This is a genomic window from Bosea vestrisii (assembly GCF_030144325.1).
GTDB lineage: Bacteria > Pseudomonadota > Alphaproteobacteria > Rhizobiales > Beijerinckiaceae > Allobosea > Allobosea vestrisii_A.
The window spans coordinates 4,151,115-4,377,208 of record NZ_CP126307.1 but is presented as its reverse complement, the minus strand read 5'-3'; the positions used below and the strand labels follow the sequence as shown (position 1 = coordinate 4,377,208).

General features: G+C 64.1%; 208 protein-coding genes and 18 pseudogenes (2 of these 226 cut by a window edge). 79 read left to right on the top strand and 147 right to left on the bottom strand.

Annotated elements, in window-relative coordinates:
• From QO058_RS21580 to QO058_RS21570, 3 genes are all read right to left on the bottom strand, one after another.
• Positions 1-2,334, bottom strand: the 5' portion of a protein-coding gene (locus QO058_RS21580; RefSeq protein WP_284172983.1) for an error-prone DNA polymerase. It extends 1,026 nt beyond the left edge of the window; 2,334 of the gene's 3,360 nt are visible here — the first part of the coding sequence; its start codon is at positions 2,332-2,334; its stop codon lies off the left edge, out of view.
• Positions 2,335-2,549: 215 nt separating this feature from the next.
• Entirely contained in the window at positions 2,550-4,085 is a 1,536-nt protein-coding gene (locus QO058_RS21575) for a Y-family DNA polymerase (protein WP_284168287.1), read from the bottom strand.
• 279 nt (positions 4,086-4,364) lie between these two features.
• Complete coding sequence (locus tag QO058_RS21570) at positions 4,365-4,820, bottom strand: hypothetical protein (protein ID WP_284168286.1); 456 nt, start codon at positions 4,818-4,820, stop codon at positions 4,365-4,367.
• A 174-nt stretch (positions 4,821-4,994) separates the two neighbouring features.
• Between QO058_RS21570 and QO058_RS21565 the strand changes: the two genes are divergently transcribed.
• Complete coding sequence (locus QO058_RS21565; protein ID WP_284168285.1) at positions 4,995-5,996, top strand: DUF808 domain-containing protein; 1,002 nt, start codon at positions 4,995-4,997, stop codon at positions 5,994-5,996.
• A gap of 144 nt (positions 5,997-6,140) precedes the next feature.
• Here the strand turns inward: QO058_RS21565 and QO058_RS21560 are convergent, their stop codons facing one another.
• From QO058_RS21560 to QO058_RS21525, 8 genes are all read right to left on the bottom strand, one after another.
• Entirely contained in the window at positions 6,141-6,449 is a 309-nt protein-coding gene (locus QO058_RS21560) for a DUF1330 domain-containing protein (RefSeq protein WP_284172982.1), read from the bottom strand.
• A gap of 2 nt (positions 6,450-6,451) precedes the next feature.
• A complete protein-coding gene (locus QO058_RS21555) occupies positions 6,452-6,739 on the bottom strand; it encodes a DUF1330 domain-containing protein (protein ID WP_284168284.1) in 288 nt (95 codons plus the stop codon).
• Between the two features lie 138 nt (positions 6,740-6,877).
• On the bottom strand, positions 6,878-7,585 hold the full coding sequence (gene pyrF / locus QO058_RS21550) for an orotidine-5'-phosphate decarboxylase (RefSeq protein WP_284168283.1): 708 nt from the start codon (positions 7,583-7,585) through the stop codon (positions 6,878-6,880).
• 120 nt (positions 7,586-7,705) lie between these two features.
• Positions 7,706-8,380: a DsbA family oxidoreductase gene (locus QO058_RS21545; RefSeq protein ID WP_284168282.1), complete on the bottom strand. Its 675-nt coding sequence runs from the start codon at positions 8,378-8,380 to the stop codon at positions 7,706-7,708.
• 38 nt (positions 8,381-8,418) lie between these two features.
• The gene (locus QO058_RS21540; RefSeq protein WP_284168281.1) at positions 8,419-9,483 is read right to left on the bottom strand and encodes a lysine-2,3-aminomutase-like protein; all 1,065 of its coding nucleotides are present in this window, start codon (positions 9,481-9,483) and stop codon (positions 8,419-8,421) included.
• Positions 9,480-10,544, bottom strand: a complete 1,065-nt coding sequence (epmA, locus tag QO058_RS21535) for an EF-P lysine aminoacylase EpmA (RefSeq protein ID WP_284172981.1) — start codon at positions 10,542-10,544, stop codon at positions 9,480-9,482. The genes QO058_RS21540 and epmA overlap by 4 nt, the downstream gene beginning before the upstream one ends.
• Before the next feature lie 11 nt (positions 10,545-10,555).
• Positions 10,556-10,873 carry a BrnA antitoxin family protein gene (locus QO058_RS21530; RefSeq protein ID WP_284168280.1) on the bottom strand — a complete coding sequence of 106 codons (318 nt, stop codon included), beginning with the start codon at positions 10,871-10,873 and terminating at the stop codon, positions 10,556-10,558.
• On the bottom strand, positions 10,854-11,126 hold the full coding sequence (locus QO058_RS21525) for a BrnT family toxin (RefSeq protein ID WP_284168279.1): 273 nt from the start codon (positions 11,124-11,126) through the stop codon (positions 10,854-10,856). The genes QO058_RS21530 and QO058_RS21525 overlap by 20 nt, the downstream gene beginning before the upstream one ends.
• Positions 11,127-11,267: 141 nt before the next feature.
• Here QO058_RS21525 and efp point away from each other — a divergent pair.
• Both efp and QO058_RS21515 read left to right on the top strand, forming a co-directional pair.
• Positions 11,268-11,838, top strand: a pseudogene (efp, locus tag QO058_RS21520) (elongation factor P).
• 92 nt (positions 11,839-11,930) lie between these two features.
• Complete coding sequence (locus QO058_RS21515; RefSeq protein ID WP_284168278.1) at positions 11,931-12,449, top strand: DUF1993 domain-containing protein; 519 nt, start codon at positions 11,931-11,933, stop codon at positions 12,447-12,449.
• Between the two features lie 190 nt (positions 12,450-12,639).
• Here QO058_RS21515 and QO058_RS21510 read toward each other — a convergent pair whose 3' ends face one another.
• The gene (locus QO058_RS21510) at positions 12,640-14,097 is read right to left on the bottom strand and encodes a phospholipase D-like domain-containing protein (protein WP_284168277.1); all 1,458 of its coding nucleotides are present in this window, start codon (positions 14,095-14,097) and stop codon (positions 12,640-12,642) included.
• Positions 14,098-14,461: 364 nt separating this feature from the next.
• On the bottom strand, positions 14,462-15,118 hold the full coding sequence (locus QO058_RS21505; protein WP_284168276.1) for an MBL fold metallo-hydrolase: 657 nt from the start codon (positions 15,116-15,118) through the stop codon (positions 14,462-14,464).
• Between the two features lie 248 nt (positions 15,119-15,366).
• Here QO058_RS21505 and QO058_RS21500 point away from each other — a divergent pair, with 248 nt between their 5' ends.
• On the top strand, positions 15,367-16,230 hold the full coding sequence (locus QO058_RS21500; RefSeq protein ID WP_284168275.1) for an AraC family transcriptional regulator: 864 nt from the start codon (positions 15,367-15,369) through the stop codon (positions 16,228-16,230).
• Complete coding sequence (locus QO058_RS21495) at positions 16,227-17,201, top strand: alpha/beta hydrolase family protein (protein WP_284168274.1); 975 nt, start codon at positions 16,227-16,229, stop codon at positions 17,199-17,201. Before QO058_RS21500 ends, QO058_RS21495 begins: the two co-directional genes overlap by 4 nt.
• Here the strand turns inward: QO058_RS21495 and QO058_RS21490 are convergent, their stop codons facing one another.
• From QO058_RS21490 to QO058_RS21450, 9 genes are all read right to left on the bottom strand, one after another.
• Positions 17,202-17,534, bottom strand: a complete 333-nt coding sequence (locus QO058_RS21490) for a hypothetical protein (protein ID WP_284168273.1) — start codon at positions 17,532-17,534, stop codon at positions 17,202-17,204. It abuts the gene before it with no gap.
• On the bottom strand, positions 17,531-19,147 hold the full coding sequence (locus QO058_RS21485) for a fumarate hydratase (RefSeq protein ID WP_284168272.1): 1,617 nt from the start codon (positions 19,145-19,147) through the stop codon (positions 17,531-17,533). Before QO058_RS21485 ends, QO058_RS21490 begins: the two co-directional genes overlap by 4 nt.
• A gap of 134 nt (positions 19,148-19,281) precedes the next feature.
• Positions 19,282-19,743, bottom strand: a complete 462-nt coding sequence (ptsN, locus tag QO058_RS21480; protein ID WP_284168271.1) for a PTS IIA-like nitrogen regulatory protein PtsN — start codon at positions 19,741-19,743, stop codon at positions 19,282-19,284.
• A gap of 84 nt (positions 19,744-19,827) precedes the next feature.
• The gene (hpf, locus tag QO058_RS21475; protein WP_284168270.1) at positions 19,828-20,415 is read right to left on the bottom strand and encodes a ribosome hibernation-promoting factor, HPF/YfiA family; all 588 of its coding nucleotides are present in this window, start codon (positions 20,413-20,415) and stop codon (positions 19,828-19,830) included.
• 188 nt (positions 20,416-20,603) lie between these two features.
• Positions 20,604-22,136, bottom strand: coding sequence for an RNA polymerase factor sigma-54 (gene rpoN, locus QO058_RS21470; protein ID WP_284168269.1), 1,533 nt, complete (start codon positions 22,134-22,136; stop codon positions 20,604-20,606).
• Positions 22,137-22,294: 158 nt separating this feature from the next.
• Positions 22,295-23,116 carry an LPS export ABC transporter ATP-binding protein gene (gene lptB, locus QO058_RS21465; RefSeq protein WP_284168268.1) on the bottom strand — a complete coding sequence of 274 codons (822 nt, stop codon included), beginning with the start codon at positions 23,114-23,116 and terminating at the stop codon, positions 22,295-22,297.
• 197 nt (positions 23,117-23,313) lie between these two features.
• Positions 23,314-24,024, bottom strand: coding sequence for an LptA/OstA family protein (locus QO058_RS21460; protein WP_284168267.1), 711 nt, complete (start codon positions 24,022-24,024; stop codon positions 23,314-23,316).
• A gap of 41 nt (positions 24,025-24,065) precedes the next feature.
• On the bottom strand, positions 24,066-24,794 hold the full coding sequence (gene lptC / locus QO058_RS21455; RefSeq protein WP_284168266.1) for an LPS export ABC transporter periplasmic protein LptC: 729 nt from the start codon (positions 24,792-24,794) through the stop codon (positions 24,066-24,068).
• 122 nt (positions 24,795-24,916) lie between these two features.
• Positions 24,917-25,531, bottom strand: a complete 615-nt coding sequence (locus tag QO058_RS21450; protein WP_284168265.1) for a ribonuclease D — start codon at positions 25,529-25,531, stop codon at positions 24,917-24,919.
• 232 nt (positions 25,532-25,763) lie between these two features.
• On the opposite strand from QO058_RS21450, the gene QO058_RS21445 reads away from it, so the two are divergent.
• From QO058_RS21445 to QO058_RS21435, 3 genes are all read left to right on the top strand, one after another.
• The gene (locus tag QO058_RS21445) at positions 25,764-26,192 is read left to right on the top strand and encodes a DUF805 domain-containing protein (RefSeq protein WP_284168264.1); all 429 of its coding nucleotides are present in this window, start codon (positions 25,764-25,766) and stop codon (positions 26,190-26,192) included.
• A complete protein-coding gene (gene dapE / locus QO058_RS21440; RefSeq protein ID WP_284168263.1) occupies positions 26,189-27,391 on the top strand; it encodes a succinyl-diaminopimelate desuccinylase in 1,203 nt (400 codons plus the stop codon). The genes QO058_RS21445 and dapE overlap by 4 nt, the downstream gene beginning before the upstream one ends.
• 67 nt (positions 27,392-27,458) lie before the next feature.
• Positions 27,459-28,046, top strand: coding sequence for a hypothetical protein (locus tag QO058_RS21435; protein WP_284168262.1), 588 nt, complete (start codon positions 27,459-27,461; stop codon positions 28,044-28,046).
• A gap of 7 nt (positions 28,047-28,053) precedes the next feature.
• On the opposite strand, the gene truA is transcribed toward QO058_RS21435, so the two are convergent.
• Genes truA through def form a run of 3 tightly spaced genes read right to left on the bottom strand, consistent with a single transcriptional unit; the run spans position 28,054 to position 30,291 of the window.
• Positions 28,054-28,791 carry a tRNA pseudouridine(38-40) synthase TruA gene (gene truA / locus QO058_RS21430; RefSeq protein WP_284168261.1) on the bottom strand — a complete coding sequence of 246 codons (738 nt, stop codon included), beginning with the start codon at positions 28,789-28,791 and terminating at the stop codon, positions 28,054-28,056.
• A 2-nt stretch (positions 28,792-28,793) separates the two neighbouring features.
• Positions 28,794-29,723: a methionyl-tRNA formyltransferase gene (gene fmt / locus QO058_RS21425; RefSeq protein WP_284168260.1), complete on the bottom strand. Its 930-nt coding sequence runs from the start codon at positions 29,721-29,723 to the stop codon at positions 28,794-28,796.
• A gap of 34 nt (positions 29,724-29,757) precedes the next feature.
• A complete protein-coding gene (gene def, locus QO058_RS21420) occupies positions 29,758-30,291 on the bottom strand; it encodes a peptide deformylase (RefSeq protein WP_284168259.1) in 534 nt (177 codons plus the stop codon).
• Positions 30,292-30,406: 115 nt separating this feature from the next.
• On the opposite strand from def, the pseudogene QO058_RS21415 reads away from it, so the two are divergent.
• Together QO058_RS21415 and QO058_RS21410 are read left to right on the top strand one after the other, a co-directional pair.
• Positions 30,407-31,591: pseudogene (locus QO058_RS21415) on the top strand (DNA recombination protein RmuC).
• Between the two features lie 694 nt (positions 31,592-32,285).
• The gene (locus tag QO058_RS21410; RefSeq protein WP_284168258.1) at positions 32,286-32,957 is read left to right on the top strand and encodes a hypothetical protein; all 672 of its coding nucleotides are present in this window, start codon (positions 32,286-32,288) and stop codon (positions 32,955-32,957) included.
• Positions 32,958-33,040: 83 nt separating this feature from the next.
• Here QO058_RS21410 and QO058_RS21405 read toward each other — a convergent pair whose 3' ends face one another.
• The 6 genes from QO058_RS21405 to QO058_RS21380 all read right to left on the bottom strand — a co-directional run bounded on the left by QO058_RS21405 (position 33,041) and on the right by QO058_RS21380 (position 37,663).
• Positions 33,041-33,550 carry an OsmC family protein gene (locus QO058_RS21405; RefSeq protein WP_284168257.1) on the bottom strand — a complete coding sequence of 170 codons (510 nt, stop codon included), beginning with the start codon at positions 33,548-33,550 and terminating at the stop codon, positions 33,041-33,043.
• On the bottom strand, positions 33,475-34,305 hold the full coding sequence (locus QO058_RS21400) for an ATP-binding cassette domain-containing protein (RefSeq protein ID WP_284168256.1): 831 nt from the start codon (positions 34,303-34,305) through the stop codon (positions 33,475-33,477). The genes QO058_RS21405 and QO058_RS21400 overlap by 76 nt, the downstream gene beginning before the upstream one ends.
• A gap of 151 nt (positions 34,306-34,456) precedes the next feature.
• On the bottom strand, positions 34,457-35,020 hold the full coding sequence (locus QO058_RS21395; protein ID WP_284168255.1) for a GNAT family N-acetyltransferase: 564 nt from the start codon (positions 35,018-35,020) through the stop codon (positions 34,457-34,459).
• Positions 35,021-35,050: 30 nt separating this feature from the next.
• A complete protein-coding gene (locus QO058_RS21390; protein WP_284168253.1) occupies positions 35,051-35,833 on the bottom strand; it encodes an ABC transporter ATP-binding protein in 783 nt (260 codons plus the stop codon).
• A 10-nt stretch (positions 35,834-35,843) separates the two neighbouring features.
• Positions 35,844-36,677, bottom strand: a complete 834-nt coding sequence (locus tag QO058_RS21385) for an ABC transporter permease (RefSeq protein ID WP_284168252.1) — start codon at positions 36,675-36,677, stop codon at positions 35,844-35,846.
• A 20-nt stretch (positions 36,678-36,697) separates the two neighbouring features.
• Positions 36,698-37,663, bottom strand: a complete 966-nt coding sequence (locus tag QO058_RS21380) for an aliphatic sulfonate ABC transporter substrate-binding protein (RefSeq protein ID WP_284172980.1) — start codon at positions 37,661-37,663, stop codon at positions 36,698-36,700.
• Between the two features lie 334 nt (positions 37,664-37,997).
• Here QO058_RS21380 and QO058_RS21375 point away from each other — a divergent pair, with 334 nt between their 5' ends.
• The 3 genes from QO058_RS21375 to QO058_RS21365 all read left to right on the top strand — a co-directional run bounded on the left by QO058_RS21375 (position 37,998) and on the right by QO058_RS21365 (position 42,118).
• Entirely contained in the window at positions 37,998-40,763 is a 2,766-nt protein-coding gene (locus QO058_RS21375; protein WP_432212075.1) for a [protein-PII] uridylyltransferase, read from the top strand.
• Positions 40,764-40,831: 68 nt separating this feature from the next.
• Positions 40,832-41,482 (top strand): nucleotide exchange factor GrpE, encoded by a 651-nt coding sequence (gene grpE, locus QO058_RS21370; RefSeq protein ID WP_432211964.1) that lies wholly within the window; start codon positions 40,832-40,834, stop codon positions 41,480-41,482.
• A gap of 3 nt (positions 41,483-41,485) precedes the next feature.
• Entirely contained in the window at positions 41,486-42,118 is a 633-nt protein-coding gene (locus QO058_RS21365) for a trimeric intracellular cation channel family protein (protein WP_284168250.1), read from the top strand.
• Here QO058_RS21365 and QO058_RS21360 read toward each other — a convergent pair.
• The 3 genes from QO058_RS21360 to QO058_RS21350 form a co-directional block, all read right to left on the bottom strand.
• Positions 42,110-42,733: an alpha-ketoglutarate-dependent dioxygenase AlkB family protein gene (locus QO058_RS21360; protein WP_284168249.1), complete on the bottom strand. Its 624-nt coding sequence runs from the start codon at positions 42,731-42,733 to the stop codon at positions 42,110-42,112. The two genes, QO058_RS21365 and QO058_RS21360, sit on opposite strands and share 9 nt — an antisense overlap.
• Positions 42,734-42,741: 8 nt before the next feature.
• A complete protein-coding gene (gene dapB, locus QO058_RS21355) occupies positions 42,742-43,548 on the bottom strand; it encodes a 4-hydroxy-tetrahydrodipicolinate reductase (RefSeq protein WP_284172978.1) in 807 nt (268 codons plus the stop codon).
• Positions 43,549-43,695: 147 nt separating this feature from the next.
• Complete coding sequence (locus tag QO058_RS21350) at positions 43,696-44,652, bottom strand: TIM44-like domain-containing protein (protein ID WP_284168248.1); 957 nt, start codon at positions 44,650-44,652, stop codon at positions 43,696-43,698.
• Positions 44,653-44,787: 135 nt separating this feature from the next.
• Here QO058_RS21350 and QO058_RS21345 point away from each other — a divergent pair, with 135 nt between their 5' ends.
• A complete protein-coding gene (locus tag QO058_RS21345; protein WP_284168247.1) occupies positions 44,788-45,141 on the top strand; it encodes a hypothetical protein in 354 nt (117 codons plus the stop codon).
• Positions 45,142-45,773: 632 nt separating this feature from the next.
• On the opposite strand, the gene QO058_RS21340 is transcribed toward QO058_RS21345, so the two are convergent.
• The 3 genes from QO058_RS21340 to QO058_RS21330 all read right to left on the bottom strand — a co-directional run bounded on the left by QO058_RS21340 (position 45,774) and on the right by QO058_RS21330 (position 48,619).
• Positions 45,774-47,018, bottom strand: a complete 1,245-nt coding sequence (locus tag QO058_RS21340; protein ID WP_284168246.1) for an amidase — start codon at positions 47,016-47,018, stop codon at positions 45,774-45,776.
• A gap of 123 nt (positions 47,019-47,141) precedes the next feature.
• A complete protein-coding gene (locus QO058_RS21335) occupies positions 47,142-47,921 on the bottom strand; it encodes an SDR family NAD(P)-dependent oxidoreductase (protein ID WP_284168245.1) in 780 nt (259 codons plus the stop codon).
• A complete protein-coding gene (locus QO058_RS21330; RefSeq protein ID WP_284168244.1) occupies positions 47,921-48,619 on the bottom strand; it encodes a hypothetical protein in 699 nt (232 codons plus the stop codon). Before QO058_RS21330 ends, QO058_RS21335 begins: the two co-directional genes overlap by 1 nt.
• Positions 48,620-48,739: 120 nt before the next feature.
• Between QO058_RS21330 and QO058_RS21325 the strand changes: the two genes are divergently transcribed.
• The 4 genes from QO058_RS21325 to QO058_RS21310 are packed head-to-tail and all read left to right on the top strand — an operon-like array spanning position 48,740 to position 52,238.
• Entirely contained in the window at positions 48,740-49,588 is an 849-nt protein-coding gene (locus tag QO058_RS21325) for an IclR family transcriptional regulator (protein ID WP_284168243.1), read from the top strand.
• On the top strand, positions 49,585-50,391 hold the full coding sequence (locus QO058_RS21320) for an ABC transporter permease (RefSeq protein WP_284168242.1): 807 nt from the start codon (positions 49,585-49,587) through the stop codon (positions 50,389-50,391). The genes QO058_RS21325 and QO058_RS21320 overlap by 4 nt, the downstream gene beginning before the upstream one ends.
• Positions 50,392-50,446: 55 nt before the next feature.
• Complete coding sequence (locus QO058_RS21315) at positions 50,447-51,439, top strand: ABC transporter substrate-binding protein (RefSeq protein WP_284168241.1); 993 nt, start codon at positions 50,447-50,449, stop codon at positions 51,437-51,439.
• A gap of 16 nt (positions 51,440-51,455) precedes the next feature.
• Positions 51,456-52,238, top strand: coding sequence for an ABC transporter ATP-binding protein (locus tag QO058_RS21310; RefSeq protein ID WP_284168240.1), 783 nt, complete (start codon positions 51,456-51,458; stop codon positions 52,236-52,238).
• A gap of 124 nt (positions 52,239-52,362) precedes the next feature.
• On the opposite strand, the gene QO058_RS21305 is transcribed toward QO058_RS21310, so the two are convergent.
• On the bottom strand, positions 52,363-53,070 hold the full coding sequence (locus QO058_RS21305) for a glutathione S-transferase N-terminal domain-containing protein (RefSeq protein ID WP_284168239.1): 708 nt from the start codon (positions 53,068-53,070) through the stop codon (positions 52,363-52,365).
• Between the two features lie 310 nt (positions 53,071-53,380).
• Here QO058_RS21305 and QO058_RS21300 point away from each other — a divergent pair, with 310 nt between their 5' ends.
• Entirely contained in the window at positions 53,381-54,526 is a 1,146-nt protein-coding gene (locus QO058_RS21300; protein WP_284168238.1) for an extensin-like domain-containing protein, read from the top strand.
• 56 nt (positions 54,527-54,582) lie between these two features.
• Here QO058_RS21300 and QO058_RS21295 read toward each other — a convergent pair whose 3' ends face one another.
• Entirely contained in the window at positions 54,583-55,281 is a 699-nt protein-coding gene (locus tag QO058_RS21295; RefSeq protein ID WP_284168237.1) for an alpha/beta hydrolase, read from the bottom strand.
• 104 nt (positions 55,282-55,385) lie between these two features.
• A complete protein-coding gene (gene mepA / locus QO058_RS21290) occupies positions 55,386-56,327 on the bottom strand; it encodes a penicillin-insensitive murein endopeptidase (protein WP_284168236.1) in 942 nt (313 codons plus the stop codon).
• A gap of 149 nt (positions 56,328-56,476) precedes the next feature.
• Here mepA and QO058_RS21285 point away from each other — a divergent pair, with 149 nt between their 5' ends.
• Positions 56,477-57,460, top strand: a complete 984-nt coding sequence (locus tag QO058_RS21285) for a Bug family tripartite tricarboxylate transporter substrate binding protein (RefSeq protein ID WP_284168235.1) — start codon at positions 56,477-56,479, stop codon at positions 57,458-57,460.
• Positions 57,461-57,549: 89 nt separating this feature from the next.
• Positions 57,550-57,723 carry a DUF3309 family protein gene (locus QO058_RS21280; RefSeq protein ID WP_284168234.1) on the top strand — a complete coding sequence of 58 codons (174 nt, stop codon included), beginning with the start codon at positions 57,550-57,552 and terminating at the stop codon, positions 57,721-57,723.
• 115 nt (positions 57,724-57,838) lie between these two features.
• Here the strand turns inward: QO058_RS21280 and lhpI are convergent, their stop codons facing one another.
• From lhpI to QO058_RS21255, 5 genes are read right to left on the bottom strand one after another with little or no spacing between them, the layout of a single operon-like run.
• Entirely contained in the window at positions 57,839-58,783 is a 945-nt protein-coding gene (gene lhpI, locus QO058_RS21275; protein WP_284168233.1) for a bifunctional Delta(1)-pyrroline-2-carboxylate/Delta(1)-piperideine-2-carboxylate reductase, read from the bottom strand.
• Between the two features lie 10 nt (positions 58,784-58,793).
• Positions 58,794-59,129 carry a LapA family protein gene (locus QO058_RS21270; protein ID WP_284168231.1) on the bottom strand — a complete coding sequence of 112 codons (336 nt, stop codon included), beginning with the start codon at positions 59,127-59,129 and terminating at the stop codon, positions 58,794-58,796.
• Between the two features lie 18 nt (positions 59,130-59,147).
• Positions 59,148-59,435, bottom strand: coding sequence for an integration host factor subunit beta (gene ihfB / locus QO058_RS21265; RefSeq protein ID WP_284168230.1), 288 nt, complete (start codon positions 59,433-59,435; stop codon positions 59,148-59,150).
• A gap of 28 nt (positions 59,436-59,463) precedes the next feature.
• Positions 59,464-60,075 (bottom strand): S49 family peptidase, encoded by a 612-nt coding sequence (locus QO058_RS21260; protein ID WP_284168229.1) that lies wholly within the window; start codon positions 60,073-60,075, stop codon positions 59,464-59,466.
• A 52-nt stretch (positions 60,076-60,127) separates the two neighbouring features.
• On the bottom strand, positions 60,128-60,433 hold the full coding sequence (locus QO058_RS21255; RefSeq protein ID WP_284168228.1) for a Clp protease/crotonase-like domain-containing protein: 306 nt from the start codon (positions 60,431-60,433) through the stop codon (positions 60,128-60,130).
• Between the two features lie 275 nt (positions 60,434-60,708).
• Here QO058_RS21255 and QO058_RS21250 point away from each other — a divergent pair, with 275 nt between their 5' ends.
• The gene (locus QO058_RS21250; protein WP_284168227.1) at positions 60,709-61,083 is read left to right on the top strand and encodes a cupin domain-containing protein; all 375 of its coding nucleotides are present in this window, start codon (positions 60,709-60,711) and stop codon (positions 61,081-61,083) included.
• A gap of 6 nt (positions 61,084-61,089) precedes the next feature.
• Here the strand turns inward: QO058_RS21250 and QO058_RS21245 are convergent, their stop codons facing one another.
• Both QO058_RS21245 and rpsA read right to left on the bottom strand, forming a co-directional pair.
• The gene (locus QO058_RS21245) at positions 61,090-62,379 is read right to left on the bottom strand and encodes an Hsp70 family protein (RefSeq protein WP_284168226.1); all 1,290 of its coding nucleotides are present in this window, start codon (positions 62,377-62,379) and stop codon (positions 61,090-61,092) included.
• 90 nt (positions 62,380-62,469) lie between these two features.
• Positions 62,470-64,176, bottom strand: a complete 1,707-nt coding sequence (rpsA, locus tag QO058_RS21240; RefSeq protein WP_284168225.1) for a 30S ribosomal protein S1 — start codon at positions 64,174-64,176, stop codon at positions 62,470-62,472.
• 396 nt (positions 64,177-64,572) lie between these two features.
• Between rpsA and QO058_RS21235 the strand changes: the two genes are divergently transcribed.
• Positions 64,573-65,580 (top strand): LLM class flavin-dependent oxidoreductase, encoded by a 1,008-nt coding sequence (locus QO058_RS21235; protein WP_284168224.1) that lies wholly within the window; start codon positions 64,573-64,575, stop codon positions 65,578-65,580.
• A gap of 13 nt (positions 65,581-65,593) precedes the next feature.
• Here QO058_RS21235 and QO058_RS21230 read toward each other — a convergent pair whose 3' ends face one another.
• A complete protein-coding gene (locus tag QO058_RS21230) occupies positions 65,594-66,082 on the bottom strand; it encodes a MarR family winged helix-turn-helix transcriptional regulator (RefSeq protein ID WP_284168223.1) in 489 nt (162 codons plus the stop codon).
• 132 nt (positions 66,083-66,214) lie between these two features.
• On the opposite strand from QO058_RS21230, the gene QO058_RS21225 reads away from it, so the two are divergent.
• Entirely contained in the window at positions 66,215-66,430 is a 216-nt protein-coding gene (locus QO058_RS21225) for a hypothetical protein (protein WP_284168222.1), read from the top strand.
• Positions 66,431-66,455: 25 nt separating this feature from the next.
• A complete protein-coding gene (locus QO058_RS21220; protein WP_284168221.1) occupies positions 66,456-68,168 on the top strand; it encodes a cytochrome c biogenesis protein DipZ in 1,713 nt (570 codons plus the stop codon).
• 9 nt (positions 68,169-68,177) lie between these two features.
• On the opposite strand, the gene QO058_RS21215 is transcribed toward QO058_RS21220, so the two are convergent.
• Complete coding sequence (locus tag QO058_RS21215) at positions 68,178-69,161, bottom strand: helix-turn-helix transcriptional regulator (protein ID WP_284168220.1); 984 nt, start codon at positions 69,159-69,161, stop codon at positions 68,178-68,180.
• 269 nt (positions 69,162-69,430) lie between these two features.
• On the opposite strand from QO058_RS21215, the gene QO058_RS21210 reads away from it, so the two are divergent.
• The 6 genes and pseudogenes from QO058_RS21210 to QO058_RS31180 form a co-directional block, all read left to right on the top strand.
• Positions 69,431-70,600, top strand: coding sequence for a TonB-dependent receptor plug domain-containing protein (locus QO058_RS21210; RefSeq protein ID WP_284168219.1), 1,170 nt, complete (start codon positions 69,431-69,433; stop codon positions 70,598-70,600).
• Positions 70,601-70,634: 34 nt separating this feature from the next.
• The gene (locus tag QO058_RS21205) at positions 70,635-71,663 is read left to right on the top strand and encodes a TonB-dependent receptor domain-containing protein (protein ID WP_284168218.1); all 1,029 of its coding nucleotides are present in this window, start codon (positions 70,635-70,637) and stop codon (positions 71,661-71,663) included.
• Positions 71,664-71,665: 2 nt separating this feature from the next.
• Positions 71,666-72,037 carry a hypothetical protein gene (locus QO058_RS21200; protein WP_284168217.1) on the top strand — a complete coding sequence of 124 codons (372 nt, stop codon included), beginning with the start codon at positions 71,666-71,668 and terminating at the stop codon, positions 72,035-72,037.
• Positions 72,034-73,275 (top strand): MFS transporter, encoded by a 1,242-nt coding sequence (locus tag QO058_RS21195; protein ID WP_284168216.1) that lies wholly within the window; start codon positions 72,034-72,036, stop codon positions 73,273-73,275. The genes QO058_RS21200 and QO058_RS21195 overlap by 4 nt, the downstream gene beginning before the upstream one ends.
• A gap of 113 nt (positions 73,276-73,388) precedes the next feature.
• The gene (locus tag QO058_RS21190; protein ID WP_284168215.1) at positions 73,389-73,946 is read left to right on the top strand and encodes a LemA family protein; all 558 of its coding nucleotides are present in this window, start codon (positions 73,389-73,391) and stop codon (positions 73,944-73,946) included.
• 34 nt (positions 73,947-73,980) lie between these two features.
• Positions 73,981-74,853: pseudogene (locus QO058_RS31180) on the top strand (M48 family metallopeptidase); the annotation flags it as partial.
• Positions 74,854-75,045: 192 nt separating this feature from the next.
• On the opposite strand, the gene QO058_RS21180 reads toward QO058_RS31180, so the two are convergent.
• Positions 75,046-75,654, bottom strand: coding sequence for a 2-hydroxychromene-2-carboxylate isomerase (locus QO058_RS21180; protein WP_284172977.1), 609 nt, complete (start codon positions 75,652-75,654; stop codon positions 75,046-75,048).
• 255 nt (positions 75,655-75,909) lie between these two features.
• Here QO058_RS21180 and QO058_RS21175 point away from each other — a divergent pair, with 255 nt between their 5' ends.
• Positions 75,910-77,142 carry an argininosuccinate synthase gene (locus QO058_RS21175; RefSeq protein WP_284168214.1) on the top strand — a complete coding sequence of 411 codons (1,233 nt, stop codon included), beginning with the start codon at positions 75,910-75,912 and terminating at the stop codon, positions 77,140-77,142.
• Between the two features lie 244 nt (positions 77,143-77,386).
• Here the strand turns inward: QO058_RS21175 and QO058_RS21170 are convergent, their stop codons facing one another.
• Together QO058_RS21170 and QO058_RS21165 are read right to left on the bottom strand one after the other, a co-directional pair.
• Positions 77,387-79,588: an esterase-like activity of phytase family protein gene (locus QO058_RS21170; RefSeq protein ID WP_284168213.1), complete on the bottom strand. Its 2,202-nt coding sequence runs from the start codon at positions 79,586-79,588 to the stop codon at positions 77,387-77,389.
• Positions 79,589-79,724: 136 nt separating this feature from the next.
• Positions 79,725-80,147: a hypothetical protein gene (locus QO058_RS21165; protein WP_284168212.1), complete on the bottom strand. Its 423-nt coding sequence runs from the start codon at positions 80,145-80,147 to the stop codon at positions 79,725-79,727.
• Between the two features lie 133 nt (positions 80,148-80,280).
• Between QO058_RS21165 and QO058_RS21160 the strand changes: the two genes are divergently transcribed.
• Together QO058_RS21160 and QO058_RS21155 are read left to right on the top strand one after the other, a co-directional pair.
• Positions 80,281-81,102, top strand: a complete 822-nt coding sequence (locus QO058_RS21160; RefSeq protein ID WP_284168211.1) for a helix-turn-helix domain-containing protein — start codon at positions 80,281-80,283, stop codon at positions 81,100-81,102.
• 89 nt (positions 81,103-81,191) lie between these two features.
• The gene (locus tag QO058_RS21155; RefSeq protein WP_129156176.1) at positions 81,192-81,383 is read left to right on the top strand and encodes a CsbD family protein; all 192 of its coding nucleotides are present in this window, start codon (positions 81,192-81,194) and stop codon (positions 81,381-81,383) included.
• A gap of 60 nt (positions 81,384-81,443) precedes the next feature.
• Here the strand turns inward: QO058_RS21155 and dnaJ are convergent, their stop codons facing one another.
• From dnaJ to dnaK, 3 genes are read right to left on the bottom strand one after another with little or no spacing between them, the layout of a single operon-like run.
• Positions 81,444-82,574 (bottom strand): molecular chaperone DnaJ, encoded by a 1,131-nt coding sequence (gene dnaJ, locus QO058_RS21150; protein ID WP_284168210.1) that lies wholly within the window; start codon positions 82,572-82,574, stop codon positions 81,444-81,446.
• Positions 82,574-83,101: a hypothetical protein gene (locus tag QO058_RS21145; protein WP_284168209.1), complete on the bottom strand. Its 528-nt coding sequence runs from the start codon at positions 83,099-83,101 to the stop codon at positions 82,574-82,576. The genes dnaJ and QO058_RS21145 overlap by 1 nt, the downstream gene beginning before the upstream one ends.
• A 52-nt stretch (positions 83,102-83,153) precedes the next feature.
• Positions 83,154-85,076, bottom strand: a complete 1,923-nt coding sequence (dnaK, locus tag QO058_RS21140) for a molecular chaperone DnaK (RefSeq protein WP_284168208.1) — start codon at positions 85,074-85,076, stop codon at positions 83,154-83,156.
• 457 nt (positions 85,077-85,533) lie between these two features.
• On the opposite strand from dnaK, the gene QO058_RS21135 reads away from it, so the two are divergent.
• Complete coding sequence (locus tag QO058_RS21135) at positions 85,534-86,436, top strand: hypothetical protein (protein ID WP_284168207.1); 903 nt, start codon at positions 85,534-85,536, stop codon at positions 86,434-86,436.
• A gap of 67 nt (positions 86,437-86,503) precedes the next feature.
• On the opposite strand, the gene QO058_RS21130 is transcribed toward QO058_RS21135, so the two are convergent.
• Positions 86,504-87,409 (bottom strand): methylated-DNA--[protein]-cysteine S-methyltransferase, encoded by a 906-nt coding sequence (locus QO058_RS21130; RefSeq protein WP_284172976.1) that lies wholly within the window; start codon positions 87,407-87,409, stop codon positions 86,504-86,506.
• 198 nt (positions 87,410-87,607) lie between these two features.
• On the opposite strand from QO058_RS21130, the gene QO058_RS21125 reads away from it, so the two are divergent.
• Complete coding sequence (locus tag QO058_RS21125; RefSeq protein WP_284168206.1) at positions 87,608-88,210, top strand: class I SAM-dependent DNA methyltransferase; 603 nt, start codon at positions 87,608-87,610, stop codon at positions 88,208-88,210.
• A gap of 7 nt (positions 88,211-88,217) precedes the next feature.
• Here QO058_RS21125 and QO058_RS21120 read toward each other — a convergent pair whose 3' ends face one another.
• Both QO058_RS21120 and QO058_RS21115 read right to left on the bottom strand, forming a co-directional pair.
• Complete coding sequence (locus tag QO058_RS21120) at positions 88,218-88,745, bottom strand: hypothetical protein (protein WP_284168205.1); 528 nt, start codon at positions 88,743-88,745, stop codon at positions 88,218-88,220.
• A gap of 2 nt (positions 88,746-88,747) precedes the next feature.
• A complete protein-coding gene (locus QO058_RS21115; RefSeq protein WP_284168204.1) occupies positions 88,748-89,275 on the bottom strand; it encodes a DUF2244 domain-containing protein in 528 nt (175 codons plus the stop codon).
• Positions 89,276-89,295: 20 nt separating this feature from the next.
• Here QO058_RS21115 and nth point away from each other — a divergent pair, with 20 nt between their 5' ends.
• Positions 89,296-89,997, top strand: a complete 702-nt coding sequence (nth, locus tag QO058_RS21110) for an endonuclease III (RefSeq protein ID WP_284168203.1) — start codon at positions 89,296-89,298, stop codon at positions 89,995-89,997.
• 4 nt (positions 89,998-90,001) lie between these two features.
• Here the strand turns inward: nth and QO058_RS21105 are convergent, their stop codons facing one another.
• Positions 90,002-90,988, bottom strand: a complete 987-nt coding sequence (locus QO058_RS21105; protein WP_284168202.1) for a Bug family tripartite tricarboxylate transporter substrate binding protein — start codon at positions 90,986-90,988, stop codon at positions 90,002-90,004.
• Entirely contained in the window at positions 90,921-92,123 is a 1,203-nt protein-coding gene (locus tag QO058_RS21100) for a 4-oxalomesaconate tautomerase (protein ID WP_284168201.1), read from the bottom strand. Before QO058_RS21100 ends, QO058_RS21105 begins: the two co-directional genes overlap by 68 nt.
• Positions 92,124-92,208: 85 nt before the next feature.
• On the opposite strand from QO058_RS21100, the gene QO058_RS21095 reads away from it, so the two are divergent.
• Entirely contained in the window at positions 92,209-93,123 is a 915-nt protein-coding gene (locus tag QO058_RS21095) for a LysR family transcriptional regulator (protein WP_284168200.1), read from the top strand.
• Positions 93,124-93,126: 3 nt separating this feature from the next.
• On the opposite strand, the gene QO058_RS21090 is transcribed toward QO058_RS21095, so the two are convergent.
• Positions 93,127-93,924, bottom strand: a complete 798-nt coding sequence (locus QO058_RS21090) for an undecaprenyl-diphosphate phosphatase (protein ID WP_284168199.1) — start codon at positions 93,922-93,924, stop codon at positions 93,127-93,129.
• 241 nt (positions 93,925-94,165) lie between these two features.
• Here QO058_RS21090 and QO058_RS21085 point away from each other — a divergent pair.
• The 3 genes and pseudogenes from QO058_RS21085 to QO058_RS21075 all read left to right on the top strand — a co-directional run bounded on the left by QO058_RS21085 (position 94,166) and on the right by QO058_RS21075 (position 96,858).
• A pseudogene (locus QO058_RS21085) lies at positions 94,166-94,859 on the top strand (glutathione S-transferase family protein).
• Complete coding sequence (gene queG, locus QO058_RS21080; RefSeq protein WP_432211963.1) at positions 94,757-95,995, top strand: tRNA epoxyqueuosine(34) reductase QueG; 1,239 nt, start codon at positions 94,757-94,759, stop codon at positions 95,993-95,995. The pseudogene QO058_RS21085 and the gene queG overlap by 103 nt, the downstream one beginning before the upstream one ends.
• Positions 95,992-96,858, top strand: coding sequence for an SDR family oxidoreductase (locus QO058_RS21075; RefSeq protein WP_284168198.1), 867 nt, complete (start codon positions 95,992-95,994; stop codon positions 96,856-96,858). The genes queG and QO058_RS21075 overlap by 4 nt, the downstream gene beginning before the upstream one ends.
• A 7-nt stretch (positions 96,859-96,865) precedes the next feature.
• On the opposite strand, the gene olsB is transcribed toward QO058_RS21075, so the two are convergent.
• From olsB to QO058_RS21060, 3 genes are all read right to left on the bottom strand, one after another.
• Positions 96,866-97,822, bottom strand: a complete 957-nt coding sequence (gene olsB, locus QO058_RS21070) for a l-ornithine N(alpha)-acyltransferase (protein WP_284168197.1) — start codon at positions 97,820-97,822, stop codon at positions 96,866-96,868.
• Between the two features lie 147 nt (positions 97,823-97,969).
• On the bottom strand, positions 97,970-100,066 hold the full coding sequence (locus tag QO058_RS21065; protein WP_284168196.1) for a response regulator: 2,097 nt from the start codon (positions 100,064-100,066) through the stop codon (positions 97,970-97,972).
• Positions 100,067-100,417: 351 nt separating this feature from the next.
• Positions 100,418-100,615 carry a hypothetical protein gene (locus tag QO058_RS21060; protein ID WP_284168195.1) on the bottom strand — a complete coding sequence of 66 codons (198 nt, stop codon included), beginning with the start codon at positions 100,613-100,615 and terminating at the stop codon, positions 100,418-100,420.
• A gap of 214 nt (positions 100,616-100,829) precedes the next feature.
• On the opposite strand from QO058_RS21060, the gene QO058_RS21055 reads away from it, so the two are divergent.
• Entirely contained in the window at positions 100,830-101,459 is a 630-nt protein-coding gene (locus QO058_RS21055; protein ID WP_284168194.1) for a hypothetical protein, read from the top strand.
• 91 nt (positions 101,460-101,550) lie between these two features.
• Here the strand turns inward: QO058_RS21055 and QO058_RS21050 are convergent.
• The 12 genes and pseudogenes from QO058_RS21050 to QO058_RS20995 all read right to left on the bottom strand — a co-directional run.
• A pseudogene (locus tag QO058_RS21050) lies at positions 101,551-101,766 on the bottom strand (IS3 family transposase); the annotation flags it as partial.
• Positions 101,767-102,215: 449 nt separating this feature from the next.
• On the bottom strand, positions 102,216-102,917 hold the full coding sequence (locus QO058_RS21045; RefSeq protein WP_284168193.1) for an HpcH/HpaI aldolase family protein: 702 nt from the start codon (positions 102,915-102,917) through the stop codon (positions 102,216-102,218).
• Between the two features lie 16 nt (positions 102,918-102,933).
• Entirely contained in the window at positions 102,934-103,737 is an 804-nt protein-coding gene (locus QO058_RS21040) for an SDR family oxidoreductase (protein ID WP_284168192.1), read from the bottom strand.
• Positions 103,738-103,747: 10 nt separating this feature from the next.
• Entirely contained in the window at positions 103,748-105,427 is a 1,680-nt protein-coding gene (locus QO058_RS21035; protein WP_284168191.1) for a hydantoinase B/oxoprolinase family protein, read from the bottom strand.
• An 11-nt stretch (positions 105,428-105,438) separates the two neighbouring features.
• Positions 105,439-107,501: pseudogene (locus QO058_RS21030) on the bottom strand (hydantoinase/oxoprolinase family protein).
• A gap of 150 nt (positions 107,502-107,651) precedes the next feature.
• Entirely contained in the window at positions 107,652-108,623 is a 972-nt protein-coding gene (gene nac, locus QO058_RS21025) for a nitrogen assimilation transcriptional regulator NAC (RefSeq protein WP_284168190.1), read from the bottom strand.
• A gap of 90 nt (positions 108,624-108,713) precedes the next feature.
• Positions 108,714-109,454 (bottom strand): branched-chain amino acid ABC transporter ATP-binding protein, encoded by a 741-nt coding sequence (locus tag QO058_RS21020; protein WP_432211962.1) that lies wholly within the window; start codon positions 109,452-109,454, stop codon positions 108,714-108,716.
• Positions 109,447-110,217: an ABC transporter ATP-binding protein gene (locus tag QO058_RS21015; RefSeq protein WP_284168188.1), complete on the bottom strand. Its 771-nt coding sequence runs from the start codon at positions 110,215-110,217 to the stop codon at positions 109,447-109,449. The genes QO058_RS21020 and QO058_RS21015 overlap by 8 nt, the downstream gene beginning before the upstream one ends.
• Entirely contained in the window at positions 110,214-111,200 is a 987-nt protein-coding gene (locus QO058_RS21010; protein ID WP_284168187.1) for a branched-chain amino acid ABC transporter permease, read from the bottom strand. Before QO058_RS21010 ends, QO058_RS21015 begins: the two co-directional genes overlap by 4 nt.
• A gap of 39 nt (positions 111,201-111,239) precedes the next feature.
• Positions 111,240-112,112 (bottom strand): branched-chain amino acid ABC transporter permease, encoded by an 873-nt coding sequence (locus QO058_RS21005; RefSeq protein WP_284168185.1) that lies wholly within the window; start codon positions 112,110-112,112, stop codon positions 111,240-111,242.
• A gap of 32 nt (positions 112,113-112,144) precedes the next feature.
• A complete protein-coding gene (locus QO058_RS21000; RefSeq protein WP_284168184.1) occupies positions 112,145-113,332 on the bottom strand; it encodes an ABC transporter substrate-binding protein in 1,188 nt (395 codons plus the stop codon).
• Between the two features lie 239 nt (positions 113,333-113,571).
• Positions 113,572-114,072 (bottom strand): annotated as a pseudogene (locus QO058_RS20995) (IS6 family transposase).
• A gap of 75 nt (positions 114,073-114,147) precedes the next feature.
• Between QO058_RS20995 and QO058_RS20990 the strand changes: the two are divergent.
• A pseudogene (locus tag QO058_RS20990) lies at positions 114,148-114,400 on the top strand (aspartate aminotransferase family protein); the annotation flags it as partial.
• A 102-nt stretch (positions 114,401-114,502) separates the two neighbouring features.
• On the opposite strand, the gene QO058_RS20985 reads toward QO058_RS20990, so the two are convergent.
• Entirely contained in the window at positions 114,503-115,093 is a 591-nt protein-coding gene (locus QO058_RS20985) for an amino acid synthesis family protein (RefSeq protein ID WP_284168183.1), read from the bottom strand.
• Positions 115,094-115,259: 166 nt separating this feature from the next.
• Here QO058_RS20985 and QO058_RS20980 point away from each other — a divergent pair, with 166 nt between their 5' ends.
• The 14 genes and pseudogenes from QO058_RS20980 (at position 115,260) to QO058_RS20910 (ending at position 129,597) form a co-directional block, all read left to right on the top strand.
• On the top strand, positions 115,260-116,672 hold the full coding sequence (locus QO058_RS20980) for a GAF domain-containing protein (protein WP_284172974.1): 1,413 nt from the start codon (positions 115,260-115,262) through the stop codon (positions 116,670-116,672).
• A complete protein-coding gene (locus tag QO058_RS20975; RefSeq protein ID WP_284168182.1) occupies positions 116,669-117,049 on the top strand; it encodes a helix-turn-helix domain-containing protein in 381 nt (126 codons plus the stop codon). Before QO058_RS20980 ends, QO058_RS20975 begins: the two co-directional genes overlap by 4 nt.
• A 124-nt stretch (positions 117,050-117,173) precedes the next feature.
• Complete coding sequence (locus tag QO058_RS20970; RefSeq protein ID WP_284168181.1) at positions 117,174-118,154, top strand: flavin reductase; 981 nt, start codon at positions 117,174-117,176, stop codon at positions 118,152-118,154.
• A gap of 15 nt (positions 118,155-118,169) precedes the next feature.
• Positions 118,170-119,680 (top strand): annotated as a pseudogene (locus QO058_RS31175) (aldehyde dehydrogenase).
• 35 nt (positions 119,681-119,715) lie between these two features.
• Positions 119,716-120,817: pseudogene (locus tag QO058_RS20955) on the top strand (LLM class flavin-dependent oxidoreductase).
• A 3-nt stretch (positions 120,818-120,820) separates the two neighbouring features.
• Complete coding sequence (locus QO058_RS20950; protein WP_432211961.1) at positions 120,821-121,672, top strand: alpha/beta fold hydrolase; 852 nt, start codon at positions 120,821-120,823, stop codon at positions 121,670-121,672.
• On the top strand, positions 121,669-121,983 hold the full coding sequence (locus tag QO058_RS20945; RefSeq protein ID WP_284168178.1) for an NIPSNAP family protein: 315 nt from the start codon (positions 121,669-121,671) through the stop codon (positions 121,981-121,983). The genes QO058_RS20950 and QO058_RS20945 overlap by 4 nt, the downstream gene beginning before the upstream one ends.
• A gap of 154 nt (positions 121,984-122,137) precedes the next feature.
• Positions 122,138-123,331 (top strand): quaternary amine ABC transporter ATP-binding protein, encoded by a 1,194-nt coding sequence (locus QO058_RS20940; RefSeq protein WP_284168177.1) that lies wholly within the window; start codon positions 122,138-122,140, stop codon positions 123,329-123,331.
• Positions 123,318-124,271: an ABC transporter permease gene (locus tag QO058_RS20935; RefSeq protein ID WP_284168176.1), complete on the top strand. Its 954-nt coding sequence runs from the start codon at positions 123,318-123,320 to the stop codon at positions 124,269-124,271. The genes QO058_RS20940 and QO058_RS20935 overlap by 14 nt, the downstream gene beginning before the upstream one ends.
• Before the next feature lie 200 nt (positions 124,272-124,471).
• Positions 124,472-125,449 (top strand): glycine betaine/L-proline ABC transporter substrate-binding protein ProX, encoded by a 978-nt coding sequence (proX, locus tag QO058_RS20930; RefSeq protein WP_284168175.1) that lies wholly within the window; start codon positions 124,472-124,474, stop codon positions 125,447-125,449.
• 623 nt (positions 125,450-126,072) lie between these two features.
• Complete coding sequence (locus tag QO058_RS20925) at positions 126,073-126,783, top strand: GntR family transcriptional regulator (RefSeq protein ID WP_284168174.1); 711 nt, start codon at positions 126,073-126,075, stop codon at positions 126,781-126,783.
• The gene (locus QO058_RS20920; RefSeq protein ID WP_284168173.1) at positions 126,780-127,679 is read left to right on the top strand and encodes a fumarylacetoacetate hydrolase family protein; all 900 of its coding nucleotides are present in this window, start codon (positions 126,780-126,782) and stop codon (positions 127,677-127,679) included. Before QO058_RS20925 ends, QO058_RS20920 begins: the two co-directional genes overlap by 4 nt.
• A 19-nt stretch (positions 127,680-127,698) precedes the next feature.
• Positions 127,699-128,586, top strand: coding sequence for a polysaccharide deacetylase family protein (locus QO058_RS20915; protein WP_284168172.1), 888 nt, complete (start codon positions 127,699-127,701; stop codon positions 128,584-128,586).
• 51 nt (positions 128,587-128,637) lie between these two features.
• A complete protein-coding gene (locus QO058_RS20910; RefSeq protein ID WP_284168171.1) occupies positions 128,638-129,597 on the top strand; it encodes a tripartite tricarboxylate transporter substrate-binding protein in 960 nt (319 codons plus the stop codon).
• 147 nt (positions 129,598-129,744) lie between these two features.
• On the opposite strand, the gene QO058_RS20905 is transcribed toward QO058_RS20910, so the two are convergent.
• Together QO058_RS20905 and QO058_RS20900 are read right to left on the bottom strand one after the other, a co-directional pair.
• The gene (locus QO058_RS20905; protein ID WP_284168170.1) at positions 129,745-129,957 is read right to left on the bottom strand and encodes a Rossmann-fold NAD(P)-binding domain-containing protein; all 213 of its coding nucleotides are present in this window, start codon (positions 129,955-129,957) and stop codon (positions 129,745-129,747) included.
• Between the two features lie 379 nt (positions 129,958-130,336).
• Positions 130,337-130,885, bottom strand: coding sequence for a cupin domain-containing protein (locus tag QO058_RS20900; RefSeq protein WP_284168169.1), 549 nt, complete (start codon positions 130,883-130,885; stop codon positions 130,337-130,339).
• 145 nt (positions 130,886-131,030) lie between these two features.
• On the opposite strand from QO058_RS20900, the gene aptA reads away from it, so the two are divergent.
• The gene (gene aptA / locus QO058_RS20895) at positions 131,031-132,365 is read left to right on the top strand and encodes an omega-aminotransferase AptA (protein WP_284168168.1); all 1,335 of its coding nucleotides are present in this window, start codon (positions 131,031-131,033) and stop codon (positions 132,363-132,365) included.
• Positions 132,366-132,491: 126 nt separating this feature from the next.
• On the opposite strand, the pseudogene QO058_RS20890 reads toward aptA, so the two are convergent.
• The 6 genes and pseudogenes from QO058_RS20890 to QO058_RS20860 all read right to left on the bottom strand — a co-directional run bounded on the left by QO058_RS20890 (position 132,492) and on the right by QO058_RS20860 (position 139,655).
• Positions 132,492-133,974, bottom strand: a pseudogene (locus QO058_RS20890) (gamma-glutamyltransferase family protein).
• A gap of 222 nt (positions 133,975-134,196) precedes the next feature.
• Complete coding sequence (locus QO058_RS20880; RefSeq protein ID WP_284168165.1) at positions 134,197-134,655, bottom strand: VOC family protein; 459 nt, start codon at positions 134,653-134,655, stop codon at positions 134,197-134,199.
• A gap of 79 nt (positions 134,656-134,734) precedes the next feature.
• Positions 134,735-136,663: an alpha/beta hydrolase domain-containing protein gene (locus tag QO058_RS20875; RefSeq protein WP_284168163.1), complete on the bottom strand. Its 1,929-nt coding sequence runs from the start codon at positions 136,661-136,663 to the stop codon at positions 134,735-134,737.
• 150 nt (positions 136,664-136,813) lie between these two features.
• A complete protein-coding gene (locus tag QO058_RS20870) occupies positions 136,814-137,674 on the bottom strand; it encodes an ABC transporter permease (RefSeq protein ID WP_284168162.1) in 861 nt (286 codons plus the stop codon).
• Positions 137,675-137,676: 2 nt separating this feature from the next.
• Positions 137,677-138,756 (bottom strand): ABC transporter ATP-binding protein, encoded by a 1,080-nt coding sequence (locus QO058_RS20865; RefSeq protein WP_284168161.1) that lies wholly within the window; start codon positions 138,754-138,756, stop codon positions 137,677-137,679.
• Positions 138,756-139,655: an ABC transporter permease gene (locus QO058_RS20860; protein WP_284168160.1), complete on the bottom strand. Its 900-nt coding sequence runs from the start codon at positions 139,653-139,655 to the stop codon at positions 138,756-138,758. Before QO058_RS20860 ends, QO058_RS20865 begins: the two co-directional genes overlap by 1 nt.
• Positions 139,656-139,936: 281 nt before the next feature.
• Here QO058_RS20860 and QO058_RS20855 point away from each other — a divergent pair.
• The 4 genes and pseudogenes from QO058_RS20855 to QO058_RS20840 all read left to right on the top strand — a co-directional run bounded on the left by QO058_RS20855 (position 139,937) and on the right by QO058_RS20840 (position 142,526).
• Positions 139,937-140,712: pseudogene (locus QO058_RS20855) on the top strand (SDR family NAD(P)-dependent oxidoreductase).
• A gap of 122 nt (positions 140,713-140,834) precedes the next feature.
• Positions 140,835-141,506, top strand: coding sequence for a 5-oxoprolinase subunit PxpB (gene pxpB / locus QO058_RS20850; RefSeq protein WP_284168159.1), 672 nt, complete (start codon positions 140,835-140,837; stop codon positions 141,504-141,506).
• The gene (locus QO058_RS20845; protein WP_284168158.1) at positions 141,503-141,946 is read left to right on the top strand and encodes a 5-oxoprolinase subunit C family protein; all 444 of its coding nucleotides are present in this window, start codon (positions 141,503-141,505) and stop codon (positions 141,944-141,946) included. Before pxpB ends, QO058_RS20845 begins: the two co-directional genes overlap by 4 nt.
• Positions 141,858-142,526 carry a 5-oxoprolinase subunit C family protein gene (locus QO058_RS20840; RefSeq protein ID WP_284168157.1) on the top strand — a complete coding sequence of 223 codons (669 nt, stop codon included), beginning with the start codon at positions 141,858-141,860 and terminating at the stop codon, positions 142,524-142,526. The genes QO058_RS20845 and QO058_RS20840 overlap by 89 nt, the downstream gene beginning before the upstream one ends.
• Here QO058_RS20840 and QO058_RS20835 read toward each other — a convergent pair.
• Genes QO058_RS20835 through QO058_RS20815 form a run of 5 tightly spaced genes read right to left on the bottom strand, consistent with a single transcriptional unit; the run spans position 142,511 to position 146,749 of the window.
• Positions 142,511-142,906 carry a hypothetical protein gene (locus QO058_RS20835; RefSeq protein WP_284168156.1) on the bottom strand — a complete coding sequence of 132 codons (396 nt, stop codon included), beginning with the start codon at positions 142,904-142,906 and terminating at the stop codon, positions 142,511-142,513. The genes QO058_RS20840 and QO058_RS20835 overlap by 16 nt on opposite strands.
• Positions 142,896-144,269 (bottom strand): acetyl-CoA carboxylase biotin carboxylase subunit, encoded by a 1,374-nt coding sequence (gene accC, locus QO058_RS20830; RefSeq protein ID WP_284168155.1) that lies wholly within the window; start codon positions 144,267-144,269, stop codon positions 142,896-142,898. Before accC ends, QO058_RS20835 begins: the two co-directional genes overlap by 11 nt.
• The gene (locus QO058_RS20825) at positions 144,262-144,696 is read right to left on the bottom strand and encodes an acetyl-CoA carboxylase biotin carboxyl carrier protein (protein WP_284168154.1); all 435 of its coding nucleotides are present in this window, start codon (positions 144,694-144,696) and stop codon (positions 144,262-144,264) included. Before QO058_RS20825 ends, accC begins: the two co-directional genes overlap by 8 nt.
• A gap of 33 nt (positions 144,697-144,729) precedes the next feature.
• Entirely contained in the window at positions 144,730-145,506 is a 777-nt protein-coding gene (locus tag QO058_RS20820) for a LamB/YcsF family protein (RefSeq protein WP_432211960.1), read from the bottom strand.
• A 10-nt stretch (positions 145,507-145,516) separates the two neighbouring features.
• Complete coding sequence (locus tag QO058_RS20815) at positions 145,517-146,749, bottom strand: metal-dependent hydrolase family protein (protein ID WP_284168152.1); 1,233 nt, start codon at positions 146,747-146,749, stop codon at positions 145,517-145,519.
• 779 nt (positions 146,750-147,528) lie between these two features.
• Between QO058_RS20815 and QO058_RS20810 the strand changes: the two genes are divergently transcribed.
• A complete protein-coding gene (locus tag QO058_RS20810; protein ID WP_284168151.1) occupies positions 147,529-148,239 on the top strand; it encodes a GntR family transcriptional regulator in 711 nt (236 codons plus the stop codon).
• A 511-nt stretch (positions 148,240-148,750) separates the two neighbouring features.
• Here the strand turns inward: QO058_RS20810 and QO058_RS20805 are convergent.
• The 8 genes from QO058_RS20805 to QO058_RS20770 all read right to left on the bottom strand — a co-directional run bounded on the left by QO058_RS20805 (position 148,751) and on the right by QO058_RS20770 (position 157,740).
• On the bottom strand, positions 148,751-149,365 hold the full coding sequence (locus QO058_RS20805) for an RraA family protein (protein WP_284168150.1): 615 nt from the start codon (positions 149,363-149,365) through the stop codon (positions 148,751-148,753).
• Between the two features lie 168 nt (positions 149,366-149,533).
• Positions 149,534-150,577 (bottom strand): ABC transporter substrate-binding protein, encoded by a 1,044-nt coding sequence (locus QO058_RS20800; protein WP_284168149.1) that lies wholly within the window; start codon positions 150,575-150,577, stop codon positions 149,534-149,536.
• 93 nt (positions 150,578-150,670) lie between these two features.
• Positions 150,671-151,867, bottom strand: coding sequence for an NAD(P)/FAD-dependent oxidoreductase (locus tag QO058_RS20795; protein WP_284168147.1), 1,197 nt, complete (start codon positions 151,865-151,867; stop codon positions 150,671-150,673).
• An 11-nt stretch (positions 151,868-151,878) separates the two neighbouring features.
• Positions 151,879-153,081, bottom strand: coding sequence for a pyridoxal phosphate-dependent aminotransferase (locus QO058_RS20790; RefSeq protein WP_284168146.1), 1,203 nt, complete (start codon positions 153,079-153,081; stop codon positions 151,879-151,881).
• Between the two features lie 96 nt (positions 153,082-153,177).
• Positions 153,178-153,906, bottom strand: coding sequence for an ABC transporter ATP-binding protein (locus tag QO058_RS20785; protein ID WP_284168145.1), 729 nt, complete (start codon positions 153,904-153,906; stop codon positions 153,178-153,180).
• Positions 153,903-154,664: an ABC transporter ATP-binding protein gene (locus tag QO058_RS20780; protein ID WP_284168144.1), complete on the bottom strand. Its 762-nt coding sequence runs from the start codon at positions 154,662-154,664 to the stop codon at positions 153,903-153,905. The genes QO058_RS20785 and QO058_RS20780 overlap by 4 nt, the downstream gene beginning before the upstream one ends.
• A 2-nt stretch (positions 154,665-154,666) precedes the next feature.
• Positions 154,667-156,544, bottom strand: coding sequence for an ABC transporter permease (locus QO058_RS20775; RefSeq protein ID WP_284168143.1), 1,878 nt, complete (start codon positions 156,542-156,544; stop codon positions 154,667-154,669).
• An 89-nt stretch (positions 156,545-156,633) separates the two neighbouring features.
• Positions 156,634-157,740 carry a branched-chain amino acid ABC transporter substrate-binding protein gene (locus tag QO058_RS20770; protein ID WP_284168142.1) on the bottom strand — a complete coding sequence of 369 codons (1,107 nt, stop codon included), beginning with the start codon at positions 157,738-157,740 and terminating at the stop codon, positions 156,634-156,636.
• 606 nt (positions 157,741-158,346) lie between these two features.
• Here QO058_RS20770 and QO058_RS20765 point away from each other — a divergent pair.
• Positions 158,347-159,381: an ABC transporter substrate-binding protein gene (locus tag QO058_RS20765; RefSeq protein WP_284168141.1), complete on the top strand. Its 1,035-nt coding sequence runs from the start codon at positions 158,347-158,349 to the stop codon at positions 159,379-159,381.
• A gap of 684 nt (positions 159,382-160,065) precedes the next feature.
• Here QO058_RS20765 and QO058_RS20760 read toward each other — a convergent pair.
• The 8 genes and pseudogenes from QO058_RS20760 to QO058_RS20725 form a co-directional block, all read right to left on the bottom strand.
• Positions 160,066-160,272: a 4-oxalocrotonate tautomerase gene (locus QO058_RS20760; RefSeq protein ID WP_284168140.1), complete on the bottom strand. Its 207-nt coding sequence runs from the start codon at positions 160,270-160,272 to the stop codon at positions 160,066-160,068.
• 443 nt (positions 160,273-160,715) lie between these two features.
• Positions 160,716-161,495: an ABC transporter permease gene (locus QO058_RS20755; protein WP_347975471.1), complete on the bottom strand. Its 780-nt coding sequence runs from the start codon at positions 161,493-161,495 to the stop codon at positions 160,716-160,718.
• A gap of 9 nt (positions 161,496-161,504) precedes the next feature.
• Positions 161,505-162,038, bottom strand: a pseudogene (locus QO058_RS20750) (extracellular solute-binding protein); the annotation flags it as partial.
• 44 nt (positions 162,039-162,082) lie between these two features.
• Entirely contained in the window at positions 162,083-162,532 is a 450-nt protein-coding gene (locus tag QO058_RS20745) for a type 2 periplasmic-binding domain-containing protein (protein WP_284168139.1), read from the bottom strand.
• A gap of 29 nt (positions 162,533-162,561) precedes the next feature.
• Positions 162,562-163,611 carry an ABC transporter ATP-binding protein gene (locus tag QO058_RS20740; RefSeq protein WP_284168138.1) on the bottom strand — a complete coding sequence of 350 codons (1,050 nt, stop codon included), beginning with the start codon at positions 163,609-163,611 and terminating at the stop codon, positions 162,562-162,564.
• A 23-nt stretch (positions 163,612-163,634) separates the two neighbouring features.
• A complete protein-coding gene (locus QO058_RS20735; RefSeq protein ID WP_284168137.1) occupies positions 163,635-164,435 on the bottom strand; it encodes an ABC transporter permease in 801 nt (266 codons plus the stop codon).
• Positions 164,432-164,962, bottom strand: a complete 531-nt coding sequence (locus QO058_RS20730) for a GAF domain-containing protein (RefSeq protein WP_284168136.1) — start codon at positions 164,960-164,962, stop codon at positions 164,432-164,434. Before QO058_RS20730 ends, QO058_RS20735 begins: the two co-directional genes overlap by 4 nt.
• Positions 164,959-166,803, bottom strand: a complete 1,845-nt coding sequence (locus QO058_RS20725) for a CocE/NonD family hydrolase (protein ID WP_284168135.1) — start codon at positions 166,801-166,803, stop codon at positions 164,959-164,961. Before QO058_RS20725 ends, QO058_RS20730 begins: the two co-directional genes overlap by 4 nt.
• A 124-nt stretch (positions 166,804-166,927) precedes the next feature.
• On the opposite strand from QO058_RS20725, the gene QO058_RS20720 reads away from it, so the two are divergent.
• The 3 genes from QO058_RS20720 (at position 166,928) to QO058_RS20710 (ending at position 170,273) form a co-directional block, all read left to right on the top strand.
• Positions 166,928-167,839: a LysR family transcriptional regulator gene (locus QO058_RS20720; protein ID WP_284168134.1), complete on the top strand. Its 912-nt coding sequence runs from the start codon at positions 166,928-166,930 to the stop codon at positions 167,837-167,839.
• 220 nt (positions 167,840-168,059) lie between these two features.
• Positions 168,060-168,803, top strand: a complete 744-nt coding sequence (locus QO058_RS20715) for a helix-turn-helix domain-containing protein (protein WP_284168133.1) — start codon at positions 168,060-168,062, stop codon at positions 168,801-168,803.
• Positions 168,804-169,316: 513 nt separating this feature from the next.
• Entirely contained in the window at positions 169,317-170,273 is a 957-nt protein-coding gene (locus tag QO058_RS20710) for an ornithine cyclodeaminase family protein (RefSeq protein ID WP_284168132.1), read from the top strand.
• Positions 170,274-170,677: 404 nt separating this feature from the next.
• Here QO058_RS20710 and QO058_RS20705 read toward each other — a convergent pair whose 3' ends face one another.
• The 16 genes and pseudogenes from QO058_RS20705 to QO058_RS20630 all read right to left on the bottom strand — a co-directional run bounded on the left by QO058_RS20705 (position 170,678) and on the right by QO058_RS20630 (position 186,707).
• Positions 170,678-171,373, bottom strand: coding sequence for an alpha/beta fold hydrolase (locus QO058_RS20705; RefSeq protein ID WP_284168131.1), 696 nt, complete (start codon positions 171,371-171,373; stop codon positions 170,678-170,680).
• 11 nt (positions 171,374-171,384) lie between these two features.
• Positions 171,385-174,844 (bottom strand): annotated as a pseudogene (gene pyc, locus QO058_RS20700) (pyruvate carboxylase).
• A gap of 108 nt (positions 174,845-174,952) precedes the next feature.
• Positions 174,953-175,909 carry an electron transfer flavoprotein subunit alpha/FixB family protein gene (locus QO058_RS20695; protein WP_284168130.1) on the bottom strand — a complete coding sequence of 319 codons (957 nt, stop codon included), beginning with the start codon at positions 175,907-175,909 and terminating at the stop codon, positions 174,953-174,955.
• Complete coding sequence (locus QO058_RS20690) at positions 175,909-176,658, bottom strand: electron transfer flavoprotein subunit beta/FixA family protein (protein ID WP_284168129.1); 750 nt, start codon at positions 176,656-176,658, stop codon at positions 175,909-175,911. Before QO058_RS20690 ends, QO058_RS20695 begins: the two co-directional genes overlap by 1 nt.
• A 7-nt stretch (positions 176,659-176,665) precedes the next feature.
• Entirely contained in the window at positions 176,666-177,478 is an 813-nt protein-coding gene (locus QO058_RS20685) for an HpcH/HpaI aldolase/citrate lyase family protein (protein WP_284168128.1), read from the bottom strand.
• Positions 177,426-178,559, bottom strand: coding sequence for a 5-oxoprolinase subunit C family protein (locus QO058_RS20680; RefSeq protein ID WP_347975467.1), 1,134 nt, complete (start codon positions 178,557-178,559; stop codon positions 177,426-177,428). The genes QO058_RS20685 and QO058_RS20680 overlap by 53 nt, the downstream gene beginning before the upstream one ends.
• Positions 178,556-179,254 carry a 5-oxoprolinase subunit B family protein gene (locus tag QO058_RS20675; protein WP_284168127.1) on the bottom strand — a complete coding sequence of 233 codons (699 nt, stop codon included), beginning with the start codon at positions 179,252-179,254 and terminating at the stop codon, positions 178,556-178,558. The genes QO058_RS20680 and QO058_RS20675 overlap by 4 nt, the downstream gene beginning before the upstream one ends.
• 10 nt (positions 179,255-179,264) lie before the next feature.
• Positions 179,265-179,555, bottom strand: a complete 291-nt coding sequence (locus QO058_RS20670) for a DUF1330 domain-containing protein (protein ID WP_284168126.1) — start codon at positions 179,553-179,555, stop codon at positions 179,265-179,267.
• A gap of 28 nt (positions 179,556-179,583) precedes the next feature.
• Positions 179,584-180,351, bottom strand: coding sequence for a LamB/YcsF family protein (locus QO058_RS20665; RefSeq protein ID WP_284168125.1), 768 nt, complete (start codon positions 180,349-180,351; stop codon positions 179,584-179,586).
• A 5-nt stretch (positions 180,352-180,356) separates the two neighbouring features.
• Positions 180,357-180,806, bottom strand: coding sequence for a VOC family protein (locus tag QO058_RS20660; protein ID WP_284168124.1), 450 nt, complete (start codon positions 180,804-180,806; stop codon positions 180,357-180,359).
• Complete coding sequence (locus QO058_RS20655; protein ID WP_284168123.1) at positions 180,803-181,585, bottom strand: SDR family NAD(P)-dependent oxidoreductase; 783 nt, start codon at positions 181,583-181,585, stop codon at positions 180,803-180,805. The genes QO058_RS20660 and QO058_RS20655 overlap by 4 nt, the downstream gene beginning before the upstream one ends.
• Before the next feature lie 14 nt (positions 181,586-181,599).
• Positions 181,600-182,775, bottom strand: coding sequence for an NAD(P)/FAD-dependent oxidoreductase (locus QO058_RS20650; protein WP_284168122.1), 1,176 nt, complete (start codon positions 182,773-182,775; stop codon positions 181,600-181,602).
• A gap of 4 nt (positions 182,776-182,779) precedes the next feature.
• A complete protein-coding gene (locus QO058_RS20645; protein WP_284168121.1) occupies positions 182,780-184,261 on the bottom strand; it encodes an aldehyde dehydrogenase in 1,482 nt (493 codons plus the stop codon).
• Between the two features lie 63 nt (positions 184,262-184,324).
• The gene (locus QO058_RS20640; protein ID WP_284168120.1) at positions 184,325-185,524 is read right to left on the bottom strand and encodes an ABC transporter substrate-binding protein; all 1,200 of its coding nucleotides are present in this window, start codon (positions 185,522-185,524) and stop codon (positions 184,325-184,327) included.
• Positions 185,525-185,604: 80 nt separating this feature from the next.
• Entirely contained in the window at positions 185,605-186,192 is a 588-nt protein-coding gene (locus QO058_RS20635; RefSeq protein ID WP_284168119.1) for a thiamine pyrophosphate-dependent enzyme, read from the bottom strand.
• A 5-nt stretch (positions 186,193-186,197) separates the two neighbouring features.
• Entirely contained in the window at positions 186,198-186,707 is a 510-nt protein-coding gene (locus QO058_RS20630) for a thiamine pyrophosphate-binding protein (protein ID WP_432212074.1), read from the bottom strand.
• A gap of 159 nt (positions 186,708-186,866) precedes the next feature.
• On the opposite strand from QO058_RS20630, the pseudogene QO058_RS20625 reads away from it, so the two are divergent.
• The 7 genes and pseudogenes from QO058_RS20625 to QO058_RS20590 all read left to right on the top strand — a co-directional run.
• A pseudogene (locus QO058_RS20625) lies at positions 186,867-187,834 on the top strand (LysR family transcriptional regulator).
• Positions 187,835-187,914: 80 nt separating this feature from the next.
• Positions 187,915-189,075: an acyl-CoA dehydrogenase family protein gene (locus QO058_RS20615; RefSeq protein WP_284168117.1), complete on the top strand. Its 1,161-nt coding sequence runs from the start codon at positions 187,915-187,917 to the stop codon at positions 189,073-189,075.
• 10 nt (positions 189,076-189,085) lie between these two features.
• The gene (locus tag QO058_RS20610; protein ID WP_284168116.1) at positions 189,086-190,000 is read left to right on the top strand and encodes an NAD(P)H-dependent oxidoreductase; all 915 of its coding nucleotides are present in this window, start codon (positions 189,086-189,088) and stop codon (positions 189,998-190,000) included.
• The gene (locus QO058_RS20605; RefSeq protein ID WP_284172970.1) at positions 189,912-190,982 is read left to right on the top strand and encodes a CaiB/BaiF CoA transferase family protein; all 1,071 of its coding nucleotides are present in this window, start codon (positions 189,912-189,914) and stop codon (positions 190,980-190,982) included. The genes QO058_RS20610 and QO058_RS20605 overlap by 89 nt, the downstream gene beginning before the upstream one ends.
• Positions 190,983-190,996: 14 nt before the next feature.
• Positions 190,997-191,854 (top strand): HTD2 family dehydratase, encoded by an 858-nt coding sequence (locus QO058_RS20600; protein WP_284168115.1) that lies wholly within the window; start codon positions 190,997-190,999, stop codon positions 191,852-191,854.
• 321 nt (positions 191,855-192,175) lie between these two features.
• Positions 192,176-193,102 carry an NAD(P)-dependent oxidoreductase gene (locus QO058_RS20595; RefSeq protein ID WP_284168114.1) on the top strand — a complete coding sequence of 309 codons (927 nt, stop codon included), beginning with the start codon at positions 192,176-192,178 and terminating at the stop codon, positions 193,100-193,102.
• Between the two features lie 139 nt (positions 193,103-193,241).
• Positions 193,242-193,816: pseudogene (locus QO058_RS20590) on the top strand (transposase); the annotation flags it as partial.
• 52 nt (positions 193,817-193,868) lie between these two features.
• On the opposite strand, the gene QO058_RS20585 reads toward QO058_RS20590, so the two are convergent.
• The 13 genes from QO058_RS20585 to QO058_RS20525 all read right to left on the bottom strand — a co-directional run bounded on the left by QO058_RS20585 (position 193,869) and on the right by QO058_RS20525 (position 206,143).
• Entirely contained in the window at positions 193,869-194,117 is a 249-nt protein-coding gene (locus QO058_RS20585) for a hypothetical protein (protein ID WP_284168113.1), read from the bottom strand.
• A 46-nt stretch (positions 194,118-194,163) separates the two neighbouring features.
• The gene (locus tag QO058_RS20580; RefSeq protein ID WP_284168112.1) at positions 194,164-195,333 is read right to left on the bottom strand and encodes a mandelate racemase/muconate lactonizing enzyme family protein; all 1,170 of its coding nucleotides are present in this window, start codon (positions 195,331-195,333) and stop codon (positions 194,164-194,166) included.
• A 76-nt stretch (positions 195,334-195,409) separates the two neighbouring features.
• Positions 195,410-197,455 (bottom strand): NADH:flavin oxidoreductase, encoded by a 2,046-nt coding sequence (locus tag QO058_RS20575; RefSeq protein WP_284168111.1) that lies wholly within the window; start codon positions 197,453-197,455, stop codon positions 195,410-195,412.
• 111 nt (positions 197,456-197,566) lie between these two features.
• Complete coding sequence (locus tag QO058_RS20570; protein WP_284168110.1) at positions 197,567-198,346, bottom strand: amino acid ABC transporter ATP-binding protein; 780 nt, start codon at positions 198,344-198,346, stop codon at positions 197,567-197,569.
• Complete coding sequence (locus QO058_RS20565) at positions 198,336-199,166, bottom strand: amino acid ABC transporter permease (RefSeq protein ID WP_284168109.1); 831 nt, start codon at positions 199,164-199,166, stop codon at positions 198,336-198,338. Before QO058_RS20565 ends, QO058_RS20570 begins: the two co-directional genes overlap by 11 nt.
• On the bottom strand, positions 199,163-199,909 hold the full coding sequence (locus QO058_RS20560) for an amino acid ABC transporter permease (RefSeq protein WP_284168108.1): 747 nt from the start codon (positions 199,907-199,909) through the stop codon (positions 199,163-199,165). The genes QO058_RS20565 and QO058_RS20560 overlap by 4 nt, the downstream gene beginning before the upstream one ends.
• A gap of 40 nt (positions 199,910-199,949) precedes the next feature.
• Entirely contained in the window at positions 199,950-200,813 is an 864-nt protein-coding gene (locus QO058_RS20555) for a transporter substrate-binding domain-containing protein (RefSeq protein ID WP_284168107.1), read from the bottom strand.
• A 44-nt stretch (positions 200,814-200,857) separates the two neighbouring features.
• Entirely contained in the window at positions 200,858-202,129 is a 1,272-nt protein-coding gene (locus QO058_RS20550) for an FAD-dependent oxidoreductase (protein WP_284168106.1), read from the bottom strand.
• Positions 202,130-202,140: 11 nt separating this feature from the next.
• Positions 202,141-202,380, bottom strand: a complete 240-nt coding sequence (locus QO058_RS20545; RefSeq protein ID WP_284168105.1) for an FAD-dependent oxidoreductase — start codon at positions 202,378-202,380, stop codon at positions 202,141-202,143.
• Between the two features lie 145 nt (positions 202,381-202,525).
• Positions 202,526-203,428, bottom strand: coding sequence for a LysR substrate-binding domain-containing protein (locus QO058_RS20540; RefSeq protein ID WP_284168104.1), 903 nt, complete (start codon positions 203,426-203,428; stop codon positions 202,526-202,528).
• 437 nt (positions 203,429-203,865) lie between these two features.
• The gene (locus QO058_RS20535) at positions 203,866-205,287 is read right to left on the bottom strand and encodes an exonuclease domain-containing protein (RefSeq protein WP_284168103.1); all 1,422 of its coding nucleotides are present in this window, start codon (positions 205,285-205,287) and stop codon (positions 203,866-203,868) included.
• 5 nt (positions 205,288-205,292) lie between these two features.
• Entirely contained in the window at positions 205,293-205,808 is a 516-nt protein-coding gene (locus QO058_RS20530; RefSeq protein WP_284168102.1) for an ImmA/IrrE family metallo-endopeptidase, read from the bottom strand.
• A complete protein-coding gene (locus tag QO058_RS20525) occupies positions 205,805-206,143 on the bottom strand; it encodes a helix-turn-helix transcriptional regulator (RefSeq protein WP_284168101.1) in 339 nt (112 codons plus the stop codon). Before QO058_RS20525 ends, QO058_RS20530 begins: the two co-directional genes overlap by 4 nt.
• A gap of 110 nt (positions 206,144-206,253) precedes the next feature.
• Between QO058_RS20525 and QO058_RS31505 the strand changes: the two genes are divergently transcribed.
• Genes QO058_RS31505 through QO058_RS20505 form a run of 4 tightly spaced genes read left to right on the top strand, consistent with a single transcriptional unit; the run spans position 206,254 to position 209,047 of the window.
• Positions 206,254-206,616, top strand: a complete 363-nt coding sequence (locus QO058_RS31505; protein WP_432211959.1) for a DUF2188 domain-containing protein — start codon at positions 206,254-206,256, stop codon at positions 206,614-206,616.
• 59 nt (positions 206,617-206,675) lie between these two features.
• A complete protein-coding gene (locus tag QO058_RS20515; RefSeq protein ID WP_284168100.1) occupies positions 206,676-207,392 on the top strand; it encodes a multiubiquitin domain-containing protein in 717 nt (238 codons plus the stop codon).
• Positions 207,367-208,575, top strand: coding sequence for a ThiF family adenylyltransferase (locus QO058_RS20510; RefSeq protein ID WP_284168099.1), 1,209 nt, complete (start codon positions 207,367-207,369; stop codon positions 208,573-208,575). The genes QO058_RS20515 and QO058_RS20510 overlap by 26 nt, the downstream gene beginning before the upstream one ends.
• On the top strand, positions 208,535-209,047 hold the full coding sequence (locus tag QO058_RS20505; protein ID WP_347975462.1) for a ubiquitination-like system serine protease family protein: 513 nt from the start codon (positions 208,535-208,537) through the stop codon (positions 209,045-209,047). The genes QO058_RS20510 and QO058_RS20505 overlap by 41 nt, the downstream gene beginning before the upstream one ends.
• Positions 209,048-209,735: 688 nt before the next feature.
• Here the strand turns inward: QO058_RS20505 and QO058_RS20500 are convergent.
• The 8 genes and pseudogenes from QO058_RS20500 to QO058_RS20465 all read right to left on the bottom strand — a co-directional run.
• Positions 209,736-210,581: a hypothetical protein gene (locus QO058_RS20500; protein ID WP_284168098.1), complete on the bottom strand. Its 846-nt coding sequence runs from the start codon at positions 210,579-210,581 to the stop codon at positions 209,736-209,738.
• Between the two features lie 78 nt (positions 210,582-210,659).
• Positions 210,660-212,147 carry a helix-turn-helix transcriptional regulator gene (locus tag QO058_RS20495; RefSeq protein ID WP_284168097.1) on the bottom strand — a complete coding sequence of 496 codons (1,488 nt, stop codon included), beginning with the start codon at positions 212,145-212,147 and terminating at the stop codon, positions 210,660-210,662.
• 70 nt (positions 212,148-212,217) lie between these two features.
• The gene (locus tag QO058_RS20490; protein WP_284168096.1) at positions 212,218-213,036 is read right to left on the bottom strand and encodes a hypothetical protein; all 819 of its coding nucleotides are present in this window, start codon (positions 213,034-213,036) and stop codon (positions 212,218-212,220) included.
• Positions 213,037-213,677: 641 nt separating this feature from the next.
• A complete protein-coding gene (gene qatD / locus QO058_RS20485) occupies positions 213,678-214,442 on the bottom strand; it encodes a Qat anti-phage system TatD family nuclease QatD (RefSeq protein WP_284168095.1) in 765 nt (254 codons plus the stop codon).
• Complete coding sequence (gene qatC / locus QO058_RS20480; protein WP_284168094.1) at positions 214,439-215,746, bottom strand: Qat anti-phage system QueC-like protein QatC; 1,308 nt, start codon at positions 215,744-215,746, stop codon at positions 214,439-214,441. Before qatC ends, qatD begins: the two co-directional genes overlap by 4 nt.
• Positions 215,743-216,087 (bottom strand): hypothetical protein, encoded by a 345-nt coding sequence (locus QO058_RS20475; RefSeq protein ID WP_284168093.1) that lies wholly within the window; start codon positions 216,085-216,087, stop codon positions 215,743-215,745. Before QO058_RS20475 ends, qatC begins: the two co-directional genes overlap by 4 nt.
• A gap of 424 nt (positions 216,088-216,511) precedes the next feature.
• Positions 216,512-218,287, bottom strand: coding sequence for a KAP family P-loop NTPase fold protein (locus QO058_RS20470; RefSeq protein WP_284168092.1), 1,776 nt, complete (start codon positions 218,285-218,287; stop codon positions 216,512-216,514).
• Between the two features lie 395 nt (positions 218,288-218,682).
• Positions 218,683-218,853 (bottom strand): annotated as a pseudogene (locus QO058_RS20465) (antitoxin Xre/MbcA/ParS toxin-binding domain-containing protein); the annotation flags it as partial.
• 895 nt (positions 218,854-219,748) lie between these two features.
• Between QO058_RS20465 and QO058_RS20460 the strand changes: the two are divergent.
• Positions 219,749-221,368, top strand: coding sequence for a carboxylesterase/lipase family protein (locus QO058_RS20460; protein WP_284168089.1), 1,620 nt, complete (start codon positions 219,749-219,751; stop codon positions 221,366-221,368).
• A 538-nt stretch (positions 221,369-221,906) separates the two neighbouring features.
• On the opposite strand, the gene QO058_RS20455 is transcribed toward QO058_RS20460, so the two are convergent.
• The 4 genes and pseudogenes from QO058_RS20455 to QO058_RS20440 all read right to left on the bottom strand — a co-directional run.
• A complete protein-coding gene (locus QO058_RS20455; RefSeq protein WP_284168088.1) occupies positions 221,907-222,302 on the bottom strand; it encodes a hypothetical protein in 396 nt (131 codons plus the stop codon).
• The gene (locus QO058_RS20450) at positions 222,299-222,733 is read right to left on the bottom strand and encodes a hypothetical protein (protein WP_284168087.1); all 435 of its coding nucleotides are present in this window, start codon (positions 222,731-222,733) and stop codon (positions 222,299-222,301) included. The genes QO058_RS20455 and QO058_RS20450 overlap by 4 nt, the downstream gene beginning before the upstream one ends.
• A 37-nt stretch (positions 222,734-222,770) precedes the next feature.
• Entirely contained in the window at positions 222,771-224,774 is a 2,004-nt protein-coding gene (locus QO058_RS20445) for a DNA/RNA non-specific endonuclease (protein ID WP_284168086.1), read from the bottom strand.
• A gap of 719 nt (positions 224,775-225,493) precedes the next feature.
• Positions 225,494-226,094 (bottom strand): annotated as a pseudogene (locus tag QO058_RS20440) (S1 family peptidase); its annotated part runs 323 nt beyond the window's last position; the annotation flags it as partial.

The window sequence follows — 226,094 nt, the reverse complement described above, 5'->3', positions numbered from 1 at the left end:
CTTGGCGAAGGAGGCGGCGTGGCTCTCGGGAAAGCCGTAGCTGCCGAAGCCCTTGATCTGCTCGAAGCAGCGCTGGGCGAAGTCGCGCTCATAGCCACGCGCCACCATGCGCTCGACCATCATCGCCTCGTAATTGCCGATCGTGCCGACATTGCGGAAGGTCGCCATGGCGCGGCGCAGGCCATTGGCCTCGGGGTCGCTGAACTCGGCCGCGACCATGGCGAGCGTCATCGCCTGCTCCTGGAAGAGCGGTACGCCTAGGGTCCGGTCAAGAACATGGCGAAGCTCGTCCGGATCATGCGGCGGCGCCGGTGAGGGATAGTCGATCTCCTCGATCCCTGCCCGCCGCTTCAGATAGGGATGGACCATATTGCCCTGGATCGGGCCGGGGCGGACGATCGCAACCTGGATGACGAGGTCGTAGAATTCCCTCGGCCTGAGGCGCGGCAGCATGTTGATCTGCGCCCGGCTCTCGACCTGGAAGACGCCGATGGACTTGCCCTCGCAGAGCATGTCGTAGGTCGCCTCGTCCCTCTGCGGAACGTCAGCGAGGCCATAATCCTCGCCCTCATGCTCACGCAGCAGGTCGAAGGCCTTGCGGATGCAGGTCAGCATGCCGAGTGCCAGCACATCGACCTTCATCAGCCGCATCGCGTCGATGTCGTCGCGGTCCCATTCGATGAAAGTGCGATCCGCCATCGCGGCGTTGCCGATCGGCACGGTCTCGTCGAGGCGACCGCGCATCAGGACGAAGCCGCCGACATGCTGCGAGAGATGGCGCGGAAAGCCGAGCAGGCGCACGGCGAAGCGCACGGCCTGCGCGATCACCGGATTGTCGGGATCGAGCCCGGCCTGGCGGATCTGATTGCGGGTGATGTCGGAGCCCCAGCTGCCCCACTGCGTCGAGGCGAGGCGAGCGGTGACGTCCTCGGTCAGTCCCAGCGCCTTGCCGGCCTCGCGCATGGCACTGCGCGGCCGGTAATGGATCACGGTCGCGGCGATGCCGGCGCGGTGGCGGCCGTATTTCCAATAGATCCACTGGATCACCTCCTCGCGCCGCTCATGCTCGAAATCGACGTCGATATCGGGCGGCTCGCGCCGCTCCTCCGAGATGAAACGGGCGAAGAGCAGCGTGTGCTCGTCCGGATCGACCGCAGTGATCCCAAGCGCATAGCAGACGGCCGAATTGGCGGCCGAGCCGCGCCCCTGGCAGAGGATGCCGCGGCTCTCGGCGAATTCGACGATCTGGCGGATGGTCAGGAAATAGCGGGCATAGTCGAGCTTGCCGATCAGGACGAGTTCGTCGTCGACCTGCTTTTGAACTTTCTCAGGGATGCCAGCGGGATAGCGCATCGGCAGGCGCCGGCGCACCAGCTCCTCCAGCCAGCCCTGCGGTGTCCAGCCGGGCGGCACCGGTTCGTCCGGATATTCGTATCTGAGCTCACCCAGATCGAACGCGATGCGGCCGAGCAGGTGCTGCGTCTCGGCGATCGCCTCCGGCGCCTCCTTGAAGAGCCGGGCCATCTCCTGCGGCGCCTTGAGATGGCGTTCGGCATTGGCTTCGAGCAGGCGGCCGGCCTTGTCGATCGTCGTGCCCTCGCGGATGCAGGTCAGCAGGTCCTGCAGGTCGCGCTGCTCGGGCGCGTCATAGAGCACGTCGTTGGTGGCGATCAGCGGGGTGCGGGTCGGCGCCGCGATGCCTTTCAGCCGGGCGAGGCGACGGCGATCGTCACCGCGGCGCGCCATAGTGGCGGCGAGCCAGACCGCACCGGGCGCGGCGACATCGAGCCGGACGAGGGTCGCGGGCAGGCCGTCGAGCCGGCGCTCCGGCATGACGATCAGCAGGAGGTCGCGGGCATCATTCAGGAGGTCGTCGAGGGTGAGGATGCACTCGCCCTTGGCCCCGCGCAGATTGCCTGTCGTCAGCAGGCGGCAGAGTCTGCCCCAGCCGGCGCGATTGGCCGGGTAGGCGACGATGTCGGGCGTGCCATCGGCGAAGACGAGGCGGCTGCCGGTTACGAGCTTGAAGGCCTGCGCCATCGCTCGCATCTGCTCCTCCGTGAAGGGCAGATCGGCGAAGGCCGGGTTCTCGACCCAGATATACTCGCCGGGGCTGCCACCCTCGCGCACTTTCTCCGGAGACGGCAGGCCAAGCTCACGCAGGTCGCGGAGCGCGATCCACGCCCGCACCACGCCGGCAACCGTGTTGCGGTCGGCAATGCCGAGACCGGTCTGGCCGAGCATCAGCGCGGTCATCACCAGATTCGGCCCGGGCGAGGCGCCGCGCAGGAAAGAGAAATTGGTCGCAGCGACGGGCTCGGCATAGGCGGTCATGGCTGCGTATCGCCAATATGCGAGAACCGCCACCTGTCCTCTCCCCCTTGTGGGGGAGAGCTAGAGAGGGGGGTAGGCAGCCATGCGGCTGTGAGAGTTGCAGACCCCGAGCGCCCGCAAGGGAAGCGTCACGGGTGGCATACCCCCCTCCCCAACCCTTCCCCACAAGGGGGAGGGAGCAGGTCTGTGTCCAACCCAAGAGGTCGGGTGCCAGTTCATGCGAACAGCCCGTGCAGATACCAGCGCGGCGCGGTCGTCTCGCGGCCGTAGAGGCCGGCGCGGAAGAGCCAGAAGCGGCGGCCGTGTGCATCCTCGACGCGGTAATAGTCGCGCGTGTGTTCATTGGGTCCGTCGCGCCACCAGTCCGGCGCTATCCGCTCCGGCCCCTCGGCTCGGGCGATCTCGTGCAGCACGCGCCGCCAGCGGAAGCGCAGGGGCGGGCCATCCGGCACCTCGGCCAGGGTCTCGACCGGCTGAGGCGGTTCGAAGAGCTGGAGCGGGCGGGCCGGCGGCTCGTCCGGCTGCGAGACGGGCCAGGGCGCCGCGTCCGACCTGCCGGACGCGGCCGGAATCAGCGCAGCTTCACGCTCGGGCTGATGGCTGTCCTGTGCGACGAAGCGCAGCACGCGCTCGCGGCCGAAGCGGGCGACCAGCCGGTCGACCAGATCGGCGACCGCCTCCTCCTCGACGGCGCGCCCGTCGAGGCTCGCCTGCGGCGTCCCGAGCGGCTCACAGACCAGCACCGCGAGCCTGATCGCGTCGAAGCCGAAGCCGGGATCGAGCGGATCGGCCAGGCTGTCGATGCGCTCGCGATAGAGCCGCAGGATCGCGGAGGCGTCGCGCGAAGGCCGGCCGGTCTCCAGCGCCAGCCGGCGCACGGCGCCGTCGCTGCGGAAGAAGCTGATCTCGAAGGCGCGCCCGCCCTCGCCGCGGGCTTCGAGCAGGCGCCCGGCCTCGCCGAGCAGGCGGGCGACGATCGCCTCGAGCCCGTCGGTATCCTGCAGCGGATCGGGGAAATGCCGCTCGACCACGCAATCGGGCGGCGGCCGCAAGGGCGTGATGCGGGCATCCTCATGGCCGAGGATGCGGCGTAAGCGCGTGACGAGCGCCTCGCCGAAGCGGGCGGCGAGCGTGTGCGAGGGCCGCCCAGTGAGATCGCCCAGCGTCTTCAGCCCGGCGCGCGACAGGGCGATCACCGTCTCAGGGAAAACCTCCAGCGCCGCGACCGGCAGCGGCAGCGTCCGCCGCTCGTCCTCGCCCGGAAGCGAAATGGCGCAGCGACCGAAGCGAGAGAGCGCGCGCGCCGCCTGCGGCGTGCCGGCGATGCTGGCGAAGAGAGTCAGGCCGAGCCGGCGCATGCCGAGGCCGAGCCGCTGGCGCAGGGCCGCCTCGCCGCCGAAGAGTTTGGCACAACCGGTGATGTCGAGCACGAGCCCATGCGGCGGATCGAGCGCGACCAGCGGAGTGAATCGGTCGCAGAGCGCGGCGAGCCATTCAAGCAGGCGCTGGTCGGCAACCGGATCGGCCTCGACCACCGTTAGCTCCGGGATACGGGCGCGGGCGTCGGCCAGGGTCAGACCGCGGGTCAGGCCGAGCTTGACCGCCTGTTTGTCGCAATCGGCGAGACGGAGCGCGCCGCGATCCTTCTCGACCAGGACGAGCGGGCGCTCATCCGGCCCGGCGGAAGTCCGCCGGCGCAGGCGCTCGCTCGCCAGATAGGGAAACCAGAGGGCGAGATAGCGGCGCTGCATCCCTTTTGCCTCCCTCGCTCCCGATCCTGTCCCGGAAACATCGTTCGTCACGGTTCCACTCCACACGCCACTCACGCTCACCAAGGCCGCCGCGATGACGCAGCAGCCGCAATCCGAAGGCGGGATCCCCCGGCGCCTCCGCCTCCCGCGCCCGCGACGGCAGGGCCCGCACCTGCCAGCGCGTGCTGGCGGCGCTGGGCTCCGGCTGCGTCGCCACCCGCAGCAGCAGGGTCAGGACGCCGGAGGCCTCCGCCGCCAGCGCCAGGCGTCGGCTGGCGGTCAGGTCGAACTGGCGCGGCGCCCCCAGGGCTCGATCAGGGTCGCCCCGAGCGCGGCACAGCGCGCCGCTTCCGCCCCTGCCCGCAGCGCCCCCTCTCCGTCCCTGACCCGGACCAGCAGGATCTGCGAGGGATCGAGCCCGAGCTCGGCCAGGCCCGGCGGGTGCAGGCGGCCGGCCTCGGCATCGAGAAAATCCTGCCGGACCCAGAGCACGGGCCGCGATCCGGCGGCGCGCAGAGCCAAGGCCGCGGCGAAGCCGGTGGCGGCGGGGAGATCGGCCGCGCCCGGAGCGTAGACTTCATGTAGTGCAGCACGCGCGATCCCGCCGCCCAGCGGCTCGTCCAGGGAGGGCGTCCCGAAGGCGATGCGCTCCACCGGCGAAAGCTCGCGCGCCAGCCCCGCCAGAGCGAGGCTCTGCCGCAGGGCTGTCAGGGATCGGGTGGATGCATCGGCCATCGATGTATATGTTCACTTTTTGTTCCAAGCATAAAGCGACTCCAAAACGCTTCGGAGTCAAGCCCGCATCCGCTCTCGCTTGCCTGCGGGCGCCTCGCTGCTGTCATATCAGGGCAAATCGGATCGCTTATCAGCTGCACGCCGCCCGACCCGCGGCCACGTCTGGAGACCGCCATGAGTTCGGGACTGTTCGCCCTTCTCGACGACGTCGCAGCCCTGGCCAAGGTCGCCGCGGCCGCGCTCGACGACGCCGCGGCACAGGCGACCAAGGCCGGCGCCAAGGCGGCCGGCATCGTCATCGACGACGCGGCGGTGACGCCGCGCTATGCCGTCGGCTTCGCGGCGGAACGCGAATTGCCGATCATCGGCAAGATCGCGCTCGGCTCGCTGAAGAACAAGCTGCTCTTCCTCTTGCCGGCGGCGCTGGTGCTCAGCCTCATCGCGCCCTGGGCGATCACGCCGCTCTTGATGGCGGGCGGGGCCTATCTCTGCTTCGAGGGTTTCGAGAAGGTCTACGAGCTCGTCGTGCCGCATGCGCATCACGACGAGGCCGCCGGCGAGGGTGGCACCGACATTCTCGACTCCCGGGAACTCGAAGACCAGAAGATCGCCGGCGCGATCAAGACCGATTTCATCCTCTCGGCCGAGATCATGGCGATCACGCTCGCCGGCGTCACCGCCTCCTCCTTCTGGATGCAGGCGCTGGTGCTGGCCGTGGTCGGGCTCGGCATGACCGTGCTGGTCTATGGCGTCGTCGCCCTGATCGTAAAGGCTGATGATGCCGGCGTCGCCCTGTCGCGCAGCGGCATCCTCCCGGTCCGGCTGCTGGGGCGCGGCCTCGTCACCGGCATGCCACCCTTTCTCAAGGTGCTGAGCGCGGTCGGCACGGCGGCAATGCTCTGGGTCGGCGGCGGCATCATCATCCACGGCCTCGCCGGCTATGGGCTCGCCGGGATCGAGCATACCATCCATGCGGTTGCCGTCGCGATCGGCCAGGCATGGCCCGCGCTATCGGGCCTGCTCGAATGGCTGACGACAGCTGCCGCCTCGGCCGTGTTCGGGCTCATCATCGGTGGGCTCTGCCTCGTCGGCATGCACTTCATCGTCGAGCCGATGCTGAAGGCCCGGCGCGGCAAGCAAGCGAAGGCCGCAGCCGCCGAGACGCAGGGGCACTAGGAGGCGGTCATTTCGGAGTCGCCCGTCAACGCGGCTCCAGCGTCATTGCGAGCGTAGGCGAAGCAATCCAGCCCTGCGCAGGCCTTGCTGGATTGCGTCGTCGGCTTCGCCTCATCGCAATGATGGCGAGCGTCGCGACAAACCTCAATCGCCCGGCTGCGCGCCCTCGTAACCCTCGATGATGACGAGATCGACCGGGCCGACCTTGGCGAGGTGCTGCACGGCCGCCTGATACTCCGGCGATTCGTAGCAGGCGCGCGCCGTCTCGATGTCCTTGAACTCGATGACGACGTTGTGCTTGCGGCCCTCACCGCGGGCAAGCTTGTACTCGCCGCCACGAACGATGAACTTGGCGCCGTATTTGGCGAAGGCGATGGCATTGAGCGAGCGATAGGTGGCGTATTCCGACTCGTTCTGCACGTCGAGGCGGGCGATCCAGTAGCCTTTCGCCATGGTCATGCCCCCTCGACCGCGATCAGATCGATCTCGCCGGCACCCTCGCGCAGCTTGCGCGCCTCGCCATATTCGGCCGAGAACAGATAGGCCTTGGCCGCCGCGTAATCGGGGAATTCGAGGACGACGTTGCGGGACCGTCCCTCGCCTTCGCCGACCGACATCTGGCCGCCGCGCACCAAAGGCGTGCCGCCATATTGCTTGATCACCTCGGAGGCCTTCGCGGCGTAGACCGCCCATTGCGTCGCATGTGTCACCTTGGCGCGACCGATCACATATCCCTTGGGCATTGCCGTATCCATATCCGGTGGAAAGGAGCGGCAGACTATCGCATCGGACCGAAAAGTGGACCCCACTTTTCGGAAGACTCCGATGCGATAACACTATGATAGATCATCGTGATCGCGTCCGTTCGGACGCGCGATGGTCTAGGCGGCGCCCGCGATCTCGTCCATGACCGCGGCGGCCGCTGCACGCGGGTCAGCCGCGCGGATGATGGGACGCCCGATGACGAGATGGTCGGCGCCGGCGCGGATCGCTTCGGCCGGGGTCAAGGTGCGCTTCTGGTCGCCGACGGCGCTTCCGGCCGGGCGGATGCCGGGTGTGACGATGACCATATCGGGGCCGATCACCCCGCGGACGATCTCGGTCTCGGCGGCGGAGCAGACGATGCCGTCGACGCCGGCGGTGCGGGCCTGCTGGGCACGCATGCGCACGAGATCGCGTACCGCGAGCCCGTAGCCGGCATCCTTCAGGTCGCCATCGTCATAGGAGGTCAGGGCGGTGACCGCGAGCAGCTTCAGGGCCGCCTCGCCGCGCCCCTCGACCGCGCCGCGCATGGTCTGCGGATAGGCATGCACGGTGAGGAAAGTGACGCCGAGCTTGGTCAGCGATTCCACGCCCTCGGTGACGGTGTTGCCGATATCGTGCAGCTTGAGATCGAGGAAGACCTTCTTGCCTTCGGTCACGAGCTGGCGGGCGAGGTCGAGTCCGCCGGCGAAGGCGAGCCGGTAGCCGATCTTGTAGAAACTCGCCCCGTCACCCAGCGTCGAAACGATGCGGTAGGCGTCCCAGACCGTCGGCACATCGAGCGCGACGATCATGCGGTCCCGGAGATCGTTGATCTTCTGCGTCATCGCCCTGCCCTCCGCCTGTTACCGGGTGAAAGGCACGATTCGAGCGGCAGCGCAAGGATTTCTCATTTTTGAGACAGATCTTTTTTTCGACCCAACGGCGAAGATGCACTGCGGAACGCGTCACTCATCCTCGTCATTAGGCTTCGCCGTCAGCACCTGCGCGAAAACCTGGGTCCAGACCTCCGGCGGCTGGGCGCCGGAAACTGCAAGCTTGCCGTCGACGATGAAGAAGGGCACGCCGGTCACGCCGACCTTCTGGGCATGCGCTTCGAGCCCGATCACGGTCTCGCGCAACTCGTCATTGGACAACTCGTCGCGTGCCGCCTGCTCGTCGAAGCCCTGCTCGCCGGCGATCGCGACCAGCGTCTCGAGGTCGCCGATATCGCGCCCGTCCTGCCAATAGGCCTTGAACAGCGCCGCAGTCATCTCGCCGCCACGCTGCACGGTCGCGGCGGCGGCGACGAGCATATGCGCCATGCGGGTGTTGACGCTCTTGGTCACCTTCGCCCAGTTGAAGGTGACGCCGCTCTCCAATGCCGCCTCGGAGAGGCGCAGCTCGATCTCGCGGCGCTTGCCGGGGCCGAACTTGGCGTCGAGATACGCGGTGCGGTCCATGCCGTCGGCCGGCATCTCCGGGTTGAGCTCATAGGGCAGCCAGGTGATGGCGACGCGCTCGGTGAGGTTATGATTGGCGAGCGCTGTCTCCAGCCGGGTCTTGCCGATGAAGCACCACGGGCAGGCGATATCGGAGACGATCGCGAGCGGCATCTTGTCGGGCGCAGCAGAGTTCAGCATGGCTCAGTCCTTCGCGGATCGCCGCGACAAGGGCATCTTCAGACCGGCGGATAGGCATGGAGGTCGCCATGGCGATCCTCCGCGAAGCCTTGCGCGCCGGGCATCTCGCAGCCCGAAAGGAAGGCGGGCCCGACCGGGATCTTGCCGGCCCCACCGGGGATGTCGAGGATATAGGTCGGCTGGCACAGTCCCGAAAGATTGCCGCGCAGGCTTTTGACGAGAGCCTGCCCTTCCGCCAGCGACATCCGGAAATGCGAGGTACCCGGCGCGAAATCGGGATGGTGCAGATAATACGGCTTGACCCGGCTCTCGACGAAAGCGCGCATCAGCGCCGACAGCGTCTCGACATCGGCATTGACGCCCTTGAGCAGCACGCTCTGGCTGACGAGGACGTGGCCGGCGTCGACGAGACGTGCCAGCGCAGCCTTCGCGTCCTCGGTGAACTCGCGCGGATGGTTGGCGTGGATGGCGATGTAGCTCGCCTTGCCCGGGATGCGCAGCGCGCGGGCGTAGTCCTCGGTGATGCGCTCGGGCTGGACCATCGGCACGCGCGTATGCCAGCGCGCCACCTTGATGTGCGGGATCGCGGCGAGGCGCCTGGCGATCTCGCGCATCCGCCGGGCGGAAAGGATCAGCGGGTCGCCGCCGGTCATGATCACCTCCCAGATTTCCGGACGGGAGGCGAGATAGGCCAGCGCAGCGTCGAGTTTCTCGCCGGTCAGCGCATCGCCACCCGGGCCGACCATCTCGCGGCGGAAGCAGAAGCGGCAATAGACCGGGCAGGCATGGACCAGCTTGAGCAAAGCCCGGTCCGGGTAGCGATGGACCACGCCCTCGACCGGCGAATGCGCCTCGTCGCCGATCGGGTCGGCCAGCTCCTCCGGCAACGTTTCGATCTCTGCCGGGGCAGGAATGAACTGGCGGGCAATGGGGTCGCTTTCGTCGGACGGATCGATCAGCGCGGCGATCGCCGGCGTCACCGAAACGGCATAGCGCTGGGTGACCTCGGCCAAAGCGTCGCGCCGGGCGGGCGCGACGAGGCCACGCTCGACGAGAGCGTCGACCGTCTTCAGCGGCTGGCTGGGCAGCTGGTGGATCGTCATTGCCCTCCCCTGCCCGGTTCCGCGACCGGCGTCCAGAGCACATCCTCGATCCGGCGCGCGCCGGTCGCGAGCATGACCAGCCGGTCGAAGCCGAGCGCGATGCCCGAAGCCTGCGGCATCAGCGCAAGCGCGGCGAGGAAATCCTCGTCGATCGGGTAGCGCTCGCCATAGATGCGCTGCTTCTCGTCCATGTCAGCCTCGAAACGGCGGCGCTGCTCGTCCGAATCGGTCAGCTCCCCGAAGGCATTGGCGAGCTCGACGCCGCAGGCATAGAGCTCGAAGCGCTCGGCGACGCGCGGATCGCCCGGCTTCGGCCGTGCCAGCGCCGCCTCGGAGATCGGGTATTCGCACAGGATGGTGGCGCGGCCGCGGCCGAGCTCAGGCTCGACCTTCTCGGAGAGGATGCGGCTGAAGATATCCGACCAGCTGTCGTCTTCGGCAACCCGGATGCCAGCTTCAGCGGCATCGGCCGCGAGCGCCGGGCGGTCGAGATAGAGGTCGGCCGCGATCGTGCGCTTGAGATCGATGCCAGCATGACGACGGAAGGCATCCTGCACGGTCAGCCGCTCCGGCGCCGCGAACGGATCGGCCTCGGCGCCGCGCCAGCGCAGCACGCTCGCCCCCGCCGCGCGCGCCGCCTCGGCCAGCAGGGCCGCGCAATCATCCATCAGCGCCTCGTAATCCTCCCCGGCGCGATACCATTCCAGCATGGTGAATTCGGGATGGTGCAGGGCGGTGCGTTCGCGATTGCGGAAGACGCGGGCGAAATCGAAGATGCGCTTCTCGCCCGCCGCCAGCAGCTTCTTGGCGGCGAACTCCGGCGAGGTGTGCAGGTAATAAGGATGCTGTGCGCCGCCATCGTCGATCAGCGTGGTGGGAAAGCCATGCAGATGCGTCTCGTTCCCCGGTGAAAGCTGCAGGATCGCGGCCTCGACCTCGATGAACTCGCGCGCCTCGAACCAGCGCCGCAGCGCCGCCTTGATCCGTCCGCGCGCCAGCAGCGCCGGACGCCGGTCAGCATGGATGTCCGGTCGCCAGAAAGGCGGGTTACCGTTACTCATAACGATCGCGGTCAACCCGCCTTCTTGAGCAGAGCTTCGCGCAGAATCTCGTTAATCCGGGTCTGCCAACCGGGACCATCGGCCTTGGCGCGCTCCAGAACGTCCTGATCGAGCCGGATGCTGACCAGCTTCTTCGTCGCCGCCTTTTGCGGGCCGCGCTCGCCCTGCCGTCGACGATGTTCACGCATCAGCGCAACCAGCTCGGGCGGGAGCACCTCATAAGCGGGCCGCATCTCCGCAAAGTCGGCCGCGGTCAACTCACGCACCTCCCCGTCCTCATCCGTCAGCGGCGCGAGGGCCGGATCGATATCAGTCGGCTTCCTGCTCATAGCGCTTCACCTCCCGCGCATTCGCATTGCGAAAGCTGATCACGCGAATACCGCCGGGTATAGGCGTGAAGCAGACAACAAAGAGGCGTTCTCCAATCAATCCCAGCGAAACGAAGCGCCGCTCAGGATACGGGAAACGACGATCCTCGTGCGTCTGGGCCGTCTCCCACGCGAACTCGTCCACCTGCATGAACGCCAGGCCGCGCTCGCGGATATTGCGTTCGTTCTTGCCGGGATCAAATTCGATCTTCACGACTTTAATTGTATCTACATCATCGCAATGTCAATGGATCGTGTCGCGATTTTGGACACCGCGCTTCCGTTTCGCCGCACGATGCGGTAGTTGCGCGGCAAGGAATTCGCGCCCCGCGTGGGCAGCATCAAGGACATTCACGTGGTCAAGGTCATCGCCTCCTCCGTCCGCAAGGGCAACGTCCTCGAGCTCGACGGGCATCTCTGCACGGTCATCTCGGCCGAGAGCTTCTTTCCGGGCAAGGGCACGCCGACGACGCAGATCGACATGCGCCGCATCGCCGACGGCGTGAAGATGACCCAGCGCTACAAGACGACCGAGCAGGTCGAGCGCGCCTATGTCGAGGATCGCGACTTCACCTATCTCTACCAGGACGGCGAACAGTACGTCTTCATGAACCCCGAGACCTTCGACCAGATCCCGGTCGACGGCGGCGTCGTCGGCGACATGGCGCCCTATCTTCAGGAAGGCATGAAGGTCTCGCTCTCGGTGTTCGAGGACCGCGCCGTCGCGATCGAGCTGCCGCAGCGCGTCACCTGCGAGGTCGCCGAAACCGAGCCGGTGACCAAGGGCCAGACGGCCTCCTCCTCCCTACAAGCCGGCGATCCTGACCAATGGCGTGCGCACCGCCGTGCCGCCGCATATCGGCCCCGGCACCCGCATCGTCGTGATGACCGAGACCGGGGCCTATGTCGAGCGCGCCAAGGACTGACGCCGGCGCCCGCTGACATCGGCGGGGAAAGGCTTATATCGGCAGACGCAGCGGGCCCTTTCCGGGCCCGTTTTCGTTGGTGAGGATTTCCGATGCCGCTTTCCGCTTATGCCGCCGTCTTCCCAGGTTTCATCCAGACCCTGAAGGCGCTCGACGCGATCCTCGACAAGGCAGGCGCTGAAGCGTCCGAGCGCAAGATCCAGCCGGAGGTGCTGCTGTCGAGCCGGCTCGCCCCGGACATGCTGTCCTTCACCCGTCAGATCCAGCTGATGTCGGACTTCGCCAAGAACGCGGCCGCCCGGGTGAGCGGAGCGGAAAATCCGCGCTTCCCCGACGAGGAGAAGAGCTTCGACGAGCTGAAGGCGCGGATCGCCAAGACGCTCGACTTCATCGCCTCGGTCGACAAGGCGGCGCTCGATGCCGGGCTCGACAAGGACGTGACCTTCCCGCGCGGCCCATCGGCAACGGTGACGATGAAGGGCGTCGACTACATCACCCGCTTTGCCGTACCGAACTTCTATTTCCACGCCACGACCGCCTACGACATCCTGCGCGAGAACGGCTTCCAGGTCGGCAAGCAGGACTTCCTCAAGGGCGTGTTCGACGCCTGAGGCCACCTCCATTCTGAAGCTGCCCCCTCCCAACCCTCCCCCGTTCCGGGAGAGGGCTCCCACGCCTTGATCGGAAGCGACGGGCGGCAGGCAAAGGCGCCTCTCTCCCGGAACGGGGGAGAGATGGAGAGGGGGCAGCGCCTAGGCTGATCGACCCCCGGACCACTAACAGCAACTCATCCAGCCAGCCTTACAAATAAGGCGACCAGAGCCAGAGCATCCGGTCGAGCAGGCGCAAGGGAAAAGGCCGTGAGCGCAGCCCCTTCAGCGTGACCGGCCGTGCCCTGGCGATCGCGGCATCGATGCGCTGCTCGATACCTCCAGCGAAATCGGCGTCGAGCACTTCGAGATCGATCTCGAAATTCAGCCTGAGCGAGCGCGCATCGAGGTTGGACGAGCCGACATAGGCCCAGGCACCGTCGATCGCGAGTAGCTTGGAGTGATCGAACGAGCCGGTGGCGCGCCAGATCTTGCAGCCATCCTTCAGCACCTGGTCGAACTGCGCCCGCATGGCGCGGTCGACCAGGACGAGGTTGTTGACGTCGGGCACGACGATGTCGATGGCGACGCCCCGGCGCGCAGCGGTAATTAGCGCACTGATCAGCTCGCGATCCGGCAGGAAATAGGGCGACATGATCCGGATCGAGGTCCGCGCCACCGAGAAGGCACCGATCAGCAGCTTGTGGTTGGTCTCCAGGCTGGCATCCGGCCCTGACGCCACCGCACGCATCAACACGGTCGGGCCTTGCGACGCCGCCGCCGGCGTGACCGTCCAGACATCGCCGGCGAGCTCCTCGCCCGAGGCGAAGCGCCAATCCTCGGCCGCGACACCGAACAGATCCTCGACGACCGGGCCCTCGATGCGGAAATGCGTATCGTGGGCCGCAGCCACGCCGGCGAATTCGGAGGTAAAGCCCTGGCGGATGTTCATGCCGCCGGCGAAGGCGATCCATCCGTCGACGATCAGCAGTTTGCGGTGGGTGCGCAGGTTCGCATAGGGCAGCCGCAGGCCGATAATGATATTGCCGTTGAAGACCTCGGTTGGCACGCCGCTCTTTTGCAGGTAGCCGACGATGCTCGGCACCGAATAGCGCGCGCCGACGGCATCGATCAGCACGCGCACGTCGACGCCGCGTCGGACGGCCGCGATCAGCGCATCGGCGATGCGCAGGCCAAGCGGATCGCGATCGAAGATATAGGTCTCCAGGATGATCGAGCGCTCGGCCGCCGCGATCGCCGCCATCATCGCGGCATAGGCCTCGTCGCCGGTCCTGAGCACCGCGATGGCGTTGCCGGTCTTGAGGTGGCGACGCGTCGCCTTGTCGCCCAGGGTCTTCAGCGCGGCGAATCTACGCCCGACATCGCCGGCGATCTCGGCATCCGAGACCTCGAATGTCTGCGCGAGCGGAGCGCTGCCAAGCTTGGGCTTGCGCTGCGAGACGATCGAGGCGCGGCGGATGCGGTTGATGCCGCCCACCGCATAGATCAGCGGCCCGATGATCGGCGAGAGGACGATGACGCCGACCCAGCCGATTGCGGCGCGCACCTCGTCCTTGGTCATCGCGGCATGGCTCGCCGCAACCACCGTCAGCGCCAGCGAGACGACGCCGAGGATATGCGGCCAATAGGCGGAGAGAATCTCCCACATGGCCGCAACTATCGCACGGGCCGCGAAACCGGCAACGCGGTCAAGCGCCTAAGCAAGCGGTCCGACTTTCATGGAACCGCCCCTTGCAATGACAGGATCATAATCCCATATCAGGGTCACGGTGATGTCGAGGGCGTTCCACTGCCCTCCGTGCCGTTGAAGACGGCCATGAACCCGAAGGTAGCGACGCCGGATGTACGCGCGCCCTTCCGGACATGGCCGTTAGCGTTTCTGGAACCCTTCAACCTCGTCATGCTCGGGCTTGACCCGAGCATCTCAGGCCGGAGATGACTCCTGTCCGCCCCTCCCGTCACGAGATTCTCGGGTCTGCGCTTCGCTTCGCCCGAGAATGACGGCCGACCCTTTACCCCTGCAGGAACGGATTTGTCTGGCGCTCTTCGCCGAGCGTGCTGGCCGGGCCATGGCCGGGCAGGAACTGGACGTCGTCGCCGAGCGGCAGAAGCTTGCCCTTGATGCCGCCGATCAGGTCCTTGTGGTTGCCATAGGGGAAATCGGTGCGGCCGACCGAGCCGGCGAAGATCGTGTCGCCGGCGAGCAGGAAACGCAGATCCTTCTCGAACAAGGTGACGTGGCCGGGCGTGTGCCCCGGCACATGCTGCACGGAGAAGCTGACATCGCCGACCGAGACGCTGTCGCCTTCAGCGAGCCAGCGCGTCGGCGTCACCGCCTGCACACCGCGCATCTCGAACATCAGGCCCTGCTGCGGCAGCGCATCGAGCAGGAACTTGTCGGCCTCGTGCGGGCCGATGATCGGCAGGTTGAGCACGCCGGCGAGCTCGGTCGCGCCACCGGCGTGGTCGATATGGCCATGGGTCAGCCAGATCGCGACCGGGGTTACGCCGAGCTCCTTCAGCGCGCCGCGGATGCGCTCGACATCGCCGCCGGGATCGACGATCGCAGCCTCCTTGGTGCGCGCGCACCAGACGATCGAGCAGTTCTGCTGGAAGGCCGTCACCGGTACGACGGCGATGCCGAGCGGAGAGGTCGTATCGCTAGTCATCCATCATCCCGTGGCTGCTCACATCAGAAACCCGGCGGTGCCATATCGCAGAGCGGCGGTGCGACAGCCATACCGCAAATGCCGCCTTGCCCAAACCCGTTCGCCACGCTGCGCTTCGAGGACAAGGGGATTGCTGCATTCACATCCATGAGGTGAATCGGGATGCATGATGCGGGACCAGTCCGTTCCCGGGCAGTTTAGCAAAAGCTGCTAAGTTTCCGGCTCACCGATGAGGCAGGCTGTTCTCGATGGCCAGCGATCGAACAGAACAGGATTACCGCGCCCGCGTGGCTCGCGCGGTCGCAGCCATCATTGCCAATCCGATGGCCGACCTGCATCTCGATGACCTGGCACGCCTCGCACATTTCTCACCGTTCCATTTTCACCGCGTCTACGCCGGCGTGGTGGGCGAGACCGTGGCCGCCACGCTCCGTCGCGTCCGGCTGGCTCTCGCGACACGCCTCCTGACCGGGTCCGATGAAAGCATCACGCAAATCGCACTGACTGTCGGCTATGACAGCCCGCAAGCCTTCACCCGCGCCTTTCATCAGTTCACCGGGCAGTCGCCGCGTGCATTCCGGCAGCAGATGAGGCGCACGATCCTCACTATCGACGGGGCGGTCGACAGTGATGGCGACGATGCAGCCACACCGACTGTCGAGATCGTCGAACGACCGGCACAGCGATTACATGCGCTGCGGCATACGGGATCGTTCGCGACCATTCCTCACACGCACCGGCAACTGCGCCTGCGCGCCGGCACGCGAGCCATCTCGGAGAAATGGGGCGCCTCCTTCGGCAATCCCCAATACACCGACCGCTTCAGATACTATGCCGCCGTCGCCTCGCCCGATGCTTGGCCAGAGGGTTCCGACGTCGAAACGCTCGAGATTCCTGGGGGCCGCTATGCCGTGCAGCGGCTGGTGGGTCCGTACACCCGTATCAACGCCGCCGCGCAGGCTCTTTACAGGAGATGGATGCCGGGCAGCGGCTACGAGCCGGATGATCGGCCCACGCTGGAGCACTATCTCGATACGTCGTCGCGCGGCATAGCGCCCGCCGCCCTGCGCACCGACCTGTTCATCCCGATCCGCAGTGCGAGCCCGCCATGAACCTTCGCCGTCTTGTCTGCTGCATCGCCTGTTGCCTTGCAGCCTCGCTGACGCAGGCCGCTGGGCTCAAGTCCGTCGACATTCCCGCCGAGGGGGCGCTCCAGCCGCTCAAGGGCGCGGTCTGGTACCCATGCAATCAGCCGCCGAGCGAGGCGCGGATCGGCCCCTTCGTCATGTCCGTCAGCATGAATTGCCCGCTCGCTGGCGAGAAACGCCCGCTCATCGTGGTCTCGCATGGCAGGACCGGCAGCTTCCTCGGACATCGCGACACGGCCGAGGTTCTGGCCGATGCCGGCTTCATCGTCGTCGCGATCAATCACCCCGGCGATACCAGCCTGGACCAGAGCCGTACGCGCGAGTTCTCGGTCTTCGTCGAGCGGCCGGCCGACATCAAGCGCGTGGTCGATTACATGCTCGGCTCATGGCCCGATGCAGCCAGGATCGATGCCGGGCGCGTCGGGTTCTTCGGCTTCTCACGCGGCGGCTACACCGGGCTCGTCGCCGTCGGGGCCAATCCATATTTCGGCAAGCGCCTCAGGCTCTGCGACGGCAAGAGCGACCCGCTCTGCGAGCAAGTCCGCATGGGCACGCTTCCAGAGCTCAGCCATGATCCGCGCATCAAGGCGGCGGTCATCGCCGATCCGCTCAGCGTTTTCTTTACGCAGGAGAGCTTCAAGAATGTGCGGGTGCCGGTTCAGCTCTGGGGTTCCGAGCGCGGCGGCGACGGAGTGACCCCGGCCAGTGTCGCGGACATAGCAGGTTGGCTGCCGACGAAACCGGATTTCCGCGTCGTGCCCGGCTCCCAGCATTTTTCATTTCTGCCGCCCTGCCCAGCTGAGCTGGCCCAGTCGGCAGGCGAGCTCTGCAGCGATCAGCCCGGCTTCGACCGGGCCGCTTTCCACGCCGATTTCAACGCCAGCGTGCTCGCCTTCTTCAAGGCGCAGCTCGGCCAGCCGCCAGAGATCAAGTAGTCAGCGGCCGCCGCAACGATTGGCGAGCAGCACGCGATAATCGGCCAGCGACTGGTCCATCTGGCCGACATTCTCCTCGCGCTGCCGTCCGCTCTGGCAAGTGGCGAAGACGGAGCGTGCCTTTTGCATGAAGGCGACATGGTCGCGCCAGGCCGCGCATTGCGTCGCCTGGTCGGCCGTGGCGACCTGTTGCATGCGATATTGCCGCTGGCGCATCGCCGCCTCGTTCTGGAACAGGTCGCGCGTGCAGGTCGCCGGAACGGGACGCGGCTGTGCCAGCGCCAGAGTCGGAACCAGCGTCAGCAGGGCGGCAGCGACAGCACGAGCAATCATCCGAGGTTCAGCTCCTTGAAGAAGTCGTTGCCCTTGTCGTCGATGACGATGAAGGCCGGGAAATCCTCGACCTCGATCCGCCAGACCGCTTCCATGCCGAGCTCGGGATATTCGAGCACCTCGACCTTGCGGATGCAGTCCTGGGCGAGGCGTGCCGCCGGGCCGCCGATCGAGCCGAGATAGAAGCCGCCATGGCGCGCGCAGGCTTCCCTGACCTGCGCCGAGCGGTTGCCCTTGGCCAGCATCACCATCGAGCCGCCGAAGGACTGGAACTGGTCGACGAAGGAATCCATCCGGCCGGCCGTGGTCGGGCCGAAGGAGCCGGAGGCAAAGCCCTCCGGGGTCTTGGCCGGGCCGGCATAATAGACCGGGTGGTTCTTCAGGTAGTCCGGCATGCCCTGGCCGTTCTCCAGCCGCTCGCGGATCTTGGCATGGGCCGAGTCGCGCGCGACGATGATCGTTCCGGTCAGCGAGAGCCGGGTCTTTACTGGATATTGCGTCAATGTGGCGAGAATCTCGCTCATCGGCCGGTTGAGGTCGACCTTGACGACATCGCCGCCGAGCTTGGCCTCGTCGATCTCGGGCAGGTATTTCGACGGATCGGTCTCGAGCGCCTCGAGGAAGATGCCGTCCTTGGTGATCTTGCCCTTGGCCTGACGGTCGGCCGAGCAGGAGACGCCGAGCCCGATCGGCAGCGAGGCGCCGTGCCGCGGCAGGCGGATGACGCGCACGTCATGGCAGAAATACTTGCCGCCGAACTGGGCGCCGACGCCGAGCGCCTGCGTCAGCTTGTGGACCTCCTCCTCCATCTCGAGGTCGCGGAAGGCGTGACCGCTGGCTGAACCCTTGGTCGGCAGCGCGTCGAGATACTTGGTCGAGGCGAGCTTGACGGTTTTGAGGTTCTGCTCGGCCGAGGTGCCGCCGATGACGATGGCGAGGTGATAGGGCGGACAGGCAGCGGTGCCGAGCGTCAGGATCTTCTCCTTCAGGAACGCCATCATCCGGTCTTTGGTCAGGAGCGAGGGCGTCGCCTGGAAGAGGAAGGTCTTGTTGGCCGAGCCGCCGCCCTTGGCCACGAAGAGGAATTTGTAGGCGTCCTCACCCTCGGCATAGATGTCGATCTGCGCCGGCAGGTTGGTCGCGGTGTTCTTCTCCTCAAACATGGAAAGCGGCGCGACCTGGGAATAGCGCAGATTGCGCTTGAGATAGGCGTCGTAGACGCCCTCGCCGAGCGCCGCCTCGTCGTCGCCCTCGGTCCAGACCGTGCGGCCCTTCTTGCCCATGATGATCGCCGTGCCGGTATCCTGGCACATCGGCAGCACGCCGCCGGCGGCGATCCCTGCGTTCTTGAGCAGGTCGTAGGCGACGAAGCGGTCGTTCGAGGTCGCCTCCGGGTCGTCGAGGATCTTGGCGAGTTGGGCGAGGTGACCGGGCCGCAGCAGATGGTTGATGTCGATGAAGGCCTGCTCGGAGAGCTTCCGGATCGCCTCGCGCGAGACGCTCAGGACCTCGCGCCCAGCGACCGTCTCGACCGTGACACCGTCGCTGCCGAGCGAGCGATAGGGCGTCTTGTCCTCGCCGAGCGGGAAGAGATCGACATGGGTATAGGCCATCGGCGGCGCTCCGGCGGTTCACTGGCGCCGTGGGCGGCGCACCAAAACTTCGGCCGCGTCATAGCCGCTCGGGGCGAGGCCTCCAAGCCTAGACTGTCATCGTTCAAAGGAAGTGCCGCCGAAGCGGCCCGTCTTCAGGCCGCCTTGGCAGCAGTCTCCGCCAGGATGGCGTAGATGGCGGCCGGATCGTGCGCATGGCGCACCTGCTCCAGGACTGCCTGGTTGCGCAGCACACGGGCGACGCGGGCCAGCGCCTTGAGGTGATCGGCCCCCGCCCCTTCCGGAGCGATCAGCACGAAGACGATATCGACCGGCTGACCGTCCAGCGCCTCGAAGTCGATCGGCTTATCGGCGCGGCCGAACAGGCCGACGAGCCGGTCGATGCCGGCCATCCGGCCATGCGGAATCGCGATGCCGTCGCCGATCCCGGTCGAGCCGAGGCGCTCGCGCTGGAGCAGGGCTTCGAAGAGCTCGCGCTCGGGCAGGCCGGTCAGCAGGGCAGCGTGCTGCGCCAGTTCCTGCAGAGCCTGTTTCTTGCTGTTGGCACGCAACGGTGAGATCACCGCGTCGGGTCGGAGAAGATCGGTCAGCGTCATAGGCCAATCCATGCATGTCCCGTGCCGGAAAGCAGGCGCCACCGGCATCCCGGCCGGCGCCCGAACTCCATCAGCGGCGGGACTTCAAGAAAGAGAAGCCGGCGGATCGATCCAGCCGATATTACCGTCACGGCGGCGGTATACGACGTTCATGCGGCCATTGCCAGCATGGCGGAAGATAACCACAGGCGCACCGGTCAGGTCGAGCTCGGCGACCGCGTCGCCAACCGTCATCTGGTGCAGGGATTTGGTCGATTCCGCCACGATCACCGGATTCTCGCCGGCATGATCAGCTTCGTGCTCCTCGATATCCTCATCGGGGGCAGCGATCACATAGCTGGGGATTTCCAGCCCGGGCTCGCGCCCGTTGGCAGCAGCAGCGCGATCTTTCAGTCTTCGCTTATAGCGACGCAGCCGCTTCTCGATGCGCTCGGCCATCTTGTCGAGGCTGGCATAGGGATCGTGCGCGGTGGCGGAGGCTTCGAGCGTGATACCGGAGGAGAGATGCAGGACACCATCGGTCTTGAAGGCGGTGCCGTCCTTGCCGACGGTGACGTGGCCCTGGTAGCCGCCCTCATAGTACTTGCCCAACGCCGCGGCGACCCTGGCTTCGGCCTGGCCACGCAGGGCCTCGCCGACATCGAGATTCTTGCCGGAGATTCGCAAGCTCATGGAGTGCTTCCCCTTCTTGTCGCCATGGTCAGTAGCCGACCATCCTAAGGAGGTAAGGACGGGCCCCCGAGGTTGTCAATGCATCGACAGGGGGAGCTGCACAGACGGCATGACCCGCGAGGCGTGTCTTGCGGCAGCTGCCGCAGCGTGATGCCAACCAGGCCGGGCGGCGGCGAGCGCCGGAGGGCTCAGCGTATGGCGAGCGCCATCGCCGCCTTTTCGCGACGCCGCTCCATCGAGGATGGAATGCGCAGCGATTCCCGATACTTCGCCACGGTGCGGCGGGCGATGTCGATGCCGTTGCCCTTCAACTTGACGACGATGGCGTCATCGGAGAGCACATCGCCCGGCGCCTCCTCGTCGATCATCTGCTTGATGCGGTGGCGCACGGCCTCGGCCGAATGTGCCTCGCCATAGCCGGTTGCGGCGATCGCGGCGGAAAAGAAGTACTTCATCTCGAAGACGCCGCGTGAGCAGGCGAGATATTTGTTCGAGGTGACGCGTGAGACGGTCGATTCATGCATGCCGATCGCATCGGCGACCGTCTTCAGGTTGAGCGGGCGCAAATGCTCGACGCCATGGGCGAAGAAGCCGTCCTGCTGACGCACGATCTCGCTGGCGACCTTCAGGATGGTGCGGGCGCGCTGCTCGAGCGAGCGGGTCAGCCAGTTCGCCGTCTGCAGGCATTCGGCGATGAACGCCTTCTCCACATCGCTCCGCACCGCCTTCGAGACGCGGGCGTGATAGGTCTGGTTGACCAGCACGCGCGGCAGCGTGTCGGGGTTGAGGTCGACCAGCCAGGAGCCGTCCGGCGCGGCGCGGATGAAGACGTCCGGCACCACCGTCTCCGCCGCCGAGCCGCCGAAGGCGCGCCCAGGCTTGGGATCCAGCCGCCTGATCTCGGCGACCATGTCGGCGATGTCCTCGTCGTCGACGCCGCAGATCCGCTTGAGGGCGGCGAAGTCACGCTTGGCGAGGAGTGGCAGGTTGGCAAGCAGGGCCTGCATCGCCGGGTCGTAGCGGTTGCGCTCACGCAGCTGGATCGCCAGGCACTCGCTGACATCGCGGGCGGCGACACCGCTCGGGTCGAAGCCCTGCACGACGGCGAGCACCGCCTCGACCCTGGAGAGGGCGACGCCGAGGCGCTGGGCGATATCGGCCAGAGGCTCGCTCAGATAGCCGGAATCGTCGACGCCATCGATGATGTGATGGCCGATCAATCGCTCCGCCGGCGCGGTCATGGCCAGGTCGAGCTGGGCGCTGAGATGATCGTGCAGCGAGAGCTCGCCGGTCAGGCTGCTCTCGAAACCGTCCGGCCCCTCGTCGAAGGAGCCGCCGGAGCCACCATAGGCCCCGCCGATGATCGGCAGGCTGTCGGCCCCTTGTGTCTCCAGCCGCGCCGCCTGCGGCTGCTCATTCTGGAAGACATTGTCGAGCCCGGTGCCGAGTCTGCCCTCCATGCCTTCCTGGGTGTTGAGGCTCTCGGCGCGAGCATAGGTTTCTGCGTCAACGGCGAGCGGGCTTTCACCCGCACCGTTCAGTGAACCCGGCTCCGGAGTCTCGTCACTGCGCTCGAGCAGTGGATTGCGCTCAAGCTCGCCCTCGACGAAGCTCTGCAGTTCGAGATGCGAGAGCTGGAGCAGCTTGATCGCCTGCAGCAATTGCGGCGTCATCACCAGGGACTGGCCCTGGCGCAGCTCCATGCGTGGCATCATCGCCATCGCGATCCCGACTCCTCAGTCTGCGGCAATTCGGCACGGTTCTTGCCTGTCCGTCAGACTAGCCGGCGGCCGCAGCGGCGTCAAAGCCCTTCGGGGGCTTTCGCCTCGGGAAGTTAATGCGCCGCAACATCGGCCGGCGGAGCGCCCGCCGATTCCGCTCAGAGGCGGAAGTCCTCGCCGAGATAGACGCGGCGGACATCGGCGTTGGCGATGATCTCGGCCGGCGAGCCTTCTGTCAGCACTCGGCCGGAATGAATGATGTAGGCGCGGTCGACCAGGCCCAGCGTCTCGCGGACATTGTGGTCGGTGATCAGCACGCCGATGCCGCGATCAGTCAACTGCCGAACCAGCTCCTGGATGTCGCCGACCGCGATCGGGTCGATGCCGGCGAAGGGCTCGTCGAGCAGGATGAAGGAGGGGCGGCCGGCGAGCGCGCGGGCGATCTCGCAGCGCCGCCGCTCGCCGCCCGAGAGTGCGATCGAAGGCGCCTTGCGCAGGCGGGCGATGTTGAACTCGTCGAGCAGCTTGTCGAGCTCGCGCTCGCGCTTCTTGCGATTCGGCTCGACCACTTCCAGCACGGCCCGGATATTGTCTTCGACCGAGAGGCCGCGGAAGATCGAGGCTTCCTGCGGCAGGTAGCCGATGCCAAGCCGGGCGCGCTGGTACATCGGCAGGTTGGTGATGTCGTTCCCTTCGAGGGAGATCACGCCCATGTCGGCGCTGACCAGGCCGGTGATCATGTAGAAGATCGTGGTCTTGCCGGCGCCGTTCGGTCCCAGCAGGCCGACCGCCTCGCCGTTGCGGACATAGAGCGAGGCCTCGCTCACGACATTGCGGGCGCCGTAGGTCTTGCGCAGACCGCTGACGGCCAGGATGCCGCTGCCGCCGACGGCGCTGGCGATGGGACCCTGCGCGTCGTCTTCAGCCGCGGGCTTGTCCTTGCCGTTTTTCTTGCCTTTGCCGAAGAGCCTGGCGAACACGCCAGCGCGCGCCTCCGGCGCCTTGGCCGGTCGCGTCGCACTGGGCTGCGCCGGCTGGGCAGCCTCGGGAGGAGGAGAAAGAGATACCGTCACAGGAGAAGGCGCGAGCTGCTGGCGTTCGACATGGGTCCGCTCTGGTATGTCAGGCGCGCCGAACTGGCAACGCCTTCCGGCGGCCGCCCCAGCCGCCGGAGAATTCAGTTGGTCGGTGCAGCGGCCGGCTTGGCCCCCGCCTTGTTGTCCTTGCCGTCCTTGCCGGCTTCGCCCGAATTCGGCACGAAGAAGCCCTGGACACGTCCCTTCGAGGTCACGTTGGCGACGCCGGTCTGCGTATCATAGACGAGCTGGTCGCCCCGGGTGATGTTCGGACCGTCGTTCAAAGCAACGTTGCCTGTCATGATCACTTTGTTGTTGGCACGGTCGAAGACGGCGTTGTCCGAGGTCGCGGCCTGGGTCTTCGAGACGACGGTGACCGGTCCGGTGCATTCGATGCGCTTGATTGCGCCGTCATTGCTCTGACCCTGACCTTGCGCGGCAGGTTGGGCCGGCTTCGGCGTGCCGCCCTGGCCACGACCCTCATAGAATACCGTCATCACCGAGCAGCGCACGGTGGTCTCGCCCTGCACGGCAACGACATTGCCGGAAAAGACCGCCTTGTTGTCCTTGTCGAGCACATCGAGCTTGTTGGCGTCGATCTTGATCGGCTCCTTGCTGTCGCCGCCCATGCCGCCGAAAGGCGAGCCCGGGGCGCCGCCACGCGGCTTGGCCGGCTTGGCCGGTGCAGCGCTCGCAGCGGCGGGCGCAGCAGCCGGCGCCGCGTTGGATCGCGCGGGCTGTTGCTGGGCCAGCGCGGCGACGGACAGGACCGGCGCAATCAGGGCAGCGAGAGCGAGAACGAAGGATTTCATCGGTGACCTGTGGTTGACCTGCATGGCTCGGTGCGATGATCTCACGGCTTGCCGGCGGAACGAAGGGCTTCGAGGTTGGGTGTGCTGCCTTCGCGCTCCGGTCCTGCGAGGCTGCGCGCCGGCGCGTTCTCGATCAGGACATGCACGCGCCCCTCGAAGGTGATCAGCGCGCCATTGTCCTTCACGTCGAGCGTGTCGGCGTCGACCGTGGTGGTGCCGAGATTGACCTTGACCGGCTCGCGCGAATTGACGGTTCCGCCCTTGAAGTCGACATCGGCCGTGCGCATGCGGATATCATAGCCCGACTCGGTGCGGATCTTCACATCGTCGACCAGCTTCAGCTTTTCCTTCTGCTGGTCGAAATGGCCGCTCTGGGCGTTGATGTTGATCCAGCCCTCGTTCTTCATCAGCACGCGGGCCGTCATCTTGACCAATTCGATCTGCGTCGGATTGCGCACATCCTGCAGGGCCGAATCGGCCGTGACCTCATAAGGACTGTTGTCCTTGCGATAGCCGGCGAGCTTCGGCGCCTCCATCACGACCTTGCCGCCCGACAGGCTGACCCCGCCCAGCGAGAAGTTACCGGCCTGACGCAGCGGGTTGAGGAAGGGGACGATAATCAGGCCCACCACAGCGAGCGCGGCTCCAACCGGAATCAGCCGCCGCAGCAGGCGCACGAGCACGGAATGCCGGCGCGCCGCCTGGAAGGCGCTCTGCCGCAGTTGCGCCCGAATCGCCGACGGGCTCCGTGTCTCAGAGGTGATCGCCAAGGTCATGCCCGCCCATTGCCAGCCGCCAGCGGCTTTTTCATGTCGAACCGGCGCACTCCAGTGGGGCGCACAGCCGGTTCGACAGCCGCTCGGCGAATAGCTTTAGTTCAAATAACTCAACTTTACGTATGTGCGAAGATGTCGACCTCGGGCCAGCCGGCAAGGTCGAGCTCGGCGCGCGTCGGCAGGAAGTCGAAGCAGGCCTTGGCGAGATGCGCGCGCCCCTCGCGCTCCAGCATCACGTCGAGCTTAGTCTTCAGCGCATGCAGGTGCAGCACGTCGGCCGCGGCATAGCCGAGCTGCGCTTCGGTCAACGTGTCGGCACCCCAATCGGAGGATTGCTGCTGCTTCGACAAATCGACGCCGAGCAGCTCCCGGACCAGATCCTTCAGCCCGTGACGATCAGTATAGGTGCGCACCAGCTTGGAGGCGATCTTGGTGCAATAGACCGGCGCCGTGACGACCCCGAACGCCTTTTCCAACGCGGCGATGTCGAAGCGGGCGAAGTGAAAGAGCTTCAGCACGCCGGGATCGGCGAGGACGCGGCAGAGATTGGCCGGCGCCGGCGCGTCCTTGGGAATCTGCACGACATCGGCGGTGCCGTCGCCGCGCGAGAGCTGCACCACGCAGAGCCGGTCGCGCTGCGGGTTGAGGCCCAGAGTCTCGGTGTCGATCGCCAGGATCGGCCCCGGCTGGAACCCATCAGGCAGATCGCCGCGATGCAGACGAATGGTCATTCTGGAAACCTCGCTCGGCGGCACAGCCTGCCGCCCGGACATTTTTTCGCCTGCCGGTCGACCGAACGGCCTTTCCGAAATCCAACTGGCCTTCCGCAGCTAGCGGCGCGCCCGGCCGCATTCAAGCATTTTCTCTGGCAATACAACCGGTTCGCGGGCGTTAACCTTTTATTAGGCATATGCTTCATTCCAGCACCTGCGCGTGCAAAGATGCGGAATCGGAGCCTGATGCATGTCCGCAATCCGCCTCTTCACCGATCTCAACGGCCGCATCGGCCTGCGCCAGTTCTGGCTCGGCAGCATTGCGCTCGCGCTCTGTCTGCTGGCGATCCAGTGGGCCGCGCCGCAACTGACGGACAAATTCACCGCGGCGAAGATCATTGCCTTCGCCAACGCCTTCGCCCTGTTTCCCTGGGCTGCGCTGGCCGCCAAACGCGCCACCGACCGAGGCGGCTCGGCGCTTTTCGGCATCCTGCTGATCTGCGCCATCGTCCTGCCGCGGGAATTGCAGCCATTGCTGGGCTACGCTTGGGCGCCCTCGCTGGTCGCGATCTCGACGATGGCCTGGCTGGTCGCGCTGGTCGATCTCGGCCTGATGCCAGGCGTCGATCCCGATGTGGCGCTTGCCGAGCAAGAAGGGGCTGCTAAACGGGCATCATGAGCCCGAATGCGCCCGCCCTCCTCGACTTCGATCCTGCCGACCCGATCGCCCTTACTCAGGCGTTGGTACGCTGCCCTTCGGTGACCCCGGCAGAGGGCGGCGCGGTCGCACTGCTCGGCGCCGTGCTAGGCGCCGAGGGCTTCAGCGTCGAGCGCCCGATCTTCTCCGAGCCCGGCATGCCGGACATCGAGAACCTCTATGCCCGCATCGGCAGCGAGGGACCGGTCCTCGTCATCGCCGGCCATACCGATGTCGTCCCGCCCGGCGATCTCGCTGCCTGGACGCGTGATCCTTTCGCAGCCAAAATCGTCGACGGCGTGCTCTACGGCCGCGGCGCCTGCGACATGAAGGGCGGGCTCGCAGCCATGGTTGCTGCCGCCGTTCGCTATCGCCGCGAGAACCCGGATGCGCCGGGCTCGATCGCCTTCCTCGTCACCGGCGACGAGGAAGGGCCGGCCGTCAACGGCACGGTCAAGCTGCTGGCCTGGGCCGATCAGCGCGGCGAACGCTTCGACCATTGCCTGCTCGGCGAGCCGACCAATCCGGCGACGATGAGCGACATGATCAAGATCGGTCGGCGCGGCTCGCTGACCGGCAAGCTCAGCGTCCAGGGCGTGCAGGGTCATGTCGGTTATCCGCATCTGGCCCAGAACCCGATCCGCGGCATGGTCAGGCTGCTGGCCGGGCTCGAGACGACGCCGCTCGATGCCGGCACCGAGCATTTCGACCCGAGCAATCTCGAGGTGACGACGCTCGACGTCGGCAATCCCGCGACGAACGTCATCCCGGCGCAGGCCAGGGCCGTGTTCAACATCCGCTTCAACGACCTCTGGACTCCGGAGACACTGGCCGCGGAGATCGAGCGCCGCCTGCGCGAGGCGGCGGGCAATGCCGTGCGCTACGAAATCGCCTTCGAGCCGACCAATGCCGTCGCCTTCCTGACCCAACCGGGGCCATTCGTCGCCATGGTCGCGGATGCAGTCGAAGCTGAAACCGGCAGGCGTCCTGCCCTGTCGACGACCGGCGGGACCTCCGACGCCCGCTTCATCAAGAACTACTGCTCGGTGGTCGAATATGGCGTCGTCGGCCAGACCATGCATCAGATCGACGAGCGGGTCGCCACGGCCGATCTCACGACGCTGGAGCGGATCACGCATCGTTTACTGACGGATTATTTTGCCGCGGCGTCGCACGCTTGACGGAACCAGCCCTGACGCCCACAGTTTAGACGAAAGTCTAATATCGTGACGTCCGGAGGGTTGGGCCATGAGGCTTGCTGCCGACGATGTGACGCGATCGCTCGCCGCCTCCTGGCGCCTGCTGCGGGCCGACGCGAAAGCTCTACCTGATCTCGATTTCAGCCGCGACGGCTTCTGGCGCTCCTATCTCGCGCTGGTGCTCGTCGTGCCCTCGATGATCCCGGCACTGGCGGCCGAGCGCACGCTCGCCGGCCTCTCGAACAGCGGCGGGCTTTTCGACGCTCCAGGCCTCGTCGCCACCATCGTCACCGCCGAGATTCTGGCGATCCTCACAGTGCCAGCGCTGCTGGTCGGGCTCGTGCCGAACCTCGCGCACAATCCGCGCTTCACCGGCTTCATCATCGCCTGGAACTGGGCCGGCATCCTCTCGGCCGCGCTGATGGCAGTGCCCGCGACGGTGTTCGCGCTGGGCTGGTCCAATCCCGGTATCGCCGGCTTCCAGAGCCTCGCCTTCGCGGCGATCGTGCTGCGGCTGCGCTATTGCGTCGCCAGGGCAGCCTTCGGCGCCGAAAGCCGCGTCGCAGGGGCGATCGCCTGCGCCAGCCTGGTCGCCGATTATGCGGTGCTGAAAACCTTCGGGCTGGCCGGATTCTGATCCGGTCTCAGTAGTCGACCCCAGCGAGATAGAGCCCGGTGGGCGGCGCCAGCGCCGCGCATTGCGAGCGGTCCCGTGCTGCCAGCACCTTGCCGACCTTGTTCTCAGGCCAGCGCCCCATGCCGACCATCTTCAGGCAGCCGACCATGGAGCGGACCTGATGGTGCAGGAAGGAACGGGCATGGACATAGGCCACGATCTCGGCCCCCTCGCGCCGGCAATCGAACCGGTCGAGCGTGCGCATCGGGCTGTTCGCCTGGCATTCGGCAGCGCGGAAGGTGGTGAAGTCGTGATGGCCGGTCAGCGCCTTGGCGGCACGGTCCATCGCCTCGTGGTCGAGCTTGACCGGGACATGCCAGACGCGATTCGCATCGAGCGCTGCTTGAGCCCGCCGATCGAGGATGCGGTAGATGTAATAGCGGCGCGTCGCCGAAATGCGGGCGTCGAACGTATCCGGCACCGCCTCGGCGCTCAGCACCGCCACCGGCAGGCGCTTCAGCCTGGCATTGCTGGCGTCGCGCACGACATCGGTGCGCCAGTCCTTGTCGAGATCGACATGGGCGACCTGGTGGGTGGCATGGACGCCGGCATCGGTGCGGCCAGCGCAATGCAGGCGCACGGCATGGCCGCAGAAGGCCTCGATCGCCTCCTCGACACTCTGTTGCACCGACGGCCCGTTGAGCTGGCGCTGCCAGCCTGAGAAGGGCGTGCCGTCATATTCGATGACGAGCTTGTAGCGCGGCATCGCTACAACTTGGCGCCGGCCGAGAGCCGCGCACCGCGCAGGAACTCCTGGGCGCTCATTGGCCCCTTGCCCGCCCGTTGGACCTGGATCAGCTTCACCGCCCCGACGGCGCAGGCGACCGTGCCCTCATCATCGAGCAGCGTGCCGGGCTCGGCCGCACCGCCGGCGCGGGCGGTGCGCAGGAGTTTCAGCCGCTCCGGTCCCTTGCCGAGATCGACCTCGACGAAGGCGCCCGGGAAGGGCGAAAGGCCGCGCACGACATCATGGACCTGCTGCGCCGGCCGGTTCCAGCTCAGCTTCGCCTCGTCATTGCCGATCTTGCTGGCATAGGTGACACCCTCTTCGGGCTGCGGCGTGAAGCGCAGGCCGCCGCGGCCAAGAGCCGGGAGCGCCCGGACCATCAGATCGGCGCCGAGACCGGCCAGCCGGTCGTGCATTTCGCCGGCCGTGGCGTTGCCGTCGATCGCCAGCGTCTCGACCATGGCGACGGGGCCGGTATCGAGCCCCTCCTCCATCTTCATCACGCAGACGCCGGTCTCGGCATCGCCGGCCATGATCGCGCGCTGGATCGGCGCCGCGCCGCGCCAGCGCGGTAGCAGCGAGGCATGCAGGTTGAGGCAGCCGAGCTCCGGCACTTCCAGGATCGCCTTCGGCAGGATCAGGCCATAGGCGACGACGACGGCGACATCGGCCTGGTGCGAGGCCATGATCTCGGCGGCTTCGGCGGTCTTCAGCGTCTTCGGCGAGAACACCGGGATGCCGAAGCGCTCGGCCGTGACCTGGACCGGCGAGGGCCGCAGCTCCATGCCGCGCCCGGCCGGCGCCGGGGCGCGGGTATAGACGGAAACGACCTCGTGGCCCTGGCCGATGATCTCGGTCAGGGTAGGCACGGCGAAATCCGGCGTGCCCATGAAGATGACGCGCAAGCTCATGCGATGACGCTGTCCATAGCTATCGACCTGCCGTTCAGGCCGCGCTGTCCCGTTTCGCTGCCTTGGCGAAGCGCTTTGTCACGCGCTCCCGCTTCAGCCGCGACAGATAATCGATGAAGAGCACGCCGTTGAGATGATCGATCTCGTGCTGCAGGCAGGTGGCGAGCAGGCCGTCGGCCTCGATCTCCTGAGCGTTGCCGTCGAGATCGCGATAGCTGACCTTGACCCGTGCCGGCCGCTCGACCTCCTCGTAATATTCGGGGATCGAGAGGCAGCCCTCTTCATAGGTGTCGAGCTCTCTCGAACTCCAGGTCACCTCCGGGTTGATCAGGACCATCGGCTCGCGCCGCTGCTCCTCGCCTTCCTCGGCCTTCTTGGAGACGTCGAGGGTGACGAGGCGGACCGGCTCACCGATCTGGATCGCGGCGAGGCCGATTCCCGGCGCGTCGTACATCGTCTCGAGCATGTCTTCCGCCAGCTTGCGAATCTCGGGCGTGATGTCGCCGATCGGCGCCGAGACCTTGCGCAGCATCGAATCGGGCAGGATGACGAGGGGGCGGATAGCCATAGGGCGCTCTGAAACGATTGTCGGGAGTTGCGGCGACATAAGCTCTTGTGGGGAAGCGGTCAAACTGTTCCGCTTTCGTTCTAGAATTGCTACGCAAATCGTGTAGGCTTTCGGGATGAACCAGATCGCCTTTGTCCTGTTGGAGCGCCCGGTGAGCTGGGCCGAGGCCGCTTTCGGCTTCGCCGGGCTGACCCTTGCCTTGCTTCTGCTGGCGCTGCTCTCGTCCTGGCGCGGCTCGCGCCGGCGCGAGATGGAAGCGGCGATGGCAGCCGAGCGCGCCCGCGAGATGGACGACAAGGTCGCCGAGATGAACCGGCAGCAGGCCGAACTCAACGGCCGCCTGCAGACCATGGCCGAGATCCTCTCGACCCGGCAGGGCGACCTTGCCCGCATCATGGCCGACCGGATGGACGGGCTGCGCCAGCAGGTCGGCGCCGGGCTCGAGCAGAATGTCCGCCAGACCAATGAGAGCCTCGGCAAATTGCAGGAGCGGCTCGCCGTCATCGACAGCGCCCAGAAGAACCTGACCGAGCTCACCGGCGAGGTGGTGACACTGAAGGACGTGCTCGCCAACAAGCAGGCGCGCGGCGCCTATGGCCAGGGCCGGATGGAGGCGATCATCCGCGATGGGCTGCCCGCCGCGTTCTTTTCGTTCCAGCCGACGCTCTCGAGCGGCAAGCGGCCGGACTGCCTCGTCACCCTGCCGGGCGACGGGCGCGGCCTCGTCATTGATGCCAAGTTCCCGCTGGAGAGCTTCACCATGCTGCGCGAGGCGCGCGGCGACGAGGCGAAGAAGTAGGCCTCGGCGCGGGTGCGCGGCGATGTCGGCCAGCACATCAAGGACATCGCCGAGCGCTATTTCCTGCCGGGCGAGACGCAGGACATGGCCCTGCTCTTCGTGCCCTCGGAATCGATCTATGCCGACCTGCACGAGTATTTCGACGACGTGATCCAGAAGGCGCATCGTGCGCGGGTGATGATCGTCTCGCCCTCGCTGCTGGCGCTGGCGATCCAGCTGATGCAGTCGCTGGTGCGCGATGCCCGCATGCGCGAGGAGGCGCAGGTGATCCAGTCGGAGGTCGGCAAATTGCTCGACGACGTCCGCCGTCTCGGCGAGCGCGTCGACAAGCTCGACAACCATTTCCGCCAGGCGCAGGACGACGTCGCCCAGATCAAGACCTCGGCCGGCAAGGTCACCGGCCGGGCCGAGAGGATCGGCGCGCTCGAATTCGACGATGCCCGCCCGAACGAGCCGGCATTGCCATTCGCCAAAGAGGTGAAGCTGAAGGCGGCGGAGTAGGAAGGCTGAGGCGCCGGAGCCGCGACGCAAACCCTCTCCTGGAAGGAGAGGGTAGGGTGAGGTGTAGGCCGTTGGACCCGTTCCGCGAGCGCTGACCGCGCGGTTGGGTTGAGGCTCACGATTTCTCTCCCGAACACCTCTCCCCTGCCCCTCTCCTTCCAGGAGAGGGGTTCCCCGCGCTTCCCGCGCCCAAGCGTCATCCCCGCTCGCAGACTCATCCCGCGGGCGTTCGCATATGAGGGGCAGCGGAGCGCCGCGAGGCGCTGTTTGGTGATCCGCTTCCATTGAGCCAGGAAGCGGCGCGGATGGGTTGAGCCACCACCCGCACGCCCCGTGGCGCTCCGCCATCGGCGATTTTAATGCTCCGGGCCGCGCTTCTGTCGCGCCGGCATCAGCCGGCGCGGTCTAGCGAGCTCCTCGCGCAGGGGCCGTAGTACCCCCAGGTCGGTTCCCGAAGCCTCCCGGGAGCGAGGCGCAACCCTCGCCCGCAGGCGCCGCACCCACCCCGCCAAACGACATGCCTCCGGATGGCCGCCCCTCGGGGATGGGATGCGAGCAAGTATATGGGAGGTTGGGAAGGCGGGGATAAAGTCGCGGTCGATCCCTGCGAGTCTGTATTGAATGGCTGGTTTCAACCCATTGCAGAAATTCCGCAGGGCGAAGTAGACCGCGATGTCACGGAGATTCGCCACCCTTGCTGACCATTGTTATGACGTTAGCGCTGCTGGCATTGCTGCTGGTCGGGCTCGTGATCCTTCTGCTGCGTTTTGCCTACCGGCTTTGGCGAAAGCCTGGGCCTGGCAGAGCCGCTAGGCGATCCATGATCGTCATTTCTTGTCTGCTCCTCATCGGCGTTCCCTACTATCTGGCCGAACGCTATGAGCGTCAGTTCCTGCTCGCCCGTGTTCCGGTCCCTCTCGAAGTAGCTGCTGTGGAATATCGGCTCGAGAAATCATGGGGCGTTGGATTCATGCCCGGCGACAACGAGACGGGCTTTGTGGTCTATCGTCTCACCAGCGAAAGCGCGGAATGGGCCCGCAATCAGGGAAGCCGGCTGGGAGACAAGCTGCCGGGCGGCACGTCAAAATGGCATCTATCGCCGGTTAAGGATGCTGGCGATAAGGACTGGCACCCCTATGATCACGACCCGCAAATGATGTCTGTGAAGCGAACAGCGAACCATCCTCCGACTATTCAGGAATACCTTGAAAAGTATGGCTTCATTATCCCCATTGAGGATGGAAGGGACGCTGAAGCCGACCAGGCAATCCAATCCGAAGGCTCATTTTATTCCTACGGCCTCGGTGGGAGCGTCACGATCATCGACCCGATAAGAGGGAAGGTTTATTTTGCATATGCGGGATAGCGCCCATGCATCGTCACCGCGGCGAGCCCCGAACCTTCGCTTCCCACCAATAGCTGAAGTTTCCGACTGGCTGCTCGCGGCGTTTACGCGCTGATCAATACCGCCGACAATTCCGGCTTCACGTTCAACGTCTGGAAGACGACGCAATAACGCTCGGTCAGCTTGAGCAGCGTGTCGAGCTTCTCCTGCGGCGCGTCGGTCTCGACGTCGAAGGAGAGGCGGATCGCCTTGAAGCCGACTGCGGCGTCCTTGGCGACGCCGAGCGTGCCGCGGAAGTCGAGATCGCCCTCGGCGCGGACCGTGCCCTTCTTCAGCTCGATCTCGAGCGCAGTCGCGACCGCCTTCAGCGTGACACCGGCGCAGGCGACGAGCGCCTCGAGCAGCATGTCACCGGAGCAGAGCTCGGCGCCGGAGCCGCCGGTCGCGGGGTGCAGCCCGGCAAGCGCGATCGCCCGGCCGGTCTCGACCTTGCAGGCGATGTGCTGGTCGTCGAGCTCGCCCTTGGCCTTGAGCGTGATCACCGCCGCGTCCGGCGCCTCACGATACTTGTCCTTGAGCGGGGCCTGCAAAGCGCGCAGCGCGGTGACGTCCATGATCTCGATCCCTGTGAAGCGGTCGGGTGCCTTGTAGCCGCTTCAGGCCGCCGCCTCCACCTCCGGCACGACATGCCGGCTTTCCTTTCGAGCGCCCGGCGCAACTCACGGCGCAGGGCGACGAATCCGACGGAGCGCTCGTCGCGGGGGCGGCTCAGCAGGTTGTCGAGACTGAAGGCGACCGGCCCCGGCAGCTGCGGCAGGACGAGGATGCGATCAGCCAGGCGCACCGCCTCCTCGACGGAGCCGGTGGCGATGACGACGGCCGGGCGCCCCTGCGTACAGAGCTCGGGCAGGAAGGCGGCCAGCCGCTCGCGGGCCTCAGCGTCGAACGCCGCGAAGGGCTCGTCGATCAGCAGCAGCCTCGGCCTGACCAGCAGGAGACGGGCGATGGCGAGCCGCAGCAATTCTTCGGGCGAGAGCGCGTCTGGCCGCTGCGTCGCCTGCACGGCGAGGCCGACGCGAACCAGAACATTGGCAATCAGGCCCTCGCGCTCGAACGGCGTTGCCTTCGGCAAGGCGAAGGCTAGGTTCTCGGTGAGGCTGAGCCAGGGGAAGAAGCGCGGCCGGGCGCAGAGCAGGCCGAGCTCCGCCGTCGGCACCGCCCCATCATCGGGTGCGATACCTACAAACCCACGCAGCGCCGCCGAGCGAACCTCGGCGGAGGCGCCGAGCAGCGCGACGACTTCACCCGCAGCCGGGCGCGGCAGAACGGTGTCAGGATAGCGCGAGAGGTTGTGAAGAGCGGCCGACATCAATAGCTCCTTCCAAGACAAGGCGGAGGGAGCGTCGACGGCATCACGCCATCTCTTCGTTCCCGCGCTTTAGCTGCATTTGTTTCGCGCCCGCAAGCTGAGGCTCAAATCGGCGCGTATGTCCTTTCATACGGTCTAGGCGTCCGTTTTGTCAAACGGATGACCCTCGCTCGGCGAACTCGTCGCGCGTCAGTCGGTAGCGGCATTGCAGCACGGTCTCGCCGCGGGACCGCGAGCTGCGCTCGACCTGGTCGAGCAAGCGGAAACCCAATCCGGCCAGAATCCGCCCCGATACCGCATTGTCGGCTGCATGCGCCGAACGGAGTGCCGATAGTTCGAGCTCCGTGAAGGCGAAGCGAACCGCCGCGCGGGCGGCTTCGGACGCGAAGCCCTGCCCCCAGGCCGTGCGTTCGAACCAGTAGCCGAGTTCGCCCTCGCCGCCGGCGACCTCGTCGACGTCGACGAGGCCGATCATCCGGCCCTCATGCTCCACAGCGAAACGATAGGCCTCGCCTGCTACCCATTCGCGCGGATGATCGGCGAACCAACCGTCGATCTCAGCCCGGTCCGGCGGAAACGAGGCCATGCGCAGCATGCGCGTGACGTCCCAGTCGGACTGGATCTCGAAGGCGCGTTGCGCATCGGCGGCCGTGGATAGACGCAAGACGAGCCGGGCCGTGGTGATCGCGCTGCGAGGGATAGGGAAAACCGTCATCGCCGCCAGATTGCCACCGCAGGATGACGCCTACCACCACATCCCGGCACTCTCGGCCGTCTTGTGCTGGCGTGGCTCGCTGTCGGTGAGCGAGCGGTCGAGCGTGCGCAGCGCCTCGCGCTTGATCGCCTCGAAGGCCGGCGACAGCCGGTCGCGCGGGCGGGTCAGCGGATTGTCGAGCTCGTCGAAGATGCGGCCGGGCCGCGGCTGCATCACCACGATGCGATCGGCCAGCGTCACGGCTTCCTCGACATCATGGGTGACCATCACCACGGTCGGCCGGCTCTCCTCCCAGAGGGCGAGCAGATGGCCGTGCAGGCTGGCGCGCGTGGTGGCGTCGAGCGCCGAGAAAGGCTCGTCCATCAGCAGCAGCTTCGGCCGGGTGACAAGAGCCCGGGCGATGGCGACGCGCTGCTGCTGGCCGCCGGAAAGCTCGCGCGGCCAGCGCGCTTCATAGCCGGCGAGGCCTACCCGGGCGAGCGCACCGGTGACGAGGCGATTGCGTTCCGCAGCCGACAAGTGGGCGAGGCCGAAGCCGGCATTGTCGGCGACCGAAAGCCAGGGCAGCAGGCGCGGCTCCTGGAAGATCACGCCGACATCGGCGCGCGGCTCGGTGATGACCGCTCCATCAAGCAGGATGGCCCCCTCGCTCGGCCGGTCGAGTCCGGCGACGAGGCGCAGCAGCGTGGTCTTGCCGCAGCCGGAACCACCGACCAGCGCCAATATCTCGCCGGCGGCGACGGAGATGTCGATGCCGGAAAGCGCGCGGGTGCCGTCGGCATAGGTCTTGGAGAGGCTGTCGAAGACCAACATGGGGATCCCCTCAGAGCCTGTCCCTGGCGGTGTCCTGCCAGGCGAGGAAAGGGCGCGTGAGGGCGAGCAGCAATCCGTCGGCGAGCTTGCCGAGGACGGCGAAGGCGATGATCGCGGCGATGATGGTGTCGGGCCGGCCGAGCTGCTGGCCGTCGACCAGGAGATAGCCGAGGCCCTCGCTGGCGCCCATGATCTCGGCCGCGACGACGAACATGAAGCCGAGCCCGAGGCCGCCTCGGAGTGCCGTGAACCAGTCGGGCAGGATGGCAGGCAGCAGGACGCGCCGGACCATGGCGAGCCGGCTCAGGCGAAAGACACGGCCGACCTCGACGATCTTGCGGTCGATCGAGAGGATCGCAGCGGCGACGCCGAGATAAACCGGGAAGAAGACACCGACCGCGATCAGCGCCACTTTCGAGGCCTCGAAGATACCGAACCAGAGGATGAAGAGCGGCACCCAGGCGATCGAGGGGATGGCACGCAGGGCCTGCAGGGTCGGGTCGAGCAGGCCGCGCGCCAGCGGCAGCGCACCGGTCAGGGCGCCGAGCGCGGTGCCGACGGCCGCGCCGATGCCGAAGCCGGCAGCGACGCGCCAGAGCGTCGCCAGCGCATGGGTCCAGAGCTCACCGCTGACGGCGAGTTGCCAGAGCGTCTTGCCGACCACGCTGGGCGGCGGCATCAATCGGCCATTAGCGAGGCCGGCCCGGACGAGGATTTCCCAGATGATCGCGAGGACGACGGGCAGAAGAAAGCCGGCGAGGCGCAAGCCGGCACGAGAAGCCGGCCGCGCAGGAGGCGCGGCCGGCTTCTCGTCGATGGCGTCTGCGATCTCGATCGAACTCATTGCGACGGGATCATGCCCGCTCAGTTGGTCGCGGCAAAGCGCTTGTCGATCAGGGCATCGACCGTCGCCTTGACGTCGGCATTGGCCGGCAGGACGCCGGCCTGCTGCAGGGCCAGGCCCGCCGCGAGGATCGTCTCGGCTTGAGCCGGACCGATCGTGCTGTGGGTCAGTTCGGTGCGGGTGAGCTGGCGCTCGATCACCGCGTCGGAAAGCTTGGTCGCCTCGACTAGAGCCTTCCTGACCTCGGCCGGGTTGGCGAGGGCAATGGCACGCGCCTCCTCATAGGCCTTGAGCACCTTGCGGACGAGGTCCGGGTTCTTCTCGGCGAACTCCTCGCGGACATTGAGGACGCCCCAGGTGTTGTCGGCGGCCTTGCGATGGAAGAGCTTGGCGCCGGCCTCGACCTCGGCGGCGGCCATCATCGGGTCGAGCCCGGCCCAGGCCTCGACGTCGCCGCGTTCGAGCGCGAGGCGCCCATCGGCGTGCTGCAGCAGCACGAGCTTGACGTCCTTCTCGGTCAGCCCGGCCTCGGCGAGCGAGCGGACCAGGAAGATGTGCGGATCGGTGCCACGGGTGACGGCGACGCGCTTGCCCTTGAGGTCGGCGACCTTGGTGATCTCGGTCTTGGCGCCGGTGACCAAAGCCGTCCACTCCGGGCGCGAATAGACATAGATCGACTTGATCGGGTTGCCGTTGATCTTGGCGATCAGCGCAGCCGCGCCGGCAGTCGAGCCGAAATCGAGCGAGCCGGCATTGAGGAATTCGAGCGCCTTGTTCGAACCGGCCGAGAGCACCCAGCGGACCTTGATGCCATCGGCCTCGAGCGCCTTTTCGAGGATGCCGCGGTCCTTCAGCACCAGGCTGACGGGATTGTAGGTCGCATAATCGACGCGGATTTCCTTCGGCGCCTGCGCCATGGCGCTACCGAAGGCGAGCGAGGCTGCGGCGAGGCCGGCGAGCGCGGCGCGGCGGGTCAAAGCTGAGATGATCGGCATGGCGTCCCCTTCGAAGATTCTGCGCGAAGGGGTGGAGGCGTTCTGGCCTCCGGCGCCCCCGCTTTAGCTGCACTTGTTTCGCGCCCGCAAGCTGCTGGCTCAAATCGGCGCGTGTCCGATTTTTAGGTGCGTACGTTCTGTTTGTCAAACAAGACGGCCGTCGATGTGAGATCGATATTTTCACATCTGTTCATGTTGAATTAGAACTCCGCGCGTGGCCGCATTCGTGCTAGGAATCGCTGGCCGCCGCTTCTGCCGAAAGCCCGAAGAGCCTCGTTCAGTGCCGCCCTCTCCCGACAAGCCAGCGCCCCGCCTCGCCGAGTTCATCGAGAATCCCACCACCGCGGTCGGCAAATTGGCGCGGCAGTTCGCCCAGGGTGATCGCGACAGCTTGCGCAGCGCCCTGGTCGATGCCCTGCGCGACAATCTCGAGGAAGGGCGCCAATCCGCCCGGGAAATCCTGGCGCGCACCCGCAACGGTCTGTCCTGCGCCAAGCGGCTGTCCGGCGTGATGGACAGCGTCGTCGCCAGCCTGCATGCGGGGGCGACGCGGCATTTCTATCCGGTCGAGAACCCGTCCGCCGGCGAGCGCATCGCCGTCGTCGCCGTCGGCGGCTATGGCCGCGGCACGCTGGCGCCGGGTTCGGATGTCGACCTGCTCTTCCTCTTCCCCGACAAGCAGACCGCCTGGGGCGAGAGCGTGGTCGAGGCCATGCTCTACCCGCTCTGGGATCTGAAGCTGAAGGTCGGGCACTCGGTGCGCTCGGTCGACGATTGCATCCGCGAGGGCCGGGCCGACATGACGATCCGCACCGCGCTCCTGGAAGCGCGGCTGATCTGCGGCGATGCGGCGCTGTTTGCCGACCTCGTACGGCGCTACGGCGCCGAGATCGCCGAGGGCACGGCCGCCGCCTTCACCGAAGCCAAGCTCGCCGAGCGCGAGACCCGCGTCGCCCGCGCCGGCTCGTCGCGCTATCTGGTCGAACCCAACGTCAAGGACGGCAAGGGCGGCCTGCGCGACCTCAACACGCTGTTCTGGATCGCCAAGTACTCCTACCGCGTCGACGATTCCGCCGAGTTGGTCGAGGCCGGGCTGTTCGATGCGCGCGAGTTCGCGATGTTCCAGCGCTCGGAGGAGTTCCTCTGGCGGGTGCGCTGCTGGATGCACTTCATCACCGGGCGGGCCGAGGAGCGGCTCTCCTTCGACCTGCAGCGCCAGGTCGCGGCGGCGATCGGCTATGCCGGCCGCAGCGGCCAGGCGCCGGTCGAGCGCTTCATGAAGGCCTATTTCCTTGTCGCCAAGGATGTCGGCGACCTCACTGCGATCGTCTGCGCGGCGCTGGAGGCGCGCCAGCAGAAGCCGCGCGCCAGCCTGACCAGCCTGATCGGCACCTTCACCAAGCGCCGGCGCGTGCGCGCGCTCGGCCATCCCGACTTCACATTGCGGGGCCAGCGCCTCGCCGTGGTCGACGACGAGGCCTTCAAGCGCGATCCGGTCAACCTGCTGCGGCTCTACGAGATCGCCAGCCGTGACGACCTCGCCATCCACCCCGACACCAGCCGGCTGGTGACGCAGTCGCTCCGGCTGGTCACGCCGCAATTACGGCAAGACCGCGAGGCCAACCGCATCTTCCTGGAAATCCTGACGGCGCGGCGTTCGCCCGAGGCGGTGCTGCGGCGGATGAACGAGTCCGGCCTGCTCGGCCGCTTCATCCCGGATTTCGGCCGCATCGTCGCGATGATGCAGTTCAACATGTATCATCACTACACGGTCGACGAGCACCTGCTCCGCTCGATCGGCATCCTCGCCGAGGTCGATGCCGGCGCGCTCGAAGCCGAACACCCGCTGGCGAACTCGATCTTCGCGACGATCACCAACCGGCGCGCGCTTTATGTCGCGCTCTTCCTGCACGACATCGCCAAGGGCCGGCCGGAGGATCATTCGGTCGCCGGCGCCCGTATCGCCCGCAAGCTCTGCCCGCGGCTCGGCCTCACCGACGCCCAGACCGAGACGGTGGTCTGGCTGATCGAGAACCATCTGGTGATGTCGACCGTCGCCCAGAGCCGCGATCTCGGCGACCCCAAGACGATCGAGAGCTTCGCCGCGATCGTGCAGAGCCTGGAGCGGCTGAAGCTACTGCTGGTGCTGACCGTCGCCGACATCAAAGCGGTCGGCCCCGGCGTCTGGAACGGTTGGAAGGGCCAGCTGCTGCGCACGCTCTATTACGAGACCGAGGTCGTGCTCGCCGGCGGCCATTCCGGCATCGAGCGCAAAGCCAGGGTCGAGCGCAAGCAGGAGGCGCTGGAAGCGCATCTGGCGGACTGGGCGGAGGATGAGCGGGCCGCCTATCTCACCCGGCACTATCCGGCCTACTGGCTCAAGGTCGAACCCGAGCGGCAGGAGCAGCACGCCCGCTTCCTGCGCGAGGCCGAGATCGCCGGCCGTACCACCGCGACAAGGGTCGAGACCGACCAGTTCCGCGGTGTGACCGAACTCACCGTGCTGGCGCCCGACCATCCGCGCCTGCTCGCCATCGTCACCGGCGCCTGCGCGGCGGCCGGCGGCAACATCGTCGACGCGCAGATCTTCACCACCACGGACGGCTTGGTGCTCGACACGATCTTCGTCTCGCGCGCCTTCGAGCGCGACGACGACGAACTGCGCCGGGCCGAGCGGATCGCGGCCGCGATCGAGCGCGCGCTGAAGGGCGAGATCAAGATCGCCGACCTCGTCGCCCAACGGCGCGCCCCGCCGCCGCGCGGCGGAACCTTCCAGGTCGCGCCCGAGGTGATCATCGACAATGTCTTGTCGTCGCGGCACACGGTGCTGGAGGTCTCCGGCCTCGATCGCCCCGGCCTGCTCTACGATCTCACCACTGCGATCGGGAAGCTTAATCTCAACATCGCCTCGGCCCATATCGCGACCTTCGGCGAGAAGGCGGTCGACGTCTTCTACGTCACCGACCTCACGGGAGCGAAGATTACCTCGACTGGCCGCCAGCTGCTGATCCGCCAGGCGCTACTCGCTGTATTCACCCAGGAGCCCGACAAGCCGGCCGCCACCAAGGCCAAGGCCATGGCCCGCGCTTGATTTCGCCCGGCCGAAGCCCGATATCGGCGACGAAGCCGGTGTGCCTCGAGGTCACGCCGCAATGATCCATGACGATCAACGATTGGGATGATGGAATGACGCAGAACCCTGCGAAAGACGATCCGAAGCCGGAAACCGAGAGCCAGGACACGGCAGAGACTCAGGCGGTCGAGCCGCAGACGCCCGACCCGCTCGCCACGGCCGAGGCCGAGCGCGACGACTTCAAGGACAAGCTGCTTCGCACCCTCGCCGAGATGGAGAACCTGCGCCGGCGTACCGAGCGCGAGATCGCCGACGCCAAGGCTTATGCGGTGACCAGCTTCGCCCGCGACCTGCTCGGCTCGGCCGACAATCTGCGCCGCGCGCTCGAAAGCGTGCCGGAGGCGGCCCGCGCTTCTGCCGATACTACGCTGAGCGCTGTGGTCGAGGGCGTCGAGCTGACCGAGCGCGAGCTCCTGAAGACGTTGGAACGCCATGGCGTGCGCAAGATCGATCCGCATGGCGAGAAGTTCGACCCGAACCTGCATCAGGCCATGTTCGAGGCGCCCGATGCCGCGATCGCCAAGGGCCTCGTCTCGAAGGTGGTGCAGACCGGCTACAAGATCGGCGAACGGGTGCTGCGCCCGGCGCTGGTCGGCGTCTCGGCCGGCGCCCCCAAGCCTGCCGCCAACGGCTCGGGCAACCCGGCCGCGGATGCCGGCGACAAGCCTGCGAACTGACAGGTGCTCGAAGCCGCGGGCGTCGTCGTCTTCGCCCTGACCGGGGCGCTCGTCGCCGCCCGCAAGCGGATGGACCCGTTCGGCTTCATCCTGCTCGCTACCGTCACCGGCGTCGGTGGCGGTAGCTTGCGCGATCTCCTGCTCGACCGGCGCGTCTTTTGGATCGAGGCGCCGTCCGACGTGATGCTGTGCACGGCCGTCGCCCTGACGGCTTGGACCATCGCCTATTGCAAGCCAGGCACGCTCGACGGCTGGGGTGCCAAGCGCCTGCTGATCTGGGCCGACGCGGCGGGGCTCGCGCTCTTTGCCGTGGTCGGGGCGCAGAAGGGGCTAGCATCGGGCGTTCCCATCGCCTCAGCGATCGCCTTCGGCGCGATGACCGCGACCTTTGGCGGTATCATTCGCGATATCCTTGCCGGCGACCGGCCGATGGTGCTGTGGAGCCGCGACTTCTACGTTACCGCAGCCGCTGCCGGGGCCGGCGCGACAGTCGGCCTCGCGCAAATGGGGCTGGACGCGAGGCTCGTCATGCTGGGCGGGCTCGCCGCGGGCTTTGGCCTGCGCGCCGGCTCGCTCCTGTTCGGCTGGTCGTTCCCGAAGCTGCCGGGCGACGACACACCACCTCCGTCAGGCTGACGGCTTCGTCACCCGCCGCAAGGTCAAGTTGATCCGGCCCGCTTGTGGCAGCAGGCTCGACGATCCCGCGAGGATGCGATCGATGCCGTGAAAAGCGAGACGCGCCTCGCCGCCGAAGGCGAGCGCATCGCCCGAGGCCAGCTTCAGTGAGATCGTCTTGCCGCCCCGACTGGTGCCGCCGATGCGGAAGATGGCGGTGTCGCCAAGCGAGAGCGAGAGCACCGGTGCATCGAAATCCTGCTCGTCGCGATCCTGATGCAGGCCCATCTTCGCGGTCGGTTCGTAGAAATTGACGAGGCAGGCCTCAGGCGGATGCGGATAGCCCGCGAGCTCCTCCCAGGCACGCAGCAACCGAGCCGGGATCGGCGGCCAGGGTGCGCCGGTCTCGGGGTGAAGCGGCTGGTAGCGATAGCCGCGCTCGTCGGAGACCCAGCCCAGCGCGCCGCAATTGGTCATTTTGACGGAGAACGGCTTTCCGGTCTTCGGCATGCGCGGCATATAGAACGGTGCCCGCCGCGCCGCCTCGCGCAACTCTGCAACCAGTGCCGCCTGCTCGGCAGGATCGAGATAGCCCGGCCAGTGTGTCACCCCAGGCGCGACGGGAAGCACCGTCATCGCAGCGCTCAGAACTTGTCGAGGCCGAGCACGTCGGCCATCGAATAGAGGCCGGGCTTGCGGCCGCGGCCCCAGAGCGCCGCCTTGACCGCGCCCTGCGCGAACAGGCTGCGATCCTCGGCGACATGGGCGAGCTCGAGCCGCTCGCCGGCGCCGGCGAAGATCACCTTGTGGTCGCCGACCACGGTGCCGCCGCGCAGCGCGGCAAAGCCGATCGTGCCGGGCAGACGCGCGCCGACCTGGCCATCGCGGACCGCGACCCGGGACTCGGCGAGATCGACGGCACGCCCCCGCGCCGCCGCCTCGCCAAGCAGGACGGCGGTGCCCGAGGGCGCGTCGACCTTCATGCGGTGATGCATCTCGACGATCTCGATGTCCCAGTCGGTGCCGAGCGTCGCCGCGACCTTGCGCACCAGCGCCGCCAGCAGATTGACGCCGAGGCTCATATTGCCGGAGCGGATGATGGCGGCATGGCGCGCCGCCGCCTCGAGCTTGGCCAGATGCTGCGGCTCCATGCCGGTGGTGCCGGCGACATGGACGATACGGGCCTGGGCGGCGAGACCGGCGAAGGCGACGGTGGCATCGGGGGTGGTGAAATCGAGCACGCCCTCGGCCTCGACGAAGGCGGCGAGTGCGTCATCGCTGACCGTGACCCCGCTGGCGGGCAGCCCAGCGAGCACGGCGGCGTCCTGGCCGAGTACCGGAGAGCCCGGCCGTTCGATCGCAGCGGAGAGCACGCAGCCGGGCGTGTCATGGATCGCTTTGACCAGCGAGCGGCCCATCCGGCCGGCGGCGCCGACGACGACGAGACGCATGTCGCTCATGGTGAAACGCTCCAAGACAGCCAAGGCAGGCGCCGATTGCCGACGCCGGCAATGCCTATAAGCCGCTTCATGGCCAGCCGAAACGAAAAAACGGCCGGGCAAAGCCCGGCCGTGCAGATTTCGGGTGTGGTCGCCGGCCTAATCGATCGGCTGGATCGCCGCGACCTTCCATTCGCCGCCGCGCGAACGAACGAAGGTCCAGTGCTCGATCACCTCGCGCGGGATCGTGGCATGGCCTTCGACGACCTTGCCGCCATTGCGCTCGACCATGGCGGTGAGCAGGCTGAAGCGCATCGCGACGGTGGCGTAGTCGTAGCCGTCTTCGCGCCAGGATTCGGCGAGGTCGCCCTGCAGCAGCTTGACCTCGGCGGCACGCTCGATCAGGCCCTTGCGGGCATTCTCGGCGAACTCTTCCTCCAACGCACCGGAGATTTCCGGCGTTGCGATCTGGCGCAAGCGGGCGACATTCTCGTCGGAGATGGACGACTGCACCTCGGTCAGCAGGCGCTCGAAGCTGCCGTAATCGGCACCGACCAGCTCGAACTCGACCGGCTTGGCCACCGCTGCTGCGGCAGCGCCACCGCCGAGACCGCCGGCCATCGCCGGAGCAGTCGGCTGATAGGCCTGACGGCCGAGCGGTGCGCCGGCGCTGGCGAGCTGCGGCTCGCTGCGGCGGCGGAACAGGCGCAGCGCCAGCCAGATCAGGCCACCGATCAGAGCGACCTGGAAAAGCAGGCCGAGCATGCCGGCAAGACCGCCGAAGCCGGCGCCCGAGAGCAGACCGAACAGGCCGGCACCGAGCAGACCGCCGGCAACACCCATCATCAGGCTGCGTGCCATGGACGGACGCGCCGCCTGCGCGGCAGCGCCAGCAGCCGGAGCGGCGGCCGTCGGGCCGGGCGCCTGCGTCGGGCTACGCTGGAACGAGGAGCCGGGCGCAGTCGGCGTCGGAGCGACCTGCGACTGGGTGCGCGAACCGCGGCTGCCGAAGCTGCGGCCGCCTGGAGCGGCCTCGGCGATGATCGGCACCAGCAGAAGCGCGCCGGTGATAAGGGCGATTGCACGGCCACGACGGGCGAGCGAAATCAGAGACATGGTTCCTCCCGGAGCCGGATTGGCTCTCTGAACCCGGAATATGGTCGGGTCGTACGACTTTCGCAAGGTGAGCCTGCGGAGAACAGCGCTGCTCAGCCGACTATCCCACCATTGGGGGTTCGGCGCCGCCGTGCTATGGTTTCCGTCGCGTTAGCCTTTAGGCGAACGATGGGAGCGAGCCATGATCGGATCCCCTCGGAAGCTACCCTGTTCAGGCGCCGCGGCGCTGCCCTTTGGGCGCTCTTTGCGACAATCGCGCTACTGTTCCAAACCCCTGCCCTTGCGCAGAACCGCGCGACCGCCCTCGACAGGCCGCGCCTGGCGCAGGCTCCGGAGCCCTACTGCTTCTGCTGGAGTGACGGCAAGAAAATCGCGGAAGGCAGTATGGCCTGCATCCGCACCACCATGGGCCGCCGCCTCGCCACCTGCGGGCGCGTCATCAACATGATGTCCTGGGAAGTGACCGAGAACCCCTGCCCGGAAAGCTGAGCAGAACCACACCGTCTTTCCGGGGCAGGCTGCAGGCCCGAGCCTGGAATCCATGACCACGAGTTGGCCGGAAAAGCGCAGTCGCGTCCGCGCCCACAATGCCATCACCGGTGTTCATGGATTCCGGGCTCGCCGCTTCGCGGCGCCCCGGAAAGACAGCGTGTTTGCCTGTCAAGCGAGCGGCCAAAGGAAAAGCGCCGCCGGGCCTCTCCGGCGACGCTTCCCAATTGGTTCAATGGTCTTTTCGACTGAGGCTGACTTGCCCGTCAGAACGCTCCGATCACGATCGCCAGAACCAGCGCAAATGCCGCACCCATGGCCAACCGGTCGAGACTTAGCGCGAGGTTCATGAGAACCCTCCTTTGTCATTGACCTGACATGGAAGCTAGCAGAAATGGCGGCCGCTGCAAGTGCCTGCGACGCCGCAGCGAGCGCCACACCAGAGAAACGTTCTTAATCAGCGGTTAAAGCATTGAACTGCTTTGTGGATAGTTCCAAACAAGACCTTCTCAGCAGAGATTTTTAGTATTCCAAAGAGCAGTATAGATCCCTGCCGTCACAATCGAGCCTGAGTTGTTGCAGCGCAATATTGTCCCAGGCGGGACCAGCGCCCAGCTTTCGCCGAGATTTCGTCATCCCGACATCAGGATCAGGCGCTCAAGCGCACGCGCCACGGCAATGACTTTCGCATCGTCACCGAAGCGTCCAACGAGTTGGAACGAGACCGGCAGCCCGCGCGGGCCACGCATCAGCGGCACGGTCAGGCAGGGCGTGCCGAGCAGTGTCCAAAGCCGGTTGAACTTGGAATCGCCGGTCGAGGCGAGCGTCTCCGGTGCCTCACCTGGCGCGGCATAGGTCAGGACGAGATCGGCCTCGCCGAACCAGCGCTGGGCTGCCTGGCGCCCGCGCCGGGACGTGGCGCGCGCCGCGTCGTAGTCCTGCGGCGTGGTGGCGCGAACCTCGTCGAGATAGGCGCGCAGCTTCGGCGGCAGCTCGTCGCGATGATTGGCATATTCCCAGGCGAGCGCCTGCGTCGCCTCCCAGTTCTGCAGCGGTCCGTGGGCATGGAAGGTCTCTGCGAGTTCGGCCGGCGTCGCCAGCTCCAGGACCTGCGCGCCGCCTTGCCGGGCGAGTTCGGAGATGCGCTGCAGCGCCCCCTCACAGGCCGGCTCGGGCTTGTCGGCGAACTCCTGCCGGCAGAGGCCTAGCTTCAATCCATCCAGCGTAGCCTCGGGCGCATCAAGATCGGCGCGCCCGGTCAGCGTCGCCAGGGCAAAGCCGAGATCGCTGGCGCTTGCCGCCATCAGGCCGAGCGTATCGAGCGACCATGAGAAAGGCTTCACCCCGACCGTCGGCAGAAGTCCGTAGGACGGCTTGATCGCAGCGACGCCGCAATAGGCGGCAGGCCGGATCACCGAACCTCCCGTCTGCGTACCGATGGCGAGCGGAACGAGACTGGCGGCAACCGCCGCAGCCGAGCCGGCCGAGGAACCGCCGGGGCTGGCAGAGCGATCGTGCGGATTACGGGTCGGAGCCGGATCGAGGAAGGCAAAGGCCGTCGTCTGGGTCTTTCCGGCGACGGTCGCGCCTGCCGCCTTCAGCGCCATTACGATCGGCGCGTCGGCCTTGGGTTGATGGCCGTCATAGATCGACGAGCCCATGCCGGTCGGCAGATCGGCGGTGTCGATGATGTCCTTGACGCCAACGGCGATGCCGGCCAACGGCCCCTCGCCCGGCGAAAGCGTCTCCGGGCGAGCCGCGAAAGCTCTGAGATCGCCATCCCGCTCCTCGATTCGCCGCTCACTGTCGGCAAGGGCTGCCTGCGCCGACATCGCGCCATTGGCGACGCGGCGAGCGATATCGCGAACCGAAAGCATGTTTTTATCCCTGGAACCTGCAGCCGAACGGCCGATGCGGCCATGCTGACACAAGCCCGGCGCTCGAAGGAAGCCGTGAGCGTGCCCTTGCAGACGGGGCATGCACCCTGCGCGGCGCGGTCCTCAGTAAGTCGCGCGCCCACCCGACAGGTCGAAGATTCCGCCGGTCGAGAAGGAGCAGTCGTCTGAGGATAGCCAGAGCACCATGCGCGCCAGCTCCGGCACTTCGACGAAACGCCCCATCGGGATGCGCGACATGATGTCGGCGCGCCGCTCGGCCGAGATCTCTTTCGCCATGGCGGTCTCGGCGGCGGCCGGCGTCACCGCTGTGACGATGATGCCCTCCTTGGCCGTCTCCTTGGCGACGCTCTTGGTCAGGGCGATCAGCCCCGCCTTCGAGGCGGAATAGGCGGCGGCCATCGCCATGCCCTCCTTGCCCTGGATCGAGGCGATGTTGACGACATGGCCGCGGAGCGGGTGGCCGTCCGGCGAACGCCGCGGCTCCTGGTGCAGCATCCGGCCGACGACGGCGCGGGTGACCAGATAGGCTCCGAACAGATTGACCTGCAGCACGCGCTGGAAATTCTCCGGCGTCGTCTCCCAGATCGGTTTCACTTCGCCGAGCACGCCGGCATTGTTGATCAGGATGTCGATGCGGCCATGAGTGGACACCGCGGCGTCGGCCGCCGCCTCGACCGCGTTGACGTCACGGATATCGAGCTGGCGCTGGCTGGCGCGGCGCCCGAGCTCGGTGACAGCCTGCCCCAGGCCGTCAGCGTCCTGATCCCAGAGCTCGACACTCGCACCTGCCGCGATCAGGGCCTGCGCGATACCACGACCGAGTCCACCGGCACCACCGGTGACGATCGCATGCCGGCCGGAGAGATCATGACGCACGCTCATCAGCCGGCACTCCAGGACGTCTTGGTCCGGGTGATCTGGTGACAATAGAGGCCGAGCGAGAACGGCCCCTCGCCGCCGAGCGCCTGCAGTTCCTCGGCCGCAAGCGACTCACGCGCCAGCGCGACGAACTCGGCCTCGTCGCCCCAGCCTTCGACCAGCAGAACCCAGCGCGGCACGGCATTGGCGACGCCGCGCGCCTTCTGCTCGGCGGTGGCGACGCCGCTCGCCTGCGCATCCGCCGCCAGCAGGTGGACGCCGGCGACGCCCCGTGCCGCAAGCAGATCCGGCACCAGCCCACGCAGCAATGCCGCCTTGTGGGCGGAGGCGATGTTGTCGGGCACGTCGTAGCGCAAGGTCGCGATCAACCCGCCCTGGGCCGGGCCACTGGTATGGGCGACACGGCAGATCGCGCGCGACACGGACCGGAAATGCCTCACCGCCGAGAGCGTCCAGGGCGTCGGCGCGTTGACCCTCGCCGTATAGTCCTGCCCCTTCAGCACCTCGACCGTCTGCGCCTCGTAGAGATTGAAGAATTCGAGATCGGCGTCGATCGCGACATAGCGGCGCCCGCGCAGGAAGCCAGGGATGCCGACCCGCTCCGGCATGTGCTCCTCGCCATGCCAGGCATAGAACTCAGCCCTGCCTTCCGGCGCGATGTCGTGCCAGATCGCGACCGCTCCTTCACCTGCCAGGCTCATCGTTCCTCCATCGGCTCGCGCTGCGAGGCGCGTTGACTTGGCCTCACCCCATCTCTATACGAAAATGAAATCCAAATTGGAAATGATTTCCAATCTTAATCAAAACGAGGGCGGGGACGAGTGACGATCGCGGCGGTCGAGCGTGCATTCAAGTTGCTGGAGGCACTGGCTGATGAGGCCGATGGCGCCGACCTGACGGTGCTCGCCGAGCGACTCGACCTGCCGGTCAGCGCGACCCACCGGCTGCTCACGACTCTCGCCGAACGCGGTTTCGTCACCCAGGATGCGCAGTCGGGCGCCTACGGGCTGACGCTGAAACTGTCGCAACTCGCCTTCCGCAATCTCGACCTGCGCGGCCTGCCAGATGCCGGCCAGATCGTCCTCGACGAGCTCGCTCGCGCCACCCGCGAATATTGCCGCCTCGCCGTGGTCGAGGGCGAGAACCTGACCTGGATCGCCCGCGCCCAGGGGGCGACCGCCGGCCTGCGCTACGAGCCGCCCATGGGAATGGGCATCGTCCTGCACGCCACCGCGACCGGCAAGGCATGGCTCGCCTCGCTGCCCGAGGCGGAGGCGCTGCGCATCGTCTGCGCGCGCGGTTTCGACGCAGAGGGCCGCGCCGGTCCGAACGCGCTCAGCGAGGTCGACGCCTTGCGCAAGCATCTCGCCGAAACCCGCAGCCGCGGCTTCGCGCTCGCCGTCGAAGAGGGCGAGATCGGTACCGTCGCTCTGGCGACGACCTTCCGCGCGGGCCCTGATGCGGGGGCAGCGATTGCGGGCACGCTCAGCGTCGCCGGGCCGCTGCCACGCATGCTTGAGCCGCGTCGCAGCGAGATCGCGGCGGCGCTCGCCACTGCCGCCCGGAACATGGCTGAGATCTGGCCGCTGAGGCGGCGACAGATCGGGCCCCTGCCAGCCGTTTCGACAGGGGCAGCCGGGCAAACGATGCCGACAGAGACATCAGCATGAGCAGCGACAGCGCAACCACGGAGACGACGGCTCAGGCCTCGGGTAATGCCGCCGCTTGGGTTTCAGCCATTGCCTGGCCCCTGGCGAGCTTCGCCGTGCTGCTCGTCGCCTGGCAGCTTCTGGTGCCGATGGCCGGCATCCCGGAATACATCCTGCCGGTGCCGAGCGCCTTCTTCGAGCGGCTCTGGATCGACCGGGCGCTGATCTTCCAGCACACGCTGGTGACGGCCAACGAGATCGTGCTCGGTTTCCTGATGGCAGCGGTGATCTCGATCCCGCTCGGCTACGTCATCGTCTCGGTCAGGCTGCTCGAAAAGGCGATCTACCCGGTCATCGTCTTCTTCCAGCTCGTGCCGAAGATCGCGATCGCACCGCTCTTCGTCGTCTGGTTCGGCTTCGGCCTATTCCCGAAAGTGCTGCTGACCTTCCTGCTCTGCTTCTTCCCGACGCTGGTCGCGAGCATGACGGGCTTTCGCGCACTGGACGAGCGCGTGCTCTATTTGACCCGCTCGATGGGCGCATCGGCCTGGCAGACCTTCCGCTATGTCCGGGTTCCGGCGGCACTGACCTATATCTTCTCGGGCCTCAAGGTCTCGGCCGTGTTCGCAGCGACGGGGGCGATCGTCGGCGAGTTCGTCGGCGCCAATGCCGGCCTCGGCTATCTGCTTTTGCGTGGCACGAGCTTCCTCGACATGCCGCTGATCTTTGCTTGCCTGGTGGCGCTCAGCGTCGTCGGCATCCTGTTCAGTTACCTCGTCGACGGACTCGAGGTGCTGCTGATGCCCTGGCAACGCAAGGGCTGAAGACCAAAGACACGACCGCCAATCCGGGCAAACCGGAACCACAGGGAGAACGACCATGCTGAGAAGGACATTGCTCACCGCCGCCGCCATGCTGGCGCTCGGCACGAGCGGCGCGCTCGCCCAGGCCGGCGGCAAGCCGATGAAGATCACGCTGAACTTCCTCGCGGCCGCGCCCAATGCCGGTTTCATGATGGCCAAGCAGATGGGCCTCTACGAGAAGGCGGGGATCAACCTGACGATCGAGGAAGGCAAGGGCTCGGGCACCACGGCGCAGATGGTCGCCACCGGCCAGACCGATGTCGGCTTCGCCGATGCGCCGGCCGCGATGCAGCTGCGCACCAAGGGCGCGCCGGTGAAGATCGTCGCGCCGGTGCTGCAGACCAACGGCTTTGCCATCATCTCGCTGGAAGAAAGCGGCATCGCCTCGCCCAAGGATCTGATCGGCAAGAAGCTCGCGGTCCAGCCCGGCACGGCGCAGACCATTCTGCTCGACGCCATCCTCGCCTCGAACCAGATCGACAAGAGCAAGGTCGACATCATCAACATCGATCCCGGCGCCTTCGTCGGCGCCCTGCTGGAGAAGAAGGTCGACGCCATTCTCGGCGGCGCCGATTTCCACTCGGTGCAGATCCGCGAGCGCGGCTTCAAGGTCCGCGACCTGTTCTACCGCGATGTCGGCGTGCCGACGGTGGGCCTGTCGATCATCGCCCGCGACGACAAGATCAAGGCCGATGCCGAGCTCTACAAGAAGTTCATCGAGGCGAGCCTGCAGGGCTGGGACGCCGCCCGCAAGAACCCGGATGCGGCAGCCGACGCCGTCGTCGCGCAATTCCCCTCGGTGAAGAAGGCGCAGGTGCTGGCGCAGTTCGACGTCGTCAACAAGCTGCTCTGCGCGCCCGGCGCCCCCTCGCTCGGCAAAGTGCCGGAGAAGAACTGGAGCGTGAGCTTCGACCTGCTGACGCAGTATCTCGGCCTGCCCAAGGACAAGCCGATCACCGACTACTACACGACCGAGCTGCTCCCGGCTTCGGCGCCGGCCTGCTCGTAGTCGACGAGGACAAGGCATGATTGCAGCAGCCGCCTCTCCCGCCGCCTCTATCCAGGGGCGCGGGATCGTCAAGGCCTTCGGCAGCTTCACGGCCGTCGAAGGGCTGACACTCGATATCCGGAGCGGCGAGTTCGTCAGTTTGATCGGCCCCTCCGGCTGCGGCAAGAGCACGTTCATGCTGATGGCGGCCGGGCTGATCCCGACCAGCGGCGGGGAATTGCTGGTCAACGGCAAGCCGTTGACCGAGCCGCTGACCGATATCGGCATCGTCTTCCAGGACCATCTGCTGCTGGAATTCCGGACGGCACTGGAGAACGTCATGCTGCAGGCCGAGATCCGCGGCCTGCCGCTGGCGCCGGCGAAGGAGCGCGCGCTCGAGCTCTTCGCCAAGCTCGGCATCAGCCATGCCGCCGACCGCTATCCCAAGCAGCTCTCCGGCGGCATGCGCCAGCGCGTCTCGATTGCCCGCGCGCTGATCCACAACCCGTCGGTGCTGATGATGGACGAGCCCTTCGGTGCGCTCGACGCGATCACGCGCACACAGATAAGGCACGACCTCGAAGTGCTCTGGCTGGAGACGGCCAAGACCGTCGTCTTCATCACCCATTCGATCGAAGAGGCGATCGGCCTCTCCGACCGGGTGCTGGTGATGTCGCCGACGCCCGGCAGGGTCGTCGACGAGATCAAGATCGAGCTGCCGCGGCCGCGCCCGGCGCATCTCGGCGATTATCCGAGCTTCAACGCCTATGCCGACCGCATCCATGATGCGTTCCGGCGCTTCGGGGTGATCAAGTACTAGTGGGCGTCATTCTCGGGCGAAGCGAAGCGCAGACCCGAGAATCTCGCAACGAGAAGGCGCTTTTCGGCGCCTCTTCCGGCCTGAGATGCTCGGGTCAAGCCCGAGCATGACGTGCCCCGCTCCCTCAGCCCGGCCGCTTCGGGATCTCCAGACCGCGCTGCACGGCGGGACGCGCCAGACCACGCTCCAGCCACGCCGGGACGAGCTTCAGCTTGTCGTATTCGACCAGCTCACCGGCGCCGTAGAAGCCGACGAGGTTGCGGACCCAGCCGAGCGTCGCGATGTCGGCGATGGTGTATTCGTCGCCCATCAACCAGTCACGGCCGGAAAGCCTGGTCTCGAGCACGCCGAGCAGGCGCTTGCTCTCTTTGGCGTAGCGGTCACGCGGGCGCTTGTCGTCGTATTCGCGGCCGGCGAATTTATGGAAGAAGCCGAGCTGGCCGAACATCGGGCCGATCGCCGCCATCTGGAAAAACACCCATTGCAGGGTCTCGTAGCGGCGAGCGGGATCGGTGGGCAGGAACTTGCCGGCCTTGTCGGCGAGGTAGACCAGGATCGCACCGGATTCGAACAGGCCGAAGGGTTTTCCGCCGGGACCGTTCGGGTCGATGATCGACGGGATCTTGCCGTTGGGGTTGAGCGAGAGGAATTCCGGCGTCCAGCTCTCGTTCTTGCCGATGTCGATCATGTGCGGCTCGTAGGGGATGCCGGTCTCTTCCAGCATGATCGAAACCTTCACGCCATTTGGCGTCGGCAGCGAATAGAGCTGCAGCCGGTCAGGATGCTGGGCAGGCCAAAGCTTCGTGATCGGAAAAGCGGAGAGATCGGACATCGGGGAGATTCCTCGGATGGCGGGCTTGGCACCGGCATTGCCGGCTCGCCCCATAGGCGGGACGCCAGTGGCGCAGGCCATGACGTTGCGGCGTAACTTGGGGCGGCACCCCTGGCGGCGCAACCGCTTGGACCTTGCAGTGCCGCCGAACCGTCAAAGCAAATCGGAAATGCGAAGGTTAAGACCGACGCCGGCCCGCGGAGCTGCGTTAACCGCCATTTAACGCCATCGGCAAAGTTAATCCCGTCGTGGCTTCCAGGACGCAGCCGGTCAACAAACCGTTCACCCAACGCCTCGCATTTGATGGGTCATGCGTCGCGTTCATCTCACCCTCATCGCGCTCGGCGTCATCGGCGTCGGCCTTGCCGGCTGCGGCAAGTTCCAGAAGCCGCAGCGCGCTGCCTGGCGTGACCAGGCCGAAGCCCAGTGCCTGGCCTCGCGCCAGGTGCAGCTCTCGGCCTATGTCAGCCTGCGCGACAAGGCGATCGACGGGCCGGGCACCTGCGGCATGGAAAAGCCGCTCAAGGTCGCGGCCTTCGCCAATGGCAGCGTCGCGCTGACCAGCAATGCGACGCTCGCCTGCCCCGTGGTCGCGACCACCGACAAATGGTTCACCGAGGTGGTGCAGCCGGCGGCGATGAACGTGCTCGGCGCGCAGGTGATCGAGATCCGCGCCGGCTCCTATTCCTGCCGCGCCATGAACAACGGCACCGGCACCAGCCGCACCTCCGAACACGCTTTTGGCAATGCCGTCGACGTCTTCTCCTTCCGGATGAACGACAACCGCGTCGTCACCGTCAAGGATGGCTGGCGCGGCTCGCCCGAGGAGCAGGCCTTCCTGCGCGAAATCTTCGTCGGCGCCTGCGAGCATTTCTCGACGGTGCTCGGCCCCGGCGCCGACGCCTTCCACTACGATCATTTCCACATCGACCTGGCGCGCCATTCCAAGGGCCGGCACATCTGCAAGCCGGTGATCAAGTACGAACCTAATTACAACCTGCCGCCACCGGATCCGGCGCGGCCGGACCGCATGGCACTGCAACAGCAGCAGCACGATACGCGTCAGACGCTGCCGCCGCCGATGGTGGCTGGTGGCTCAGGCGGGCTGCTGCGCCAGCCGAGCGGCGGCCTGCGCCCGCCGGGTGCGGTCGATGGCGGCTATTCCGTCGCCCATCGCTCCGGCCAGGGCGGGCTCGACGGCCAGCGGCGCTACATCGAAGAAGGCCCGCAGCAGGCGAGCCCGCGCTACCAGCCGCAGCCGGCGCCGAGCGAGATGCGCGGACCGCTGCAGCTGCCCGGTGCCACACCGCCGACCGAGGAGCTGATCGTCGGCGACGACGAGGGCAATGGCGTCCTCGACAGCGCCCAGCCGGGCGAGAGCGAACCGCCGATCAACCCGCGCAACGATCCGTTCGCCTATCGGCCCGGCCAGCCGACGGGCCCGCTCCGGCGGTAAAATAATGGCGGCGATCCCAAGCGGAGCGCCGTCATCATCCCTCAGGCCAACAGCCTTCAGGCCTTCGCGACCTCCTGAGCAGCTTCATCGATCAGCGCTGCCACCTCTCCGGCGCGCGAGGCCAGGGAGGCGTGGCTGGCATCGAGCGTGAGGATGCGGCGCGGCTTCATCCGCTCGGACATGCGATGCTGGTTGTCCGGATGGATCATCCGGTCGTCGGTGGAGAGCTGGTACCAGACCGGCTTCTTCTTCCAGGCCGGAGCCGTGATCGCATCGCCGAAGGTCGATGCCAGCGGCGCCTTCTGCGCGACCGCCATGGCGAGCGCCTCGTCGGCGCTCAGATCCTGGCAGAAGCTCTCATGGAACTTGTCGTAGTTGATCCAGAGATAGCCGTCGCTGTCGGGAGCGAGAGTGGCGAAGGCCGCCGGCGGGGCCGCCTGGCTGATGCCGCCGGGGCTTTCGCCGGCATCCGGCGCGAAGGCGGCGATGTAGACGAGGCCGACGACGTTCGGCAGATCACCGGCTTCGGTGATGACGGCCCCGCCATAGGAATGGCCGACCAGCAGCACCGGGCCCGCCTGCTGCTTCACCATCTTGCGCGTGCGCTCGGCATCGTCGGCGAGCGAGGTCAGCGGCATCTCGACGGCGCGCAGATCGGTATGGCCCTTGCGCGCCAGTTCGATAATGACCTTGCTCCAATGCGCGGCCCCACCCCAGAAACCATGAACGAGAACGATGGTCGGCTTGGCACTCATCGCGTCCTCCACTGATCAGCGACGCGGCCTCGCAAAATGCGGAACCTCGCGTGCTGTCAGGTTAGGACGCGAAAACGGAAGAAGCGACCGCTGATCCGCCACCCCTAGCGCGACACCAGCACCTGCCGGCACTCGGCCGGCAATGCATCGAGCGACATCGGCGGCTTGGGCTTCGGCTTGGGGCCGGGCTTTGGCTTGGGCGGGTTGAAGATCGCCTGATGCTGACGCTCGACCCAGCCGCTGAGCTCCTCGCCGCAGCCATCGCCGAAATTGGGCGGCTCCTGGCCGTCGCAGCCCTCGACGCCGGGCGGGCAGCTCATCCTGATATGGAAGTGATAGTTGTGACCCCACATCGGCCGAACCTTGCCCAGCCATGACCGGTCCGAGCCGGCCTCGCGGCAGAGCGCGACCTTGAGTGCCGGATTGACGAAGATGCGCTCGACCCTGGGCTCGCTGGCGGCAGCCTTGATCAGGCGGGTATGGGCCGGCGTCCAGTTCTTCGGATCGACATCGCGCCAGTCAGAACGGGCCATGTTGATCGCCGACATGTTCTCGCGATCGTCGCTGTCGAGGCGCTTGCGCGGCATCGGCGTCAGCCAGACATCGGCATCGAGCCCGATCTGGTGCGAGGCATGGCCGGTCAGCATCGGCCCGCCGCGCACCTGCGAGATGTCGCCGACGAGCAGCCCGCTCCAGCCGGTGATCTTGGGCACTTCGCGGGCGAAGCGCTCGAGGAAGGAGATCAGCTCGGGATGGCCCCAGTTGCGGTTGCGGGCGAGCCGCATCACCTGCCAATTCTCACCGTCGACCGGCAGCGCGGTCGCGCCAGCCAGACAGCCGCGGGCATAAGAGCCGATGGCGCGCGCCCGCAGCGCGGCAGGGGTGGTCTTCTGGCCGAACAGGGCGCGGGCTGCGTCAGGGTAAGCGGCAATGTTGGCGGCGCGGGTCTTCGCCTCCGCCTCGGCGGTGGATTGCGCGTGAGCCGGTCCGGCCGCGATCAGCAGCGGCAGGAGAATCAGGCAGGCGAAGCGGGATAAGGGTTGCATCGGCGCAGACTCGCAGGCCGCTCGCGCTCAGGTCAAGCTGCTCCCCGATCAACATGCTGGACAGGCGGCGGTTCAACCGGCAGCGTCTGCAACGCCGAAGGACGGGCAGCACGCTCCCCGGCGCCTGCAAGCGGAGGAGACATCAGATCATGAGCCGTTTCACACTCGACCGCCGCACACTGCTCGGCGGCATTGGCTCCACGCTTGCCCTGCCCGCAGCCAGTTACGCGCAAGGCGCCTGGCCGCAGGGGCGCACGCCGAAGCTGGTCGTGCCGTTCACGCCGGGCGGCGCGACCGACATCCTCGGCCGGCTCGTCGCCGACAAGGTCGGCCAGGCGCTCGGCGCGACCTTCGTGGTCGAGAATCGTCCCGGGGCCGGCGGCAATATCGGCGTCGAGGCGGTGGCCCGGGCCGAGCCGAGCGGCGACACGCTGCTGATCGTCTCGGTCGGCCTCGTCGCCAATCCGGCTCTCTATGCCAAGGTGAATTACGATCCGCTCACCGATTTCGCGCCGATCACCATGGTGGCGCTGGTGCCCAATCTGCTTGTCATCAGTCCCAGCCTGAAGGTCAAGGACACGGCCGAGCTGATCGCCTATGGCAAGGCCAATCCGGGCAAGCTGACCTATGCCTCCTCCGGCGTCGGCACTTCGATCCATCTCGCCGGCGAACTCTTCCAGAAGCTGACCGGGATCAAGATGGTGCACGTGCCCTATCGCGGCTCGGCCCAGGCGATGCAGGACCTGATCGGCGGGCGCGTCGACCTGATGTTCGACAACATCACCGCCGCGCTGCCTCAGGTTCGTGCCGGCACTGTACGCGGCTTCGGCGTCACCACGGCGCAGCGCGCGCCGACCGCCTCCGAGTTCGCGCCGATCAACGATCTCGTGCCCGGCTTCGACGTCTCCTCCTGGTTCGCCTTGTTCGCACCGGCGAAGACGCCGCAGGCGATCATCGACCGACTGCAGGCCGAGACCAAGGCCGCGATCGCCGATCCGGTCGTGCGCGGCAAGATGGACCAACTCGCGGCCCAGCCGGTCGGCAACACACCGACGGAGCTTGCTGCCTTTGTCCGGGCCGAGCAGGCCAAATGGGTGGGGCTGATCCGCGAGGTCGGCATCAAGGCGGAGTAACTTCACGGAACTTACGGTTCGCGCCCGACGTTCTTTGAACGCTCGCCCGTCGACAGCGACGAGGCAGCGGCCGAAGAAGGGCGCGAATCATGTCCACACTCCTCATCCTCATCCTGCTCATCGTCCTGCTCGGCGGCGGCGGATATTACGGTCACCGCAGCTATGGCGGCGCCGGGCTCGGCGGCGTGGTCGGCCTCGTGCTGGTGATCGTGCTTGTGCTCTGGCTGCTCGGAGCGCTCGGCGGCCCGGTCGTCAGGGTCTAAGCGCTTATCGTCATTGCGAGCGCAGCGAAGCAATCCAGGGGGACGTAGAGCTCTGCTGCCCCTGGATTGCTTCGTCGCTTCGCTCCTCGCAATGACGGCAGTGGGGGCTCGCGCTTCAGCTCGCCAGCTTCCAGACCAGCATGGCGGCAGCGAGATCCTCGAGAGCGGTGCCGACCGATTTGAACAGGGTGACGTCGTCGCGCTCGGCGGCGGCATCGTATTCGCCGCGACAGAGACCGGCCAGCGTTCCGGAAACCTGCTCGGCCGTGTAGGCGCCCGCCTTGATCGCGACGGCAACATCCCCGCCTTCATGCAGCGCGGCCTGCGTATCGACGAAGACATGGGCGCGCTGCAACGCCTCGTCATCGGCTTCGCGCATCGACAGGTTGAAAGCGCCGACCAGATCGAGATGGGCGGTGCGCTTCAACCAGCGGCCGTGGATCAATGGCTCGCGCGACAGCGTCGCGCATGAGATGAGATCGGCCTGACGCGCCTCGGCTTCCAGGTTCTCCGCGACCCGCGCCTCGATACCATTACGCGCCAGTTCCGCGACCACCTCGGCCGCAGCCTCCGGGCGCCGCGCCCAGATCGCGATGTCCTCGAAAGTCCGCACGCTGCGATGCGCCTTGACCAGAAAAGTCGAGAGGGCACCGGCGCCTACCATCAGCATGCGCTTGGTATCGGGCCGCTCCAGCATGCGCGAGGCGAGCGCAGACGCCGCGGCAGTGCGCCAAAGCGTCAACCGCGCGCCATCCAATGCGGCGAGTGGCGCACCGGTCGCACCATCCATCAGAAGGTAGGTCCCCATCACGCTCGGCTGGTTCAGCGCGGCATTGCCCGGGAAGACCGTGACGACCTTGGTGCCGAGAAAGGCCGGGCTCGCCTCCGGCGCCGTCCAGGCCGGCATCAGCAGCAGGGTCGCTGCCGCATCCGGCCGCTCGATCTCGTGGTGATGCCGGACCGGCGTGACGATATCGCCGCGGAAGGCATCGGCGAGCGCATCGATCAGGGCGGGGAAGTTGAGCAGGCCGTCGATCTCGGCCGCAGAGAAGAAACGCATGGCTGCTGCTTCAGACGCGGCTGGTCAGCGCCGGCAGCGCCGAATCCGGCACCGCGGCGCGCAGCGACTGGGCTTCGCCACGCAGCTTGTCGGCTTCGCGGCGATTGAACCTGGCAGCCTTGCGATGCTTGCCCTGCGCCAGCCATGAGGCGAAGCCGCCGATCAGGATGCCGATGGCGATGGCGGCGAGGACCACGGCAAAGAGCGGCAGATCGAAGGCGAGCGCCGGGGCATCACGGCTGACCGGATCGAGCGAGACGCGGACGGGCGCGCGGTTCGCCACCGAGAACAGCACCACGAGAAGTGCGACCGGGACAAGCACCAGCGCCTTGAAGAAAGCCTTCATTCCGCTCCTCCAGCCGGCTCAGCCGGCCTTGCCGTTCAGCCGCATGCGCAGCTCGCTGCCGGTCTTGAAGACCGGCACAAACTTCTGATCGACCTTGACGGAGTCGCCGGTGCGCGGATTGCGACCGACACGGGCGGCACGCTCCTTGGTCGAGAAAGCGCCGAAGCCGCGCAACTCGACACGATCGCCGCGGGCGAGCGCCTTGACGATCTCGTCGAGGATCGAGCCGACAATGTTCTCGATGTCGCGCTGATAGAGGTGAGTGTTGCGCTCGGCGATGCGCTGGACGAGTTCTGATTTTATCATGGGTCCAATATAACCGCTTGTAACATCGTCACTTTTCGACGGCAGGCTGCCAGAGCGCCAAGGGCGCGTCAAGCCGCAGTCCGACCGGGATTTCAGCCGCGCGCGCAAGCAGCGCCGCAATCGCCTCAAGGCCCGCCGCACGCGCCAGCGCTTCGCCGGCACTCCACAGGCCGTAAGAGGAGGATTCGCTGCGGCGGCGCCAATCGCGCACCGGTAGCGACTTGCCGATGCCCTTCTCGCGCTCGAGCCAGGCAATCGCCTCTGCCTCGCCGCCAACCTCGTCGATAAGCTTGAGCGTGACCGCCTGGCGGCCCGAATGGACGCGCCCGTCCGCCACCTTGGCGACTTCGGCCTCGGCGAGCTTGCGACGCTCGCCGACCAGCCGCTTGAACCAGTCGTAGTTATCCGCGATGACGCGCGCGATCTCGGCTGCAGCTTCGGGCGAGGTCGGCTCGAGGCCGCTCGGAGCAGCCTTCAACGGGCTCGAGCGGGTGATCTCGAACTTGACGCCGATCGTGTCGAGCAATCTCGCGACATTGGGAATCTGGGCGATCACGCCGATCGAGCCGACGGGAGAGGTCTGGCGCGCGACGATCCGCTCGCTGCCGAGAGCGACGATGTAGCCGCCGGACGCTGCCATCCCGTCGACCACCGCGACGACCGGCTTCTTCGCGGCAAGCCGGCGAATCGCCTCATACAGCGCTTCCGGAACCGGTCACGGTACCGCCGGGGCTGTCGATGCTGAGCAGCACGGCGCTGGCGCGGCTGTCCTCCAGCGACTTGATCAGATCGAGCGTACGGCGGTCGCCGGAGATGAAGCCGGAAATGGTGACGCGGGCGATGTGCGCCTGCGCGGTGCTGCCTGGCAGGCGCCCGCTCCAGACGAGCCCGCCGGCGACGGCCAGGACGACGACGCCGGCAAGCGCGAGCAACCGCCAGAGCGAGAGCTTACGCCGCAGGCTGCGGCGATCGGCGAGCAGATCGGCATCGGACGACATCTCGGCGGCTCCGGTTAGAGTCGGATTCGACCAGGGCGCAACGACCCGATCGGTGAATCCGTCTCTCACTTTGCGATAGAGACCGCTTTTTCCGATCAGCTTGGATGCAAGCTGATCGGAGCGGGCTCTAGAGGCCAGTGGTGTAGCTCCGCGGTGCCGGGGCGGCAAGGCGGCAGTTGTCGCGCCGATATCCGTGGCAAGCCCTGCACGATCGTTCAAGACAGGGAGACGACGAATGCCGAGCTTATCGGCACCTTGATCGGAGCCCTGCCGAGATGCCCGAAAACACCTATCGCGCCATCAACTTCGCCGAGAAGCTCGGCCAGATACACGAACAATGGCAGCCGCGCGTCCTGGCGGAGCTCAACGACTACCAGATCAAGATCGTCAGGATCGAAGGCGACTTCATCTGGCATGACCACCCTGAGACCGATGAGGCCTTCATCGTACTCGAGGGCTCGTTGCGCATCGACTTCCTCGACGGTTCGGTCACGGTCGGTCCCGGTGAGATGTTCGTCGTGCCCAAGGGCAAAGAGCACAAGCCCTTCGCCGAAAAGGAGGTCCGCATGCTGCTGATCGAGCCGCGCGGCACGCTCAACACCGGCCATGAGGGCGGCGCGCGGACGGCGCAGAACGATCGCTGGATCTGAGCGGCCTCAGGCCGCGGCGAGCGCCTGCTGCCGGTCGAGCGCAAGCAGAGCGAGCCCGCTCGCGACGGAGCGGAAGGCGTCGCCGATATGGATGCGCTCCGGGCTGAAGCGGCGGTCGAAGAGGGCACGCACCGCCGGGACATAGGAGGTGCCGCCGGTCATGAACACCGCCTCGATCCGACCCGCCTCGACCCCGGCTGCGGACAACGCCTCGTCGAGCGCGCCCTCGATCGCCGCGACATCCTCGGCGATCCAGCGCTCGAACAGGGTCCGCGTCACCGTGCGTTCGATGCGCACGCCCATCTGGTCGAAGGAAAGCTGCGCCTCGTCCTGCGCAGAGAGAGCGATCTTGGTCGCCGAGACGGCGCGGTAGAGCTCATAGCCGAGATCGTATTCGATCACCGTCATCAGGTCCTCGAGCCTGTCAGGCTCGACTGCATCGCGGATCAGCGCCTTGAGCTCGGTCATGGTCTCGCGGCTCTTCATCAGCGAGAGCCGGTGCCATTGCGCGAAGGCGGCGTGGTAATGCGCCGGGATCGGCAGGCGCTTGCCGAAGGAGAGATAGTCCGAGCCCTTGCCGAGCAGCGGCGAGACCGCATGCTCGATGATGCGGTAGTCGAAGCTGTCGCCGGCGATGCCGACACCGGCATGGGAGAGCGGGACCGCCTGCAGCCGGCCCGCGCCACCTGGCTCGAAACGCATCACCGAGAAGTCGCTGGTGCCGCCGCCGAAATCGGCGACCAGCATGGTCTGCGGGGTCTTGAGCTCGCGGGCGTACCAGTAGGCGGCGCCGAGCGGCTCGTAGGCGAAGTCCACCGTCGGCATGCCGGCCTTGCCGTAGGCTGCCGAGAGGCGCGAGAGGGCCAACGTCTCGTCGGGGCGATCGCCGGCAAAGACGACCGGGCGGCCGGAGAGGACGGCGCGCTCCCCGAGATCATCAAGGCCGGCGGAAAGGTCCTTCAGGAAGACCGCGATCAGATCCTCGAGCCGGAAGAGCTTGCCGAACAGGCGGGTCTCCTGGAAGGCGCGGCTCGACAGATAGGTCTTCAGCGATTGCAGGAAACGGTGCTCGGTCGTCATGCCGAGCGCCATGTCGAGCGCATCGGGGCCGCTGACATGGGTAACATGGGCGTGGGGCGGCCTGCCCTCGCGCCAGAACATCAAGGCCGAGCGATAGGCGTCGACGGCACCCTGCTTCGTCGCGAAGCTGCGGGTCGTAACGGAGCCATCCGGACGTGCGAGCGCGACCACGCTGTTGGTGGTGCCGAAATCGATCCCGATCGCCGCGTCGTCCATTGCCGTGCTCCATTTGCCGAAACAAAAGCCCGCGCGGATTTCTCCGCGCGGGCCGATGGATTGGTCAGGCCGCGAGACGCGGCCCGATGATCACTTCTTGTCGGTGCCAGCCTTCTTGAGGGCCGCGCCGAGGATGTCGCCGAGCGAGGCGCCGGAGTCGGCGGAGCCGTACTGGGCCATCGCCTCTTTTTCCTCGGCCATTTCCAGAGCCTTGATCGAGACCTGGATCTTGCGGGCCTTCTTGTCGAAAAGGATGACGCGGGCGTCGACCTTCTCACCGGCAGCGAAGCGCTCGGGGCGCTGCTCGGCACGATCACGCGCGATTTCGGCGCGCTTGATGAAGGTCGTCATGTCCGTGCCGACGATCTTGACGTCGAGACCACCGTCCTTGACGTCGACGATCTCGCAGGTCACGACCTGGCCCTTCTTGAACTCGCCGGCATCCACGAAGGGATCGCCGCCGAGCTGCTTCAGGCCGAGCGAGATGCGCTCCTTCTCGACGTCGACATCGAGAACGACCGCCTGGAGCATGTCGCCCTTCTTGTACTCCTCGATCACCTGCTCGCCCGGACGGTTCCAGTCCAGGTCCGACAGATGGATCATGCCGTCGATGTCGCCCTCGAGGCCGAGGAACAGACCGAACTCGGTCTTGTTCTTGACCTCGCCCTCGACCACGGCACCCGACGGATGCTGCTCGGCGAAGACCTCCCACGGATTGCGGAGGGTCTGCTTGAGACCGAGCGAGATGCGGCGCTTGACCTGATCGACCTCGAGGATCGCGACGTCGACTTCCTGCGAGGTCGAGACGATCTTGCCGGGGTGGACGTTCTTCTTGGTCCAGGACATCTCGGAGACGTGGATCAGGCCTTCGATGCCCGGCTCCACTTCGACGAACGCGCCGTAGTCCGTGATGTTGGTGACGCGACCCTTCAGGCGGGTACCGACCGGGTAGCGGGCGGCGATGCCATCCCACGGATCGGCCAGCAGCTGCTTGATGCCCAGCGAGATGCGGTGCGTCTCCTGGTTGATCTTGATGATCTTGACCTTGACCGTCTGGCCGATGGTCACGACCTCGGACGGATGGTTGACGCGGCGCCAGGCCATGTCGGTCACGTGCAGCAGGCCGTCAATGCCGCCGAGGTCGACGAACGCACCGTATTCGGTGATGTTCTTGACGACGCCGTCGATGACCTGGCCCTCTTCGAGCGAAGCGACGAGCTCGGAGCGCGCCTCGGCGCGGGTCTCTTCGAGCACGGTGCGGCGCGAGACGACGATGTTGCCGCGGCGACGATCCATCTTGAGGATCTCGAAGGGCTGCGGCTGCCCCATCAGCGGGCCGACGTCGCGGATCGGGCGGATGTCCACCTGCGAACGCGGCAGGAAGGCGACGGCGCCGTCGAGATCGACCGTGTAGCCACCCTTAACCGTGTTGAAGATGTTGCCCATGACCTTCTCGCGGGCCTCGAACGCCTTCTCGAGCTTGACCCAGCTCTCCTCGCGGCGAGCCTTGTCGCGCGAGATGACGGCTTCGCCGAGCGCGTTCTCGATCCGGTCGAGGTAGACCTCGACCTCGTCGCCGACCTTGAGCTCTTCTTCCCGGCCCGGGCCGGTGAATTCCTTGAGGGCGACGCGACCTTCGGTCTTCAGACCGACGTCGATGATCGCCATGTCCTTCTCAATGGCAACGACCTTGCCCTTGATGACGGTACCTTCGAGGGCCTCGTTACGGGTGAACGATTCCTCGAGCAGGGCGGCGAAATCCTCGCGGCCCGCGTGATAGCTTTCGACAGCTGACATAAATGCTCCTGAACGCCGGCCGCGTATCCCGCGGATGTCCGGCATGGCGCCGATTGGGTTGGTGCTGCACACCGGACCGGTCCGCGCGGTGCTCCGGTTACGGAGCTTGCCGTCCCTCAGGACGGCGGCGCCTGGCCGCAGGGGCCGATCCGCATCAAAAGGCCCGCTTTTTTCAACCACGAAACGGGAGCAGGCCGATTGGCCGCCCCCGGCTGTGATCGATCACGGCCCTTCGGACGAGGCTGACCTAGCGATTTTCGTAGCGTTTCGCAAGCGGATTGCGGCGCGAAATGCCGGTCGCGCATGCGTGAAGCGGCCTTGCGAGCCGCCGGAAGGCTGCCGATCTTTCCCCGCGAAGCCCGGCCACGAGCCGGCGCGATGCAAGGGAAGTCCCATATGTTCCCGCTCTCCATCCTCGACCTCGCCTTCATCGCCGAAGGTTCGACCGCAGCAAACGCCCTCCATAACAGCCGTGATCTCGCCCAACATGCCGAAAGGCTCGGCTACACCCGCTTCTGGCTGGCCGAACACCACAACATGACCGGCATCGCCAGCGCAGCGACCTCGGTCGCGATCGGCTATGTCGCCGAAGGCACCCGGACGATCCGGGTCGGCGCCGGCGGAATCATGCTGCCGAACCATTCGCCGATCGTGATCGCCGAGCAGTTCGGCACGCTGGAAACGCTCTATCCCGGCCGGATCGATCTCGGGCTCGGCCGGGCGCCGGGCACCGACCAGCGCACCTGGCGAGCGCTGCGGCGCGAGGCCGACGCCTCCGAGCGCTTCCCGCAGGACGTGCTCGAACTCCAGGCTCTGCTCGGGCCATTGCAGCCGGATCAGGTTATCCAGGCGGTGCCGGGCACCAACACCAATGTCCCGCTCTGGATCCTCGGATCCAGCCTGTTCGGCTCACAGCTCGCCGCCGTGCTCGGGCTGCCCTATGCCTTCGCCTCGCATTTCTCGCCGGACGCGCTGATGGACGCGCTTTCCGTCTATCGCGAGCGCTTCCAGCCCTCGGCGCAGCTCGACAAGCCCTACGCCATGGTCGGCTGCAACGTCATCGCGGCCGAAACCGATGCCGAGGCGCAGCATCTCTTCACCTCGGTGCAGCAGCGCTTCGCAGACATGCTGCGCGGGCGGCGCGGCCTGTTGCCGAGGCCGATCGACGATATCGAGGACTACTGGTCCGGCCCGGAGAAGGCGCAGGCGCAGCGGATGCTGGCCTGCTCCTTCGTCGGCTCGCGCGAAAGCGTGCGGGCGCAGCTGCAGGCCTTCATCGCGAAGACAAAGGCCGACGAGTTGATCGTCGCCTCGCCGATCTTCGACCACGCGGCCCGGAAGCGCTCCTACGAGATCCTCGCCGAAATCCAGCCAGCGCTCGGACGGGCCGCAGTCGCGGCCTGAACTCGTAGCTGTTTCAGGATCGGCTTCCGCGCTCGGCTGCGGTGAGGTTTCGCCGCAGCCGCACCATCTCCTCGCGCAGATGGCGCTGCTCCTCCGGCGTCAGGCCCGTCGAACGCTGCATGCTGACCCGCACCGCCCTGCCCCGCTCGCGCAAAGCGCGCCCTTGAACCGTCAGATTGATACGGACCTGGCGCTCGTCCTGCGGGTCGCGCTGGCGCGTCACCGCGCCCATCGCCTCCAGCCGCTTCAGCAGCGGCGTCAGCGTGCTGGAGTCGAGGAAGAGTTTTTCGCCGAGCCGGCCGACCGTCTGGTCCGCCTCCTCATAGAGGGCGACCAGCGCGATGTATTGCGGATAGGTCAGCCCGAGCTCGTCGAGCAGCGGCTTGTAGACGCGGTTGAAGGCGAGATTGGTCGAATAGACCGCGAAGCAAAGGAATTCGTCGAGCCCCGGCAGGCTGTTCGCGCCCGCTTGCCGACCTGCCTGTTCTGAACTGCTCGCCAAGGTACCTCTCCGGAAAAGGATCGCTCACAGATATTTGATGCACGATTTGTTTTCAAGCGGTTGAATGGCTTTCTGACATCACTTACTTGTCGAGCGATCTAATCGCTCAATAAGTAAATGATGGAGCACGCAATGCCGCCGCACCTTGAGCTATCAACCGCCAAGGCGCCCGTTCAAGCGCAGGTGGAGACCATTCCGGCCCCGCGCCGCCTGCTGCTGGCGGCGATGTTGGCAGCGGCGGCGAGCTTCTCGATGGCCTGCAGCGCGTTCACCGGCCCGCGCAGCTACGGCCCCAGCCCGATCGTGTCGTCGAACCCGCCGCCACGCCGCGGCGCGGCCCGATCCTGACGCCCCCTGCCGAGGAGACGCTTCCGTGAACTTCGTCCTGGCCTATCTCGCCGGCGTCCTGACCATCGCCAGCCCCTGCATCCTGCCGGTCCTGCCTTTCGTGCTCACGCGCGCCGGCCAGCCTTTCCGCAGCAGCACCTTGCCCATGCTGCTCGGCATGGCGCTGGCTTTCGCCGCCGTAGCGAGCCTCGCCGCGGTCGCCGGCAATTGGGCGATCGCGCTCAACAGCCATGGCCGCAGCATCGCCCTCGGCCTTGTCGCCCTGTTCGGGCTGGCCTTGCTGTTCCCGGCCCTCCCCGAGCGCCTCGCAGCCCCGCTGACCAGGATCGGCGAAAGGCTGACGCGCATCGCGGGCGCGGATGGCCGCACCGACCTGCGACCCGCATCCTCCGCCCTGATCGGCGTCGCCACCGGCCTGTTGTGGACGCCCTGCGCCGGGCCGGTGCTCGGCCTGATCCTGGCCGGCGCCGCCCTCGGCGGGCCGAGCGTCACAACTGCGCTCCTGCTCTTTGCCTATGCCGCCGGTGCGGCGACGGCGCTCGCTGCCGTGCTGTTGCTGGGCAACCGGCTGCTGGCGCGGGCCCGGCGACCCGCAGCCCTGTTCGAGCCGCTACGCCGCGGCCTCGGCGTCGCGGTGGTCGCGAGCGCGATCGCGATCGCCTTCGGCCTCGACACCAGCGTCCTCACCCGTCTGTCGGCGCCGACCACCGCCGCGATCGAACAACGATTGATCGACCTGGCATCGCCGGGCATGCCCGAACTGGTCACCAGCGCGCAGGCCCAGCCCGTGTCCAAGCCGCTGTTCGGCGCCAAGCAATGGCTCGACCGCGAGCCGATCGCGGCCGAGAGCGTGCGCGGCAAGGTCGTGCTGGTGAATTTCTGGACCTATTCCTGCATCAACTGCCTGCGCACGCTGCCTTACGTCCGGGCCTGGGCCGAGAAGTACCGGGACCAGGGCCTCGTCGTGATCGGCGTGCACACGCCGGAATTCGCCTTCGAGAAGAATCCGAACAATGTCCGCAAGGCCGTCGCGGCGCTCGGTGTCGCCTATCCAGTCGCGATCGACAACGACTATGCGGTCTGGCGCGCCTTCGGGAACCAGGCCTGGCCGGCGCGCTACTACATCGACGCGCAGGGTCGCACCCGCCATCACGAGTTCGGCGAGGGCGACTATGCCGCTTCCGAAAGACTGATCCAGTCGCTGCTCGCCGAGGCCGGCAGCAAGGTCGAGCCCGGCATCGCCAAGATCTCGGGCGAAGGCGCGCAGGGAGCGCCGGATTTCGCCAATCTGCGCTCGCCCGAGACCTATCTCGGCCATGCCCGCACGAGCGGCTTCGCCTCGCCGGGCGGCATCAGGGCCGATGCGCCCGCCACCTACGAGGCCGCCACCTCACCGCGCCTCAACCAGTGGAGCCTTGCCGGCAGTTGGACTGTCGCCGGCGAATTCGCCACGTCGCAGCAGGCAGGCGGCCGGATCAACCATCGCTTCCACGCCCGCGACCTGCATCTGGTGATGGGGCGCTTGCCCGGCAGCCCGCCGGTCCGGTTCCGCGTCACCATCGACGGCGCCGTGCCCGGCAGCGCCCGTGGCGCCGATGTCGACGCCGATGGCTACGGCACGATCGGCGACGAGCGGCTCTACCAGCTGGTCCGCCAGGACGGGCCGGTGAAGCCGCGCGACTTCAGCATCGAGTTCCTCGACCCCGGCGTGCGCGCCTACGCCTTCACCTTCGGCTGACGGAACACGTCAGCCGGCCCTGACCTGCGAAGGCGAACGGCCGAAGCGCTTGCGGAAGCTGCGGTTGAAATAGGAGAGGTCGCCGAAGCCGACCTCGAAGGCGACGCTGCTGATCGAGATGGCGTCGTCCTCGGCCGACATCAGCTTGAGCCAGGCCCGTTCGAGCCGGCGCTCCATCACATAGTCGGAGAAGGTGCGCCCCTCGGCGCCGAACGCCTTCTGGATGGCACGCGGGGTCACGCCGTAGAGCCCGGCGATCATGTCGATCGAGAGTTCGCGCCGCTCCAGCCTGGTCTCTATATCGGCCTTGATCGCAGCGAGCCGGCCGCCGCGCCGGGGCGTTGCGGTCACCGGCGGGGCGCTGCGATCGGCCAGCATCACGCCGATCAGATCGTGGACATGGCCGATCGCGAGGTCGCGCAGCGGCGCCGAATTGAGCGGAAACAATCCGCGCAGCAGCAGCGCGCCGTAATGCGCCAGCACCTGCAGGCCGCGATTTCCGCGCGGAATCGCCTGCATCAGTTCGTCAGGGGCAAGTTGCGTCAGCGGCGGCAGCCGGGCCGGGTCGAGCGCGATCAGGTCGATACGGCCCAGCTCGACGAGGGTGAAGCGCGTCTCCTGCGCGAGATCGACGACGGCGGCATCACGAGCTCGCAGCGAGACGCGGCGGCCCGCCTGCTCGATCACGCAGCGGCCATCGGAGGGGCGCACGAGAATATAGCGCGGCTCTTGCCCGTCCCGGCGCGCCGGCCAAGTCCACGGCGTCGCTGGGGCAAAGCAGGACATCAGCCCGATATCGGGCTTCGTCGTCAGCGCACTGCGAGCGGCGAAGGGCAGCGCGGCATCGGCGCGAATGTCTTCGCCATCGGGCACACGCCCGAGAATCTTGTGCGCCATTGTCCGAATCTCGTCGGACGCGGCCTCGCCCGAGACCAGCCAGAATGGCGCGAAGGTCTCGGCTTCGGCTGCCTTGGCGTTTGCAGACCGTGGCATCGCGGCCACAGGCGCTTCGTCTCGCATCGGAGTTCGCTTTTGTCCCATAGCGCGTTCGCGCAAGTCCAAGATGATGCTTTAGATATAATTTTAGAGATCACAACAACTCAACGCATGCAGAGCTTTTCGCCGCAGAGATCAACGAATAAAACTAGTTTATTCTAGTTCTAAACTAAGATCGAAACGGCATCACAACTTCAGATCGAGCGGCAGCGAGCGATACTCTCGTGCACAGACCCCGATCCGGACCGACGACGACAGGTGTCTTCATGAGCAAGCGCGCTTCCCTCGCCATCAGCCTGCCGGCTCTGCTTTACGCCTCGGCGGCGGTGGCGCAGTCGCCGCAACCCCAGACGAACGTGATCGATCTCGACACGATCACCGTCACGGCGGCGCGCACCGAGCGCAGCACGGCCGAGACGCCGCAATCGATCCAGGTGCTCGACCGGGCTCAGATCGAGGAGCAGCTCAAGTTCAGCCCGAACGCCGCGGCCGCGCTCGGCAAGCTGGTGCCCGGCTATTCGATGTCGACGCAGACGGTGTCGAGCGCCTCGGAGAATTATCGCGGCCGCGACCTGCTCGTGCTGATCGACGGCGTGCCGATGAACACGCCGCTACGCGATGTCTCGCGCATCCTCGCGCTGATCGATCTCAACACGGTCGAGCGCATCGAGATGGTCGCCGGAGCGTCCAGCCTCTACGGTGCCGGCGCGACCGGCGGCACGGTCAATTTCATCACCAAGAAGGCCGCGGACGGCAAGCCACGCGTGACAGTCAACACCGCCGTGCGCGGCTTCACCCAGGCTCTCGGCCGCTCGCTGGCGCCCGAGGCTTCTGTGACCGTCTCCGGCAAGATTCCTGACGGCTTCGACTACCTGATCTCAGGCAGCGGCCGCGGCGCCGGACGCACCTATGACGGCAGAGGGCGCGAATTGCCTTCCGATGGACTGCTCGGCCAGGGCGGCGGCGACCGCTACAAGGCCGGCAACCTGCTCGCCAAGCTCGGCTATGATTTCGACGCCAGCAAGCGCATCGAACTGCAGGGCTCGCTGATCGCCTTCGATCAGGACCCGAAATACCTGACCAACTACGCCGCGCCCTTCGCCCGGCCGGACCGGACGCAGCTCTATACCGGGCAGAACGTCATCGAGGACACCAAGTCGGTCTCGCTGCGCTACAGCGACAGCGACTTCGCCCTCGGCAAGCTCAGCGTGCTCGGCTACTACAACGACATCAAGAAGCGCTTCAATTTCTCGACCTTCTCCTACCCTTACAACAGCCAAGTCTACTACTCCTTCAACCCGGCTTCGCCGACGAGCCCGGACAACCAGACCACGCTCTATTCGCAGCGCGGCGGCGTGAACCTGACGATCGACACCCCCGCTCGACCGGCTGCTGCCGGGCGCCAAGTTCACCTGGGGCGGCGACCTCAGCCATGAGAAGACCTGGCAGACCCTGACCAGCGGCCAGGACGTGTTCACACCGCTGAAGCAGACGACGAGTGCCGCCTTCGGCCAGCTGCAGATCCCGATCGGCGAGCGCATCACCCTGCGCGGTGGCCTGCGCTACGAGTATTTCTCGCTTGCGGTCAGCGACTATGTCCGCCCGGCCGCCTATGCGGCGGTGGCCGCCAACAATGCGCTGGGCTTCCAGAGCTTCGTGCTGCCGGCCCTCAACGTTACCGGTGGCAACTTCGACTACAAGGCCTGGACCGGCAATCTCGGCGCGACGGTCAAGCTCTCCGAGAGCAGCGAGATCTTCGGCGGCTTCTCGCAGGGCTTCGCGCTGCCGGATGTCGGCGCCTTCACCCGCCGCGCCGGCATCTCCACCGCCTTCGCCTGCCCGGTCGCCAACCCGAACTGCCTGCCGGCCAACCGGCGCAATGTCAGCTACAGCACAATCGCGCCCGAAGCGCAGATCGTGAACAATTACGAGCTCGGCATCCGCGGCAGCCACGGCATCTTCAAGGGCTCGCTGACCGGCTTCATCAGCACCTCCGGCAAGGGCGTGACCTTCGACCAGGCGAGCAACACGATCTCGCAGCAGAAGGAGCGGATCTGGGGTGTCGAGGCGACTGGCGACGTCGCCGTGACCGAGCAGTTCACCATCGGCACCGTGCTGGCCTATCGGGAGGGTCGCTACGACACCAATGGCGACCGCAAGCTCGACAGCGCCCTGCCGAACAACCGCATCGGCTCGCCCTATCGCGGCATGCTCTATGGCAGCTACCGCTTCACCAACGGCATGCAGCTGCGGGTCGAGGGCGAGGCGTTCTCCGATCGCGACGTTGCGACCGATCTGCGTGGCACCCGAAACAAGCTGAAGGGCGCCGCCACCATGAACGTCGCCTTCACCGCGCCGGTGCTCGAGGGCGAGGCCTATGTCGCGGTCAACAACCTGTTCGACCGGAACTACCAGAACCCGACCGCGACCTCGGTGCGCAACCTCGCCAACTATGCCTGGGGCCGCACCGTGACGCTCGGCTTCCGCAAGACCTTCTGACGATGGTCAGCCTCGACAGCGACGCCCAGGGCATCGTGACGCTGCGCTTCACGCCGCCCTATGCCGACAATGACGAGCGCGCCTATCTCGACGCGCTCGCTGAACTCGGCAAACGCGAGGAGTCTTTCCTGCTGCTCACCATCTTCGGCGGCGGCGGCAAGCTGTCCCAGGCCGGCGAGCGCGAGCAGGCGCTCTGGTTCAAGCGGACGCGGGCCCAGTTCGGCACGCTCTGCGGCGCCTGCGCCATCGTGCGCCCTGGCGCGACCGAGGCGATGGCCGATGTCTTCCGCCGGCTGTGGCCCTTTCCGATCAGCCTGGAGACCGACGAGGCGGCGGCGCGCGCCTTCCTGCTGAAGCACCGGAGGGCGGCATGAGCGCGAGCGAAGCGGCCATCGGCGCTGCACCAGCGAACAATGCCGCCCGTTACCGGCTCTTCGCCGTACTCGGGGGCTTGTATCTCGCGCAGGCGATCCCGTCCTATCTCTTCGTCGCGGCGCTGCCGCCGATCATGCGCGAGGCCGGCGTCTCGCGCACCGCCATCGGTTACATGAGCATCCTCTTGCTGCCGCTGGTGCTCAAATTCGTCTGGGCGCCGTGGATCGACCGGATCAGGCCGTTCGCGCGGGCGCACCGGGCCGGCTGGGTCTTCATCACCCAGACCGGCACGATCCTGTGCATCCTCGCGCTGATCGCGGTCGGGCCGCTCGATGTCGGCAAGATCATCGCGATCGGCTTTGTCGCCTCGCTGCTGATCTCGACCCAGGACATCGCCACCGACGGCTATGCCGCAAAATATCTGCCGGAGGCCGACCGCGCCATCGGCAACGCCATCCAGGGCGGCTCGATCGCTTTCGGAGTCGTGATCGGCGGTACGCTCGGCCTCGTCCTGCACCATTATATCGGCTGGACCGGCATGCTGGTCACCATCGCCGCGATCTCGCTCTTGCCGCTCGTCGCGGCGGCGATGATGCGAGAGGGTGATCCGACGCCGGCCGAGGCGGCGAAGCGTCCCTCGATCCGCGCCTTCCTGCGCCGGCCGGAGGCGCGCCAGATCCTCTGGATCGCACTGATCTACCGGGCGAGCGAGGGCCTGGTGAAGGCGATGGAGGGCTCTTACCTGGTCGATGCCGGCGTGCCGCTCAACCAGATCGGCTATCTCTCCGGGATATCGGCAACGACGGCCGGCCTCGCCGGTTCAGCGATCGCGGCCTGGCTGGTCAAGCGCCAGGGCATCGCCTTCGTGCTCGCTTTGCTCGGAAGCATGCGCACGCTCTGCTTCCTGCTCTTCGCCTGCCATGGGCTGGGGGCCGTCGTCGGAGCCTGGCCGCTGTTCGGCGCCGCCGGCTTCCAGACGTTGATCCGCTATATGGAGATCGTCGCGCTCTATTCGCTGTTCATGGCGGTGACGACCTCGGAGCAGCCGGGAACCGACTTCACCATCCTCGCCTGCGCGCAATTGCTGGTCTATCTCGCCGGCTCGATGCTGGCGGGCAAGCTCGCCGACACGCTGGGCTATGGCGCGCTGTTCTCGCTGGCGACGGCGATCTCGGCAGTCGCGGTGATCGCCACGGTCCGGATGATCGCGCGCAGCAGCGTCGGAAAGCTGGCCTGACCGGCGCAAGCGCTCGCTGCAGGCGGCGGCAGCTTCCCTACCGTCGCCCTTCATGCAAGGTTGCCGGCGAGATCGCCTGTGCCGCAAGATCGCCTGTGCCGGAGGAGAACACCATGGGTTGGGTCGTCCTTGGACTGATCGTCGTCGTCGTGGTCTGGCTGATCATGACCTATAATGGGCTGGTCGCGATGCGCCAGCGCGTCAACCAGGCCTTCGCCGACATCGACGTGCAGTTGAAGCAGCGCCACGACCTGATCCCGAACCTGGTCGAGACCGTGAAGGGCTATGCCAGCCACGAGAAGGAAACCTTCGACGCAGTGATCCAGGCGCGCAACCAGGCGCAGGCCGCGTCCGGCCCGCACGACCAGGCGGCGGCCGAGCAGCAGCTGACCGGCGCGGTCGGCCGCCTGCTGGCGCTGGGCGAGGCCTATCCGGACCTCAAGGCGAGCGCGAACTTCCAGCAGCTCCAGCAGGACCTCGGCAATGTCGAGGACAAGCTCGCGGCGGCCCGGCGCTTCTTCAACAACGCGGTCAGCGAGTTCAACGCGGCGATCCAGGCCTTCCCGGCGGTATTCTTCGCGCCGCAGATGGGCTTTGCCCCGCGCGAATTCTTCGATGTCGGCGACGAGACGCGCAAGCAGATCGAAGTTGCACCCACCGTAAAGTTCTGAGCGCCTAAAGAGGCCTCACAGCGGAGCTGCGGCGATGCCGGGGGAAGCCTTCGGGCTCTACACCCATCAGCGCAACAACCGGACCCGGTCGATCGCCCTGATCATCGGGCTCTTCCTGATGGTCTATCTCACCGTTTGGGGCGTGATGCTGGTCGGCTACGGCTATGTCGGCGTGCCGCGCGGACGCACGGTGCTGAACTTCGTCGGCCAGCGCTTCTGGGCCTGGCTGCCCTTCATCACCCTCGGCACGGCCGCCTGGGTCTTGATCGGCTTCAAGATCAATGTCGGACTGATCGAGGCGGTCTCGGGCGCCGAGGGCGTGACGCGGGAGGCTCAGCCCAAGCTCTACCGGATGCTGGAGAATCTCTGCATCTCGCGCGGCATGGTGACGCCGAAGCTCGCCATCATCCAGAGCGATGCGCTCAACGCCTTCGCCAGCGGCGTCAACGACAAGCAGTTCACGGTGACGCTGACAACCGGGCTGATCGAGCAACTCAACGACGCCGAGATCGAAGCGGTGATCGCCCATGAGCTGACCCATATCCGCAATGGCGACGTCAGGCTGATGGTGATCGCCGTGGTGATCGCCGGCATCATCTCCTTCGTCGGCGAGGTCGTGTTCCGCAATCTCGGGCGGGTGCGTATCTCCTCCGACGGCGACAAGAAAGGCAGCGGCTTTGCGATCGTCCTGGGCTTCGCAGTGATCGCCGTCGCCTGGCTGCTCGCAGTGGTGATCCGGCTGTCGCTGTCGCGGGCGAGAGAATACCTCGCAGATGCCGGGGCGGTGGAGCTGACCAAGAACCCGGACGCGATGATCTCGGCGCTGCTGAAAATCTCCGGCCGCGCCGACATCGACAACGTGCCGTCGGGCGTAATGGACATGTGCTTCGAGAACGATCCTGACGATTTCGCCGATTTGTTCTCGACCCACCCCTCCGTCACCAAGCGTGTGCAGGCGTTGGTGCAGACCGCCGGCGGGCGCCTGCCCCCCAGGCAGCGCCCGGCCCGCCGAAAATCAGTGAGCGCCAGACCTTGCCCGAGATCGCCGAGACCTCGGCCGCGCATGGACCATGGTCGCGGCCGGCCCCCCGGCAGGCGGCTAGCGCCCGTCCTTCGCCCAGGCGAGTGCTTCCTCCAGCCTGTCGTCGCCCCAGAACAGCTCGCCATCGCCAGTGACGAAGGTCGGAGCACCGAAGATGCCGAGCGACTTGGCGAGCTCGGTCTCGGCCTTGAGCCGGCCCTTGACTTCCTCGCTGCGCGAGGTGGCAAAGGCGGCCGAGGGGTCGGCACCCGCCTCACGCAGGGCAGCACTCAGCACTGCCTCCTCGGCAATGTTGCGGCCTTCGCAGAACTCGGAACGGAACAGCGCCCTGGAAAAAGTGGGCATCCAGCCGGCCTCCCGCCCCGCAAGCGCCAACCGCGCCGCAATCAGCGAGTTCTGAGGGAAAGTCTCCGGGCGCGTGATGGTCAGCCCGTTGCGGGCGGCACGGCGCGCCACGTCACGCCACATATAGCGGCCCTTGTTGGGGTAGAGATTGAATGGCGAGTTGGTCCAACCCTGGGCGGCGAAGATCGGGCCGAGCAGGAAGGGCCGCCAGCGCACGCTGACGCCAGCTGCATCGGCCAGCTCTTCGATCCGCAAGGCACTCAGGCAGGAATAGGTCGATGCGAACTCGTACCAGAAATCCAGAACAGGACGATTCGGCATCAAACCTCCACGCGAGAGCGGCTGAAAAACTGAGCCGACTCTCCGCCCCCGCGAATCGGCCCGCAAGCCAGAAGCCGCAAACGCGCCGCCGGACAGCGATCCATCAAACGATGACGCACAATCGATCAGAAGGTTCCGATTGCGTCGCCCCGAGCCCTGCGATAGTGCGCGGATACGTCCGAAATGCGGCCGGGAAAGCCGCGTTCTCACACTGTGCACGATCTTTCGTGCCGCCACTGCAGGAAGACTACGTCCATGGCAGACAAGCGCGTCAACAAAGTCGTGCTCGCCTATTCCGGCGGGCTCGACACCTCGATCATCCTGAAGTGGCTGCAGACCACCTATCAATGCGAGGTCGTGACCTTCACCGCCGATCTCGGCCAGGGCGAGGAGCTCGGCCCGGCCCGCGACAAGGCGCTGCTGCTCGGCATCAAGCCGGAGAACATCTATATCGAAGACCTGCGCGAGGAGTTCGTGCGCGACTACGTCTTCCCGATGTTCCGGGCCAATGCCTCCTATGAAGGCGTCTACCTGCTGGGCACCTCGATCGCCCGGCCGCTGATTGGCCAGAAGCTGATCGAGATCGCCGAGAAGGTCGGCGCCGACGCGATCTCGCATGGCGCGACCGGCAAGGGCAACGACCAGGTCCGCTTCGAACTGACCGCCTATGCGCTGAAGCCCGACGTCGTCGTCATCGCGCCCTGGCGCGAATGGGACCTGCGCTCGCGCGAGCAGCTTCTCGCCTTCGCCGAGCAGCACCAGATCCCGATCGCCAAGGACAAGCGCGGCGAGGCGCCGTTCTCGGTCGACGCCAACCTGCTGCACGCCTCTTCGGAGGGCAAGGTGCTGGAAGACCCGGCCCAGGAAGTGCCTGATTACGTCTATTCGCGCACGATCTCGCCGGAGGACGCCCCCGACAAGCCGACGGTAATCTCGATCGACTTCGAGAAGGGCGATGCGACTGCGATCGACGGCGTCAAGCTCTCGCCGGCGACGCTGCTGGCCAAGCTCAACGAGCTCGGTCGCGCCAACGGCATCGGCCGGCTCGACCTGGTCGAGAACCGCTTCGTCGGCATGAAGAGCCGCGGCATGTACGAGACGCCCGGCGGCACGATCCTCGCTGTCGCGCATCGCGCCATCGAGTCGATCACGCTCGATCGCGGCGCCGCCCATCTCAAGGACCAGATCATGCCGCAATATGCCGAGCTGATCTATAACGGCTTCTGGTTCTCGCCCGAGCGCGAGATGCTGCAGGCGCTGATCGACAAGAGTCAGGAGTTCGTGGCCGGCCAGGTGCGGCTCAAGCTCTACAAGGGCGGCGTCCACGTCATCGGCCGCTCCAGCCCCTACTCGCTCTACGATCAGGATCTCGTCACCTTCGAGGAAGGCGCGGTCGCCTACGACCATCGCGACGCCGCCGGCTTCATCAAGCTCAACGCACTGCGCCTGCGCACGCTTGGGCAGCGGAAGAAGAAGCTGGGGCTGTAAGAGCAGGTTTCAGAAACGCGGCGTCATTCCGGGGCAGGCCGAAGGCCTGAGCCCGGAACCCATGACCACCGCCCTTTCCGTCATGGTCGGGCTTGTCCCGACCATCCACGTATTCCTTCATCGAGGACGGTGTTCAAGACGTGGATGCTCGCCACAAGGGCGAGCATGACGACCTGGAGCGGCGTCGTGGTCATGGTTTCCGGGCTCGCCGCCTTGCGGGTCCCGGAAAGACGGCAGACGCCCCTTACTTCGCGAGCTTGCCGAAGGCGAAGAACTGGGTCTCGCCGGAGGAGTCGTCGACGCCGTCATTATCGGTGACGACGAAGAGCTCGCCGGCCTTGTCGACCGCCATACCCTCGACCTTGTCGAGCCCGTAGCCCCCGAGCTTCATCAGATCGGGCGTCAGGTCGCGCAACAGTTTCTTCTCGACCGTCGGGATCTCGGAGGCGCCGAACGGGGCCGGCTTCACGCCCTTGACCGAGAAGGTCGCCAGCGTCTTCACCGCCTTGGCGCCGAAGAGGTTGTCGCGTTCGATCACCGCGAACGTCTCGTCGCCGAGATAGGTCAGCTCCGACAGGCCCATCCAGGCGCCGGCAGCAGGAGCCGTCAGCGGGTAATGGAGGATGCCCCAGCTTTTGGTAGAGGGCTTGTAGGTCAAGATCTTGACCTTGCCCTTGGGATCGTCCTTCCACTCGCGCTGGACTGCGATCCAGACCGTCTCGTCCTGGCCGGAGCCAGTGACGGCGACGCCCTCATAGCCCTGGCTGATCGCCTTGGCGGCGAACTCCTCGGGAAGCGCGATCTCTTCCTCGACCTCGCCCTTGGCCGAAACGCGCAGCAGCAGGTTCTGCGTCGGCTTCTCCTTATGCTCCGGCGCGCCCTCCGACGCGAGCCAGAAGCCGCCACCCGCGCGGGTCGCAATCGCTTCGAGATCGTAGGAAGCGGGCTTGCCGTCCTTGGTCACGGTGAGCGCGCCGGTGATAGTCGCCGGCTTCTGCGTCGCGTCGATCTCAAGAATGCGCGACGGCGTATAGGCGCTGTCGGTGACGCTGAAGAGCCGGCCCGGCAGCTCGGGATGCGCGGCAAGACCGGAGAGCGCGCCCCAGCCAAGCGGCGCGCCATCGACATCGGCCGAGACGATGGTCGGATAGGTGATGGGGGCCTCACTACGCTCGTAGATCGTCACGGCCGAACGCGGCCCGCCCTTGTCGCCGAGATCGGCCTCGGAGGCGGAGACGAAGAGGTTGCGCTGGGGAATGGCGAGCAGGCCCTCTGGCGCGATGCCCGCCGGCAGCGCCTGCAGATAGCGCGGAGCCTTGCTAGGCCCCTCATCCTTGAAGACGAGGACGAGCGAGGCGCGCTCCAGCCCGACGAAGAACAGGCGCTCGCCACCATAGGTGCCGACCTCGATGCCCTCCGGCTCGCTGCCCTTGGCGGCCGAGCGGCGCTCCGGATAGTGGCCGAGGCGGATGGCGATGTGGTCGACCATATTGCCGGCGTCGAACTCGACCGTGCCGTCCTTGCGGAAGATGGTGAACCCGCGCGAGCCGCCCTTCCAGTCACCCTCATTGGCGGTGACGAAGCGGTCATTGTCGAGCCAGCGCACGGCATCGGGCTCGCGGCGCACGCCCTTCAGCTCCTCGACCGGCTTGATCTGGCCGTCGCGGGTCTTGTCGATGTTCGTGAGATCGACGGTGCCAGCCGGGAAATGCGCGACGAGCTTGCCGGTCCTGGTGTCGACCACGGCGAGGTGGTTGTTCTCCTGCAGCGTCACCACGGCGAGGCCGTCCTGATTGACGTCGACGAATTCCGGCTCCGGATCGCTCGGCTCGACAGCGGCGATGCCGGTGAGGTCGATGATCTGTTTCGAGGCGCAATCGGCCTCGCCGCCCTTGATGCCAACCAGCGTGAGATTGCCGGCGGGGAGCTGCGGCAGGTCACCCTTGTTGAGCTTCTCGTCGCGCTCGTTCTCGATGGCGATGGCGAGCTTGCCCTTGTCCTTGGTCAGCGTAATCGAATCCGGCTGGCCGCCGAGCTCGCACTTCGCCGAAACCTGCTTTGTCTTCAGGTCGATGGTGGCGAGATGGCCGGCCGGCTCCTTGAAGTTGTCGCCGGAGCTGACGACGACGGCAAAGGCGCGCTCGCCGAGGATGACGACCGAGGTCGGCTCGCCACCGACCGGGATGAAGCCGGCGGGCTTGGGAGCGCTCGCCGTGGTGATGTCGATGAGGCCGATCGCCTTCTGCTCGGCGTCGGTATAGGCGAGCAGCGTTCCGGCCTCGTTGGCGGTGATGATCTCCGCGACCGTCTTCTTTTTCGCGTCGCGGTCGGCCGGCAGGTTCAGCGGCACCTGGAAGGTGGCGATGCGGTTGAAAGTCGGCTCGGCGAGTGCAGTGCCGCCGGCGAGGAGCGTCGCGAGAGCCGCAAGGACGAGGGATTTGCGCATGGGACGGTCCTGTTCCGCGGGGTGAGGAGGCAGGCCTTCCGGCTAGTGAGCACAGGCGACAGTTTCGTGACAAGCCGTCGCAAAGCAAACGCCGCCGCGGCGGGAGCCGCAGCGGCGTGACATGGGGCACGAGCAGTCAGTGCAGCGCAGCTTCGGCTCCGGTGGCCTCGGTGACCGACTTCTTCAGGCCGATCACCTCGAGCTCGGTGACGACGGCCACCGCCGCGGCCTGGGCCAGGACGAAGGCGATGCCGAGCGTGGTCGGCGCGAACCAGCCGGCGACCAGGATCAGCACACTGTCGGCAACCCAGAGGATGTTGACGCCGATCACGGCATAGACCGCGAGCCGCGGCAGCCGTACCCGGCTGGCAAGGAAGGCTAGCGCGGCGGCGCAAGGCAGGAGCACGAGGCCGGCACCGCGCAGGAACTCCACCGGGAAGCCGAGCAGGCCGGAGAGCGAGCCTGCGCCGAAGCTGAGCAGCAGGCCGGTCGCGGCGCAGGCGGCGGCATCGAGGGCGAGAGCATTGCGCAGGAAACGCGAGGACTGAATGAAGGCCATGGTCGTTCTCCGGTTCGGCCCCGTCTCAGCCGGGGCGGTTGCTGATGGAGGCCATGCTGACGAAAGCCCGGCGGCCAGTCGATTAAGCCAGAGGTAATTGGATGGCGGCGCGGCTGCGGCTAGCTTGCCTCCTATGAACAAGCATCAGCAGCCCGTGATCGGGCATCTCATCCGCGACTGGCGCCAACTGCGCCGTCTCAGCCAGCTCGATCTCGCCCTCGAGGCCGAGATCTCGCAGAAACATCTCAGCTTCATCGAAAGCGGCCGCTCGGCGCCGAGCCGGGACATGGTCCTGCTCCTCGCCGAGCATCTCGGCGTGCCCTTGCGCGAGCGCAACGCGCTCCTGCTCTCGGCCGGCTATGCCCCGGTCTATCTCGAACGCTCATTGGAGGATCCGAGCCTGCAGGCGGCGCGCAGCGCGATCGACATGCTGCTCAAGGGGCACGAGCCCTACCCGGCCGTCGCGATCGACAGGCATTGGACCCTGCTCGCGGCGAACGCGATGATCCCGCCGCTGCTGACGCTGGTCGAGGACGCCGATTTGCTGCGCCCGCCGGTCAACGTGCTCAGGCTCAGCCTGCATCCGCGCGGACTCGCCCCGGCGATCGTCAACCTCGCCGAATGGCGCGGCCATCTGATCGCCCGGCTGCGCCAGCAGATTCGCGCCACGGCCGACCCGCTGCTGGCGGAGCTGTTGACCGAATTGCTGAGCTATCCTGTCCCGGCTGTTCCGACCGCGAAGGGCCGATCACACGAAGAGGCGGAGCCGCCGATCGTCGTGCCGCTGCAATTGCGGCTGGGCGAGAGTGTGCTGTCGCTGATCTCGACCACGACGGTGTTCGGAACGCCGGTCGATGTCACGCTGTCCGAGCTGGCGCTGGAGACATTCTTCCCCGCCGACGAAGCGACGGGCCTGGCACTGCGGGCGATCGCGGAGGCCAACGCATCCGCCTGAGAGGCGGAACCAAAGCTCAGCCGTGACGTTCTCCCTGCGGACCGGCGCCAAAGCGTCGATTACGCATCAATCGAGAAGGAAAGCGTCCCATGGGCAGCACGACCGACAAGATCAAGGGCATGGCCAACGAAGCCGCTGGCAACGTCAAACAGGCCGCCGGCAAGGCGCTGGACAAGCCCGGGCTGCAGGCCGAGGGCATCGCGCAGGAGCGCAAGGGCGAAGCCCAGCAGGCGGTCGGCAAGACCAAGGACGCCGTCAAGAAGGTGATCGACAAGGCCTGACCGCAAGATTGCCTCCGATCAAAGAAAGGCGGGCGCCGCAAGGCGCCCGTCTTTTTGATCTCAGGCCGCGCCGCCAAGGCCGCCGAGGAAATCCTTGACCCGACCGAAGAAGCCGGCGGTCTCCGGATGGGTGGCGCCGGAGCTCTCACGCTCGAACTCCATCAGCAACTCACGCTGCCGGGCAGTGAGCTTCTGCGGCGTCTCGACCAGGACCTGGATGTAGAGATCGCCCATCTCGCGCGAGCGCAGCACGCTCATGCCCTTGGCCTTGAGCCGGAATTGCTTGCCCGTCTGGGTGCCTTCGGGGATTTTCACCCGGGCCTTTTCACCGTTCAGTGTCGGCACCTCGATCTCGCCGCCCAGCGCCGCCGAGGTCAGCCCGATAGGCACCCGGCAGAACAGGTCGGCGCCGTCGCGCTGGAAGATCGCGTGTGGCTTGATCGAGAGGAAGATGTAGAGATCGCCCGCTGGGCCGCCGCGCAAGCCGGCCTCGCCCTCGCCGGCGAGGCGGATGCGGGTGCCGTCCTCGACGCCGGCCGGGATATTGACCGAGAGCGAGCGCTCACGCGTGACTCGTCCGGCGCCCTGACAGCCGGTACAGGGATCGTCGATGACCTCGCCGCGCCCACCACAGGTCGGGCAGGTGCGTTCGACCGAGAAGAAGCCCTGGCTGGCGCGGACGCGGCCATGGCCGCCGCAGGTCGGGCACTGGCGCGACTTCGAGCCCGCCTTGGCGCCTGTGCCGGAGCACACCTCGCAGGCCATCGAGGTCGGGACACGGATGGTCTCGTTCTTGCCAGCATAGGCGTCTTCGAGGCCGATCTCGAGATTGTAACGCAAATCGGCGCCGCGCTCGCGGGCATTGGCGCCACGCGGGCCACGGCCACGGCCCTCGCCGAAGAAGGATTCGAAGATGTCGGACATGAAGTCCGACATATCGGCCGGACCACCGCCGCCACCGCCATTCTCGAAGGCCTGATGGCCATAACGATCATAGGCCGCGCGCTTCTGGCCGTCGGAGAGGACCTGGTAGGCCTCGTTGAGTTCCTTGAACTTGATCTCAGCCTGCTTGTCGCCCGGATTCTTGTCCGGGTGATGCTGCATGGCGAGCTTACGGAAGGAGCCCTTGAGCTCGATCTCTGTCACCGTCCGGGAGACCCCGAGGATTTCGTAATAGTCGCGCTTCGACATTATTGGCTGCTCGGCAACTGGTCAGGCATGGACAACTTGGTCAAGACAACGCCGCCGAGCTCAAAGCAAGCCTGGACGTTCGCCCGATAGGTTGAAATGCCAGACTTGTAAGCCTCCTCCAGCCATTCACGCGACGGCCTCATCTCCGTCGAAAAACGCAGTTCGTCGCCGGTCATTTCGCCGAGGCCTTTACCCTTCACGGGCGCATTCAATGCGAAGACAACCGCAGTGAATGCTCCAGTTAAGCCGTTGATCGTATCTTGGCAGGACGCAGGCAAAGTACGATTGCCAGCCCCTCCAAAAATCGGGCTGCTTCGTACGAGATTCAGTGCTTCGCGACCGTCAGCGCTTTGCAAGACCTTGACTAGGCTGGTTTGCAGGCGGCCAATTTCTTCAATAGTACTCACCAGGGCGGCTTGACCGTTTTCAGACGCTGCTGGCCTCTCCGACTGTGCGAAGCCGGATAACGGAAGCATCGCAGCAATAACCGCGATGCCAGATCGTTTCATTTGAGCACGGTGAGCCACGATATGCCCTCTTGCCGGAACGCGTGTCCTGCGTTCCGGCAATTCAACTCGCTCAGGCGCTCTTCTTCTTGTCGCCCTTGTCGTCGCTGACGTCCTTGAAGTCGGCGTCGATGACGTCGTCCTTCTTCGGCTCCTCGGCAGCGGCGCCCTCGGGAGCGTTCGCTTCGGCCTGGCTGGCGGCATACATCGCCTCGCCGAGCTTCATCGACGCCTGCATCAGCTCATTGCTGCGCGACGAGATCGCCTCGACGTCCTCGCCGGTCAGCGCGGTCCTGAGGGCCTCGAGCCCGGTCTCGATCGCACCCCTGTCGTCCGCTGAAACCTTGTCGCCATAGTCCTTCAGCGACTTCTCGGTCGAGTGCACGAGGCTCTCGCCCTGGTTCTTGGCCTCGACCAGCTCGCGACGCTTCTTGTCGTCGGCGGCGTTCGCCTCGGCGTCCTTGACCATCTTCTGGATCTCGGCCTCGGAAAGGCCGCCCGAAGCCTGGATCTTGATCTGCTGTTCCTTGTTCGTGGCCTTGTCCTTCGCCGTCACCGAGACGATGCCGTTGGCGTCGATGTCGAACGTCACCTCGATCTGCGGCATGCCGCGCGGGGCCGGTGGAATGCCCATCAGGTCGAACTGGCCGAGCATCTTGTTGTCGGCCGCCATCTCGCGCTCGCCCTGGAAGACCCGGATCGTCACCGCGCCCTGGTTGTCCTCGGCGGTGGAGAAGACCTGGCTCTTCTTGGTCGGGATCGTCGTGTTGCGGTCGATCAGGCGGGTGAACACGCCACCCAGCGTCTCGATGCCGAGCGACAACGGGGTCACGTCGAGCAGCAGCACGTCCTTGACGTCGCCCTGCAGCACGCCGGCCTGGATCGCGGCGCCGATGGCCACGACCTCGTCAGGGTTGACGCCCTTGTGCGGCTCCTTGCCGAAGAACTGCTTCACCACCTCCTGGACCTTCGGCATGCGGGTCATGCCGCCGACCAGGACGACCTCGTCGATCTGGCCTGCCGACAGGCCGGCATCCTTGAGCGCCTTGCGGCAGGGCTCGATGGTGCGCTGGATCAGGTCGTCGACCAGGCTCTCGAACTTGGAACGCGAGAGCTTGATCGCAAGGTGCTTCGGCCCGGAGGCATCCGCCGTGATGTAGGGCAGGTTGATCTCGGTCTGCGCGGTGGTCGACAGCTCGATCTTGGCCTTCTCGGCCGCTTCCTTCAGGCGCTGCAGGGCGAGCTTGTCCTTCTTCAGGTCAATGCCCTGCTCGCGCTTGAACTCGTCCGCCAGGTACTCGACCAGGCGCATGTCGAAGTCCTCGCCGCCGAGGAAGGTGTCGCCATTGGTCGACTTCACCTCGAAGACGCCATCGCCGATCTCAAGGACCGAGACGTCGAAGGTGCCGCCGCCGAGATCGTAGACCGCGATGGTGCCGGCCTGCTTCTTGTCGAGGCCATAGGCGAGCGCCGCCGCGGTCGGCTCGTTGATGATGCGCAGCACCTCCAGGCCGGCGATGCGGCCGGCATCCTTGGTGGCCTGGCGCTGGGCGTCGTTGAAATAGGCAGGAACGGTGATGACCGCCTGGGTGACCGGCTGGCCGAGATAGGCCTCCGCGGTCTCCTTCATCTTCGTCAGCGTAAAGGCAGAGATCTGCGAGGGCGAGTAGTCCTTGCCGTCGGCCTCGACCCAGGCGTCGCCGGACGGGGCCTTCTTGATCTTGTAGGGAACGAGATCGATGTCCTTCTTGGTCATCGGATCGTCGAAGGTGCGCCCGATCAGGCGCTTGATGGCAAAAAAGGTGCGCTCCGGATTGGTGACCGCCTGGCGCTTCGCCGGCTGGCCGACAAGACGCTCGCCGTCATCTGTGATGGCGACGATGGACGGCGTGGTGCGGGCGCCTTCCGAATTCTCGATGACCTTGGGCGTCGACCCTTCCATCACTGCAACGCAGGAATTGGTCGTTCCGAGGTCGATACCGATTACTTTACCCATGGATGGGATCCCTTTCGATTTAGCAGATCGCCGGAAAGCCCGCGCACAAGGCGCCGTCCTCCGGCCCATGGCCCCGGATCGCCCCCACCTTCCGCGGCGAACGAACCCGGGATATCCACGTCTGGCGGCGAAGTGGCGGAACGAGGCTTTGCCCCGGCCCGGTTTCGGCCGCCGGTTAGAATAAAGATCGACCGGTCCTGCGTTTCAGCGCTCGCATGTCAGTGCTCGTGCCTGGCGCAATCCGGTCCGATGGTCGTCAAAACCATCGCTTGGCGGCGTATATAGGGAGGGTGACGCCCTGCTTGCAAGGCACGGAGCCGGATTAAGAATCGGCTTTGAGCGGTGTCCTGCACAGAATTCGCAGGACTGACCATTCTGGATAAGTGTTGCCTTCGTGCTCTTGCGCAGCAAGCTCGGCCAATTCATTCAAAAGAACCTTGCGCAACGGGAACCAGCCGTGACCACGACTCGCCGCCCGACAGCCCATCGTCTCGCCGTCGGCGCAGCGCTGGCTTGGCTCGGCCTTGCGAGTGGGGCTCTGGCGCAGCCTCTGCAGTTGCCGGGTGCCCAGCCCTTCAATGCGCCCGGCGCCCAGCAGTCGGCGCCGGCCTCGGTCGGCGGCCCGGCGACGCCGCGCCCGCGCACCATGCCGGCGATCAAGATTCCCGGCGAAGACTCGATCCTCGGCAAGACCTTGCGCCGGAATGGCGGCTTTGGCGAAGCAACGCTGGAGAAGACCGGCAGTGGCTATGGCCTGAAGTTGCGCGCCGAAGGTTTCCAGTCCAGCAATCTCGTCGAGCCCTGTGCGATCTCGTTCGGCGACGCACCCGTGCCGGTGACCTCGCTGGGCAAACCGGCGGGGCTGGCGCGCTACAAGCTTGAAGCACCAGCCTGCCCGATCGTCTTCGACGTACTCGACGGTGCCTTCCTGGTGCTTGAGCCGACGCAGCCTTGCGTGATCGAAGCAGCCGCCTGCCGCATCGACCCCCGCGGCGTCTGGGGGCCGGATGCGCGCACGCTTCCCGCCCGCGCCAAGGACATCGAAGCTGAGCGCAAGCAGGCGGAAACCGCAGTCCGCGACGGCTTTCGGGTGCTCTCGGCGAAGGCCGACCTGCCGGAGCAGAGATCCATTGCCCGCGAGCAGGCAGGCTTCTCCTCGGAGCGCGAGCAGATCTGCCGCGACTTCCAGCGCGAGGGCTCGCACGGCTTCTGCGGAGCCCGCGTAACCGAGGCGCGGGCTGCCTCGATCCGCTCCCGGCTCGGCCTGCCCGAGCCGAAGCCCGAAGCGGCCAAGCCGCGCCCGGCCACGGCGAGACGGGCGCCCCCGCCCGCGGCGGCGCCCGCTCCGCTTCCACAATAGCGACTGTCCGACCCACCGCGTCTTTCCGGGCTCGGCGCTAACGCGCCGCCCCGGAAAGACGGAACCCTCAGGCCGCCTGGTCGCCTGCGACCTGCCCGGCCTCCCAGCCGAGGATGGCGCGCTTGCGCGTCAGCCCCCAATGGTAACCGGTGAGCGCGCCGGACTTGCCGATGACGCGATGGCAGGGGACGACGAAAGAGATCGGATTCTTGCCGACCGCCGCACCGACCGCGCGAGCCGCCGAGGGCTTGCCGATATGGCCGGCGACGTCGCCATAGGTGGTGGCGCAGCCGACTGGAATGCGTAGCAGCGTCTCCCAGACGCGGACCTCGAAATCGGTGCCGATCAGCACGACACGCAGCGGCGTCTGCGGCGACCAACTGCCCGGCTCGAAGATGCGGCTGGCATAGGGCGCCGTCGTCTGCGGATCGAAGCGGTAGTCCGCATGCGGCCAGCGCCGCATCATGTCGGCCAGTGCCTCGGCCCGGCCGCCGATGACCTTGCCGCCATCGAGAGTGTTCGAGACCCAGCCGAGACCGGCGAGGCCGCGCTCAGTCACCACGATCAGCGCTTCGCCGAAGGGCGAAATGTGGAAGCCATAGGACAGCCGCAGGCCCTCGCCGCCGGTCTTCCACTCGCCCGGCGACATTGCCTCATGGGTGACGAAGAGATCGTGCAGGCGACCAGGGCCGGAGAGCCCGACCTCGAAACTGGTGTCGAGGATGCTGGCGGACGAGGCCAGCAGGCCCTTGGCGTTGTCGAGCGTGATCGCCTGTAGGAAGGCCTTAGGCGTCAGCCCGCACCAGCGCCGGAACAGGTGATGCACGTCGGTCGGCGTCGCGCCGGCTGCATCGGCGATCGCCTCGATTGTCGGCTGCTGGCGCCAGTTGTTGGTGATGTAGGAGAGGATGCGGCGGACCGTATCGTAATCCGAGCCGGGCGCGGCCGCCGGAAAATCGGCCTCCGAAGGCATGGCCTCGGCGGCGCGGGCGAGCACGGCATTGGAGACGGTGATCGGTTTCATCGCAGTTCGGAAGCTGGAGTGAGCGTTCATCTTTCTATCCTCGCGATCTGAATGTGATGCTCACGAAGCTAGTCCTGTCAGCATGCGTCTCCCACCCGAAAGCTGACAAGCTCGCCTTAGCGAGCGATGGCGCGTAGAGGTCGGCGGATGACCAGTCCCGCCGACGCGATCGTCTCACTCTATGAGCGTCATGCCACCGCCTACGACCAGCAGCGCGGCCGGTCGCTGATGGAGGCGCGCTGGCTCGACCGCTTCCTGTCACTGCTGCCGGCGACACCATCGGTGCTCGATATCGGCTGCGGCATGGGCGAGCCGATCGCCCGGCATCTGATCGAACGCGGCTGCGTGGTCACCGGCATCGATTCGTCAGAGCCGCTGATCGCGCTCTGCCGCGAGCGCTTTCCGCTGCAGGTCTGGCAGGTCGTGGATATGCGCTTGCTCGTGCTCGGACGGCGCTTTGACGGACTGATCGCCTGGGACAGCTTCTTTCATCTGCGCCCTGACGATCAGCGGCGGATTTTCCCGCTGTTCCGGGGGCATGCGACCGAGGGCACGGCATTGCTCTTCACCAGCGGTCCCAGCCATGGCGAGGCGATCGGCAGCTTCGAAGGCGAGCCGCTCTACCATGCCAGCCTCGATCCGGCCGAATATCGCTCCCTGCTGCAGGAGAACGGTTTTAGCGTCATCGAGCACGTCGTCGAGGACCCCAATTGCGGTGGTCATACCATCTGGCTGGCGCAGTTGCGCTGAGTACGGCTCAGGTCGGTAATGGCCCCGCCAGAAAGCGCAGCAGCTTCTCGCGGGTCAGGCGCTGGTTGTTGCGGTGCCATTCGTCGCTGGTGAAGAAGACCGGCGAGCCCTCGTCCCAGCCGCTGCAGCTATAATCCGACTGCTCGGCGAAGAAGGCGACGAACGCCTCGCGCGAGCGCCATTCGGTAATGGCCGCACCCGGATGATAACCATCCAGAATGTCGCAAAGCTTGATGCCGGCCTCGGTGCGGATCAGCCCATGGCCGCAGAAGTCGCGATGGAACTCATGGATCAGGCCTTCACCGACCGGGCAGGTCATCATGCGATCCCATATCTGCCCGGCCAGAACCGGGCCGAACAAGGAGCGATCGAGCTTGTCACGCAAAACGAGGCCGTAGGCAGGAACCCTCGCCTCACCGTCGCTGATCTGCGCCGCCGATGCTGGACCAGACTTGCGCAGCGTGGCGCGCAAGGCGGCGCCGAGCACGACCACGACCACCGCGAGCGCAATCAGCGGGATGATCGTCGCGGCCATGCTCAGGCTGGTTCGAAGTCCGGGCCGCGCTTGGCCTTGGCGAGCGCGGTGCCGAGCGCCTGCGCAAAGCCTTCGCGTTCCTGCGGCGAGAGCGCGGAAGCAACCACGGTGCGCTGCCCACGCGAGACCAGCGAAAGCGCGAGCAGGCCGTAATCCTCGTCATCCTCGCGCTCGATCTTCGTCCAGGTGGGATTCGAGCGCCAAATGTTCTCGCGGCCATGATGCGAGACCTTGCGCAGCAGCACCTCGAGCGGTGTCACGACGATGCGTTCGAAGGCGCGTGCTGCGTTGAAATTGGCCTTGAAGGCGATGAACAGCGCGATGGCGTCGAGACCGAAGAAGCCGGCGACCGGCCAGGCGCCGAGCACCATGAAGGGAATCGAAGCCGCGACGCTGACCAGGCAGACCAAGGTCATCACGATGCGGAAGCCGTCCTGACCGAGCGAGCGATGCGGCGTGATCGTCGCGTCGAAGACCGGCCGTTCGGCCGCTTCGGCTGCAACGTCGGATTCGGGCTTGCCCAAGGTCATCGGCGAATTATAACGCCGCAATGCCCGTGCCGAACAGTGCGAAACGCCGCAGCCCGCCGCCCAAACGGATCACAGATCCTAAGCCGCGCAGCGCCGCCGAGATCTACGAGATCTTCAGCCGTTTCCGGCAGCAAAGGCCCGAGCCCAAGGGCGAGCTCGACTATATCAACGCCTTCACGCTTCTGGTCGCCGTCGTGCTCTCGGCGCAGGCGACCGATGCCGGCGTCAACAAGGCGACGAAGAAGCTGTTCGAGCTCGCCGATACGCCTCAAAAAATGCTCGCCCTCGGCGAAGACCAGGTGCGCGAACTGATCAAGACGATCGGGCTCTACCGCAACAAGGCGAAGAACGTCATCGCGCTCAGCGAGAAGCTGATCGCCGAGTTCGGGAGCGAGGTCCCGACCGCGCGCGAGGCGCTGGAGAGCCTGCCCGGCGTCGGCCGCAAGACCGCAAATGTCGTGCTCAACATCGCCTTCGGCGAGATCACCCACGCGGTCGACACCCATGTCTTCCGCGTCGCCAACCGCCTGCGCATCGCACCCGGCAAGAATGTGCTGCAGGTCGAGCTCGGGCTGGAAAAGGCGGTGCCGGCTGAGTTCGGCCGGCACGCGCATCACTGGCTGATCCTGCACGGGCGCTACACCTGCAAGGCGCTGCGTCCGGCTTGCGAAGCTTGCGTCGTCGCCGATCTCTGCGATTCCGCCGACAAGCGGGTCGCCTGAGCCATCAGTTGATGGCGAGGCGGGCCTGCTTGATGATCCCGGCCCAGCGGCGCGATTCAGCTTCCATCATCGCGGCGAACTCCTCGGGCTTGTTGCCGATCGGCTCGGCGCCCTCGTTCTGCAGGCGCTCGCGGATGATCGGGCTGTTGATGGCCTCGACCGTGGCCTGTCTCAGCTTGACGGCAACCTCCTTCGGCGTGCCCTTGGGCACGACGAAGCCGTACCAGGCCGTCGCCTCGTAATCCGCCCAACCGCTCTCGGCCACCGACGGGACTTCCGGGAAGAGTTTGGCTCGCGCCTTGCCGGTCACCGCCAGCGCCCTGACCTTGCCGCCATGGATCAACCCGAGCACCGACGGCACGGTGGTGATCATGAAGTCGCTATTGCCGGCGAGCAGATCGGTCAGCGCCGGTCCGGCGCCGCGATAGGGCACGTGCACGGCCTCGAATTGCGCCGTCTGCGCCAGCAGCACCGTCGCCAGATGGCTGGCGGAACCGTTGCCGGCCGAGCCATAGGTCAGCTTGCCCGGGTTCTTCTGGGCCTGGCCGACGAGCTCGGCCAGGGTCTTGTGCGGCGAGTTCGACGAGACGACCACGACGAGCGGTGCCGCAGAGATCAGCGTCAGCGGGTCGAAGGCGGTGAGCGGATCGACCCGGACATTCTTGAACAGATGCGGGTTGACCACCATCGGGCCTTGGTTGGCCATCAGCACGGTATAACCGTCGGGCGAGGCTGCAGCCGCTTGGGCAGTGGCGAGATTGCCGCCGGCCGAACCGTTGTTCTCGACGACCAGCGATTGGCCCAGCCGCTCACCGACACCCTGCGCGACGAGGCGCGCGATCGCATCCGTGCCGCCGCCGGCGGCATAGGGCACGAGCAGCTTCATCGGCCGATCCGGGAAGGCGGCTTGGGCGCGCGCGAGTTCAGGCAGGCAGGTGCTGGCCGCGGCGGCCGTGATCAGGCTGCAGAGATGGCGGCGCGTGATCGTCATGGGTCAGTTCTCCTCCCGTTTCCGCCCTCTCTGCAAGCGCGAGGATCGTGCTTGCGGGGACGATGACGTTTCCTTCGAAAATGCGGCGCGCGGTGCGCACCAGGCTCGCGCGGGTCACCTGACCGGCTGCGTCGAGCGCAAGGTCGACCTGAATGGCGCCGCTCGGATGCTCGATTGTGACCAGCGAGCCGGTCTCTGGACTGAGCATTTCGGCGGCAACGCTGCCGGCGATGCGGCTTGCGGCGGCGACGCAGAGCGCCCCGGTTACGGCATGGCTGCGATGGCAGCGATCCGGCGTGAAATAGCGCGAGGTCAGGCTGCCGCCGCGGCGTGCCGGCGAGAGTACTCCCACCTTTGGGATGACCCGGCCGGTGACATCACCGAGCCCCATACGGTGGCCGGCCTCGCGGCGCAGCCGCTCCAATCGCGCCAGCAGGGCGGCATCGGCGTCGAGCTCAGCCGGGGTCTCGTCGCCGGCGAGGCCGAGATCAGCGGCCCGCAGCAGCAGCATCGGCGTGGCGTAGTCGATCAGCGTCACCGGGACGCCGTCAATCTCCTCGCGAGCAAAGCCGGTCGGCAGCAGTGCCCCGGTCTTGGAGCCGACGGCTTGAAGAAAGCCCAGCCTGATCGGGGCCGCCGTGCCGGCGACACCGTCGATCGCGGTTGCGCCATCATAGGCAACGACGCCGCCCGGCGTCATCACGGCAGCCTCGATCAATGCGCCGGTGTTGCGGTTGTGGATACGCACGATCGTCTCGCCATCGACCGCCGGCACTAGGCCGGCCTCGATCGCGAAGGGGCCGACAGCGGAGAGCATGTTGCCGCAGTTCGGGCTGAGATCGACATGGGCGCGCTCGACTGCGACCTGAGCGAAGAGATAGTCGACATCGGCATCGGGCCGGCTGGAGCGACTGACGATCGCGACCTTGCTGGTCAGCGAATTGCCGCCCCCGAGCCCGTCGAGCTGCAACATATGCGGTGAGCCCATGGCGGCGAGCAGGACCCGGTCGCGCGCCGCCGGATCGCTCGGCAGGTCGGCCTCCAGGAAGAACGGGCCGCGCGAGGTGCCGCCGCGCATCAGCACGCAGGGAATGCGCAGGGCCTGAACCTGGGGAAGCTGGAAGGGAGCGGACAAGGGCGTCACCCGGCGATTGCGGTGCCCTTCCTTCTCAAATTGAATAATCGCTGTGAAATGCAGAGATCGGCGCTATTGATGCGCCATGAGCATCAATTTCGAAGCCCTCGACCTGCGCGCCTTCATTTCGGTCGTCGAGCTCGGCGGTTTCCACCGCGCCGCCGAGGCGCTCAACATGTCCCAGCCCGCGCTGAGCCGGCGCATCCAGCGCCTGGAAAGCGCCGTCGGGGCAGCCCTGCTGGAGCGGACGACGCGCCGGGTCGCGCTGACGATGGTCGGGCGCGAGATGCTGCCTTTGGTCCGGCGCATGCTGGACGAGTTCGACACCTCGATCTTCGCCATGCGCGATCTCGGCAGCCGCCGCGCCGGGCAGATCGCCCTCGCCTGCGTGCCGACTGCCGCCTTCTACTTCCTGCCCTCGGTGATCGCGCGTTTCCAGACGCAATATCCGAACATCCGCTTCCGCATCCTCGACCTGTCGGCCAATGACGGGCTGGAGGCGGTGGCGCGCGGCGAGGTCGAGTTCGGCATCAACCTGATCGGCGGCTCCGATGCCGACCTCAGCTTCGAGCCCTTGATGGATGATCCCTTCGTGCTCGCCTGCCGGCACGACCATGCGCTGGCGCGGAAAGCGTCACTGGGTTGGGGCGATCTCGAAGGCCATCCGCTGGTCACCGTCAGCCGCAGCAGCGGCAACCGCGCCATCCTCGATGCAGCGCTGGTCAAGGTCGGGGTCAGGCTCGACTGGTCGTTCGAGGTGACGCATCTCTCGACCTCGCTCGGGCTGGTCGAGGCCGGCCTCGGCATCTCGGTGCTGCCGAAGCTGGCGACGCCGGGCGCGGATCACCCGATCATCGTGACGCGGCCGATCCGCGATCCCGAGGTCTCGCGCACGATCGGCGTGGTCAGGCGCCGCGGCGTCAAGCTGGCGCCGGCAGCGGAGCGCTTCCTCGAGATGTTGCTGGGAACCTGGCGCGGGCCCCTGTCCGCTTCGGAGTGAAGCTCAGCCGAAGACCCAGAGCCCGGCGAGGCCGGCCGAGCCGACGATGATCCGCCACCAGGCGAAAGGCGTGAAGCCGCGCTTCGAAACGAAGTCGAGGAAGCTGCGGACCACGATCAAGGCCGAGATGAAGGCGGTGACGAAGCCGACGCCAATGAGTGCGACGTCGTTCGTTGTCAGCTCCTTGTAGTTCTTGAGCAGGTCGTAGGCGAAGGCGCCAGCCATGGTCGGCATCGCCAGGAAGAAGGAGAACTCGGCCGCGGCCCGCTTGTCGGCACCGAGCAGCATGGCGCCGACGATCGTTGAACCCGAGCGTGAGACGCCAGGCACCATGGCAAGGCACTGGATGAAGCCGATCTTGAGATACATCGCCAGTGGAAACTTCGTGGCGTCGTGATGCTTCACCTCGAGTTCGAGCTCGTCGACGACGAGGAGGACGAGGCCGCCGGCGATCAGCGTGCAGCAGACCAGGAAGGGGTTGAACAGCACGCCCTTGATGAAGCCATGCGCAAGCGCGCCGATCACCGCCGCCGGCAGGAAGGCGACGAGAACGCCACGGACGAAGCGCCGGGCGGACGGATCAGTGCGCAAGCGCAAGGCAATGTCGAGCAGGCGGCGGAAATAGACCAGCAGGATCGCCAGGATCGCGCCGAGCTGGACCAGGATCTCGAAGGCCTTGCCCTTGGATTCGAAGCCGAGGAAATGGCCGAGCAGGAGCAGATGCCCCGTCGAGGACACCGGCAGGAATTCGGTCAGCCCCTCGACCACGCCGAGCACGGCGGCGACGATCAGGTCATGCATACGAGAGGTCCTTCCGAGCCTTGCGGGTGCGGCGCAACAAAAAGCCGGACGCGCGCGTTAAAGCTATGGCGCACGGTCTTTGCAAATTGGTTACCAGATCGGCAAGGATTCCTGCGCAATCCGCCCCTTTTCCCGGTCCCGGGTTGTGAGGCTTAGCCGGCAGGCCTATACGGGGGCGCTCTATTGCGCCGCATCAGGCGCCTGCCTCCCCCGCCGAACCTCCCATTTTTTCAGCAGTTCGATGGCCACGCTTCACCATTACTCACTCTGCCCGCATTCGCGCTTCATCCGGCTCGCGCTCGGCGAGTTCGGCCTCGATGCCGCGCTGGTCGAGGAGCGCGTCTGGGAACGGCGGCGGGAATTCCTCGAGCTCAACCCCCGCCGGAACGACCCCTGTCTTGCGCGAGGATAGCGGGCTCGTCATTCCCGGCCCCGGGCCGATCGCCGAATATCTCGACGAGACGCGCGGGCTGGCGCTGGGCGAGCGGCGCCTGCTGCCGGAGGGCCCGGGCGGGCGGATCGAAGTGCGCCGGCTGCTCGACTGGTTCAACATCAAGTTCAATGAGGAGATCACCGCCCCGCTCGTGCTCGAGAAGGTGATGAAGCGCTTCATGAACCGGGACGAGGGCGGCGGCCCGCCGGAAATGAGCGCGATCCGCGCCGCGCGCGGCAATGTGCGCTATCATCTGCGCTACATCGCCTGGCTGACGGCGAAACGGAACTGGCTCGCCGGCGACAATCTGAGCTATGCCGATCTCGCCGCAGCGGCGCATCTGTCCTGCGTCGACTATCTCGGCGATGTGCCCTGGGATGAGGATGAGGCTGCCCGCGCATGGTATGCGAGGATCAAGTCCAGACCGAGCTTCCGCCCGCTGTTGAGCGACCGGATTCCCGGAATGGCGCCGTCAGCCCATTACGACGACCTGGACTTCTGAGCGGCGACAAGCTCAAGGCCGCCATCGCCGCGCGCGCCGAGGCCGAGGGCTTCGTGGTCATGCGCGTCGCGCCCGTCGATGCGATTCCCGAGGCGCCGCAGCGCCTGGCCGGCTGGCTGGATGCCGGCCATCACGGTGAGATGACCTGGCTGACGGAGCGCACGGCGGAGCGCGCCGACCCCGCAACCTTGTGGCCGGCCGCGCGTTCGGTCGTCATGCTCGGCATGAGCTATGCCGGCGAAGGCGACCCGCTCGCGGTCCTGGAGCAGCGCGACCGTGGCGCGATCTCGCTCTATGCCCGCCGGCGCGACTATCACGACGTGATCAAGGGCAAGCTGAAAAGCGTCGCCGGCGTGCTCGCGGCGCGCGGCAATGCCGAGGTCAAGGTCTTCGTCGACACCGCGCCGGTGATGGAGAAGCCCCTCGCCCAGGCCGCCGGGCTCGGCTGGCAGGGCAAACAGACCGTGCTCGTCTCGCGCCAGCACGGCGCCTGGCTTTTCCTCGGTGCGATCTACACAAGCGCGGAATTGCCCGCCGACGAGCCGGAGCGCGACCATTGCGGCTCCTGCACGCGCTGCCTCGACATCTGTCCGACCAAGGCGTTCCCGGCGCCCTACCAGCTCGATTCGCGGCGCTGCATCGCCTATCTGACAATCGAGCATCAGGGCCATATCGAACCTGAATTCCGCGAGGATATCGGCAACCGTATCTTCGGTTGCGACGACTGTCTCGCCGTCTGTCCCTGGAACAAGTTCGCCGAGGCTGCGCATGAAACGCGCCTGGCGCTGAAGGACGAGCTCGACGCGCTGCCGCTGGCGGAGCTCGCCGCACTCGATGACGCCGCCTTCCGCGTGCTCTTTGCGGGCACGCCGGTGAAGCGGACCGGCCGCGATCGCTTCATCCGTAACGTCCTGATCGCGATCGGCAACAGCGGCGACCCCGCACTGGCCGCGAGCGCAGAGGCGCTGCTCGACGACGCCTCGCCGCTGGTCAGGGCAATGGCGATCTGGGCGCTCGGGCGGCTCGTCCCAGCCCGCGCCGCGGACCTCGCACCAGCAAGGCTCGCGCGGGAAACTGATCCCGACGTCAGGGGTGAATGGACTCGTCTCGATCCGAACGTACTGGAACCTGCATGAAGCTCGTCATCTTCGGCCTCGGCTATTCGGCCGGGTTCTTCGCGCGCGCCGTTCTGGCGAAGGGCTGGGAGGTCACCGGCACGGTCCGTTCGGCCGAGAAGGCCGGCGAGCTCAGCAAGCAGGGCCTGCATACACTGGTCTTTGGCGGCTTCGCCGTCTCGACGCCGCTCGCCAGGATTGTCGCCGAGGCGGATGCGGTGCTGGTCTCGGCCCAGCCCGACGGAGCCGGTGATCCAGTGCTCGGCGCTCTCGCCGACAAGCTCGCAACGGCCGAGAAGCTGCGCTGGATCGGCTATCTCTCGACCATCGGCGTCTATGGCGACCATGGCGGCGCCTGGATCGACGAGAGCGCGGAATGCCGGCCGACCAGCCGGCGCTCGCGGCAGCGGCTGGACATCGAGCAGGAGTGGCTCGCCTTCGGCGAGCGCTGCGGCAAGGCGGTACAGATCTTCCGCCTGTCGGGAATCTATGGCCCTGGCCGCAATGCGATCACCAAACTGCAGGCCGGTTCCGCCAACCGACTGATCAAACCCGGCCAGGTCTTCAACCGCATCCATGTCGACGATATCGCCGGCGTGCTGATAGCTTCGCTCGAGAAGCCGCGCCCCGGCGCCATCTACAATGTCACCGACGACGAGCCGGCGCCGCCGCAGGATGTCATCAGCTTCGCGGCCGAGGTCGCGGGGCTGGAGCCGCCGCCGGAAACGCCGTTCGATCCTGCAAAGCTCTCGCCTATGGCGGCGAGCTTCTACGGCGAAAACAAGCGGGTCTCGAACGCACTGGTGAAGCGCGAACTCGGCTATGTTTTCCATTACCCGGATTATCGGCAGGCGCTGCGCGACCTCGCAGCGATGGGCGCGTGACCGCGAATCAGGCGGCGTAACGCCCGGCCTCGCCGTCGAGATATTCGATATAGCGCCGGTCGATCGCGGTGACCGGCAGGATGACCAGCACGTCGGTCGTGCCGAACTGCTTGTCGATCACCGCGCCGGAGCCGAAGCGGGCACCAACGCGCAGATAGCCCTTCACCAGCGGCGGCAGGCATTTCAGCGCGAGCTTGGCATCGATCATGCCGGCTGGCAGGCGATCCATCGCGACCTGGCGCTCAGGCCGAGCCGCCACCTGCCATTCGCCTTGCGCGGTGGCGTGGTGGTGGATGAAGCTCAGCGGTAGCGCCAGCATGTCAGGGTCAACGCCGTCAAAGCTGGCGCAGCCGAACATCGCGTCGATGCGGTGATGCCGGCAATAGGCCCAGATGCCGTGCCAGAGCAGCTCCACCGTCTTCTTGGTGCGATAGGGCTTCAGCACGCAAGAGCGGCCGAGCTCAAGGAAACGCGACTCGGGATGCCGGGCCATGAGCGGCGCGATGTCGAATTCACCTTGGGTATAGAAGCCGCCGAGCTTGGCGGCCGAGCCTTCGCGCATCAGCCGATAGGTGCCGACGACCTTGGGCTTGATGCCGCCGAAACGGCCGCGTGCGGCGTGGTCGATGACGAGAAGATGGTCGCAGACCGCATCGAATCGGTCGGCATCGCGCCGGAACATGCGCGAGACCACGTCGGGCTTGGCCGACATCTCCTGGTAGAAGACACGGTAGCGCAGGCGCTGGGCTCGCCAGATCTCGCGCGGGCCGCGGGCCAGCCTGACTTCGAGCGAGCCGGAACGGCCGAGCGTGCCGGATAGCGCGTCGGGACCAGGGAAACCGAAGCCACCGAGTTGCTTTCCGGCCGCAAACAGATTGGACGGCGAGAAGCGCTGCAACAAGGCCTGGCCGGCCGGTTTCTGCTTTGCCGGCTGACGAAGACCCGGAAAAACGTCGCGCTCCATAGACGGTCTGTCCCTCTGCGATCTCGGGTCGGCACATGACATCCCTGCGCCGACCGTCTTACGAGATCGCGACAAAACTACGTCAGAGCGATGACGAAGCCAACCGCCGGAGCACGCGCCGATCAGGCTCCGGGACCGCGATCCGGTTCAGGCGGAGAGCAACTGCGCCGTTCGCAAGCCTGAAATACGGTCGATCCAGCCGCGCAGCTGCTCGCGCGACAGTGGTTTAGCCAGGCAATCGTCCATTCCCGCGGCGAGCGCCTGCCGACGATCCTCCTCCGCCGTATCGGCGGTCACGGCGAGGATTGGCAGCCGCCCGGTGCCGAGCATCGCCTCAATGGTGCGAATCCGGCGCGCGACGGAAAGCCCGTCCTGAACCGGCATGCGAATGTCGAGCAGGACGAGATCGAAGCCCTGCCCTGCTCCACCGAGGGTGGCCTCGACGAGGCGAGTGGCCTCACCGCCATCGCGCGCCCACACCGCCGTGCAGCCGAGCCTCTCCAGGGTGCGGGTCAACAGCAGCGCATTGATTTCATTGTCCTCGGCGACGAGAACCCGCAGGCCGGCACCAGGCGGCTGTATCGAAGGATCGGCAGCAGGCGCCACATCGCCCCCGCTCTGCGAGCGCTCAACCGGATCGAGCCGCACCTGCAGCGAGCGAGCCCGGACCGGCTTGACGAGAAAGCCGGTGAAGCCGGCGGCGTAGGGCGAGCCGAAGCTGCGGCGCTCGGCCGGCGCCAGCATGATCACGATATCGGCGACGCCGGCCCGGCGCGCTGCGGCCGCCAGTGCCTGGACCTCGCCACCCGGCAGATTGCTGTCGACCAACACCGCGGATAGAGCAGAATCACTGGCGAGCTCCGCCAGCGCCAGCGCGTGATCGCCAGCCCGCCGGACATGTGCTCCCGTCCGTTCGAGACAGGCCGCAATATGGGTGGCGCTAAACGGCGCCGACGAAGCGATCAGGATGCGCCTACCCCGCCAGTCCGGCGATTCGGGTGTTACGCCTACGGCAGCGCCGGTTCGCAACGGCAGGGCCAGCCGGAACAGCGCACCACCGCTCTTGCGGTTGCTTGCCTCGATATCCCCACCCATGGCACGGGCGACCCGGCGCGCGATGGCGAGGCCAAGGCCGGTGCCGGCATGCTCGCGATGCCCGGTCATTCCGCCCTGCTCGAACTCCTCGAAGATCGTCATCAGGCGCTCCGCCGGGATGCCCTGACCGGTATCGGCGATGGTCATCACGATCTCGCCGCCAGCGATCTCGGCCTCGATCCCCACCCCGCCCTCCTGGGTGAACTTCACGCCATTGCCGACGAGGTTGAGCAGGATCTGGCGCAGGCGTTCGGCGTCGCCGAGGAGCCGCCGCGGGAGGTCCGGCGCGAGCAGGGTGGAGATCTCGATACCCTTGGCCTGGGCGCGAGGCGCCATCAGCTCGGTGACGTCCTCGATCAGCGTAGCGGGATCGAACGGCGCATCGGCGAGCTCGAGCTTGCCGGCCTCGACCTTGGCGAAATCGAGGATGTCGTCGACAAGGCCGAGCAGGGCTTCACCCGATGTCCGCAGCGCCTTGACATAGGTACTCTGCTCCGGATCGAGCCTGGTGTCGCCGAGCAGGTCGGCCATGCCGAGAATGCCATTGAGCGGCGTCCGGAATTCATGACTGACCGTCGCCAGGAAGCGCGACTTGGCAGCGCTCGCCTCCTCCGCCTTGCTGCGCGCCTCCTCCAGGGCTGTTTCGGCAGCAATGCGCCCGCTGATCTCGCGACCGACGCGTTGCAGTACGGTCTGGCCCGCGGCGACCGGAACGATCGTCTCGACCCAGGCCAGCCAACGCTCGCCGCCGTCCGTCTCGATGCATTCGTCGAAAACCCGGGCCCCGCCCGGCAGCACCTGCACGGGACGAGCGCTGCGTACGCGCGGCTGCTCGCTGCTGCCGACGGCCTCGGCCTCGGTCATGCCGATGAGCGCCGCATAGGCGGCATTGGCGTAAATGATCCGGCCTTCGCTGCGGCGCACGATCAGGTCGCCTTGCGCCTCGATCAGGCTGCGATAGCGCTCCTCGCTGTCGGCCAGCTCCCAGAGCCGGTCACTCAGCTTCTCGACGTCACGCGTCAGCGCCTTCGCCTGCCGCGTGACCTGCTGGCGCTCCCGCAGCAGCCGGATCGCGATGAAGGCGCAGGCCACGGCAGCGGCGAAGGCGGCGCCGGCCAGCAAGGCGAGTGGGGACAGCGGCTCGATCATGCCATCCGATCTAGCATCCACCCTCTTGAAAAAGCGTTCGCCCCATCCGCGAGGATGCCGAATGGTTTGAATGGTTTCGTTAACCTTTCAGCATGGATTGGGGCGATCACGCTGCCTGCGCTGCCTGGTCGATGCGCGAGCGATAGCCCGAACGCTGCGAACTGAAACCGGCTCTGACTTCTCCCGCAGGCCATCTGCGGCAAGCCAAACTTCTCGTTTGGTAGGCATCTCGAACTCCTCAGCCAATTTCGAGCTAAGGAAGACGGGTGAAAATCCCGTTGAAATGCGACGCCAATCCTTGAATCGCGCCGAGCTCTTGTGTCGGCTTTTCGTATGAGCAAGAAACGAAACTCAGCAGGCCCAGCCGGCGAACGCCTCTTTCGCGTCTATTTGAGGCATTCCCTTGCGCCGGACAGAGATTCGCTGTTCGCGCTCCTCGAGGCGGCCCACAGCCTCAGCGACCGGCTGGAAATTGACTGCGGGAAAACACTCTTCCACGTCCAGGAATTCTTGGCGCTGAAGTGCTTGCGGAACCTCTTTCACCATCATCAGGAGCTCCGGCACATCGTCAGACTAGTCCCCAAAACGGCCCATCCTGTGATGTCGGACTTGCTATATCTGTGCCTCGTGCCCCGCGACATCGTGGAACTCGCCATCGAGGAAACCGGGAAGAAGCATAAGCAGGAAACCCGGCAAGCCTGCGAGGCGGTTTTCCTCACTGACTTTTGCGCCGCGCGAGCCACCGGGATCACGCCGGTTCCCGGTGGAGGACCTGCATGACCGACGTTATGGCCAGGCCAAAGCTTTCTACGAGCGCTCACTCTTCATAGTCGAAGGCGTGGTTTGGACCGCTGTCCGCGAACCCGTGCTGTCATTACGGCTATGGCCAAAGCGGGCCGGCGTGACGCTAATCCCGCGCCCCGTGGTCGGTGCAGCTCATCACCAATTCAGCCTTGCTCGCGCGGCGGAGCTCACCGAGTTCGTCCGCGACAAGCTTGGTCGTCAATGCGGACAGCTGCCCGCCTTTTACGTTGTGGACAGCAGTGCTCTCACGCAATGCGATCTCGTCGAGCTCGCATGGGATACGCTTCGCATCTGGGCGCACCCTGAGCTGGATCGCGAGGCACTTTTGGACGGTCCCGCTGACTCCGGTACGGTAGAAGCCAGAATTTTGGTCCGCACCGCGCACAAGCGACTAGCCGCGGTCGCGGCGCTAGAAGCCTCGGGGCGGCAGGACCGGCATCCATTGACAGCGAAGTTTCTTCAACGGTGGGAGTTCGAACTGTCGTTCCCGCACGCCCAGGGGATGATGACGGGCGACTTAGTCCCCAGCTGGACGGCCGATGAGGTGCCGCAAGAAATTCTGGACGAACTGGCGACGCTCTCGCTTTAGCCAACCTCATCGGCTGGCAGAATCATCCCCCCTGGGCAGGCCCCGGCTAATGATGGCAAGCTGGCCTGCTGCCGGTTTCGTGGACGGTCAGTTAAGCCAATCCCACCTTTATTTCGAACTCGGCCGGGCTGAGATAGCCGATGGTCGAGTGCCTGCGGATCGTGTTGTAGAACCTCTCGATGTAATCGAACACGTCGGCCCTGGCGGCGTCGCGCGTCCGGTTGATTTTGCCCTTGATGCGTTCGGTTTTCAGGGATGAGAAGAAGCGCTCCATGGCGGCGTTGTCCCAGACATTGCCGGATCGGCTCGCCTGCCCCTATCGCTGATCTTCAGTGCAGAGGGGACTTTGTAGCCCGATTAAACGTCGCACGCTTCACAACGCTAAATTGGGCTACACAACGCCTCGTACGACGCTTAATCGGGCTACACCGCGCGGGCAATTGGGGGCCATTGCACCCAGATTCTTTCACGAATTTTGGTTCGGAGTGCCAGCAATCGGGCTGCGCGACAGGTCTCCCCGTTAGGGATGTCACTCGTGTTAAGTGCGGGCTTGCTGGGAGCTTTACGTGATGACGGTAGCCTCGATGAGCCGTGTGGAACTCGGTCGGGATGCAGATCCTGCAGTATATCGTGTTGGAGCAGATTTCGGTGGCCGAGATGTCTCAGTTACTGCGGCTGACTCATAGCAAGCCCAATCAAAAAGTAGGTTGATGCCTTCGTTTTTCACGAGGGTAGTCATAACTGCGGCCTATTCCCCTAGGGACCGAGCAGGCGGATCGTTTCGGTCATACCGGCGCGCAGGAACGGGTCGGAGTGCAGATAGAAGAGTTGGACGCCCTTGGGACGCCAGTAGGGCATCTCCGCAAGAGTCGCTAGCGTACCGGCGATCTTGCCGGCGGCGCGGATCTTCGAGACGGCCTCGCCGACCTTGTCGATGACCGGCTGCGGCCGCGGGTGGCCGAAGGGCGGGGCCGGTGGATAGCCCATGTTCTGCGAGAGATCGCCCGGCCCGATGAAGAAGACGTCGATGCCTTCGACCGCGAGCAGCGCGTCGATCCCGTCGATCGCCTCGAGCGTCTCGATCATGCCGATGACGAGCCGTTTCTCATGGTCGGCGTAACAGCCGTAGCGAACGGCATCGACCACGGCGCGCGCCTGTTCGGCGGTATCGATCATCGGCACCATCAGCCCGTCGGCGCCGGCGTTGAGATAGCGAATCAGCAGGGAGCGCTGGTGGCAGTCGGGCCGGACGATCGCGGCGCCACCGGCTCCACGGATCGCCTGTGCGGTCAGGCGGACATCCTCGAAGCTCCAGGTGCCGTGCTCGCAATCGAGGAAAATTGAATCCGCGCCCAATTCAGTGAGACGGACAGCGTGACCCGGCGAGAGATAGTGGCTGGTCAACATGCTGATGCATTCGCCTTGGCTCAGGCGCTCGCGCAATTTGGCTCCGTTCATCATGTCGATCCTGATCTCAGCGCTTGGGCATGTCTGGCGTGTCGGCGGGTGCGCCGACCCAGCGCGCGGTCTCGATATCGGCGGAGGTATCGCGCATCCGCGTCGGGCAGATGTGCAGTTCGGGGATCATGGCGCCCTGCTGCAGGCTCGCGCACAGCAGCACCGCGCGTGCGACGTCATGAGCGTCGAGCATGATGGCGCGCTCTTCGGCCAGCGGCGGGCGGGCGCGGTTGTTCATGATCGGCGTGTCGGTCTCGCCCGGCAGGATCGTCGTCGCGCGGATGCCCTGGTTGCGATAGGTGTTGTGCAGGAAGCCCATGAAGTTCTTCACCCCGGCCTTGGCCGCGCCATAGGCCGCCCCGCCCAGCAGGTTGGGGTTCAGCGCCGCCAGCGACGACACCGTGATGATGGTGCCGCCTCCGCGCGCGATCATTGACGGCAGCACCGCCTGCGTCAGCGAGAAGACGGCCGTCAGGTTGACGTTCAGCGTCGCGTTCCACTCGTCCTCGGAGAGAAAGCGGGCGTTTAGCACCTTGCTGGCGCTACCGGCATTGTTGACCAGGATGTCGATGGGGCCGAGTTCCGCCTCGATTGCCGCGACGGTCGCGAGGATCGCGCCCCGCGAGGCGATGTCGAGCGTGCGGACAACCGCTTTACCGCCGTCGCCGGCGATCGCCTGCGCGACCTCGTCGAGCGGGCCTGCGCGCCGCCCGGTCAGCACGACGGTTGCGCCCTCGTGTGCCAGCAGGATGGCGCTCTCGCGCCCGATTCCGGTGCCTGCGCCCGTGACGAGAGCGATCTTGCCCTTGAGCAAAGCCATGATTCCGTCCTTACTCGGCAGCCACTGAAAAGGCGGCACCGTAGATGCGCCGCGTCGCCTCACGAGTGACCAGGCCCTCGGCCAGATCCTGCGCAATCAGGTCGGCGGAGCGTGCGGCCGTCCTCCCCCAGCCGCCGCCGCCGGGCGTTTCGACCTCGAGGCGATCCCCCGTCTGAAGCACGACCTTGCCCTTCGGAAACTGTGCCTGCCCATTCCGGGCGACCTTGCCGGGCGTCCCCGACTGTCCGTCCACCACCCCGAAGCAGGGGTGACGGACCCGTTCGGTCGCGAGATAGACGTTCATTGGCGCCTTGGCGCGGTTGCGGAGGATGACGCGCTGGCCGAGCCCGCCGCGATGCTGTCCGGCCCCGCCGGAATCGGCGATCAGCTCCTTGCACTCCGTCAGCACGGGCACCGCAATCTCAAACATCTCGATCGCGGTGACCTTACAGTTGGAGGGGAAGCTGAGCGTGTCCAACCCGTCGATCTCGGAACGCGCGCCCTGGCCGCCATGGAAGTTCTGGACTGAACCGTATTGCGAACCATCGTCGCGACGCCCCACGCAATTGGCGGCCCAGATCGGGGCGCCGCCGCTGTCGCCCATCACCTTGTCGGGAACGATGCCCTCCAGCGCCTTGAAGATCAGCGAGGGGATGACGTGGCCGATCAGGTTGCGGGAGTTTCCTGCCGTCCAGGCTTCGGGGTTGAGGATCGAGCCGAGCGGCGCCTCGTCGGTGACGGGCCTGATGCAGCCCTCGTTGTTGGGCGTCTCGGGGTCGAGCAGGCATTTCAGCGCGTAGACGGAGTGGGCGTAGCGGTAATTGGTGCGGCAATTGATCGAGTGCAGCACCTGGTCGGAGGTGCCGGCATAGTCGACATGGACCGTCTCGTCGCCGACGATGACGGCGGCCTTGAGCGTGATGTCATCGTGATAGCCGTCGAGCAGGACCTCCGCCTCGTAGCGGCCGTTGGGCCAGGCGCGGATCGCCTTGCGCATTTGAGCCTCCGAGCGCGAATGGATCGCATCGGCGAGACCGTCGACCTCGTCGAGGCCGTACTCGTCGAGGAACTTCACCAGCTCGCGGCCCATGACGTTGTTGGCCGCGACCATGGATTCCAGATCGCCGAGCACTTCGGTCGGGAGCCGCACGGAGGCCGCGATGATGTCGAGCACGTCCTGGTTGGGCACGCCGGCGCGGTGCAGTTTCACGATCGGGAAGCGGATGCCCTCCTCATAGATGTCGCTGGCCTCCGAATGCAGCGGCGCGCCGCCGATATCGGGCAGATGCGCGATCGAGCCGGCATAGGCGACGATCCTGCCGTTCTTGAAGATCGGCGTGATCATCGTCACGTCGGGCAAATGGCCGGTGCCGATTTCGGGATCGTTGGTGGCGAGCACGTCCCCCTCCTGCAGCGTCTCCGCCGGAAACTTCGGCAGGAAATAGGTCTGCGCCGCGACCGGCAACGAGGTGATGAAGACCGGAATCGACCAGGTGCACTGGGCCAGCGCCCGACCGCGGCTGTCGAGCAGCACCGTGACGTAGTCGTGGTTCTCGCGCACGATCGGCGAGAAGGCGGTGCGGCCGAGGACGGTATCGGCCTGGTCGGCGATAAAGATCAGCCGGTTCCACATCACCTGCAGGTTGATCGGATCGTTGAAATCGGTGGCGGTCTTCGTGGTCTCGGACATCGGGATCGTCCTCAGAGAATGTTGATGACGAGATTGCCATGCACATCGACATGGGCCGTCCCGCTCGGGCCGATGACGGCTGTGGATTCGCGCTGCTCGACGATGGCCGGCCCCTGCACGGGCTCGTTCGCCGGCAGGCTGTAATGGTCGTAGACGGGCGTCTCGACGGCCGTGCCCAGTTCCTGGAAATAGACCTCGCGCGTGCCTTTGAGGGCGTTTGCCGCCGTCGTGCCATGAGGCCGGGTGACCTTGTCCTTCTCGCCGCCGGCGCGCAGGCGCCAGGTGATGACCTCGAGACCGGCCTTGACTGTGCGGCCGAAAAGCTCGCGATAAAGCCTGGTGAAGTTGCCCGTCAGCTGCGCCAGGAACTCGTCCTGCGGCAGGTCCAGATGGGGCAGCGCGACCGTGATCTCATGGCCCTGGCCGACATAGCGCATGTCGACGGTGTAGCGGTTCGCGATCGTTTCCGCAGGCACCCCGGCCGCCGAGACGACTTCGGCGCCCTGCACCGCGAGATCGCCGAGCAGGCTGCGCATCTGGGGCGCATCCCAGTCGCTCAGCGCCATCGGGAAACTCGCCGAGAGATCGACCGCCACCGGAGCGATCAGCAGGCCAATGGCGGAGGTAACGCCGGCGCCCGTGGGGCAGATGATGCGCTTGATGCCGAGCTTGCGGGCGATGCCATAGGCATGCACCGGTCCGGCACCGCCGAAGGCGACCATGGGCAGCGAGCGTGGATCGACGCCGAGATCGGTCGCGTGCATCGCTGCTGCTTTGCTCATCGATTCATTGACGAGATCATGGATGCCCCAGGCGCAGCGGGTGACGCCGACGCTGAGGTCGTCAGCGAGCCGTGCCATCGCGTCATGGGCGGCGTGCTTGGAGACCTTGAACGAGCCGCCGACGAAGGACTCAGTGCCCATATAGCCGAGCAAGATATCGGCATCGGTGACGGTCGGCTCCGTGCCGCCGCGCTGATAGGCGGCCGGCCCCGGCAGGGCGCCGGCCGAACGCGGGCCGACATCGAGCAGGCCCAGCGCGTTTTTGGCCGCGATCGAGCCACCGCCGGCGCCGATCTCGATCATCTGGATCGACTGGATCTTGAGCGGAAAGCCCGAGCCCTTGCGGAAGCGCTGGTGGTGGGCGACCTCAAGATCAGTGCCGACCGTCGGCTCGCCATTGGGAATCAGGCAGAGTTTTGCGGTGGTGCCGCCCATGTCGAAGGACAAGACGCTGCCCTCGCCGGCGATGCGGCCGAATTCGGCGGCCGCGACCGCGCCGGCCGCGGGACCGGATTCGATCAGGCGCACCGGGAGTTCGGCGGCGCGACGGCTTGGGACGAGCCCCCCGACGAGGTCATCCAGAGGACCTGCTGATCGATGCCTTTCTCGGCAAACTCCCGCTGGAGATGGGCGACATGGCCGGCCATCTGCGGGCGTGTGTAAGCGTTGACCACCGTGGTCGAGGCACGGTCGAACTCGCGGACCTCAGGGCAGACCTCGGAGGAGAGCGAGACAAAGATGTCCGGATATTCGTCCTTCAGGAGGGCAGCGACGCGCTGCTCATGGGCGGGGTACTTGTAGGCGTGAAGCAGGCAGACCGCGACAGAGCGAACCCCCTTCTCGCGCAGGCGCCCGGCGATCTCGCGGACCGTGTCCTCTTCCAGCTCGGCGACGATCTCGCCATCGGCCGCGACCCGCTCCCTGGCGCCGAAGCTGTTAGCGCGGGTGACGAGCGGCTCGGGATAGCGCAGGTTGAGGTCGTAGAGTTCGTAGCGGCCCTCGTTGCGGATGCGCAGCATGTCCTGGAAGCCGGCCGTGGCGATGAATCCGGTTTCGACGCCCTTGCGTTCCAGAACCGCGTTGGTGACGACCGTGGTCGCGCCCAGCACTTGCAATCTGGTGACATCGATGGCGTTGCCAAACCGCTCCAGAAGCTCCGAGACACCCTGCACGACGGCCTCTGCCGGGTTCAGTGGCGTGCTCAGCACCTTGTGAAGATGAATCTCACCCGCGTCGTCAAGCAGCGCGAAATCGGTGAACGTGCCCCCGGTGTCGAATGCCAGCTTGGCCATGATATCCTCTGATCCTGCCTTGCGGAGATCGCGGAGGCCGTGGCCGATATTCCGGCCGCGGAGCCGTCAGCTCCGCGACGACACGCAAAGGGTAAAGGCATCGCGACGCGGCTGGCCAACAGGACTGCGGTCTGCCGCCATAGACTTTGCTTATAGCGCTGCGGGCGCCCGCTCGATCTCGACGGGGACCGGCTGCAGGCCGAACGGAGCCTCGCGGATCAGCTCCTGGACTATCTCGATCAGCACGGAGCGGGCGGCGATGGCAGGCTCCGACAATGGCAGATGGTCCGAGACGCAAAGCGAGACCGTCGCGGTCATCGCCGGCCGCACGAGGGGCCGGACGACGGCACCACGAAAGCCCACCGCGCTGGCCGCCACCGAGCCCGGCAGAATCGTCGAGCCGAGGCCGTCCATCATTGCAGCGCCCAGCGACGAGACCGACTCGATCTCGGCCGCGACATGCGGCGTGACGCGGGCCCGCCCCAGCGACTCGTCGATCATCTGGCGCAGGAAATGCCCCCGGCTCGGCAGCAGCAGATCGACCTCCGCCAGCGCCGAAAGCGGCAGCGCTTCGCCCTCGGGCGCCTTGAAGACGGAGCCCGGCGGCGAGACCAGCACAAGCTCTTCCGTGAACAACGGCTGCAGTACGACGCCCTTGATCGGCCGCGAGCCATAGATCACCGCCATGTCCATCTTGCCGGTCATGATCAACTCGCTCAGCACATGGCCGAAGCTGTCGTTGATGTGGATGACGATGTCGGGATAGCGCGCCTTCATCGCCTTGAGCAGCGGCAACGAAAGCGCGCTCGACGCCGAATAGGTGGCGAGCCCGATCGAGACGCGGCCCGCGACGGAGCGCGACGACTGCTCGATGTCGGTCTGCGCCTGCTCGACCTGCTTCAGCAGGAGCTGGGCGTGACGGTAGAGGATCAGCCCAGCCTCGGTCGGCGTGATGCCGTGATTGCTGCGGATCAGGAGCTTGTGCTTGAAATGGCTTTCCAGCGCGGCGATCTGCTGGGACAGTGCCGGCTGGGCCGTGCGCAGAATGTCGGCCGCGCGCGAGACGCTTCCGGCGTCGACGACCTTCACGAAACTCTTCAACTTCTTGAAATCGACGCTCATCGACCCGGCCGCCTCCCCAGCGGGCGAGGTTAGGGCATTCCCATGGAACACGAAACCGGGACCCCTCGATGGCCGTCAGCTCGGTGGCCGTCAGTGCGGTGCCTCCGCCTCGCCGCGCATCTTGCCGGTCATGAACAGCTCGCCGAGCTCTTCATGGCTGATCTCGGCCGGCTTGCCATCCCAGATCACCTGGCCCAGCCGCAGGATGACGGCGCGCTGCGCCACCTCCATCGCCTTCTTGGTGTTCTGTTCGACGAGCAGGATGGTCTGGCCCATCGCGTTGATGCGCAGCAACTCGTCGAAGACGATGCCAATCGCCGCTGGCGAAAGGCCCACCGAAGGCTCGTCGACCAGCAGAATGCGCGGCCGCTGGAGCACGGCCATCGCGACCTCGAGGAGTTGCTGCTCGCCACCCGACATATTCCCGGCCAGCGTCGAGCGACGCTTCTTAAGGATCGGGAAGAGTTCATAGACATAGTCTCGGTCGGCTTTCACCCTTGCGTCGCGCAAGGTGTAGGCGGCCATCTGCAGGTTCTCGTCGACCGTCATGAGCGCGAAGTTGCAGCGGCCCTGAGGCACGAAGGATACGCCCTCGGCCAGGATCTCGCGCGAGGGCAGGCCGGCGATGTCCTTGCCCTGCCAGCGAATGGCGCCACCTTTCACCGTCGTCATGCCGTAGAGCGTCTTGAGGAGGGTCGATTTGCCGGCGCCGTTGGGACCCATCAGCGCAACGAATTGGCCCTGCGGCACATCGAGATCGACGCCGTTGAGGATGTCGAGCGAGCCGTAGCCCGCACGCAGGCCCGCAATCGAAAGACTTGTCTCAGCCACCAAGATAGGCCTCCCTGACCGCCTGGTTGCGCACGATCTCGTCGGGCGTGCCCTCCGCGAGCTTGCGACCCTGGTCGAGCACGGCGACGCGCTGGCAAATGCTGGTGATGACGTCGATGTTGTGCTCGATCACGAGGAAGCTGACGCCAAGCTCCGTATTGGCAAATCGGATCGCCTCGACGACGCGCTCGATCAGCTTGGGATTGATCCCCGCCATCGGCTCGTCGAGCAGGATCAGCTTGGGCTCGGGCATCAGCATCGAGGCGAACTGAATCAGCTTCTGCTGGCCGCCCGACAGGTTGCCGGCGGCTTGCGTGCGTACGTCCCAGAGCCCTGAGAGCTTGATCAGTTCGCGCGCCCGCTTACGCAGCCCGTCGATCCTGGCGCGCGAGCGGGCGCCGATGCCGAAGGTCGACCACAGGCCCGGAAAGGTGAACATCTGCCCGGCGATGACGAGATTCTCCTCGACGTCGAGGGCCCCGAAGGTCACCGTCTTCTGGAAGGAGCGCAGCATGCGCCCTTCGCGAGCGATGCGGTTCAGCGACCAGCCGGTGATGTCGTGGCCGTCGAGCTTGACCGTGCCGGCATTGGGCCGGGCCAGGCCCGAGGTACAGTCGAAGAAGGTCGATTTGCCCGAGCCATTGGGGCCGATCAGCCCGCAGATCTCGCCGCGATGGACCTGGAGATCGACCGCATCCACGGCCTGGATCGCGCCGTAGGACTTGCTGAGCCCGGCGATGTCGAGGATGGGAAGCCCGGTCATGAACGCCCCCTCAGCATGGACCAGAAGCGGGTGATCAGCGGTGCGAAGCCCTTGGGGAACCAGAACACCAGCGCCAGCAGGCAGAAGCCGTAGGCGATCATGCGCAGTTCGGGCGCGATGCGCAGAAACTCCGACAGGCCGACGAAGAGCAGGCTGCCGAAAACGACGCCTGAGATCGTGCCCGGCCCGCCGCCGAGCACGATGATCAGCATCAGGGTCGAATAGGACATCTGAAAGGTCAGCGGGCTGACCACTGTCAGATAATGCGCATAAACGCTGCCGCCGAGGCCGGCGAAGGCGGCGCTGATCATGAAGACGACCAGCTTGTAGCGCCATGTCGGCACACCCACCGACTCGGCGAGCGTCTCATTCTCGCGGATCGCCACCATGTTGCGACCGGCCGGCGATTTGACGATGAGCCAGACGGCGAGCGTCGCGAGCGCGGCGATGGCGAGCACGAGATAATAGAAGCCGACCGTGCTCGAGACGGTGAAGGAGGCCGGTCCTAGTGCGAAATACGGTTTGGGGATGGCAGACAGGCCCATGTCGCCGCGTGTCACGCTGATCCAGTTCTTCGCCACCGCTTGGCCGATGATGACAAAGCCGAGGGTGCACATGACGAACGACGTCGAGCGCAATCTGAGCGCCGGAATGCCAAGCGGCAATGCGAGCAGCCCCGCCGCAGATCCGGCGGCTATGAGGTTGACGTAGAATGGCGTCCCCCAGTGGACCGCCATCAGGGCCGAGACATACGCGCCGATCCCGAAGAAGGCCGCCTGCGCGAGCGAGAGCAGCCCGGTATAGCCCACGAGCAGGTTGAGCCCGTGCGCCGGCAGCAGAAAGATCAGCGAGATGATCACGGCGTGGAGTGCGTAGCTGCCGAGCATCAGTGGCGCGAGACAGGCAACCGCGGCAAAGGCGAGCCCGAAGGGCAGGCGAAGGTCGCGGCTGGGCGCGGGAAGCGAGGTCTCGTTCAGCGACATCGTCGATCCTCGGACAGGGGGCCGGAAAGGGCCGCGCCTTCAGTAGCGGGCCTGGGCGGAGAACAGTCCGTGCGGCCGCCACATCAGGACGAGCATCAAGGTGGCGAAGCCGACCGTGTCGCGGAATTGCAGGCCGACATAGGTGGCCACCAGGCTCTCGGCGATGCCCAGGATCATAGCCGCGAAGAAGGTGCCGCGAACATTGCCGAGCCCGCCCATGATGATGATCGGCAACGTCTTGAAGGTGATGAGCTCGCCCATGCCGCCATAGACGCTGACATTGACCGGCGCCGTGAGCACGCCCGACAGACCGGCGAGCGCAGCGCCCAGGATGAAGGTCGTGACCACCACCTTGCGCACATCGATGCCCACCACCGCGCAGCAATCGACGTTCTGCGAGACGGCCCGCATCGCCTTGCCCATGCGGCTATAGGTGACGAGCAGCTCGAGCCCGAAGAAGACCAGCACCGCGATGACGATGATCAGGAGGCGCTGCTCGGCGAGCGAGACGCCGAAGATCGTGACCGGCTCGATATAGCCGCCCTCGAAGAACTTGTAGCCGCCGCCGAAGACGAGGATGACGGTGTTCTGCAGGATGAGCGCGATGCCCAGCGTCGCCAGCACGCCGGCCTCAGCCGGCGCACCCACCATGCGCTGCATCACGAACTTACCGACGACCAGAGCCACGAACGCCGTGGCAATGACCCCGGCCGCGACGGCGATCGGGTAAGGCAGGTCGAAAAACTCGATCGCGACCCAGGCCCCGAAGGTGCCGACCATGTAGTATTCGCCATGGGCGAAGTTGATCGCGCGCAGGACACCGAAGATCATCGTCATGCCAACGGCGACGATGGCGTAGACCGAGCCGGTGACGATGCCGTTGACGATCTGCTCTGAGATTTGGAACAGCATCCCGACCTCCCCTCAGGCCTGCGCGGGAACAGTCAGCGCGGATAATCGATATCGGCGGAATAGGCGCCCTTGACCACCGGCTTGCCGTCCTCGATCTGGAGCAGGATCATCGGCAGCTTCGCCTGGTTGTGGTCGTCGAAGGTCACCTCGCCGACGGCGCTGTCATATTTGATCTTGGCGAGCGCATCGCGGACCTTGGTGCGATCGATGCTCTTGGCCGCCTCGACGGCCTTGCCGAGCAGGTTCACGGTCTCCCAGTGGACATAGGCGTGGTTGTTGGGCGCCTCACGGTATTCCGCCGTGAACCTGGTGACGAAGCCTTTGCTCTTGGGGCTGTCCCAGGCCGGCAACCAGGCTGCGGCCTCGACGGCACCCTCCAGGGCCTTCGGCGCCGACTTGATCGTCTTCTCGGTGTTGAACTCGCCATTGCCGATCAGCGGAATTTTGCCGGCGAGCCCGACCTCGGTCATCTGCCGGGCGATGATCGGCGTGGTATCGGCCAGGCCGTACATGATGATCGCCTGGGCGCCGGAATCGCGGATCTTGGCGAGCACGCTGCGGAAATCGACCTCGCCTTCCTTGTAGTAGTCCTCGGTCAGGATCTGGCCCTTGAAGCGAGGCAGGTACTTCTTGGTGAACTCGATCGCCGAGCGGCCATAGTCGCTGTCGACCGAGAGCACCGCGAATTTGGTGAAGCCGCGCTTCTCGGCGGCGTATTGCGCGACGATCAGGGCGCGGTTCTCGTCGGTCGGATAGTTGCGGAAGCTCCATTTAAAGCCGCCGACACCCGCCGCATAGGTGATCTTGGGATTGGACGACGCCGCGTTGATCAGAAGCACACCGGCATCCTCGACGACCGGCTGCATCGCCAGCGTCACCGAGCTCGAAACGTCGCCGATGACGAAATCGACCTTGTCCTGCGCGATCAGGCGCCGCGTCGCCGAGACGCCCTCGACCGGCGTACCCTGGCTGTCGGCGGAGAAGACCTCGATCTTGCGCCCGTCGATGCCGCCGGCCGCGTTGATCTCCTTGGCGGCGAGCTGCGCGCCGCGCAGCGAAAACGCGCCATAGCGTGCATTGGGGCCGCTCATCGGCGCGACGATGCCGAGTCGGATGCCGTTGTCCTGCGCCAGCGCCACCCCATGGAAGGCAGGTGCAACGGCAAGGCAGGCGGCGGACGCTAGAAGACAGAAGGCTCTACGGTCTGTTGTCGTGGCCATGATCGACTCCGTTCCCTGATCGTACTCCGCGATCTCGTCGCGGTTAGCCGGAACCGGCATCGTCGCACGCAGGCGACTTCCGATCCGATCGGGCTTGGTTGGCATACCCGACTGGAGGAAAGTCTAGGTTCGGTGGCCTTGGCCTGGGAACCACAACTGCATTCTGCCGCCATAGGGATTCTTTATGGCTCTGTCGCAATCCGGAATTTGACGGGAGGAGCGTCGCCCGATGGCCCAGATCAGGCCGCGAGGATCTCGAACTGTTCGGCGATCGAGGGGCGTGGATTATGGGCAAAATCTCGCCTGTCGTTTGCGCATCATATGGACCATCTCGATGCCGGAGAGGATAGCCTCGGCGCTCATTACCGACTTGAAGCCGAGCATCGAACGGATGCGACGCTTGATGCGCCGATGATCCTGTGCGATCGCGCTCGCAGACGGCTTTCGGCATACTAGGATCGGATCACCTCGTGATTGGTCTGGCTGCCGTCAATGACAATGCGATCCGGTCTGCCATGGCGCACAAGTGCCTTCCGCAGGAAGCGTTTTGCCGCCGGCAGGTCACGGGTTTCGCTGAAATAGAACTCGACCGTGTCGCCGACGCTGTCGATAGAATGATCGACGTTCAGGCGTCGCTCAGCCATCATTTCTTCCAGATCGCGCAGGCTCAAATTGCAAGCCAAATACCACCGCACGCACGGTAGGATTACGGATCGGTCGAAATGACGGCCTTTGAACATGGCAAGATCCCCGAAAGTCGAAATGCCCTCATGCAGGTGACACCTTGCAATCCAGTTTGCGACAGAACCTGCTGGGCGCTCGAATTCGTCGCTGATCGCGCTGCCAAGACCCGCTTCGATGCGGGCCTCAAAGTCGGGGCGCGCATCTCCAAGGCGGCGCGCGATCGCGGCCTGATCGCGCGTGCGATGCCCCATGGCGAGATCCTCGGTTTCGCCCCCGCCGCTGGTGACGACGAGGGACGAGATCGACGAGATCGTCGGCATCGCCGAGCAGGCCGTGCTTCAGGTCATGGACGAGCTCGCCCGCGAGAACGTCAAGCTGGCCTGAGGCGCCGCAATGGCTGAAGCAGCCCGCACATGCAAAAGGGCCCGCCGACATGGCGGACCCTTTCTCGATCGGCGGATGCCGAGTGGTGCTAGCGCGATGCGCTCAGGCGGTCTCCAGTTCCTGCTTCATCTCTTCCATGTCCTGAAAGCGGTCGGCGAGGCGCGGATGCGCGCGGCTGTTGTCGGCGGCGCCGATGGCGACAAGCACCTCGTCAGCGGCCGGCGCATCCGGGATCTGGAATTGGGCGGTGAGGAAGTGCGAGCGCTTGCCGGTCTCGCTCTTGTGGATCATCGGCAGCGACAGCAGGGCGCCCGGCGCGTTGCGCGTGTTGGTGAAGCTCAGATAGGCGGTGCCCTTGACGGCCTCGCGGAACATGTTGCCGAAGCGCAGCGTGTGGATCAGCGCCGAGGCGTGCTCGATCTCGCCATTGGAGCCGACGGCGGCGGCCTTGCCATAGGCCTCGACCTGCTCGGCCGGCATCACCGCGACGAGGCGCCTGGTGAGCTCCGCGCCTAGATGCGGGGCGATGCGCAGGATCTCGGGGCGCAGGTTGTCGACGAAGCCCTGCCCAGCCCAGGGGTTGCGCAGGACGGCGGCGACAACGATGAAACGCACCGGCTTGTCGGCGGCCTTGCCGCCCTCGATGAAGGTTTCCTCGACGAAGGTCGAGATCTTGCGCAGGCCGTAGTCCATGGCGTGTCCACCCAATGCGATTGTGAAACGGTGGTGAAACGTAGCGGCCGCGCTGCCGCTTCGTCTTCCATCGGATCGCTGGAAAAAAATCGTGGAACGACCTGCGATGCGGCGTAAGATCGACCGCTAAGGAAGGATCAGCACGGTGGCGGACCAGGCCTCGCAAATGCGCTCGCTGCGCGACGTCGCGAGCCGGATCAATTCCGGCGGCGATCTCGACACGGTGCTTCGCGACCTGATCAGAGCTGCCTGCGAGCATGGTGGCTGGGCGCTGGGCTCGATCATGGCGATCGACGCGGCGCATGGCGAGGCGCACGTCATCGTCCGGCACGACCCGACATTGTTGCGCCGGCCGCTGGAGAACCGCTGGGAGCTGGCGACGAGCCCCGCCTTGATCGCGCTCCAGCGCAACGAGCCCGTCTATATCCGTGACGCACGCGCCTCGGAGGAGTTCCCGGGCTACCGCCGCGAGGCCTTCGAGCGCGACTATCGCACCGTGCTCGTGCTGCCGATGAGCTGCTTCGACGCGCAGGGACGGCCATTGGTGCTGAACGTTGTCTCGCGCGGCGTGACCGATGTGTCCGGCGACGACCTCGCCTTCATGAGCATGATCGTCCATCTCGGCGGCATCGCGGTGGCGCGCGAGCACCAACTGCGGGCGCAGCGGCTGGCGGCAGAGCAGTTGCAGAACGCCCTGCAAACCCAGACCATACTGTTGCAGGAGGTTCTGTCGGGCGGCTCGACCGCGGCTCTTTCCACCATGCTCGCCGGGCTGCTGCCAGAGGCGATCGTGGTCGTGGATTTCGCCGGGAATGCGCTCACGGCCAGCCGCTCGCCGGCGCCGCTGCGCTACGACGACGCGGCCTGGCAGGCGGCGCTCGACGGCACGATCGGCGCGCAGATCACGTCTGTCGCTCGGGACGCCGTGGCGGCCGGCCGGGTCGAGCCGCAGAGCCTTCACCTCGATGAGGGGGCGCAGCGGTCGCAGATCGCGGCAAGGATCGAGGCGCTCGATGTCGATGGCCAGCCGGTCGGCGCGCTGGTGATCTTTCCGGAGAGCGGGGAGAGCGGCGGGGACCTCCAGCGGCTCCTGCTCGACAGCGTGAAATTTGCGCTCAGCGTGCAGATGATGCGCAGCGTCATCCGCTTCCGCTTCGAGACGCGCACCCTGACCGAGCTCTTCTTCGAGATCGTCGAACGGCGCTGGCGAGATGCCGACGACATTGTCCTGCGCGGCCGCCGGCTCGGGCTCGCGCTTGGCGCGCCGGCCTGGATGATCGTGGTGGACTTTCCCGATGGTCCGACCCAGCCCGCCGATATCAGCGTCGACTGCCATCACGCCGTGAGCCGGCTCGCGCGCCAGATGAACCTGCCGGTCAACGTCATCGCAGTCGGTGGCGGACTCGTCTGCCTCGTTCCTGGGGAAAAGAATGGGGGGCCGAGCGGGCGGCGAAACTGGCGCGCCGCGTGGTCGAAATCCTGCGCCACAGCTTCAGCCGCGAGCCGATCGTGGTGCTCGGCGGTGTTTGCGACGGGCTCGAGAGCTATCCGAAGGAATGGGAGCGTTGCTGGCGGATGATCCGGATCGCCCGCTCCTTCGGCCGCAGCGGGACCCTGTCGGCCTTCGACTTCGGTCCGATGCCGATGCTGATCGGCGCAGCCGAGTCGGCCGATGTCCGTAGCTTCGTCGATGGGGCGATCGGCGCGGTGATCGCGCATGACCGCAAGCACAATACGCCTTATCTGGAGACGCTTGCCGCCTATCTGCGCGAGGGCTGCCGCGCCCAGGCCTGCGCCGACGCGATGGGGCTGCACGTCACGAGCTTGCGCTACCGCCTCTCGCGCATCCAGGATCTCTTCGGCATCGATCCGGAAACGGCCGACAAGCGTTTTGCCATCGAGCTCGCCATCCGGCTGCACGGCGTCATCGAGAGTAGCGAAGTGACGGTGGCGTGAGAGATATCAGCTCCGCCGATCCGGCGAAACATTTCCCGAATCTATCCAGCTATTCGTAGGAAGCGAAAGGCAATGCTGGCGCCTAGCCTCTCACCACGATCCCGCATTGATCGAGGTGAGGCGGATGCTCGCTACCGCGGAAAAGACAGCCACTGCGATCGATCCGGTCGCGCTGCGTCGCGCTTTCGGCACCTTCGTGACCGGCGTCACCGTGATCACCACGCGCGATGCCGACGGCACCCCGCGGGGCATGACCGCGAACTCCTTCACCTCGGTCTCGCTCGATCCGCCTCTGCTCCTGGTCTGCGTCGGCAAGAGCGCCCATAGCTACAGCGCCTTCAACCACTCGGATTCCTTCGCAGTCAACCTGCTGCACGAGGCCCAAACCGACATCTCGAACCTGTTCGCTTCCAAGGCTGCGAACAAGTTCGACACCGTCAATCACGATCGTGCCCACACCGGCGCGCCAGTCTTGACCGATTGCCTGACCTGGTTCGACTGCACGGTCCACAACCGCGTCGACGCCGGCGACCATGTCGTGCTGATCGGCGAGGTGCAGGCCTTCGGCACCAGCCCGTCCGCGCCGCTCGGCTTCTGCCGGGGCCGCTATGCCAATGTGAAGGACCCGCTGCCGCCGGGCTGGCTCGAATCCCACGGCATGATCGTCGGCTACCTGATCGAGTCGGACGGGCAGCTTCTGCTTCGTGCCGACGGCAAGGGTGGCTGGGTGCTGCCGAGTGCCAAGCGCCGCATCGCCGACAATGAGTTGAAGCTCGACGGCGGCGATGCTCTGACGCTCGTGCCGGACGACACTTTCCTCTACTCCGTCTTCGACGTGAGCGACGGCGATCCGGGCTACCTGATCTACCGCGCCAGGCTGGCGCAGGATTCCGCCTCGGTCGCGCTCTCGCCGGGGCTCCGCTTCTTCCCGATCGACGCACTGCCCTACGGCGAGATTCCGACCCGCGAGATCAGCTCGATGCTGCGGCGCTATGCGCGCGAAAGCGCCGGCAAGCGCTTCGGAATCTACATGGATTCCAACGATGGCGGCCGTCTCGCCATGGTCGGCGAGGCGCAGCCCTGGACCACCGTTCCGCAATCCTGAGCCGGTAAAGCGATCATGCAGACGACCGTCACATCTCTCGAAGGTTCGCGTCAGGGCCTGTTCATCGACGGCGCCTTCGTTGCGCCGAAGAGCGGCGTCTATGTGCCGTCCTACGACCCGACCACGGCCGAGCCCTGGTACGAGTTCGCGCAGGGCGATGCCGCCGATGTCGACGCCGCCGTGCGCTCGGCGCGAGCCGCGTTCGTCAACCCGGCCTGGCGCCGCATGACCCAGACGGAGCGCGGCAAGCTGGTGCGCCGGCTCGGCGAGCTCGTGCTCGAGAACGCCGACGAGCTGGCGATGATTGAGTGCCGCGACAACGGCAAGCTTCTCAAGGAGATGCGGGCCCAGATGCGGGCCATCCCGGATTCCTACCTCTACTTCGCCGGCATGGCCGACAAGCTCCAGGGCGACACGATCCCGGTCAACAAGCTCGACTCGCTGAACTTCAACCTGCGCGAGCCGCTTGGCGTGATCGGCATGATCATCCCCTGGAACTCGCCGCTGATGATGCTGACGGGCACGCTGGCGCCCTGCCTTGCCATCGGCAACGCCATCGTCGTGAAGCCCTCTGAACATGCGACGGCGTCGAGCCTCGCACTGGCGGAGTTGGCGATCGAGGCCGGCATCCCGCCGGGCGTTCTCAACGTCGTCACCGGCGACGGTGCCACCACCGGCGAGGCGCTGACGCGCCATCCCGGCATCGCCAAATACGTCTTCACCGGCTCGACCTTTACTGGGCGCAAGATCGCCGGCAACGCCGCGCAGAACCTCGCGCCCTGCCAGATGGAGCTGGGGGCAAGTCGCCCCATGTCATCTTCTCCGATGTCGACATCGACCGGGCGGTGAACGGCGTCGTTTCTGGCGTCTTCGCCGCCGCCGGCCAGACCTGCGTCGCCGGCTCGCGCTGCTTCGTTGAGCAGCCGGTCTACGACCGCTTCGTCGAGGCGCTGGTCGAGCGCACTCGCCGCATCAAGGTCGGCCACCCGCAGGTCGAGGACACCGACATCGGCCCGGTCGCGCTGGCGGCCCAGCTCGCCAAGATCGAGGACTATGTCGGCTCTGGCGTACGCGAGGGCGCCAAGGTCGCGGCCGGCGGCCGCAAGCCGCAGGACGGGGCGCTGGCGCGCGGCTGGTATTTCGAGCCGACCGTGATGGTCGAGGCCCGCAACGACATGCGCTTCATGCGCGAGGAGATCTTCGGGCCGGTCGTCGGCATCGTGCCGTTCAAAACCGAAGCCGAGATGATTCAGCTCGCCAACGACACCGAATACGGCCTGGCCTCGGGCATCTGGACCAAGGACATCGACCGGGCGATGCGCTTCGCCCGCGAGATCGATGCCGGCACCGTCTGGATCAACACCTACCGTTCCGCTGCCTACATGTCCGCCAATGGCGGCATGAAGAACAGTGGCTATGGCCGCCGCGGCGGCTTCGAGGTGATGCGCGAGTTCTCGCGCCTGAAGAACGTTCTCATCGACTACTCGGGCGCCATGCAGGACCCGTTCGTCATTCGCCTGCGCTGAGCTGTCCGCGACAGAAGCCAAAACGGAGGAAAGCCATGAAATTCGCCGTTTCCATCAGCATGGAGCGCTTCTCGCCGGGCGAGTCCATGCAGGACGCCGTCAAGAATTTCCGCGCCTTGGCGAAGGTCGCCGACGAGGGCGGCTTCGAGACATTGTGGACCGCCGAGCATCACACCATCGAGTGCACGATCTCGCCCAACCCCTTCCAGACGCTGACCTGGCTCGCCCAGCACACCGACCGCATTCGGCTCGGCACCGCAACGCTAGTCGCGCCCTACTGGTCGCCGATCCGGCTGGCCGGCGAAGCTGCGCTCTGCGACCACCTCACTGGCGGGCGCCTCGAATTCGGCATCGCGCGCGGCGCCTATCAGTACGAGTTCGACCGCATGGCCGGCGGCATTCCGCAGCAGGAAGGCGTTGGTTATATGAAAGAGCTGGTGCCGGCGGTGCAGAAGCTCTGGGCCGGCGACTATGAGCATGACGGGCACTACTGGAAGTTTCCGCTCGCGACCTCGGTGCCCAAGCCCCTGCAGCAACCCCATCCTGCGATCTGGGTCGCGGCGCGCGATCCCGGCACTTTCGACTGGGCGGTCGGCATCGGCGCCAACATTCTCTCGACGCCGCTTTCGGCACCGCCGGCCGAGGTCGGCGTGCTCGGCGAGAAGTTCCGCAAGGCGGTCGCCGACCACCCCGAGCACCCCCCGCCCGCGCCTGATGATGCAGCGGCGCACCTGCGTCTACGACCGGCAAGCAGACTGGGAGCTGGCTGTCCGGCACTCGGTCGATTACGGCGGCTATTTCGAGAACCTGATGCAGAACAGCGGCGCGGTGACGAACGGTTTCCCCGAGGCTATTCCTTTCGAGACTATCGCCAATCGCGACAACTACAATCCGCAGGCCGTGCGCGACAATTTGATGTTCGGCACGCCCGATGAGGTGATCCGCAAGCTGCAGGTCTATGAGGAGGCCGGCGTCGATCAGTACTGCCTTGGCCTCTCGTTCAATCTGCCTTTCGAGCTGCAGATGCGGACGCTGCGCCTCTTCATCGACGAGGTGATGCCGCATTTCATCGCCCGCGAGCGGGACAAGGCCCAAGCGGCAAAGCAAGAGCCACGCCTCGCCGCCGTGGGGTACTGAGCCGTGGCCGTCGGAACCTCAGCCGCCCGGCGTGCCGGGCCGACGGATGGGCCGCAGAGCCTGACCGTCGGCGGCGTGACGCTGAATTATCGCCTGCAGGGCGACGGCGAGCCGCTCATTTGTGTCCACGGCGTCGGCTCCTATCTGGAGGCCTGGGAGGGCGTGGCGGAGCGCCTCTCCGATCGCTTCCGCATACTCACCTTCGACCTGCGCGGCCATGGCCGCTCAAGCAAGGTGCGCGGGCGCTACGAGATCGACGATTTCGTCGGCGACGTGCTGGCGCTGGCCGACCATGTCGGCTTCGGAAGCTTCAATCTCGCCGGATTCTCGCTTGGCGGGCTGATCGCGCAGCGGCTGGCGCTGACGTATCAGCAGCGCATCCGCCGGCTCGTGCTGCTGGCGACGGTGGCCGGGCGCAACGAGGAGGAACGCGAGCGCGTCGCGACGCGGCTTGCGGCCTTGCAAGCGGGTGACCGCGGCTCGCATTACGACGCCTCGCTTTCGCGGTGGCTTACAGAAGGCTTCCAGGAGCGGAATCCCGAGCTAATCGCCAAGCTGCGCCAGCGTAATGCCGAGAACGATCCGGAGTGCTATGCTGCGGCCTATCGCGTGCTGGCGCAGACCGATTTCGGCGGGCTGCTCGACCAAATCCGCGTCCCGGTCCTGATCGCAACCGGCGAGGAGGACGCCGGCTCCAATCCACGCATGGCGCTCTACATGTGCGAGCGCATCTCCGGCTCGCAGCTGCACATCCTGCCGGGCCTGCGGCACTCGATCCTGACCGAGGCGCCCGAGCAGGTCGCCAGCCTGATGCGCAGCTTCTTCGGCGACGGCGGGGAGGGACAACGGGCATGATCGTCGAGGAACGGATCTATCGCATCCGCACCGGCCGTATGGGCCGCTATCTTCAGCTGGTGCGGGAGGAGGGGCTGGAGATCCAGCGGCCGATCCTCGGCCAGCTGGTCGGCTACTTCACCACCGAGATCGGGCCGCTCAGCCACGTAACGCATCTCTGGGCCTATGCCGATTTCGAGGACAGGACGCGCCGGCGCCAGCAGCTCGCGGACGACCCGCGCTGGCAGGCCTTTCTGCCCAAGCTTTCGGAGACCATCGAGCAGGCCGAGAACCGGATTCTGCTGCCGACGGATTTCTCGCCGCTGCGCTGACGCAAGAGACGCCGGTCTTCCTCGTGGGAGACGAGGGAAGGTTTTCATTCTCCTGCGGATCGCAGGAAGACGCACAAGTTCTGCCGGCTCTTACTAAGGCGGCAGGCAGGTCGAACAAGCCCGGTGCAATCGGGCACCGAGAGGAGGGTTCGAGATGACTGAGCGACTGCAGATCCAGAATCTGTACAAGATATTTTCCAGCACGCCGGGGCCTGCGCTGGATATCCTGGCCAAGGGTGGCGACAAGAACGAGGTCTTCGAGAGGCTCGGCGCCGTCGTCGGCCTCAACAACGTCTCGCTGACCGTGCCGCAGGGCGCCATGTACATGGTCATGGGCTTGTCGGGGTCCGGCAAGTCCACGCTGGCGCGTTGTATCAACCGGTTGAACGAACCGAGCGCAGGCAAGATCCTGCTCGATGGTCGTGACATCGTGCCGCTTGGGGAGGATGACCTGCGCGAGGTGCGCCGCACTCGCATATCCATGGTCTTCCAGCACTTTGCGCTGCTGCCCAACAAGCGCGTCATCGAGAACGTCGAATTCGGCCTCAAGCTGCGCGGCATTGCTCCGGCCGAGCGACGCCGCCGGGCCGAGGAGGTGCTGACCGTGGTCGGCCTTGGCCGCTGGGGCTATCATTTCCCGCACGAGCTCTCGGGCGGCATGCGCCAGCGGGTCGGCCTCGCCCGCGCGCTCGCGACCGATGCGGACGTGCTGATCATGGACGAGGCGTTCAGCGCACTCGATCCGCTGATCCGCACCGAGATGCAGGACGAATTGCTCCGCCTGCAGCGCACGCTGAACAAGACGATCCTGTTCATCACCCATGACTTCCAGGAGGCGCTGAAGCTCGGCACCCGCATCGCCATCATGTCCGAGGGCGAGCTGGTCCGTGAGGGCACGCCACAATCGATCGTGCTGGAGCCGGGCAGCGACTATGTCGCCGCCTTCACCCGCGAGATCGACCGGGCCCGCCTATTCGACGCGCGCTCAGTGATGCGCGCCGGCGAGCCGATCCTGCAATCGGAGCGCGGCAGCCTCGTCGGCGAGACCGGTGGGCCGGGCTTCGTGCTGGACCACGAGGGCAGGATCCTCGGCACGCTCGACGCAGACGCCTGCGGCAAGGCCCGCAGCAGCGGCGAGATCGGGGCACCGAGCGCCGACTATGTCAGCGTCGGGCCGGGCGCGAAGCTGCTGGAAGTTGCGCGCAGCTATCGCGGCGGCTGCCCGATCGCGGTCGTCGACGACGATGGCAAGTTCGTCGGCACGCTCGGCGCCGACGACATCCTGGCCCGCATCTCCTCCACCACGCCCAAGACCGCTTCTGCTGGAGAGCGCCATGTTCAAGGCTGACGATCTTGCCGTTTTCCCGGTCGACGCCTGGATCCAGAGCGGGGTCAGCTGGGTGGCGCTCAACCTGCGCCCGATCTTCCTCGCCATCAAATGGCCGGTCGAGAACCTGCTGAGCCTGAACGACTGGATCCTGCACGCCATTCCGTTCCCGATCTTCGTCGTTGGCTTCTTCCTGCTCGCCTGGCGGCTGTCGACGCTGGGGATTGCGCTGTTCAGCGCCGTCTCGCTGATCGTGATCGCCATGCTCGGCGTCTGGAACGAGGCGATGACGACATTGTCGCTGATCTCGACCGCCATCGTCTTCTGCGCGGTGATCGGCATTCCGATGGGTATCTGGTGCGCTCGCAGCGACAGGGTCTGGAACGTCGTGCGCCCCATCCTCGACATCATGCAGACGACGCCGAGCTTTGTTTACCTCGTCCCGGTCGTGATGCTGTTCGGGGTCGGCACCGTGCCGGGCGAAGTCGCGGTCGTGACGGCCGCGGTGCCGCCGCTGATCCGCTTCACCAATCTTGGTATCCGCATGGTCGAGCACGAGATCGTGGAGGCCGGCCTCGCCTTCGGCGCCGACAAGCGGCAACTCCTCTTCGAGATCCAGCTGCCGCTCGCCATCCCGACTATCCTCGGCGGCCTCAACCAGACGGTGCTGACCGCGATGGTGCTGTCGGTCGTCGTGGCGATGATCGGCGCTGAAGGCCTCGGCCTCGTCGTGCTCCAGGGGCTCGGCCGCCTCGATGTCGGCCGTGCCGCGGTCGGCGGCATCGCCATCGTGTTGCTCGCCATGGTTCTCGATCGGATCACGCAGAAGCTGGCTGCGCCGAAGGCAGGCGGCAGGTCCGCCGCGCGCGTCTCGCTGCTTGGCACGGTGGCACGCCTGTTCAAGGGCGGACGGCCCGACGAGGCCGGCGGGGTGGCCGCATCGGCCAAGCAGGCTGTCTGACGCATCTTCAGATGCGCCAGCAAGTTGGGCTGGGTGCGGCTGCACCCGGCCTCGAAGGCCCGCCGCGAGGTGGGAAGGGGAATAACAAAAAGCAACGCAAAGCAGGCCGGACGAAGTGCCTGGCAACGAGGAGAACGAGAAGATGACCACCAATCGGCTGAAAGTTCTGACGGCGGCTATTGCGGCAGGCGTGCTCGCTTTTGCTGCGGCTCCGTCGCAAGCCCAGGAACTGCCCGGAAAGGGCAAGACGATCCCGCTACGCCCAGGGCGACAGCCTCGGCGCCAACTATGTCACCGCTCAGATCGTGATCAAGGCGCTGAAGGAACTCGGCTACGACATCAAGCTCAGCACCGTGAACACGACCCTATTCTTCCAGGCGGCCGCACAGGGCGATCTCGACCTCGCGACCGACGTTAATTTCCCACAGCGCGAGCCCGGCTTCCGTGCGGTGGAGAAGGATGCCGAGATCGTCGGCGGCGGCCTGATCGTCGGTGGCGGCATCAACGGTTACCTGATCGACAAGAAGACAGCCGATGCCCACAACATCACCTCACTGACTCAGATGAAGGATCCGAAGATCGCGGCGCTGTTCGGCAAGGACGGCAAAGCCGATCTTATCAACTGCGATCCTGGTTGGAGCTGCGGCGACGTCGTCGATTTCCAACTCGACAAGTTCGGCCTGAAGGACACCGTGAAATCCATCCGCGGCAAGTACGAAGCGCTGATGGTCGAGGCCGTGGCGCGTGTTAAGCGTGGCGAGCCGGCCTTCTTCTACGCCTGGAGCCCGTCCTGGGTGAACAACGCGCTCGTTCCAGGCAAGGACGTCGTCTGGCTGCCGACGCCGGAGGACGCGCTACCGGCGTCCGTCCCGAACAAGGGCTCGGCGCTGGTCAAGGGCGTCAAGGGCTGTGCCGGCGGCGCCGATCCTTGCCGCATGGCCATGGCCTCATGGAATTGGGGGGCGGTTGCGAACAAGAAGTTCGTCGCGGCCAATCCGGCCGTGAAGGCGCTCATCGAGAACATGAAGTTCCCGCTCGATGACTGGTCGGGCTGGGAGTTCAACATCAACAAGAACGGCGGCAGCAACGCCTTGATAAACAAGATGGCCGACGAATGGATCGGCGCCCACAAGGCAGCATTCGACAGCTGGGTCGCCGCCGGGCGCGCGGCGAAGTAAGTCGAGGCTTCATCCTCATCCTCACAACCATAAGCGGGGCCGGTTTCCGGCCTCACCTATGGTTGCGATGGAAGCAGTTTGGATGCCGCTGTCGAGCAAGCTCGGATAAGGCCAAAAGTGGTCGTGGAGACATCAAATTCGGTGACAGTGTGTGCTCTTGCTTTAAAGGGCGTCGGCATTGGTCTCATTAATCCAGCGACAGCTGAACGATACACTTGCTAAGGAAGCGGTGTCCGCTGGCGGTAACCTGCTCCATAGACGCCTCCCTCAGCCGCCTCGTTGAGAACAAGCGCCTTTCGGAAGCCTTAGCTTACGTGAAAACTCGCCGGGACGAGATCAAGTCGGTGCCGCCCAAGACGCACAGCGAAGCGGGAGGCTATGCGCTTCGGCCGAAAGGGCGCAGAGGCCGGATTTCCTTCGTCGATCGCCACAGCGCGCGAAAGCCGCCACTCGCACCGCCTCTGACGGGGCGGCTGCGAAACATGGCCTCTCCGCAGCTCCGTCAAAGGCTCCGTAGCGCCCTGTGACATTTCCAACTTGCCGCAATCTACGACATTTCAAAAGGTTGCAACAGATGCCCCCGCCTTCACCCCACTAAGCAGCAGGCGCCGTGTTCACCGCGCTTGACGCTCATTATCAATTTTGTATACAAATCCAAAATGCTGTCGCCGATCGCTGCCCGCCCCTATCTACGCACCGAGGTCTATGACGCGCTGCGGGGGCATGTGCTCTCGCTCGCGGCAACGATCGACGAGCCGGTCAAGCTCAGCGAGGAGGAACTCGCCCGCATGCTTGGCGTCAGCCGCACACCGGTGCGCGAGGCGCTTCGGCGACTAGAGCAGGAAGGGGTGGTTTCGGTGGAGCCGCGCCGCGGCGCGCGCCTGATGCCGGTGACGCTCGAAGAATATCTTGAATGGCTGGCCATCCGTGAAATGCTTGAGGGGCTGGCAGCGCGGCTCTGCGCCGAGACGGCGACGGCCGCCGACATAGCCAGGCTGAGCGCGCTTTTCGCGGAGTTTGACGATGAGGCGGTGGCAGCGCGCCCCGTCGACTACGCGAAAGCCAATGTCGCGTTCCATCAGTCGATCGCCGAGATTGCCGGCAGCGCGCTGCTGGAGCGGACCTGGCGGTCATTCGGCCACGCCGCGATGGCGGGGTTGCGCTTCATCGAGCGGCTGCGGCGGGGGCAGCAATCGCTCGTCGAACATCGCGCCATCATCGCCGCCATCGCAGCGGGCGACCCCGACGCGGCCGAGCGTGCCGGGCGCGACCATGTCCGCTCCCTGCGCGAGGCTGCGCGCGCGCTCGATACTCTAACTTCGGATCGACCATGAGCTTCCTCGTTTTCGCCTGCGACGACGGCTTTCATCTTGGCCAGCTGGTTGCGCCGGATGCCGTGCTTGACCTTACGGAGCGGTGGCCCGAATCCGGGCGGCGGCCTCGCGATGTCGCCGATCTGGCGCAGCTGGGACGGGCTGGACTCGAAGTCGCGGCTTCGCTGGCAGCCGGCGCTCCGGGCGGCGACCTGCCATTCGCCGGGCTCGGTCTGCTGGCGCCAATTCCGCGCCCGGCCCGCAACGTCTTCTGCGTCGGACGGAACTATCGCGACCATATCGCGGAGGGCGCGCGGGCGACGGCGCTTGCGCCGACGACGCCCCCGCCGCTTGCCCCGGAGTTCTTCACCAAGAGCCCGGCCTGCGTCATCGGGCACGGGGCCGCAGTGCCGCTGCATCGTCGCGTCACGGATCTGCTCGACTACGAGGCCGAACTCGCCGTCATCATCGGCCGCGGCGGCGCCGACATCACGCCGGAACGGGCGATGGAGCACGTCTTCGGCTATGCGATCATCAACGACGTGACGGGGCGCGACCTGCAGCGCCGCCACGGCCAGTGGTTCAAGGGCAAGAGCCTCGACCGGTCCTGTCCGTTCGGGCCGGTGGTCGTGCTACGCGCTGCGCTGGGGGACGCGCCCGATCTCGCGATCCAGCTTCGGATCAACGGCGAGCTGCGGCAGGACAGCCGAACCAGCCGATTGATCTTCGACATTCCCACCATCATCGCCGCGCTGTCGGCCGGAATGGCGCTTGAGCCGGGCGACATCATCGCCACCGGCACCCCGTCGGGCGTCGGCTACGCGATGCATCCGCCGCGCCGTCTGGCCGCCGGCGATGTCATGAGCGTCACGATCGAAGGCATCGGGACACTTGAAAACGCCGTAGTCGACGCTTGAGCAGCGGGAGGAAAGAACGATGACGATGCCGATCGGGACGGAAAGCGTGCGGCGGGCCGGGACGGAATTCCGCTGGCCGGGAGGCGTTCCTGTCGCAGTGATCTTCAACATTGCCTATGAGGGCTGGTCGGCCGGCAAGGCGCCTGGCATCGGGCCGATGGGAAATGTGCTGCAGCCGGGATATTTCGACACCAATGCCGATTCCTGGGCGCGCTATGGCGCGGTGCGCGGCATTCAGCGCTTATCGCGGATCGCGCGCGCCAACGGAGTCAAGGCCAGCGTGATGGTCAGCGGCGTGCTCGCCGAGCGCCACCCCCAGACAGTTGCCGACCTCCGTTCGGACGGCCATGAGATCGTCGCCCATTCCTACGGCATGGACGTGATCCCGATCTATCTCGACGAGGCGGCGGAGCGGGCCAACATCGCCCGCACGGGCGATCTCATCGAGAAGGCCTGCGGACTGCGGCCAACCGGCTGGATCAGCCCGCGCGCCACAAACAGCCTGGCGTCGCCGCGTCTGTTGGCGGAGGCCGGCTATCTCTGGCATGGCGACGCCAACGACGACGATTTGCCTGCTTTAATCGAGCTGCCTGGCGGTGAGCGGACCGGCATCGTCGCGCTGCCCCTCACGATGGACGTCAACGACCTGCCCCACTCGATTCGCTACGGCAACGCCCCCGATGCTCTGATCGGCCAGTTCGAGGCGATCCTGGACCGCGCCACGGCAGCCGATGCGCAGCCCTTCATGCTCGACGTCACCGCCCACACCCATGTCTTCGGCCGCCCATCAGGGGCCTGGGTCTACGACGCGATGATCAAGCTGGCGCTGAAGCGGACGGATATCTGGATCACGACGCGCGCCGAGGTCGCCGCCTATGCGAGGGAGAAAGAAGCCTGGTTCGCGTGAGCGACGAGACACCGCCAGCCCCAAAAAAGCAGTATTGGAGGGATCACGACCATGAGGTTCTTCGCAATGGCGGGGCTCGCCCTCGCCCTCGCCGCCGCCGCGCCGTCGCATGCGCAGGAGGCATTTCCCAATCAGGCGATCAAGCTCGTCGTCGCCTTCGCGCCGGGTGGACCGGCCGATCTGATCGGCCGGATCGTCGGGCGCAAGCTTGAGGAACTCTGGAAGCAGCCCGTCGTGATCGAGAACCGGGGCGGCGCGGGCGGCGCGTTGGCGACGCGCCAGATCGCACGCGGCGAGGCGACTGGGCACCAGATCCTCGTCACCACCAGCGCCTATGCCGTTAATTCGACGCTTCTGAGTAACCCGGGCTACGATCCGGGCAAGGATCTCGCCGCGATCGCGACCGTCGCGACGACGCCTAACTTGATTGTCGTCGCCCCAGGAGGGCCGATCAAGTCCCTGGCCGATCTTGTCGCGCTCGCCAGGAGCAGGCCACTGAGCTACGCCACGGCTGGCGTTGGGACGACGCCGCATCTATCCGCCGAAAGCATCTTTCGACTCCAAGCTGGGCTCGACATCCGGCACGTGCCTCATACCGGGGCCGGTCCAGCCTTGAACGCGGTCATGGGCGGCCATGTCGACATCGCCAGCGTCGCGCTTTCGGCCGCCACGGAACTCGCCAAGACCGGCACAGTCCGTGCGATCGCCGTCACAACCAACTATCGCGTCGCCTCGCTGCCGGATGTGCCGACCACGGCCGAAAGCGGATATCCTGGCGAAGACTTGACCTGGGTCGCCTTCTTCGTGCCGGCGGGGACGCCCGCCGCGGTTGTCACGCGGATCAACGCCGACATCAATATCGCACTCGCTGCCCCGGAGGTTCGCGACGCCTTGACCAGGATCGGTTTCCAGTCTGCCGGGGGCACTGTTGCGGAGGCTACCGGATTCGTAAGTGCTGAAGTTGTCAAATGGGGCGGTATCGTAAAACGGCTCGGACTCAAGGTCGATTGAAGAGCTCTTGACCGCCTGTCTGATCGCGCCGTCGAGGCAGATCGTCGTGCAGTCGAGCTCCGCACAATACGCCGATGCCCTGCGCAGAATGCAAGCGAGCGCCACCAGCAGCGGTTTTATGCTGATCCACGTTCCCTCCATCCTGCCTTATCGGCGCGCGAGCCGCTCGATCGCCTCGCTGATCGGGGTCTCGCCAGCCGTGAGTTCGATGATGATCCGACTGACCGTCGGCTGCTCGATGATCTGGACGAGGGCTGCCGCGACATCGTCGCGGGGAACCTCGCCATAGGGAATAGCCATGTCGGCGCTGACCTTGCCGGTGCCGGGAGTATCGGACAGCGTCCCGTGCCGCACGATCACCCAATCAAGTGAGCCCGGATCTGCCTAATCGCATCGAGATGCCGTTCGCGCCATCCATTGGCGATTGAGAAGGCCTCGACAACTTCCGGTGCTCGGAAACTATCGCGAGGGATCCCGCTCTTCAGCAGAGTCCCCGGCAGCGTCGACACGTTTCCTTCTCTAACGACGAACGACTCCCGTCACGGTGCTGAAGCCCCCGGAGCGCTCCCCCTCAACGAGAGTGAACCGATCAGCGAATTAATGAACCTGCACAATTTCGACGGGGCTCTGGCTGCTCGCATACAGACCAAACGCGGAAAAGCCCGCGCCATGACCTCGTCGCCCGCTCCGTCCGGAGGTCTGCGCGCAAGCAAACGACTCCAGAGCGGCGTCGGCGCCTCTAGAACGTCGGCGGCGTGCAGGCGCTGATCACGTCGCAGGGAACCGGCCCGACGCAGCGGAACCGGTGCGGCCGCCGGCTCTCGAAATAATAGGCATCGCCCGGCCCCAGGATGCGCCGCTCCTCCTCGACCGTGACCTCAAGGCGCCCGGACAGGACGATGCCGCCCTCCTCGCCTTCGTGGACGAGCGGAACCTTGCCGGTATCCGCACCCGGCTGGTAGCGCTCCCTCAGGATCTGGAGACTGCGCCCGAAGAGATTGTCGCCGACCTGACGGAACGAAATCGCGCCCTTGCCGATCTCGGTCAATTCCTCGGCGGCATAGAACGCCTTCCTGCGTCGCTCCGGCTCGAAGGCGAAGAACTCGGCGAGGCCGATCGGGATGCCGTCGAGGATCCGTTTCAGCGCCCCGACCGAGGGGTTCGACGAATTCGACTCGATCAGCGAGATTGTCGAATTGGTCACGCCGGTGCGCTTGGCCAGCTCGCGTTGCGAGAGGTTATGCGCGAGCCGCAGCTGACGCAGCCGGCCTCCGATATCGATCGACATGCCCATCTCCGGTTTCAGATGTTGCGCATATCGAAACAATCACCTTGCGATCATCAAAAAATCAACTGGTTACCGGCAATTAGAAAAGGACTTGTTCAGGCCTTCGAAATAGCGGAAGCGGGTGGCCACCTCGATGGAGACCGCCATGGACATGAGCGCCAAGCCGAATACGCCGGTTCTCGACAATTTCTGGATGCCGTTCACGGCAAACCGGCAATTCAAGGCGGCCCCTCGCCTGCTCGCCGCGGCAGAGGGCATGTTCTACACCGACATCGACGGCAACAAGGTGCTGGACGGCACCGCCGGGCTGTGGTGCGTCAATGCCGGCCACGGCCGCCGGCGCATCGCCGCGGCGGTCGAGCGGCAGCTCGCCACCCTCGACTATGCGCCGACCTTCCAGATGGGCCATCCGATCGCCTTCGAGTTCGCCGAAAGACTGGCGGCGATCGCGCCGGGCGGGCCGAAGGCCGGGCTCGACCGCGTCTTCTTCACCGGCTCCGGCTCGGAATCGGTCGATACGGCGCTGAAGATCGCGATCGCCTATCAACGCGCCATCGGTCAGGGCACCCGCAGCCGCATCATCGGCCGGGAAAAGGGCTATCACGGCGTCGGCTTCGGCGGCATCTCGGTCGGCGGCCTCGTCAACAACCGCCGGGTCTTCCCGCAGATCCCGGCCGACCATCTGCGCCATACGCTCGACATCGAGCGCAATGCCTTCTCGAAGGGGCTGCCACAGCACGGCATCGAGCTCGCCGAGGATCTCGAGCGCCTCGTCGCCCTGCACGGCGCCGAGACCATCGCCGCCGTCATCGTCGAGCCCATGGCCGGCTCGGCCGGCGTCGTGCTGCCGCCGAAGGGCTATCTGGAGCGGCTGCGCGCCATCGCCGACAAACACGGCATCCTGCTGATCTTCGACGAGGTGATCACCGGCTTCGGCCGGCTCGGCACGCCGTTCGCCACGGATTATTTCGGCGTCGTCCCCGATCTCGTCACCGCGGCCAAGGGGCTGACCAATGGCGCGATCCCGATGGGCGCCGTCTTCGCCAGCCGCAAGGTCCATGACGGCCTGATGACCGGGCCGGAGAACCAGATCGAGCTCTTCCACGGCTATACCTATTCCGGCCATCCGGTCGCCTGCGCGGCCGGCCTGGCGACGCTCGATATCTACCAGGAGGAAGGGCTGCTGGAGCGCGGCGCCGAGCTCGCCGGCCACTGGCAGGAGGCCCTGCACTCGCTGAAGGGGCTGCCGCATGTCCTCGACATCCGCAATCTCGGCCTGGTCGGCGCGATCGAACTCGCGCCACGCGGCGGCACGCCCGGCACCCGCGGCTATGACGTCTTCGTCGACTGTTTCGGCAAGGGCCTGCTGGTCCGCGTCACCGGTGACATCATCGCCCTCTCGCCGCCGCTGATCATCGAAAAGGACCAGATCGACAACATCGTCTCGGTGCTCGGCGAGGCGCTGAAGCGGATCGCCTGAGCGCAGAGCGAAGCTAGGCCAGGCGATCCGACCTCTTCCATCTCGAAAATCATCTTGACGTTGTATCCGAGCCGCCCGGCGCGCGCCTCTATTTCGACCGCAGGCGAGGCCGCGGACGCTGCGCGGTCAACGATCGCGAACGCCTACGGCCATGCCATCCCGTTGGGGATCAGCGCCGCCTTGCCACCTTCCGTCCTGACGGAGGATGCCGTGAGGCGCGCCGAAGGCATAGGATTGATACGATCTGGCGACCGGATAGCCCTGAGCTTCGAGCTGCGAGGATACTCGGCGTGCAATGCGGTTGGCCACGTCGATTTTGTCGCTAAGGCAAACGACGCGAGGGGCAGAAACCGCCTCCTGCATCGTCATCCCAAAATCGAACACGTTGCTCAACGCCTGGGCGATGGCCGGGACGATATATGTTCCGCCGGGAGCGCCGATTGCCAGGATCGGCTCGTCCCCGTCGTACACGACTGACGGTGCCATCGTGCTACCTCTCGCCTTGCCGGGAGCAATTGAGCCGGCACGGCCCGGACGAGGGTCGAATCCGGCCATCGTGCCATTGAACATGAATCCAAGTCCAGGTGAGATCGCGCCGGAGGGCGAACCCAGGGTGTGCGTTATGGTGACGGCGTTCCCCTCCGCATCCATGACGCTAACGGTCGTCGTGTCGCGGGACTCGCCTGGTAGCTCCGATCGCGAGATTTTGGCTCGTTCTCCGCGCTTGATGGACTCCGCATGTTTTCGCGCGTGCTCCTGCGACAGCAGCATGTCCATCGGAACAGGGATAAACTCGGGATCTCCCATATGGGCCTCCCGATCGAGCGTCACTCGCTTCATCGCCTCGGCGAGGACAATGATGTGCTCCGCGGAACCATGCTCAAACGCGCCGATGTCGAACGCCTCGAGAATCTGAAGCAGTTCGATTAGCGAAATACCGCCTGTCGCAGGAGGCGTGCTGGCAACGCGGCGGCCGCGATAGCTGCCCCAGATCGGATCCTTTTCCGAAACGCGATACGCTTGAAGATCGGCCTTTGTTAGAAGACCGCCGTTCTCGGCCATATCGGCCGCAATCTCGTCCGCGAGCTCGCCGTGATAGAAAACGTCCGATCCACCGCGGGCGATACGCTCCAAGATCGATGGACCAGAAATAATGCATATATGGCCTGATCAAAAATCCGTCGCGGGCGTGCGCGATCGCCGGCGCCATCACATCGGCAAGGTCCATCTTACCGTACCGCTCCAGTGCAAGACAGAAGCCCTTCACATTCCCCGGAGTGCCCACGGCCCGATAGCCGATGTCGTTCGCGAGGTCGTCGAGAAGGAACGCAAATCCGTCTCTGGTCTCGCCGACGAAATTGGCCTCCCACATGTCCGCGGTCGAGGCTAACGGCGCTCTTCCCAGGAACTCCAGCGTCGTGTGCACCCCTCGCCCGGGCAGCACGACGTGCATCGCGCCGAAGCCCCCGATCCCGCACATCTGAGGGTCAACGACGCCTTGGCAAAATGCGCAGGCGATGGCGGCATCGACCGCGTTGCCACCCGCTCTCAATATCTCCGCGCCAACCTCGGCTGCTTCGGGCTGCGCGGCTACGACCATCCCCTGCATGAGAACGTGCCCCTAGCTTCTGGAATTTTACCGACCAAAGTCGATTTGGCACGGCGCATGAGAGGTAACCGGACAGTCCTTGAGGACGACTGCCAGCCCCGGCAGAACGGCGACGGTAAGAACTGGCCTTCTGGACCGCCGCTAGTCGAACAGGCAGCCCTTCTCCGGGTGAAATCGCACCGGAACCGTTTGATACCAAGCAGCTCCGGTGCGACGAGACAATCAGGGGTTCCAATTGGAGCGAATCTCGAGGACGACGCCAGCGTCCTCCCTCGTATCGAAATACGTGAAGCCCTCGCCATCGTGCTTTCTACCTCGCTCGCCGATGACAAGCCCCATATCCAGGCAAGCCTGCTCCGCCTCTTCGATGTCAGGCACCCCGAACCCGATATGGTAGACCCCTCCTCCATGCTCTTGCAGAAAGCGATACTTGCGGGTCGTGCTGGGCAAAGGTTGGCAGAGCTGGAACTGGATATTCTCAAGGTCGCAGGACTTATAGATCCACGACTCCATTTCCTCTCGTGTTAGAGAGGAAACCGGCAGGTCGCCTAAGGGCGGAAAATCCTTCCACGGACCGATACCGACCGACTCGTAATATTCAACAGCCTTCTCAATATCCGGGACGACGATGCAGAGATGATGCACCTTCCGGAATACGTTCTTTTTTCCATCGCTGGACATTTGCCTCTCCATGAAAGGTCACAACACCTGAATTTGGGATAGAGCCTAAAGTGCTGATGCATCATCGACGCTGCTTTACTTAGGACCCTAGAACGACCCGATGGCGGCTACAGCCCCAGTCTTTAGCCAGTGCGATGCATCGCGACCGGTCCTCCTCGATGACGAAGCCATCGCGGATCAGACCATCGACTGCTGCAGCGATAGCGTCGCGGTAGGCGTCTGCCGTCGGATAGCGATCGAGGATCGAGGTACGGGGATCGCGCGTCGCCTCTGCGACCTCGCGTGTTTCTGGAAAGGGTATGTATGAGCCGGTCACACCGACCATGGCTCCCGCGCCCAATTCTCTTCGTCTGACGCTCCAGCCCGTATAGGTGCCAAGCGGCGCCTGCACCATCGGGGCCCTTAAGCCCGCAATGTCATTGCCATCCGCATCGACACCCGGCACTCGGACGGCGTAGCTTCGGGATGCATAGATGGCCGGAGGAACCTGGTCCAGAATCCCTGCCGCGTAGTTTGTCCCATAGTCCATGGCCTCGAGGCGACTCTCCGAAGCCGGGCATGTGACGGCCGGGATCTGGGGGAACGATGCCCGCCAATCCTCGAAGGTTGCCAACGTACCTTCGGCCACCAACGGGATCCGGCTTTCGGGTGGCGCGATCCCGCGTGTCACCCAGTCATCGAGGCGGCGAAGCAACGCTCGAAAAAACATCGAGGTCGCTACCGTATTGAACAGCTGCTCACTGATACCGGAGGTCAACTCGACGTCGCGGGGATATGCCCAATGTTGCGAACTGGCCCACAGATAGATCCGGACCGTCTCGGGCTGGGCGAGATCGTTGCCTTCAGTGTCCGTGTGGACCAAGGACGCGCGCCGATGCCAGTATTCGGATGCGGAATCCGTGTGAATGACGAACGGGTCGGAATTCGGCCGCTTCAGGATCGCGTCCCGCGCGCCCGTCAGATGATCGGAGCTGGCGGCATAGGAGAAGGGAAATATGTCGGCCGGGGCGGTATGGTTCTCGTAACTCTGGCCCGGCAGGAGCGTCGGCTTGGCAAAGCGCTGATTGAGCCACATTTTTCCGGCGCCCGAGACGTGAGGCATGGCGCCGTCGAAGACCTTGCGGCCAGCCAAATCCTCATTGAACCCGTGGTAGATGAAGTCCCTGATGCAGCGTCCTGATTGAGAGCGCCCCCAGCAATAAGCGCGTTCGATTTCCAGGGCGGCAACCTCGCGTGCCACTTCGTCGCTTCCAGCGGCGTCGCCGTGCCGCAACGCCGCGACGAAGTCACGGACTGCGCTGTGTCCCAAGCCTAAGACGAGCGGGTCCTGGCCGAGATAAACAAGTTCGTAGATCCAGCCTGGCTCAAATCCATCCGGCATATGGATATGGAAGTCGGACGGCATGACGGCTCGTTCGGCGCCTTGATTGTCGGCCCCCTGTCCTCCCTCGGTGCGAGCGAAATCCCAGCGATCCCGGGGAACCTCTTCCCTGCTGCTCCAATAATATCTGCGTCGCGTCAACGACGCGGAGGAATGGGCATGGGGCACCACGGGATAACTGCGGCAGGTCGTGGCGGCGCTGAGCGGATATACCTTCACTCCGTCCGAGGTCGGGGTGAATTCCGCGAAGATCTTCCCTTCGATCGCGGTTGTCCCTTCGCGTGCCACCGGCACCGAAAGCGTGCAGCGATCATCTCCGGGCCACAGATCCCCCTGCCATCCGAGCCAGGCGACCGCGTAACCCTCGCGCATCAGAAAGCCGTTGCCGGCATCGGCGAGGCTGAGAGGCATATTTCCTGACGGCGCGTCGTTGAAGAAATGAAGAGCGCGCTTGTTGCCACGGTTAACGAACTCGAACAGCAACCGGCCGTTGCCACGCCCCGGTTCGGCCGGGCGCAGGATGCAGAAATCGCCACCGTATGAGACGAGACCATCCGCGTCGCGCGGAGCATGGCTGAGATCGACTATCGACCGGTTGCGAGATTCCGATGGATCGATCTTGAACATGGCGCGACCCGTGACACGCTCGTAGGCACCAGCCTGCCCGAACTCACACGCGCCAGCGAAAGCTACCCGCCTAACATTTTCAAATTTTAGCATCGATTACACCGATCAGGAGGCAGCGTCGGCGCCTGCCGACACTCGGGCCGCGTTCGCCTAGCTACGCTTCGAGCGCCCCGATAGCGTGGTAAGAATGAGCGTCGAAACGACCAGGAAGAAGGCCAGCGCCGCGCCGACCGGCCAATTGTTCTTCGCCAGGATCTCGGAGGCGACGGCCGGGGCCATCATCTGGAAACTCGGACCGCCGAGGAGAACCGGGGTGGCATAGGCATTCATCCCGAGGATGAACGAGATCACGAAGGCCGCCTTGATGCCCGGCATGGCCAGTGGCAGCGTAACCTCTCGGAACGTCTCGAACGGGGTCGCGCCAAGGCTGAGCGAGGCTTCCTCAAGCGACGGATTAAGTCCGTCGAGCACGCTTTGGATGGTCAGGACTACGAAGGGGATGTTGACTGCGGCAGCTCCGATCAAGACCGCCAACGGCGTATACATGATTTGAACCGGCCGTTCGACGATGTGCAAGTTGGTGAGGAGGGCGTTGATCAACCCTTGCTCGCCAAATGCGAGCATCCAGCCAGCAGCCCGGACAGCGGAACCCACGAAAAGCGGGATGACTACCAGCAGGATCAACAGTTTCTTGTAGCGGGTCGACCTGCTAATAAGATGAGCCAGCGGGATTCCGACCATTAGCGCGATGAAGGTGATGCCAAGAGACATCGAGACGGTGACGAATAAGATATTCCTATAATATGGATCCAAGACTATATTAGCATAGTTTGCGAACGTAAAATCCGGAAGCATGAACTGCCCCGGAACGAAGCGATTCAGGCTGTACCGGCCAAGTAGCAGCAGGGGCAGCAGGTACAAAAAGAGCGATATCAACAACGCTGGAAGCACTAACGAGAACGCGCTTCGTTTGTTCGGAACGGTCGACCCGGCGAGATAGACGGAAGCCATTTTCATCGTCCTCGAGCGTTTTCGGGCGATTGCTCATCGCTCCTCATGGTCAGCAACTTGTCGGGCGGCATGGTGAGGTAGACCGTGGCACCCTCCGCCACCGTCGATAGCGCCTCCGACGAGGTGATGGCGACGTTGATGACGAGATCCTGCCCAATGCGACATTCGAGCAGAACAACCGCGCCCAGATAGATTTTCGAGATGACTTCGCCCGCAAACTCGTTGAGGGACAGCGTGGGCGAAGCCGCGATCTCGATCTGCTCCGGCCTGATGACGACGACGTCGTGATCAGTCGCGGCGCCTGGCAGGGCGAGGCGTATTCCGGACGCGGCTTCGAAGAAGTCCCCATCAGCCTTGCCCGGAATGAAGTTCGTGTGACCGATGAAATCCGCGACGAAGGGGTTATCGGGACGGGCGTAGATGCCCTCGGGCCTTCCAATCTGCCGAATTCGTCCCTCGCTCATGACGACCACACGATCCGCGATGCTCATCGCCTCCTCTTGATCGTGCGTCACCAGGATCGTGGTGATACCCAACGACTTCTGCAGCCGCTTGATCTCCTGCCTGATGCCTACGCGCAACTTGGCATCCAGGTTGGATAGCGGCTCGTCCATCAGGAGGATATCGGGCGAGATCACGATCGCCCGCGCGATAGCGACGCGTTGCTGCTGTCCGCCGGAAAGCTCCCGCGGCATCCGCTTGGACAGAGGGTCCATCCGCACGAGCGCGAGCACTTCCTCGACCTTAGTCGCGATGACCTGCTCCGGCGTCTTCCGACGCCGAAGCCCGAAAGCAACGTTCTCGAAGACGGAAAGGTGCGGAAAAAGCGCGTAGTTTTGAGGGACAAGCCCGATGTTACGGTCATAGGCCGGCACGCCGGTGATCTCACGCCCGCTCAGCTTGATGCTGCCTTCCGTTGGATCTATGAACCCTGCGATCATGCGCAGCGTCGTGGTCTTCCCGCAGCCCGATGGACCCAGGAAGACGATCATTTCGCCTTGATCCACCTCAAGGTTGAAATTCTCAACGGCCATTGCCGGACCATAACGCTTCTTCAGACCCGAGATGCTTATGTTCGACATCAGAATACTTTCGTTATCGGGATGAAGCGATCGGTGATCAGCAGCCCGCTCGTTACGAGCAGGATCTGAATGACCGAGATTGCCGCCACGCTCGGGTCAAGCCGCCACTCAAGATACTGGATGATCGCGATCGGCAGCGTCGTCTCCCCGGGAGCCACCAAGAAGAGCGTCATTTCGAGATTGCCGAAGCTCACGACGAAACTGAAGAGCCCGGCGGCCACGATTCCGGGCCACATCAGCGGAAGGGTAATCTTGATCAGCACGGTCAGCGGACGAGCCCCCAAGCTGATCGCCGACTCTTCCACGGCCTTATCCACCAAACCGATGTTGGCGAGAATCAGCCTGAGACACCATGGGATAGTCAGGAGGACGTGGCCGAGCATCATGCCCCAGGGAGAGCCGACGAGCGGAAGGTCTGTTTTGATCTCGACGAGGATCATCGTCACATAAAGGCCGGCGCCGAGAACGATGCCGGGCACAACCATCGGGCTCATCAAGAACTGAAGGATGGCCTCACTGAAAGGTAGGATGCGCTTGCTCAAGGCCACCGCTGCCGGGATCGAGACGAGAAGCCCCATGCCAGTCGCTAGCAGCGCCACCTTCAGGCTCGTCCAAAGCCCGCTCGTAAACTGCACGTTTTTGAGGGCTTCGCCGTACCACGCAATCGAATAGCTCGCCGGTGGAACGGCGGGGATCTGTCCGGCAAAAAAACTCAGCCAGACGATCAAGATAAGCGGGCTGAGCAAGAAGACGAACGCAAGAACAACGCTAACGGTATAAGTTATTTTCCCTAGGCTTACTTGTAGGGCGCGTGCGCGGCTGACGGGGAGGCGCGGCACGGACATAGCGGTCGTGCCGGCCGCGTCGGCGCGCGCCGTCGGCGGCGTTGAGCGGTTCAAATCCGATTCCCCGATTTAGGTTACCCTGACGATGCAGGAGTCAGCCTCCTCCCAAAGTCTCGAAACTTTGCGGGAGATCTTCGAACAGGCGAAATCGTGCATGCGTCCTGGGCGGTCGCAAACTAGAATTTTGCGATAGGAGATATGCTCCGCCGTTATAGGTCAGCGAACCGGGGCGGAAACGGTGACATTGCCTTCCGAAGAGGCTTGAGGGCTCCGAAGCGGTGTGCTTACATCAGCCAATCAGGATAATTTATCCATTTTTGGTTTGGGGTTCTGCAATGAGGCATGAGGGTAAGGTCGCGATCGTCACGGGAGCCGCACGAGGGCTGGGGCTCGCCTGCGCGCAGCGGCTGCATGCCGAAGGCGCCAAGGTCCTCCTGCACGACGTCAAAGAGGACGTCGTAAGGGAAGCTGCCCGGGGTCTGGGCGAGCGAGCGAGCTGGATTGTCTCTGATCTGAACGAAGTTTCATCGAAAATGGCGAAGGATATCATCGATCGGGCGACGTCCGATTTCGGCTCGGTCGACATCCTTATCAGCAACGCGGGCATAATCCACCTCTCGGATTTTGTCGATTTTCCCGAGGAGGACTTCGATCGAGTCCAGCAGGTCAACCTCAAAGCGCCCTTCCTTCTGGGCCAGGCAGCGGCGCGTCAGATGATCAGGCAAGGCCGGGGGGGTCGATCGTGAACATGTCGTCGATCAACGCGATATTGGCCATACCCAATTCGGTTGCTTACGCCGTCTCGAAAGGTGGCATCAAGCAGCTCACGGCCGTCATGGCGGTAGGCCTGATCCCCCACGGCATTCGCGTCAACGCGATCGGTCCAGGTACGATCCTGACGGACATGGTCAAGTCATCGGTCATGTCGAACGAGGAGCAAAGGCAAATCATCTTGTCTCGGACACCGGCAGGCCGCTGCGGTGAGCCCTCGGAGATCGCGAGCGTGGCGTCCTTCCTTTGCAGCGACGACGCCTCGTACATCGTAGGTCAAACCATTTATCCCGATGGCGGCCGCCTGATTCTGAACTACACCGTGCCGGTCGAAGGGTGAGACCGCGCCTGATCGGCGAGAGCGACTTCGCCGACGCCACAGCCGGCGATCGAGCCGGCTCTTTTTCGCCTCCAATCGGCAGGCATCCAAGCCGCCCCGCGGCGTTCAAGCCGGAGATGGGAATGATTAGTCAGGCATGGCCGCCATTACGAATTCAGCCGGCCGGAACCGGCGCCGTGCTTCTGGATTGCGCCCGGGATCAGTTCAGCGACGAGTATCAGCAATTGATCTGGGCGGTAGCCAAGTCTGCGCGAGCGATCCCGGGCGTCCGCGAGTGCGTTCCCGGAATGAACAATCTGATGGTCGTGTTCGATGGCCTGTCGATCCATCCCCGGGATGTCGAGATGCGCCTGGTCTCGCTATGGGAGGGCGTGGAGGCTGCCGACTCCGAACATCAAGTGTGGACCATCCCGGTGCGATACGGGGGCCAGGCCGGCGAGGATCTTCGAATGCTCGCCGAGCACGCAGGCTTACCGATCGAAACGTTCGTCGAGAGGCATGCGGGCGTCACATATACGGTCGCGGCGCTCGGCGCGATGGCAGGCTATCCTTATCTTTCGGGGCTTGATCCGGCATTATCTTGCCCACGGCGCATCAGCCCTCGCCTTCATGTGCCGACGGGATCCGTTATCATCGGCGGCGCCCAGGCAGGGATTATGCCGACCTCGGCCCCTTCGGGATGGCATATATTGGGTGTCACCGACTTCGTTCTCTTCGACGTCACCGCCACTCCGCCGGCACGGCTCTCCCCCGGCGACACCATAACGTTCTCCATTGCGAGCCTCGAGATATGATCGAAGTCCTTAGTACCGGCCTGCTGAACTCGGTGCAGGACCAGGGCCGAATGGGCTATCTGGACATCGGTGTCAGCACATGCGGGCCGATCGATCGACTGGCTTACGAACTTGCAAATGCGCTGCTCGACAACCCGTCCAATGCAGCCGCTATCGAAGTCGCGCTTTTCCCGTTTCGGATCAAGTTTCACGGCGACGCCAACTTTGCCGTGACCGGCGCGGTTTGCGATACCAAGCTCGACGGAATGCGGCTTCCGCCGTGTTGGATGCGCTCCGCAAGGGCGGGGCAGACCCTGACGATCGGAGCGCCGCGTCGGGGCGCGCGAGCCTTCCTTGCGGTCGGCGGGGGATTTGACGTACCCGAAGTGCTCGGCTCGCGGGCGACCGATCAAAAAAAACGGGTTCGGCGGCCTGGAAGGCCGGGGCCTGAAGCGCGGTGACAGGCTGTCGCTCTGCCAAGGATCGGCCGCTCCTCTTCCAGAAGCTCACGACGGGTTCGGCGCTTGGCACGACGATTTGGATGCGGGCTTTGACCCGCCGGGCCAGCCTGTCACCGTGCGTGTGGTTCCTGCGGCCGAATTCGACGCCTTCACGAGCCCGTCACGCGAGCTTTTCTTCTCGAATGCATGGACGCTGACACCCGACGCCAATCGGATGGGATACCGCTTCTCGGGAGAAAAACTAAACCTCGGGCAGCCGCGGGAGCTTCTCTCGCATGGCATCGTGCCTGGCACCGTGCAGGTGCCTCCGTCCGGCCAACCGATCATACAGCTGGCCGACGCCAACACCTGCGGCGGGTACCCTAAGATCGCGACGGTGATCGAAGCCGATCTGTGGCGTTTGGGACAGCTCCGCGTTGGCCAGGCGCTGCGGTTCGCCCTGACGGATATCGACTCCGGATTGGAGACGCTGCGGCTTCAGAGAGCTTTGACAACACGCATTCGACAAGCAGCGGTCGATTCGGTCTGGCGACCCCAAACCAACCGCAAATTCGGCTCCGCAGCTCAACCCAGTTCGTAAAGCGGGTCCCCGAAGCCGACCAACTGTCCGTCTTGCGCGATCAACCGCGCGATCCTGCCACGGGCCGGAGCACGGACGATTTCGAATCCGGGACTCAGATCGAGATAGCCGACGATCGCGTCGTTTTCGACATTGTCGCCCGGCTGCAGGCCGGGGCTCTGGTCGCCGGGATGGCTGGCCCGGAAAAAGCCCATCCCTGGCGATCGGATGACATTGCGCGGAACCACCGGACCGGGGGCGGCTTTCGACTCGGGTGCCGAGGGCCGGGTAGCGACACCCTGCCTCAGAATTACCCTGCCACCGGCGTCCTCGAAGTCCAGCTCGCGAAGTCCTAGCCGATCAACCTGCGCGATCAACCAGGCGACGTCATCAGCGGTCATGGCGAACCTCATCGTCGAACAGCCCGGCGTCCATGCGTCGCTCGAGGTGGTGGATATCGAATCCCCCTTTGACGAAGCCCTCGTCGCTCATGAGCTTTCGATGGAGCTCCACCGTAGTGGCGATGCCGGCGATCTCGATTTCGGCCAGGGCTACCTTGAGGCGCTCGATCGCCTCTTCGCGGGTTGCGCCGTGGGCGAGGAGCTTAGCGACGAGGGAATCGTAGTGCGGCGGCACCGTATAGCCGGAATAAAGGTGGCTTTCGACACGAATACCGGGGCCGCCCGGTGCGATCCACTGGGACACCGTACCGGGCGAGGGCATGAAGTTTCTAGCGTCTTCCGCGTTGATCCTGCATTCGATCGCATGGCCGACAAAGCGTATGTCCTCCTGCTGGATCGTGAGCCGCTCCCCCTGGGCGATGCGGATCTGCTCTCGGACGATGTCGACCCCCGTCACGAGCTCCGTAACGGGGTGCTCGACCTGCACGCGCGTATTCATTTCGATGAAGAAGAAGTGCCCATCTTCATACAGGAACTCGAAGGTCCCTGCCCCGGTATATCCGATGGACCGACAGGCATCCGCACAACGAGCGCCAATCGCGGCAATCGCCTCGCGCGAGATATGGGGCGCAGGTGATTCCTCAATGACTTTTTGGTGTCGGCGCTGCATCGAGCAATCGCGCTCCCCCAGCCAAACGACGTTTCCATGACCATCCGCGAGGATCTGGATCTCGACATGCCGGGGATGTTCCAGAAAGCGCTCGATGTACACCTGCGAGTTCCGGAAGGCTTGCCCAGCCTCCTGCCGGGTCGTGGCAACCGACGTCTCCAGATCCGCGGCAGCTCGTACGATCCGCATGCCTCGGCCACCGCCTCCGCCCGCCGCCTTCACGATAAGCGGATAACCAACTTCATCGGCCAAAGCCCTCACTATGGCCGCATCATCCGGCAAGGCCCCTTCCGATCCGGGAACACAGGGTATGCCCGCCTGGGCCATTGCCTTCTTCGCGGAGACCTTGTCCCCCATCAAGCGGATGGCCCTCGCCGAGGGCCCGATGAAAGTCAGACCGGCCTCCTCGACTGCCTGGGCGAAGTCGGCATTCTCCGAAAGGAACCCGTAACCGGGATGAACTGCGCCTGCCCCCGTCAATCGCGCGGCAAGAAGAAGGCGGGAAGGATCGAGATAGCTAGACGCCGCGGACGCAGGTCCGATGCAGATGCTTTTATCGGCCAGTGACACGTGCCGGAGTGCCGCATCGGCTTCGGAATAGGCAGCCACTGTCTTCAGACCGAGACTGCGACAGGCGCGCAGCACGCGCAAAGCGATTTCACCGCGATTGGCGATCAGGACGGTGTCAAACATCGATCGCCTCCGTAGCCTCGATTTCGAACAGGACCGCACCGGCGGCTACGCTTGCGCCATCCTGCTCGCGGATCGCCACAATGCGGCCAGCGCGGTCACACTCGATCGCATTGAGCATTTTCATCGCCTCGACGACGGCGAGGGTCTGACCTTCCGCGACCGTGTCGCCAACCTCGACGAAGGGCGGGCTATCTGGATTCGGTCGGCGAAAGAACGTTCCGAAACAGGGAGCCGTGACTTCGCTGCGAGGCACGACGGAGACCGGCGGGGGCGACGGGGTCTCGGCCTCGATGGCAGGTTTAGCCGGGTTTTGCGGAAGCTGGTCACGGACGAGATGGAGTTTGGTCCCACCCGCGGCAAATGTCATCTCCGCGAGCGTTGACCGATCGAAGAGCGCAAAGAGGTGTTCGAGTAGGACCCGGTCCATGCATTCGTCTCACTGGTGCCGACTGGTGGGGCTTTAAGGGCGGCCCTTAGGAGCGAAAGCCTCAATCGAAATGCCGGCGGCCTCGACAGCACCGCGAACGGCAAGGCCGATGCTAACGGCTTGGGGCGTATCGCTGTGCAGACAAATCGAATGAAAATCCGCTTCGATCAATCGTCCCGAAGCGGTCTCGATCGCGCCGGCGCGGATCATGCGGACGACGCGGTCGGCGGCTTCCGTGGCATCCGTCAATACGGACCCCGCAAGCTTGCGCGACATTAGCATGCCCTCGTTGGTGTAGGCCCGGTCAGCGAATATCTCGGACCTGACTTCCATCGCAAGATCGCGCGCAATCCGTTCCTGCTCGCCGAGCGCGATAACCAGGCAGATCAGCTTAGGATCCACCGCCTTGATCCCCTTCGTCACGGCCTTGGCCACTTCTGGATCCGAAGCGGTAAGGTTGCCGAGGGCGCCATGGGCCTTGACGTATGTGATCGGGTTGCCAGAATAGGCGGAGAGGGCCTGCGCAGCGCCCACCTGATAGGCTGTTAGCCGCTCAATTTCGCCGGTCGTGTGAGGTAATACGCGACGTCCGAAACCCCAAAGATCGGCAAAGCCGGGATGCGCGCCGACGGTCACGCCCTTTTCGCGCGCGGTTCGAAAGGTGTTCGCCATGACCTCCGGGTCGCCCGCGTGAAAACCACAAGCGACGTTGGCAGAACTGACGATGTCGAGAATCGCCTCGTCATCGCCCAAGCGATAGGCGCCAAACGCCTCGCCCATGTCCGAATTCAGGTCGATCGACGTCTTCACGCCCGTTGCACTAGCGGAGCTCATTCTTGTAGATCCGCCCTTCTTTCATGACCAGCAAGAGATTGCTTTCGGGCTTTTCAAGGACCGTGATGTCCCGCAGCGGGTTCCCTTGGACGATGATGATATCGGCCAGATACCCGGTCGCCAGGCGACCGATCCGCTTTTCGAGGCGCACGAGTTCCGCGCCGACGATAGTGGCCGAGCGGAGAAGCTCGTCGTTCGGCACTACATCATGGCGCAGGGAAAATTCCTGCAGCTGGAATTCCTGCATCATCGTACCGACAAGATCGGTGCCATAAGCCATCGGGATCCCAAGACGACGCGCGATCTCAACGGCCTGGATGCCCGGAGCGACCAGCGCGTTGATCTTCTCGATGGTTGTCGCGCTCATGCCCGCCTCGGCACCGTATTTGGCTGACATGTGGTAGGCCGCGAGCGTTGGAACGAGGAAACAGCCCTTCTCTTTCATTAGCTGAGCCGTCGGTTCGTCCAGGAAATTCCCATGCTCGATCGAGCGGACGCCAAGGCGCGCGGCTCGGCTGATCGTCCGCGCGGAGTAGGCATGAGCGACGGCATAAACGTTCGCCATTTCAGCTTCCTCGACGACCGCTGAGATCTCTTCTTCGGAAAATTGATCCGAATCGAGGCGATCGGTCGGAGAGGCTGCACCGCCGCCTACCATGATCTTGACGTGATGCGCGCCGCGTCTGATCTCGGCACGCGCCGCGCGCCGGACTTCGGCGACACCGTCTACGACGACGCCGAGGCCAGGCTGCGAATAAGCGGTATCCAATACCTCAGTGCCCGGGTCGCGCATGTCGCCATGCCCGCCGGACTGCGACAGGGCCTTGCCACCGAAGAGAACGCGGGGCCCCTCGAAGAGCCCCTCCTCGACCGCCTTAGCCAGACCGAAGTCGGCGCCACCGACGTCCCGAACGGTCGTGAAGCCGCGCAGAAGCGTCCTCTTTAGCGTCCGCGCCGAGTGTGCAGCCACATAACTGGGCGACGAACGCGACAACGTTCCGAAATCGCCGGCATAAGCCGTAATATGAACGTGAGCATCGATCAAACCCGGCATCACCGTCGCGCCTTTGGCGTCGATGACGCGCCAATCGCCGGGGTTCGGCCCGCCCCTCGAAACATCTTTTATCTCGTTGTTCTCAATTACGACCTTTTGGCCTTCAAGAATCTCGCCGCGATCGACGTCGAGAACGTTGGCATTGTCGATAACTGTCACGGTCATGGAGATTTCCTGCAGCGTTATGATGGGCGGGAGAGACGCGCTGGGCGGTCGTCAAACGCCAGGCCAGTTGGAAGCGAGGAGCGCAAGCTCTGTCGCCGACGAAGCTTCAAAAATGCGCTGCGAAACAGCCTCCCAGCGATCGGCCGCTTGGGCGGCTATCCGCAAGGAACTTGAACAGCAGCATCCCAGCGCCCTTCTCGTGCATTTGTGGATATGTTATCCAGTGATGGTATCCAGTCAACCGCGGTGACAGCTGTTACGCCAGAGAGTTGTGATTGCATCCAGGCGGCCGGGCCTGCACTCGTTCGAGCCAAAAAGGCAAGATGTCCATCGATCGTTTCGAACGTTCAGCCGTCCCGCACGAGCGATCGACTGCGATGGGAACGGTCCATCTTACGGCTCAGGTTCTCCCGAGTGACGGATCGATCGGAGACCAAACGCGTTCGCCCCCGCCAGAATTCGATCCGTTGCTGGCTGGCGGCAATCACGAAGCGAGGCGACGATATGACTCGCAGGCCGCATCCTCTCCGCGGCCTAAAGCACCGTTTGGAATGGCTGGGTCAATCGAGATCACCCACCGGCGTGGTCGATTAGCTCGGCCAGCCTCTCGGAGCGTTGGCATGTTGAATTCACTATCGTTGCCTTCACCGGGGACAGTTGCGCCACTGGCGGGTGGGACGAGCTATGCTACAAGCCATGTTGATCCGTTGTGCGCGACCGGCGTAAGGCATTTTCTGCCTTTGCTTCCTAGCGCCCCTTTGAGAACACTTAGGACTGTGATGTCGGATACAATCGTTCAGAAAAAGACGATATCGTCGCAGGTTGCCGACGTCCTTCGGAAGCGCATTCTATCGGGTGAATACGAGGCCGGTACACGGCTCCGCCAGGAGCATATCGCCTCCGAGATCGGCGTGAGCCGAATCCCCGTTCGCGAAGCACTGCATCAGCTCCACTCCGAGGGGTATGTTACGCTCGTATCCCAAAAAGGCGCCGTGGTTTCGGCGATCTCCCTTGGAGAGATCTTGGAGATGTTCGAACTGAGGGCGCGGGTGGAGACTTGGCTTCTCGCTCTCGCGATTCCGCGAATGACCGAAATCGACTTTGCGAAGGCGCAGGACGCTCTGGAGCATTTCTCAAGAGAGGGCCGACACTCGGAGTACTCTCACGCGTTAAACTGGAAGTTTCATAGCGCTCTTTATGAGCCATCCGGACGGGTGATGACGATCGATTTGGTGGCCAAGATCCATCAGCAGATCGAGCGCTACACGCGCCTCATGGTTTCGCTAGCTGGGAGCCAAGAGAAGGCCAGCCGCGAACACGCCCTGCTCCTAGCGCTTTGCCGGACCGGTGACGTCGAGCGAGCCGTGGCCCTTTTGGATCAGCACATAACCGATGGCGGCCAGTTCCTGGTTGAGCGAATAACGGCACTTCGTGCAAAAGAGCCTGCTGACGTATCGCCCGAGCCTAAGCGGCGGCGTGTGGCCAGGTAGCGGGTTCGCTCAGCGCCTGTGTGGGGCTCGTCCTCTTCAATGCCGGCCCTGCCTAACCCCCCGCACACCAACCGATTTGGGGGCGATTCGACTGGCGTTGAGGCCAAGACAGAAACGGATCGAGCGCCCACAGTGTCGCAATGTCGGCGGCGCGGCTCGATCCTTCGACCCCTGTGGCGCGTGAAGATTTCCCATTGGTGTGGTCGAGCAGCGAGCGGTGTCGCACTATATGGGACGGCGCTTTGTCTTTCGGCGTGAGGCCGCCGCCGAGCTCTAAGCGCTAACCACCGTGAAAATGCGCCTCGACGACGCCGCCTTCGAAATTCGCCGACAATGTGGGTATCGAAGGCTTCGCTCGATGCTTACCCCTCTTCGCGAGGATTGGTACGGTGACCGAGAGGCCACGTCCCGCTCAAGTCTCAGTCGAGCGGGACGCGGCTTTGCATCGGCGATGACCACTCCTACGGATTGCAAGACCTGTAAAGAGAGCGGCCCCGGTGGCGACGGGACGCTAAGCAGCAGGCTTGACGCCATAGGCACCGACATACCGTCCCTCTCGGATGCTTTTAAGGGTCTCTTCTTCGCGCATTTCCTGATCGCGCACCAGTTTCAGGAGCGCTTCCGCTCCCTCGAAAGGAAAGGCGACCACTCCGTCCTCGTCACCAACCACGACGTCCCCGGGATTTACCACCATGCCCCCGACCGATACCGGCACGTTGATTTCCCCAGGTCCATTCTTATACGGCCCCTTATGAATGGCAGTCCGAGCGAAGCAGGGAAAATCGAGGCTCTCGATCGCGGCGGTGTCTCGAATAGCGCCGTCGATCACGAAGCCTGCCGCGCTTTGGTATTTGGCAATGTTGATCATGATCTCGCCGATGAGAGCTCGGTCGGGACTCCCGCCGCCATCCACCACGATGACATCGCCAGGCTTGATCAATTCGAGCGCCTTGTGAATGAAAAGGTTATCCCCGGGCGCGGTCCTTACGGTAAGCGCCCTGCCGACCATCCGGCCACTACGGTGAAACGGACGCAAACCCACGGCACCCGGCAGCCGATGGAGGTTGTCACTTATCAACGGCGTAGCGGCCGTGCGAAAGCCTTCGAGAACTGACAACTCGGTCATGGCGGCATTCCTTGTTCTGAAGCGGATTGATCATCGGTTCGCCGGCCCTGCCAGATAGACAAAGCGCGGCACGTACGCCCGAAAGCGTTCTGCAACTCCCGCCTGCGGATCCGGGGAGCCGTTAGGGTCCGAGGGTGCTCAAGGCGTCCCTCGATTTGATTATTGCGATCAGGCCTTAAATACCTTGTCCCACCAGTCCTTTAACAAGGCATCATTCTTGAGAAGGTAATCATTGTCGGCAAGAAGGATCTGCTTGTCCATGCCTTCCGGGATTCCAATCCTCGCACGGTAATCCGCAGGCAACGGGAAGTCTTTTAGTGGCGGGTTGTAGCCAAACGCATTAGCGAACCCCGTCTGAGTATCCGTTTGCAGGGCGGCGTTGAGAAACTCATACGCCTCGTTCTTGTTGCGGGCATTTTTCGGAATTGAGAATCCGGCCTGATAGAGCGCCAAACCTTCCTTCGGGAAGGCGATCTTGATCGGGATACCCGCATTCTGCCACATCACTCCACGAGCTTGCCACATAATGCAGATCGAGCATTCACCGCTCTGCAGTGCCTGTGCCATGGCTTCGTTCGTCGGATAGACTCGGACGCCCATTTTCTTGAGCTCGAGTAATTTCTGCTTGCCGGGCTCGTAATTCGAGATCGAGCCCCCGCCTACGAGTGCGGCGGATTCGATTGTCGACTGATACTGGATGTCGATCACCCCCACCTTGCCTGCATAAGCCGGGTTCCAAAGGTCGGCATAGGATGTCGGCGCCGGATTGATGCGCTCGGGATTATAGAGAATAACCCGCGTGCTGAAGAACTGAGGCAGCATGTAGGGCTTGCGCAATTCCGGGATTATTTGCGATGCAGCCGAAATGCGACTGTAGTCGATCTCTTCGAGCGCGTTATTCTTGAAAAGCTCGTAAGCCCCGGAATCCGTGAGCCCGGCAATGTCCATGGTTCCGCGCGGCAAAGCCCGCTCGGCGAGTATCTTGACCTTTCGCGGCGCCTCGGCGGCGGCATCGAACGATACGTCGATACCTTTCGGCTTCAGATAGGGAGACACGATGAAATTATCGAGGACCTTCTGCGAGTCTCCGCCCCAGTTGCCGATGACGAGCCGTCGCCCGCTCTGGGCCCCCGCGGAATTAGGCAACGCGCTCGCGGCCGTCGCACCGCCAAGCAACTGCGTGAATCGACGGCGATTAATGAGATTAGTCATGTGCGGTACCCTTCGAGATTTCTCTGCTGGAAGTGATTTACTGCAAATCGACCTTAGCTCGCGCGATCCTCTGCTGATTTCAGGGCATTTTGCTCAATAGACATGTTCCGGAATAGGCCGGTTTGCGGCGATGCGTTCAATACCGAATTCGGTGAGGTCGATCTGACGGTACTCCCCGAAGGTGATAAGGTCGGCCACGCCTTGGCCCGCGGCGGGCGAATGCATCATCCCGTGACCGCTGAAGCCGGTACACAGGACGAAATTTGCAATCTCGGGGTGGCGCCCGATGATCGCGCTATGATCGAAAAGATTATACTCGTAGAGGCCGGCCCAGGCTCTCAGCATCCGAAGCCGCTCGAACCCCGGCATGCGATGGGCGAGCGCCGGCCAGATTTCGTCGTCGAAGAGATCGTAGTCGACCTCCAACGTGAAATCATCGGCCTCGTTTTCATGGGCTGGCGTGGTGCCGCAGATGAAGAGGTGACCTTCCGGCCTGATCCAAACGCCCGTGGTGTCGTGGAGAAAGTGGCCGGCCGGCGTGTTCGCGGGACTATCCAATACGAACGTGCACCGCTTCCGCGGCACGACGGGGACTTCGATGCCCGCCATCCGTCCGATGATCCCGCTCCAGCAGCCCGCCGCGCCGACCACGGTATCGCAAGATATCCGCTGGCCGTCTGCCATCACCACCGCCCCGATCCGAGAGCCGACCCTGTCCAGCCCGCTGACCTCGCCGTTGATATACGTCACCCCGAGGGAACGAGCCTTCCTGCGAAATGCCTGATGCAATCCGGGCCCGTCGAACCACCCTTCCTTCTCGAGGCCGACCGAAGCGATTGCCACGTCGTCGGCATTCAGATCCGGATAGCGCTCGCGGAGGTCGTCGGGAGTTAACAACAGCGAGGGAACGCCCGCGCTGCGCTGGATTTCGTGCTTGGCTCGAAAATACCCTTCAGAGCCAGGCCCACCGAGGAAGAGGTATCCCGGCTCGCGCAGGCCAATGTCGGCGACATTGTCCGGGACGGACAAATGCGCCCTCGCCTGCCTGAGGAACTCGATGCTCCACGCCGACATGGCGATATTCGGCACCGTACCGAATTGCTGACGGATCGAGCTCGAGGAGAGCGACGAGGATGCGATCGCATAAGTGGAATCGCGTTCGATTACAGCAATGCTTCCCGTGAAATCGGAGCTCTCCGCTAAAAAATAAGCGATGGAGCTTCCGATGACCCCGCCGCCGACGATGACCACGTCGAATGACCGCCGCATATTTGCTTCCGCTTCACTCATGTACAAAATTCCTAGCGAAGGCCGGCGGTGGCTTCGCCGATGCGCTGCGTCGCTTCGATCAGATTGTTCATCGACGTCGCGATCGACATCCTGAAATGAGGGGAGCCGCCGTAGGCGCTTCCCTGCACCACGGCGACACGTGCCTCCTCCAGCAGAAACAGAGCGACATCGTCGTCGGTGTCGAGGGTACGCCCGTTGGGCCGGATCTTCCCGAGCAACCCGCGGCACGAGGGATAGACATAGAAGGCTCCTTCCGGTGTCTCGCATCGGAGTCCGTCAATTCCCGCCAGCTCGCTCAGCACACGGTCCCGGCGGAGCTCGAAAGCTTTCGTGCGCTCGGCCAGGAAATCCTGCGGGCCGTCCAGGGCTGCGGCCGCAGCTGCCTGCGAAATCGAGCAGGCATTCGTCGTGCTCTGCCCTTGGACCGTGCCCATCGCCTTGATCAGTTCGCGCGGACCGGCGGCGTAGCCGATCCGCCAGCCCGTCATCGCGTAAGCCTTGGAGACACCGTTGATCGTCAACACGCGCGGCTTCAAGAAAGGGCACGCTTGGGCGATCGTGTGAAACGGCCGGCCATCGAACCGGATATGTTCGTAGATGTCGTCCGTTAGGATGTGAACCGCGGGAAATCGCTCAAGCACGGCTCCGAGCGCGGCCAGCTCGTCCCGGCTATAGATTGCGCCCGTCGGGTTTGATGGGCTGTTGAGGAATAGCCATTTCGTGCGCGAGCTCAACGCCTTCCTCAGGCTTTCGGGGCTCAGCTTGAAGCCGGTGCTCTCGTCGCATTGCACCACGACCGGCGTGCCTTCTCCAAGAAGGACGATGTCGGTGTAGGAGACCCAGTACGGCGCGGGTACGATCACCTCATCGCCGGGCGCCAGGCTGGCCATCATCGCGTTGTAGATGATCTGCTTGGCGCCCGCGCTTACGATGATTTCCTTAGGTTCGAACTCGAGCTCGTTCTCGCGCCTGAACTTTCGGATCACCGCCTCTTTTAGGGCCGGGGTACCGTTGACGGCCGTGTAGCGTGTTTCACCGCGGCGCATCGCTTCGACCGCAGCTTCGACGACATGGTCAGGCGTGGGAAAGTCCGGTTCACCCGCACCTAGGCTGATGACGTCGACACCTTCCGCTTTCAGGCGAGCGGCCGTCGCGGTGACGGCCATGCTCGGGCTTGGCTTGATCACCGCCATCCGCGGCGCGACTACAGACATATCGGACCCCTGAATTCTATCGGAGCATTTTGGACACATTATCCATTTCGTCAATGGAAATGCCGTGACGTGGCGGCGCACCGTCGTGGGCGATCGTCAGCTGATAGGGCTGCCGAGATACGTCTTGATGATCAGGTCATCCCTCAGAAGCTCATCGGAGGTGCCCTGCAGCGCGATACGGCCGCTATCGAGCACATAAGCGTAATCGGCATATTTCAGCGCGACCTTACTGTTTTGCTCGACGAGCAAGATCGTTACGCCCTGGCGATGCAATCGCTCGACGATCTGCATGACCTCCTTCACCATCAGAGGCGCGAGACCCATCGACGGCTCGTCGAGCAGCAGCAGTTTGGGCGACGCCATGAGCGCGCGGCCGATCGCGAGCATCTGCTGCTGTCCACCGGAGAGAAGCGAAGCGTCCTGCCGAGCTCGTTCGGCGAGGATTGGGAACAACCCGAATACGTTATCGAGCCGGCGCTTTCTCTCGGCGTCGTCGCGCAACACGAACGATCCGAGGTCCAGATTCTCGAGGATCGTCATTCCGCCAAAAATCCGGCGGCCCTCCGGAACGTGCACGAGCCCTCGATAGGGCAGACGGTGCGCCGGGGTCGAGGCGATGTCCTCGCCCAGGAAGTCGACCCGTCCCGCCGTGGCGCGAACCAGGCCCGATATTGTTCTCAGCACCGTCGACTTGCCTGCCCCGTTGGCGCCGAGCAAGGCGACGAGCTGCCCTCGCTTGACCTCTAGGGACACTCCTCGCAACGCCTGGATGTGACCGTAGTGGGCGTCGATGGCGTCGACCGACAGAACGATCTCGTTCGTCATGCGTCCGATCCCAAGTAAGCTTCGATGACCTTGGAGTCGTTCTGTATCTGCCGCGGGGAACCTTCCGCGATTTTCTGCCCGTGATCCAGTACCACGACATGCTCCGAGACCTGCATGACCAGGCCCATGTCATGCTCGATCAGGAGGATCGTGACGCCCTGGTCGCGAACCCGCCGGATCGTATCCGCGAGCTCGGCCTTTTCCGAGTGGTTAAGCCCCGCCGCAGGTTCGTCCAGGAGCAAGAGCGCTGGATCGGACGCCATCGCGCGCGCCCACTCGACCCGTCTCTGGTCGCCATAGGAAAGCGTGCCGGCTATCCGATCCCAAAGATGAGGGATGCCGACGAAATCCAGCCACTGCCTACTCCGGGCTTCGATATCCCTTTCCTCGCGTCGCTGCGACGGGAGGTGCGCGATCGCTGCCAGGATTCCATGATGGCTCCGGCAGTGACGGCCGGCCATGACGTTCTCCAGGACGGTCATCTCGCGAAACAGTCGGATATTCTGGAAGGTTCGCGCGATGCCTCGTTGCGTGATGCGGTGCGGCGGCATGGCGCCAATGCTTTCGCCACGCAGCCGGATGTCTCCACTCGACTGGCGATAAAAGCCGGTCAGGCAGTTGAATAGTGACGTCTTGCCGGCGCCATTTGGCCCGATCAGGCTATGGATGCCGTTGGCCTGAACCTCGAAGGAGACATCCTTCAGGACGATCAGCCCACCGAACTGGAGGCTGAGCTTCTCGACGAGTAGAAGCGACATCGCTAAGCCCTCCGGTCGGGCCAAAGGCCGTGAGGGCGCAAAAGCATCAGTGCCAGGAGTGCGAGCGCGGTCACGAGGGGCCGATACGTTCCGGCTTCGCGCATGATCTCCGGCAAGAGTGTCATGACCGCCGCACCCAAGATGACGCCCGGGATCTTCCCCATGCCTCCGAGTACGACGCCCAACAAGATCAGCAGGGACTGCATGAACGTGAAGCTTTCCGGCGAGATGGCCGTCATCTTCGCGGCGTAGAGCGTCCCGGCAATCGACGCGATGACCGCACCCGTCACGTAGGCGTAAAGCTTCACCGCGACGCGGTTGATTCCAATCCCCGCTGCAGCGTCCTCGTCGTATCGAACATAGAGCCACGCGCGTCCGATCCGCGATCGACCGATGCTGACGCAGACGAAGATCGTCAGCACCACCAAGATCAGAAATGCATAGTAGTAGTGGGCGACATGGTTCAGCTCGTACCCGAACAGGCTCGGCCTTTGGATGCCGATAAGACCGCTCGCGCCTCCCGTCACTTCGAGATTACGCGCAATGATCCGCACGATTTCCCCGAAGCCCAAGGTGACGATCGCGAGATAATCGCTGCGAAGACGCAACGTCGGAGCGCCGATGATCACCCCCGCGATGCACGCGGCGACGATCGCGACCGGCACCGTGAGCCAGAAGTTGAAACCGAATTGGGTCGTCAGAATGCCGGCGGAATATGCCCCTACGGCGAAGAATGCCGCGTATCCGAGATCGAGCAGGCCCGCATAACCCACCACGACGTTCAGTCCCAGACAAAGCACCATGTAGAGGAGGATCATCGTGCCCACCTCCAGCGTGTAGGAGTTGCTCACCAGCGGCAAGAGCGCAGCGCTTATGAGTAAGGCGACGCCGATTTGGGCCGTCCTGCGATCAGCGCCGAAAGTCGGCGCCGGCTCTTTGGTGCCTTCTTGGGTCGTCTCCTCGGCGACGTTCATCATACGCGCTCCACGAGGCTTCGCCCGAGCAGACCGGTCGGCTTGAAGACCAGGAAAGCGATCAGCGCCCCGAAGACGAAGACGTCTCTCCACGCCGAGCTGACAAAGAAGCAGCGACGAGCTGAAGGCCTCCAGGAGGCCAAGGAGGATCCCTCCAAGCATGGCGCCCGGAATCGAGCCGATTCCTCCGATAACGGCTGCCGTGAAAGCCTTGAGCCCCATCGTGAAGCCCATGAAGAAATGAAGGCTTCCGTAATATGCGCCAGCCATTACGCCGCCCGCTGCGGCGAGGCCCGAGCCGATGAAGAACGTGAGACTGATGACGCGGTCGACGTCGATCCCCATCAGCCGGGCTGCGTTCATGTCGATCGCGACCGCGCGCATGGCCTTGCCGTAAAGCGTTCGGGAAACGAATAGCTCGAGGCCGATCATCAGTGCGATGGACAGACCGACCAGCACGAACTGGGTCAAGGTAATGCGCACGTCGCCGACGAAGAAGCCGGCGAAGCCCAGATCGGCGTAGAAGGCTTCATGGCGACCGCCTGTCAGGGCCAGGATCGAAGAGTTCAAGACCATCGAGGCGGCCAACGCCGTGATCAATATCGACAGTCGAGGAGCGCCGCGCATCGGGCGATAGGCAACGCGCTCTATGAATACACCGAGGAGGCCTACGGCCAGGACGCTGAAAACCAGAGCGAGCATGACGCCGAGCCAACCGGATCCCGCGAACCCCGAGATCACGGTCAAGATCCCCAGGCCGACGAACCCGCCCGTCATGTAGATATCGCCGTGGGCGAAATTCAGGAGCTTGATGACTCCGAACACCATCGAATAGCCGAGCGCGATCAGGGCGTAGAACGAGCCGGTGATCAGCCCGTTGACGACCTGTTGCAGGAACATGTCCATGCGCGGATCCTAAAAATGAAAGCCAGACGGTTGCGAAAAAAGCGGAGGCGCCATCGACGCTTCCGCTTCGCAGAGAAATGCGCGAGAGATTACTGCGCGAGCGTCCAGCGTCCGGCCTTGGCCTGAAGGGTCGCAAAGTTCGAGCCGGCCAACGTGTTCTTGTCGGTGAACTGCACCACGCCGGCCAACCCCTTATAGTTGGTTGCCTTCAGCGCCTTTATGATCTCCGTCCCGTTGGTCGAGCCAGCGCGTGAGATGGCGTCGCCAGCGACGTTTGCGGCATCGAACGCAAGGGCCGCGTACGCGCCCGGATCCCGATTGGACGCGCTCTTGTACTCGGTCTGGAAATTCTTCGCGTCGGGCAAGAATTCCAGCACCGGCGGGGAGAACAGGTAGACGCCCTCCGAGGCCGAACCTGCGATCTTGAGGTATTCGGGGGAATTGTTGCCGTCGCCAAGCACGATCGCCCCGGTAAATCCGGCCTGCCGCAGCTGCCGGGTCAGCAGAGCGCCGCCGCCGTGATAAGCCGTCCACAAAACCGCGTCGGGCTTGGCAGCACGGATCCGGGAGACGAGCGCCGAGAAGTCTTGTTCGCCAGTGGCGACGGTATCTTTCGCCACCACCTTCCCGCCTGCCTTTTCGAAGCCCCCGGCGATCAGTCGCGAAAGATCGGCCGAATAGGCGTCACCCTCGTCGACGATAGCAAGCGTCTTGAAGCCTTTTTTCCCGAAAAGCTCGATTGCGGTGACGGCTTGCGCATCGCCCGTGGAGTTCACGAGAAAGGCATTGCCTGGATTGGCCTCGACCAGCCGCGTGGAGTTGGCTCCGACAATCACGAATGGCACGCGCGCATCGCCGTAGATCCGCAGCGTGGGAAGCACGGCACCCGAGCAATAGCCCCCGACGACCGCTGTCACATTGCTCGATACGAGTTTGCTGGCCGCTGCGGCCGCCTGCTGCGGGTCGCACGCGTCGTCCGCGGTAACGGTCGTGATCTTCTTCCCGGCGATGCCGCCCGCTGCATTCAACTTCGAAACCGCAAGCTTGATGGCGTTTTCGAGATCTTTTCCCTCGCCAGCCAGCTGGCCCGACATCGGAGCGATAATGCCAAGCGTGATGTCTTGGGCGGTTGCGCCCCCAGCGGACATCGCGGCCATTGCCACTGCAGCAAGGAAAGAAATTGGCTTTCCGTTCATGGCTATCCCCTCATTTTCTGGTTTTCGTCGCTGATCATTCCAAGAAGCCTCGACCTCCGCCAAAGTCCAAGAAGGCAACGCCCGGAAAGCTTAATGGATAAAGTATCCCTGTCAACTCGCAGCCAGGCCCGCGTGATCGAACCACTCGTAGTGCGCCTTGCGGACGGGAATGCCGGTGGACTCCGATAGTTGCCGGACCACGTAGCGCCTGGACGACCACGCGGAACGCTCGACACCCAATGGACGAAATGGGTCGGCCAGGCTGTCCGACGCGCCGCCTACGCTCGCGGGCACCCAACTGAACAAGAGCTTCGCAACGAGCCGAACCATCGGGCCAGCTCCGCGAATAATTCTCCATCCCGCTCTCGCACCGGCACTTCAAACCATTCCGATTGCGCCACCGACAATGATGGATATGTTATCCATGAGCAGGCAGTGCCGGAACAAGTCATTCCTGTTTCCCGCAGGCAAGCTGGAGGTGGGACACCACGTACCCAGCCGGCACAGTCCAAACTCTTCTACCGGGGACCGGAGTTGGAAAGGGCGATAGGAAGTCATGCACGACTCCGGGCGGCACTTGGATCTCGAGGCGAGGAGAACATTGCTATGGCAGCAAGCATCACCCGACGTCATTTCGCACTCGGCGCGACAGCGATCGCGACCGCTCCTACGTCGGCCCGGGCGCAAGCCCGTGGCCGGCTCGTCGTAGGAACGTGGGGCGGCGATTCTCAGAAAGTCCTCGAGGATTACGTCGCGGCCCCGCATCTGAGGCCGGCGGGCATAGACACTGTCTTTGACGCAGCGCCTGCCACGTCACGGAAGGTCAAGCTGCTTGCCGAGAGGGCGCTTCCCCGCGGCAGCTTGGATGTCGCGGGCTTCACGGACGCGGATGCCTATCTGCTTTGGAAGAACGGGGTCGTTGAGGACATAGACTATAGCCAGATCAAGAGCGCTGATCGGATCATACCTAGCTTGCGTAAGCCTTACATGATCCCGCAATTCTTCAGCACGCGTGTGATCATCTATAATCCCCAGAAAGTAACTGAGACGCCAACGTCGTTCGCGGACCTCTGGAATCCGAAGTACGCGGGACGCGTTGGCCTGATTGATATCCAGTACCTTCCGACCATCGAAACCGCTGCGTTCGTCAATGGGGGATCCCAGTCGAATTTCGAGCCAGGCAAAGAGAAGCTGCTTGAACTCAAGAAGATGGGTATGAAGGTTTACCCGACCAACGAAGCCATGGCGCAGGCGTTGCAATCTGGAGAATGCTGGATTTGCTTCATGTGGCAGGCCAGAGCGGTGATGTGGCAGAACGCGGGAATTCCGATCAAATTTGTATTCCCAAAGGAAGGTTACTACCTCTACTTGGCAGGCTTCACAATTCCCAAGAACGCGAGAAACAAGAACGCGGCATACCAGTTTCTGAACACAAGCTTGCAAACCGACACACAGACGGGTTTCGCCAATAGCTTTGGGTTCAATCCACCGGTAACCGGAGTTGATCTCCCGAGCGATTATCAGGCCCGGATCGGCGTACCGCCGGGAGCTGAGGATAAGCTGCAGTTCCAGGACAACGAGTATATCCTCGCGAATGACGCGCAACTCAAGGATTGGTGGGACAAGGTGTTGAAGGCTTAGCGGGTCTTCCTTCGAAATATCGACCTATGAACCGCCAAGCGAGGGACTGAGGAAAGTCGTGCCCCTCCCTTGAGCCGTCCTTTGCCTGGGACAGCGCCGGCAGCGGGTTTCGGCTCCAGCGCGACTACGAATCGGATAACCCGCCGGTGCATTTGGGACGCTGCAGACATGCGCCGCGGTGCCTGTTTCGTTACGGTCACCTCCAGGCGGGATCCCGCGAACTTTCCGCACGCCGGAAAATTGGTGGCACATTCAGGCAAATTGGTCGGGAGGTGATCGAACCCGGATCGGCTGTCCCGGCTCAGGGCATATGACGTTGCCACGAAGGGTACTGATATCGCCCACGTCGCGGGCCTCTTTAGAGGCTAAGGGCTACCCTCTGCGGCAATTTTCGCGCGCCCCTCGCGGCCCCCTTTATTCGCATCCTACGGAGTCGTTCGCATACAGGCTTCGTCGCGCGCTCAACCACCTGCAGAGACAGGGTCGTCTTGAACTTGTCAGCAGGGCACCACGCACCAGGCAGTCGGCCCGAACAGGATCGTGCATCGAGCACTCATGGTCCCTGAGGCCGAGAGTACTCATTGAACGATGCCGTGTCCGGGTTATGGAGCTGTTCACGGCAAAGTGCCGGGGAGGTCACATTCCGACTCGGCAGCGTGAACTATCTTGCGGTGCTTGCCAGTGCTACGATTTCGGCTTCTCCGTGGCCGGAGGCGAAAAATACTTCCCGGCCCGCGCCCAGTTTGAGCCATCGATCTCGATGAACATGACATCAACCGACTCGACGGGACACTTCAGAACTTCCGAGGTCAGCGCCGTCACCTTTTCTACAAACGCGTCCTTTTGCTCTCGCGTTCGGCCAGGAGACAGCTCAACTCTTACGGTAGGCATTTCGGCTTTCCTTTCATTAATCTGTCGCAAAAAGCGCTAATGGTCGTCTAAATCCGCTATGTAGAGCGTGTCACAATGGTGACGTCCTTGTCATCCGGGATCCTATCGGCTTGAAGCGAACATCCAACTTCTCAAAAAACCTCTTCCAGCAGCACTTCGACCGCGCCGGTCGAAGTGCTGCTGGAAAGTGTGGGCCGACGGTTTGGAAGTTCATCCAACATCATCTCCGTCGAGAGATGAGGCGTCCTTGGAAAGCGTGCAATTGCATAACAACGCCGTTTGGAGAGGACCTCGACCTAAATTGTCAATCAGATATAATAGACTTTTATAGCGAAACCGTTTCCTTCGTGACCGGAACCCATTTCTCTTTCGCGTGCGAAAGAGAAAGCCTTGCTAGGCGTGGCGGTATTTGCGACCCAGCGCGGCACTCCCGATTAGCGTCATCACAAGCGTGACAACGAGCAGGATGAAGGCCAGCGCCGCTCAAAGGGCCAGTTGCTGACGCGGCTGAACTGGTCATAAACCGCCGGCGCCATCATCCGGAACTGCGGACCGCCCAGCAGAACCGGCGTCGCATACGCATTCATGCAAAGAATGAACACCAGAACGCTGCCCGCCACTACTCCGGGCGTTGCGAGCGGAAGCACGACGCGGCGGAAAACGGTCATTGGCTTCGCGCCAAGATTGACCGCGGCCTCCTCGATTTGACGAGGAATACCCTCGATCACGGCCGAAAGCGTCAAAACCATATAAGGCAAGACGACGCCGACGATGCCCACGACGACAGCCCCCGGCGTGTAGAGCAGCTTCATCGTCCCCGACGTCAATCCGATCCCCTGCAACGTCGCATTGATCAGCCCATCATTGCCCAGGAGCGCAATCCAGCCCGCCGAGCGCACGACATTGCCGACCAGCAGCGGGAACATCGTCAGGATCGTGACGATGCTTTTCCACCTGCTTTCCATCCGCGCCAACCAATAGGCTGCCGGAAACGCCAGGATCAGAGTCAGCAAGGTACAGGACAGCGCTACTCCAAGCGTCACCAGCAGAATGCGCTGATAATAGGGATCCACAACGGCGCGGAGGTAGTTTTCCGCAGTCAGAGCCTCGACCATCAGCGATGCCGGATCGTAATGGTTCAGCGATATGCGGGCCATCATCAGCATCGGCACAACAAGCAATGCGCAAACGAGCAAGCCGGCGGGGAGGATGAAGAGCGCCATGGCCTCGGATCAGCCCTTGAAGTCTTTGTTCCAGAAATCGAGCATCGCGGACTGCTGCGCCGCGAGATAGGCGAAGTCTGGGACCCAGAGCCGCGCGCGGTCGGCCTCGGAGAAGTTGATCTGCCTGTCGAGATCGGGAGCGAGCGGAGCATCCGACACGGTCGGCACATAACCCATCCTCTCGGCGAAGACGTTCTGGGCCGATGGTTCCAGCATGGCGCTGAGGTATTTGAGCCCGCCTTGTTTGCTGCGCGCGTTGCGCGGAACGGCCACCTCGTAGATGGTCGGGAAGGCTCCTTCCTCGGCGATGACATGACCGAGCGGTATGCCGGACTTCCGCCACATATAGCCCCGCGCGGCCGCGATGATGGTGAACCAGATCTCCTCCGACTTCAGCGCTGCGGCGACCGCCTCGGTTGAAGCAAAGACCTTCGCGTCGAGAGAGCGAAGCTCCATGAGCTTCTTCTTGGCCGGCTCGAAATTGGTCATCGAACCGCCGGCGGCCATCGCGGCAAACGCTGTGTTGGTTGTAAAGAGAAAGTCCGAAAGGCCGACCTTGCCGCGATATTTGGGATCCCAGAGGTCGTTTAGCGACTTGGGGGCGTCTTAACGCGGTCCACATTGTAGACGATGGTATGCGCCGAATAGATGAAAGGAATGGAATAGGCTTTCCGGAGGAAGGGCATTACTTTCGCGAAGCGCGGCAGATTTTGCTCGTTGAGTTCTTCCAACGTGTTTTGCTGTGCGACAGCGTACATATCGAAGTCGGCGAGCCCCGCGACATCCATACTGCCCCGCCGATTCTGGCGCTCGGCGAGCAATCTTGTCCGGCGGGTGGTTGGTGCAGAGATATCTTGCACGACGTCGAAACCCTGCGGCTTCATGATGGCGAGGTCGACATGCTCACGCATGAGATCCCCGACATCCCCGCCCCATGTGCCGACGACGACCTGAGTGGCCTGAGCGCGCGCACAAGGAGCCAATAGCGTGGTAGCGGCAGCGCCGCCGATCAATCCGCGCCGGGTCAGTTCAATCATGATCATATCCCCTTTTGTTGTGTGATATCTCAGGCTGGAAGCAGTCTCGCCGTAGCGGGATCCCAGCTCACATCGACCGTGTCTCCGGTCTTGAGCCGACGTAAGACGTCGCTTTCAGGCGGCGTCGCGCGAATGGCCGTCAGGATGGTGCCGTCGAGATCCAGCCGATATTCGGTCTGAGCGCCGAGATAGAGAACCGCCAGGACGCGCGCAGGCATGCCTCCCGCCGAGCCGGGCCGCAGAAGGATACGTTCGGGCCGCAAAGTCAGAACGCAGGCGTCCTTCCGTGCACCCTCGATATTGCAAGGCAACAGATTGCCGCCTTGGCAGCGCAGCGCAGCACCCTCGACCGTGCCGCTGACGATGTTGCACCGCCCGACAAAATCAGCGACGAAGGCGTCGGCCGGGTTTTCGTAAAGCTCCTCCGCCGAGCCGATCTGGCGCACGCGGCCGCCCTCCATGACGACCAGACGATCCGACATGGTCAGTGCCTCGTCCTGATCGTGCGTGACCATCAACGTGGTCAGGCCAAGACGCTGCTGCAAAGCACGAATTTCGCCACGCACGTCGGCGCGCAGCTTCGCATCGAGATTGGACAGCGGCTCGTCCAACAGGAATACCGCCGGCTTGACGACGAGCGCGCGAGCAAGTGCCACGCGCTGCTGTTGGCCGCCCGAGAGCTGGCGCGGCAGTCTGTCCGCCAAATGGCCCAGCCGGACGAGCTTGAGCGCTTCCGCGACGCGCTCATCACGCTCCGCCCGGCTGACCTTGCGCATTTCCAGGCCGAAGCCGACATTCTCGGCGACGCTCATATGGGGAAACAGTGCGTAGGATTGGAACACCATCCCGGTCTCGCGAGCGTAGGCTGGTGTCTTCGTAACATCCTGCCCGCCGATGAGAATGCGGCCGGCTGTCGGCTCGATGAAACCCGCGACCATACGCAGCGTTGTCGTCTTGCCGCAGCCTGACGGGCCGAGCAGCGAGACGAGCTCGCCCTCCTTCACATCGATATCGACACGGTCGACTGCGAGCGCCGATCCGTATTCCTTCCGGAGCCCTTCAAGGACGAGCGTGCTCATGATGTCGTTTCTCCTCGCGCCGCTCAGACGACGCGCGAAAGTTTCACGAAGCGGTCAGTGACGAGCATCAGCGCCGCGACAATAAGGATCTGGATCGTCGCGACAGCGGCCAGCGTCGGATCCATGCGGAATTCGAGATAGTTCAGCATCGCGACCGGCAGTGTCGTTTTGCCTGGGCCGACCAGAAGCAGCGTCAGTTCCAGGTTCTCGAAGCTCTGGATGAACGAGAACATGGAGGCAGCGACCACGCCCGGCCGCAACATGGGCATCGTAACGCGCCTGAAAATCGTCCAGGGACGCGCTCCAAGATTGGCAGCAGCCTCCTCTACGGAGCCGTCCATGCCTTGCAGGCTCGCTGAAACAACGCGCACTGTCCAAGGGATCGTCAGAAGCGCATGCGCGCCGACGAGGCCGGGCAAAGTGCCGACGACGTCCAGATCGAGGCTGTTCTCGACACGTAGATAGAACAAATAGAGCGCCGTTCCCGCGACGACGCCGGGGACGGCGAGCGGGCCCAGCAGGAGAGTGGTGATGGCGCTCTTGGCCGGTATGCGGCTGCGCGCCAAGGCAAGCGCCGCCGCCGTCCCTAACGGGACGCCGATCGCGGTTGCGAGCAGGGAGACCTGTATGCTGACAAGAAAGCCTGCTGCGAATTCACGCCTGGCCCAGGCGTTCTCGTACCACTGCAGCGTCAACCCACTCGGTGGGAAGGAAACAATCTCATCCTGAAAAAAGCTGGTCACAATGACCATGACGACAGGCACAAGCATCAGCACATAGGTCACAGCGACGCTCGTGCGGTAAGCCAGGCGCGTCGGGGTCATCGACAAACCTCGACGCTCGCCTCGGCCGAAACGATGAAGGCTGGCACCACGATCTGCGCCATCACCTCAACGATCGGCAGGTGTGCATCCTGAAAATGGCCGGATCGGTGCAGCAGGTTGATCTGCCCGAGCACCCTGCCCTGCCAGCGCACTGGCATGTTCAGAATGCTGCCGCAGCCACGGGCAAAAATGGTCTCGTGATCGGGAAAGTCCCGCTCGATATCGCCGGGCGTATTGGCCAGATGGGGCCGGCCGGTCTCATAGACCCGTTTCATGGTCGGCGCATCCTCAAACGCCTTCGACCGCTGGGCCGAATAAAGATCCGGATCGCTGCTGTAGAGGCGTTTGGCAGACTTTGCCGCCGGCTCGTAGAGCAAGGCGGTGAAAAGACGGTGGCCCACCGTATCAGCGAGCGCCTGATCGAGCGCTCTCAGCACGGCTATCGGCTGGTCCGCTTCTGCAAGCGACTGGGTCAGCAACGAAAACTTGGCGACCATATCGCCGTCTTGCGGCGGCACGGCCATCATCGCCCGGCCTCCAGCACAACCAGAGGGAGTTCGACCGTGGAGGCATGGTCGCCACCGAAGGCGATGGTCAGAAGCGGCGGCCGGCCATGTGGCACCTGCCCGCAATGGTCGGCATCGGCGCCGGCGAGAGACACGCGGATACGGCTGCCTGCCGCGAACCGCCAGGCGACGGGCAAAAACGGGATGCGAATACGCTCGATTTTCCCGGGGGTCAGCGGTGCTGCATCGGGGCGGGCGAAACTGCGGAACGGCCATGTCGTCACATAGCTTTCAGGCGCAGGCGCCTCCTTGCGATGAAGCGCACGCAGCAGGCCTTCGGTAACGTAGCGTTCGGTTCCATCCGCCTCGATTTCGCTGAGATAGACGAAAAGCGCCGCGTCGAGCTCGCTCGAAGATACCCAGAGATCTGCAAGACCATGGCCAGCCAGTTCGGCACCATGCGCCAGAGGCTGGGAGGTGTAGCTGAGCATCCGCCCGGTCCGGCCCTGCCAGTCCTGATAGTAGGTTCGGCTGTCGATGCCGGCGATGCGCTCGTAGCGCGTGCCCGCCCCAGTACCCAGCGAGAAATCGACCTTGTAGGCATCCGCTCCCGCCGGCCCCACCATATCGTGGAGCTCATTCTTCGACCCGAGAAAGAAGGTGAATCCGGTATCGATCGGCGGCCACGCGGCGCTCGCCCGCCAGCGCTCGTCATGCATCGAAAAGTAGTGAACCGGAGCTTCCTCGCGCAGGCCGGTGTCATGGCCCAAGAGGTAGGTGTCGAAGAAGCGCAGGATCTCGCCGAGCAGCGGAAAATCCGCCTCGACCGTGGTGCGCCAGGGTGAAACATCGATGCGCGCGCCGTGATCCCAGGGCCCCAGCAGAAGATGGCTCGGATTGTCCTTCAGCGTCAGGAAACGGGAGATCGCCCCGTTCATGTAACCGGCCCCGTCACGCCAGCCGGAAACGGAGAGGATTGCGACATCGGGCTTGATGCCCGCGAAGACAGAATAGGGGCTGAACGAAGCCGAGCTGAAGCCGGAGTCGTAGGCAAGCCCCTCCTCACGGAACTTGAATTCGGGCATGAACTCTGTCTGGCGGAAATTTCCCAGATGTTCCTTGATGGCCGCTTGGAGGAGAACGCCGTCCAGGTCGTCGTCGACGGGCTGGGGGCCTTCAAGGTCTGGATTGTTGAAATACGAGAACTGCTTGAGGATATCGCGCCGGTCGTGATCCATGGCGATCATCAGATCGTCGTAGAGCTGGGTCAGCTTCGTCAACTGGATCCCGCCAGGGAAGTAGTTGTCCGCATAGGTGTCCCAGACCGAGAACAGCGGAGCGATTGCCTTGACGGCAGGATGACCGGTGCTGGCTAGAAAATCGGCGGCCGCTCCAAGGTAAGAGACGCCGGATGAGCCGACGATGCCGTTCGACCAAGGCTGATCGACGATCCAATCGGTAATCTCACGGCTGTCTTCCCGTTCCATAGGCGAACGGAAGCTGTCCCGGGTACCGAAGCTGGCGCCAGTGCCACGAACGTCAATGACAACGACGGCATAGCCGCGCGGCACGAAGAAGTCCCGGAACTTGCCCGTGTTTGGATTGCCTTCCGCCGAGCTGCCCGGACGCAGCTTGAAACGGCGGTAGTAGGGAGTGAACAGAGCAATCGTCGGAAAAGGCCCGGCCGCTGCCACATTAGGGGCTGAACCCGGCAGATAGACATCGACAGCGAGTCTGCAGCCGTCGCGCATGCCGACATATTGCGAAACCGGATCGGTCCGCTGAAAATCGGCGGAACGACCTGCAACATACTCGTCCGGTGACACACGCCAAGCCCGGCGCGATACGTCGAAAGCGTTCATATTATCCCCTCAGTCGCCTTTAACGGCGCCGAACTTCTTGGCTGAGAGCATTGCCCTCGACCCACTATGCGTCAAATGCTTATTTTGTTATTTAAGGTACGGAAAACGCACATAAGGACGCTCCATGCCAAGCCATCGCGGTCTTGAAGCGCTTCGTGCCTTCGTCGAGACGGGATCGGTATCCCAGGCGGCCGAGCGGCTTGGCCGAACCCAGCCCCAGGTCGGCAGGCTACTGACAGCTCTCGAAGAAGAGGTCGGATTTGCGCTTTTCGGGCGCAACAGCCGCCCGCTGACCCTTACCCGCGAAGGCCGGGAATTTTACACGCAGGTCGAACGCGTGTTAATCGGGCATGACGGGCTGCAACGCTACGCCACCCAAATGCGGCGCGGCGGCCGCGAGCATGTGAGGGTCCTGACCGCACCCTTCATCGCCAATGCGATCGTCATGGATGCGATAGCGGCGCTCGTCGGGCGGTCGAGTCATTTCACGGCCTCGATCGAGTCGCGCGTTCGCCTCGATATTGAGACGTGGGTCGGCCAGGAAACCTTCGACCTTGGCATCACGATTCTGCCCCTGTCTCATCCCGCCTTCGAGACGGAAGAGTTTCAGAGCGTGGAGGCAGTGGTCGCAATGCTTCCCAATCATCCTCTCGCCAAGAACGACGTCGTAGAGTTCGAGGAATTGGTCGAGACCGAGATTATCGTCACGCACCCGCGATCGATCATCCGCCAGTATCTTGAGCGGCTGTGCCGGGAGAGCGGCAAGTCACTCAAAGTTCACTTTGAGGCCACCAACGGCGTCATCGCCTGTCAACTTGTTGCGCGCGGCCTCGGATGCAGCTTGTCAGATCCGTTTGTCGCACGATCGAGTGGCGTTCCGGGACTCGTTTTGCGTCCCTTTCGACCTGTCTTTCCTATCAGATATGCCTTTCTCTATCCGGTTTGGCAGTCGCGCTCACGCATCGTCGAGCAGCTCGCCGATGAGATACGAAGAACCGCTGCCGAAACATGGGACCTTTGTCGCACCGCGCGATAGTTGTGGCCATCTTTCGCGCGACAGATCGCTGAGGAGGGCCTTGTCGCAGCAGGTATAACCGGCGGTCGACCGTTCTCCAGTTCTGTCAGACTCATCCAGCAGGTAGTGGGCGATCGCGCAACCGACTACGCCGGTACCAACCACCACAACATCGGCATCGATCGCTTGCATTCCGTCACTATTTTTCCAATATGAAAACTGGTCAGCATGTTGCGAGCAGGTGTCCAAGGAGGTTGACAACATTGCTCTTCGTCATATCGAAGGTGTCCCGAAGCGAGCTTTCAAGGCGATGATGCAGGCAAAACGTACCAAGGCGACCTCCCGTCGGAGGGACATTGAGTTCGGGCCCCGCGTACGCCAGCTCCGTTCTGAAATGAATCTTACACTCCAACAGGTCTCCGATGCGTCGGGATTAGCAATTTCGACGCTGTCAAAGATCGAAAATTCTCAAAACTCTCCAACATACGACAACTTGATCCGCCTCGCCGATGGGCTGGGGGTTGATGTTTCATTCTTGTTTTCCAACCCGGCACCTCGTCAGCACTCAGGCCGGAAAAGTGTCACTCGCAAGTCATCCGGGCCTCATATTAATAATGAAAATTATGATTACGAACTCTTATGCTCAGATCTTTCGCAGAAGCGGTTCCTTTCAGTAAAAGCGACGCTCAAATGCCACGACATAACTCGATTTGGCGAACTTTATAGCCACGAGGGCGAAGAGTTTATTTATGTTCTTTCAGGTTCAGTCAAAGTTTTTACGGACGCTTACGAGCCTTTTATCCTGTCAGAGGGCGACAGCAGTCATTTCGACAGCAGGATGGCTCATGCCTGCATTTCGCAAAGCGAGAGGGATGCGGTCGTCCTGTGGTGTTATGCCCGCGAGTACCCACATGACAGCGAACCAGCTCAGGACGCGGTGATTGACCGGATCAATCGCCCCTCTGCGCGATTGCGGAATGGGTGAGGATCAATCCGAACGTGACAGTGCCGTAGAATCTTTTTGCCTTTTCCTGTTTGAAAATTTATTGACATCCCTTTTCAAGCTGTCCTAACCTCCCCTTTTTACAAAAAGGGGAAAGTCATGCGATCGTTTTCAGCTGCTGCTGCGGCCACTCTCCTGCTTGTCTCAAGTCCAGCTTCTGCCGGAAAGAGCGAAGACACTCTAAACGTCGTACTCGACACCGAAATAATACACTCGATTACTTCAATGGACCGGGTCACCGGGAGTTATCGATGGTCGGCAGATTTTTGATCTGCTCATAGACAAAGATCTGAAGACCAGCGAATTCAAGCCGGCTTTGGCTTCCGCCCATCAATTTGCCGGCGACAAGACCCTCGACTCACGATCCGGCGACCGCGGCGCGGGTCATCGTCGACGTTTTGCGACGCCATCTGAGGCTAAAGGGTCTCGGCATCATCCCAACGGTACTTGGGCTGTCTCTCCTCTGCCTGCTAATAATCTCCGATAGAGGTATCCATGCGTTACATTGACAAAACTGAAATTCGCCGATCTCTCAATTTCGATAAGATGATATGCGCGATTGAGGACGCTCATAGCAGGCCAAGAATCGAAATACAGGACGCGATGCTTGGAACCGAGAGCTCTCATTACTTTGTCCGGCACGCGGTCGATGCCGGACGGTTTATGGCGAGCAAGTTGATTACCAGCTTCCCTTCAAATCTATCGCGCGGTGTATTGCCGGCCATCCAGGCGATTTGCGTGCTCTTTGATGGGCAGGATGGCCGCCCTCTCGTAACCGTGGATGGAACCGAGATCACATATTGGAGAACCGCAGCCGATTCAGCTGTTGGCGCAAAAATTCTGGCCCGCCCCGGCATTGAAACGATGCTCGTTGTGGGCGCGGGAGAGATGTCCCGCTGGCTTGTCCGTGCCCACAGCACCGCTCATCCGACGCTGCGGCGTATCAGAATCTGGAATCGTACTTCGGATCGCGCCGCGCACGTCGCGGGCCAGCTGCGGGATGAAGGCTTTGATGCAATTTCGGTAACCGATCTTGATGAAGCGGTGTCGACGTCCGATCTCATCACCACCTGCACCAGGAGCCATACCCCCCTCATCAAAGGCGCACTACTGCGCCCTGGTACGCATCTTGATCTCGTCGGCGGCTACACCGAGAAGACCCGTGAATCAGATGACGATGCTATGCGCCGATCCCGAGTGTTTGTTGATCGCTTTGAATCCGCCTTCGCTGGGGTCGGCGATATCCTCACGCCAATTGCGGCCGGCGTGATCGATAAGTCGGATGTTCTCGGCGATCTTTACGACCTCATACAGGGCAAGGTCCAAGGACGAACAACAAACGAAGACATCACCGTCTACAAGAACGCTGGTGGGGGCCACTTCGATCTCATTGCGGCGGTAGCGGTTTTCGAAAGCAGTGTTGAGGACGCTTCTGCCAAGCAAATCGCCTAGACGCTCGGGAGATATTTCATCCCAACGGATTTCGATGAACGGATTTGGGCATGACGTCGTCCGAGCAACTGCACAACGACGCTATCTTTATTGATACGATATCCCCGCCGCTTCAGCGGCGCGAGTTCATCGATATGTACCTGAAGTCGAGGCAACCCCCACCGTAGCGCTCAAGGGAAATCGAGGACAGGCAACAGCGCTGCTCAGATCGTGGCTTCGCTATAATCGCAGCCGCAGATTGGAGCCATTATGGGCGGTAACGTGGTTCGCTACCTCTCCCGGGTATGGAATCGTTAAGCGCTTCCGCGCAATAAGTGAGACTGCCTTCAAATTGTGAGTGGGCACAATTATGTGCAGAAGTGCTCTGGGCCAAAGCCGAGCCTGGCTCAGCTGTCGTTCCAGCCCTATGCCGCCATCCAGCGACGGAGAGCTTCGTTGACCGCCAGCGGATTCTCAATCGGCGTCATGTGGCCGGCGTCGGGAATTCGGACGAGTTCGGCATGTGGGACCAACGTAGCCATTGCTTCATGACCCGCGAAAGGGGTCAGTGCATCGTGCTCCCCGGCTAAGATAAGGACCGGGCAGCGCAACTTGCGCAACACCGCCGCCCCATCCTTGCGCTCGATATTGTTCTGCCTGACGAACACCTCTGGTCCTAACCGCTCGGTCATACCGCGAATTCGGGAAACAATCGTCTCATTGGACAGGTGGCTGTCAGCCAGATACGACCTAAGCAGCCTGTCGCCAAACCCGTGGAACCTGCCTGCCACGCGAGCCGCCTTATCAAGTGCGCGGCGCATCGCGATACGTTCGGGACTGTCGGCCTGGATCGAAGTATCGAGCAGTGCGAGCCGCTCGATCCGGTCCGGCGCTAGGCGCGCCATTTCAATTGCCACGTAGCCGCCGAGCGAGAACCCGGCGAGCGCGAAACGCTCTGGGGCGCCGGCTAACACATCCTGCGCTATCTCCCCCAGGCTCGCACCCTTCGTAATGTCGGCGACGCGGCAGTCCGCTATCTGGGACAGCGCACTGACCTGATCGTGCCACAATTCCGCGTCGTTGAGGAGGCCAGGAATCAGGATCAAGGTCGGTTGGGTCATTCGCAGCGCACTTAGATCAGCGTGACGAGCAGGTCTTTGGTGTCGATCTGGTCACCGATCTTCACGAGCACCTCGCTTACCGTACCATCCCGCTCGGCGTGCAGAGCTGTCTCCATCTTCATCGCCTCGATCGAGAGCAGGACGTCGCCAGCCTTGACCGATTGACCGACCGCGGCGGCCACGGTTGATATCACGCCTGGCATCGGTGCACCGACCTGGCTTGATTGCCCCGGCTCCGCCTTGCGCCGCGTCGGCCGGCTCGCAACCCGATTGCGATCGGGTACCTTCACCATGCGCGCCTGGCCGTTGAGCTCAAAGAAGACCTTGACCATAGCCTGCTCGTCAGGCTCGGCGGTTGCTACGTGCTGGATGACCAGCGCCTTGCCCTTCTCGATCTCAGGCAGAACCTCCTCACCGACTGTAAGTCCGTAGAAATAGGCAGGGGTCGACAAGGTGCTGACCGGGCCGTAGTTTTCGGCAGTAAGTGCGAACTCGGTGAAGACCTTCGGGTACATGAGATAGGATGCGAACTCGGCATCGCTGACCGGGCGAGACAACTTGGCCTCGATCTCTCTCCTCTCTTCATCGAGATTCAATTCCGGCAGAAGCGATCCGGGCCGCACCGTATAAAAGGGCTCGCCCTTCAACACCTTTTTTCTGGAGCGCCTCGGGCCAGCCGCCCGTCGGCTGGCCGAGATCGCCTTTGAACATTGAGACCACCGATTCCGGGAAGGCGATGTCCTTACCCGGGTTCTCGACATCCGCGACGGACAGGTCTTGGCTGACCATCATCAGAGCCATGTCGCCGACAACCTTCGAGGATGGCGTCACCTTGACGATATCGCCGAACATGCGGTTCGCGTCGGCATAGGCCTGCGCCACATCGTGCCAGCGCGCCTCAAGCCCGAGCGAACGCGCCTGCTCCTTCAGGTTGGTAAACTGGCCGCCCGGCATCTCGTGAAGATAGACCTCCGAGGCCGGCCCCTTAAGGTCGCTCTCAAACGCTGCGTACTGGTTACGCACCGACTCCCAGTAGAAGGAGATGCGCCGAATCCAGGCGGGATCCAGCCGAGGATCATGTTCAGATCCGCTCAGCGCCTCGACGATGGAACCCAGGCAGGGCTGCGAGGTCCCGCCCGAAACCGCATCCATCGCCGCATCGATGATGTCGACGCCGGACTCGACGGCTGCCAGCACGGTCGAGGCCGCGATGCCGGACGTATCATGGGTGTGGAAATGGATCGGCAGGTCTGTTGCCTCGCGCAGACCCTTGAACAAGACTCGCGCCGCAGCGGGCTTTAGTAGCCCGGCCATGTCCTTAAGCGCGATCAAATGCGCGCCCGCTTTCTCCAGCTCCGCGGCGAGCCGAGCATAATATCTCAGGTCATATTTGGGCCTGGCGGCGTTGAGGATGTCGCCGGTGTAGCAGATCGCTGCCTCACAGAGCTTGCCTTCGGCGATCACCGCGTCCATGGAGACGCGCATGTTGTCGACCCAGTTCAGGCAGTCAAAGACCCGAAACAGATCGATGCCGCCCTGCGCCGCCTGGCGGATGAAATAGCGCACGACATTGTCCGGATAGTTCTTGTAGCCGACGCCGTTCGCGCCGCGCAGCAGCATCTGTAAGAGGATGTTGGGCGCGCCCTCGCGAATTTTCGCGAGGCGCTCCCAGGGATCCTCCGTCAGGAAGCGCATGGCGACGTCGAAGGTCGCCCCTCCCCAGCATTCGAGCGAGAATAGGTTGGGCAGAGCGCGCGCGTATGCCGGCGCGATACGGCCGATGTCGTAACTGCGCATCCGTGTCGCCAGAAGCGATTGGTGGGCGTCTCGCATCGTGGTGTCGGTGATGAGCAGCGGCTTATGTGCGCGCACCCAGCGCGCGAAGCCATGCGGACCGAGTTCATCCAGCTTCTGACGCGTACCCGGGATGATCGGCGCATCGGTGAAGGGAGGGGCCGGAGCCGCCGCATTGGCCGGTGGTCGCGCCCGGTCACGCGCTTCGGGATGGCCGTTGACGGTAACGTCGGCGAGATAGGTCAGAAGTTTGGTTGCGCGGTCCTGCCGCTTCACCTGCCGAAAGAGCTCCGGCGTGGTGTCGATGAAGCGCGTCGTGTAGCTCATCTCCGCAAAGGCCGGGTGTCCGACGATCGCCTCGAGGAAGGTGAGGTTTGTCGCTACGCCGCGAATTCGGAACTCGCGCAGCGCCCGGTCCATGCGCGCGATCACTTCACCGGGTGTGGGCGCCCAGGCGGTGACCTTCTCCAGGAGCGGATCGTAGTAGCGGGTGATGACTGCGCCGGGATAGGCGGTGCCGCCGTCGAGCCGGATGCCGAAGCCGGATGCAGCACGATAGCCGGTGATGCGTCCGTAGTCGGGAATGAAGTTCTGCTCCGGATCTTCTGTGGTTACGCGGCATTGGAGCGCGTGACCGTTGAGACGGATATCGGCCTGCGGAGGCACTCCGGACGCCTCCGTGCCGATGGCATGGCCTTCGAGGATGTGGATCTGCGCCTTCACGATGTCGATGCCGGTGACGAGCTCGGTGACCGTATGCTCGACCTGGATGCGGGGGTTGACCTCGATGAAGTAGAATCGCCCGGTATCGACATCCATCAGGTACTCGACCGTGCCGGCGCCGACATAACGCGTGGCCTCGGCGATGCGCAGCGAATGGGCAGCGAGCTCGGCGCGTTGGGCCTCGTTCAGGTAGGGGGCGGGAGCGCGCTCGATGACCTTCTGGTTGCGCCGCTGGATCGAGCAGTCCCGCTCGTAGAGATGGACTACGTTGCCGTGCCGGTCGCCGAGGATCTGGCTCTCGACGTGGCGGGCGCGCTCGACGAGCTTTTCGAGATATACCTCGTCCTTGCCGAAGGCCGCCTTGGCCTCACGCTTCGCCTCGGTCACTTCCCGGGCAAGGTCCGCAGCGCTCCTGATGACACGCATACCCCGGCCGCCTCCGCCCCAGGACGCCTTAAGCATGACGGGATAACCGATGGCTTCGGCCATCTTCTCGACCGCCCGAAAATCGTCAGGAAGAGGCTCGGTTGCGGGGACTACGGGCACCCCAAGCGAGATCGCCAGATTGCGGGCGGCAACCTTGTTGCCAAGCTGGCGCATGGTGTCGGGCGTCGGCCCGATGAAGGTAATGCCGTTCGCCGCGCAGGCCTCGGCGAATTCGGGACTCTCGGAGAGCAGCCCATATCCCGGATGGATCGCATCAGCGCCGGAGAGCTTCGCCACGCGGATGATCTCGTCGATCGAAAGATAGCTTTCGATCGGACCGAAATCGCGCGGCAGATGCGGGCCGCGACCGATCCGATAGCTTTCATCGGCCTTGAAGCGGTGCAGCGCGAGCTTGTCCTCCTCAGCCCAGACTGCGACCGTCTTCAAGCCAAGTTCATTGGCGGCGCGGAAGACCCGGATGGCGATCTCCGAGCGGTTGGCGACAAGGATCTTGGTGATGGGCGTCATCATGAGGGCGGTCCATCGCAGAGCAGTTCGGCCAAGCCGCCTGCGGGCGGCCTAGAGCCATTTCAAAAAATGTACCGGCGGCGGACAGAGCCTTGCGACTTGCCGACCTTACTTGCCGGCTTTGGCGAGTTCTGCGTCGAGTTCGGGCATGACGGTGAAGAGGTCGCCGACGAGGCCGTAATCGGCGATCTGGAAGATAGGGGCTTCCTCGTCCTTGTTGATGGCGACAATGACCTTCGAGTCTTTCATGCCGGCGAGATGCTGGATCGCGCCGGAGATGCCGACCGCGATGTAGAGCTCAGGGGCGACCACCTTGCCGGTCTGGCCGACCTGCCAGTCGTTGGGCGCATAGCCGGCATCGACGGCGGCGCGCGAGGCGCCCATGGCCGCGCCGAGACGATCGGCGACGGGCTCGATCACCTTGGTGAAGTTCTCCGACGAGGCGAGCGCGCGCCCGCCCGAAATGATGATCTTGGCGGAGGCCAGCTCCGGACGGTCGGATTTGGCGACCTCCTCGCCCTTGAAGCTCGACAGGCCGGGATCCTCGGCCGCGGAGACGGTCTCGACCGCGGCCGAGCCGGCTCCATCAGCCACTTGGCCCGTCGCCTGGAAGGAGGCGGTGCGGATGGTCAGGAGCTTCTTGGGCTCATTCGACTGCACGGTCTGGATCGCGTTGCCGGCATAGACCGGGCGCTCGAAGGTGTCGGGCGAGACGACCTTGATCACGTCCGAGACCTGCATCACGTCGAGCAGCGCGGCAACGCGCGGCAGCACGTTCTTGCCCGTCGTAGTCGAGGGCGCGACGATGGCGTCATAGCTCTCGGCGAGCTTGACGATCAGGGCCGCCAGCGGCTCGGCCAGGTTGTGCCCGTAAGCGGCGGCGTCGGCCAGCAGCAACTTCTCGACGCCATCGAGCTTGGCTGCCGAATCGGCGGCGGCCTTGGCGTTCTGCCCGGCGACCAGGATGTGAACGGGGGCGCCGAGCGCCTTGGCCGCGGTCAGCGCCTTGGTGGTCGCGTCCTTGAGCGAGGCGTTGTCGTGTTCTGCAATCAGCAGCGTGGCCATCACAGCACTCCCGCTTCGTTCTTGAGTCTCGAGACGAGTTCGGCGGCATTGGCCACCTTGACGCCGGCGGAACGGCCGGCTGGCTCGACCGTCCTCAGCACTTTTAGGCGCGATGCGACATCGACGCCCAGCGTCTCGGCCGAGGTCTCGTCGAGCGGCTTCTTCTTCGCCTTCATGATGTTGGGCAGCGAGGCATAGCGCGGCTCGTTGAGGCGCAGGTCCGTGGTGACGATCGCGGGCAGCTTGAGCGATACCGTCTGCAGGCCACCATCGACCTCGCGAGTGACGTCGATGCTATCTGCAGCCAACTCGACCTTCGAGGCGAAGGTGCCCTGCGGCCAGCCGAGCAGGGCGCCGAGCATCTGGCCAGTCTGGTTGCAATCGTCGTCGATCGCCTGCTTGCCGAGAATGACGAGGCCGGGCGCCTCCTGCTCGACGACCTTCTTCAGAAGCTTGGCGACCGCCAGCGGCTCGACGATGCCATCGACCTTCACCAGGATGCCGCGATCGGCGCCCATGGCGAGGCCGGTCCGGATCGTCTCGGCCGCCTGCGCGGGGCCGACCGACACGACGATCACCTCGGTCGCCTTGCCCGCTTCCTTAAGCCGCAGCGCCTCTTCGACCGCGATCTCGTCGAAGGGGTTCATCGACATCTTCACGTTCGCAAGCTCGACGCCAGAACTGTCCGCCTTGACGCGGATCTTCACGTTGTAGTCAACCACCCGCTTCACGGGCACTAAGATTTTCATTGAGGCCTCACTTGGATATAGGCAGAACGATCAAAGGGATTTCAGTCTTAGCCCTCTTCAAGATATCTCTAGCGCGGATGCGAACCGGCTCATCGACCATCGAGCCATCCACGGATGCCGCGCCGTCTTCCGTCGTCAGCACCTTGCAAGCCCAGAGAATTTCATTTTCGTCAGGCGACAGACCACTCTTGATCGCCGAGACCTGACGAGGGTGGATAGAGAGTTTGCCTGCGAAACCTAAGTCGCGCGCATACCGAGCGTCCGCGAAGATTGCAGCCTCGTCATCAATCGACGTGGTCACTCCATCGATTGGCGCGACCAGACTTGCGAGCCGAGATGAGAGAACAAGGTCGCTACGCGCTGCCAGGAGTGCTTCGTTCGTGTGCGCGCAACCAAGGTCTGCGCAGAAGTCGATGCTCCCAAACGCGAGACGCAGCACATTTGGCATCGCCGCGATGCGGCGAGCATCTGCGATACCACGCGCACTTTCGATCAGAGGGATCACTGGAAGTGATATTTGCGTACATAGATCCTCGAATGCTTGGCTCCCCTCGGCCTTCGGGACAACGACGCCGTCGAGTCCACCCTCTACAATTGCCTTGAGATCAGCCTCGTGCCACGGGGTGCCGAGCCCATTAATCCGAACGAGTACCGGCTTGTCCGAGAAGCCCACTCGCAGGCTTGCTCTTGCCTTATCTTTTTCTAGGACCGGGACGGCATCCTCAAGGTCGAGAATGACAGCGTCGGCTTCGCTAAAGGCGGCTTTCTCAAAGCGTTCCGGCCGATGCCCCGGCACGAATAGAGGGACCGAGAAACCCATGGAAAGATCTTTCATAACTGAGCCTCAAGCGGGGGGCGCCTTGGCTTTGGGGCCTGATATCCTCGCGGTTTCGGCCTTTGGCATCGACCACGCCGCTAATCAGGTTTTCCCCCATCAACCGCTGGCTCAGACTTCCACGGGCGGTAGAAATTGCAGAATAGTATCGCGCCAAGCCTGCGTGGCGGCTCCTCGAAAGCTCAACTGCCTTGTCGGGGCTGATCGGAATAAACCGGATCTCATCTCGGCTCCGAAGCTGAACGAAGCTGTCCAGTTCTGAGTCCACCACAGTCGCGATCTTCGGGTAGCCCCCGGTGGTCTGGTGATCTGCCAGGAGTATCGTTGGCACCCCGTCACCGGCGACCTGAATCGACCCTCTGACAATTGCCTCCGAGGGCATGTCTAACAGCCCTTCTGGCGACAAAGCGGGGCCTTTCAATCGCACGCCCATACGATCGTACGCATCGCTGAGAATGTAGCTCCGCGTCATCAGCGTTTGGAGGGCATCGGCGCTGAAAAAGCGCTCCTGCGGGCCGAGAACGATATGAAGCTCTGAACGAGGCCTGGCCGTAACCGGGCAAGGTATATCGCCTCCCCGCTCCTCGCGTCGCGACGCCGATCGTACGTGCAAGAGCTGCCCGACCTTAAGCCGACCGCCTCCGAGTCCTGAGGAAGCATGCGTCGAGGCGCTACCCAACCAATGTTCGGACACGAGTTCGCCGGCGAACGCCAGATAGGTCCAACTTCCCCAATGGCCGGGCCGGATCGTCAGCCGCTCACCGGTCCGGAGGGTTACGATCGACCAGGAGCCGACTTTTGCAGAACCGCATTGGACGACAAATCCACCCCCCGCTATGGCAAGAGACAGGATGCCCGCCTGGCATTCCAGTACTACGCCCCCCATCGATACTTCGATAGTTGGCGCGTTGGCCGCATTACCCAATGCGATATTAGCCGCCGCCAGCGAAGCTCGATCCATGGCGCCGGAACGTGGGACCCCAAAGCGCATAAAACCGCTTCGCCCACCATCCTGGATTGATACATGAGGGCCGACGGACACGACCGAGAGAATGGCGTCGCTCATGACTGCGCCAGACTGATCGCCGACCGGGATACGCGGCGAAATTGCACGGTATCGCCCACATTGAATAGAAATGCTTGTTCGCTCGATTTTATGTTGAGTACCCGAGTAGGAGATCGGCCGATGATCGACCAACCCGTGGGCATTTTCAGGGTAGTCACGAGGCATTGAGGCCCTGCGATCAAGACGCTACCAGCCGGGATGTCGCGAACTGCGGCCTGCTTACGCGGAACTTGGATGATAGCTGGCACCCCTGCGAGATAAGCGTAGCCCGGTGCGAAGCCGTACATGAAGACCCTATAATCCGATGACAAATGGGCGTTGATCAGCTGTTCGACCGTCAGCCCGCATTGCTGAGCGACATCTGCCAGGTCGGGCGCAAACTCGACGTCATAACAGACTTCAATTTCTCGGATTTGTCCGTGAATTTTCGATCGGGGCCCGCGCGTGATGCATTCCGTTACGGCCAATCGTACTTTTCGATGGTCGGTTAAATACGGATCAAAACAGACCAAAACACTCGCATAGGCAGGTATAGCTTCGAGAAAGCCCTCGAACGGCGCCGCCGAAAGAGCGGAATCCAGCTTCAAGACCTCGCTGTGAATTTCATCCGTGATGGTATAGCCAAATTCCACCAGCAACGCTCGCTCGGCGACCGGGCGATATCGAGGGTATTCTGTATCGGAAACGTTCGACATCGAATGGATCTTAATCTGTGCCTTCGATGAGAATGAAGTCAGCTTCCGCGGCACCATAGCGAAGCGCCTTTGCACGCTCATATTCAGAGCTGCCCCAAAATTCTTGCACGCTCTTGAAACTCTCGAATTCAAAAATTACCGTTCTAGACTTAGGATTACCCTCCTTGACGATCGCCGTCTCGGGTTTAACAATCACCTTCGCCCTATACTGCTTTAAAAGCGCGCCGGCTTCCTTAGCGTAGAGGGCGTAAGCATCCGCGTTCGTGATTGTAACTTGAGCGATGAGATAGCCCTTCGCCATCGCGACCTCCTGCTTTGGCTTTTTCGGATTAACTGCTGAGAAACGAGCTGAACTGAACGCCGGAAGCTTCCAGTCTTTGCCGAATGTGACTCGCCATGGCTAATGCCCCAGCGCTATCACCGTGGACACAAATTGAGTGAGCTTCCAGCTTGATCGGCTTGGCATCGACCGTTGGCATGAGGCCTGACGATAGAAACGCAAGCAAGCGTTCGGCGGCCGTCTCGGCATCATGGATCATGGCGCCCGGCATCTGCCGGGGAACGAGACGGCCTGTTGCCAGGTAACCCCGGTCGGCAAAGATTTCGCTGAAGACCCACACCCCTGCGTCGGCAGCAGCTCGCTCCAGCTCCGTGCCGGAGATGGCGAGAATGGCGAGGCCGGGATCAACGGCCATTGTGGCGCGGACAACCGCATCCGCAGCGCCCCGATCATCGGCCGCCCAATTTCCTAGGGCACCGTGAGGCTTGACGTAGCGTACTTCCGCGTTAGCAAGCGCAGCGGCGCCCAGCAAGGCTCCGAGTTGGGTGGCTACCAACTGCTCGACCTCCCGCGTAGACAAGGGCAGCAGCCTGCGCCCGAACCCTTCACGGTCCGCGAAGCCAGGATGGGCACCGGCCACAACCCCCTGATCGCGTGCGAGCGCCAATGTCTCGACCATCGTGGCAGGATCGCCCGCATGGCCGCCGCACGCGATGTTCGCACTCGTCACGACGCGCAGGATTTGCTCATCGTCCCCCATGCGCCAAGGGCCGTAGCCCTCGCCTAAATCGGAGTTCAAATCGATCGCGGCGGCCATGGCATTCACGTTCCAGGCTTATTGGTCGACCGCGTCAGCAGCACGACGCCGTTGGACCACGCCGTGTCGTAATAGGTAAACCCGGTGCCGTTATCGCGACGCCCCTTCGCGAGCACCTCCAGGCCTGAAGCCGTCGCTTCCGCCTCGGCGCCGTCGGCATCGGCGACCTCGAAACCGACATGGAAGATGCCTTCGCCCTTGGTATCCAGGAAGACCCGCTGGGGACACGGCTTGTTCGGCGGCTCGCAAAGCTGGATTTGAATGTTTGGCAGGTTGCAAATGCGATACTTGAGCTCTTGAAATGCCACCTCATTCGGAACCGAAAGGTGCTTGTACTCAACAAGTGGCGGATATTCTTGCCAAGGTCCTATGCCGATCGCTTCATAATGAGCCTGCGCCTTGTCGATGTCCGCAACGACTACGCAAAGATGGTGAAGCTTCTGAAAGATGCTCACGACTTCTCCTCCGTGTCGGGCATGACGTAGTTGAGCACGCGCCTACCGCCGTCGGGGTAGATCGTTTCACCGGTAATGTAGGAAGCGTCGTCGCTTGCGATGAACGCCGCGACCGCTGCGATCTCTTCGGGCAAGCCATAGCGGCCCAACGGCGTGCGCATGAGGATGGCTTTGTGCCCGGCGCTATTGACGAAATCCCCGGCGACCATTTCGCTCATGATCGTTCCTGGACCGATTCCTACGACGCGGATTCCGTGGGGCGCGAAGGCGACGGCGGCGGTACCCGTCACCTGGTTCATGCCGCCCTTGGAGATGGCGTAAGGCGCGACATTCGGATTGGCCAAACCCGAATTGATCGACGACATGTTGATGATGACGCCGCCTCGCCCTTGGGAAATCATTTGACGCCCAGCGGCCTGCGTACCGAGGAACGCACCCTTAAGATTGACGCCGAGTACCTGCTCGTAGGTTTCCTCCGTCACATCGAGGAATGGCACGATTGGGCAGATGCCTGCGTTGTTGACCATGATGTCGAGTTGGCCAAAGCGCTTCACCGCCGCGGCAACCAAGGCATCGACTTGCTCTTTGCGGCTCACGTCCGTGACCACGGCGAGAACGTTTTCCGAAGTGCCGATTGCCGCAGCCGTTTCATTCAGCCGAGCGGCATCGACGTCGCCGATCACAACCCTGGCGCCTTCCGCCAGAAAACGTTCCGCGCAGGCACGACCGATACCGCGCGCGGCCCCGGTCACGACCGCGACCCTGTCAGCCAGTTTCATGTTCAAGTCCTTCCTCAGTAAACGACCGTCTCGTGCAAAGGCGTTCCGCTCGCGATCCGGTCGAACCCAAGCGGTGATAGGTCGATCGACCGATATTCCCCGTGCACGATAAGTTCGGCGATGCCGCGTCCCGTGGCGGGAGCATGCATGACCCCATGACCCGAGAAGCCCGTTGCGAAAATCAAATTGTTGATTTCTTGATGCGGGCCGATGATGCCGTTGTGATCCAGCGCATTCACTTCGTAGTGGCCCGCCCAGGATCGCTCCACGCGCAACTGCTCAAGCGCGGGCACGCGATGAGCGAGCGCGGGCCAGATCCTCTCCTCAAGAAGATGGTGATGAGGCTCGAAATCCCCGGATGCCTCGGGATCTTCCGCGAATTCCGGGGCGATCCCGCAAATGAAGCCCTCCCCTTCGGGACGTATCCAAGCACCGGTGGTATCGAAAAGCATCGGGAAACCCGTGCGGTCGAGGGGGGCGCGGATGCTGAACACCGTGCGCTTGCGCGGAGAGACCGGGAGGCCGATTCCTAGACCCGCCAGAACGTTGGCCGAGTTGGCCCCGGCGGCGTTGATGCACCAGTCGAGCGGCAGAACCGTTCCAGTTTGGAGTTTCACTCCAACCGCTCGGTCCCCGCGAACAAGAATATGATCGACGCCGGCGTGCACGTAAGTGACGCCCAAATCTCGTGCCGCACCCCGGACCAGCGAAAGCAAGGACCAAGCGTCGAACCAACCTTCGTTGCGTTCGGCGGTCGTCGCGATGCCGAGGCCCTCGACGTTCAGCCAAGGAAAGCGTGCCTTCGCGGCGTCAGGTTCGAGCGCGGTGATCTCCGCCCCTTCGGAATTCTGCATTTCGACGCCGGCGCGTCTCTCATCCACCGTCTCATGGCTACCCAGGATCAGATACCCGCGCTCGATGAAGCCGATATCCGCAGCAGCGCCGAAGTGCTTCTTGATGTTCCGGAAGAAGTCGGCCCCGAAGAGACTCATATGCACATTGACGGGAGTCCCGAATTGCGTCCGGATCGATGCTGCCGAGAGGGCCGTCGACGAGAACTGATAGGTCGGATCGCGTTCGACGACGGTTAGAGGACCCAGAAATCCGGTTCGGCGCAGGAAGTAAGCGACGCAGCTGCCGACGATCGCTCCACCAATGATGACGATTGACCCCTTCGCGCGATCGTTCATCAGTTCACCTGATCACGAACGGATTGGTGGTCACGCCGATGGTATCGATCCAGACCGTTTTGGTCTGGAGATAGGCGTCAACCGCCTCCTGCCCACTTTCCCGGCCGATTCCACTTCGCTTGAAACCGCCGAACGGCGCCATATAACTGACCGCGCGATAGCTGTTCACCCACACGGTCCCGGCCTGCATCTCGGCAGCGCCGCGGAGGGCGCGGCCGATGTCGGCGGTCCAGATCCCGGCAGCTAACCCGTAAGGGCTGTCGTTTGCGATCGCGAAAGCTTCATCATCGTCATCGAAGGGAATGACCGAGAGGATCGGTCCGAAAACCTCTTCGCGCGCAATGCGCATCTGGTTGTTCACGCCGGTAAAGATGCTCGGTTCCACGAACCATCCGTTCGCAAGTTCGCCGCCGCCCGGACTTCCCCCGCCCAGCACGCACTGCGCGCCCTCTCCGCGAGCGATCTCGAGGTAACCTAGGACCTTTTCGCGCTGATCGCGGGTCGTGATCGGACCGACCTGGGTTTCCGGTAGAGCGGGATTGCCGATGCGGGCGCTGCCGGCGAGCTTAACGACCTCGTCCACGACGCGATCGTGAACCTTCCGATGCACGAGGAGGCGCGAGCCGGCGATGCACGTCTGTCCGCTCGCGGCGAAGATACCGGAAACCGCACCGTTCACGGCGCTGTCGATGTTTGCGTCGGCGAAAACGATGTTCGCGGATTTGCCACCCAGTTCGAGCGTGACCGTCTTCAACCCTTCCGCAGCGGCGCGATAAACCGCTAGACCACCAGGCTCGCCGCCCGTGAAGGCGATCTTGGCGACGTCGGGATGGGAAACGAGTGGAGCCCCGACCTCGATCGGCATCCCGGTGACCGTGTTGACGACGCCCGGGGGAAAGCCTGCCTGGGCGAATAGCTTGACGAATTCCAGTGTCGAGGCGGAGGTGTGCTCCGACGGTTTGATTACGACCGTGTTGCCGGCGGCCAGCAACGGCGCGAGCTTCCAGGTCAGAAGCATCAGCGGCGAGTTCCAAGGTACGATCGCCGCGATCACGCCGATCGGCTCGCGCCGCGTGAAGGCGAACATGCCCGGCTTGTCGATCGGAAGGACTGCTCCTTCGATCTTATCGGCAAGCCCGCCGAAATAGCGGTACCATTCGGGAACGTAGCGGAGCTGCGCCGACATTTCGGAGATCAGCTTGCCGTTGTCCCGCGTCTCGATCGCGGCCAAACCGTCGGCATTCTCCGCGATCAGGTCGGCCAGACGGACGAGCAACTTACCGCGTGCCGAGGCCGTGAGACCGGCCCATTCCTTCGATCGGAAGGCGGCCTTCGCGGCGGCAACGGCCGCGTCGACCTCCGCCTTCCCGTCGCGGGGGATCAGCGCCCAAGGCCTGGCCGTGTAAGGGTCGAAGCTCTCGAAGGTCGCGCCGACCCGTTGCGAGGCGCCGCCGATGGTGTTGGCGAAGCTGGTCAACAGGGTCATGATCACCTCACATTGGTTTCAGGAATTCCGGGACGGCGGGAAGACCACCCCGGCAAGTGGAGCTTACTTCACTAGCGGACAGCCACCGTCTTCGATCGGCCGCCAGGCCTCGGCCGCGGGAATGACCGAGCGCAGCTTGTAGTAATCCCATGCGCCCTTGCTTTCCTCCGGCTTCTTGACCTCGAAAAGGTACATGTCGTGAAGATGCCGGCCGTCGCGGCGGATCGATCCCTTGCCGAAAAGCTTATCCTCGGTGGGCATGTCCTTCATCTTCGCCACGACTTGCGCGCCGTCGGCGCTGCCCTTCAGCGCTTCCACCGCCTTGAGATAATGGATGACGGAGGAATACACGCCAGCATGAGCCATGGTCGGGTACTTGCCACCGTTAGCCGCTGCGAATTCCTTCGCGAAAGCGCGATTGGCGTCGGTCATATCCCAGTACCACGCCTCAGTGAGCATCAGACCTTGGGCCGTTGCGAGACCGAGCGAATGGACATCGGTGATGAAGATAAGAAGACCCGCGAGGCTCTGACCGCCTGCGACGATACCAAACTCCGCTGCTTGCTTGATCGAGTTGATCGTGTCGCCGCCGCCGTTGGCGAGGCCGATGACCTTTGCCTTGGACGCCTGAGCCTGAAGCAGAAACGAAGAGAAGTCCTGTCCAGGGAAGGGGTGACGCACTTTGCCCAGAACCTTCCCGCCGAACTTCTCCACAACTGCTGCAGTGTCATTCTCCAAAGCGTGTCCGAACGCATAGTCGGCGGTCAGAAAGAACCAGGTATTGCCGCCGGTCTTGACGGTGGCGGCCCCTGTACCATTGGCGAGCGCGTAAGTATCGTATGTCCAATGAACGGTATTTGGCGTGCAGGCCTTGCCGGTCAGATCAGTGGTAGCCCCCGCAGAAACGAGGAAAACCTTATTCTTTTCCTTCGTGATGGTATTCACCGCGAGAGCCACGGAGGAGGTCGGCACGTCGACAATGACATCAACGTTCTCGACGTCATACCAGCGGCGCGCAATATTGGATCCGATGTCGGGCTTGTTCTGGTGGTCTGCAGAGACGACCTCGACTTTCATACCCTTCGCCGTCGCACCGTAGTCCTCCACGGCCTTTCGCGCGGCCCAGACAGAGCCCTGCCCCGCGAGATCGGCGTAGATGCCCGTCTGATCGTTCAGGACGCCGATTTTGATGTTGTCATCTCGCTTCTGTGCATGGGCCGCGCCCGTGCCTGCAAAGACGGCGGCCGCCAAAAAAACAAACATTCTCGTTCGCATCGTTCGCTCCCCTTATGAATTTTATCATTTGCCGCGATCGGCCTTCCGGATGCTTGGAATAGTTTCGGCTATCCAGCGGCAAAACCGAGATGACCGCGGAACCGGTTTTTGACGAAGACCGCATCGCGCGGCGGGAGAGAGCGCGGGAGGTTCTCGGCGTTGATCTTGAGCACAAAGAGCCTGGGGCCAGAGGCAGGCTTCCGAAGCTCGTCAACCAGTTGATCCACCGCTTCGAGAGTCCGCAGCTCACGGGCGACTGAAAATCCGCATGCACCCGCCACCTTGTCGAACAATATGCCCCGTCCGGTGTGGCTGGATTGCATCCCGGTTTCGCCGAAATGTTGATTATCGAGCACGATGACATCGAGGTTTTTCGGGGACGCGACCGCGATGGTGGCAAGCGCACCAAAAGCCATGAGCTGCTCACCGTCGCCAGTGATCACCATGACGCGCTTTTTTGGCTGCGCCTGCGCGAGGCCAAGACCAACCAGTGCAGCACCGCCCATGGCGCCCCAAAGGTAATAATTGTTGTCTCGGTCGCCGGCTGCGTGGACGTCATAGCTCGGCGAACCGAGACCGGTAACGACCAGCGCGCCATCACGGGCATCCAGAAGCTTCTTCACCGCCTCACGGCGGTCCATGGTCGGAAGGCTCATGAGGCTCACCACTTCTTCTTGCCTAGCAGGCGCTGACCTATCAAAACGGCGATCTGCTGATCGGCATCGAAGGCCATCGTTGCAGCCTGAGCCACGGTCTCGACCAGGTCTTCCCCGGTTTCCGCGCGAAGAACGGTGATGCCGATCGCCTCAAGTGCCGCCTGCGTCGCGCTTCCCATCGGCACTTGCCAGGGATTGAACTCCGCCCACTCGCCGCGCATAGTTACGAGCATGAGCAGCGGGAACCGAGCCTGAACCGGCAGCGACAGCATGTTGATGCAGTTGCCGGCACCCGAGGACTGCATCAGCACGACGCTGCGTTGCCCACCGAGCCAAGCGCCGGCCGCGATGGCGATGCCCTCTTCCTCTGTGGTCAGCACGTTGGTGACAACTTCGGAATCCGCGCTGAACAGTTTGATCAACGTCGAATGCCCGGCGTCGGGGACATAGGACATATGGCCGATGCCCGCCGACTTCAGCGTGTCATAGAGTTCGATCGGCCAGTCGAGGGACAAATCGCGTGTCGATGCGACCCTTTGCGAATTGATGACGTCAGCGGCAGCCAAGGCGCGCCTCCTTGCGAAACGATCCAATGTCTGCGCCCTTATAGCCTTATCAAATACTCCTCGACCTCGACCCTTTTTGTCGATCAGATATAGCGGGATTATATGTCTATGGATATTTCCCAGCTCAGAACGCTCATCCACGTTGCCGAGCTCGGCAGTCTCTCGAAGGCGGCTGACCGGCTGCATATCGCCCAGCCCGCTCTGAGCCGGCAGATCCGACTCCTGGAAGCAGAACTTGGCGTGCGTCTGTTCCAACGTCACGGCCGCGGTATGACCGTCACGGAGCAGGGGCAAGACGTTCTACAGCACGCCTCGCGGATTATGGCGGAGCTTGAAGAAATCCGTGCCGTCGTCGCGGATGAGAACGCGCCGCTGCGGGGCCACGTTTCTATCGGGATGCCGCCAACCGCTTCAGACATTCTGTCTGAGCCGCTGGTCGCCGCCTTTCGGGACGCACACCCCGAGGCGACATTGCGGATCGTCAGCGCCTATTCCGGCTACCTGCTGGACTGGCTCCATCGCGGGGAACTCGATGCGGCGATACTCTACGATCCAAAATCGGCGCGCACGCTGCACATTCAGCCCTTATTAGAGGAGACGCTATTTCTGATCGGCCCCCGGGAGCCGGCCTGTCGCCCGACGAGAGTGTCGACTTCTCTCAGCTTAAACATGAGCGGCTGCTTCTGCCGAGCCGCGGACATGGGCTACGTTCAATCGTCGAGCGCTGCGCTGAGGAGTGCGGTATTTTGCTCGACATTAAAGTTGAGGCCGACAACTTCTCCACTCTGAAAGCGCTAGTGAGGAGCGGGCACGGCGTTACCGTGCTCCCCCTGGCGCCGATCCATAAGGATCTCCAAAAGGGACGGCTTTGCGCCGCTCCGCTTGTTAATCCGATACCAATGCGGCGCCTGATCATGTCCTATCCAACGGACAGGCCAACGCCCCGGCTGGCCCGCTTCGCCGGCCACGTTATCTCCAAGACCATTGAAGCGCTCGTCACACAGGGGGTCTGGTCCGGTCGCATATTGGAAGACGTTTCCATCAAAAAAGCCGGAAGCGATAGAAAACCGGCATAGCTGTTCTCGCCACCTTATCGTTGTCGATATGCCATCGGCACAGCTACCAAAAAGGTGCTGTTCCAGGAGCGACATCGATCATGAGTCATTCTGCCGAGGCCCACGCCGATATCCGCGACGCGGTCGGCAGGTTGTGCGCGGATTATCCCGGCGAGTACTGGCGCAAGCTCGACCGCGAGATGGCCTATCCTACCGAGTTCGTGACGGCACTGACGGAGAGCGGCTTCCTCTCGGCGCTGATCCCGGAGGAATATGGCGGCGCGGGCCTCACCCTCTCGGCCGCCGCGGCGATCATGGAGGAGATTCAGCGCCAGGGCTGCAATGGCGCCGCCTGCCACGCCCAGATGTATGTGATGGGCACGGTGCTCCGGCATGGTACCGAGGACCAGAAGCAGCGCTACCTGCCAAAGATCGCCTCGGGTGAATTGCGCCTGCAGGCCTTCGGCGTCACCGAACCGACCAGCGGCACCGACACCACGGCGTTGCGCACCACCGCCCGGCGCGAGGGCGACCACTACATCGTCAACGGCCAGAAGATCTGGACCAGCCGGGCGGCGCAATCGGACCTGATGCTGCTGCTCGCCCGCACCACGCCGCGCGACCAGGTCGCGAAGCGCACAGACGGGCTCTCGGTCTTCATCCTCGACATGCGCGAGGCGTTGAAGGATGGCCTGACCATCCGGCCGATCCGGACGATGATGAACCACGCCACCACCGAAGTGTTCTTCGACAATGTGAAAGTGCCCGCTGCCAACCTCGTCGGCGAGGAGGGCAAGGGCTTCCGCTACATTCTCTCCGGTATGAACGCCGAGCGCATCCTGATCGCCGCCGAATGCGTCGGCGATGCGAAATGGTTCATCGACAAGGCCTCGATCTACGCCAAGGAACGCCAGGTCTTCGGCCGGCCGATCGGCCAGAACCAGGGTATCCAGTTCCCGATCGCACGGTCATACGCCAACATGCGTGCCGCCGAACTGATGGTGCGCGAGGCGATCCGCCTCTACGAGGCCGGGGAGAACCCAGGCGCCGAAGCGAACATGGCCAAGATGCTGGCGGCGGACGCCTCCTTCGAGGCGGCGAACGCCTGCATCCAGACCCATGGCGGTTTCGGCTTCGCCGAAGAATACGATGTCGAGCGCAAGTTCCGCGAGACGCGGCTCTACCAGGTCGCGCCGATCTCAACGAACCTGATCCTGTCCTATCTCGCCGAGCATGTCCTCGGCATGCCGCGCTCTTACTGAAGGTCAGCTTATGAATGTCCTCCTCATCTATGCCCACCCGGAGCCCACCTCCTTCAATGGCGCGATGCGCGACTTGGCGGTACAGGTGCTGACAGAGGCAGGCCATTTGGTCGAGGTCTCGGACCTCTACGCGATGAACTTCCAGCCTGTGACCGGCTTGTCCGATTTCACTGGCGAGCGCTCCGATCCGAACCGGCTCAGCATCGCTCGTGAACAGACCCATGCGATGGAAACCGGCACCATCGCCGCCGACATTGCCGCCGAGCAGGCCAAGCTGGCGCGGGCCGACATGTTGATCCTGCAATTCCCCGTTTGGTGGTTTGGCATGCCGGCCATCATGAAGGGCTGGGCCGACCGCGTCTTCGCACGCGGTTTTGCCTATACGACCGGTCGCAAATACGACACGGGCCTGTTCAAGGGTAAGCTAGCGATGGTCGCGGCGACGACCGGCACCTCGGCCGATACGTACGTTCCCGACGGCATCGACGGCGACATCCTCTCTGTGCTTTGGCCGGTTCATAATGGCCTGCTCCGCTATACAGGTTTCGATGTCCTCCCCCCTATGTCGCCTATATGCCGGGCCGCATTGATGATCCGGCTCGAAAAGCGCAGCTGGAAGCCTATCGGGAACGTTTGCTCACGATCGATCAAACGCCCCGCCTGTTCTTCCACTCGGCGGACGATTATGGCCCCAACGAACGCCTTAAGCCGGGCGTGCTCGCGCGCTCGGGCGTTCAGCGGAATGTTTGAAGCCCACAAATCGATTAGCCACCGACCAAAAAAATTTCCCAATGCCACCCGCTCGTCGCCCTCTAGAAGGCCTTTTCGTCGTTGCGATCGAACAGGCGGTCGCGGCTCCGTTTTGCACCTCGCGCCTCGCGGATGCTGGAGCGCGCGTCATCAAGATCGAGCGGCCAGAGGGTGATTTCGCGCGGGGTTATGACGACGTCACCAAGGGTCAATCCAGCTATTTCGTCTGGCTGAACCGCGGCAAGGAGTCGCTCATCGTCGATCTCGCCGCGCCGGAGGGCAAGCAGACACTTCGCGAGCTGCTCGGCCAGGCGGATGTGCTGGTACAGAATCTCAAGCCCGGCGCGCTCGGCCGGCTCGGTTTTGGCAGCGAAAAGTTGCGCAAAAGCCATCCGCGTCTGATCTCGTGCTCGATCAGCGGCTATGGCGAGACCGGTCCCTTCGCCGAGCGCAAGGCCTACGACCTCCTGATCCAGGCCGAATCCGGCCTGTCCTCCATCACCGGAGGTCCCGCCGAGCCGGCTCGCGTCGGCACGTCCATCGTCGATATCGCAACCGGCGCAACGGCCCATGCCGCGATCCTCGAAGCGCTGATCGCCCGTGGCATCACCGGCGAGGGCGCTGATATCCGTGTGTCGATGTTCGACGTGATGGCCGATTGGTTGACCGTGCCTTTGCTCCATCAGGAGGGCGGAAAACCGCCCCAGCGCCTCGGCCTCGCCCACCCCTCGATTGCGCCTTACGGCGTCTTCACCACCCGTGACGGCAAGCAGATCTTGATCTCGATACAGAGCGACCGAGAATGGGGGAAATTCTGCGCCGAGTTCCTGCGTCTGCCCGCACTCGCCACTGACGAGCGTTTCGCCAGGAACGTCGCCCGTGTGCGCAACCGCAGCCTGACCGACGAGGCCGTCGGCACAGCCTTCGGCGCGCTCGACGACGTGGAAGCGAGGGAATTGTTGACGCGAGCTGATATCGCATTTGCTTCTGTCAACGATATGGCGGCCCTCTCCACCCACCCGCATCTGCGCCGGATCACGGTTGAGACGCCGGCCGGACCGGTCGCTTTCCCGGCACCAGCGCCGATCGTCATCGGCCAGGAGCGCGACTACGGACGAGTGCCGGCCATCGGCCAGCATGCCCTGCTGCACACCTAAGAAAGACACGCCTCGTGAGCACCGCAGGGCCTCGCTTCGACATCGACGATCTGCGCGATTGGATCGGCCGTGAGGATATCGGAACGGATATCGTCAGCGAGGACCTTGCGCGCAAATACCATGCAACGATGGACTTCGCCGGCGCCGCGCCCCTGCCCGGAGAAGTCGTGCCGCGGCTGATCCATTTTTGCCTGGCGCAGCCGGCGGTGCCAACCGCGAACCTCGGACCCGATGGCCACCCGGCCCGCGGCGGCTTCATGCCGCCGGTGCCTTTGCCGCGCCGGATGTGGGCAGGTGGCGCCTTCAACTTCCATGGCGACCTCCGGGTCGGCGATATCGCGAAGCGGACCTCTCGGATTGAGAATGTCGCTCTCAAGGAAGGACGCACGGGCACGCTCTGCTTCGTTACCATCCAGCATCGCATCGAGGCCAATGGGACCCTCGTGCTGGAGGAGCGGCAGGACATCGTCTATCGCGGGCTCGACGCTACAGGTGGGGCCGTCAAGGCCGTGCCACCCGCGGAGCAGGGCGTCCACCAGCGGCCGATGAAGGCCGAGGCGCCGCTGTTGTTCCGCTACTCGGCGCTGACTTTCAACGGCCATCGCATCCACTATGACCGGTGCTATGTCACCGAGGTCGAAGGCTACCCAGGCCTGATCGTCCATGGTCCGCTGCAAGCCGCCCTGCTCTTCTACTATGCGTCGGAGTTGCTCGGAGCGCCGCCCTCGCATTTCAGCTTCCGGGGCCTTTCCCCGCTCTTCGATGATGACGCGTTTGCGCTGCATGCGAGGGAAGACCGCGATTTGCTGAAAGTCTGGACCGCGAAGCAGAATGGCGCCCTCTGCATGAACGCTGAAGCTTCGTGGTCCTGAGTACCGCCCATGCGCACCTCCGGCGCCCGTCGCCGAGAACGGCGATGTCCAGAACCAGCGTTCACGCTCGTCAAGTTCCCGACCCAGCGAGCCTTCACGGCGATATCACCAAGAAGATCATCGCCGATTTGCAGGCGGGGCGCGTGGCTGGTCAATCTGCCCACGGCGGGGCTGGACTATCACGTCCCGTTCGGCGGGCCGAAGGGATCGAGTTACGGAGCCCGTGAGCAGGGTCGCTACGCCGCCGAATTCTAAACGACCGTTAAGACGTCCTACGCGCAGCCCGTCTGAGACGGCGACAAAACCAACCCTGGAGGAAAAATGGACAAGATCGGCTTCATTGGACTAGGGCGCATGGGACGCCCGATGGCCTCCAACCTGCGGCGCCGTGGCTTCGAGCTCGTGGTGCACGATCTCAATCGTGCGGCAGTCGAGGCGCTCGTCGAGCTTGGAGCCGAGGCCGGAAGCTCGGTCGCCGACGTCAGTGCACGCTCGGACGTGATCATCACTATGCTGCCGAACTCGGCGATCGTCTCAGAAATCGTAGCGGGGCCGGGCGGTATCCTGTCGGCGGCGCGTCCCGGTTCCCTCGTCATGGACATGAGCACCGTGGACGCTAACACGACCGATGCTATCGCGGCGAGCTGCCAGACGCAGGGCGTCGCCTTCGTCGACGCGCCGGTGGGACGCCTGGCCTCGCATGCGGATGCCGGCCAGTCCCTCTTCATGGTCGGAGGCGAGGCCGCGGATTTCGAGCGCGTCAAGCCGGCGCTCGAAGCGATGGGCTCGACCATCTACCACTGCGGCGGCTGCGGCGCCGGGACGCGGACGAAAATCGTAAACAACTTCCTCGCGGTCGCGTCCTGCCAAATGAACGCCGAGGCTTTGTCGCTGGCTCAACGCTTCGGCCTCGATCTCGATAGCACGTTGGACGTCCTCTACGGGACGACGGCATTCAACGGCCAGCTGAAGATTGCCTGGCCCACCAAGGCGCTCATCGGCGACGTCGAACCCGGCTTTACCATTGACTTGGCTCATAAGGACCTCACTCTCGTGATGGAGTCGGCCAACTCGGCCAAGGTTCCAATGCCAATGGCCGCGGCGGCCCGAGAGGCTTTTTCCTCGGCACGAGCTCGCGGCTTCGGCGGCAAGGATTTCTCCGCCATGCTGCACGCCCATTGCGACGTCGTCGGCATTGACGTCCCTCGCCTGTCACATAACTCCCGCCACAATCCAGGCCAGCCCTGATCCTCGGCCTCAGGCGGCCCCGGCTAGCCACCGGCAGCCGGGGGCGTCTTCCTTCCTAAGACGTCGCCCTCGTTAGAATCTGACGTTGCCCCCTGAGGGGTCCTCGGTTTGAATTGGACTCCGTCGGAAGGAGACGGAGATGAAGAAGAGCCGGTTCAGCGAAGAGCAGATCATTGCGGTGCTGAAAGAGCATCAGGCCGGAATTGCGGTGGCGGACATCTGCCGCAAGCACGGGATCAGCGACGCCACCTTCTACAATTGGCGCAGTCGCTATGGCGGCATGGAGGTATCCGACGCGCGTCGGCTGAAGGCATTGGACGACGAGAACCGCAAGCTCAAGAAGCTTCTGGCGGAATCGATGCTGGACGTCGCGACGCTGCGCGAGGCGCTCGGGAAAAACTTCTGAAGCCCGGATCGCGGAAAGTGTTCGTGAACTGGGCGATCGAAGAGAAGAGCTACTCGCAGCGTCCGGCCTGCGGTCTGATCGGGCTCGCCCCGAAGTCCTATCGCTATGCCTCGCGGTGATCAGACGATGTGGAAATCCGGGAGCGGCTGAAGACTCTTGCGGGTCAGCGACGGCGGCTCGGCTACCGGCCCCTGCACATCCTGCTGCGGCGGGACGGCATCGCGCTGAACCACAAGAAGCTGTTCCGGCTGTATCGGGAGCAGCGGCTGACGGTGCGCCGGCGTGGCGGGCGCAAGAGCGCGCTCGGGATTGGCGCGATCGGCCGTCGGTCCCTGGAATCTGGCAGCCGGGCTTTGGCCGTCAAACAAGAGCGCGAATCGACGCCAGCTTGGCTTTGATGTCGGCGAGCGACCCCTCGTACTCCCAAGTCTGCACCGTATCGTGCGGGCACTCGATGAAGACGTAGTCCTCGGTGAAGGACAGGATCCGGTCGATCTTGATGAGCTTCTCGACGAAATCCGCCGAGGCGACGGGTTCGACGATGAGTTCTCTCTTCTCGTCGTAGCCATGATAGACGGACTTTGCTTTGATTTTCAGAGCGATGAACATCGCGATCCCTTTGTTGTCTCGATTATGGTTCGTCTGTTGCCGGCCGTCATGACAGCGTAAATCCGCCGTAGACCGAGTTTCCGAGCGCGTTGCGGCGCAGCTCGACACCGAAGCCCGCGGCGGCGCTGACAGGGATGATGCCGCCCTTGACCGACGCCTCGATCGGATTCTCCAGCACATCGACATGGCCGGGAATCCGCGCCCAGTAGGGGAAATGCTCCTGGATGTAGAAATTCGGGATCGAGGCGCTGAAATGCATGCCGACCGCGGTCGACAGCGCGCTGGCACAGATATGAGGCTGGACCTTCATGCTGTAGGCTTCGGCCATCGCCGCGATCTTGCGGGCTTCCAGCAGGCCGCCGGTGTTGCCGATGTCCGGCTGCAGGATGTCGGCGGCGCGGCTTTCGAGGATGTCGCGGAAGCCATAGCGCGAATAGACGCGCTCCCCCACCGCGATGCGCTGCGAGATGCCCTTGGCGATCTTGACCAAGGCACCGACATCGCCCGGCACGGCCGGCTCCTCGACATAGGTGATGTCGAGGTCCTCGACCGCCCGGCAGAACCGGATCGTATCGTCCGGCGTTAGCCCGGCCGAGAGATCGAGCATGATCTCGACATCGGGGCCAACGGCGCGGCGGATCTCGCCGACGGTCGTGACCGCGCGCTTGACGACGCTGCGGTCACTTGCGGCGCGGAAGGAGGGGTGACGCAGCTTGCCCTCGGGCAGGATCGAGACGAAGGGGTAGAATTTCAGCGCGTCGTAGCCGTCAGCGACGGCCTTCTCCGCCGCGGCCGGCAACTGGCTGTCCTGTGTGCAGCCGAAATACCAGCCGTTGCAATAGGTCCGCAGCTTGTCGTGCACGCGGCCTCCGAGCAGTTCGTAGACCGGGATGTTCAGGCTGCGGGCCTTGATGTCCAGCATCGCCTGCTCAATCGCGCTCATCGCCGCATAGACGATCGGACCGCCGCCCTTGGCCCAGAAGCCGTGATCGTAAATCTCGCTCCACAGGGCCTCGATGCGGAACGGGTCGATCCCGCCCATCATGGTGCGCTCGATGATGTCCTTCAGCATCCCGGCGGACGCCGTGCCGCCGATGCCATAGGCAATGCAGGCCTCGCCAAGGCCGACGACACCCTCATCCGTCTCCAGTTCCAGGATGACCGGGCGGATGCCGCCGCTCTCGATCAGGTAGATGCGTGCCGAGGTTATCTTCATGGCGCTTTCGCGAGTGGGAATAATGGATCAGCCTTCCTCGACCGCATCGGTCGAGGAAGCCGTAACGCCTCCGTGGTCAGAGCGCGCTGCAGATCCGTAGCGCGTCCAGCATGGCCGAATGGATGTTGCGGCTGGCCACGGCATCGCCGATCCGGTGCAACTCCAACCCCGCGCCACCCGGCCGAGGCTGCGGGGCGGCCTTGATCATCGCGCCCAGGTCGCTGACGCCGTCGTTGACCGAGCTGCCGCGCAACTGGTCGTAGACCTCGGCCATCGGGATGCTTCCCTGCTCGACCACGACATGGTCGACAAGGACCGTCGATATCTCGTGCGAGACGTCGTTCGCGAGCGTCGCCAGCAATCTGTTGTCCTGGCGCCGGACCGAGACGAGCCGCGTCTCGGTCGCCGGCCGGATGCCATGCTTGAGGAAGAGCCGCTTCCAGCGGACACGCTCGGCATAGGTCAGCTCTTCAGCCAGCATCGCGTCGATGGACACGTAGTTGACCCGGGCTCCCATCTCGACCGCCCGTTCCGCCGCCAACGGTCCCGGGTGCCGTCCCGTGCCGTCGAAGATGAGGACGTCGCCGGCCAACGCGACCTGTCCCGTCAGCACGTCCCAGGTGTTGGCGCAGAGTTCGGCGCCCTGTTCGAGATCGACCAGAGGCAAGCCGCCTGTCGCCATGATGACGACGTCCGGCTCAAGGGCGACGATGTCCTGCTCGTCCATGTAGGCGTTGGCATGCAAGCTGGCGCCCATGCGCTGCAGCTCTGCTACCCGCCACTCGACGATGCCTTTCAGGTCGCGGCGCCACGACCCAGTCGCGCCGATGAGAATCTGGCCGCCGAAGTCCGACGTGGCCTCGTAGAGCGAGACCTGGTGCCCGCGCTCTGCGCTCACGCGGGCCGCCTCGAGCCCGGCCGGCCCACCGCCGATGACGACGATCTTGCGGGCCGGCCCCTCCGCCTTCGGGATCCGGTGCTTGAGCGTCAGCTCGCGCCCTGTCACGGGGTTGTGCAGGCAGGACGGCCGGTGCTGCGACTGGCAATGCGTGGCGCCCACGCAGGGCCTGATCTCGTCCTCGCGCCCGCTCGCCATCTTGGCGACGATGTAGGGATCCGCGATCTGGGCGCGGGTCATGCCGGCCATGTCGACCTTGCCTTCGCGCACGGCGTACCGGGCCGAGGCCAGGTCGGCGATGCGCGCCGCATGGAAGACCGGCAGCCCGATTTCGCGGCGGAAGGCGCCGACGGGCTCGACCCAGGGTGCCAGCGGCGAGCCCATGCCCGGCATGTTGTATTCGGCGAGCGCCGGCACGTTCTCCATCGTGCCGTAGATGGCGTTGAAGAAATCGACCGCTCCCGCTTCCTTCAGGACCAGCGCGATGCGGACGCACTCGTCGAAGCGCAGGGCGCCGTACGGCCCCTCGTCGACGACGAAGCGCATACCCACCAGGAAATCGTCGCCGACGGCCTTGCGGATCGCTTCGTGGACCATCAGGGCAAAACGGCAGCGGTTCTCCAGCGAGCCGCCGAACCTGTCCGTCCGGCGATTCATCTCGGGCGAGAAGAACTGCCCGATCAGGTGTCCCGACGCCATCGTCTCTATGCCGTCGAGTCCGCCTTCCTTGCAGTGGACCGCGGCCTGCGCATACGCTTTGACGACCCGGTCGATGTCGTACTCGTCCATCTCCTTGGGAATGCTGCGATGCGCGGTTTCGCGCACCGGCGACGGCGCGATCGTCGGCAGACGATCGCCGCCGTAAGGGTCGCCGCGCCGTCCCAGATGCGTGATCTGGCACATCAGACCTGCACCCTGGCGATGCATCCTCGTGCTGAAGCGCTGGAGATACGGGATGATCGCGTCGGTGCCGACGTTGAGCTGGCGGAAGATGTTCGGGGAATCGACGTCGACATTCGATGAGCCGCCGAACATCGAGAGGCCGAGGCCGCCTTTGGCCTTCTCCTCGTGATAGGCTTGGTAAGCCTCGTCCGGCATGCCGTTGACCTCGAGCCCGCAGGCATGGCTCGTACTCATGATCCGGTTGCGGAAGGTGACGTGCCTGATCGTCAGCGGTTGCAGCAACGGGTCTTTCGCGACGATGGATGGGTCCGGGCTGTACATCGAGTGCCTCCTTGAGTTTTGGCCAAGCTTCATCGTTCGCGCGAATGCACGGGCGACGATGCCGGCCAGCAATGTTCGGTGGTCCGCGCCGCAAGCGGCGCGGGGTTCAAGTTAAAGGACTTGGCTCAGGAACTGCCTGGTCCGCGGATCCTTGGCATCGGTGAAGAACTCCTCCGGGGGACCGTGCTCGACGATCAAACCCTTGTCAGTGAAGTAGATGTGGTCGGCGACTTCACGCGCGAAGCCCATCTCGTGCGTGACGAGGATGCAGGTCATGCCATCCGCGGCCAGCTCCTTGATCGTCACCAGCACCTCCTTGACTGTCTCGGGATCGAGTGCCGCCGTGACCTCGTCGAACAGCATGACGTCGGGGCGCATCGCCAGGCTGCGGGCTATCGCGACGCGCTGCTGCTGGCCTCCGGAGAGCTGGCCGGGGTAAACGTCTTCCTTCCCGGTCAGCCGAACCTTGCGGATGAGCGCCCGGGCCCGCTCCTCGACCTCGGCCTTCGGCTCGCGAAGAACCTTCAGCGGCGCCATCATGACGTTCTCGAGCGCAGTCTTGTGCGGGAACAGATTGTATTGCTGGAAGACGATTCCGACCTTCTTGCGCAGCGCCAGCTTGTCCAGCCCGGGGTCGTTGACCTCCTGGCCCGCCACTTTGATCGAGCCGCGCTGTATCGGGCTCAAGCCGTTGATGCACCGGATCAGGGTCGACTTGCCCGAGCCGGAGGGGCCGATGATGCATACAACCTCGCCCTTGCGCACGTCGAAGCTGATGCCCTTGATCACCTCCAGAGCACCGAAGGCCTTGTGCACGTCGCGAAGCTGGACGATCGGCTCGCCTTGCGGCCAGGGGTGCGGACTGCGGGTCGCTTTATTCTCAAACGGCATATCTACGCTCAAGCCTTCTCGTCAAAAGCGCGATCGGATAGATGTAGGCGAAGAACAGGCAGAGCAGGAAAAGGTAGAACGGGAACAGGAGCTCCGGTCTCGCACCCGCCGCCTCCATTCCCGCCTGGGCGTTTGAGACGGCCTCGTGAACGCTGAAGATCGAGGCCATCGGCGTGGAAAGCGTCAGGAGCGCGTACCAGTTCATCCACGGCGGGATCGCCCGCCGCACGCATTGGGGAAGGATGATCCAGCGCAGTGTCTGCGAGCGCGTGAAGGCGAGACCTTCCGCGGATTCCCACTGCCCGGTCGGCATGGAGTGAACCGCCCCGCGCACGATCTCGCTGATGTTCCCCATGACCGGCAGGGCGAAAGCGACCGTAGCCTTCAGCCAATCCGGGATCGCCACCCGGCCGCCGCCCGGCATCCGGAATTCGGCCGGCAGCATGTACATCACGACGAACAGGATCACGAGCCACGGCGAGTTTCGCAGGAGATGCGTGACGAAGCGGGACGGCGTCCGGACCGGCCAGAGCAGGCTGATCTGCATCAGGCCGAGCCCGATCCCCAGAACGGTCGCCAGCGCCATGGCCATGAAGCTCATGAGCAGGTTGAGGGCGAAGCCATGGAGGATGAAGGGAAGCCAGAGGACCAGCGTCTCGATGGCAGACGGGCGTCCGGGAGGCGCCGATTGCGCCCATGCCGACACCAGGGATGCCAGGAAGGCGAGCGCCAGACACAGGCCATGCCGCCAATCGAGGAACGACAGCGGACGTTCGGGTGACAGCCTGGCCGGATCGAGGACGAACGCGCGCACCGTCATTGACCGTACCCCGGGAGCGCGAGCCTGCGTTCGAGCAGATGGAGTGCACTGGCCAGGGCGGTGACCACGATGATGTAGAAGAGAAACAGCAGGAGCATCATCTCGGGGACATTGACGTTGTCCGACCAGACCTGGTTCAGCACATAGGTCATCTCCGGCACGGCGATGACGTATGCGAGCGAGGTCGTCTTGGCCAAGCTGACGAGATTGTTGGTCAGAGCCGGAAGACTGATCCGGAAGGCCAGCGGCAAGGTGACGTAGAGATAGGTCTGCCACTTCGAGAAGCACAGGCTCTCGGCTGCTTCCAGCGTCGAGTCCGGGACGGCTTCGAGACCAGAGCGGAAGATCTCCACATTGAAGGCGCCGCCGAAGATACCGAGCGAGATGAGCGCCCACATGTAGGCCGATATCAGCGGCTGCGTGTATCCCCCCATGTCGATCGTCGGCGTCAGCGTTCCCAGGCCGAAGAAGAAGAACAGCAGCTGGATCATCGGCGGGGTGTTACGGAATATCTGGATGTAGGCATCCATGCCCACCCGCAGGGCCGCGCTCCTGGCGCGTTGCGCCCAGGCGCCGACGACGCCGATCGCAAGCGACAGCAACAACGACCAGAGTATCAGCTGGAGGGAGTTGCTGGCGCCGGTCACGAAACGATCGAACTCGTACTGGTCGTAGAAGACGTTGAAGTTCAGACCCGTGGTGTCATGGAGTCTTCGAAAATATGGGCCGATGAGCTCAAGCATGGTGCGCGACCAGGGACATGGCGGGTCCGGCTATCAGCAGTCAGTTCTTCGGATTCAGGTAGGTCGTGTCCCAGCTCAGCTTCTTCTGCTGTTCTGCGAACCAGTCCGCGGGTTTCACATTCCACTTCTTCGCCAGCTCGATGAGCTTGCCTTCGCCTTGCCAGCGATAGGCCATGCCGGCCATGAAGGCGCCCCAGCCCTTGTTCAGCTCCTCGATCGGGACCGCGGCCGCCCAGGGGTTGTTGTAGAGCACCGAGACGGGCATCTCGTAGTCCTGCCACTCGGGGGCTTCGAGATCCGCGATGATGCTGACGTCGTCATAAACCCAGGCGATGCACTTGCCGGATCGCAGCGCTTCCTTGCCTTCCGTGTTGCCGGCGAAGGCGGTCAGCCTGGCCTTCAATTCGGTTTCGATCTGCTTGTTGTAGGCGTTGCCCTGCTTGCCGCAGACCGGCTTGTTCGCGATGTCCTTCCAGTCCTTGATGACCCCCTTCTTGGCCAGCATGGTCGGTCCGGAGGTCCAATAGGCAGGCTCGATGATGCCGACGATCTTCCGGCGCTCGGCGGTGTCGTACATTCCGCCGATGATCAGGTCGATCTTGCCCTGCTGCAGCAACTGCATGCGGTTTGCAGAGGTGATGACCACCGGTTCGAACTTGACGCCGAGTGCTTCCGCCACGCTCTTCCCGAGGTCGACCTCAATTCCCTGCAGCGAGCCGTCGGGAGCCGGAAAAGCCCACGGCTTGAACGCCCCCTGGACGCCCACCTTCACTGTGCCCCGATCGAGGATTTCCTTGAGGCGACCTTCCGCAGCCTGCGATTGGCTCGCAGCAATGATGCAGGCGCAGCCGAGCCACGCCGCAGCGGCCGCCTTGATACGCTTCGAATTGGTCGATGATGCCATAGCTGTCTCCCCTTTTATTGAGATTGTTCGCCAGTGGTCGTTCTTCAGGCAGCATTCCCGTTCGGGAAGGCTCGTCGTTGATGTTCGAGGAACTCCTCCACCCGCCCGGCGACCTGTTCGGGCCCCCAGTTCAGCAAGTCGGCAACGCTGTTCGCTGCATGCTCGACGGCGTCGCGGTCGAGATGGCGCCCCCATGCGAGCCCCGTGCGCGTGTACAGAATGCCGCGCAGATCCCGGGCATGCTCCGACAGCACGGCCGATCGGTATGCTTCCTTCCGATCGTCGGATCGGGTGACATGCCCGGCCACGACATTCTCGGGAATGCTCGCCGCCGCGCCGCGCCGGCGAGACGGCGGGATCAGGCTCGCGACCGCATCCCGCAGTTCCCGGCCGGCGCTCCTGTGGCTCATCACCGGCCCCGCCGTCATCGCGAGCACGCCTGGCATTCCATGATCGCGCAGATCGTGGATCTCACGCATGCGGCGTCCCATCGGCTCGCCGGGGTCGTAGGTCAGGGGCCGAACCCCGGCCCAGCTGAACTCGACGTCCCGGCGCTGCAGCTTCAGCCCCGGCAAGAGATGGTTGGCCTCGCCAAGCAGGAAATCGACCTCCTGGTCCGAGGGATGGGCGTCGTCCGCATCCCCGTCATAAGGAGTCTCGGTCGGCCCGAAAAAGAAGCGATCGTCCTCGAGAGGCAGGCAATAGAACGGCATGCCGCCGCGATGGAGCGTCGCGACGCCGAAGCCCCGGTAGCGATCCGGCAGTCGCACGACGATGTGCGCTCCCTTCGTTCCGCGAACGAGCGGAGCGTTCGGCGCCTGCCCGGGGAGAAGGAGCGCGTCGATCCAGGTGCCAGCCAAATTCAGCACCACTTTGGCGCCGACCTGCTCGACCTTGCCTGACTCGTCGGCAAGCCCGACGGTCCATTCGCCGTCCGGCGAACGCTGCTGAAGCGTCGCCCGCGTGAACAGTCTGATGTCTGCGCCGTTCCGTTCCGCTTCCAATGCGTAGTCGACGCAGATCCGGTCCGGCCAGTCGATCATGTACTCGCGATAGGTCGCGATCGAGTTCAAGCGAGGTCGATCGCGCAGGTCTGTGGCGAAGGGCAATTCCCGGTCGATATCGGCGGCCAATCGCCGATAGCCGAGCGGAGGGTTTTGCGGACCGAGGCGCTTCAGAAGCGCGAACCCCATGTCCAGATGCCAGCCGCGGATGTCGTCGCCCCGATAAAGCGGAAAGCACATCGTGAAGGGTTTGCAACGCTCCGGCTGCAAGCGAACCAGTTCCTCGCGCGCCTGCATGGCGGCCTTCGCCATCGCGATGGCGCCTAAGAACCGTCCGGGGAGCGTACGAATGTCCTGACGGGGTGCTCGGTCTCGAAATAGCGCAGCCCGCAGTGAAGGATGCGGGATGAACGGCTGGACGCTCCGTTCGCGAGATCCGCCTTCTCCGCCAGCAGGACCCGATAGCCGGACAGGGCAAGTTCCCGAGCCGCGCTCGTGCCGTTGATGCCGCCCCCGACGACGACGACATCGAATAGTTCGTGCTCGGCTCGGCTCGGCGTCATGGCCCCGTCGCAGTTGCGGTCGTTGAGACACTGACGGGAGTAAATCGTCTAATTTGAAATGTTCAAAATAGAATGATCGGCGATCGTTATACAAAAACCGCATACCGGAGGCGGCTGGCGCGGCAAGCTGACCACCGACGTACTGTTACCGTGGCAACAGCTTCATCAGCCGGTCGCGCTCGGTGGCCATGAGATCCAGCAACGCATCGACGGCGCGATTCGCCGGCCGCGATTCCGGTCGAAGCAGAGCGACGTTGCATGGGATGGCGGGAGCGAAAGGGATCAGCCGAACGCGCTCGTCGAGCTCGCCCACCGCCGTGTAGGGGTCGATCAAACCGATGCCGACGCCGTTCTTGACCATCTCGTAGGCCATCGACGAAACGGTCGTCTCGTAGGCCGCATCGTATTTCACGCCGCACGAGCGGAAAGCCTGCGCGACCAGCTGCCCGGCCGAGGTCAGCGACGCCCAGGAGATGAAAGGGACGTCGACGAGGTCCGCCGGCCCGATGCGGGCCTTGTCGGCAAGCGGATGACCGGCCGGAACCGCCGCGATGTAGGGGGTGTCGCTGAAAGTATCGATGCGGAAGCCGGATCGGCGGAACGGCGTCTCGGCGAGGCCGAAATCGATTTGCTGCGAAGCGGCCCAATCCTCGATCTTCGCGGACAGCGTCACGTTCAGAAGGATCTTGGTGTTGGGCCAATCGCTGCGGAACGTTCCGAGCAGCCGAGGGACGAACCCCGAGGCGAGTGCCGGGATGATGGCCAAGTCGATCCGACTGTTCTCGCCTTCCGCCACCCGGGCAGCGAAGCTTTTCAAGGCATCCAGCGAAACATAGGCCCGCTCGATCTCGTCGAGCAGGAGCTGCGCCACCGAAGTCGGGGTGACCAGGCCGCGCCGCCGCTCGAACAGCGTGACGCCGAGCTCGCCTTCGAGTTTGTCGAGCAGGCGGCTGACGGCGGGCTGGCTGCGACCGAGGAGTTCGGCCGCAGCGCTGACCGTGCCGGTGAGCATGACGGCGCGAAAGGCGGAGAAATACAGCAAATTCATTCGAGGCGTGCCCGGCGGAGGTCTGCCGGATGATCGCGCGCGCCGACGATCAAATACAATCCTCGAATGTCCGATCACGCTGACAAGCTGGGACCAGCATTCCATTATAAGGGCGTAGCGCTGGTTTCCCGCTAAACAACGCCAAGGTAGAACGAACAGGGCACGACATCATGCCGCTTCTGTTTTGCGCACAGATTCAGCGCTTCCGACCGGTCGCCTTTGTGGCTCGATCCAAAGGAAGTCGCCATTGCGGCTATCGGGATTGCGCGCGTGGCTGGGCGCACCCTCCTATGTGCCTTGCTCTTTGAATGAGCAGACTGACCACTTGATCGCCGATACCGCGAGCCGGGGAGAAGCCGGGTGCCAAAAAGGTCCTTTGCCGTAGCCAGGCTATGGAATTCAGGCCGCGGAGCTTTCGTCTCTCTCCGACGCTTGGCTTAGACGCAATCACTTGGGGCTGTCCGAAATCTTTCCACGCGCTCGATTTTCGAGACAAGCCAACGGCGATAGTCATTCAACAATGCTGAAGTCATATGTTGATCGGTTGCTGCGATAGCGTCGATCTCCTTCACCGCTTCGGGGAGTGTCAGCGGGCCGCCACGGTCATCAAGAAGGCGATCGGCGAGGTCCAGATCGGCTTGCCGTCTTTCAGTTTCCGAAAGACTGCCGCGATGTTCGGCGTGAAGGAGGCGGCGCCCGAAGACCGCGAGGCGCGGGTCTTCAAAGCGCGCAATGATTTCGAGCCGTTCCTGACGCGACGCTTCGTGGAAGGCCTGCATCCGCTGTTTGTCGGCGTCGCAGGGGAAGCCGTCGTAAAGCCGCAGCTCGGGTAGCGGTGATGGCTCACGTTCACTCCACGATCCCGTGTAGACGGCGACGATCCGCGCACAAAGATTGGGATCGCTCTTTACGCGACGGGCGCGATTTTCGGCCGTATCGAGATCCAGGCCTCCCAAGAGTTCCTCCGGTGCCGCCCACAGCTCCGTCAGCGCGGGGCCGCCGTTGACTGCAAGCCGGCGCACCGGTGTCCCTTTCCGGCAAATCTCCACAATCATCTCCTCGTCCGACATCGACCCCAAGCGATCGGGATCAATGGAAAGGTCCAAGCAGAAACGACCATTGGGATTGCCGGGCGGCCGACCGATCAGAACGACGGGTCGATGGACCGCCTGCCCGCCGCCAAAGAATTCGGTCAGGACGAAGCCGTCTTCTGTCTCGACGAACTGAGAGACGACCGACTTGTTGGAGAACCGTTGAAAGCGCTGCCAGACGTCGTCGGCCTTGGCGCGAACGAGACGGCACAGCTCCAGCGTGACTTCTACATCTGCGAGAGCGTTGTGCGCGCTGGTATGGTGGAGCCCATTGGCGGGCGCGATATCCGCGAGCTTGAAGCTTCGGCGCCCGCCTATGCCTTCTGGTGCCGCGAGACAGTGCGGCGGGAGGGCAAAGGCCGCAAGCGCGAGAGCGAGAGCGTCAGCCCGTCCATTGCCGGGACGGCTCGTCGGGTAGGGGTCGTGGAGCGACTGAAAGAAGCCGTGGCGCAGCATTTCCTCGTCAAATGCGATGGAGTTGTAGCCCACGAAAATCGCTGGCGACCACTCCGCGATCTTACGCGCTATCGCGCATGTCATCGCGTAGTGGGAGGGCAGGTTCGGGTCTAGCAGCGCGGCGATTGGCAAGCCGTTGGTCAGCAGAGCCTTCGGATGGGGAACGACGTGCGGCTGCAGCCGCGACCGCGCCTCGAAACGATCGATCTCATTCAACTCGTGATCAGTGCGGATGGCCGCAAAATGCACAATCTGGTCGAAACCTTTCCGGAGCCCCGTCGTCTCGGTGTCGAAGAAGACGAAGCCGGTCATCGGGTTTACCCACGTACGCCCAGTCGGTAGCGCAGTGCCGACGTGCTCACCCGAAACTTACGAGCCAGCGATTCGAGCCGTTCATCGTCGTCAAGGTCTAGCCCGACCGGATCGACGACGTCCTTTAAAAACGCATGCGGCATGAGGAGCTCGGCTGCGAAGGCATTGGCCTCGATCTCCCACAAATCGACGCCCTGAGCAGCGACGTCATCCCGCATCATTACGCGGAAGGCCTTGTCGAGATGAACTTCTTCCCGCAGTTGCTCGGGGTGAAGTTCGTGATGGGCGAGTTCATGCGCGATGGTAAACCGCTGCCGGTTGGGGTGATGGAGAGCGTTCACCCCGATTATCCGCACTCCGTCACGGATATAAGCCATGCCGGAGAGCTCGTCTGCGAGCGGCGCGTACTGCAAGACGATACCCCGAGCCTTCACGATCCGTTCGACAGGAACGGGCGCTGCGCGAACCGGAAACTCGGCGATGATCGTACGCGCGGCGGCGCGGGCTTCGACGACACTCACGACTTTGCTTTGGCAGTGGCGACGGCGGTCGCGATAAGGTCGCTGATCTGCGCTTTCGCCTTCGGGCTGACCGCTTCTGAAAGCGCAAGAACTTGATCCTCCAGGGACGGTTTGGACTCGACTGGAAGGAGGTCGCCGACCTGCGACAAGCCAAGGGCTGAGGCTATGTCGCAGGCATGATGCAAGAGCACGTTTTGCCGACCACGCTCAATGTTTGCAATCGAGGCCCGTGAAAGCCCGACCCGTGACGCCAGCTGCGCCTGGGTCATCTTCAGTTGCTCGCGTCGCAGAGCCATGGCTTCTCCGAAGGCGGTGTACCGCGGATCATTCGACATATTTGATGTTTGGATCAGTCGGGTTGCTGTGTCAAACTCGCAAACAAATGATTGTAATACAAACATTGTAATGTTTTTATTGACACCAATGTGGTTCTCGGGAACCCTATATGCGTCGGCTGGGCGAGGGCCTGGCTGCGGCGAGCAGAAGGACTAAGAACTTGTCAAAGCGCATTCACGTCGTCCCCCACGAGAACGGGTGGGCAACCAGACGCGAAGGGACGTCGCGGGCCGGCACGGTCCACGACACCCAGGCTCAGGCGAACGAAGCGGCACGCGGTACGGCCATTCGGGAGCGGGGCGAAGCGATCATCCATCGTCCCGACGGCCGTATCCGGGACGCGAACTCCTATGGCAACGATCCCTTCCCCCGAAGGGATGATCACCACGCGGCCGCACCATCCGGTGCGGTCCTCCATTCAGCCGGCGGGCTGATCCTGGCCTGCATTCAGTTCAAAGGACGAAATCGATGACCGATCGCCGAGGCGGTTCGCTGCGCAACGAAGAGCACTAACGACAAGGAGATTACAAAATGAGCATTGCAGACGCGCCGGAGCTGATCTCCGGGAATCAGAACCTGACTGCGGCGCAGATCGCCGATGAGTCTTTCAACTTCCGCATCTTCTCGTTCGACGACCGCAAGGTCACGGGCGGGCAGATTGCGGAAGCGTACGGGGCGCATCCGATCACCGAGTTCGTAGTGCTTCATCAGCTCGCCAATCTCGAGCTTGAAGAACTGCGGCCGACTGAGCTTGCCGATCTGAAGAGGGGGAACCGCTTCTTCGTGATCCGCGGTGATGGCACGCATCGCTTCTTCGTCGATGGCCTGAGCATGGTCTGGCCGCTCAAGACGCTCAAGGGCCGCTACATCAAGCAGCTGATCGCTAAAGACAACGCCGATACCGAGCTGCTGCTGGAACGCGAAGACCAGCCCGACAAGGTCATTGATGATGACGAAGATGTGCGTCTGGCCGGTGACGGTGTCGAGAAGCTCAAGACCCGTCCGGCCAAGGCGAGCGTGACCATCATCGTCGAGGGCACGCCGCATAGCTGGACGAAGAACAAGATCAGCTACGACGAAGTCGTCACGCTGGAGGTGCCCAACTACGCCCAGCATCCGGAGATCACCTATTCGGTGAAATACACCAACGGCCCCAACAATCGGCCCGAGGGCGTTCTGGCCAAGGGTGAGACGGTGCGTGTCAAAGATGGGATGATCTTCAGTGTTTCAGAAACTGGTCAGTCATAACGACGATATCCGTCGTCTGGTCGAGAAGGGGTACGCGGTCGGTTTCGACAGCGAGTATCTGATCGTTCGCGATGTCCCCTATCTCGACACGAACCGTGCGTACCAACTTGGCGCCATCGTCACCAAGTTGGTGTTCACCGACAATGAGCACGTCCGCCAGGACGATCATCAGATCTTCTTCGCAGGCTCTCATCCCTACAACATGGATGGCGGTCAGATCGGCAATCTCGCGGGCGGGCCGACGACTCTGACGCTGAGTGCGGAGGCATCTGATGTGGTCGTGCAGCGCAGCTTCTCAAACAAGCCGCGCGTGAACGGTCAGCTGGTCGGGTTTGATAATTTCTTCGACAAGATCGAGAGCTATGTCGGGATCATTTCCGGTCCCGCGATGGCGATGTATCCCGGCCGAAAGGAGCCGCTGACGTACCGGGCCGTCGAAAAGGCTGCCGAGGACGCCATATTCAAGATCCACGACACCATGACCAGCCGTGCGGAAATCACCGGATTGTCCGCGAAGTTTCACGGCGAGGTCGTGGCAATCATCGGCTTGGGCGGCACCGGAGCTTACACGCTCGACTTTCTGGCCAAGACGCCTGTTAAAGAGATCCGCGGTTTCGACCGCGATCCGTTTCACGTTCACAACGCCTTCCGCTCGCCAGGGCGGTTCGAGCATAACGAGTTCAACCTGTCGAAGGCCGATATGTATCAGGCCCGGTACTACAATCTCCGTCATGGTCTGAAGCTGGAAGCGAAGTTCATTGATGCGTCCAGTGCCGCCGACTTCGAGGGCGTCACCTTCGCCTTCGTCTGCGTGGACAAGGGCAGTTCTCGCGCGGGCATCTTTGACTTGCTGATCGCGCTCGACATCCCATTCATCGACGTGGGCATGGGGCTAAACCGCAAGCACGGTGCGCTCTCTGGTATGATGCGGGCAACCTATTACGCGCCCGAGACCGCGGCAGCAGTGAGAGCAAAGGACCTCGCAGAGCTGACCGACCGGCAGAACGAGGAATACCGGGTGAACATCCAGATCGGCGAGTTGAACGCCTTGAATGCGGCGATGGCGGTCATGAAGTTTAAGCGACTGAAAGGGTTCTACGTCGAGAAGACGCCGGACTTTCATTTTCTGTTCGATCTCGCTGATGGCAAAATTGCAACGCGGTCAGAACTCAATGAAGCTTGAAAACATCACTCTTCAGCGCGTTGAGTTTATGCCCAAGCAGCTTGAGCCTGGAGTCCTCTACGTCTCCGAGAAATATGGCGCGGTGGCGCATCTCTGCGCGTGCGGCTGCGGTGCCAAGATCCGCACGCCGCTCGGCGAGACAGAGTGGAGCTTGAAGGAAACCGCCAGCGGTCCAAGCCTGTGGCCTTCCGTCGGCAACTGGCAGCAAGCCTGCAAGTCTCATTACGTCATCGACGGGGAGAGATCATATGGTGCGGCACCTGGACGCCCGAGCGAATTATGGCCGGTCGCCAGGCTGAGGAAGCGCGTCGCAAGGCGTATTACGATGCCATGTACGCCAAGGACGGATGGTTCATCCGCTTCTGGAACTGGCTCAAGGGACTGTTTGTCCGATAAGGCAAGTGAGGCGCTGGCGACTGCTCGCCAGCGTTGCTCAGCTTCAGTGCATACCGCATACGCCGCAGCTCGCTGATGCGGGTGAGTGCACGCGCCTCATGAGATTATAGAGGTCGCGTCTCAAGAAACAAATTGTCATTCGATGCCGCGACGCTCCCATAGCCTGCGGTCGTCATGGACTGGCTGGGCAAATCTCGAGGTCTTTATTCGGCCAGAGGTGCGAACTCGCGCACAAAAAACACGAAAATCCAATCGTTTAAGCAGTTGCCGTTAGTTCACGGACCCGGGACGGCGCTTGCCCTGTTGTGCCGCCGAAGAGAGGGCGCAGCCTATCGAGAGGCACGAAGGCCGGAATGTCGTTGGTGGTTAGCGGATCCTTCTCCGGGACCTGCAACCCGCAAGCCGGCGAGACTGCAAAAAATGTGAACACAGCCGCCAGCGAACGTAGACTGAGAACGTACCCCCTAGACCCGCTGTCATTGAACCGATTGTCGTGCCGATTGATTCTTGGCTATTGGCAATCGTACGAATGATGTTCGGCGATGTTGTTCTGCTTCTCGCCACGGTGCAAGCGCCATCGATTAGTAGGCGTCCGCCGCGCTCAAATGAGCTGCTAGCCTCGACATTCCCGGTGTCAGCCAGAGAGCGGCTTCGATCTCAATACGGGCGAATGCGACTACCCCGACAGCCGACCTACCTTTCTCAAGCCGTCACCGACGTGGCGTGTCCTTAGGGACGGTGAATTCGCCCAAGATGAAACACCCCTAGTCTGCCGGCGCATTTGCTTCTGCCTTTTCGACCAGACGAATGCCCGCATGAATGGTGGCCAGATAGTAATAGAACATCCAGCTCAGCCAGACGTTGGGATCGTAGTTGGTCTTCTGCGACGGATTGTGATGCCTGATGCCGAACTCGTTCGCGATCTGGAACAAGTCCGCCTCGTCCTTTTTGGTCAGGACCTTTTTGAGCTGAGGCCGCAGATATTCGAGTACGTCCGCGAGGTCTCTGATGACATCTCGCCGATCGTCCGGCGTGGATTTCCGCTCGCGAAATTTCGTGATCGCTGACTGCAATCGGGCGTGCACATGGCCATCGGCAATCGGAATATCGGCCTTAAGGAGAGGTGCCACGCCTGCGGGACCCAACTCCAGTATCTCGCCGTCCGATGAGAGTTCGTACCCATCTCCATATCTCGCGAGGAGCAAATTAACCTGCTCGCGAAACGCTTTTCGACCCACTTCGACGTCGAACTCGTCCCAGTGCATCCCGCAATTGCCGAAGTCGTGCATCTGGCCCTTTATGGGCTTGGAAACATGGTCGTACAGGAACTCCATCACGCTGAAGAGGTCATCTTCGTCGTAGTCGTATACCCTCTCAACGAAAGGCCACAGATCGGGCTTCCCAAGCCTGAGATGCACGGTGAACTCCACGTCCTGTCCCAGCTTGCCAGGAACAGACCCCGCATCGACGCAATAGAATCCGAAGCTCTCGTCGAAAAATCCGTCTTGCTTCAGCTTATGAAAGACGGATCCGGCCAACTGCCTCAAAGTGAGGAAATCGAATTGGCCCGAGATCTTCCCTTTTCGTTGGGCATAGTAGGCACGGCTCACCGCAATGACTCACATTATGAACGGCAGCTGACGGCTGCTGGCGAGATTCGACCGGTCCGCATTAGCGACGAAGCTTCGCTACGCGATCTTCCGTGTGATAGCCCCTGAGATGGGAGTGTATATCTGAATACCATAGGCACCGTCTTGGACCGTTTTCTCAATATGGAAGCCTGGAACGGTTTGGCCACTTCCAACGGTCATCGAGGCCGGGTCAAAATCCAGATCCGCATAAGCAGCGAAGACTACGCCATCGTTCTTGCCGGACAATTTTAGTTCGCGAAACCGCACTCCGCGGGCCGCGCAATTTCGGAAAGTGTCCAGGACCGGCTCGGACGCTATGGGCAAGTCGGATGGCAACTCGGATGCAGAGGCCTTCAGCTCGTCTTCTGAAAAGAAACTCGCGAGCTTCACCACCTCGTCAAAAACCGCGTATGCGCTGACCGGCTCCATAACTTGTTCCGGGCTAGTCAAAGGCGCAGCAGCGAACACCACGGACTGGATCTCGCCCAGCTCGTGCAGTAGGTCGGTGTTCTGGGATGCGAGCGTTCCGGGATAGGCTAGAGCCGCGCTCCTCTTAGCGCCCGAAATCCGCGCCTCCAACCTGCGCTCAACGGCATTCCTATAAGCTTTGAGCCTCGCTTGCCGAGCAAGGATGGCTTCCTTACTGGCGCGAACGCTAGCCAACTCTGCTTCGAGACCATCAATGCGCTGATGTGCGCGATCCACCGTCTCCTTCAGATCGCTGATATCGACCCAAAGGGCTGCTGACTTATCTCCGGTGGTGGGCAAGCTTACGCAGCGAGCCCATCTGTGCTCTGCTGTCTGCAAATCCAACCAACCGCTCGATCCGCTTTCGGACAACAGTGTCGCAGCCGCGGCAGCTGGCAAACCCACTGTGTCCTCGAAACCAGATGTAGCGAACAACTCTTCCTTTGCGGTCCGCACGGAAACAGCCGCACCCTTTGCGTCGTTCAACAACAGTCCGATTTCAGCATAGACATCGGGAACGGCCTGAGGCGCTGGAATGCTGCGGAGGCCCTCAGGGGTGAGCTCGATCATCGCCTCGCGCCCCGCGACTTTGCGCACGACAAGCCTGCCAGCCTCAAGCAAGGCGATAAGGCGCGAGAGGTTCGCCTCCTCGACCTCCAGATGCCGCTTCAAGTCCTTTCGTGGCAGGCGACCGCCTTCGCGCCGGAGCTTCTCCAGAAGTGGCACAACATGTCGACGGCTTAGCACGCTGTCAGGCGGCTGCAGCTCAGCGTAGCGGGCTGTCCTCGCGACTATGTCACCGAGGGCTTCGATTTGGCGAGCTGAAGCCGGGAGCTCATGCCTGTCCAATAGCTGCTCGCAAAACCGGAAAACACCGAGCCACTCGTCGATATCCTCCGGAGCGGACCGCGACCGGATGAAGCGCCACGCAACCTCCTGGAGCGCAGGATATGTCTTGCGGGCTGCGAGCTCAGGCGCGCGGCCGAAGAAATCGGACATCATCGACTTTGCCTCTACGGCGCTGATCTCACCAATCGCGAGCTCCCGCATCCTGTTGGCAATTTCGCTATCTAACATTTTGATAGCCTCAATTTGTTTCAGCTCATTTCAGCATTCGGACTTAAGCACCATTTCGCACTTATGCAAATCACGAAACAGCACAAATGCTGAAAGGTTCCTGAATGAACGTAGCGCTATCAGCTAGCTTTCGAACGGTGCTCGTTGCGGGCAGCACGAATCCGATCACATCGTCAGAACGTTTCGGGTAGCTTTGCTGAGCCACAAACGAGCGGCAGCCAAATCGATCGTGAAGCCGCGCTGCGGCACCCTTATGCTCGCTCATCGTGACGTCGTCGCCGCAGGACGGCGTGAGCAGGAAATCGACATCAAGCTGGCTGAAAGGGGTGTCGTAGGAATGGCAAAGATCTTTGCAGATCGGGAACGCAATTAGCCCGATTGCGGTCACCATCACCTTTATGCTGCGGCTGGCGACGATATCCTCGCATTGCTTGCTCTTGTCGAAATAGGCCACGACTTTCTGAAAATCGAAGAGCTCCTTCCCGACACGGGAATAAACCACACCGCGGTTCGCAAAACCCGTGCCGACCTCATCGTGGAAAGAGCCACCGACGACGATCACGGGGCCGCGGCCGGCCCCCGCTTCCAACGCGAGCAGCTCATCGGCGATGATCCCTCTCATCGAATGGTCAATCGTCAATTCCGGAAACACATGGGCGAAACTCTTGCCCTCTCCCGACTGGCCGAGGTGCTGTCGGACGATTTCTTCGGTTGGCCCACGTACTGCTGATACGAGAAAATGCCCTGGCCGAACGTTGTCGCGCTCCTTGAAGTCGACGGTGGCGAATGCCGTCGCGCTGAACGCGAGAGGGTCCGAGCCTGAACCGATCTCGCGATGGTCGACAAGCTCGACAGGATGTCCGCCCGCATCGCACCGGAGCGCTCGCATGTACTTGAGGCCGCGGCGCTCGAACGGGCGCTTGTCCTCCGTCAGATCTTCAGGGGGCGCCTTGCCTGATTTCCGAGGGATCGGGATCAGATAATAGCTTACTCAAGGACCTGCACCGCCCAATCCGCCGGGTCGACCGATGGGCCGGTCTCATGCTCCAGGTATTGCGTTTCTGCAGCCCGAAGGATCCCTCCGAGAACACGACATGCGTCCAGATCGCTCGTTTGACCGTCGATTACAGGATGCGATGAGCCCGAGCTCGAAAAGCTTTCAGCGGCCGCGACAATCTCGCTCTCGGGCACTCGGAGGTACGAGCCGCGAATTCCGGAAGGAGCAAGCTTCAGGAGGTGCCACAGGCTGACAACTTCCACGGCCGTCACATTGCCGGCGCTTACCGACTGAAACAACCCCGGCAGCTGCTCTGCTACGATCGCGTACCACTGTTCGAAAGGGAGCTCGCTCATAATACCAGGGCACCAAAATGATTAGCTCCTAATCCCTGCAACGATTCCTTCGCGTCGTGAAGTTGCGCCAGCTCTTTCCTTGCAGGATTTCGCTTCGACCGGAGCCGGAGGACAAGGACAGGCCACAGGCTGTCAAACGGCGCTCCCAGTGCATTGAACGACGCGACCGACCAAAACCTAGGCAGCGTGAGAGGAGCTTTCCGCGACCTTTGGGAGGGAACCTGATAGTCGGCGGAGATTATCCAAAAGGCGATCGGAAACCATCTTTTCGGTCGTTCCCCACATTTCTGCGAGTGCGGCTGTCATGGCGACCGTATCCCCTGGCTGTAAGGGACGGCCTCGGTGCTCCGTGAACGGTCCGTCGGTTTCCGTCAGGATTCGGTCCTGCGGCATGTACTTCAGTAGCGTCCTCCCGCTGGCTGAGCGTGTCATGGGCTGTCCGACCGAGAACCAGCAACCTTGATCAATTGCCTTTAGCAACTGCGCTTTAGTGCCGGAGAACCAGTGCAAGATTGGAATTCCAGCGTCTGGCTGACGACGGAGGCTGTCGAGCACCTCGTCGGCAGTTCGGCGGCTGTGAATGGAGAGAACCTTCCCACCTTGTTTCGCCGACATCGCAAGCACTGCCTCGAATACCCGCCGCTGCGTTGTCGCGTGCTCCCGAAACCCCGGAGCGCCATCCAAGCCGATCTCTCCAACGTAATGGGTTTCGGGCAACAGCCCTTCAAACAATGCAAGCTCCTGGTGGCGCTGGTGAGCAAGTTGCGGATGGAGACCCAGAGCAGTCCGAATCCTGGCGCAGCCCTTGGCTAACGCAGAAGTGCCGCGCCATGCCTTAGGTGTGGTGGTAACGGACAGAACGTAGATTCCAGCCTTATCTGCTTCCCGCACGACCGCCTGAGGATCTGGATAGAGGTCTAGGTGGCAATGGAAATCGATCACGGTAACCCGCTGGCATGGAGAAAAGTTCGCAGTTCCTCGATACCACGACCGAAAACATCGATACACCCGTCCCTCTCTACAGCGTTCTCAGGTAGCGGACCTGCCTGCAGAACCCATCGCTCTATGTCGGCGGTTGGAGCCTTCCTTACCGCGTAACGGACAGATGCCAGGTCGTCGCGTTGGCCACTATCGGCCATGACAGTTGCTAGCAATTCGCAGCGATAGCCGGTGTTGTCGGCAATCCCAGCTGCGTGGAAAGACGCCCTGCGAATGAGGCAAGGCACGCAGCGCCCGCACTGCGTGTTGTCTCGTTTCCATTTGCCACAGGATACGGTGCGAACCGCCTGGGCGGCGAACCTGGGATCGGTTGCGTGCCGCCGGAGCATTTCGCCCTTGGTCTGATGGCGCAGCGGATTTTCAATCCGAACTGGCAGGCCGACGGCGTCGAAGATGCCTTGCATCGACTGCAAGAAATGAGGGTGTGTCGTTCGCGTGCTGTGCGAGCCAATCCGTCGCGCAGTCAATGGCGCATTCAGCGCGATCAGCCCATTCTCAGGCACCCACAAATCAACCCGGCGCCCACTTCGGATCTGCGAGATGGCCGTCCCCACCGCAGCGCCATATGCGAGGAAATTGAAGCTTCGGGTCCGCATGGAGACCTCGGAGTTTCCAGTCCACGTCGGATGGGCATTAGCCGAAAATCTCGCACAAACGACCGGCAAGGCTTGCGCCGTTAGGTTCTGATACCTGCGATCGCCCCTGTATGAATGGCTCACCAGGGCCGGGCGGCCACCACCGGCCAAGAGGTCAAGGACGCCGACATAGCTGTCGAGGCCGCCTGAGAACAAGCAGGCACTGTCGGAGCGCGTCAGATCTATGCGCCACCGCCTCCTATCAATCGCGGACTGCAAAGGGCGCCGCGGGCCTTCTGACCGAAATTCCAGACTCCACGCATCGCCGCTAAGGAACCGTAGCGCTTCTTCCAATCGTGCACGCACAGCGATCCAAGGACCCGGATTGCTCAATGGGATCGTGAGCTCCAGACCACGGCTCCAGCGATCCTCGGCTTCCTCGCGAAGGATGAAGGTATCGGCGGCCGTCACCGCCATCGCGATTGTGAGGAAGTCGAAAGCCTCACTTTGAAGAGCGAACCCTAGGCGGCTGACCGCATCCATCACCCCCGCGCCCAAACGCGCGACACCGTCTGGCATGTGTCCGCGGCCGTAGAGAACCACGTGGACATCCCGGTCAAAGCGGCTCTTTGGCACATCCTCCGGGCCAGCGTGGCAGATCACGCGAGTCATGCGAAATTCTCCCAATCCCGCCACACGTCATCCATCGCACTGCGCTGGAGACGCTCGACTTCGGCTCTGGGCAATTGGCCGCCTGCTGCGGCGAGCCGCGGACCGAGATGGCGATCGATCGCGATCTGGATGAGATCGAACAGTTCGCCTTCAGCTTGTGCTGTGCGAGCATCGGAGGGTGCCTTGTTCCAGGCAGATCCGGCGTCCTCGACAACCTGCTGGAACAGAATGCGCGTGAGGAATTCGACCATGATAGCGATGATGTTGTCGGGCGTCAGGATCGCTGGATCAAATATGGCAACATCGGGCAGAACCTCAGCGACAGCCTCCTGAATCGCCACTTGGATTCGATCAGCATCAGCGTTCTGGGGAGCCAGAGCGCGGGCTATCTCTTGCACTGCGAAAGTGAGCGTTCGCCCGGCAAGACCAGCCAGGTCGACACCGGCGAACTCAGTGGCATTGCCCCCCGCGGCAAGGTCACCGAGGGCCCCAAAAAGACTTCCGCCGGCTTGATAGGCCGACCCGAAACGTCTTGGCCCAACGCGTTGGCCGCCTGTAGCCGTGCGTGCATAATGGCCGAGCGCCGTTCGGAGTGAGCCGCCATCTCCGCTAGCGTATCGCCCGAATTCGGTGCGGAAGGTCCGAAAACGCTGCCCATCCGGCGCCGGCAGTGGCACCCCTGGATTGGCATCGGCCCAAGAAGGGACAAGAGGTGATCGGCCGCTCGGGCCCCTGCTGGAAGAAGAGGTCCCCACCGCGATCTCCCTACGCGCCAGCCCACGATTTGCCGTTCAGTAGCGTCGCCATCCACGGCGGCCGCCTTGGCAGATCAAGCGATCTAACGAACCGGACAAAAACGGCAGCCGCGTCAGGCCCTTCATCCGCCAACAGGATCGCACCTCGAAAATCGTTGCGCGAACGCGTCCAATCGGGGTTTCTCCGCATATCGCGAACAAGCGCCTCCATAACTGGCACGCGTTCAGACATATCGATTGACGCGAGAGCATCCCGAGCAGCTGGGGAGCTCGATGTCCTGACGTCGCGAAGGACATCGACGGCCTTCAGTGCCGCCGGCGACAGCGATGCTGCGAGACTACGAAGCGGAACAGTCTCGCGCGCAAGATAGACAGCTGGCCGGAGATCCACTCCGGCAAGCGGCGGTTCGAGCGCGCCCCATTCGCGGATGAAGGAAAGATGCGGCCGCATGGCGTCGGGGCAAGCGGCCTCGATCTCGGTGGCGGGGGCATCGGAGGCTTCCAATCGGACGAAGAACTCCGGCTTGCCCATCGCCGTGTTGATTGCGTCATGGAGGGCGTCAACTGCGGCTGCAGCGGTACAGCGCTCGAACAGAACCAGTTTAGCGATGATCGCTTCGTCGATCGGCATGCCCCGCTTCCCAGCGATCGACGCACGCATGCGCACTACGTTCATCATGCGTTTGATGATGCGCGGATTGCCTTTGATATTGGTGGAGTAGGCCAACAGCGGGGCCATCCGATCCGCCAAGTCTAGGCTATTTCTAAGCGCCGTTGGATCAGGCAGCTTCAGCAACTCGATGACGTCGTCGACCCCGAAATCGGAATTCGGCTTCCATGCGTTTTGGAGCCGATCCACTAGGAACGCCCTCAGTGTCTCAAGCGATTTGTCGCTCACTTTGGCCGCCTCTGCGAAGAGCAGAAGCATGTAGGCCCGTATCTCCTGTACTCCTAGTCTAGGAACACGGACAGGAACCTGGATCAGTTTATCGAGGTAGTCTTGAATTAGCCGTTCGGACGGGTTGCGAAAGTGAGTCGACACCGCGTGGCGGACCATGTCCTCGTCGGCGGCAATGATGAACGCTGTTCTCGGTAGAAACAGGAAAAGCCTGATGGCCTCAAGCGTGTGAATGGCGTTCGGCGGAGTGCATCGGTCGATATTGTCGATGACGACAACCAGTGTTTTGCCGAGCCCCTTCAAGATGTCCTTGAACTCATCGCGGAACGCCGTGATCTCCTCGGGAGGACTGCGCTTGGTTTCAGGAGCCAGCAACCCCTTCGTTCGAGAAGTAACCTCCGTTGCTGCTTCCTTCAGTGCCTTGGCGTCGTCCTCGTCCGCCTCACCGGAGAAATAATCGCCGACACTTTGGATACCTCTATTCAGCGCCCCAAACGTCGGCATTCCGAAAAGCGCTGCCCCTCCTTCTGCGGCCAGTCCCAGCAGGCGGAGCTTGTTTACGCGGCCGTAGAAGCTCTTCGCCTTCGCTTGCAAATCTTCCGGTGCAGCGTCGAGCAGGACCTTAGCGATGACGGCCATGAGAGCGGCCCTGGCATCGTCGAAATCCTGGTAGAGCCACGCGTCGAACTCGACGAAAATGTAGTTATCAGCATTCTTCGCAAGGCCCGCCTGCACCAGCCGGAGGATCGAAGACTTTCCCGTGCCCCAAGTACCGAATACACCCAGCGATAGGGGCAACATCCGCTCGTTACCCACCATCTCGGCCACGAGCTCGGCAACCTCGGAGTAATTGAGGTAGTCTACGTCGGTATCCGTATCAGCCCACACGTGCTCGCCCCCAGCAGACAGACAACGTTGTTGCTAAGTTTGCCAGCGAGCTCTGTTCGGTTCGAGCCTTCCTCAGCGACAACCTAGCTTGGCACTCGCAACGTGCGGACTGAAAGAGCAGCCGCGAGTTGTCCCCAAACGTTTTTCGCCTTTGGATTGCGATACCCTAAGTTAGCTCGCTGTTGTTGTGCGCGTGGAGACGAGAAAGGGACGGCTTCGCGAATAGGCGCTAGCGCACTTTGCACGCAAGCGACCCTTTCTACCGGCCGTGGGGGGCAGACTGCGTTCAGCCTGTCAACCGAACGGACTACCGGAGGCAGACGTTTCCGGTGTCAGCTATTGCGAAAGCGGACATCTGTCCGGCGGCATATGGATTCCGCTGAGCGCGGAACGCCCTAAGCGTGGATACCCGCGTCAATAGCCTCCACATATTCAAGGACTGCCTCGGCGCGGCCCTCGGCAATAAGCTGCACCGCCGTCAGGCCCGAAAGACCCTTTAGAGGTTCCGATCGAAACCAAGCGTAGGCTGCTGCTGAGGCAAATCGAGGCTCGATGATGGAGAGGATTACTCGGCTGGCTTCTTCCGGATTGAGATTCTTAACCGCGCCTCGGTGTCGAAGTTTCTCAGTCATTTGCGCCCCGAGCGCCCAGCGGCACTTCGACCAGGAAGGTGGCTTGGACGTTACCACACTTGCCATCCTACCACGAGGCAACTGCACTTCAGATCGGGATGCGCCACGGGATCGGCATCGGGGCGCACATCTTCCTCTCCCCGGCCTCGGGGGAACCAAGCCTCGTGAGCAGGCTTCCAATACGCATGCGTTCACCGCGAGGGATGAAGAACAGCGCCCTTCATTCCTTGTGTGTGGTTAACGCCCCAGCAAAAACAACGGGCTTGCTCCCTTGCTCGCGTTAAGGATTAATAGGTCCGTTCATGAAAATTATGCACCCGCCGGATAGAAATCGGCAATTCTGCAAAATACCTATCCCGCATATATTAAAATCATCACGTTTAAATTCGAAACTGCTCGGTGGATACTTTTTCTCTTGTGACGGATCCAATCCACAGCCGGAAGGGAAATTGACATCAGCATAAGCTGATCAACAGCCCCGAAGCGCCACACCCGGACTCTGGCTCTTTGTCGGAAAGCGGACTTTGGAAGCGCGGCGGCAGGATGACCGAAGGCGACCCCAAGCGGCCGTTCACAACCACCGTGCTCTCCTCCTACAAGCGGACGCAGCAGAGCCTTGGGAGGTAACGTGCTCGTCGTCCTCAGCGGACTGCCCGGCGCGGGCAAGACGACCATTGGAAAGGCGTTGGCGGCCAAGCGTTCCGCCGCCTACGTCCGCGTGGACGAAATCGAGCATGCTCTGACCCGTGATGCGAGCCTTGGACCCCGCTTGCCTACCGGAATATTTTAAGCTTAAAATATTTGTCAGCCTGCAGGGAGGGATCTGGCGATGTTTCTGACCGATCGAAGGACTGTTCTCGTAGGCCTGTCGAGCACGCTCGCCGCCGCCGCGCTGGCGCAGAACGTGCCGGTGGTCGAGACCGCGAGCGGCAAACTGCAGGGCTTCGTGCAAGACAGCGCCGTTGCCTTCTTCGGCATCCCCTACGCCGCCGCCGCCGTCGGGCCGCTACGCTACCGTGCGCCGCAACCGGCCGCGCCCTGGGCCGGTATACGCGATGCGAGCAAGCCGGGCGCAGCCTCGATCCAGACCTTGGCGGGCGCGGCCGCCTGGCTCTACGACGGCGCCGACCCGCAATCGGAAGACTGCCTTTTCCTCAACGTCTGGACGCCCTCGACTCGAGGCAAGCGGCCGGTGATGGTCTGGCTCCATGGCGGCGCCTGGCGCACCGGCCATGGTCTCGTCGCCGGCACGAACGGCGCAGCACTGGCCGCGCGCGGCGACGTCGTCGTGGTGACGGTAAATTACCGGCTCGGCGCTCTGGGATGGCTGGCGCATCCGGAGCTCAAGGACGAGGGTTCGGGCACCCTAGCGAATTGGGGGCATCAGGACCAGATCGCGGCGCTGCGCTGGGTGAAGGACAACATCGCCGCCTTCGGCGGCGATCCGGCGCGGGTGACGATCTTCGGCCAGTCGGCCGGCGGGCAGAGCGTCGCGACGATCGCCCAGAACCCTGGCAATGCCGGGCTGTTCGACAAGGTCATCATCCAGAGCGGCTCGCTGCACGGCGCCCCGGGCTTTCCTGAACTCGACACCGCCGCTGCTTATGCGGAGGCGCTGGCGAAGCGGCTCGGCACCAGCATCGCCGGCCTGCGTGAGCTTCCCGCCCAGCAGCTTCACGACGCCGAGCTTCAGCTGGCGCGCGATCCTGCCATGGTGCGCTCGCTCGGACGCCCGCCGATTCTGCCTGTGCTCGATGGCAAGGTGCTGACGGCCTGGCCACGTGACGGGCAATTGCCGGCCGTCCCCGCGCTGATCGGCACCACGCGCGACGAAGGCGTGTTCTGGTACGACCTGGTCAATCCCGACGGCAAGGCTGTGGGCGGGCTGAAGTCGCCGCAGACGGAGGCCGAGTTGCAGGCGATGATCCGCGACCTGATCGCGATTTATCGCCCAGAGGCCGCGCATCTGCCGGTGGCTGAGATCGTCGAGGCCTATCGTTCCACCGCGACGCCGGCCGAGGGCGATGCTCTGAAAAGCTCTTGGATCGCCGCCTATGGCGACATCGTCTTTCGCCTGCGTGCACTCGAGGCCGCCAGGCGCCATGCGCGGGCTGAGCACTCCGCCTATCTCTACGAATTCGATCGTCCCCTCGCGCCACCGGCGCGCGGCGTGCCGCATACGGCCGAGATCCCGTTCGTCTTCGGCACCTATCGACACCCGTTCTTCAGCGCCAAAGTGGGAGCCGGGCAGGCCGAGGCCAAACTGTCCGAGCTGATGCTGGCGAGTTGGGCCCGCTTCGCTCACACCGGCGTGCCCTCATCCGACATCTCGGGAGCATGGCGTCCGGTCTCGCCGGACGGCAAAGGCGTCAACATCCTCGGCCGCGACAGTGGTTATCAGGTTGCCGACGCGGTCGAGCCGGGACGCACCGCGGCTTGGAGGATATGAGGCGCCCTTGCGCCACAAGCAGACTCCGTGGATCCGCCGGAAAGGAGACAGAGTCCGATAACGAAAGGATCGAAATCGAGCCTGTACGGCAGCGTGCTAACCCTTGAAAGAAAACCCGTTTGTTATGCGAATGAGCGTGGCCCCATCTCGCAAAACCCGATCAGCGCCCTCGGCAGCGGTGGCGCGGGGATCGTTGCCGAAAACATTGTTTTCGGCCTATGACCGGCATCGGTCACGAAACGGCTTCTACCCGCCGCGGTCATCGTGACGCGTTCAGCCGACGCGAATAGTTCGCAGATGCTCGCCTCCGTAGAAGACGACGCATTGGTTCTCAAACCAGTGCGCCTCCTGATCGAGGGAACATGCAGCACGTTGGCCCGATTCCTCGCTGCATTTGGAGGCCCTGCCTCGGTCGCAACGAGCAAAACGGACCTTCCCTAGTTCAGCTCGAGACGTCAGGGTCATGATGAGCAGTACCAGCACTGCCCGTTGCTCTACCACTGAGCTCGCAGTTTGAGACTTTCCGACCTATCGACCCTCAGATCGTTACGACAAAGTCTACTACGGCCCGTGGTGCGAAACTGCCGCGATGCAGCACCACCGGGTCTCCCTTCTCCGCCTTGACCGAGATGACGTAAGGCTGGTTCGAGCGAACGACATGGCCACCGCTGGGCGGATACCGGTTTGAGCGGGTCCGGAAAGCATCCCAGGCCAGGCGACGACGCGATTTGGTATCGATCACCGCGGCCAACCCGCTGCCGGCCGGTTCTCCGGCCGGCAGTTGTTCGACGAGAACATGGACGGCTTCTCGGGAGTTGCGATCCTGGCGGTTGACGGAAACGGAGATCCAGGCTTCGCCGTCGTTCCGCGGTGCAGGCGCCGGCACCTCGCTTGCCACGGCACGAAGGCCCAAGGCCTGGAAGAGCCGATTCACGCCGGCCGTTCCCCCGCCAAGACCAGCGCCGACATCAGGTAGGTCACCCAATTCCCCTGCGCCGCTTGCGTGGCCTGCGCATCCTTCAGGATGGCGTAGAACGGATCATAGGAAACCATATTGACGACGATCAGGGCGGCGAGCACCGCGAGCGGAACCTTCACCGCTTTCTCGGCGAACAGGATGCGAAAGATGCGCCATTGGAAAATGATCGCGAGGGCGCATTCCAGCAGTGTCGCCACGACGAGAAGCCGCCCGAGATGCACGATCAACGGCGCGAGTTGATCGGCGACGCCGGGTTGCGCCGCGCCTTGCGCAAGAACGGCGCTCGTGCCGCACACGAGGAAAGCGGCCGATCCCGCAAGGCCCAGGCTGCGCCCGGACCGACTCCGCCTGCCGTCGTCCTGCTCCGCAGCGTTCGCCAACGTCATGCCCCCATCTGGTCTGTCTTCGCCGCTAGCAGCAGCTTCAAGCAATCATCTCGGCATAGTGCCGCTTCAGCACGCCGCCGACATTCTGGAAATACTCCGCTTGGGCCGTTTCGCCGCTGAGTTCGAGGACGGCGAAGCCGTGGGCGTAGTACTCGCCATCCGGCACGATGCACGTGCCCGCGATGATCGCCGGCGGGTCGACGAGCTCGGCCAGAGGCTCGTAAGGGTCTTCGTCGGTGAAGACGGGCACGCCGCCGTGACCGACGCAGCGACCGCGCGCCAGCCCCGCATAAGGCTCGTAGACGCCGAGATTGTGCTCATGGCCCCAGAACCAGGCCACGACGTTGCCACCGGCCGCGACGAGTCTGTCGAGCACCGATTTGAGGCGCTGGTTCACAGGATCGGCGCCTCCGGAGGGCAGAGGGCCGCCCGGTGCATCGAAGGCGGAGAAGAGCTGGTGATGCGAGGCCAGGATCGTGCGACCGGGAAAGTCTTTCACCCGCTCGACGAGCCATAGCTGCTCGGCTTCCTCGATGAAGGTCTGGCGGTGCAGCAGCGGGTGGTAGTCGTTGCGGCCGCTGTCCATGGCGAGGATCTGCCAGGAATTGTCGGTGGCGCGCAGGCAGAACCAGCTGGCCTTCTGCCGCAGCTTGCCGGCATTGAGACGAGCGATGAGGTCATGATAGCCCTGACCGCCGCTATACATGTCGTGATTGCCGCACAAGGTGTAGATGGCGGGACGCTGCCGGGCACCCTGGTAAGCTTCGGCGATGATGTCCTCGAAGTTCGCTTTCATCTCGTCCGGCGTGCCGGAATAGTAGATGTCGCCGAGATGCAGGAGGATGTCCGGCCGCTTTTCGCGGATATTGCTCATCACGAGCCGTGCCGGACCCGCCCCTGTGCCCCAGTCGCCGAAGATCGCGATCCGGCTTGCGGGATTCATCGGGATCACTTGGGCGTCGTCCGGCCGCGGCACGACATAGACCCGGCGTGAGGGATCGTTCAGAACGCCATAGGCCTTCGCATGCTCATAGACCGTGTCGGCCCAGGCCGGGTCGCATTTCCCGGTCTTGGCCTGATCCAGCAGGGCATTCGCCGTCGCCTCATCGCCGAACACCTTGGCTTTGGTGAGTTCGAGCAGCAATGCCGAGCAATGCGAGGCGTGCTCCCGTCGCGTCAGGCCCTCCTGTCCGGACGACATGGTCGATTGTGCGCCTGACGCTGCTCCACCTCCCAGTGTCGCTTCGCAGGCGTGCTCGGCATCCAGTATTTCCAGTCCCTCGCGACGAACCGCCTCGGTCGACGGACGCGGGCCGTCCGCTGCGGCTGCAGCCCGGTCGCGGACGAATTTCGCGGTGGCGGACTGAAACACCGACAGGATCGGGTCACGGAAGGTTTTTGGCCCCGCTGCGAGTTGCTCGAGAGTCCGGCGCCGTCTAGTCTTGCGGGGCGCGCCGCGGCCTGGCAGCCCTTCGGCTTCGCGTACGTCGCTCCCGCGCGCGGTGTGGAACTGATCTGCCTCGTGAAGCTCGGGCGGGAACAGCACGAACTCGAGCCTGCGCTCGAGTTCGGCCAGAGGCAGCATGAACGGCTTGAATGCCGCCGGAACCTGAAGCCGCTCCTCCCAGCGCACGCCGGAGAGGTCCTGCTGCTGAACGAAGGCATAGGCGAGCAGGGCGTCGGCCTCGGCCTCGACCACCACCTTCCAGTACGCCTTCGGGATCTTGACCTGCACCCGGCCGTCATCGTCGACGCCGTGGAAGACATCGTCGCTCCGCTCGAAGATCGGGCCGGAGAACAGCGAGACCCGGCCGCCCTTCACCGCCTTGGCCACGAAGTTCTCGAGGGCGCCCCAATTGTCCCGGGCCTTGGCCGAGCGATTGAAGCCTGCCACCTGGGGCGAGCAGTTGGTCACATGGTAGGTGTCGCCATTGGCGCGGCGAAGCTCGGCGAAGCTGCGGCCCCAGGCGGCATCCTCCCGGCGGACGAGATGGCCCTTGTCGAAGGCCTGCCGGTCCTTGGTGAAGAAGCGGTCAGGCAACTGGTGAAGCGCCGGGATGCGCGGATCGGTGAACCATTTCTCCGTGTCGCTTTCGCCGAGCCCCCCAGCGCTCCGCGTGTCGTCGCCTTGCTGTCGTCGGGTCGCTTGGCCGCCGCCGTGCCGTCGACATTGGCCGCGGTGAAGAGCGCCATACGCCGCGCCTTGTTCATCACGACCGAGAAGTTCTGATAGCGGAGCACGTGGTCGCCATCGTCGAGCCTGGAGACCTGGGAGAGATCGCTCACCGTCGGCATCGGCAGCGGGACGCCAAGGAAATCCTCGCTGTAGCCCGTGCGGGTTTCGTAGTCCTCCTCGTGGAATGGCTCGACGGCCTTTTCGGCCGAGGTCGCGTCATCGGTTCGGCGGTGATCGTCGGTGGCCGGGCCCGTGCTCGCCATGCCGGCTGCGCCGAGACTCGGCGTGCCGAGGCGAAGCTCGATCTCGAGGGGCACCGTCAGGCGGACGACGCCGCCATCCGAACGAATGGTCGGACGGACGCCGCTATCGCTGGGGGGCATGCGATCTTCCTTGTCGTTCTCGGCAGGTTCGGCGGCGCGCTCGACACGGTTCCAGGCTGTACGCCAAGCGGTAAGATCGCCACGCGTCTTGCCGGCGAAGTCAACGCCGGCATCGACCACGCGCGCATCCGCCGCCAGCTCGGCGGCAGGGACCGCACAGTTGAAGCGCAGATATTCCCCGGCGAAATGCAGGCCCAGCACCTCGCCTGTCGTCAGGTCGAGGACCAGGGAACCGGAGGCGCCTCCCAGCGTCGAGGCGTTGTGCAGCATGGCACTGACGTCCTGCTCGTAGCTGGGATAAAGCAGCCGCGCCTGGCTCGCCGTGGCGCCCGCACCACCGATCTTGCCGGGCATCAGGCGCTTCACGTCGTAGATTTCGCCGAAGACCTGCCGCTGCACCCGGGCGGCATTGCGCTCCTCGTCGCGCGCGGGATAGCCGATGACGACGATGTCGCGTCCCAGCATCGCGTCCGGCTGCTGCAGCGTCAGCTTGAGGCGCGGGTGACCGGCAGGCAACTCGCCGAGCTTGAGCAGGGCCATGTCCCAATAGGGGTGCACCATCACCACGCCGGTGACTTCGAAGACCTGCCTTTTCCGATTGCCGTGCTCCTTCAGGAAGTCGACGAAAGGCTCGGCATCGGATGACAGGCGGACGTTCATGCGGCCGAGACCGTCGACGAACGCCTCCGCGACATGGCGATTGGTCATCAGCAGGCCGTCGCCGACCAGAAAGCCGGTGCCGAGGAAAGGTACGCCGCTGCCCGGCAGCTCGATACGGCAGGCGGCGGCGATGGCTGGCTTG

Excerpts from the sequence above, each read along its gene's own strand:
- QO058_RS21575 (WP_284168287.1), bottom strand. The coding sequence starts at position 4,085 with ATGCAGCGCCGCTATCTCGCCCTCTGGTTTCCCTATCTGGCGAGCGAG.
- QO058_RS21570 (WP_284168286.1), bottom strand. The coding sequence starts at position 4,820 with ATGGCCGATGCATCCACCCGATCCCTGACAGCCCTGCGGCAGAGCCTC.
- QO058_RS21565 (WP_284168285.1), top strand. The coding sequence starts at position 4,995 with ATGAGTTCGGGACTGTTCGCCCTTCTCGACGACGTCGCAGCCCTGGCC.
- QO058_RS21560 (WP_284172982.1), bottom strand. The coding sequence starts at position 6,449 with ATGGCGAAAGGCTACTGGATCGCCCGCCTCGACGTGCAGAACGAGTCG.
- QO058_RS21555 (WP_284168284.1), bottom strand. The coding sequence starts at position 6,739 with ATGCCCAAGGGATATGTGATCGGTCGCGCCAAGGTGACACATGCGACG.
- pyrF (WP_284168283.1), bottom strand. The coding sequence starts at position 7,585 with ATGACGCAGAAGATCAACGATCTCCGGGACCGCATGATCGTCGCGCTC.
- QO058_RS21545 (WP_284168282.1), bottom strand. The coding sequence starts at position 8,380 with ATGCTGAACTCTGCTGCGCCCGACAAGATGCCGCTCGCGATCGTCTCC.
- QO058_RS21540 (WP_284168281.1), bottom strand. The coding sequence starts at position 9,483 with ATGACGATCCACCAGCTGCCCAGCCAGCCGCTGAAGACGGTCGACGCT.
- epmA (WP_284172981.1), bottom strand. The coding sequence starts at position 10,544 with ATGAGTAACGGTAACCCGCCTTTCTGGCGACCGGACATCCATGCTGAC.
- QO058_RS21530 (WP_284168280.1), bottom strand. The coding sequence starts at position 10,873 with ATGAGCAGGAAGCCGACTGATATCGATCCGGCCCTCGCGCCGCTGACG.
- QO058_RS21515 (WP_284168278.1), top strand. The coding sequence starts at position 11,931 with ATGCCGCTTTCCGCTTATGCCGCCGTCTTCCCAGGTTTCATCCAGACC.
- QO058_RS21510 (WP_284168277.1), bottom strand. The coding sequence starts at position 14,097 with ATGTGGGAGATTCTCTCCGCCTATTGGCCGCATATCCTCGGCGTCGTC.
- QO058_RS21505 (WP_284168276.1), bottom strand. The coding sequence starts at position 15,118 with ATGACTAGCGATACGACCTCTCCGCTCGGCATCGCCGTCGTACCGGTG.
- QO058_RS21500 (WP_284168275.1), top strand. The coding sequence starts at position 15,367 with ATGGCCAGCGATCGAACAGAACAGGATTACCGCGCCCGCGTGGCTCGC.
- QO058_RS21495 (WP_284168274.1), top strand. The coding sequence starts at position 16,227 with ATGAACCTTCGCCGTCTTGTCTGCTGCATCGCCTGTTGCCTTGCAGCC.
- QO058_RS21490 (WP_284168273.1), bottom strand. The coding sequence starts at position 17,534 with ATGATTGCTCGTGCTGTCGCTGCCGCCCTGCTGACGCTGGTTCCGACT.
- QO058_RS21485 (WP_284168272.1), bottom strand. The coding sequence starts at position 19,147 with ATGGCCTATACCCATGTCGATCTCTTCCCGCTCGGCGAGGACAAGACG.
- ptsN (WP_284168271.1), bottom strand. The coding sequence starts at position 19,743 with ATGACGCTGACCGATCTTCTCCGACCCGACGCGGTGATCTCACCGTTG.
- hpf (WP_284168270.1), bottom strand. The coding sequence starts at position 20,415 with ATGAGCTTGCGAATCTCCGGCAAGAATCTCGATGTCGGCGAGGCCCTG.
- rpoN (WP_284168269.1), bottom strand. The coding sequence starts at position 22,136 with ATGGCGATGATGCCACGCATGGAGCTGCGCCAGGGCCAGTCCCTGGTG.
- QO058_RS21460 (WP_284168267.1), bottom strand. The coding sequence starts at position 24,024 with ATGAAATCCTTCGTTCTCGCTCTCGCTGCCCTGATTGCGCCGGTCCTG.
- QO058_RS21450 (WP_284168265.1), bottom strand. The coding sequence starts at position 25,531 with ATGACCATTCGTCTGCATCGCGGCGATCTGCCTGATGGGTTCCAGCCG.
- QO058_RS21445 (WP_284168264.1), top strand. The coding sequence starts at position 25,764 with ATGTCCGCAATCCGCCTCTTCACCGATCTCAACGGCCGCATCGGCCTG.
- dapE (WP_284168263.1), top strand. The coding sequence starts at position 26,189 with ATGAGCCCGAATGCGCCCGCCCTCCTCGACTTCGATCCTGCCGACCCG.
- QO058_RS21435 (WP_284168262.1), top strand. The coding sequence starts at position 27,459 with ATGAGGCTTGCTGCCGACGATGTGACGCGATCGCTCGCCGCCTCCTGG.
- truA (WP_284168261.1), bottom strand. The coding sequence starts at position 28,791 with ATGCCGCGCTACAAGCTCGTCATCGAATATGACGGCACGCCCTTCTCA.
- fmt (WP_284168260.1), bottom strand. The coding sequence starts at position 29,723 with ATGAGCTTGCGCGTCATCTTCATGGGCACGCCGGATTTCGCCGTGCCT.
- def (WP_284168259.1), bottom strand. The coding sequence starts at position 30,291 with ATGGCTATCCGCCCCCTCGTCATCCTGCCCGATTCGATGCTGCGCAAG.
- QO058_RS21405 (WP_284168257.1), bottom strand. The coding sequence starts at position 33,550 with ATGGACGTCACCGCGCTGCGCGCTTTGCAGGCCCCGCTCAAGGACAAG.
- QO058_RS21400 (WP_284168256.1), bottom strand. The coding sequence starts at position 34,305 with ATGTCGGCCGCTCTTCACAACCTCTCGCGCTATCCTGACACCGTTCTG.
- QO058_RS21395 (WP_284168255.1), bottom strand. The coding sequence starts at position 35,020 with ATGACGGTTTTCCCTATCCCTCGCAGCGCGATCACCACGGCCCGGCTC.
- QO058_RS21390 (WP_284168253.1), bottom strand. The coding sequence starts at position 35,833 with ATGTTGGTCTTCGACAGCCTCTCCAAGACCTATGCCGACGGCACCCGC.
- QO058_RS21385 (WP_284168252.1), bottom strand. The coding sequence starts at position 36,677 with ATGAGTTCGATCGAGATCGCAGACGCCATCGACGAGAAGCCGGCCGCG.
- grpE (WP_432211964.1), top strand. The coding sequence starts at position 40,832 with ATGACGATCAACGATTGGGATGATGGAATGACGCAGAACCCTGCGAAA.
- QO058_RS21360 (WP_284168249.1), bottom strand. The coding sequence starts at position 42,733 with ATGACGGTGCTTCCCGTCGCGCCTGGGGTGACACACTGGCCGGGCTAT.
- dapB (WP_284172978.1), bottom strand. The coding sequence starts at position 43,548 with ATGCGTCTCGTCGTCGTCGGCGCCGCCGGCCGGATGGGCCGCTCGCTG.
- QO058_RS21350 (WP_284168248.1), bottom strand. The coding sequence starts at position 44,652 with ATGTCTCTGATTTCGCTCGCCCGTCGTGGCCGTGCAATCGCCCTTATC.
- QO058_RS21345 (WP_284168247.1), top strand. The coding sequence starts at position 44,788 with ATGGTTTCCGTCGCGTTAGCCTTTAGGCGAACGATGGGAGCGAGCCAT.
- QO058_RS21340 (WP_284168246.1), bottom strand. The coding sequence starts at position 47,018 with ATGCTTTCGGTTCGCGATATCGCTCGCCGCGTCGCCAATGGCGCGATG.
- QO058_RS21335 (WP_284168245.1), bottom strand. The coding sequence starts at position 47,921 with ATGAGCGTGCGTCATGATCTCTCCGGCCGGCATGCGATCGTCACCGGT.
- QO058_RS21330 (WP_284168244.1), bottom strand. The coding sequence starts at position 48,619 with ATGAGCCTGGCAGGTGAAGGAGCGGTCGCGATCTGGCACGACATCGCG.
- QO058_RS21320 (WP_284168242.1), top strand. The coding sequence starts at position 49,585 with ATGAGCAGCGACAGCGCAACCACGGAGACGACGGCTCAGGCCTCGGGT.
- QO058_RS21315 (WP_284168241.1), top strand. The coding sequence starts at position 50,447 with ATGCTGAGAAGGACATTGCTCACCGCCGCCGCCATGCTGGCGCTCGGC.
- QO058_RS21310 (WP_284168240.1), top strand. The coding sequence starts at position 51,456 with ATGATTGCAGCAGCCGCCTCTCCCGCCGCCTCTATCCAGGGGCGCGGG.
- QO058_RS21305 (WP_284168239.1), bottom strand. The coding sequence starts at position 53,070 with ATGTCCGATCTCTCCGCTTTTCCGATCACGAAGCTTTGGCCTGCCCAG.
- QO058_RS21300 (WP_284168238.1), top strand. The coding sequence starts at position 53,381 with ATGCGTCGCGTTCATCTCACCCTCATCGCGCTCGGCGTCATCGGCGTC.
- QO058_RS21295 (WP_284168237.1), bottom strand. The coding sequence starts at position 55,281 with ATGAGTGCCAAGCCGACCATCGTTCTCGTTCATGGTTTCTGGGGTGGG.
- mepA (WP_284168236.1), bottom strand. The coding sequence starts at position 56,327 with ATGCAACCCTTATCCCGCTTCGCCTGCCTGATTCTCCTGCCGCTGCTG.
- QO058_RS21285 (WP_284168235.1), top strand. The coding sequence starts at position 56,477 with ATGAGCCGTTTCACACTCGACCGCCGCACACTGCTCGGCGGCATTGGC.
- QO058_RS21280 (WP_284168234.1), top strand. The coding sequence starts at position 57,550 with ATGTCCACACTCCTCATCCTCATCCTGCTCATCGTCCTGCTCGGCGGC.
- lhpI (WP_284168233.1), bottom strand. The coding sequence starts at position 58,783 with ATGCGTTTCTTCTCTGCGGCCGAGATCGACGGCCTGCTCAACTTCCCC.
- QO058_RS21270 (WP_284168231.1), bottom strand. The coding sequence starts at position 59,129 with ATGAAGGCTTTCTTCAAGGCGCTGGTGCTTGTCCCGGTCGCACTTCTC.
- ihfB (WP_284168230.1), bottom strand. The coding sequence starts at position 59,435 with ATGATAAAATCAGAACTCGTCCAGCGCATCGCCGAGCGCAACACTCAC.
- QO058_RS21260 (WP_284168229.1), bottom strand. The coding sequence starts at position 60,075 with ATGGCAGCGTCCGGCGGCTACATCGTCGCTCTCGGCAGCGAGCGGATC.
- QO058_RS21255 (WP_284168228.1), bottom strand. The coding sequence starts at position 60,433 with ATGTCGTCCGATGCCGATCTGCTCGCCGATCGCCGCAGCCTGCGGCGT.
- QO058_RS21250 (WP_284168227.1), top strand. The coding sequence starts at position 60,709 with ATGCCCGAAAACACCTATCGCGCCATCAACTTCGCCGAGAAGCTCGGC.
- QO058_RS21245 (WP_284168226.1), bottom strand. The coding sequence starts at position 62,379 with ATGGACGACGCGGCGATCGGGATCGATTTCGGCACCACCAACAGCGTG.
- rpsA (WP_284168225.1), bottom strand. The coding sequence starts at position 64,176 with ATGTCAGCTGTCGAAAGCTATCACGCGGGCCGCGAGGATTTCGCCGCC.
- QO058_RS21235 (WP_284168224.1), top strand. The coding sequence starts at position 64,573 with ATGTTCCCGCTCTCCATCCTCGACCTCGCCTTCATCGCCGAAGGTTCG.
- QO058_RS21225 (WP_284168222.1), top strand. The coding sequence starts at position 66,215 with ATGCCGCCGCACCTTGAGCTATCAACCGCCAAGGCGCCCGTTCAAGCG.
- QO058_RS21215 (WP_284168220.1), bottom strand. The coding sequence starts at position 69,161 with ATGCCACGGTCTGCAAACGCCAAGGCAGCCGAAGCCGAGACCTTCGCG.
- QO058_RS21210 (WP_284168219.1), top strand. The coding sequence starts at position 69,431 with ATGAGCAAGCGCGCTTCCCTCGCCATCAGCCTGCCGGCTCTGCTTTAC.
- QO058_RS21200 (WP_284168217.1), top strand. The coding sequence starts at position 71,666 with ATGGTCAGCCTCGACAGCGACGCCCAGGGCATCGTGACGCTGCGCTTC.
- QO058_RS21195 (WP_284168216.1), top strand. The coding sequence starts at position 72,034 with ATGAGCGCGAGCGAAGCGGCCATCGGCGCTGCACCAGCGAACAATGCC.
- QO058_RS21190 (WP_284168215.1), top strand. The coding sequence starts at position 73,389 with ATGGGTTGGGTCGTCCTTGGACTGATCGTCGTCGTCGTGGTCTGGCTG.
- QO058_RS21180 (WP_284172977.1), bottom strand. The coding sequence starts at position 75,654 with ATGCCGAATCGTCCTGTTCTGGATTTCTGGTACGAGTTCGCATCGACC.
- QO058_RS21175 (WP_284168214.1), top strand. The coding sequence starts at position 75,910 with ATGGCAGACAAGCGCGTCAACAAAGTCGTGCTCGCCTATTCCGGCGGG.
- QO058_RS21170 (WP_284168213.1), bottom strand. The coding sequence starts at position 79,588 with ATGCGCAAATCCCTCGTCCTTGCGGCTCTCGCGACGCTCCTCGCCGGC.
- QO058_RS21165 (WP_284168212.1), bottom strand. The coding sequence starts at position 80,147 with ATGGCCTTCATTCAGTCCTCGCGTTTCCTGCGCAATGCTCTCGCCCTC.
- QO058_RS21160 (WP_284168211.1), top strand. The coding sequence starts at position 80,281 with ATGAACAAGCATCAGCAGCCCGTGATCGGGCATCTCATCCGCGACTGG.
- QO058_RS21155 (WP_129156176.1), top strand. The coding sequence starts at position 81,192 with ATGGGCAGCACGACCGACAAGATCAAGGGCATGGCCAACGAAGCCGCT.
- dnaJ (WP_284168210.1), bottom strand. The coding sequence starts at position 82,574 with ATGTCGAAGCGCGACTATTACGAAATCCTCGGGGTCTCCCGGACGGTG.
- dnaK (WP_284168208.1), bottom strand. The coding sequence starts at position 85,076 with ATGGGTAAAGTAATCGGTATCGACCTCGGAACGACCAATTCCTGCGTT.
- QO058_RS21130 (WP_284172976.1), bottom strand. The coding sequence starts at position 87,409 with ATGCCTTCGGAGGCCGATTTTCCGGCGGCCGCGCCCGGCTCGGATTAC.
- QO058_RS21125 (WP_284168206.1), top strand. The coding sequence starts at position 87,608 with ATGACCAGTCCCGCCGACGCGATCGTCTCACTCTATGAGCGTCATGCC.
- QO058_RS21120 (WP_284168205.1), bottom strand. The coding sequence starts at position 88,745 with ATGGCCGCGACGATCATCCCGCTGATTGCGCTCGCGGTGGTCGTGGTC.
- QO058_RS21115 (WP_284168204.1), bottom strand. The coding sequence starts at position 89,275 with ATGACCTTGGGCAAGCCCGAATCCGACGTTGCAGCCGAAGCGGCCGAA.
- nth (WP_284168203.1), top strand. The coding sequence starts at position 89,296 with ATGCCCGTGCCGAACAGTGCGAAACGCCGCAGCCCGCCGCCCAAACGG.
- QO058_RS21105 (WP_284168202.1), bottom strand. The coding sequence starts at position 90,988 with ATGACGATCACGCGCCGCCATCTCTGCAGCCTGATCACGGCCGCCGCG.
- QO058_RS21095 (WP_284168200.1), top strand. The coding sequence starts at position 92,209 with ATGAGCATCAATTTCGAAGCCCTCGACCTGCGCGCCTTCATTTCGGTC.
- QO058_RS21090 (WP_284168199.1), bottom strand. The coding sequence starts at position 93,924 with ATGCATGACCTGATCGTCGCCGCCGTGCTCGGCGTGGTCGAGGGGCTG.
- queG (WP_432211963.1), top strand. The coding sequence starts at position 94,757 with ATGGTATGCGAGGATCAAGTCCAGACCGAGCTTCCGCCCGCTGTTGAG.
- QO058_RS21075 (WP_284168198.1), top strand. The coding sequence starts at position 95,992 with ATGAAGCTCGTCATCTTCGGCCTCGGCTATTCGGCCGGGTTCTTCGCG.
- olsB (WP_284168197.1), bottom strand. The coding sequence starts at position 97,822 with ATGGAGCGCGACGTTTTTCCGGGTCTTCGTCAGCCGGCAAAGCAGAAA.
- QO058_RS21065 (WP_284168196.1), bottom strand. The coding sequence starts at position 100,066 with ATGATCGAGCCGCTGTCCCCACTCGCCTTGCTGGCCGGCGCCGCCTTC.
- QO058_RS21060 (WP_284168195.1), bottom strand. The coding sequence starts at position 100,615 with ATGATGGTGAAAGAGGTTCCGCAAGCACTTCAGCGCCAAGAATTCCTG.
- QO058_RS21045 (WP_284168193.1), bottom strand. The coding sequence starts at position 102,917 with ATGAACGGAGCCAAATTGCGCGAGCGCCTGAGCCAAGGCGAATGCATC.
- QO058_RS21040 (WP_284168192.1), bottom strand. The coding sequence starts at position 103,737 with ATGGCTTTGCTCAAGGGCAAGATCGCTCTCGTCACGGGCGCAGGCACC.
- QO058_RS21035 (WP_284168191.1), bottom strand. The coding sequence starts at position 105,427 with ATGTCCGAGACCACGAAGACCGCCACCGATTTCAACGATCCGATCAAC.
- nac (WP_284168190.1), bottom strand. The coding sequence starts at position 108,623 with ATGAGCGTCGATTTCAAGAAGTTGAAGAGTTTCGTGAAGGTCGTCGAC.
- QO058_RS21015 (WP_284168188.1), bottom strand. The coding sequence starts at position 110,217 with ATGACCGGGCTTCCCATCCTCGACATCGCCGGGCTCAGCAAGTCCTAC.
- QO058_RS21010 (WP_284168187.1), bottom strand. The coding sequence starts at position 111,200 with ATGTCGCTGAACGAGACCTCGCTTCCCGCGCCCAGCCGCGACCTTCGC.
- QO058_RS21005 (WP_284168185.1), bottom strand. The coding sequence starts at position 112,112 with ATGCTGTTCCAAATCTCAGAGCAGATCGTCAACGGCATCGTCACCGGC.
- QO058_RS21000 (WP_284168184.1), bottom strand. The coding sequence starts at position 113,332 with ATGGCCACGACAACAGACCGTAGAGCCTTCTGTCTTCTAGCGTCCGCC.
- QO058_RS20985 (WP_284168183.1), bottom strand. The coding sequence starts at position 115,093 with ATGGACTACGGCCTGCGCAAGATCTCGACCTTCGTCGAGGAAACCTTC.
- QO058_RS20980 (WP_284172974.1), top strand. The coding sequence starts at position 115,260 with ATGCGCTCGCTGCGCGACGTCGCGAGCCGGATCAATTCCGGCGGCGAT.
- QO058_RS20975 (WP_284168182.1), top strand. The coding sequence starts at position 116,669 with ATGATCCGGATCGCCCGCTCCTTCGGCCGCAGCGGGACCCTGTCGGCC.
- QO058_RS20970 (WP_284168181.1), top strand. The coding sequence starts at position 117,174 with ATGCTCGCTACCGCGGAAAAGACAGCCACTGCGATCGATCCGGTCGCG.
- QO058_RS20945 (WP_284168178.1), top strand. The coding sequence starts at position 121,669 with ATGATCGTCGAGGAACGGATCTATCGCATCCGCACCGGCCGTATGGGC.
- QO058_RS20940 (WP_284168177.1), top strand. The coding sequence starts at position 122,138 with ATGACTGAGCGACTGCAGATCCAGAATCTGTACAAGATATTTTCCAGC.
- QO058_RS20935 (WP_284168176.1), top strand. The coding sequence starts at position 123,318 with ATGTTCAAGGCTGACGATCTTGCCGTTTTCCCGGTCGACGCCTGGATC.
- QO058_RS20920 (WP_284168173.1), top strand. The coding sequence starts at position 126,780 with ATGAGCTTCCTCGTTTTCGCCTGCGACGACGGCTTTCATCTTGGCCAG.
- QO058_RS20915 (WP_284168172.1), top strand. The coding sequence starts at position 127,699 with ATGACGATGCCGATCGGGACGGAAAGCGTGCGGCGGGCCGGGACGGAA.
- QO058_RS20910 (WP_284168171.1), top strand. The coding sequence starts at position 128,638 with ATGAGGTTCTTCGCAATGGCGGGGCTCGCCCTCGCCCTCGCCGCCGCC.
- QO058_RS20900 (WP_284168169.1), bottom strand. The coding sequence starts at position 130,885 with ATGTCGATCGATATCGGAGGCCGGCTGCGTCAGCTGCGGCTCGCGCAT.
- aptA (WP_284168168.1), top strand. The coding sequence starts at position 131,031 with ATGGACATGAGCGCCAAGCCGAATACGCCGGTTCTCGACAATTTCTGG.
- QO058_RS20880 (WP_284168165.1), bottom strand. The coding sequence starts at position 134,655 with ATGTCCAGCGATGGAAAAAAGAACGTATTCCGGAAGGTGCATCATCTC.
- QO058_RS20875 (WP_284168163.1), bottom strand. The coding sequence starts at position 136,663 with ATGTTCAAGATCGATCCATCGGAATCTCGCAACCGGTCGATAGTCGAT.
- QO058_RS20870 (WP_284168162.1), bottom strand. The coding sequence starts at position 137,674 with ATGGCTTCCGTCTATCTCGCCGGGTCGACCGTTCCGAACAAACGAAGC.
- QO058_RS20865 (WP_284168161.1), bottom strand. The coding sequence starts at position 138,756 with ATGTCGAACATAAGCATCTCGGGTCTGAAGAAGCGTTATGGTCCGGCA.
- pxpB (WP_284168159.1), top strand. The coding sequence starts at position 140,835 with ATGATTAGTCAGGCATGGCCGCCATTACGAATTCAGCCGGCCGGAACC.
- QO058_RS20845 (WP_284168158.1), top strand. The coding sequence starts at position 141,503 with ATGATCGAAGTCCTTAGTACCGGCCTGCTGAACTCGGTGCAGGACCAG.
- QO058_RS20835 (WP_284168156.1), bottom strand. The coding sequence starts at position 142,906 with ATGACCGCTGATGACGTCGCCTGGTTGATCGCGCAGGTTGATCGGCTA.
- accC (WP_284168155.1), bottom strand. The coding sequence starts at position 144,269 with ATGTTTGACACCGTCCTGATCGCCAATCGCGGTGAAATCGCTTTGCGC.
- QO058_RS20825 (WP_284168154.1), bottom strand. The coding sequence starts at position 144,696 with ATGGACCGGGTCCTACTCGAACACCTCTTTGCGCTCTTCGATCGGTCA.
- QO058_RS20815 (WP_284168152.1), bottom strand. The coding sequence starts at position 146,749 with ATGACCGTGACAGTTATCGACAATGCCAACGTTCTCGACGTCGATCGC.
- QO058_RS20810 (WP_284168151.1), top strand. The coding sequence starts at position 147,529 with ATGTCGGATACAATCGTTCAGAAAAAGACGATATCGTCGCAGGTTGCC.
- QO058_RS20805 (WP_284168150.1), bottom strand. The coding sequence starts at position 149,365 with ATGACCGAGTTGTCAGTTCTCGAAGGCTTTCGCACGGCCGCTACGCCG.
- QO058_RS20800 (WP_284168149.1), bottom strand. The coding sequence starts at position 150,577 with ATGACTAATCTCATTAATCGCCGTCGATTCACGCAGTTGCTTGGCGGT.
- QO058_RS20795 (WP_284168147.1), bottom strand. The coding sequence starts at position 151,867 with ATGAGTGAAGCGGAAGCAAATATGCGGCGGTCATTCGACGTGGTCATC.
- QO058_RS20790 (WP_284168146.1), bottom strand. The coding sequence starts at position 153,081 with ATGTCTGTAGTCGCGCCGCGGATGGCGGTGATCAAGCCAAGCCCGAGC.
- QO058_RS20785 (WP_284168145.1), bottom strand. The coding sequence starts at position 153,906 with ATGACGAACGAGATCGTTCTGTCGGTCGACGCCATCGACGCCCACTAC.
- QO058_RS20780 (WP_284168144.1), bottom strand. The coding sequence starts at position 154,664 with ATGTCGCTTCTACTCGTCGAGAAGCTCAGCCTCCAGTTCGGTGGGCTG.
- QO058_RS20775 (WP_284168143.1), bottom strand. The coding sequence starts at position 156,544 with ATGGACATGTTCCTGCAACAGGTCGTCAACGGGCTGATCACCGGCTCG.
- QO058_RS20770 (WP_284168142.1), bottom strand. The coding sequence starts at position 157,740 with ATGAACGGAAAGCCAATTTCTTTCCTTGCTGCAGTGGCAATGGCCGCG.
- QO058_RS20765 (WP_284168141.1), top strand. The coding sequence starts at position 158,347 with ATGGCAGCAAGCATCACCCGACGTCATTTCGCACTCGGCGCGACAGCG.
- QO058_RS20760 (WP_284168140.1), bottom strand. The coding sequence starts at position 160,272 with ATGCCTACCGTAAGAGTTGAGCTGTCTCCTGGCCGAACGCGAGAGCAA.
- QO058_RS20755 (WP_347975471.1), bottom strand. The coding sequence starts at position 161,495 with ATGGCGCTCTTCATCCTCCCCGCCGGCTTGCTCGTTTGCGCATTGCTT.
- QO058_RS20745 (WP_284168139.1), bottom strand. The coding sequence starts at position 162,532 with ATGATTGAACTGACCCGGCGCGGATTGATCGGCGGCGCTGCCGCTACC.
- QO058_RS20740 (WP_284168138.1), bottom strand. The coding sequence starts at position 163,611 with ATGAGCACGCTCGTCCTTGAAGGGCTCCGGAAGGAATACGGATCGGCG.
- QO058_RS20735 (WP_284168137.1), bottom strand. The coding sequence starts at position 164,435 with ATGACCCCGACGCGCCTGGCTTACCGCACGAGCGTCGCTGTGACCTAT.
- QO058_RS20730 (WP_284168136.1), bottom strand. The coding sequence starts at position 164,962 with ATGATGGCCGTGCCGCCGCAAGACGGCGATATGGTCGCCAAGTTTTCG.
- QO058_RS20725 (WP_284168135.1), bottom strand. The coding sequence starts at position 166,803 with ATGAACGCTTTCGACGTATCGCGCCGGGCTTGGCGTGTGTCACCGGAC.
- QO058_RS20720 (WP_284168134.1), top strand. The coding sequence starts at position 166,928 with ATGCCAAGCCATCGCGGTCTTGAAGCGCTTCGTGCCTTCGTCGAGACG.
- QO058_RS20710 (WP_284168132.1), top strand. The coding sequence starts at position 169,317 with ATGCGTTACATTGACAAAACTGAAATTCGCCGATCTCTCAATTTCGAT.
- QO058_RS20705 (WP_284168131.1), bottom strand. The coding sequence starts at position 171,373 with ATGACCCAACCGACCTTGATCCTGATTCCTGGCCTCCTCAACGACGCG.
- QO058_RS20695 (WP_284168130.1), bottom strand. The coding sequence starts at position 175,909 with ATGGCCACGCTGCTGATTGCAGAACACGACAACGCCTCGCTCAAGGAC.
- QO058_RS20690 (WP_284168129.1), bottom strand. The coding sequence starts at position 176,658 with ATGAAAATCTTAGTGCCCGTGAAGCGGGTGGTTGACTACAACGTGAAG.
- QO058_RS20685 (WP_284168128.1), bottom strand. The coding sequence starts at position 177,478 with ATGGGTTTCTCGGTCCCTCTATTCGTGCCGGGGCATCGGCCGGAACGC.
- QO058_RS20680 (WP_347975467.1), bottom strand. The coding sequence starts at position 178,559 with ATGAGCGACGCCATTCTCTCGGTCGTGTCCGTCGGCCCTCATGTATCA.
- QO058_RS20675 (WP_284168127.1), bottom strand. The coding sequence starts at position 179,254 with ATGTCGAACGTTTCCGATACAGAATACCCTCGATATCGCCCGGTCGCC.
- QO058_RS20670 (WP_284168126.1), bottom strand. The coding sequence starts at position 179,555 with ATGGCGAAGGGCTATCTCATCGCTCAAGTTACAATCACGAACGCGGAT.
- QO058_RS20665 (WP_284168125.1), bottom strand. The coding sequence starts at position 180,351 with ATGGCCGCCGCGATCGATTTGAACTCCGATTTAGGCGAGGGCTACGGC.
- QO058_RS20655 (WP_284168123.1), bottom strand. The coding sequence starts at position 181,585 with ATGAAACTGGCTGACAGGGTCGCGGTCGTGACCGGGGCCGCGCGCGGT.
- QO058_RS20650 (WP_284168122.1), bottom strand. The coding sequence starts at position 182,775 with ATGAACGATCGCGCGAAGGGGTCAATCGTCATCATTGGTGGAGCGATC.
- QO058_RS20645 (WP_284168121.1), bottom strand. The coding sequence starts at position 184,261 with ATGACCCTGTTGACCAGCTTCGCCAACACCATCGGCGGCGCCTCGCAA.
- QO058_RS20640 (WP_284168120.1), bottom strand. The coding sequence starts at position 185,524 with ATGTTTGTTTTTTTGGCGGCCGCCGTCTTTGCAGGCACGGGCGCGGCC.
- QO058_RS20635 (WP_284168119.1), bottom strand. The coding sequence starts at position 186,192 with ATGAGCCTTCCGACCATGGACCGCCGTGAGGCGGTGAAGAAGCTTCTG.
- QO058_RS20615 (WP_284168117.1), top strand. The coding sequence starts at position 187,915 with ATGAGTCATTCTGCCGAGGCCCACGCCGATATCCGCGACGCGGTCGGC.
- QO058_RS20610 (WP_284168116.1), top strand. The coding sequence starts at position 189,086 with ATGAATGTCCTCCTCATCTATGCCCACCCGGAGCCCACCTCCTTCAAT.
- QO058_RS20595 (WP_284168114.1), top strand. The coding sequence starts at position 192,176 with ATGGACAAGATCGGCTTCATTGGACTAGGGCGCATGGGACGCCCGATG.
- QO058_RS20585 (WP_284168113.1), bottom strand. The coding sequence starts at position 194,117 with ATGTTCATCGCTCTGAAAATCAAAGCAAAGTCCGTCTATCATGGCTAC.
- QO058_RS20580 (WP_284168112.1), bottom strand. The coding sequence starts at position 195,333 with ATGAAGATAACCTCGGCACGCATCTACCTGATCGAGAGCGGCGGCATC.
- QO058_RS20575 (WP_284168111.1), bottom strand. The coding sequence starts at position 197,455 with ATGTACAGCCCGGACCCATCCATCGTCGCGAAAGACCCGTTGCTGCAA.
- QO058_RS20570 (WP_284168110.1), bottom strand. The coding sequence starts at position 198,346 with ATGCCGTTTGAGAATAAAGCGACCCGCAGTCCGCACCCCTGGCCGCAA.
- QO058_RS20565 (WP_284168109.1), bottom strand. The coding sequence starts at position 199,166 with ATGACGGTGCGCGCGTTCGTCCTCGATCCGGCCAGGCTGTCACCCGAA.
- QO058_RS20560 (WP_284168108.1), bottom strand. The coding sequence starts at position 199,909 with ATGCTTGAGCTCATCGGCCCATATTTTCGAAGACTCCATGACACCACG.
- QO058_RS20555 (WP_284168107.1), bottom strand. The coding sequence starts at position 200,813 with ATGGCATCATCGACCAATTCGAAGCGTATCAAGGCGGCCGCTGCGGCG.
- QO058_RS20550 (WP_284168106.1), bottom strand. The coding sequence starts at position 202,129 with ATGGCGAAGGCCGCCATGCAGGCGCGCGAGGAACTGGTTCGCTTGCAG.
- QO058_RS20545 (WP_284168105.1), bottom strand. The coding sequence starts at position 202,380 with ATGACGCCGAGCCGAGCCGAGCACGAACTATTCGATGTCGTCGTCGTC.
- QO058_RS20540 (WP_284168104.1), bottom strand. The coding sequence starts at position 203,428 with ATGAATTTGCTGTATTTCTCCGCCTTTCGCGCCGTCATGCTCACCGGC.
- QO058_RS20535 (WP_284168103.1), bottom strand. The coding sequence starts at position 205,287 with ATGACCGGCTTCGTCTTCTTCGACACCGAGACGACGGGGCTCCGGAAA.
- QO058_RS20525 (WP_284168101.1), bottom strand. The coding sequence starts at position 206,143 with ATGTCGAATGATCCGCGGTACACCGCCTTCGGAGAAGCCATGGCTCTG.
- QO058_RS31505 (WP_432211959.1), top strand. The coding sequence starts at position 206,254 with ATGCGTCGGCTGGGCGAGGGCCTGGCTGCGGCGAGCAGAAGGACTAAG.
- QO058_RS20515 (WP_284168100.1), top strand. The coding sequence starts at position 206,676 with ATGAGCATTGCAGACGCGCCGGAGCTGATCTCCGGGAATCAGAACCTG.
- QO058_RS20505 (WP_347975462.1), top strand. The coding sequence starts at position 208,535 with ATGGCAAAATTGCAACGCGGTCAGAACTCAATGAAGCTTGAAAACATC.
- QO058_RS20495 (WP_284168097.1), bottom strand. The coding sequence starts at position 212,147 with ATGTTAGATAGCGAAATTGCCAACAGGATGCGGGAGCTCGCGATTGGT.
- QO058_RS20490 (WP_284168096.1), bottom strand. The coding sequence starts at position 213,036 with ATGCGAGCGCTCCGGTGCGATGCGGGCGGACATCCTGTCGAGCTTGTC.
- qatC (WP_284168094.1), bottom strand. The coding sequence starts at position 215,746 with ATGACTCGCGTGATCTGCCACGCTGGCCCGGAGGATGTGCCAAAGAGC.
- QO058_RS20460 (WP_284168089.1), top strand. The coding sequence starts at position 219,749 with ATGTTTCTGACCGATCGAAGGACTGTTCTCGTAGGCCTGTCGAGCACG.
- QO058_RS20450 (WP_284168087.1), bottom strand. The coding sequence starts at position 222,733 with ATGACGTTGGCGAACGCTGCGGAGCAGGACGACGGCAGGCGGAGTCGG.